This window comes from Lentzea sp. NPDC058450 (assembly GCF_042721395.1).
Taxonomy (GTDB): domain Bacteria; phylum Actinomycetota; class Actinomycetes; order Mycobacteriales; family Pseudonocardiaceae; genus Lentzea.
In genome coordinates, this window is the sequence record NZ_JBHXLO010000003.1 from 1 (window position 1) to 225,302 (window position 225,302).

Annotated in this window: 210 protein-coding genes, 2 tRNA genes, 1 pseudogene and 1 riboswitch (1 of these 214 running past the window's edge); of the genes and pseudogenes, 105 read left to right on the forward strand and 108 right to left on the reverse strand. The window is 70.1% G+C overall.

The features are described 5' to 3' along the window. Window positions 1-182 precede the first annotated feature (182 nt). From ACFWNN_RS06270 to ACFWNN_RS06280, 3 genes are read left to right on the forward strand one after another with little or no spacing between them, the layout of a single operon-like run. Window positions 183-1,694, forward strand: coding sequence for a PHP domain-containing protein (locus ACFWNN_RS06270; RefSeq protein ID WP_382438805.1), 1,512 nt, complete (start codon window positions 183-185; stop codon window positions 1,692-1,694). Then, a complete protein-coding gene (locus ACFWNN_RS06275) occupies window positions 1,691-2,173 on the forward strand; it encodes a hypothetical protein (protein WP_382438806.1) in 483 nt (160 codons plus the stop codon). Before ACFWNN_RS06270 ends, ACFWNN_RS06275 begins: the two co-directional genes overlap by 4 nt. Window positions 2,174-2,183: 10 nt before the next feature. Further along, window positions 2,184-3,128 (forward strand): ribose-phosphate diphosphokinase, encoded by a 945-nt coding sequence (locus tag ACFWNN_RS06280; RefSeq protein ID WP_382438807.1) that lies wholly within the window; start codon window positions 2,184-2,186, stop codon window positions 3,126-3,128. Here the strand turns inward: ACFWNN_RS06280 and ACFWNN_RS06285 are convergent, their stop codons facing one another. After that, window positions 3,129-3,755, reverse strand: coding sequence for a TetR/AcrR family transcriptional regulator (locus ACFWNN_RS06285; RefSeq protein ID WP_382438808.1), 627 nt, complete (start codon window positions 3,753-3,755; stop codon window positions 3,129-3,131). A 106-nt stretch (window positions 3,756-3,861) separates the two neighbouring features. Between ACFWNN_RS06285 and ACFWNN_RS06290 the strand changes: the two genes are divergently transcribed. From ACFWNN_RS06290 to ACFWNN_RS06300, 3 genes are read left to right on the forward strand one after another with little or no spacing between them, the layout of a single operon-like run. Beyond that, entirely contained in the window at window positions 3,862-4,911 is a 1,050-nt protein-coding gene (locus tag ACFWNN_RS06290; protein ID WP_382438809.1) for a medium chain dehydrogenase/reductase family protein, read from the forward strand. Then, on the forward strand, window positions 4,908-5,381 hold the full coding sequence (locus tag ACFWNN_RS06295) for a TetR/AcrR family transcriptional regulator (RefSeq protein ID WP_382438810.1): 474 nt from the start codon (window positions 4,908-4,910) through the stop codon (window positions 5,379-5,381). The genes ACFWNN_RS06290 and ACFWNN_RS06295 overlap by 4 nt, the downstream gene beginning before the upstream one ends. Beyond that, on the forward strand, window positions 5,378-5,959 hold the full coding sequence (locus ACFWNN_RS06300; protein ID WP_382438811.1) for an ABC transporter permease: 582 nt from the start codon (window positions 5,378-5,380) through the stop codon (window positions 5,957-5,959). Before ACFWNN_RS06295 ends, ACFWNN_RS06300 begins: the two co-directional genes overlap by 4 nt. A gap of 5 nt (window positions 5,960-5,964) precedes the next feature. Here the strand turns inward: ACFWNN_RS06300 and ACFWNN_RS06305 are convergent, their stop codons facing one another. Then, entirely contained in the window at window positions 5,965-6,300 is a 336-nt protein-coding gene (locus tag ACFWNN_RS06305) for a nitroreductase/quinone reductase family protein (RefSeq protein WP_382438812.1), read from the reverse strand. A 60-nt stretch (window positions 6,301-6,360) separates the two neighbouring features. Here ACFWNN_RS06305 and ACFWNN_RS06310 point away from each other — a divergent pair, with 60 nt between their 5' ends. After that, entirely contained in the window at window positions 6,361-6,975 is a 615-nt protein-coding gene (locus ACFWNN_RS06310) for a TetR/AcrR family transcriptional regulator (protein ID WP_382438813.1), read from the forward strand. 7 nt (window positions 6,976-6,982) lie between these two features. Here the strand turns inward: ACFWNN_RS06310 and ACFWNN_RS06315 are convergent, their stop codons facing one another. From ACFWNN_RS06315 to ACFWNN_RS06325, 3 genes and pseudogenes are all read right to left on the reverse strand, one after another. Then, window positions 6,983-7,243, reverse strand: coding sequence for a Prokaryotic metallothionein (locus ACFWNN_RS06315; protein ID WP_382438814.1), 261 nt, complete (start codon window positions 7,241-7,243; stop codon window positions 6,983-6,985). Window positions 7,244-7,286: 43 nt separating this feature from the next. Next, window positions 7,287-7,634, reverse strand: a pseudogene (locus ACFWNN_RS06320) (MmcQ/YjbR family DNA-binding protein); the annotation flags it as partial. 82 nt (window positions 7,635-7,716) lie between these two features. Continuing rightward, window positions 7,717-7,790 (reverse strand) — tRNA-Pro (locus ACFWNN_RS06325). A gap of 105 nt (window positions 7,791-7,895) precedes the next feature. Between ACFWNN_RS06325 and ACFWNN_RS06330 the strand changes: the two genes are divergently transcribed. From ACFWNN_RS06330 to ACFWNN_RS06380, 11 genes are all read left to right on the forward strand, one after another. Then, on the forward strand, window positions 7,896-9,011 hold the full coding sequence (locus ACFWNN_RS06330; protein WP_382438815.1) for a DnaJ domain-containing protein: 1,116 nt from the start codon (window positions 7,896-7,898) through the stop codon (window positions 9,009-9,011). Window positions 9,012-9,066: 55 nt separating this feature from the next. Further along, window positions 9,067-9,633, forward strand: coding sequence for an HhH-GPD-type base excision DNA repair protein (locus tag ACFWNN_RS06335; protein ID WP_382438816.1), 567 nt, complete (start codon window positions 9,067-9,069; stop codon window positions 9,631-9,633). A gap of 92 nt (window positions 9,634-9,725) precedes the next feature. Beyond that, window positions 9,726-10,652, forward strand: a complete 927-nt coding sequence (locus tag ACFWNN_RS06340; protein ID WP_382438817.1) for an esterase-like activity of phytase family protein — start codon at window positions 9,726-9,728, stop codon at window positions 10,650-10,652. 38 nt (window positions 10,653-10,690) lie between these two features. After that, on the forward strand, window positions 10,691-12,067 hold the full coding sequence (locus tag ACFWNN_RS06345; RefSeq protein WP_382438818.1) for a serine/threonine-protein kinase: 1,377 nt from the start codon (window positions 10,691-10,693) through the stop codon (window positions 12,065-12,067). Between the two features lie 112 nt (window positions 12,068-12,179). Beyond that, the gene (locus ACFWNN_RS06350) at window positions 12,180-12,890 is read left to right on the forward strand and encodes an ABC transporter permease (RefSeq protein WP_382438819.1); all 711 of its coding nucleotides are present in this window, start codon (window positions 12,180-12,182) and stop codon (window positions 12,888-12,890) included. Further along, window positions 12,883-13,680, forward strand: coding sequence for an ABC transporter permease (locus ACFWNN_RS06355; RefSeq protein WP_382438820.1), 798 nt, complete (start codon window positions 12,883-12,885; stop codon window positions 13,678-13,680). The genes ACFWNN_RS06350 and ACFWNN_RS06355 overlap by 8 nt, the downstream gene beginning before the upstream one ends. Further along, window positions 13,677-14,648, forward strand: a complete 972-nt coding sequence (locus tag ACFWNN_RS06360; RefSeq protein ID WP_382438821.1) for an ATP-binding cassette domain-containing protein — start codon at window positions 13,677-13,679, stop codon at window positions 14,646-14,648. Before ACFWNN_RS06355 ends, ACFWNN_RS06360 begins: the two co-directional genes overlap by 4 nt. 44 nt (window positions 14,649-14,692) lie before the next feature. Then, window positions 14,693-15,040 (forward strand): hypothetical protein, encoded by a 348-nt coding sequence (locus ACFWNN_RS06365; protein ID WP_382438822.1) that lies wholly within the window; start codon window positions 14,693-14,695, stop codon window positions 15,038-15,040. Window positions 15,041-15,123: 83 nt separating this feature from the next. Beyond that, window positions 15,124-15,315, forward strand: coding sequence for a DUF1918 domain-containing protein (locus ACFWNN_RS06370; RefSeq protein WP_285643237.1), 192 nt, complete (start codon window positions 15,124-15,126; stop codon window positions 15,313-15,315). 197 nt (window positions 15,316-15,512) lie between these two features. Next, on the forward strand, window positions 15,513-16,274 hold the full coding sequence (locus ACFWNN_RS06375) for an IclR family transcriptional regulator (protein ID WP_382438823.1): 762 nt from the start codon (window positions 15,513-15,515) through the stop codon (window positions 16,272-16,274). Between the two features lie 29 nt (window positions 16,275-16,303). After that, window positions 16,304-17,749 carry an aldehyde dehydrogenase family protein gene (locus ACFWNN_RS06380; RefSeq protein WP_382438824.1) on the forward strand — a complete coding sequence of 482 codons (1,446 nt, stop codon included), beginning with the start codon at window positions 16,304-16,306 and terminating at the stop codon, window positions 17,747-17,749. Here the strand turns inward: ACFWNN_RS06380 and ACFWNN_RS06385 are convergent. From ACFWNN_RS06385 to ACFWNN_RS06395, 3 genes are read right to left on the reverse strand one after another with little or no spacing between them, the layout of a single operon-like run. Continuing rightward, a complete protein-coding gene (locus ACFWNN_RS06385; RefSeq protein WP_382438825.1) occupies window positions 17,746-18,378 on the reverse strand; it encodes a response regulator in 633 nt (210 codons plus the stop codon). The two genes, ACFWNN_RS06380 and ACFWNN_RS06385, sit on opposite strands and share 4 nt — an antisense overlap. Continuing rightward, window positions 18,375-19,247 (reverse strand): sensor histidine kinase, encoded by an 873-nt coding sequence (locus tag ACFWNN_RS06390; protein ID WP_382438826.1) that lies wholly within the window; start codon window positions 19,245-19,247, stop codon window positions 18,375-18,377. The genes ACFWNN_RS06385 and ACFWNN_RS06390 overlap by 4 nt, the downstream gene beginning before the upstream one ends. Next, window positions 19,235-20,443 carry a serine hydrolase domain-containing protein gene (locus ACFWNN_RS06395; RefSeq protein WP_382438827.1) on the reverse strand — a complete coding sequence of 403 codons (1,209 nt, stop codon included), beginning with the start codon at window positions 20,441-20,443 and terminating at the stop codon, window positions 19,235-19,237. The genes ACFWNN_RS06390 and ACFWNN_RS06395 overlap by 13 nt, the downstream gene beginning before the upstream one ends. 87 nt (window positions 20,444-20,530) lie before the next feature. Between ACFWNN_RS06395 and ACFWNN_RS06400 the strand changes: the two genes are divergently transcribed. Next, window positions 20,531-21,007: a hypothetical protein gene (locus ACFWNN_RS06400; RefSeq protein ID WP_382438828.1), complete on the forward strand. Its 477-nt coding sequence runs from the start codon at window positions 20,531-20,533 to the stop codon at window positions 21,005-21,007. 6 nt (window positions 21,008-21,013) lie between these two features. Here the strand turns inward: ACFWNN_RS06400 and ACFWNN_RS06405 are convergent, their stop codons facing one another. From ACFWNN_RS06405 to ACFWNN_RS06420, 4 genes are all read right to left on the reverse strand, one after another. Further along, window positions 21,014-22,564: an MDR family MFS transporter gene (locus ACFWNN_RS06405; protein WP_382438829.1), complete on the reverse strand. Its 1,551-nt coding sequence runs from the start codon at window positions 22,562-22,564 to the stop codon at window positions 21,014-21,016. Then, window positions 22,561-23,184, reverse strand: a complete 624-nt coding sequence (locus ACFWNN_RS06410) for a TetR/AcrR family transcriptional regulator (RefSeq protein WP_382438830.1) — start codon at window positions 23,182-23,184, stop codon at window positions 22,561-22,563. Before ACFWNN_RS06410 ends, ACFWNN_RS06405 begins: the two co-directional genes overlap by 4 nt. A 73-nt stretch (window positions 23,185-23,257) precedes the next feature. After that, window positions 23,258-23,959, reverse strand: a complete 702-nt coding sequence (locus tag ACFWNN_RS06415; RefSeq protein WP_382438831.1) for a DUF427 domain-containing protein — start codon at window positions 23,957-23,959, stop codon at window positions 23,258-23,260. Window positions 23,960-23,998: 39 nt separating this feature from the next. Beyond that, the gene (locus ACFWNN_RS06420; protein ID WP_382438832.1) at window positions 23,999-24,982 is read right to left on the reverse strand and encodes a ribose-phosphate diphosphokinase; all 984 of its coding nucleotides are present in this window, start codon (window positions 24,980-24,982) and stop codon (window positions 23,999-24,001) included. Window positions 24,983-25,253: 271 nt separating this feature from the next. Here ACFWNN_RS06420 and ACFWNN_RS06425 point away from each other — a divergent pair, with 271 nt between their 5' ends. Beyond that, window positions 25,254-25,391 (forward strand): hypothetical protein, encoded by a 138-nt coding sequence (locus ACFWNN_RS06425; protein WP_382438833.1) that lies wholly within the window; start codon window positions 25,254-25,256, stop codon window positions 25,389-25,391. Between the two features lie 89 nt (window positions 25,392-25,480). After that, window positions 25,481-26,968: an alpha/beta hydrolase gene (locus ACFWNN_RS06430; RefSeq protein WP_382438834.1), complete on the forward strand. Its 1,488-nt coding sequence runs from the start codon at window positions 25,481-25,483 to the stop codon at window positions 26,966-26,968. A gap of 54 nt (window positions 26,969-27,022) precedes the next feature. On the opposite strand, the gene ACFWNN_RS06435 is transcribed toward ACFWNN_RS06430, so the two are convergent. After that, a complete protein-coding gene (locus tag ACFWNN_RS06435; RefSeq protein WP_382438835.1) occupies window positions 27,023-29,788 on the reverse strand; it encodes an AAA domain-containing protein in 2,766 nt (921 codons plus the stop codon). A gap of 40 nt (window positions 29,789-29,828) precedes the next feature. Between ACFWNN_RS06435 and ACFWNN_RS06440 the strand changes: the two genes are divergently transcribed. Beyond that, window positions 29,829-30,656, forward strand: coding sequence for a phosphotransferase family protein (locus ACFWNN_RS06440; RefSeq protein ID WP_382438836.1), 828 nt, complete (start codon window positions 29,829-29,831; stop codon window positions 30,654-30,656). Here ACFWNN_RS06440 and ACFWNN_RS06445 read toward each other — a convergent pair. The 3 genes from ACFWNN_RS06445 to ACFWNN_RS06455 all read right to left on the reverse strand — a co-directional run bounded on the left by ACFWNN_RS06445 (window position 30,653) and on the right by ACFWNN_RS06455 (window position 34,921). Beyond that, window positions 30,653-32,467, reverse strand: coding sequence for a S8 family serine peptidase (locus tag ACFWNN_RS06445; protein ID WP_382438837.1), 1,815 nt, complete (start codon window positions 32,465-32,467; stop codon window positions 30,653-30,655). The genes ACFWNN_RS06440 and ACFWNN_RS06445 overlap by 4 nt on opposite strands. Window positions 32,468-32,631: 164 nt before the next feature. After that, window positions 32,632-33,570: an RNA polymerase sigma factor RpoD/SigA gene (locus tag ACFWNN_RS06450; protein WP_382438838.1), complete on the reverse strand. Its 939-nt coding sequence runs from the start codon at window positions 33,568-33,570 to the stop codon at window positions 32,632-32,634. Window positions 33,571-33,637: 67 nt separating this feature from the next. Further along, window positions 33,638-34,921, reverse strand: a complete 1,284-nt coding sequence (locus tag ACFWNN_RS06455) for a hemolysin family protein (protein WP_382438839.1) — start codon at window positions 34,919-34,921, stop codon at window positions 33,638-33,640. A 92-nt stretch (window positions 34,922-35,013) separates the two neighbouring features. On the opposite strand from ACFWNN_RS06455, the gene ACFWNN_RS06460 reads away from it, so the two are divergent. The 4 genes from ACFWNN_RS06460 (at window position 35,014) to ACFWNN_RS06475 (ending at window position 37,903) form a co-directional block, all read left to right on the forward strand. Beyond that, a complete protein-coding gene (locus ACFWNN_RS06460) occupies window positions 35,014-35,418 on the forward strand; it encodes an ATP-binding protein (RefSeq protein ID WP_382438840.1) in 405 nt (134 codons plus the stop codon). A 70-nt stretch (window positions 35,419-35,488) separates the two neighbouring features. Continuing rightward, window positions 35,489-36,232 (forward strand): hypothetical protein, encoded by a 744-nt coding sequence (locus tag ACFWNN_RS06465; RefSeq protein WP_382438841.1) that lies wholly within the window; start codon window positions 35,489-35,491, stop codon window positions 36,230-36,232. A 10-nt stretch (window positions 36,233-36,242) separates the two neighbouring features. Continuing rightward, window positions 36,243-37,301, forward strand: coding sequence for a sensor histidine kinase (locus ACFWNN_RS06470; protein ID WP_382438842.1), 1,059 nt, complete (start codon window positions 36,243-36,245; stop codon window positions 37,299-37,301). Beyond that, a complete protein-coding gene (locus ACFWNN_RS06475) occupies window positions 37,298-37,903 on the forward strand; it encodes a DNA-binding response regulator (protein ID WP_382438843.1) in 606 nt (201 codons plus the stop codon). Before ACFWNN_RS06470 ends, ACFWNN_RS06475 begins: the two co-directional genes overlap by 4 nt. On the opposite strand, the gene ACFWNN_RS06480 is transcribed toward ACFWNN_RS06475, so the two are convergent. Then, complete coding sequence (locus ACFWNN_RS06480) at window positions 37,900-38,544, reverse strand: GntR family transcriptional regulator (protein WP_382438844.1); 645 nt, start codon at window positions 38,542-38,544, stop codon at window positions 37,900-37,902. The genes ACFWNN_RS06475 and ACFWNN_RS06480 overlap by 4 nt on opposite strands. A gap of 57 nt (window positions 38,545-38,601) precedes the next feature. On the opposite strand from ACFWNN_RS06480, the gene ACFWNN_RS06485 reads away from it, so the two are divergent. Both ACFWNN_RS06485 and ACFWNN_RS06490 read left to right on the forward strand, forming a co-directional pair. Continuing rightward, the gene (locus ACFWNN_RS06485; protein ID WP_382438845.1) at window positions 38,602-39,018 is read left to right on the forward strand and encodes a VOC family protein; all 417 of its coding nucleotides are present in this window, start codon (window positions 38,602-38,604) and stop codon (window positions 39,016-39,018) included. A 375-nt stretch (window positions 39,019-39,393) separates the two neighbouring features. After that, window positions 39,394-40,635, forward strand: a complete 1,242-nt coding sequence (locus ACFWNN_RS06490) for a cytochrome P450 (RefSeq protein WP_382438846.1) — start codon at window positions 39,394-39,396, stop codon at window positions 40,633-40,635. Here ACFWNN_RS06490 and ACFWNN_RS06495 read toward each other — a convergent pair. Beyond that, window positions 40,625-41,215 carry a TetR/AcrR family transcriptional regulator gene (locus ACFWNN_RS06495; protein ID WP_382438847.1) on the reverse strand — a complete coding sequence of 197 codons (591 nt, stop codon included), beginning with the start codon at window positions 41,213-41,215 and terminating at the stop codon, window positions 40,625-40,627. The two genes, ACFWNN_RS06490 and ACFWNN_RS06495, sit on opposite strands and share 11 nt — an antisense overlap. A gap of 106 nt (window positions 41,216-41,321) precedes the next feature. On the opposite strand from ACFWNN_RS06495, the gene ACFWNN_RS06500 reads away from it, so the two are divergent. The 7 genes from ACFWNN_RS06500 (at window position 41,322) to ACFWNN_RS06530 (ending at window position 56,006) form a co-directional block, all read left to right on the forward strand. Further along, window positions 41,322-44,420 (forward strand): S8 family peptidase, encoded by a 3,099-nt coding sequence (locus ACFWNN_RS06500; protein WP_382438848.1) that lies wholly within the window; start codon window positions 41,322-41,324, stop codon window positions 44,418-44,420. Window positions 44,421-44,624: 204 nt separating this feature from the next. Further along, window positions 44,625-45,881 (forward strand): alpha/beta hydrolase family protein, encoded by a 1,257-nt coding sequence (locus ACFWNN_RS06505; protein WP_382438849.1) that lies wholly within the window; start codon window positions 44,625-44,627, stop codon window positions 45,879-45,881. Window positions 45,882-46,246: 365 nt separating this feature from the next. Beyond that, window positions 46,247-50,005, forward strand: a complete 3,759-nt coding sequence (locus tag ACFWNN_RS06510) for a discoidin domain-containing protein (protein ID WP_382438850.1) — start codon at window positions 46,247-46,249, stop codon at window positions 50,003-50,005. A gap of 25 nt (window positions 50,006-50,030) precedes the next feature. Then, window positions 50,031-53,360, forward strand: a complete 3,330-nt coding sequence (locus tag ACFWNN_RS06515) for a CARDB domain-containing protein (RefSeq protein WP_382438851.1) — start codon at window positions 50,031-50,033, stop codon at window positions 53,358-53,360. Window positions 53,361-53,421: 61 nt separating this feature from the next. Next, window positions 53,422-54,273, forward strand: a complete 852-nt coding sequence (locus tag ACFWNN_RS06520; RefSeq protein WP_382438852.1) for a universal stress protein — start codon at window positions 53,422-53,424, stop codon at window positions 54,271-54,273. Between the two features lie 6 nt (window positions 54,274-54,279). Then, window positions 54,280-54,714 (forward strand): hypothetical protein, encoded by a 435-nt coding sequence (locus ACFWNN_RS06525; protein ID WP_382438853.1) that lies wholly within the window; start codon window positions 54,280-54,282, stop codon window positions 54,712-54,714. Window positions 54,715-54,761: 47 nt separating this feature from the next. After that, window positions 54,762-56,006 (forward strand): toll/interleukin-1 receptor domain-containing protein, encoded by a 1,245-nt coding sequence (locus ACFWNN_RS06530; RefSeq protein WP_382438854.1) that lies wholly within the window; start codon window positions 54,762-54,764, stop codon window positions 56,004-56,006. Here ACFWNN_RS06530 and ACFWNN_RS06535 read toward each other — a convergent pair. From ACFWNN_RS06535 to ACFWNN_RS06565, 7 genes are all read right to left on the reverse strand, one after another. After that, the gene (locus ACFWNN_RS06535; RefSeq protein WP_382438855.1) at window positions 56,001-58,787 is read right to left on the reverse strand and encodes a PKD domain-containing protein; all 2,787 of its coding nucleotides are present in this window, start codon (window positions 58,785-58,787) and stop codon (window positions 56,001-56,003) included. The two genes, ACFWNN_RS06530 and ACFWNN_RS06535, sit on opposite strands and share 6 nt — an antisense overlap. Then, on the reverse strand, window positions 58,787-60,982 hold the full coding sequence (locus ACFWNN_RS06540) for a transglutaminaseTgpA domain-containing protein (protein WP_382438856.1): 2,196 nt from the start codon (window positions 60,980-60,982) through the stop codon (window positions 58,787-58,789). The genes ACFWNN_RS06535 and ACFWNN_RS06540 overlap by 1 nt, the downstream gene beginning before the upstream one ends. Further along, window positions 60,958-62,103: a DUF58 domain-containing protein gene (locus ACFWNN_RS06545; RefSeq protein WP_382438857.1), complete on the reverse strand. Its 1,146-nt coding sequence runs from the start codon at window positions 62,101-62,103 to the stop codon at window positions 60,958-60,960. The genes ACFWNN_RS06540 and ACFWNN_RS06545 overlap by 25 nt, the downstream gene beginning before the upstream one ends. Before the next feature lie 4 nt (window positions 62,104-62,107). After that, window positions 62,108-63,076, reverse strand: coding sequence for an AAA family ATPase (locus ACFWNN_RS06550; protein WP_382438858.1), 969 nt, complete (start codon window positions 63,074-63,076; stop codon window positions 62,108-62,110). Between the two features lie 189 nt (window positions 63,077-63,265). After that, on the reverse strand, window positions 63,266-64,201 hold the full coding sequence (locus tag ACFWNN_RS06555) for an alpha/beta hydrolase (RefSeq protein WP_382438859.1): 936 nt from the start codon (window positions 64,199-64,201) through the stop codon (window positions 63,266-63,268). A 145-nt stretch (window positions 64,202-64,346) separates the two neighbouring features. Then, window positions 64,347-66,347 (reverse strand): neutral/alkaline ceramidase, encoded by a 2,001-nt coding sequence (locus ACFWNN_RS06560; protein ID WP_382438860.1) that lies wholly within the window; start codon window positions 66,345-66,347, stop codon window positions 64,347-64,349. A 25-nt stretch (window positions 66,348-66,372) separates the two neighbouring features. After that, window positions 66,373-67,233, reverse strand: a complete 861-nt coding sequence (locus ACFWNN_RS06565; RefSeq protein WP_382438861.1) for a DMT family transporter — start codon at window positions 67,231-67,233, stop codon at window positions 66,373-66,375. 91 nt (window positions 67,234-67,324) lie between these two features. On the opposite strand from ACFWNN_RS06565, the gene ACFWNN_RS06570 reads away from it, so the two are divergent. After that, window positions 67,325-68,173, forward strand: a complete 849-nt coding sequence (locus tag ACFWNN_RS06570) for a LysR family transcriptional regulator (RefSeq protein WP_382438862.1) — start codon at window positions 67,325-67,327, stop codon at window positions 68,171-68,173. Between the two features lie 80 nt (window positions 68,174-68,253). Then, complete coding sequence (locus ACFWNN_RS06575) at window positions 68,254-69,849, forward strand: long-chain fatty acid--CoA ligase (RefSeq protein WP_382438863.1); 1,596 nt, start codon at window positions 68,254-68,256, stop codon at window positions 69,847-69,849. Here ACFWNN_RS06575 and ACFWNN_RS06580 read toward each other — a convergent pair. Next, window positions 69,846-71,495: a helix-turn-helix domain-containing protein gene (locus ACFWNN_RS06580; RefSeq protein WP_382438864.1), complete on the reverse strand. Its 1,650-nt coding sequence runs from the start codon at window positions 71,493-71,495 to the stop codon at window positions 69,846-69,848. The genes ACFWNN_RS06575 and ACFWNN_RS06580 overlap by 4 nt on opposite strands. 144 nt (window positions 71,496-71,639) lie before the next feature. Between ACFWNN_RS06580 and ACFWNN_RS06585 the strand changes: the two genes are divergently transcribed. Together ACFWNN_RS06585 and ACFWNN_RS06590 are read left to right on the forward strand one after the other, a co-directional pair. After that, window positions 71,640-72,995 (forward strand): MFS transporter, encoded by a 1,356-nt coding sequence (locus ACFWNN_RS06585; RefSeq protein ID WP_382438865.1) that lies wholly within the window; start codon window positions 71,640-71,642, stop codon window positions 72,993-72,995. A 13-nt stretch (window positions 72,996-73,008) separates the two neighbouring features. Next, the gene (locus tag ACFWNN_RS06590; protein WP_382438866.1) at window positions 73,009-74,607 is read left to right on the forward strand and encodes a tannase/feruloyl esterase family alpha/beta hydrolase; all 1,599 of its coding nucleotides are present in this window, start codon (window positions 73,009-73,011) and stop codon (window positions 74,605-74,607) included. On the opposite strand, the gene ACFWNN_RS06595 is transcribed toward ACFWNN_RS06590, so the two are convergent. Further along, window positions 74,582-75,484: a LysR family transcriptional regulator gene (locus tag ACFWNN_RS06595; RefSeq protein WP_382438867.1), complete on the reverse strand. Its 903-nt coding sequence runs from the start codon at window positions 75,482-75,484 to the stop codon at window positions 74,582-74,584. The genes ACFWNN_RS06590 and ACFWNN_RS06595 overlap by 26 nt on opposite strands. Before the next feature lie 82 nt (window positions 75,485-75,566). Between ACFWNN_RS06595 and ACFWNN_RS06600 the strand changes: the two genes are divergently transcribed. After that, window positions 75,567-76,784: an MFS transporter gene (locus tag ACFWNN_RS06600; RefSeq protein WP_382438868.1), complete on the forward strand. Its 1,218-nt coding sequence runs from the start codon at window positions 75,567-75,569 to the stop codon at window positions 76,782-76,784. On the opposite strand, the gene ACFWNN_RS06605 is transcribed toward ACFWNN_RS06600, so the two are convergent. Beyond that, window positions 76,765-77,478, reverse strand: a complete 714-nt coding sequence (locus tag ACFWNN_RS06605; protein WP_382438869.1) for a DUF1963 domain-containing protein — start codon at window positions 77,476-77,478, stop codon at window positions 76,765-76,767. The genes ACFWNN_RS06600 and ACFWNN_RS06605 overlap by 20 nt on opposite strands. 54 nt (window positions 77,479-77,532) lie before the next feature. Here ACFWNN_RS06605 and ACFWNN_RS06610 point away from each other — a divergent pair, with 54 nt between their 5' ends. Then, complete coding sequence (locus ACFWNN_RS06610; protein ID WP_382438870.1) at window positions 77,533-77,997, forward strand: hypothetical protein; 465 nt, start codon at window positions 77,533-77,535, stop codon at window positions 77,995-77,997. A 46-nt stretch (window positions 77,998-78,043) separates the two neighbouring features. On the opposite strand, the gene argG is transcribed toward ACFWNN_RS06610, so the two are convergent. Beyond that, on the reverse strand, window positions 78,044-79,489 hold the full coding sequence (gene argG, locus ACFWNN_RS06615) for an argininosuccinate synthase (protein WP_382438871.1): 1,446 nt from the start codon (window positions 79,487-79,489) through the stop codon (window positions 78,044-78,046). A gap of 89 nt (window positions 79,490-79,578) precedes the next feature. After that, complete coding sequence (locus ACFWNN_RS06620) at window positions 79,579-80,058, reverse strand: hypothetical protein (protein WP_382438872.1); 480 nt, start codon at window positions 80,056-80,058, stop codon at window positions 79,579-79,581. A 77-nt stretch (window positions 80,059-80,135) separates the two neighbouring features. Between ACFWNN_RS06620 and ACFWNN_RS06625 the strand changes: the two genes are divergently transcribed. Beyond that, on the forward strand, window positions 80,136-80,957 hold the full coding sequence (locus tag ACFWNN_RS06625) for a siderophore-interacting protein (protein WP_382438873.1): 822 nt from the start codon (window positions 80,136-80,138) through the stop codon (window positions 80,955-80,957). Here the strand turns inward: ACFWNN_RS06625 and ACFWNN_RS06630 are convergent. From ACFWNN_RS06630 to ACFWNN_RS06650, 5 genes are read right to left on the reverse strand one after another with little or no spacing between them, the layout of a single operon-like run. Further along, window positions 80,943-81,548: a hypothetical protein gene (locus tag ACFWNN_RS06630; protein WP_382438874.1), complete on the reverse strand. Its 606-nt coding sequence runs from the start codon at window positions 81,546-81,548 to the stop codon at window positions 80,943-80,945. The two genes, ACFWNN_RS06625 and ACFWNN_RS06630, sit on opposite strands and share 15 nt — an antisense overlap. Continuing rightward, window positions 81,536-83,101 (reverse strand): amidohydrolase, encoded by a 1,566-nt coding sequence (locus ACFWNN_RS06635; RefSeq protein WP_382438875.1) that lies wholly within the window; start codon window positions 83,099-83,101, stop codon window positions 81,536-81,538. The genes ACFWNN_RS06630 and ACFWNN_RS06635 overlap by 13 nt, the downstream gene beginning before the upstream one ends. Then, window positions 83,098-83,487 (reverse strand): acyl-CoA thioesterase, encoded by a 390-nt coding sequence (locus ACFWNN_RS06640; RefSeq protein ID WP_382438876.1) that lies wholly within the window; start codon window positions 83,485-83,487, stop codon window positions 83,098-83,100. The genes ACFWNN_RS06635 and ACFWNN_RS06640 overlap by 4 nt, the downstream gene beginning before the upstream one ends. After that, complete coding sequence (locus ACFWNN_RS06645) at window positions 83,484-84,860, reverse strand: AMP-binding protein (protein WP_382438877.1); 1,377 nt, start codon at window positions 84,858-84,860, stop codon at window positions 83,484-83,486. The genes ACFWNN_RS06640 and ACFWNN_RS06645 overlap by 4 nt, the downstream gene beginning before the upstream one ends. Further along, window positions 84,853-85,590 (reverse strand): enoyl-CoA hydratase/isomerase family protein, encoded by a 738-nt coding sequence (locus tag ACFWNN_RS06650; protein WP_382438878.1) that lies wholly within the window; start codon window positions 85,588-85,590, stop codon window positions 84,853-84,855. The genes ACFWNN_RS06645 and ACFWNN_RS06650 overlap by 8 nt, the downstream gene beginning before the upstream one ends. A 77-nt stretch (window positions 85,591-85,667) precedes the next feature. Here ACFWNN_RS06650 and ACFWNN_RS06655 point away from each other — a divergent pair, with 77 nt between their 5' ends. From ACFWNN_RS06655 to ACFWNN_RS06665, 3 genes are all read left to right on the forward strand, one after another. Continuing rightward, window positions 85,668-86,234 (forward strand): TetR/AcrR family transcriptional regulator, encoded by a 567-nt coding sequence (locus ACFWNN_RS06655; protein ID WP_382438879.1) that lies wholly within the window; start codon window positions 85,668-85,670, stop codon window positions 86,232-86,234. Next, window positions 86,233-86,439, forward strand: a riboswitch (cobalamin riboswitch). Its footprint overlaps the gene before it by 2 nt. A 106-nt stretch (window positions 86,440-86,545) precedes the next feature. Beyond that, a complete protein-coding gene (gene metE, locus ACFWNN_RS06660; protein WP_382438880.1) occupies window positions 86,546-88,771 on the forward strand; it encodes a 5-methyltetrahydropteroyltriglutamate--homocysteine S-methyltransferase in 2,226 nt (741 codons plus the stop codon). Between the two features lie 159 nt (window positions 88,772-88,930). Further along, a complete protein-coding gene (locus tag ACFWNN_RS06665) occupies window positions 88,931-89,680 on the forward strand; it encodes an NPP1 family protein (RefSeq protein WP_382438881.1) in 750 nt (249 codons plus the stop codon). Between the two features lies 1 nt (window position 89,681). Here ACFWNN_RS06665 and ACFWNN_RS06670 read toward each other — a convergent pair whose 3' ends face one another. Beyond that, window positions 89,682-90,353 (reverse strand): TetR/AcrR family transcriptional regulator, encoded by a 672-nt coding sequence (locus ACFWNN_RS06670; protein WP_382438882.1) that lies wholly within the window; start codon window positions 90,351-90,353, stop codon window positions 89,682-89,684. Window positions 90,354-90,446: 93 nt separating this feature from the next. On the opposite strand from ACFWNN_RS06670, the gene ACFWNN_RS06675 reads away from it, so the two are divergent. Both ACFWNN_RS06675 and ACFWNN_RS06680 read left to right on the forward strand, forming a co-directional pair. Continuing rightward, window positions 90,447-91,172: an SDR family oxidoreductase gene (locus ACFWNN_RS06675; RefSeq protein ID WP_382438883.1), complete on the forward strand. Its 726-nt coding sequence runs from the start codon at window positions 90,447-90,449 to the stop codon at window positions 91,170-91,172. Continuing rightward, the gene (locus ACFWNN_RS06680) at window positions 91,172-92,044 is read left to right on the forward strand and encodes an SDR family oxidoreductase (RefSeq protein WP_382438884.1); all 873 of its coding nucleotides are present in this window, start codon (window positions 91,172-91,174) and stop codon (window positions 92,042-92,044) included. The genes ACFWNN_RS06675 and ACFWNN_RS06680 overlap by 1 nt, the downstream gene beginning before the upstream one ends. Here ACFWNN_RS06680 and ACFWNN_RS06685 read toward each other — a convergent pair. The 5 genes from ACFWNN_RS06685 to ACFWNN_RS06705 are packed head-to-tail and all read right to left on the reverse strand — an operon-like array spanning window position 92,041 to window position 95,344. After that, window positions 92,041-92,760, reverse strand: coding sequence for a polysaccharide deacetylase family protein (locus tag ACFWNN_RS06685; protein ID WP_382438885.1), 720 nt, complete (start codon window positions 92,758-92,760; stop codon window positions 92,041-92,043). The two genes, ACFWNN_RS06680 and ACFWNN_RS06685, sit on opposite strands and share 4 nt — an antisense overlap. Beyond that, window positions 92,757-93,182 carry an MOSC domain-containing protein gene (locus tag ACFWNN_RS06690; RefSeq protein WP_382438886.1) on the reverse strand — a complete coding sequence of 142 codons (426 nt, stop codon included), beginning with the start codon at window positions 93,180-93,182 and terminating at the stop codon, window positions 92,757-92,759. Before ACFWNN_RS06690 ends, ACFWNN_RS06685 begins: the two co-directional genes overlap by 4 nt. 50 nt (window positions 93,183-93,232) lie before the next feature. Continuing rightward, window positions 93,233-93,730, reverse strand: a complete 498-nt coding sequence (msrA, locus tag ACFWNN_RS06695) for a peptide-methionine (S)-S-oxide reductase MsrA (RefSeq protein WP_382438887.1) — start codon at window positions 93,728-93,730, stop codon at window positions 93,233-93,235. Between the two features lie 26 nt (window positions 93,731-93,756). Continuing rightward, window positions 93,757-94,896, reverse strand: coding sequence for an AI-2E family transporter (locus ACFWNN_RS06700; protein WP_382438888.1), 1,140 nt, complete (start codon window positions 94,894-94,896; stop codon window positions 93,757-93,759). A gap of 52 nt (window positions 94,897-94,948) precedes the next feature. After that, window positions 94,949-95,344 (reverse strand): nuclear transport factor 2 family protein, encoded by a 396-nt coding sequence (locus ACFWNN_RS06705; protein WP_382438889.1) that lies wholly within the window; start codon window positions 95,342-95,344, stop codon window positions 94,949-94,951. An 85-nt stretch (window positions 95,345-95,429) separates the two neighbouring features. Here ACFWNN_RS06705 and ACFWNN_RS06710 point away from each other — a divergent pair, with 85 nt between their 5' ends. Next, entirely contained in the window at window positions 95,430-95,798 is a 369-nt protein-coding gene (locus ACFWNN_RS06710; protein WP_382438890.1) for a winged helix-turn-helix transcriptional regulator, read from the forward strand. On the opposite strand, the gene ACFWNN_RS06715 is transcribed toward ACFWNN_RS06710, so the two are convergent. Continuing rightward, the gene (locus ACFWNN_RS06715; protein ID WP_382438891.1) at window positions 95,795-96,703 is read right to left on the reverse strand and encodes an NAD-dependent epimerase/dehydratase family protein; all 909 of its coding nucleotides are present in this window, start codon (window positions 96,701-96,703) and stop codon (window positions 95,795-95,797) included. The two genes, ACFWNN_RS06710 and ACFWNN_RS06715, sit on opposite strands and share 4 nt — an antisense overlap. A 59-nt stretch (window positions 96,704-96,762) precedes the next feature. On the opposite strand from ACFWNN_RS06715, the gene ACFWNN_RS06720 reads away from it, so the two are divergent. After that, window positions 96,763-97,308 carry a TetR/AcrR family transcriptional regulator gene (locus ACFWNN_RS06720; protein WP_382438892.1) on the forward strand — a complete coding sequence of 182 codons (546 nt, stop codon included), beginning with the start codon at window positions 96,763-96,765 and terminating at the stop codon, window positions 97,306-97,308. On the opposite strand, the gene ACFWNN_RS06725 is transcribed toward ACFWNN_RS06720, so the two are convergent. Then, complete coding sequence (locus tag ACFWNN_RS06725; protein ID WP_382438893.1) at window positions 97,274-98,452, reverse strand: FAD-dependent oxidoreductase; 1,179 nt, start codon at window positions 98,450-98,452, stop codon at window positions 97,274-97,276. The two genes, ACFWNN_RS06720 and ACFWNN_RS06725, sit on opposite strands and share 35 nt — an antisense overlap. A 180-nt stretch (window positions 98,453-98,632) precedes the next feature. Next, complete coding sequence (locus ACFWNN_RS06730; protein WP_382438894.1) at window positions 98,633-99,391, reverse strand: DUF4142 domain-containing protein; 759 nt, start codon at window positions 99,389-99,391, stop codon at window positions 98,633-98,635. 95 nt (window positions 99,392-99,486) lie between these two features. Between ACFWNN_RS06730 and ACFWNN_RS06735 the strand changes: the two genes are divergently transcribed. Beyond that, window positions 99,487-99,975, forward strand: coding sequence for a MarR family winged helix-turn-helix transcriptional regulator (locus ACFWNN_RS06735; protein ID WP_382438895.1), 489 nt, complete (start codon window positions 99,487-99,489; stop codon window positions 99,973-99,975). On the opposite strand, the gene ACFWNN_RS06740 is transcribed toward ACFWNN_RS06735, so the two are convergent. The 5 genes from ACFWNN_RS06740 to ACFWNN_RS06760 all read right to left on the reverse strand — a co-directional run bounded on the left by ACFWNN_RS06740 (window position 99,922) and on the right by ACFWNN_RS06760 (window position 103,317). After that, a complete protein-coding gene (locus ACFWNN_RS06740; RefSeq protein ID WP_382438896.1) occupies window positions 99,922-100,479 on the reverse strand; it encodes a TetR/AcrR family transcriptional regulator in 558 nt (185 codons plus the stop codon). The two genes, ACFWNN_RS06735 and ACFWNN_RS06740, sit on opposite strands and share 54 nt — an antisense overlap. Before the next feature lie 26 nt (window positions 100,480-100,505). Next, complete coding sequence (locus ACFWNN_RS06745; protein WP_382438897.1) at window positions 100,506-100,934, reverse strand: SRPBCC domain-containing protein; 429 nt, start codon at window positions 100,932-100,934, stop codon at window positions 100,506-100,508. A 113-nt stretch (window positions 100,935-101,047) separates the two neighbouring features. Beyond that, window positions 101,048-102,097, reverse strand: a complete 1,050-nt coding sequence (locus tag ACFWNN_RS06750; RefSeq protein ID WP_382438898.1) for a CU044_5270 family protein — start codon at window positions 102,095-102,097, stop codon at window positions 101,048-101,050. After that, window positions 102,090-102,680 carry an RNA polymerase sigma factor gene (locus ACFWNN_RS06755; RefSeq protein ID WP_382438899.1) on the reverse strand — a complete coding sequence of 197 codons (591 nt, stop codon included), beginning with the start codon at window positions 102,678-102,680 and terminating at the stop codon, window positions 102,090-102,092. The genes ACFWNN_RS06750 and ACFWNN_RS06755 overlap by 8 nt, the downstream gene beginning before the upstream one ends. Window positions 102,681-102,750: 70 nt before the next feature. Next, on the reverse strand, window positions 102,751-103,317 hold the full coding sequence (locus ACFWNN_RS06760) for a GNAT family N-acetyltransferase (protein ID WP_382438900.1): 567 nt from the start codon (window positions 103,315-103,317) through the stop codon (window positions 102,751-102,753). A gap of 58 nt (window positions 103,318-103,375) precedes the next feature. Between ACFWNN_RS06760 and lexA the strand changes: the two genes are divergently transcribed. Then, window positions 103,376-104,035, forward strand: coding sequence for a transcriptional repressor LexA (gene lexA, locus ACFWNN_RS06765; RefSeq protein ID WP_382438901.1), 660 nt, complete (start codon window positions 103,376-103,378; stop codon window positions 104,033-104,035). Here the strand turns inward: lexA and ACFWNN_RS06770 are convergent. After that, window positions 104,015-104,812 carry a serine hydrolase gene (locus ACFWNN_RS06770; RefSeq protein WP_382438902.1) on the reverse strand — a complete coding sequence of 266 codons (798 nt, stop codon included), beginning with the start codon at window positions 104,810-104,812 and terminating at the stop codon, window positions 104,015-104,017. The two genes, lexA and ACFWNN_RS06770, sit on opposite strands and share 21 nt — an antisense overlap. Window positions 104,813-104,946: 134 nt before the next feature. Between ACFWNN_RS06770 and ACFWNN_RS06775 the strand changes: the two genes are divergently transcribed. Continuing rightward, the gene (locus tag ACFWNN_RS06775) at window positions 104,947-105,624 is read left to right on the forward strand and encodes a response regulator transcription factor (RefSeq protein ID WP_382438903.1); all 678 of its coding nucleotides are present in this window, start codon (window positions 104,947-104,949) and stop codon (window positions 105,622-105,624) included. Then, entirely contained in the window at window positions 105,621-107,147 is a 1,527-nt protein-coding gene (locus tag ACFWNN_RS06780; protein WP_382438904.1) for a sensor histidine kinase, read from the forward strand. The genes ACFWNN_RS06775 and ACFWNN_RS06780 overlap by 4 nt, the downstream gene beginning before the upstream one ends. On the opposite strand, the gene ACFWNN_RS06785 is transcribed toward ACFWNN_RS06780, so the two are convergent. Next, on the reverse strand, window positions 107,124-108,011 hold the full coding sequence (locus ACFWNN_RS06785; RefSeq protein ID WP_382438905.1) for a LysR family transcriptional regulator: 888 nt from the start codon (window positions 108,009-108,011) through the stop codon (window positions 107,124-107,126). The two genes, ACFWNN_RS06780 and ACFWNN_RS06785, sit on opposite strands and share 24 nt — an antisense overlap. 56 nt (window positions 108,012-108,067) lie before the next feature. Between ACFWNN_RS06785 and ACFWNN_RS06790 the strand changes: the two genes are divergently transcribed. Further along, window positions 108,068-108,724 carry a type 1 glutamine amidotransferase domain-containing protein gene (locus ACFWNN_RS06790; RefSeq protein ID WP_382438906.1) on the forward strand — a complete coding sequence of 219 codons (657 nt, stop codon included), beginning with the start codon at window positions 108,068-108,070 and terminating at the stop codon, window positions 108,722-108,724. Between the two features lie 5 nt (window positions 108,725-108,729). Here ACFWNN_RS06790 and ACFWNN_RS06795 read toward each other — a convergent pair whose 3' ends face one another. From ACFWNN_RS06795 to ACFWNN_RS06805, 3 genes are read right to left on the reverse strand one after another with little or no spacing between them, the layout of a single operon-like run. After that, window positions 108,730-110,223 carry a nucleotidyl transferase AbiEii/AbiGii toxin family protein gene (locus ACFWNN_RS06795; RefSeq protein WP_382438907.1) on the reverse strand — a complete coding sequence of 498 codons (1,494 nt, stop codon included), beginning with the start codon at window positions 110,221-110,223 and terminating at the stop codon, window positions 108,730-108,732. Between the two features lie 12 nt (window positions 110,224-110,235). Next, on the reverse strand, window positions 110,236-111,666 hold the full coding sequence (locus tag ACFWNN_RS06800) for a DUF6297 family protein (RefSeq protein ID WP_382438908.1): 1,431 nt from the start codon (window positions 111,664-111,666) through the stop codon (window positions 110,236-110,238). After that, window positions 111,663-112,268, reverse strand: coding sequence for an ATP-binding cassette domain-containing protein (locus ACFWNN_RS06805; RefSeq protein WP_382438909.1), 606 nt, complete (start codon window positions 112,266-112,268; stop codon window positions 111,663-111,665). The genes ACFWNN_RS06800 and ACFWNN_RS06805 overlap by 4 nt, the downstream gene beginning before the upstream one ends. Before the next feature lie 101 nt (window positions 112,269-112,369). On the opposite strand from ACFWNN_RS06805, the gene ACFWNN_RS06810 reads away from it, so the two are divergent. Genes ACFWNN_RS06810 through ACFWNN_RS06820 form a run of 3 tightly spaced genes read left to right on the forward strand, consistent with a single transcriptional unit; the run spans window position 112,370 to window position 114,650 of the window. Continuing rightward, the gene (locus ACFWNN_RS06810; RefSeq protein WP_382438910.1) at window positions 112,370-113,527 is read left to right on the forward strand and encodes an LLM class flavin-dependent oxidoreductase; all 1,158 of its coding nucleotides are present in this window, start codon (window positions 112,370-112,372) and stop codon (window positions 113,525-113,527) included. Then, on the forward strand, window positions 113,524-113,946 hold the full coding sequence (locus ACFWNN_RS06815) for a MarR family winged helix-turn-helix transcriptional regulator (RefSeq protein ID WP_382438911.1): 423 nt from the start codon (window positions 113,524-113,526) through the stop codon (window positions 113,944-113,946). Before ACFWNN_RS06810 ends, ACFWNN_RS06815 begins: the two co-directional genes overlap by 4 nt. Beyond that, complete coding sequence (locus ACFWNN_RS06820; protein ID WP_382438912.1) at window positions 113,946-114,650, forward strand: CE1759 family FMN reductase; 705 nt, start codon at window positions 113,946-113,948, stop codon at window positions 114,648-114,650. The genes ACFWNN_RS06815 and ACFWNN_RS06820 overlap by 1 nt, the downstream gene beginning before the upstream one ends. Here ACFWNN_RS06820 and ACFWNN_RS06825 read toward each other — a convergent pair. Both ACFWNN_RS06825 and ACFWNN_RS06830 read right to left on the reverse strand, forming a co-directional pair. After that, the gene (locus tag ACFWNN_RS06825) at window positions 114,647-114,781 is read right to left on the reverse strand and encodes a hypothetical protein (RefSeq protein ID WP_382438913.1); all 135 of its coding nucleotides are present in this window, start codon (window positions 114,779-114,781) and stop codon (window positions 114,647-114,649) included. The two genes, ACFWNN_RS06820 and ACFWNN_RS06825, sit on opposite strands and share 4 nt — an antisense overlap. A gap of 556 nt (window positions 114,782-115,337) precedes the next feature. Continuing rightward, window positions 115,338-115,709 carry a YciI family protein gene (locus ACFWNN_RS06830; RefSeq protein WP_382438914.1) on the reverse strand — a complete coding sequence of 124 codons (372 nt, stop codon included), beginning with the start codon at window positions 115,707-115,709 and terminating at the stop codon, window positions 115,338-115,340. A gap of 95 nt (window positions 115,710-115,804) precedes the next feature. Here ACFWNN_RS06830 and ACFWNN_RS06835 point away from each other — a divergent pair, with 95 nt between their 5' ends. Next, complete coding sequence (locus ACFWNN_RS06835; protein WP_382438915.1) at window positions 115,805-116,239, forward strand: hypothetical protein; 435 nt, start codon at window positions 115,805-115,807, stop codon at window positions 116,237-116,239. 293 nt (window positions 116,240-116,532) lie between these two features. On the opposite strand, the gene ACFWNN_RS06840 is transcribed toward ACFWNN_RS06835, so the two are convergent. Further along, window positions 116,533-116,784 carry a hypothetical protein gene (locus tag ACFWNN_RS06840; RefSeq protein WP_382438916.1) on the reverse strand — a complete coding sequence of 84 codons (252 nt, stop codon included), beginning with the start codon at window positions 116,782-116,784 and terminating at the stop codon, window positions 116,533-116,535. Between the two features lie 102 nt (window positions 116,785-116,886). On the opposite strand from ACFWNN_RS06840, the gene ACFWNN_RS06845 reads away from it, so the two are divergent. From ACFWNN_RS06845 to ACFWNN_RS06855, 3 genes are read left to right on the forward strand one after another with little or no spacing between them, the layout of a single operon-like run. After that, window positions 116,887-117,306, forward strand: a complete 420-nt coding sequence (locus tag ACFWNN_RS06845) for an XRE family transcriptional regulator (RefSeq protein ID WP_382438917.1) — start codon at window positions 116,887-116,889, stop codon at window positions 117,304-117,306. Window positions 117,307-117,310: 4 nt separating this feature from the next. Next, window positions 117,311-117,784, forward strand: a complete 474-nt coding sequence (locus tag ACFWNN_RS06850) for a hypothetical protein (protein WP_382438918.1) — start codon at window positions 117,311-117,313, stop codon at window positions 117,782-117,784. Beyond that, complete coding sequence (locus ACFWNN_RS06855; protein WP_382438919.1) at window positions 117,781-118,860, forward strand: MAB_1171c family putative transporter; 1,080 nt, start codon at window positions 117,781-117,783, stop codon at window positions 118,858-118,860. The genes ACFWNN_RS06850 and ACFWNN_RS06855 overlap by 4 nt, the downstream gene beginning before the upstream one ends. On the opposite strand, the gene ACFWNN_RS06860 is transcribed toward ACFWNN_RS06855, so the two are convergent. From ACFWNN_RS06860 to ACFWNN_RS06870, 3 genes are read right to left on the reverse strand one after another with little or no spacing between them, the layout of a single operon-like run. Beyond that, window positions 118,805-120,484, reverse strand: a complete 1,680-nt coding sequence (locus ACFWNN_RS06860) for a GMC family oxidoreductase (protein ID WP_382438920.1) — start codon at window positions 120,482-120,484, stop codon at window positions 118,805-118,807. The genes ACFWNN_RS06855 and ACFWNN_RS06860 overlap by 56 nt on opposite strands. Further along, a complete protein-coding gene (locus tag ACFWNN_RS06865; protein WP_382438921.1) occupies window positions 120,481-120,759 on the reverse strand; it encodes a hypothetical protein in 279 nt (92 codons plus the stop codon). The genes ACFWNN_RS06860 and ACFWNN_RS06865 overlap by 4 nt, the downstream gene beginning before the upstream one ends. Window positions 120,760-120,811: 52 nt before the next feature. Next, on the reverse strand, window positions 120,812-121,144 hold the full coding sequence (locus ACFWNN_RS06870; RefSeq protein ID WP_382438922.1) for a putative quinol monooxygenase: 333 nt from the start codon (window positions 121,142-121,144) through the stop codon (window positions 120,812-120,814). 146 nt (window positions 121,145-121,290) lie between these two features. On the opposite strand from ACFWNN_RS06870, the gene ACFWNN_RS06875 reads away from it, so the two are divergent. Next, window positions 121,291-123,255 carry a DHA2 family efflux MFS transporter permease subunit gene (locus tag ACFWNN_RS06875; RefSeq protein ID WP_382439168.1) on the forward strand — a complete coding sequence of 655 codons (1,965 nt, stop codon included), beginning with the start codon at window positions 121,291-121,293 and terminating at the stop codon, window positions 123,253-123,255. On the opposite strand, the gene ACFWNN_RS06880 is transcribed toward ACFWNN_RS06875, so the two are convergent. Further along, complete coding sequence (locus ACFWNN_RS06880) at window positions 123,252-125,864, reverse strand: BTAD domain-containing putative transcriptional regulator (RefSeq protein ID WP_382438923.1); 2,613 nt, start codon at window positions 125,862-125,864, stop codon at window positions 123,252-123,254. The two genes, ACFWNN_RS06875 and ACFWNN_RS06880, sit on opposite strands and share 4 nt — an antisense overlap. Before the next feature lie 126 nt (window positions 125,865-125,990). On the opposite strand from ACFWNN_RS06880, the gene ACFWNN_RS06885 reads away from it, so the two are divergent. Continuing rightward, entirely contained in the window at window positions 125,991-126,359 is a 369-nt protein-coding gene (locus ACFWNN_RS06885; RefSeq protein ID WP_382438924.1) for a hypothetical protein, read from the forward strand. A gap of 146 nt (window positions 126,360-126,505) precedes the next feature. After that, complete coding sequence (locus tag ACFWNN_RS06890; RefSeq protein WP_382438925.1) at window positions 126,506-127,639, forward strand: endonuclease/exonuclease/phosphatase family protein; 1,134 nt, start codon at window positions 126,506-126,508, stop codon at window positions 127,637-127,639. Here ACFWNN_RS06890 and ACFWNN_RS06895 read toward each other — a convergent pair. Continuing rightward, window positions 127,636-127,926, reverse strand: coding sequence for a DUF1905 domain-containing protein (locus ACFWNN_RS06895; RefSeq protein WP_382438926.1), 291 nt, complete (start codon window positions 127,924-127,926; stop codon window positions 127,636-127,638). The two genes, ACFWNN_RS06890 and ACFWNN_RS06895, sit on opposite strands and share 4 nt — an antisense overlap. Before the next feature lie 11 nt (window positions 127,927-127,937). Then, window positions 127,938-128,339, reverse strand: coding sequence for a hypothetical protein (locus ACFWNN_RS06900; protein ID WP_382438927.1), 402 nt, complete (start codon window positions 128,337-128,339; stop codon window positions 127,938-127,940). Window positions 128,340-128,486: 147 nt separating this feature from the next. Between ACFWNN_RS06900 and ACFWNN_RS06905 the strand changes: the two genes are divergently transcribed. Together ACFWNN_RS06905 and ACFWNN_RS06910 are read left to right on the forward strand one after the other, a co-directional pair. Further along, window positions 128,487-129,038 carry a TetR/AcrR family transcriptional regulator gene (locus tag ACFWNN_RS06905; RefSeq protein ID WP_382438928.1) on the forward strand — a complete coding sequence of 184 codons (552 nt, stop codon included), beginning with the start codon at window positions 128,487-128,489 and terminating at the stop codon, window positions 129,036-129,038. A gap of 5 nt (window positions 129,039-129,043) precedes the next feature. After that, a complete protein-coding gene (locus tag ACFWNN_RS06910; protein ID WP_382438929.1) occupies window positions 129,044-131,209 on the forward strand; it encodes an MMPL family transporter in 2,166 nt (721 codons plus the stop codon). Here ACFWNN_RS06910 and ACFWNN_RS06915 read toward each other — a convergent pair. The 5 genes from ACFWNN_RS06915 to ACFWNN_RS06935 all read right to left on the reverse strand — a co-directional run bounded on the left by ACFWNN_RS06915 (window position 131,206) and on the right by ACFWNN_RS06935 (window position 135,725). After that, window positions 131,206-131,538: a DUF6292 family protein gene (locus ACFWNN_RS06915; protein WP_382438930.1), complete on the reverse strand. Its 333-nt coding sequence runs from the start codon at window positions 131,536-131,538 to the stop codon at window positions 131,206-131,208. The genes ACFWNN_RS06910 and ACFWNN_RS06915 overlap by 4 nt on opposite strands. Before the next feature lie 79 nt (window positions 131,539-131,617). Continuing rightward, window positions 131,618-132,379: a TerC family protein gene (locus tag ACFWNN_RS06920; protein WP_382438931.1), complete on the reverse strand. Its 762-nt coding sequence runs from the start codon at window positions 132,377-132,379 to the stop codon at window positions 131,618-131,620. 35 nt (window positions 132,380-132,414) lie between these two features. Beyond that, window positions 132,415-133,431 (reverse strand): sporulation protein, encoded by a 1,017-nt coding sequence (locus ACFWNN_RS06925; protein ID WP_382438932.1) that lies wholly within the window; start codon window positions 133,429-133,431, stop codon window positions 132,415-132,417. Between the two features lie 27 nt (window positions 133,432-133,458). After that, the gene (locus tag ACFWNN_RS06930) at window positions 133,459-134,487 is read right to left on the reverse strand and encodes a hemolysin family protein (RefSeq protein ID WP_382438933.1); all 1,029 of its coding nucleotides are present in this window, start codon (window positions 134,485-134,487) and stop codon (window positions 133,459-133,461) included. Continuing rightward, window positions 134,484-135,725: a hemolysin family protein gene (locus ACFWNN_RS06935; protein WP_382438934.1), complete on the reverse strand. Its 1,242-nt coding sequence runs from the start codon at window positions 135,723-135,725 to the stop codon at window positions 134,484-134,486. The genes ACFWNN_RS06930 and ACFWNN_RS06935 overlap by 4 nt, the downstream gene beginning before the upstream one ends. Window positions 135,726-135,834: 109 nt before the next feature. Here ACFWNN_RS06935 and ACFWNN_RS06940 point away from each other — a divergent pair, with 109 nt between their 5' ends. The 7 genes from ACFWNN_RS06940 (at window position 135,835) to ACFWNN_RS06970 (ending at window position 143,187) form a co-directional block, all read left to right on the forward strand. Next, the gene (locus ACFWNN_RS06940) at window positions 135,835-136,230 is read left to right on the forward strand and encodes a MerR family transcriptional regulator (RefSeq protein ID WP_382438935.1); all 396 of its coding nucleotides are present in this window, start codon (window positions 135,835-135,837) and stop codon (window positions 136,228-136,230) included. 30 nt (window positions 136,231-136,260) lie between these two features. After that, the gene (locus tag ACFWNN_RS06945) at window positions 136,261-137,964 is read left to right on the forward strand and encodes a dihydroxy-acid dehydratase (RefSeq protein WP_382438936.1); all 1,704 of its coding nucleotides are present in this window, start codon (window positions 136,261-136,263) and stop codon (window positions 137,962-137,964) included. A 293-nt stretch (window positions 137,965-138,257) separates the two neighbouring features. Beyond that, window positions 138,258-139,823: an ABC transporter substrate-binding protein gene (locus tag ACFWNN_RS06950; RefSeq protein WP_382438937.1), complete on the forward strand. Its 1,566-nt coding sequence runs from the start codon at window positions 138,258-138,260 to the stop codon at window positions 139,821-139,823. Further along, entirely contained in the window at window positions 139,820-140,800 is a 981-nt protein-coding gene (locus ACFWNN_RS06955; RefSeq protein WP_382438938.1) for an ABC transporter permease, read from the forward strand. Before ACFWNN_RS06950 ends, ACFWNN_RS06955 begins: the two co-directional genes overlap by 4 nt. Next, complete coding sequence (locus ACFWNN_RS06960) at window positions 140,793-141,677, forward strand: ABC transporter permease (protein WP_382438939.1); 885 nt, start codon at window positions 140,793-140,795, stop codon at window positions 141,675-141,677. Before ACFWNN_RS06955 ends, ACFWNN_RS06960 begins: the two co-directional genes overlap by 8 nt. Continuing rightward, entirely contained in the window at window positions 141,671-142,573 is a 903-nt protein-coding gene (locus ACFWNN_RS06965; RefSeq protein WP_382438940.1) for an ABC transporter ATP-binding protein, read from the forward strand. Before ACFWNN_RS06960 ends, ACFWNN_RS06965 begins: the two co-directional genes overlap by 7 nt. Further along, window positions 142,555-143,187: an ABC transporter ATP-binding protein gene (locus tag ACFWNN_RS06970; protein WP_382438941.1), complete on the forward strand. Its 633-nt coding sequence runs from the start codon at window positions 142,555-142,557 to the stop codon at window positions 143,185-143,187. The genes ACFWNN_RS06965 and ACFWNN_RS06970 overlap by 19 nt, the downstream gene beginning before the upstream one ends. On the opposite strand, the gene ACFWNN_RS06975 is transcribed toward ACFWNN_RS06970, so the two are convergent. The 4 genes from ACFWNN_RS06975 to ACFWNN_RS06990 form a co-directional block, all read right to left on the reverse strand. Further along, complete coding sequence (locus ACFWNN_RS06975; protein ID WP_382438942.1) at window positions 143,159-143,683, reverse strand: class F sortase; 525 nt, start codon at window positions 143,681-143,683, stop codon at window positions 143,159-143,161. The two genes, ACFWNN_RS06970 and ACFWNN_RS06975, sit on opposite strands and share 29 nt — an antisense overlap. 1 nt (window position 143,684) lies before the next feature. Beyond that, window positions 143,685-144,422: a DUF4397 domain-containing protein gene (locus ACFWNN_RS06980; protein ID WP_382438943.1), complete on the reverse strand. Its 738-nt coding sequence runs from the start codon at window positions 144,420-144,422 to the stop codon at window positions 143,685-143,687. Window positions 144,423-144,504: 82 nt separating this feature from the next. After that, the gene (locus ACFWNN_RS06985; protein WP_382438944.1) at window positions 144,505-145,254 is read right to left on the reverse strand and encodes a hypothetical protein; all 750 of its coding nucleotides are present in this window, start codon (window positions 145,252-145,254) and stop codon (window positions 144,505-144,507) included. A 24-nt stretch (window positions 145,255-145,278) separates the two neighbouring features. Then, complete coding sequence (locus ACFWNN_RS06990; RefSeq protein ID WP_382438945.1) at window positions 145,279-146,403, reverse strand: GAF domain-containing protein; 1,125 nt, start codon at window positions 146,401-146,403, stop codon at window positions 145,279-145,281. Window positions 146,404-146,531: 128 nt separating this feature from the next. Here ACFWNN_RS06990 and adh point away from each other — a divergent pair, with 128 nt between their 5' ends. The 6 genes from adh (at window position 146,532) to ACFWNN_RS07020 (ending at window position 151,942) form a co-directional block, all read left to right on the forward strand. After that, the gene (gene adh / locus ACFWNN_RS06995; protein ID WP_382438946.1) at window positions 146,532-148,055 is read left to right on the forward strand and encodes an aldehyde dehydrogenase; all 1,524 of its coding nucleotides are present in this window, start codon (window positions 146,532-146,534) and stop codon (window positions 148,053-148,055) included. Then, window positions 148,055-148,405, forward strand: coding sequence for a DUF779 domain-containing protein (locus tag ACFWNN_RS07000; protein WP_382438947.1), 351 nt, complete (start codon window positions 148,055-148,057; stop codon window positions 148,403-148,405). The genes adh and ACFWNN_RS07000 overlap by 1 nt, the downstream gene beginning before the upstream one ends. 19 nt (window positions 148,406-148,424) lie before the next feature. Continuing rightward, window positions 148,425-149,279: a hypothetical protein gene (locus tag ACFWNN_RS07005; RefSeq protein WP_382438948.1), complete on the forward strand. Its 855-nt coding sequence runs from the start codon at window positions 148,425-148,427 to the stop codon at window positions 149,277-149,279. Further along, a complete protein-coding gene (locus ACFWNN_RS07010) occupies window positions 149,276-150,118 on the forward strand; it encodes a hypothetical protein (protein ID WP_382438949.1) in 843 nt (280 codons plus the stop codon). The genes ACFWNN_RS07005 and ACFWNN_RS07010 overlap by 4 nt, the downstream gene beginning before the upstream one ends. A gap of 69 nt (window positions 150,119-150,187) precedes the next feature. Continuing rightward, window positions 150,188-151,459 carry a hypothetical protein gene (locus tag ACFWNN_RS07015; RefSeq protein ID WP_382438950.1) on the forward strand — a complete coding sequence of 424 codons (1,272 nt, stop codon included), beginning with the start codon at window positions 150,188-150,190 and terminating at the stop codon, window positions 151,457-151,459. Window positions 151,460-151,555: 96 nt separating this feature from the next. Further along, window positions 151,556-151,942, forward strand: a complete 387-nt coding sequence (locus ACFWNN_RS07020) for an SgcJ/EcaC family oxidoreductase (RefSeq protein WP_382438951.1) — start codon at window positions 151,556-151,558, stop codon at window positions 151,940-151,942. Here ACFWNN_RS07020 and ACFWNN_RS07025 read toward each other — a convergent pair. The 3 genes from ACFWNN_RS07025 to ACFWNN_RS07035 all read right to left on the reverse strand — a co-directional run bounded on the left by ACFWNN_RS07025 (window position 151,939) and on the right by ACFWNN_RS07035 (window position 155,477). Beyond that, window positions 151,939-152,982 carry a chitinase gene (locus tag ACFWNN_RS07025; RefSeq protein WP_382438952.1) on the reverse strand — a complete coding sequence of 348 codons (1,044 nt, stop codon included), beginning with the start codon at window positions 152,980-152,982 and terminating at the stop codon, window positions 151,939-151,941. The genes ACFWNN_RS07020 and ACFWNN_RS07025 overlap by 4 nt on opposite strands. A gap of 609 nt (window positions 152,983-153,591) precedes the next feature. Beyond that, window positions 153,592-154,536 carry an SDR family NAD(P)-dependent oxidoreductase gene (locus ACFWNN_RS07030; protein WP_382438953.1) on the reverse strand — a complete coding sequence of 315 codons (945 nt, stop codon included), beginning with the start codon at window positions 154,534-154,536 and terminating at the stop codon, window positions 153,592-153,594. Further along, window positions 154,533-155,477, reverse strand: a complete 945-nt coding sequence (locus tag ACFWNN_RS07035) for an SDR family NAD(P)-dependent oxidoreductase (RefSeq protein ID WP_382438954.1) — start codon at window positions 155,475-155,477, stop codon at window positions 154,533-154,535. Before ACFWNN_RS07035 ends, ACFWNN_RS07030 begins: the two co-directional genes overlap by 4 nt. Before the next feature lie 108 nt (window positions 155,478-155,585). Between ACFWNN_RS07035 and ACFWNN_RS07040 the strand changes: the two genes are divergently transcribed. Beyond that, window positions 155,586-156,152 (forward strand): TetR/AcrR family transcriptional regulator, encoded by a 567-nt coding sequence (locus ACFWNN_RS07040; RefSeq protein WP_382438955.1) that lies wholly within the window; start codon window positions 155,586-155,588, stop codon window positions 156,150-156,152. Here ACFWNN_RS07040 and ACFWNN_RS07045 read toward each other — a convergent pair. Continuing rightward, window positions 156,079-156,558, reverse strand: coding sequence for a GbsR/MarR family transcriptional regulator (locus tag ACFWNN_RS07045; RefSeq protein WP_382438956.1), 480 nt, complete (start codon window positions 156,556-156,558; stop codon window positions 156,079-156,081). The two genes, ACFWNN_RS07040 and ACFWNN_RS07045, sit on opposite strands and share 74 nt — an antisense overlap. Before the next feature lie 65 nt (window positions 156,559-156,623). Here ACFWNN_RS07045 and ACFWNN_RS07050 point away from each other — a divergent pair, with 65 nt between their 5' ends. Genes ACFWNN_RS07050 through ACFWNN_RS07060 form a run of 3 tightly spaced genes read left to right on the forward strand, consistent with a single transcriptional unit; the run spans window position 156,624 to window position 159,798 of the window. Further along, a complete protein-coding gene (locus ACFWNN_RS07050; RefSeq protein WP_382438957.1) occupies window positions 156,624-157,154 on the forward strand; it encodes an FAD-dependent oxidoreductase in 531 nt (176 codons plus the stop codon). Window positions 157,155-157,165: 11 nt separating this feature from the next. Then, window positions 157,166-158,680: an alkaline phosphatase D family protein gene (locus ACFWNN_RS07055; protein ID WP_382438958.1), complete on the forward strand. Its 1,515-nt coding sequence runs from the start codon at window positions 157,166-157,168 to the stop codon at window positions 158,678-158,680. Then, the gene (locus ACFWNN_RS07060; RefSeq protein ID WP_382438959.1) at window positions 158,677-159,798 is read left to right on the forward strand and encodes a hypothetical protein; all 1,122 of its coding nucleotides are present in this window, start codon (window positions 158,677-158,679) and stop codon (window positions 159,796-159,798) included. Before ACFWNN_RS07055 ends, ACFWNN_RS07060 begins: the two co-directional genes overlap by 4 nt. 1 nt (window position 159,799) lies before the next feature. On the opposite strand, the gene ACFWNN_RS07065 is transcribed toward ACFWNN_RS07060, so the two are convergent. After that, window positions 159,800-160,840: an aldo/keto reductase gene (locus tag ACFWNN_RS07065; protein WP_382438960.1), complete on the reverse strand. Its 1,041-nt coding sequence runs from the start codon at window positions 160,838-160,840 to the stop codon at window positions 159,800-159,802. Window positions 160,841-161,095: 255 nt separating this feature from the next. Between ACFWNN_RS07065 and ACFWNN_RS07070 the strand changes: the two genes are divergently transcribed. Both ACFWNN_RS07070 and ACFWNN_RS07075 read left to right on the forward strand, forming a co-directional pair. Further along, the gene (locus tag ACFWNN_RS07070) at window positions 161,096-161,485 is read left to right on the forward strand and encodes a MerR family transcriptional regulator (protein WP_382438961.1); all 390 of its coding nucleotides are present in this window, start codon (window positions 161,096-161,098) and stop codon (window positions 161,483-161,485) included. 10 nt (window positions 161,486-161,495) lie between these two features. Then, window positions 161,496-162,164 carry an MOSC domain-containing protein gene (locus tag ACFWNN_RS07075; protein ID WP_382438962.1) on the forward strand — a complete coding sequence of 223 codons (669 nt, stop codon included), beginning with the start codon at window positions 161,496-161,498 and terminating at the stop codon, window positions 162,162-162,164. On the opposite strand, the gene ACFWNN_RS07080 is transcribed toward ACFWNN_RS07075, so the two are convergent. After that, a complete protein-coding gene (locus ACFWNN_RS07080; RefSeq protein WP_382438963.1) occupies window positions 162,161-162,568 on the reverse strand; it encodes a protein-tyrosine phosphatase family protein in 408 nt (135 codons plus the stop codon). The genes ACFWNN_RS07075 and ACFWNN_RS07080 overlap by 4 nt on opposite strands. A 118-nt stretch (window positions 162,569-162,686) precedes the next feature. On the opposite strand from ACFWNN_RS07080, the gene ACFWNN_RS07085 reads away from it, so the two are divergent. From ACFWNN_RS07085 to ACFWNN_RS07100, 4 genes are all read left to right on the forward strand, one after another. Beyond that, window positions 162,687-162,896 (forward strand): hypothetical protein, encoded by a 210-nt coding sequence (locus tag ACFWNN_RS07085; protein WP_382438964.1) that lies wholly within the window; start codon window positions 162,687-162,689, stop codon window positions 162,894-162,896. 1 nt (window position 162,897) lies between these two features. After that, a complete protein-coding gene (locus ACFWNN_RS07090) occupies window positions 162,898-165,426 on the forward strand; it encodes a histidine kinase (RefSeq protein ID WP_382438965.1) in 2,529 nt (842 codons plus the stop codon). 106 nt (window positions 165,427-165,532) lie between these two features. Then, window positions 165,533-166,195, forward strand: a complete 663-nt coding sequence (locus ACFWNN_RS07095) for a response regulator (protein ID WP_382438966.1) — start codon at window positions 165,533-165,535, stop codon at window positions 166,193-166,195. A gap of 80 nt (window positions 166,196-166,275) precedes the next feature. Beyond that, window positions 166,276-167,574, forward strand: a complete 1,299-nt coding sequence (locus ACFWNN_RS07100; protein ID WP_382438967.1) for an NAD(P)/FAD-dependent oxidoreductase — start codon at window positions 166,276-166,278, stop codon at window positions 167,572-167,574. Between the two features lie 341 nt (window positions 167,575-167,915). Here ACFWNN_RS07100 and ACFWNN_RS07105 read toward each other — a convergent pair whose 3' ends face one another. Beyond that, on the reverse strand, window positions 167,916-168,317 hold the full coding sequence (locus ACFWNN_RS07105) for a VOC family protein (protein WP_382438968.1): 402 nt from the start codon (window positions 168,315-168,317) through the stop codon (window positions 167,916-167,918). A gap of 104 nt (window positions 168,318-168,421) precedes the next feature. On the opposite strand from ACFWNN_RS07105, the gene ACFWNN_RS07110 reads away from it, so the two are divergent. Beyond that, the gene (locus ACFWNN_RS07110) at window positions 168,422-169,387 is read left to right on the forward strand and encodes a helix-turn-helix transcriptional regulator (protein WP_382438969.1); all 966 of its coding nucleotides are present in this window, start codon (window positions 168,422-168,424) and stop codon (window positions 169,385-169,387) included. Here ACFWNN_RS07110 and ACFWNN_RS07115 read toward each other — a convergent pair. Then, window positions 169,341-169,952, reverse strand: coding sequence for a Clp protease N-terminal domain-containing protein (locus tag ACFWNN_RS07115; RefSeq protein ID WP_382438970.1), 612 nt, complete (start codon window positions 169,950-169,952; stop codon window positions 169,341-169,343). The two genes, ACFWNN_RS07110 and ACFWNN_RS07115, sit on opposite strands and share 47 nt — an antisense overlap. Before the next feature lie 147 nt (window positions 169,953-170,099). On the opposite strand from ACFWNN_RS07115, the gene ACFWNN_RS07120 reads away from it, so the two are divergent. The 3 genes from ACFWNN_RS07120 to ACFWNN_RS07130 all read left to right on the forward strand — a co-directional run bounded on the left by ACFWNN_RS07120 (window position 170,100) and on the right by ACFWNN_RS07130 (window position 174,308). Continuing rightward, entirely contained in the window at window positions 170,100-172,112 is a 2,013-nt protein-coding gene (locus tag ACFWNN_RS07120) for a protein kinase (protein WP_382438971.1), read from the forward strand. 7 nt (window positions 172,113-172,119) lie between these two features. Continuing rightward, on the forward strand, window positions 172,120-172,857 hold the full coding sequence (locus ACFWNN_RS07125) for an SDR family NAD(P)-dependent oxidoreductase (protein ID WP_382438972.1): 738 nt from the start codon (window positions 172,120-172,122) through the stop codon (window positions 172,855-172,857). A 185-nt stretch (window positions 172,858-173,042) separates the two neighbouring features. Further along, complete coding sequence (locus tag ACFWNN_RS07130) at window positions 173,043-174,308, forward strand: glycosyl hydrolase family 18 protein (protein WP_382438973.1); 1,266 nt, start codon at window positions 173,043-173,045, stop codon at window positions 174,306-174,308. On the opposite strand, the gene ACFWNN_RS07135 is transcribed toward ACFWNN_RS07130, so the two are convergent. Both ACFWNN_RS07135 and ACFWNN_RS07140 read right to left on the reverse strand, forming a co-directional pair. After that, window positions 174,201-174,599, reverse strand: coding sequence for a DMT family transporter (locus ACFWNN_RS07135; RefSeq protein WP_382438974.1), 399 nt, complete (start codon window positions 174,597-174,599; stop codon window positions 174,201-174,203). The genes ACFWNN_RS07130 and ACFWNN_RS07135 overlap by 108 nt on opposite strands. After that, window positions 174,600-174,914 (reverse strand): DMT family transporter, encoded by a 315-nt coding sequence (locus ACFWNN_RS07140; protein ID WP_382438975.1) that lies wholly within the window; start codon window positions 174,912-174,914, stop codon window positions 174,600-174,602. 51 nt (window positions 174,915-174,965) lie between these two features. Between ACFWNN_RS07140 and ACFWNN_RS07145 the strand changes: the two genes are divergently transcribed. Beyond that, window positions 174,966-175,859: a 5'-nucleotidase gene (locus tag ACFWNN_RS07145; protein ID WP_382438976.1), complete on the forward strand. Its 894-nt coding sequence runs from the start codon at window positions 174,966-174,968 to the stop codon at window positions 175,857-175,859. 21 nt (window positions 175,860-175,880) lie between these two features. Here ACFWNN_RS07145 and ACFWNN_RS07150 read toward each other — a convergent pair whose 3' ends face one another. The 7 genes from ACFWNN_RS07150 to lnt all read right to left on the reverse strand — a co-directional run bounded on the left by ACFWNN_RS07150 (window position 175,881) and on the right by lnt (window position 185,458). Next, a complete protein-coding gene (locus ACFWNN_RS07150; protein ID WP_382438977.1) occupies window positions 175,881-181,346 on the reverse strand; it encodes a carboxyl transferase domain-containing protein in 5,466 nt (1,821 codons plus the stop codon). Between the two features lie 218 nt (window positions 181,347-181,564). Continuing rightward, complete coding sequence (locus ACFWNN_RS07155; protein ID WP_382438978.1) at window positions 181,565-182,056, reverse strand: Gmad2 immunoglobulin-like domain-containing protein; 492 nt, start codon at window positions 182,054-182,056, stop codon at window positions 181,565-181,567. Window positions 182,057-182,135: 79 nt separating this feature from the next. After that, window positions 182,136-182,219, reverse strand: a tRNA-Tyr gene (locus tag ACFWNN_RS07160). Between the two features lie 103 nt (window positions 182,220-182,322). After that, window positions 182,323-182,796 carry a TspO/MBR family protein gene (locus ACFWNN_RS07165; RefSeq protein ID WP_382438979.1) on the reverse strand — a complete coding sequence of 158 codons (474 nt, stop codon included), beginning with the start codon at window positions 182,794-182,796 and terminating at the stop codon, window positions 182,323-182,325. A 17-nt stretch (window positions 182,797-182,813) separates the two neighbouring features. Beyond that, complete coding sequence (locus tag ACFWNN_RS07170) at window positions 182,814-183,101, reverse strand: hypothetical protein (protein WP_382438980.1); 288 nt, start codon at window positions 183,099-183,101, stop codon at window positions 182,814-182,816. A gap of 58 nt (window positions 183,102-183,159) precedes the next feature. Beyond that, the gene (locus ACFWNN_RS07175) at window positions 183,160-183,927 is read right to left on the reverse strand and encodes a polyprenol monophosphomannose synthase (protein WP_382438981.1); all 768 of its coding nucleotides are present in this window, start codon (window positions 183,925-183,927) and stop codon (window positions 183,160-183,162) included. Beyond that, window positions 183,911-185,458, reverse strand: a complete 1,548-nt coding sequence (gene lnt / locus ACFWNN_RS07180) for an apolipoprotein N-acyltransferase (protein WP_382438982.1) — start codon at window positions 185,456-185,458, stop codon at window positions 183,911-183,913. Before lnt ends, ACFWNN_RS07175 begins: the two co-directional genes overlap by 17 nt. 37 nt (window positions 185,459-185,495) lie before the next feature. Here lnt and ACFWNN_RS07185 point away from each other — a divergent pair, with 37 nt between their 5' ends. The 3 genes from ACFWNN_RS07185 (at window position 185,496) to ACFWNN_RS07195 (ending at window position 187,819) form a co-directional block, all read left to right on the forward strand. Further along, the gene (locus ACFWNN_RS07185) at window positions 185,496-186,872 is read left to right on the forward strand and encodes a class I adenylate-forming enzyme family protein (RefSeq protein WP_382438983.1); all 1,377 of its coding nucleotides are present in this window, start codon (window positions 185,496-185,498) and stop codon (window positions 186,870-186,872) included. 27 nt (window positions 186,873-186,899) lie between these two features. Beyond that, window positions 186,900-187,502: a TetR/AcrR family transcriptional regulator gene (locus ACFWNN_RS07190; RefSeq protein WP_382438984.1), complete on the forward strand. Its 603-nt coding sequence runs from the start codon at window positions 186,900-186,902 to the stop codon at window positions 187,500-187,502. A gap of 122 nt (window positions 187,503-187,624) precedes the next feature. Further along, a complete protein-coding gene (locus ACFWNN_RS07195) occupies window positions 187,625-187,819 on the forward strand; it encodes a PspC domain-containing protein (protein WP_093588499.1) in 195 nt (64 codons plus the stop codon). Here the strand turns inward: ACFWNN_RS07195 and ACFWNN_RS07200 are convergent. Together ACFWNN_RS07200 and ACFWNN_RS07205 are read right to left on the reverse strand one after the other, a co-directional pair. Further along, entirely contained in the window at window positions 187,797-188,333 is a 537-nt protein-coding gene (locus tag ACFWNN_RS07200) for a hypothetical protein (RefSeq protein ID WP_382438985.1), read from the reverse strand. The genes ACFWNN_RS07195 and ACFWNN_RS07200 overlap by 23 nt on opposite strands. A gap of 37 nt (window positions 188,334-188,370) precedes the next feature. Further along, the gene (locus ACFWNN_RS07205; protein ID WP_382438986.1) at window positions 188,371-189,060 is read right to left on the reverse strand and encodes a phosphotransferase; all 690 of its coding nucleotides are present in this window, start codon (window positions 189,058-189,060) and stop codon (window positions 188,371-188,373) included. A gap of 108 nt (window positions 189,061-189,168) precedes the next feature. Here ACFWNN_RS07205 and ACFWNN_RS07210 point away from each other — a divergent pair, with 108 nt between their 5' ends. After that, window positions 189,169-190,134: a LysR family transcriptional regulator gene (locus ACFWNN_RS07210; protein WP_382438987.1), complete on the forward strand. Its 966-nt coding sequence runs from the start codon at window positions 189,169-189,171 to the stop codon at window positions 190,132-190,134. Here the strand turns inward: ACFWNN_RS07210 and ACFWNN_RS07215 are convergent. Beyond that, entirely contained in the window at window positions 190,082-190,861 is a 780-nt protein-coding gene (locus tag ACFWNN_RS07215; protein ID WP_382438988.1) for a hypothetical protein, read from the reverse strand. The genes ACFWNN_RS07210 and ACFWNN_RS07215 overlap by 53 nt on opposite strands. Window positions 190,862-191,123: 262 nt before the next feature. On the opposite strand from ACFWNN_RS07215, the gene ACFWNN_RS07220 reads away from it, so the two are divergent. The 4 genes from ACFWNN_RS07220 (at window position 191,124) to ACFWNN_RS07235 (ending at window position 196,976) form a co-directional block, all read left to right on the forward strand. Further along, window positions 191,124-193,187, forward strand: a complete 2,064-nt coding sequence (locus ACFWNN_RS07220) for a hypothetical protein (protein ID WP_382438989.1) — start codon at window positions 191,124-191,126, stop codon at window positions 193,185-193,187. A 74-nt stretch (window positions 193,188-193,261) separates the two neighbouring features. Then, complete coding sequence (locus ACFWNN_RS07225; RefSeq protein ID WP_382438990.1) at window positions 193,262-193,816, forward strand: EF-hand domain-containing protein; 555 nt, start codon at window positions 193,262-193,264, stop codon at window positions 193,814-193,816. A 1-nt stretch (window position 193,817) separates the two neighbouring features. After that, complete coding sequence (locus tag ACFWNN_RS07230) at window positions 193,818-194,534, forward strand: GNAT family N-acetyltransferase (RefSeq protein ID WP_382438991.1); 717 nt, start codon at window positions 193,818-193,820, stop codon at window positions 194,532-194,534. 51 nt (window positions 194,535-194,585) lie between these two features. After that, on the forward strand, window positions 194,586-196,976 hold the full coding sequence (locus tag ACFWNN_RS07235; RefSeq protein WP_382438992.1) for an ATP-binding cassette domain-containing protein: 2,391 nt from the start codon (window positions 194,586-194,588) through the stop codon (window positions 196,974-196,976). A 3-nt stretch (window positions 196,977-196,979) separates the two neighbouring features. Here ACFWNN_RS07235 and ACFWNN_RS07240 read toward each other — a convergent pair whose 3' ends face one another. Next, window positions 196,980-197,396, reverse strand: coding sequence for an SRPBCC family protein (locus ACFWNN_RS07240; RefSeq protein WP_382438993.1), 417 nt, complete (start codon window positions 197,394-197,396; stop codon window positions 196,980-196,982). A gap of 11 nt (window positions 197,397-197,407) precedes the next feature. Next, window positions 197,408-198,541: a Glu/Leu/Phe/Val dehydrogenase dimerization domain-containing protein gene (locus tag ACFWNN_RS07245; RefSeq protein ID WP_382438994.1), complete on the reverse strand. Its 1,134-nt coding sequence runs from the start codon at window positions 198,539-198,541 to the stop codon at window positions 197,408-197,410. Window positions 198,542-198,634: 93 nt separating this feature from the next. Between ACFWNN_RS07245 and ACFWNN_RS07250 the strand changes: the two genes are divergently transcribed. Beyond that, window positions 198,635-200,119, forward strand: a complete 1,485-nt coding sequence (locus tag ACFWNN_RS07250) for an APC family permease (protein WP_382438995.1) — start codon at window positions 198,635-198,637, stop codon at window positions 200,117-200,119. On the opposite strand, the gene rho is transcribed toward ACFWNN_RS07250, so the two are convergent. The 7 genes from rho to ACFWNN_RS07285 form a co-directional block, all read right to left on the reverse strand. Further along, complete coding sequence (rho, locus tag ACFWNN_RS07255) at window positions 200,100-201,125, reverse strand: transcription termination factor Rho (RefSeq protein WP_382438996.1); 1,026 nt, start codon at window positions 201,123-201,125, stop codon at window positions 200,100-200,102. The two genes, ACFWNN_RS07250 and rho, sit on opposite strands and share 20 nt — an antisense overlap. 232 nt (window positions 201,126-201,357) lie before the next feature. Next, the gene (locus tag ACFWNN_RS07260) at window positions 201,358-206,349 is read right to left on the reverse strand and encodes an NACHT domain-containing protein (protein WP_382438997.1); all 4,992 of its coding nucleotides are present in this window, start codon (window positions 206,347-206,349) and stop codon (window positions 201,358-201,360) included. A 52-nt stretch (window positions 206,350-206,401) separates the two neighbouring features. Continuing rightward, window positions 206,402-208,006, reverse strand: a complete 1,605-nt coding sequence (locus ACFWNN_RS07265) for a 5-guanidino-2-oxopentanoate decarboxylase (protein WP_382438998.1) — start codon at window positions 208,004-208,006, stop codon at window positions 206,402-206,404. After that, window positions 208,003-209,988 (reverse strand): acetate--CoA ligase family protein, encoded by a 1,986-nt coding sequence (locus ACFWNN_RS07270; RefSeq protein ID WP_382438999.1) that lies wholly within the window; start codon window positions 209,986-209,988, stop codon window positions 208,003-208,005. Before ACFWNN_RS07270 ends, ACFWNN_RS07265 begins: the two co-directional genes overlap by 4 nt. Further along, a complete protein-coding gene (locus tag ACFWNN_RS07275; protein ID WP_382439000.1) occupies window positions 209,985-211,151 on the reverse strand; it encodes an acyl-CoA dehydrogenase family protein in 1,167 nt (388 codons plus the stop codon). The genes ACFWNN_RS07270 and ACFWNN_RS07275 overlap by 4 nt, the downstream gene beginning before the upstream one ends. Window positions 211,152-211,422: 271 nt before the next feature. Continuing rightward, entirely contained in the window at window positions 211,423-211,794 is a 372-nt protein-coding gene (locus ACFWNN_RS07280; RefSeq protein ID WP_382439001.1) for a GntR family transcriptional regulator, read from the reverse strand. A gap of 80 nt (window positions 211,795-211,874) precedes the next feature. Next, complete coding sequence (locus ACFWNN_RS07285; protein WP_382439002.1) at window positions 211,875-212,753, reverse strand: sigma-70 family RNA polymerase sigma factor; 879 nt, start codon at window positions 212,751-212,753, stop codon at window positions 211,875-211,877. Between the two features lie 81 nt (window positions 212,754-212,834). Here ACFWNN_RS07285 and ACFWNN_RS07290 point away from each other — a divergent pair, with 81 nt between their 5' ends. Then, window positions 212,835-213,191, forward strand: coding sequence for a DoxX family protein (locus tag ACFWNN_RS07290; protein ID WP_382439003.1), 357 nt, complete (start codon window positions 212,835-212,837; stop codon window positions 213,189-213,191). Here ACFWNN_RS07290 and ACFWNN_RS07295 read toward each other — a convergent pair. Beyond that, entirely contained in the window at window positions 213,128-215,944 is a 2,817-nt protein-coding gene (locus tag ACFWNN_RS07295; protein WP_382439004.1) for a BTAD domain-containing putative transcriptional regulator, read from the reverse strand. The genes ACFWNN_RS07290 and ACFWNN_RS07295 overlap by 64 nt on opposite strands. 220 nt (window positions 215,945-216,164) lie before the next feature. Here ACFWNN_RS07295 and ACFWNN_RS07300 point away from each other — a divergent pair, with 220 nt between their 5' ends. Then, window positions 216,165-216,866: a hypothetical protein gene (locus ACFWNN_RS07300; RefSeq protein WP_382439005.1), complete on the forward strand. Its 702-nt coding sequence runs from the start codon at window positions 216,165-216,167 to the stop codon at window positions 216,864-216,866. 53 nt (window positions 216,867-216,919) lie between these two features. On the opposite strand, the gene ACFWNN_RS07305 is transcribed toward ACFWNN_RS07300, so the two are convergent. The 6 genes from ACFWNN_RS07305 to ACFWNN_RS07330 form a co-directional block, all read right to left on the reverse strand. After that, window positions 216,920-220,975 carry a CHAT domain-containing protein gene (locus ACFWNN_RS07305; RefSeq protein ID WP_382439006.1) on the reverse strand — a complete coding sequence of 1,352 codons (4,056 nt, stop codon included), beginning with the start codon at window positions 220,973-220,975 and terminating at the stop codon, window positions 216,920-216,922. Next, the gene (locus ACFWNN_RS07310; protein WP_382439007.1) at window positions 220,972-221,595 is read right to left on the reverse strand and encodes a TIR domain-containing protein; all 624 of its coding nucleotides are present in this window, start codon (window positions 221,593-221,595) and stop codon (window positions 220,972-220,974) included. Before ACFWNN_RS07310 ends, ACFWNN_RS07305 begins: the two co-directional genes overlap by 4 nt. Window positions 221,596-221,702: 107 nt before the next feature. Next, window positions 221,703-222,008 carry a hypothetical protein gene (locus ACFWNN_RS07315; RefSeq protein ID WP_382439008.1) on the reverse strand — a complete coding sequence of 102 codons (306 nt, stop codon included), beginning with the start codon at window positions 222,006-222,008 and terminating at the stop codon, window positions 221,703-221,705. Window positions 222,009-222,024: 16 nt separating this feature from the next. Further along, on the reverse strand, window positions 222,025-223,341 hold the full coding sequence (locus tag ACFWNN_RS07320) for a nickel/cobalt transporter (protein WP_382439009.1): 1,317 nt from the start codon (window positions 223,339-223,341) through the stop codon (window positions 222,025-222,027). Continuing rightward, window positions 223,338-224,360, reverse strand: coding sequence for a tetratricopeptide repeat protein (locus ACFWNN_RS07325; RefSeq protein WP_382439010.1), 1,023 nt, complete (start codon window positions 224,358-224,360; stop codon window positions 223,338-223,340). The genes ACFWNN_RS07320 and ACFWNN_RS07325 overlap by 4 nt, the downstream gene beginning before the upstream one ends. Window positions 224,361-224,373: 13 nt before the next feature. Further along, window positions 224,374-225,302, reverse strand: the 3' portion of a protein-coding gene (locus ACFWNN_RS07330) for a DUF4331 domain-containing protein (RefSeq protein WP_382439011.1). The gene runs 484 nt beyond the window's last position; only the last 929 of its 1,413 coding nucleotides appear in the window; its start codon lies off the right edge, out of view; its stop codon occupies window positions 224,374-224,376.

Consider the following 225,302-nt stretch of genomic DNA (forward strand, 5'->3'; position numbering starts at 1 on the left):
CCGCCCCCACGTCCTCGTACTGGTTGTACGGGGGCGTGGGGGCGGTGCCACGAGGTGCCCTGCTGAGCGTGAATTCACCGCCAGCGTTTCGGGCCGCGCCACTAGTTCATCCGGCGTCCATCTCCAGCTCATCCGATCGCTCTAACCTCCACGGACCCCGATCCGGTGCGTGGAGGTCAGCCGTGTCCGAAGTAGCTCGCAGACGCTTCCTGCAGGGAGCCGGCGTGCTCGGTGTGGCCGGCGCACTGGGCACGGGGACCGCATCGGCTTCACATGGGCGCTACCAGTGGCTTTCCGGCGACCACCACACGCACACGCAGTACTCGTACGACGGCATGTACACCGTCGAGCAGCAGATCCGCGGTGCGTTGCGGCACGGCACGGACTGGCTCGTGGTGACCGACCACGGGCACGCGTCGCACGAGGCGCACTCCGTCGAGGCGACCGCCGCCGACCTTCGGCGGGCCCGCGAGAAGTTCCCGCAGCTGCTGCTGTGGCACGGGATGGAGTGGAACGTCCCCGGCGCCGAGCACGCCACGGTGTTCTTCGAGGACTGCCGGGACGAGGCCGGGGTGCTGCGCGACTTCGAGCGGCAGTTCGACTGGCGGCTGAACGGCCAGGAGGCGTCGAGCCCCGCCAACGAGCGCAAGGCCCTCGACGCCGTCCGGTTCCTCCAGACCAAGATCCGCAACGGCACGATGAAGTCCGCGCTGGTGTTCGTGAACCACCCGATGCGCAACGGCCGGGTCGCGCCGCACGAGCTGCGGACCATGCGCGACCTGGCACCCGACATCGTTGTCGGCATGGAGGGTGCGCCCGGCGCGCAGGGCGACGGCGACCCGTTGCGCGGTCCCGGAGGCCATCGCGGCGGGTACGCGAACAGCCCTGGTTCGAACTCCTACGCGCCCTACCCGCCCGAGGCCTACCGGACGTACGGCGGCTTCGACTGGATGACGGCGCAGGTCGGCGGGGTGTGGGACTCGCTGCTCGCCGAGGGCCTCGGCTGGTGGATCACGTCGAACTCGGACTCTCACTTCAACTCCCGCGACACGATCGCCCGCGTGCCGGAGCCCGGCGACCAGTTCGACCTCACGGGCAAGCACCTCGACCCGGTCGTCGGCGCCGTGCCGCAGGTGTTGCCGCCGTACGTCGACTTCTTCCCGTGCGAGTTCTCGCGGACCGTCGTCGGCGCGACCCGACGCACGCGCGGCGCCGTCATGGAGGGTCTGCGGGCCGGACGGGCGTGGGTGTCGCACGGCGGTTTGGTCGATGATCTCCAGTTCGACGTTTACGCATCCGGCGGAACGGAGACGATGGGCGGCCGTCTGCGCGTGCGGCGCGGTTCGGACGTGACCGTGCTGGTCAAGGCACGTCTCGCAACCCGGCCCAACAGCGCGGGATTCATCCCCAGGTTGCGCCGTTTGGACCTCATCAAGGGCGCGGTAACCGGACGATCATCATCTGAAACGTTGGCCACGCCACATGTGAAGGTCGAGCGATCCTACGAGCCGCGCTGGCACTATGCGGTCTTCACGCACACGTTCCGCAACGTCCGGGAGCCATTTTTCCTCCGGTTGCGCGGAACCGACGGCAACCGCGGCACGTTCGACCCGCAGGCGGACGCACCCGGTGCCGCGAACCCGTGGGAGGACCTGTGGTGCTACACCAACCCGATCTTCGTGGAGGTCAGGTGACCAGCACCTTCGTCGGCATCGACGCCGGCTACGAGAACCGCTGGGAAGCGGAGAAGATCGCGATCGAGCTGCACGACACCGTGCTGACGACGGCCCGAACGGTCGTCGTGCACGAGGTCGAGGGCCATTACGCGATGTCCTTCCTCCTGCCAGTTCCCCCGTCCGACGCAGTGGTGAACTCACTGGTCGCACAGGGTTTCGGCGTCGCGGTACGCGGTGCTTCATCAGCACGTCAGGTAGGTCCGGAGGCGCTTCGAGTAGGCGCCTCCGCTGCTGCTGAGGCACATCAGTACCGCCGTGAGGGCCGTGCTTTGAGGTATCAGGGCCAACGGTCGTTGCGCGGCCGTCACGGCGTGTCGGACATCCTCGCGTTCACGGCCATAGACGCCGTGCTGCCGCGCGGAACCCACACCGTCGACACGCGCGGCAACCTCACGCCGTTCTTCCAGGACGGCAAGTTGGTGCTGGTCGTCGACTAGGTTCGGCGGGGTGCGTGACATCGCTGTCTTCAGTGGTTCTGCCCATCCCTCACTCGCCGCCGAGATCTGTGGTCACCTCGGCGTCGAACTCTCACCCAGCCGTTTGACGCGGTTCGCCAACGACTGCCTGGAAGTGCAGTTGCAGGCGAACTGCCGCGAGCGGGACGTGTTCCTGATCCAGCCACTGGTGCCGCCGGTGCAGGAACACCTGGTCGAACTCCTGCTGATGCTGGACGCTGCCCGTGGTGCCTCCGCCGCGCGCACGACCGTTGTTCTGCCGCATTACGCCTACGCGCGTTCGGACAAGAAGGACGCGCCCCGGATCTCGATCGGCGGCCGCCTGGTCGCCGACCTGATGGTGGCCGCGGGCGCGTCGCGGGTGCTCGCGATGACGTTGCACTCGCCGCAGGTGCACGGCTTCTTCTCGGTGCCGGTCGACCACCTGCACGCGTTGCGCGAACTGGCCGAGCACTTCTCGCAGTACGACCTGACGAACACCGTCGTGGTGTCGCCGGACCTCGGCAACGCCAAGGAGGCCGCGCACTTCGCGCGGATCCTCGGGCTGCCGGTCGCGGCCGGCGCCAAACAGCGGTTCGCGGACGACAAGGTGCAGATCTCGACGGTCATCGGTGACGTGGCCGGACGGGACGTGATCGTGCTGGACGACGAGATCGCCAAGGGGTCGACGGTGATCGAGCTGCTGGACAAGCTGCGGGAGCGCGGGGCCGGGTCGATCCGGGTCGCCTGCACGCACGGGCTGTTCTCGTCCGGCGCGCTCGACCGGTTGCAGGCGTTCGACGACGTGCTGGAGATCGTCGCCACGAACACCGTGCCGATCCCCGCCGAGAAGGCCGTGCCGAAGCTGAAGGTGCTGTCGATCGCGCCGGCGATGGCCGAGGCGATGCGGCGGATCAACGTCGGCGAGTCGGTGTCGACCCTGTTCGAAGCCCCGTAACTACTTCAGGTGCGCGAGTGCCCTGATCAGCCGGTCACCGACGTCGGCAGGTCCGGGCATCTTGCGCACCACGGCCCGTTGGTGCGCGAGGCCGTGCAGGCCCAGCCACAACGCCACGGCGTCGCCGTAGAGGTCGTCACTGCCGTGCGCGATGCCTTCTTCTATGCACGCGCCGAGCACCTCCACCAGCAGCGTGAACGCCTCCACGCCCAGTGAGTCGAGGTCGGCGTCGGTGATCGAGGTGTCCTCGGTCGACGGGGTCCACAGGCCGCCGAACATGATCCGGTAGCGCTGCGGGTGCTCGCGCGCGAAGTCCAGGTACGCGTTGCAGACGGCGAACAGCCGTGCGCGCGCGCCGTGCGGTGCGGTTTCGTCTGCCTCACGCAACGTGGCCGTAAGCGCGCTCATCTCCTGCTGGACGACGGCCAGCATGATCGACGGCTGGTCGGCGAAGTGCGGGTAGATCGACGGGGCCGCGATGCCCGCCTTGCGCGCGACCGAGCGGAGGGTGACCGCGCGTTCGTCGCCGCCCTCGTCCAGCAGCGCGACGGCCGCCGCGATGATCTCTTCCCGCAGCTTGCCGCCCTCACCCCTGCGGTTGCGCCTGCGCGGTTCCGTGTTCGTCACGGCCGTAACCATACACCTGAAAGTTTATGGGTGTTAGGCCTTGCGTTCTTAGACTTACGGGCGTTAGCTTATGTCCGTAAGCACAACCGGAACCGAGGAGCCAGAGATGAACGCCACGACCGCCAAGACCCGCGCCACCGAGATCGTCCTGCCGGGCGTCGTCGAGCCCGCCGGCCTGCAGGTGCAGGTCAGGGAGCTGCCCGCGCCGGGTGCGGGACAGGTCGTCCTGCGGATGGACGCCACGGGGGTCTCGTTCGCCGAGCAGCAGATGCGCCTCGGCAAGTACTTCGACCAACCCGCGTTCCCGTTCGTGCCGGGCTACGACGTGGTCGGCACGGTCGTCGGGACCGGCGCCGGGGTCGACCGGGACCTGCGCGGACACCGGTTCGCCGTGGTCACGAAGGTCGGCGGGTGGGCGAGCCACCTGATCGTCGAGGCCGCCGACCTGGTGCCGGTGCCGGACGGCGTGGACGCGGCCGCCGCCGAGACCGTCGTCGTCAACGGCGTCACGGCCTGGCAGATGATGTACCGGACCGCGAAGGTCAAGCGCGGCGACACGATCGTCGTGCTCGGCGCGAACGGTGGCGTCGGGTCGACGCTGGTGCAGCTGGCGCGGCACGCGGGCATCAAGGTCATCGGCACGGCCTCCGCTCGTCACCACGACGCGGTGCGTGAGCTCGGGGCGATCCCCGTCGACTACCGCGACCCGAACATGTACGACCGCATCCGCGAGCTGGCGCCGGAGGGTGTCGACGCGGTGTTCGACCACGTCGGCGGGCCCGCGCTGCACGACTCGTGGCGGCTGCTGCGCCGCGGCGGCGCGCTGGTCAACTACGGTTCCGCGGCCACGAAGGACGAGCCGGGCAACGCGATGCTGCCGGTGCTCAAGCTGTTCGGCCAGCTCGCGCTGTGGAACCTGCTGCCCAACGGCAGGCGCGCGGGCTTCTACAACTTCTGGGCGGGCAAGCGCTTCCGTCCCGCCTCGTTCCGTGCTCGCCTGGCCGAGGACCTCACGCAGGTGTTGCAGCTGGTCAAGTCCGGTGTGCTGACCGCGCAGATCGCCGCGCGCATTCCGTTGTCCGAGGCGGGTTCCGCGCTCGCGCTGGCCGAGTCGCGCACGGTGCTGGGCAAGGTCGTCATCGTCCCGGAGCCGTGAGCGGGCCCGGCTGCCGCCAGGCGATCGTGGCGGCGGCGACCGCCCTGGTCGACTCCGAGCACGCCGTGACGCTGCGGGCCGTGTCCCGTGCGGCTCAGGTGCCGACTTCGTCGATCTACCAGCAGTTCCCCGACGCTCCGGCGATCTTGCTCGCCGTGTGTCACGAGGCCTTCCGCGAGCTCGAAGCCGCCGTTCACGGCGCGTCCGACGCCTACACCGCGGGCCTCGCCTATCTCGACTTCGCCGTCCTGCACCCCCGCCGCTACCGCGTGATGTTCGGTGCGGCCGATCTTTCTTTCGCGGCGTCACGGCTGTTCAGCAGGGTCGTTCCCGACCCGGACCGCGCACTCACGTTCTGGCTGGGCCTGCACGGCCTCGCCGACCAGCGCGCCTCGATCCGCCGCTCGCCGCAGTTCACCGTCATCGCACCCCGCCTGATCCACTCACTCGTCTGCCAGGAGTCGTCGTGAACGTCACCGCCCTGCCCGCCACCGTCGCCACTTCCGCGTCGGCCGAGGTCGACAACCGCGCCGCCTACCTGGGGTTCGCGTTCGCCTACGTCTTCGGCCACGGCGCCGCGCTGCTGTCGAAGTCCGGCCTGGTCCTCATGCCGTCGTGGCTGCCGATCGGGTTGCTGGCGTTCGGTCTCGTCGTCGGCACCGCCTTCGCCATGACCGCGTCGCTGCGGGCCCAGAAGGTCGCCTCCGAGGCACGACGACGAGCCGAGAAGCTCGTGGGAACGGCCTGGATGACCGGATTCACCGCGCTGGCGTTAGCGGTCACGGGCCTGAGCACCGTGTTCGACCAGCCCGAACTCCAGACCGTGCTGTGGCCCGCCGGCTCGACCATCGTCGTGGGCCTGATCTACATCGCCGAGGGCGCGATCCGCGGCAACGCCCTGCACTACAACCTGGGCACGTGGCTGATGCTGGTCGCCGCCGCGACGTTGTTCGTGCCCGGCGCCGGGTTCTTCGGGGTGCTGGCCGTGCTGGGCGGCGGCGCCTACCTCGTGGCGGCGTTCCTGGAGCGTCGACGCCTTGCCGTGTAAGGCTTTTACAACTGCACTCGCACCGTGACGCGGCCCTTGTCGTCACGGTGCGATGTCGCGTGTCCGGTCCGTTGAGTGCCATCGAGTTCGAGCGTGAGCGGTCCGCCCTCGCCGTTGAAGTTGCGCCACCACGACTTCGCGTCCGGCATCATCACCTGGATGTTCACGGTGTCACCTTTGCGTTGGTAGCCAACGGGTGTGGTGAAGGTGCGCCCCGACTTGCGGCCCGTGTACGACACGACGGTGATGCCCTTGCGCACGAGCTTCCCGACGAGCGGCGCGTCGCGCAGGCCGACGATCAGCTTGTTGACGCGGTTCACGATCGGGCTCTTGAAGTTCATGGTTCCGACCGTAGCCTCGTAAGTGGAGAACCCCCTCCACTTGGCCCGAAGTGAGAAGAAGTGACCGCCGAACCGTCTCAGATGCGCGCCGACGCCCGCGAGAACCGGGCGCGCGTGCTGACCGTCGCCCGCGACCTGTTCGCCGAACGCGGCCTGGAGGTACCGATGGCCGCGATCGCCCGCCGCGCCGGAGTCGGCGTCGCGACCTTGTACCGTCGCTTCCCCACCAAGGAAGCGCTGGTCATGGAGGCCTTCGCGGAGCAGTTCGCGGTGTGCCAGGCCGTGATCGACGACGCGTTGCGGGACCCTGACCCGTGGCGCGGCTTCAGCACCGTGATCGAGAAGGTGTGTTTGTTGCAGGCGTCTGACCGTGGGTTCACCGCAGCGTTCACGGCGTCGTTCCCCGAACTGCACTCCGAGGTGCGTGACCGCACGTGGGACGACTTCGGCGCGTTGGTGCAACGGGCGAAGGACAGCGGGCAGCTGCGTGCGGACTTCTCGCCACACGACCTGACGCTGGTGCTTCTGGCCAATGGCGGGCTTTCCGGCGTGCCAGTGGAGGTCGCGATGGCCGCTTCACGACGGCTCGTCGCGTACCTGCTGGAGTCGTTCCGGAGTGGCACGGACGTTCTGCCGCCGCCCGTGCCGCTCAGCCTGGACCTGGTGCTGACCTGACCTCGGCCTAGCCGGGATGCGCGCCGACGGTGTCGCGGATCATCGCGCCGAGGTCCGCCGAGCCCATGCGCGCGCAGTGGGCGCAGCAGAAGAACTTGCCCTCCACCTCCACGCCGTGCCCGATCACGCGGCAGTCGCAGTGTTCGCAGCGCGGCGCGAGCCGTTGGATCGCGCACTCGAAGCTGTCGAACGTGTGCACGCCGCCGCCGACGGTGCGCACCTCGAAGGCCATCCAGTACTCGTTGCCACAGACGCCACAGGTCGCCATGCGCGGAAGACTGCGGCAGGTCAGCCGGGTCGGCAACTCGAGCGTCGAGTCGCGCGACCAGCGTCTTCGGGGCGATCACCCGATAGGCGTCCTCGACGAGGTCCGCGATGACGTCCCAGTTCGGCGGCACGTCCAGGTACACGCCGAGCCAGCCGCGATGACCGACGTAGGGCGGGCGGAAGTACCGCTCCGGGTCCTGGTCGACGAGGGTCTCCTGGACGCCTTCGCCTGCCGCGCACCAGAACCCGACGCGGTCGTCGTGGTGGTGGTCGGACAGCGTCACGAAGGTCTTCTTGTCGCGGATGAACCACGTGGGTTCGCCGTGACTCAGGCGTTCGGTCACCTCGGGCAGTGCGAGACAGAGGCGCCGCAGGTTCTCGAGTGCTTCCACGTGGCCATCCTGCGCCTCGTCGCGCGTTCGCGCACCGTCCACAAAGGACGTTTCGAGGGAATGCGGGAGCGGAAGTTCTGAGCGGGACCGGCCGGATTCGAACCGGCGTTCTCCCTCCGTCCCGGAGGGCGCGTCAACCACTGCGCTACAGGCCCCTTCGCCACCGCACCTTCACACTAGTCGGGGAAGTCCGGGCCGTATGCCCTGCGAAAGTGTTGGACCCAATAAGGTTCACGGACCAACCTCGAACTGGACGGTGTCGTGCCAGGGATCGACTACTACGAGTTGCTCGGTGTCAACCGGGGCGCCAGTGCCTCGGAGATCAAGTCGGCCTACCGCTCTCTCGCCAAGGTCATGCACCCCGACGCGGGTGGGACGTCTGGCAGCTTCCGCCTGCTCCAGGAGGCCTACGAGACGCTGAAGGACCCGGTCCGCCGAGCGGACTACGACCGCCCGCCCGCCCCGGCGCCGACGGTCATCCGCCCACCCGCACGCCCGCGACCTCGTCGAACAGGGCACACGGGCAGGCTGCGCGACTTCGGCGACGACCCGAACTACATGGCACCCCGCCCCCGCGTCGACCTCGGCTCGATGGAGTGGTGGAACCGGATCGACCTGGGCGCGCGGGTCCGCTACGTCCCCGCCACCGGCCTCGGACACGCCCCGGCGGCGGCCGCGATCGGTGGGTGGTTCGTCCTCCTCATCCCGTTGACGCTCCCCCTGTCACCACTCCTGCTGGCCGTCTGGCTACCGCTCGTCGCGGGCGCCGGTTACGGGGCGTTCCGACTGGTGCGCCGCTACCTCGCCGTCTTCCGAGCCGAACGGGCGTTCGCAGGCGAGTACGACGGGAACACAATCTTCGGCCGTCCGGGTGAAAACAGACGCGAACGGCTGACCGCCGGATTGCTCACGGAGTACATGACGCAACTACCGGGCGTGCGCATCTTCCACGGCCTCGCCTGGCCCGGTTCGGTCTTCACCGACGTCGACCACGCCCTGCTGTGCGGCCGCCGCCTGGTCCTCATCGAGTCGAAGTCGTGGCTCCCCGGCCACTACTACTGCGACGAGGACGGCGAACTGTGGCGCAACGGCCACCCGTTCCGCGGCGGCTCGTCCTCCCTGCTCGACAGCGTCGAACGCTTCGCCGAACTCCTGCCGTGGCTGGAGATCCGCGGCGCCGTGATCGTCTACCCGAGCCGCGCCGGCGAGGTCACCTGCGACGACGACCTCGACTACGAGGTGCCGCCGATGACGCCCGAGCAGTTCGTGGACGAGATGGGCGACTGGCTGGCCGACGACCCGGCCACCGTGGACCGCGAGGCGTTGCGCGTGCTGGTGCGCCAGGTGGTGTCCGAGGTGCGCGTGGCGGGGGCCTGAGAGCCCGTCCAGCCAGAATTCGTGCCGGTCGGCGCCGCGTGTCAGGATTGCCGCCATGACCCGCACGGTGTGCCTCGCGCAGAACCCCGACGCGGACGCACTCCTCGCGTCGGACATGTTCGCCCTGCTGACCGGAATGCTGCTGGACCAGCAGATTCCCATGGAGAAGGCCTTCTCCGGCCCCAAGGTCCTCGCCGACCGCATGGGCGGGCTGGACGTGCACCGCATCGCCGAGGCCGACCCCGAGGCCTTCGCCACCGTCATGGCCACGCCGCCCGCCGTGCACCGGTTCCCCGGCAGCATGGCCAAGCGGGTGCAGGCGTTGTCGCAGTTCGTGGTCGAGACGTACGACGGGGACGTCACGCGGATCTGGGCCGACGGGGACGGGGCTGTGGTGTTCAAGCGGCTCAAGGCGTTGCCCGGGTTCGGGGAGCAGAAGGCCAAGATCTTCCTCGCCCTTTTGGGCAAGCAGTTCGACGTCACTCCGGAGGGGTGGCGGACGGCCGCCGGCAGCTACGGGGACGAAGGAAGCCGACGTAGCGTGGCTGACGTGCGCGATTCGAAGTCGTTGCTGGAGGTCCGCGACTTCAAGAAGGCCGCCAAGGCCGCGGCCAAGAAGTAGCCTGAGAGTTCATCGTCTGGTCCACTGGACGAACGCCGCCTGACCGGCCGGAGTGCGATCTTGAGCGCTTCGGGAGAGAAGGGGCGTTTCCGTTGCGCATCAAGGCGATCGGTGTCTTCACGGTTCTCGCAGTCGCGCTCATGGTCGGCAGTGCTGACGCTGCCACGGCGTGGCCTGGCGGGTCGGCCACGCAGACGGCTGACGGGTCGAACGTGTTCGGCAAGAACCTCAGCGGGTTGTCGTTCGAGAGCGACCAGGTCGTGTGGGCGGTGAAGAACGGGCCGTCGACGCTGTACCGGCTCGTGCCCAGCGGGAGTACCTGGAAGGTCGAGTCCAAGCGGTCGTTGAAGTTCAAGAACGGCAAGGGCGACCCGGACGCCGAGGGTGTGGTGAGCACGCCGGACGGGCTGTTCGTCGTCACCGAGCGGGACAACGACAACGGGGACGTCAGTTCACCGATGGTGCTCAAGTTCGGGACCGGCAGCAACGCCGCGGCAGAGTGGAAGCTGCCCGGGATGCCTTCGGTGGACCCCAACGAGGGGCCCGAGGGGATCTCGTGGATTCCCGACTCGTTCCTCACGGCGCAGGGGTTCAAGGACGACGCCGGCAAGCTCTACAATCCCGCCGACCACCCCAACCACGGGACGGGGCTCATCGCGGTCGGGTTGGAGGCCACGGGCGGGATCTTCCTCTACGCGCTCCAGGACACCGGCGCGAAGCTGGTCGCCAAGTTCGCCAGCGGGCAGAAGCAGGTCATGGACCTGGAGTGGGAGAAGGACCGGTTGTGGGCGAGTTGCGACGACAACTGCAGTGGGCGCGCCACGACACTCGCGATCGTTCAGGGGCGGTTCGCGCTCAAGGCCACCTATGACCGGCCGGCCAAGCTGCCGAACGTGAACCTCGAAGGCTTTGCCATCGCGCCTACCTGCGTCAACGGCAAGAAGACGGTGCTCTGGTCGGACGACGACAACACCAAGAGTCACGCCCTGCACACCGGCTCGCTGAACTGCACGGCCTAGGCGGAAAACTGTCGGGGTGCGGAACTAAGCTGCCGCGCGTGACCGCACCCCACATTCCCGGCCTGACCGCACTGAGACCGCTGGGGGCGGGCGGGTTCGCCACGGTGTACACCGCCCACCAGGCGCAGCTCGGGCGCGACGTGGCCGTGAAGATCGACAACCGCGTCCTCGTCGACGAACGGGACCGGCGCCGGTTCCTGCGGGAGGCGCAGGCCGCGGCCAAGTTGTCGGGACATCCGCACGTCGTCGGGGTGCACGACGCGAACATCACCCAGCAGGGCACGCCGTACATCGTCATGGAGCTGTGCACGGGCGGGTCGCTCGCCGACCAGCTCGACAACCAAGGGCCGTTGCACCCGGACCAGGTGCGGGACCTCGGCATCAAGCTCGCGGACGCGCTGGCCGCGGCGCACCAGGCGGGTGTGCTGCACCGGGACATCAAGCCCGGCAACATCCTCGTCGACCGGTACGGGACGCCGAAGCTCGCGGACTTCGGGCTCGCGGCGTTGCTCGACGCGCAGGGCGGCAGCACGGTCACGCGGGACGCCCTGAGCCCCAGCTACGCGCCGCCCGAGGCGTTCGCGATGGCCGAGCCGACGCCGCAGGCCGACGTGTACAGCCTCGCCGCCACGCTCTACACGTTGCTCGCGGGCAAGCCGCCGCGGCCGGTGCCGTGGCCGATCACGTCGTTCGACCAGCTCGGCGAGATCCTGCGCCGGCCCGTGCCCGCGGTGCCGGGGGTGCCGGCCGCGTTGCACGAGGCGCTGGCCAGGGCTCTGCACCCGGACGCCAACCTGCGCACGCCCAGCGCCGCGCAGCTGCGGGACGAGCTGATCGACCCGATGCGGATGCCGACCGTGCCGGTGCCGCAGCCTCCGAAGCGCAAGGCGTGGCCGCTGGTCGTGGGCGCGGCCGCTGTAGTGGTCGCGCTGGTCGTGGGCTTCGTCGTGTGGAACCCCTTCGGCGGGGACCAGAAGACGAACGCGCAGGGTGCCGGGCCGTCGACGACGCAGCAGGGTGGCGCGGAGGACATCCCGCCGTACCTCAAGAAGTGCGACTCCGGGTTCTGCATCGAGACGTCGACCTGCTTCCGCGGCATCACGAACATCGGTGGCATGCCCGCGGTCGCGCGGAAGGTCGCCAGCTGCTCCGACCTGCACTACTGGGAGGCGTTCGCGGGCGGCTGGCTCTCCGGCGAGATCCCGGCGGTCGACTCGGACGAGCTGATGGCGTCGCCCGAGCTGAAGGACGTCTGCACGGCCAAGGTGATGAAGGCCAACTCGCGGCCGACCGTCGACACGACCGGCTGGGAGATGAGCGCGGTCGGGTTCAAGGACGGCAGCCGCAACTACTTCCTCTGCCTCGCGTCGCAGCCGGAGGCCGGGGAGGTCGTCACCAGCGCGTTCGGGAGCTGAAAATATCCACTTGCGACGGTCGCTAACGTAGACCGACGTGCGTGTTCACGCCGATTTGATCATTGCCGGCTTCCGAAGGTATTCGACCTACCGACAAGCGATGCTGGCCGGAATGACCACGAACGTGGTCTTCGGCCTGCTGCGGGTCGCCGTTCTCGTCGCCGCTCTCAAGGCGGCCAACGGCGAGATCGCCGACTACGACGTCGCTGCCGCCAACACGTACGTCTGGATCGGGCAGGGGCTGCTCGGGTTCGTCCTGTTGTGGGGAACCAACGAGCTCGCCGAGCGAGTGCGATCCGGTGACGTAGTAGTAGATCTGTACAGGCCGTGGAATCTGCAAGGCGCCCTTCTCGCGGAGGACGTCGGGCGGGGCGGGTACGCGTTCCTCACGCGCCTCGCTCCGCCGATGGTGTTCGGCATGCTGTTGTTCCCGTTCCAGTTCCCGCAGAACGCGGCCCAGTGGCCGTTGTTCGGCCTCAGCGCGCTCGTCGCGCTGGTGATCAGCTTCGGCTTCCGGTTCCTCATCGACATCAGCTCGTTCTGGCTGCTCGACAACCGGGGGCTGTACGGGTTCTGGAACATCTCGTCCGGCCTGCTGTGCGGCCTGACGGTGCCCATCGCGTTCTTCCCCGACTGGGCGCGCGAGATCCTCTGGCTGACGCCGTTCCCGGCGGTGCTGCAGGCTCCGATCGACGTGTTCCTCGGGCACGGCGATCCGCTGAAGATCCTCGGCCTGCAGGCGTTCTGGGCCGTGGTGATCATCGCGATCGGCCACTTCACGCTGCAGCGCGCGGTGCGGAAGGTGGTGCTGCAGGGTGGCTGAGTTCGTCTACTCCAGGCTGATCGGCGCGCGCCTCAAGAGCCAGATGTCGTACCGCGCGTCGTTCGCGATGGACTTCTTCACGCAGGTGCTGGCGCAGGGCTACGAGCTGATCGTCATCCTGATCCTCTTCACCCGGATCGACGCGCTCGGCGGCTTCTCGCAGAACGAGGTGCTGCTGATGTACGCGTTCGCGGGGGCGGCTTTCGGCGTCGCGGACCTCTTCGCGGGGCAGCTCGACCACCTGCCGACCTACATCCGCACCGGCAGCTTCGACGTGCTGCTGATGCGGCCTCTCCGGCTGTTGCCGCAGATCATGTGCTCCGACATCAGGCTGCGCAGGATCGGGCGCATCACCGGTGCGCTCGCGGTGATGGTCTACGCGCTCATGCACGTCGACGTCGCGTGGTCGCCCGCCAAGGTGCTGCTGACGGTGGTCACCCCGATCGCGGGCGCGGTCATCTACAGCGCGGTGTGGGTGGTGGCCTGCTCGATCTGCTTCTGGATCGTCGAAGGCCGCGAGTTCGCCAACGCGGTCACCTACGGCAGCAACGCCTTCACGTCGTACCCGATCAACGTCTACTCCCGGCCGCTGCGCTGGCTGATGGCGTTCGTGGTGCCGGGGGCGTTCGTCGCGTACTACCCGAGCCTCGCGTTGCTCGACAGGCAGGACCCGATCGGCCTGCCGGGCTGGGTCGGCTGGACATCACCGCTCGTCGCGGCGCTGGCGGCAGGGGTCGCCGCGCTGGTGTGGCGGTTCGCGGTCAGGCACTACCGGGGGACGGGATCATGATCGAGGTCAGGGAGCTCCGCAGGGAGTTCAAGGTCGCCACGTCGAAAGGCCTGCGGCGCAACTACAAGACGGTCACCGCGGTCGACGGCGTCACGTTCGACGTGCAGGCGGGCGAGGCCGTCGGGTACGTCGGGCCGAACGGCGCCGGCAAGTCGACGACGATCAAGATGCTGACCGGGATTCTGGTGCCGAGCAGCGGACACATTGAGGTGCACGGCGTCGATCCGTCCCGCCAGCGACGAGACCTCGCCAAACGCATCGGTGTCGTGTTCGGCCAGCGCAGCCAGCTCTGGTGGGACCTGCCGCTGCAGGACAGCTTCGACCTGCTCAGGTCCATCTACCGGGTCTCCGCGCAGGACTACCGCAAGCGGCTCGACGAGTGCGTCGAACTCCTTGGCCTGCAGGAGCTTCTGATCACCCCGGTGCGTCAGCTCTCGCTGGGGCAACGGATGCGCGGCGAGATCACGGCAGCGTTGTTGCACGCGCCGGACCTCCTGGTGCTGGACGAGCCGACGATCGGCCTGGACCTGGAGTCGAAGGAACGCCTGCGGGAGTTCCTCGCGGACCTCAACACCCGCCGCGGCACGACGTTGCTGCTCACCACGCACGACCTGGACGACATCGAACGCCTCTGCCCGCGGCTGATGGTGATCGACCACGGCCGGGTGCTCGCCGACGGACCGCTCGACGAGCTGCGGGCCGAGGTCACCCCGGAAAGAGAGCTGGTCATCGACCTGAGGGAACCCGGACCCGCGCCAGACGTCCCAGGAGTAACGGCGGTGCGCAGCGAAGCCAACGGGCTGCGCCACCACCTCACGTTCAGGAGAGCGGAGACGACGGCGGCCCAGTTGATCACCCAGGTGGTGCGGCAGGTGGAGGTCCACGACCTCGCCGTCGTGGAGCCGGAAATCGACGACGTCATCCGCAAGCTCTACCAACGCCAAACCGATCAACCAGTTACTCGGTAGAGTTGTATACAACGAAACCGGACACATCGGGCATAGGAGAGCGAATGCGCCTTGTTGGAACGCTGGCAGCGGCTGCCCTCGCGTTGGGCAGCCTCACGGCCTGCGACACGATCCAGGGCGTCAGCGACACCGCGGACAAGGTGAAGCTGTGCGCCGACGCGATCCAGCTCGTGGGCTTCTCGCCGGACATGAGCGACCCCCAGAAGGCTCTGGAGGAGACTCAGGCCAAGGCGAAGGAGCTGGAGACCCTCGCGGGCTCCGCGCCGGACGAGCAGGTGAAGAAGGCGCTCGAAGAGGCCGCGAACGGCATGCAGAACGTCAGCTCCGCGGCGGACTGGGTGCAGCAGAAGGCCGACCTCGTCGCGAAGGTCTCCTCGGCCTGCGGCGGATGAGCACTTGAGCCCTGTTGCGCACCTCCGGCGTCGGCCTAGGCTTTAGGCCTACCTCAAGCCGCACACCGGAGGTGTCGCAGCCCATGCAAGCAACAGTGGGTGACAGGCTCCACGTCCACAGCCGTTCCATCGGACTCGAGGAGCGCCTCGGCGAGATCCTCGAAGTCCGCGGGAACGACGGGCACCCGCCCTATCTCGTCCGCTTCAACGACGGGCACGAAGGGTTGGTGTTCCCGGGGCCCGACTGCGTCGTCGAGCCGCGGGGGACGGTTTAGGCCGTGTCCGGCAAGTTTGTCAGGTGACAGGCGCGGGCGAGAGACCCGGAGGCAGTGCCGCCGCCATACCCTCATACCGGGCGTATTCGGGCATGGCGGCGGTGCTGTCTCCGGGGCCCTCGGCCGCTACTGCCGCCCGACGGACTTGCAGGACACGACCTGGGCCCGCCGGGACCCGACCGTGCAGAATCAGCGGGATGGCCGCCACTGTCTCCTCGAAGCTGCTGTCGCTGCTCGGCACGTTCGACAGCAGGCACCGCCGCCAGACCCTGAGCGGTATCGCGCGGCGCTGCGGCCTGCCCATCAGCACCACGCACCGGCTGCTGGCCGAGCTCACCGAGTGGGGTGCGGTGCGGCGGCTGGACTCCGGCGAGTACGTGATCGGGCGGCGGATCTGGCGGCTCGGGCTGCTCGCGGCGGGCGAGGTGGACCTCAGCCGGGTCGCGGAGCCGTTCCTGCACGACATCCACGCCGCCACGCGGGCGGTGGTGCACCTGGCCGTGCGGGAAGGGGCCCAGGTGCTGTACCTCGACCGGGTGTCGGGGCACGCGTCGGTGCCGATCGTGAGCACGACCGGCAGCCGGTTGCCGTTGCACTCCACCGGGGTCGGGAAGGTGTTGCTCGCGCACGCCCCGGCGGAGGTGCAGGAGGAGGTGCTCGCGCACGGCCTGACGCGCATCACGGCGTTCACGGTCACGGAACCGGGGCGGATGCGCGCGCAGCTGCACCGGATCCGGCGGGACGGGTACGCGCAGACGTTCGAGGAGATGACGCTCGGGGCGTGCAGCGTGGCGGTGCCCGTCGAAGTCGAGGGGCACGTCGTGGCGGCCCTCGGGATCGTGGTGCCGGACCTGCGCAACGTGCGGGCCCGGCTGGTCGCGGCCCTGCAGGTGGCGTCCCGCGGCATCGCCCGGATGCTGGAGCCCAGTTTCCATCCACCGGAAGCTGGGGTTGGCTGAGCACCCGCCGGGCCGCTTGAATCCGGGCTGTGGCAAGCGACACTCGTGAGCTCTTCATCGGCGGCGACAGCGTTCCCGCGCTGGACGGCCGCACCACCGACGACCTCAACCCCTTCACCGGCGAGGTCCACGCCGTCGTCGCCGCGGGTGGTCCCGCCGACGTCACGCGGGCCGTCGACGCGGCGCAGGCGGCCTTCGACGGCTGGGCCGCGACCTCGCCGTCGGTGAAACGCGGCATCCTGCTGCGCGCGGCCGACGGGCTGGAGGCGCGGACGGCCGAGGTCGTCGCGCTGATGGCCGCCGAGGTCGGTGGTGTCGGCGGCTGGGCCGGGTTCAACGTGATGCTGGCGGCCAACATCCTGCGCGAGGCGGCCGCCGCCGTGACCCAGCCCGTCGGCGAGGTCCTCACGACCGAGGTGCCCGGACAGCTGTCGCTGGCGCTCCGGGAACCGCTCGGGGTCGTGGCGGCGTTCGCGCCCTGGAACGCGCCGGTCATCCTCAGCACGCGCGCCGTCGCGGCGCCGCTGGCCGCCGGGAACACCGTGGTGCTCAAGCCCAGTGAGGACGCGCCGATCGCGGCCGGGCTGTTCATCGCGGACGTCCTGCACGAGGCCGGGCTGCCCGCGGGTGTGCTCAACGTCGTGACGAACGCGCCCGCCGACGCCGCCGAGGTGGCGAAGGCGTTGATCACGGACCCGAGGGTGCGGGCGGTGAACTTCACCGGGTCGACCGAGGTCGGGCGGATCGTCGGAACGCTGGCGGCACAACACCTCAAGCCCGCCGTGCTGGAGCTCGGCGGCAAGAACTCGTTGCTGGTGCTGGACGACGCCGACCTCGACCACGCGGTGGACGCGGCGACGTTCGGGGCGTTCCACAACGCCGGGCAGATCTGCATGTCGACCGACCGCATCCTGGTGCATCGGTCGGTGGCCGAGGAGTTCACGGCGAAGCTCGCGGCCAAGGTGTCGTCGTTGCCTCACGGCGATCCCGCCGACGCCGGCACCGTGATCGGGCCGGTGATCAACCCGCGCGCCGCGTCCCGGGTCGCCGCGCTGGTGGAGGAGGCGGTGGCCGCCGGGGCTCGGGTGCGGGCCGGCGGTGACGGTGGCGCGACGGTGCTGGACGAGGTCACGACCGCGATGCGGGTGTTCCACGACGAGATCTTCGGACCGGCCGTGGTCGTCGTGCCGGTGGCCGACGACGACGAGGCCGTGGCGATCGCCAACGACACCGAGCACGGGCTCACGGCGGGGATCATGACCGAGGACTCACGGCGTGGACTCGGCCTGGCGCAACGGATCCGGACCGGCATCGTGCACGTCGGCAACCAGACGGTGGACGACGAGCCGCAGGCGCCGTTCGGCGGGGTGAAGTCGAGCGGGTACGGCAGGTTCGGCGGCCGGTGGGGCCTGGAGGCGTTCTCGGCGACGCGGTGGGTGACCGTGGCGAGCGAGCACGGCCACTTCCCGTTCTAGGCGAGACCTGCCTCGTGGGCGACGATGGCCGCCTGGACCCGGTTCTCCGCGCCCAGGCGGCTCAGGATCGCGCTCACGTGCCCCTTCACCGTGCCCTCGACCAGGTCCAGGCGCCGCGCGATCTGCGCGTTCGACAGGCCCTGGCCGAGGAGCTTCAGCACGTCGCGTTCCCGTGCGGTCAACGACTCCACCCGGGTGCGGGCCTGGCTGGTCCGGCCGCCGCGGAAGCCGGCGATCATCCGCGCCGCCACCTTCGGGGCGAGGTAGGCGCCTCCGGACGCCAGCGCGTGCACGCCCGCGATCAGTTCGCGCGGGTCGCCCGACTTCAGCAGGAACCCCTTCGCGCCGCCGTCGAGCGCTCGTTCCAGGTAGCCGTCGTCGTTGAACGTCGTCAGGATCGCCACCGCGAAGCCCAGCGCCGCGAGCTCCTTCGCCGCGTCCAGGCCGTCGAGGCGGGGCATGCGGACGTCGAGCAACGTCACGTCGGGGCGGTGCTTGAGGGCCTTCTCCACGGCCTCGCGCCCGTCCTCCGCCTCGGCGACGACCTCGACGGCGGGGTCGGCACCGAGGATGGCGCGCACGCCGGCACGCACCATCGCCTCGTCGTCCGCGAGCAGAACCCGGATCACAGCTCCCCCGTGTGCGGCACGGTCGCGGTCAGCTCGAACCTGCCGTCGTGCCTGCTGGTCCGGAGCGTACCGCCCGCGATCCGCACCCGTTCGCGCAACGCCACGAGGCCGAGCCTGCTGCCCGCTCCCCTGCGCCCGCCGGTGTCGTTGCCGATCTCCACGACCGTGCTGCCCTCCGCCGACGTGACCCTGATCCGGACTTCCGCTCCTGGCGCGTGTTTCGCCGCGTTCGTCAGTCCTTCCTGGACGATCCGGTGCACGGTCCGCTCCACTGTGGAGGGTGTCTCGCCGGCCGCGGTGAACTCGACGCGCATGCCTGCTCCGGTCGCGCGGTCGACGAGGTCGCGCAGGGTCGTCAGCGCGGGTGGTTCGCCGTCGCGGAGCAGGAACACCAGTGCCGCCAGGCGTTCGGTGGCGTTCGCCGCGGTCTCGCGGAGCTGGGCCGCCGCCCGCTGGTGCTCGGCGGGCAGCGTCATCTCCAGCGCGCCCGCCTGCAACGCGAGCAGGCTGAGCTCGTGGCCGAGCGAGTCGTGCGCCTCGTGCGCGATGCGGGTGCGTTCCCGCAGGTGAGCGGCCTCGACCTCGGTCCTCGCCAGCACGGCCTGCTGCCGTGCGACCCGCCCGAGGAACCACGGCACGGCCACCGCCACCCCGACCAGCACGAGCCCGGTCACCCCGCCGACGACCCCGCCCGCGAACACCAGCGCCGGCCAGTGCGACGTCATGCGGCGCCCGAGCAGGAACGAGATCGCGAACGACGGCACCCACACCGCGGCCGTCCACGGTGGCACGCCGTCGTCCATCGCGAACGAGGTCGCGACCACGGCCGCCACGCACGCGGCGAGCGCCGCCGTCCTCACCGCCTCCACCGCACCACCGCCACGCTCAGGTTCATCACGCTCGACACTCCCAACCACACCACAAGCGGCAGCGAGTAGTGCATCAGTTGGAAGAACGTGATGTCGCGCCCGCCGTACAACACGCCGATGAGCGCCGGCAACGTCAGCAACACGACGACCGGCACGAACCGCAACACCTGCCACGCCTTGTGGAACCTGCGCGGCCTGCGCAACGCCCGGACGTTGAGGCCGATCGACAGGAGTACGAGCGCGGCCAGCACCAGGTCGACCAGCAGCCGGTACGACTCGGGCTCCGGCGGCGTCCGGCCGGCGACGACGTCCGCGATCGCGTTCTCCAGCAGGTAGGTGCCGTCGTTGCCGAGCGTCAGCCCGCTGTTCGACAACACCGCGATGCCGTGGCCGTCCTGCGTGAGCAGCTGCCCCGCCGTGCCGGTGAACCAGATCCCGTTGTGCCGCAACCGTCCCTGGTCGTCGGCCTCCCAGCCCATGCCGTCCCGCGGCTGGAGCCTCGGTTGCGCCGCGAGCCACTTCGCCATGTCGTCGCCCGTGGTGATCACGCCGTCGGAGCCCGTGACGAACCGGTCGGGTTCGGTCAGCGGGACGTCGACCCCGTAGGCGTAGCCGAAGCCTTTGGGGTAGTCCGGCGGCAGGTCGCGCGGCGTCACGTCGATCGCGGTCGTGTCGCGCATGCCGAGCGGGTCGAAGACGTGCTTCTTCAGGTAGGCGTTGAAGTTCTCGCCCGACGCCTCCTCGACAACGCGGGCGAGCAGGTGGTAGTTCGTGTTGGTGTAACGGAACTGGTCGTCGGGCACGGCGTTCTGAAGCACCTCCTTCGCCCGTTCCACGGCCTCGGCCGGGCTGTTCGGCTGCGGGAGACTCTTCTCCTTCAGCGTCCGGTCGCTGATGCCGGACTTGTGCGCGAGCAGCTGTCGTGGCGCGACGCGGGAGTCGAACACCGGGCGGTCGAGGTCGAGCCTGCCCTCGTCGGCGAGCTGCCGCACGGCCAGCGCAGTGAAGGACTTGCTGACCGACGCGATGGCCATCTTGGACCTGCCGGTGATCGGCGCGCCGGTCGAGTCGTGGCCGTAGCCCTGCACGGAGACGATCTGGTCGTCCTTCGTGACGGCGACGGCCATGCCCGGAATCGAGGCCTCGCCCATGTACGTGGTCACCAGCAGCGTGAGCGCTGCACCCCAGGAGATCATGCGACTGAAGGTAGGGACGCGCGCGCCGCGAAACCCGACCCGAAGGACAGGGCCGACCCCCGACGAAAGTCAGGGATCATGGACGGCGTGACCGACAGGTGGGCGGACAAGCACTGGCTGAACGTGCCGGGCCCCTTCTACACGGGGATGACCGACAACTGCTGGACCGGCAGGCTGCACGCGCCGCGGCACGTCCTGTACGGCGGCGAGTACTACAACGAGTTCATCTACCGGCAGCCCAGGACCCCGGACGAGATCCACGCAGTCCGGGAGGCGGCCGAGCAGGACCCGTTCGACGGTTACGCCTACGACGGCGACGAACGGTGGACACCGGAGGCCGTCCGCGCCTGGTGGCACGGCAGGGACGAGGTCGTCGAACACGTCACCGGGCTGATCGCGGAGTGGTCGGCCGAGGCGTCCGGCCAGACGCTCGACGCGGCGGCGGGCGGACGCGACTTCCTCGCCTACCTCGCGGGCGACCTCGAAGCCGACCTCCGCGCGTACGTCTTCCGCCTGGAAAACGGCAGGGACCCGGCCGCGAACGACCGGGTCCCCGAACTCTGAGCGAACCTAGTGGCCCGCGGCCATCTCCGCCGCCAGCCGGTCGTCACCGCTCGTCTCCTTGAGCGGCTTCTCCTTGATGAACACCACCGCGAGCAGCGCGAGCACCGCGATCGGCGCGCCCACCAGGAAGATCTCCGCGGTCGCCGTCGCGTAGATGTCGGCGATCACGGCCCTGATCTCGGGAGGCAGCACGGACAGGTCCGGCACCTGGTGCCCGGTGGCCCCTCCGCCCATGTCGCCGAACTTCTCGGCGGCGAGCGACGAGACCTTGTTGGCCAGCACGGCACCCAGCGCCGAGACGCCGATCGCGCCACCCAGTGAGCGGAAGAACGTCAGCGTCGAGGTCGTGGCGCCGAGGTCCTTGGCCGGCACGTCGTTCTGCGCGGCCAGCACGAGGTTCTGCATCATCAGGCCGACGCCGACGCCGAGCACGAACATGTGCACGGACACCACGAACACCGTGGTCTGGGCGGTGATCGTGGACAGCAGCAGCAGGCCGCCGACCATGAAGACGCCGCCGGAGACCAGGAACGCCTTCCACTTGCCGAACTTCGTGATCAGCTGACCGGCCACGGTGGACGAGATCAGCAGGCCGAAGATCAGCGGCAGGCCGAGCAGGCCGGCCTGGGTGGGCGTCTTGCCCAGCGAGAGCTGGAAGTACTGCGACAGGAACACCGTGCCGCCGAACATCGCCACACCGACCAGGGCGCTGGCGATGGTGGTCAGCGCCACCGTGCGGTTGCGGAAGATCGACAGCGGCACGATCGGGTCGTGCGCGGTGGCCTCGACGCGCACGGCGGCGACCAGCAGCAGCACGCCCAGCGACACGAGACCCGCGGTCCAGCCCGAGGCCCACTCGAACTTCTGGCCGGCCAACGACGACCAGATCAGCAGCGTCGACACACCGGACACGATGAGGAACGCGCCCAGGTAGTCGATCTTCGTCTCCTCCTTGCGCACGACCGGGAGGTGCAGGGTGCGCTGGAGCATGTAGATCGCGGCCAGGGTGAACGGGATGCCGATGAAGAAGCACCAGCGCCAGCCGAGCCACGAGGTGTCGACCAGGACGCCGCCGATCAGCGGGCCCGCGACCGTGCCGACGCCGAAGACGGCGCCGAACATGCCCGAGTACTTGCCCAGCTCACGCGGCGGGATCATGGCGGCCATCACGATCGTCGCGAGGGCCGTGACGCCACCGGCGCCGAGACCCTGCACGACGCGGCTGACGATAAGCATCTCGATGTTCTGCGAGAAGCCCGCGATCAGCGAGCCGACGACGAACAGGCTCAGCGACGCCTGGATCAGCAGCTTGCGGCTGTAGAGGTCGGCGAGCTTGCCCCACAACGGCACGGTCGCGGTCATCGCGAGCAGCTCGGTCGTGACGATCCACGCGAACACCGACTGCGAGCCCTGCAGCTCGGCGACGATGCGCGGCAGCGCGTTCGACACGACGGTGCCGGCGAGGATGGCCACGAACATGCCCATCATCAGGCCCCACAAGGCCTGGACGACCTCGCGTTTGCTGTGAACCGGTGTCACTTCTGCTTCGGTGCTCATGATCCCCCTTGGGTACGACTCGGTACGTGAGCCAGCCCGGAGCCGAACAGGTCGAGCGCCTCCGCGACGAGAGCCCCCAGCGAGAGGCTGTCGTCGTGGGCCCAGCGCGTCACCGCACAGCGGAACGCGGCACTGCCCGCGTGCACGATCAGCCGCGGGTACAGGTCGGACTCGGGAAGCCCGGCCCGTGCGGCGACGGCCGCGCTGAGCAGCTGTTCGGACTCGGCGCTGTTGGCGAACGCGCGGACCAGCAGGTCCGGCCGCTGCATCAGGACTTCCTTGCGCAGCAGCCACAGGTCGCGTGCGTTGTTCAGCTCCTCGGTGATCTCGGCGAGCACCGACGACCGGTACGCCTCGAACGGCGGGACCTCGTCCGCGGCCGACGTGATGCGCTCGGCCATCCGCGGGCCCGCCTCGGGGTCCGCGCCGATGAGCGCCTCGTCCTTGCTCGCGAAGTAGTTGAAGAACGTCCGCACCGACACGTCGGCCTCGGCGGCGATCTCCTCCACGGTGACGTGGTCGTAGCCCCTCTCGGCGGCGAGACGCACGGTCGCCCGCTCGAGCGCGGCACGCGTCCGTCGCTTCTTGCGGTCGCGCAGGCTCTCCCCCGGCTGGTTCACGAGGATCAGCGTACGGACCTTTTTGCAGTCACTGCAAGTTTGCAGATTGTGAACTAGGACTCGCTGTACGTAGCTATGACCAGGGAGTATTCGGCTTCGCCTGGAGCTCACCGTCGAGGAAGAGGTCGACCTTCTCGCTGTAGAAGCACGCCATGCCCGCGACCTTCTGGCTCTCGGGCAGCGGCGACCGGTAGATCCACACCAGGTCCTCGTGCACGACGCCGCCGGCCTCGACGGACCAGTAGTCGGCGGTCCCCTTGTACGGGCACCGCGTCTGGGTCGAAGACGGCTTCAGCAGATCGAACCGGACGTCGCTCAACGGCAGGTAGTAGCGCGGTGGAAGGCTCGTCTCGAACAGGATCCGCGGCTGCGAGGACGCCGCCAGGGTCACCCCGTCCAACGCCACCCGCACGTGCCGTGAGCTGGCCAGCACGTCGACGCGCTTGTACGGGTCGCGCGGGTGGACGTAGATCGGCTCATCTTCTTCGAGCCACTCGTCCATCGCGCCGAACTCGAACCGGACGAGGTCGGCCAGCTCCGGGTCGGGGAACGTCCGCGCCGCGCCCGCCGCCGCGCCACCGCGCGTGACGACGTCGAACACGCCGCTCTCGTCCGTCGGCTTCAGCTCCGCGCGCACGGAGGACAGCGGCACGTAGTACTGCGGGTAGTGCGGGATCTCCCACACCAGGCGCGGCGCGGTCGTGTCCGCGACCAGCTCGCCGCCGAAGTACGCGCGGACCCTTTTCGCCGAAAGCTCCACCCTCTTGTCGCCCATGCCACATACGAACACGGGTGAGGCGCCGGTGCTTCCCGATCAGGCGTTGCCGTCGAAGAGGCTCGTCACCGAGCCGTCCTCGAAGACCTCCTGGATCGCCCGAGCGATCAGCGGCGCGATGCTCAGCACCGTGAGGCCCGGGAAGCGCTTCTCGTGCGGGATCGGCAGGGTGTCGGTGAGGATCACCTCGCGCGCCTTGCTCGCGATCAGCCGGTCGTAGGCCTCGCCGGAGAGCACGCCGTGCGTGGCCACGAGGATCACGTCCTTCGCGCCCTGTTCCAGCAGCTGCCGCGCGGCCGACGTGCTCGTCATCGCCGTGTCGATCATGTCGTCGACCACGACGCACGTGCGGCCCTCGACGTCACCGACGACGCGGTTGGCCATGACCTCGTTGGGGCGCAACGGGTCGCGGGTCTTGTGGATGAACGCGATCGGGCAGCCGCCGAGCAGGTCGGCCCACTTCTCGGCGAGTCGTGTGCGACCGGCGTCCGGGGACACGATCGTGAGGTCCTCGCCCCGGTACCGGCTGCCGACGTGATCGCTCAGCAGCCACATCGCGTGCAGGTGGTCGACCGGGCCGTCGAAGAAGCCCTGGGCCTGGGCGGTGTGCAGGTCGACCGTCACGATCCGGTCCGCGCCCGCGGTCCTGAACATGTCCGCCATCAGCCGCGCCGACACCGGCTCACGCCCGGCGTACTTGCGGTCCTGGCGCGCGTACGGATACGACGGCATCACGGCCGTGATGCGCTTGGCCGAGGCGCGCTTCAACGCGTCGACCATCAGCAGCTGCTCCATCAACCAGTCGTTGATCGGCGCGCTGTGGCTCTGCATGACGAACGCGTCCGCGCCGCGCACCGACTCCTCGAACCGGACGAAGATCTCGCCGTTCGCGAAGTCGTAGGCCGCCTGCGGGGTGATCGCCACGCCCAGGTCCTTGGCCACGGCCTCGGCGAGCTCCGGGTGGGCTCTGCCGGTGAGGAGGATGAGCTGTCGCTTGGCCACTCCCGGCTTGCCGCTGACCATCTCCCACGCTCCACGCTCGTCCGAACCTGCCCCCGATCGTTCAGCATCCCGTCGCCGTCCCGCAATCCGCGCGTCCGACCGCTGAGATTCCACGTCGCTGCGCAATTCGAGTTAACCCGATCGAGGACACCCACACGCGGTCCGTTACCAGCTCCAGACCGGCACGCTCGGTATAGATCGGGGGAATCCGATTCACCTCTTGGGGTAGAGCCAGAGTGATTTCTTGATCAGCGTCGTTGAGGGGTCAATGACCATCCCTACGCTCCCCTCCATGCAGGAAAACCCGGACACGCCTGGAACAACGGCGACCCAGGCGCCGCCGACGAGCCCGATCGTGATGAGCACGCCCATCCACGACCAGATCGCGGACCGGCTCGGCGTGCGTCAGAAGCACCGGCAGCCGGACTGACGCGCGACCCGGACACGACTTTCGGCGGTCGACGTGCCCGGTGGTGAGCCGATAGGAAGAGCCCTTCGCGGACGAAGGGGAGCTTGTCGATGCGTCTCACCGTGCTGGCCGCCGCGGCCGCGCTCATGATCACCGGCACGCCTGCCGTGCAGGCGTCGGGCGACGTGGCCGTCCCGCGCATCAGCTGGGCGTCGTGCGGCCCGGAGAACCCCGGCTTCGAGTGCGCCGCCGTGAAGGTGCCGCTCGACTACGACGACCCGCGCGGCGCGACGACGACGGTCGCGTTGGCGCGCAAACCCGCGACGGACAAGGCACGCCGGATCGGGTCGTTGTTCCTCAACCCCGGAGGTCCCGGCGGATCCGGTGTGGACTTCGCGCTCGGCGCCGGCACCACCCTCTCGGCGAACCTGCAGGGCCGGTTCGACATCGTCGGGTTCGACCCGCGCGGCATCGGCAGGTCGGACCCGCTGCACTGCTTCGCGAGTGAGGCCGACCTGGAGAAGTTCTTCGAGGGCGTCCCCGGCTTCCCGTACCAGGCCGCGCAGGAACGGCCGTTCTACGACCGCTACCGCTCGCTCGGCCCCGAGTGCCGCGACGACCAGCGCATCGCCCGCCACATGAGCACCGCCGACGTGGCCCGCGACCTCGACCTGCTGCGCCGCGCCGTCGGCGACCGCAAGCTCAACTACCTGGGCTTCTCCTACGGGTCGTTCCTCGGCGCGACCTACGCGAACCTCTTCCCGAACAACATCCGCGCGCTCGTGATCGACGGCGTGCTGAACCCCGAGCTGTGGTCCAGCGGGCGGCAGATCGAGTCGGACCGCATCGCCACCAAGGAGGAGTTCCGCGAGTTCCTGCGCACCTGCGACGAGGCGGCCTGCGCGTTCGGGCCGAAGTCGGAGCAGCGCTGGAACGCGTTGCTGAAGTCGGTGCGCGCCAAGCCGATCCAGCTCGGCGACGAGGTCTACACCTACGACGCCGTGATCGGCGCGGCGGCCGGCGCGATGTACTCGCCGTCGGACTGGCCGGACACCGCCGCGCTGTTCGACCAGCTGTCCGACGCGGCGGGCTCGCTCTCCGTCGCGGCGGAAGCGGACTACCCCAACGGGTTCGACTCCTACAACGGCAACGTGTGCGCGGACATCGAGTTCCCCCGCGCGTTCGAGTCGTACCAGGCGACTTCCCGTTACGCGGCAAGGGGTTCCGAGTTCGGGCCGTACTGGTGGTGGGGCAACGCGGCGTGCGCGAACTGGCCCGTCAACGAGGACCGCTTCACCGGGCCGTGGCGCACCCGCACGAACGCGCCGGTCCTGGTGGTGGGCAACTACTTCGACGGCGTGACGGACTTCCGGGGCGCGCAGGCCGTGAACCGGCAGATCGCCGGCAGCCGTCTGCTCGCGTACGCGGGATGGGGACACACGGCGTACGGGATCAGCCAGTGCGCCACGGACCACACGAACGCCTACCTGCTGGACGGGAAGCTGCCCGCGGTGGGAACGGTGTGCCCGGCGAACCCGAACCCGTTCCTGCCGTCGGTGGCGAAGGCGGAGCCGCTGTTCAAGCCGGCCCGGAGGTAGCGGAGGCCGCCAGGCGGGGTGTCGTGGCCGCGCAGCCCGGCACCCCGCCGAGCCTCACCGGTCCCCCAGCGCCAACTCCTGCGCGAGTTCCACCGCACCCCGCGCCGGGTCGTCGCCGAACCTGCTCCCGAACGCGTCGTGCACCCGCCACCCCGCGTGGCCGAGCGCACGCCACCGTGCGAGGTGCGCCTGCTCCCCCAACGGGTGCGGGCGCGTCTCGACCGCGACGGCGTTCTCCTTCTCCCCCACCACCAGGTCGACCCGCCACTGCCCCACCGGATACCCGGTCCGCACGGTCAGCCCGGCCGTCCGCAGCTCCCGCGCCAGGCTCGAGGTCCAGGCGTCCTCGGGCTCCTCACCGGCGGTCTCGGTCGGCGCCACGTCGGCGTGCCGCAGGTACTCGCCGATCAGGCCGGGCGGTTCGGCCACCGAGGTGATCACGTGCACCTGGCGCCGGGCGCGGGTGGTGAGCACGGCCAGCAGGTTGCGGTCGTTCACGAACCGCCACGCGCCCGGCTTGGCGTCGGCGGCCAGGCTGATCACGACCTCGTCGAACTCGCTGCCCTGCACGCCGTGCACGGTGCCCGCGCGGACGCCGCCGGTGGTGATCTCGTCCAGCGAAAGCTCGCCGAGCAGGGCTTCCTCGACGGCGTCGGCCTGGGCGCGGAACGGCGTCACGACGCCGATCGACCGCACGCCCGCCGCGATCCGCTTGCGGACGTGGGCCAGCACGGCGTCCACCTCGGCCTGGTTGGCGCCCTTGGTGGTGCGCTCGCCGTCGACGCGTTCGGTGTCGATGCAGTCGACGTCGGCGATCGACGGATGGGTGGTGAGCAGCGCGATCCGGCCGTCGTAGAACCGGGTCGCGGCGAACCCGATCAGGTGCGGCGCGCAGCGGTGGTGCTCGTCGAGCCAGTGCACACCCGCCGTGGCCGCGCCCGCGTCGAAGAGGCTCACCTTCGGCACGTCCAGGCGGTCGCGCAGGGCCTGGGTGCCCTCGGCGTCGACGGCGGCCTGCACGGCCTGGTCGCTGACGAACGACACGTGCCGCAGCTGCCGGGGGTCGCCGCCGATGACCGCCGACCTGCCGCGCAGCAGCGCGGGCGCGGCGAGCGGCTGGTCGACGTGGCTCGCCTCGTCGATGATCACCAGGTCGAACGTGCCGGGCACCGGCGGGAGGATGTCCTCCACGTCGGCCAGCGTGCCGACCCACAACGGCAGTGCCGCCACCAGGTCCGCGCTGTCGATCTCGGCGAGTCCACGCCGGCGCGCGGCCCGTCCGGACCGCAACGCCTTCGCGAGCGCCGCCACCGCCCGGCGCGCGCCCGCTCCCCGGCGGCTGACCGAGAGCTCCCTGAGCCACGCGGCCGTCGCGGCGCGGCTGTGCACGTCGTTCTCGGCCAGCAACGGCCGCAGCTCACCGAACGTCGTGCCGTTCGTGGCGACCCGGACGGCCGCCGCGGTCTGTTCCGCCGCCTCCACGGCCGCCACGAGGTCCTCTGTGGACGCCTCACCGGCGCCGGTGAGCTTGCGAGCCTTGCCCAGCGCCCAGCTCGTGCGGAGTCCACTGAGGAATCCGGTGCGCGGGGCCAGAAGTCCTTGCAGCTGAACGAAATCGACGCCTGAGTCGAACGCCTTCGGGGCGACCTCCCGATGCGCCGGCATCAACGCCTGGTGCCTGCGCGCCTCGGCGGCCAGCCGTTCGTCGGCGAGTGTGGCGCCGACGGTGCGTTCGATCCGGGCGACCGCGGCAGCGGCCCTGACCCGTTCCTGGTCGAGGTGAGCGAGCTTGCCGGGATCGCTCGTGGCGGTCAGCCCGTCGCTCAGCTCGCGGGCCATCTCCTGCCGCAGTTCGGAGTCGCCGAACAGCACCGGCACCGGCCCGCCCGCTTTGCGCAACGCGGCCCCGAGCACGTCGGCGGCGTTGCGGGTGCGGCTCGCCAGCAGCACGGACTTCCCCGCCGCCACGGCGTCCAGCGCCAGCGCGGCGAGCGTGTGCGTCTTGCCCGCGCCGGGCGGCCCGCCCACGACGGTGATGCGCGCTCGCCGCGCGTGCTCGACGGCGCGCATCTGGCTGTGGCTGAGCGGCAACGCCGAGCTGATCGGCTCGTCGTGCTCGTCCGGCTCGCTCGCGGCCCCGTACAGCGCCGCGAACGCCGTGCCCTCCAGTCCCTTCTTGCCCGACCAGTCGAACAACGCCGTGCCGTGCTCGGTCTTCACGACCGGCTCCCCGGCGTGCAGCCCGGCCCCCAGCGCGACCTTGAGCTCGCTGCCGGAGATCAACGACTTGGGGTCGTCGGACACGATCGGCACGTCCCCGAACCCGGCCAGCCGCAGCGTCTCGGCGATCCACTCCGGTGTGGGGGCGAGCGAGGCCTCCCGTTCGGCGGCCTGCGCCCAGTCGTCGATCAGCGGGAACACCCCGGCGTCACCGGCGACGTGGAAGGCGTAGCCGAGCCCGATCCCGTGATGCAGCCGCACCGGCCGGGACACGAGCGGCAGGCACACGCGCCGCCGTTGCCCGCCGATCTGCGCCGGACCCGCCAGGAACGCCCAGCCCAGCCTGAGCAGCCGGTCCTCCTGGTGCAACGCGTCGAACGCGGCCAGGTGCGTGACCTCGGCACGGACCTGCTTCGGCGCGGTCCACGACACCGGCGTCCAGTGCGGGCCCTCCTGCTCCAGCGTGATCGCCCGCCACGACGGCTCGTGGTCGCCGAGCCACAGCAGCCCCGCCGCCTTGCTGAGGTCGAGCTGGAGCTTCTGCGGCTGCTCGGCCGCGCTCAGGCGGGCGAGGGTGCGCAGGACGGCGGAGGGGTTCACGCGCGCCATCGTGCCATCCGGGCCGGTAGCTTCGTCGGCTGTGGAAGATCTTCCCGTCGGCCTGTCCGACGACGAGCTCGCGGCCGGGCTCGCCCGGTTCGGCGTCACCGGCACGCCCGTCTACGCGCCGCTCGGCTTCGGCGACTACCACTGGAGCGCCGGCGACCACTTCACGTCGGTCGCGGACCTGACGGCCAAGCCGCTGGACGGTCTGCGGCAGGCGATGGAGACGACCGCGAGCCTGAGCGCGCTGCCGTTCGTCGTGGCACCGCTGCGGGCCGACGACGGCGAGACGGTGGTGCTGCTCAACGGCCGGTACGCGCTGAGCGTCTTCCCTTTCGTGGCAGGGGAAGCCGGCACGTTCGGCAATCCTCCCCCGGCCGGGGTGAACGAGCTGCTGGCCGAGCTGCACGCCTGCTCACCACCGCCGCACACACCGGCCGCAGCCCTCGACCTTCCCGGCAGAGCAACGCTGGCGGCGTTGCTCGACGACCCCGGCGAGTGGTTCTCCACCTCCGCACGGGAGATCTTCGTCGCCCACGCCGAAGTCGTGCGGGCGCGACTGACCGAACTGGACCGGCTCGCCGCCGCGCTGCCGCCGGAACGGGTCGTGACGCACGGCGAACCGCACGCGGGCAACGTGATCCGCACCGCCGACGGCCTGAAGCTGGTCGACTGGGACACCGTCGGCCTCGCCCCGCCGGAACGCGACCTGTGGCTGACCGGCGGCCAGAGCCCGTTCTACGCGCTGCGGTGGAGCCTCGACGACATCGCCCAGTTCATCGAGAAGCTCCGCGCCCCGCACGAACGGTCGCGGGACGCGGAGCTCTCGATGCACTACTTCAGAACGACACTAGAAGCCCTTTAGAGCGTCAGGGTCCAGGTGTCGATGGTGCCGACGTCGGCCGTGGCCGCGTCGCGGACGCGGAGCGTCCAGGTGCCGTTGCGGGTCTCCGACGACAGGTTGACCGTGTAGGTCTGGTCGATGTTGTCGGCGCTGCCGCCCGAGCGGTTGTGCAGGTTGTAGACGGAGCCGTCCGGCGCCACCAGGTCCACCACGAGGTCGCCCTTGTAGGTGTGCTTGATGTGCACCTCGACCTTGCTGCTGGCCGAGGCGGTGCCGGTGCAGCCGCTGAACACCACGGTCGACGTCACGGTCGTGTTGTCCGGGATCGCGACGTCGGTGCCGTTGGTCTGCGGGGCGCAGGTCGCCGAGCCGACCGTCCAGGTGAACGACGTGCTGCCCGAACCACCGGCGGTCGCGGTGGCCGTGGCGGTCACGTTGTAGGTGCCCGCGACGGTCGCCGTGCCGGAGATGACTCCGGTCGACGAGTTGATCGCCAGGCCGGTCGGGAGACCGGTCGCCGTCCACGTGTACGGCGAGGTGCCGCCGGACGCCGACAGCGTCAGGTTCGCCGTGCCGTTCAGCGCGGTGCTCTGGTTGCCCGGGTTGGTGACCGAGACACCCGGAACGCCGCCGACGTTGGTGCGCAGCAACAGGTTCGCCGTGTTGGCGCCCGGGTTGGTGACCTTGTTCGGGGTGGCCTGGGCGAGGATCGCCGCGTGCACCTCGGCCGGGGTCTTGCCGGGGTTGTCGGCGAGGTACAGCGCCGCCGCGCCCGCGACGTGCGGGGACGCCATGGACGTGCCGCTCATCGTGGCCGTGCCGGTGTTGTTGCTGTACGACGCGGAGACGATGTCCTGGCCGGGAGCGAACAGGTCGCTGCAGGTGCCGAAGGACGAGAACGACGCGCGGGCGTCGGTGCGGGCCGTCGCCATGACGTTGATCGTCTCGGTGACGCGCTGCGGCGAGTACTTGCAGCTGTCGTCGTTGAAGTTGCCCGCCGCCACGACGTACGTGACGCCGCGGCCGATCGACGCGCGGACGGCGTCGTCGAGCACGCGGCTGGGCTCGTTCGCGGTGCCGGTGTAGAGGCTCATGTTCGCGACGGCCGGCAGGACGGCGTTCGCGGTGACCCAGTCGACGCCCGCCGCCTCGGTGGCGACGGAACCGCCACCGGCGCAGTTGAGCACGCGGACGGCCTTGAGCTTGACGTTCTTCGCCACGCCGTAGGTCGCGCCGCCGACGGTGCCGGACACGTGCGTGCCGTGGCCCTGGCAGTCCTTGCCGTTGCGGCCGTCGGTGAACGCGTCGAAGCCGAACGACGCACGACCACCGAAGTCGGCGTGGTCGTAGTTGATGCCGGTGTCGATCACGTACGCCGTCACGTTCGACGCGCCCGTGCTGTAGCTGTACTTCGAGTCGAGCGGCAGGCTCGCCTGGTCGATGCGGTCGAGACCCCACGACGGCGGGTTGAGCTGGTCGGTCAGGACCTGCACGGTCCGGTCCTGCTCGACGTAGGCGACGGCCGGGTCGGCGGCGAGGCGCTTGGCCTGCTGCTTCGACAGCGTCGCGGAGAAGCCCTTGAACGCGGCCTTGTACGTGAAGCCGAGCTTCGCGCCGTACTTGGTCGCGAGGTCACCGGCGCGGCCGGCCACCTGGGACTGGGTCAGGTCGTTCTTCAGCACCACGATGTAGTTGTCCGGGACCGCGTTGGGCGCGCTCTCGGCAACGATCGGGCCCTCAGGCTGTGCGGCCACAGCTTGGGGGAGCGCGAGCACGGTGGTGGCGACGGCGATGGCCGCCACCCCGAGCGTGCGCAGGGTGCGTAGTCTCATCACTGCTCCTTGATCGCAGGGAACCGCGTGCGACCGCGGGCCGGCCCTCGACGGCCCTACTGCGTTGCGGTCACACGCGGTTGCGAAACAGCGTTAGTCCGTTATCGGACGTGATGAGTCTTTAGTTGCGACAAGGAGTAGAACAAGCGACTTTCGTACGGTTGTCAGCCGGCGAGCGCGAAAAGATCGTCCCGGTCGCCCGACTGCTTGAGGACGGCGAGGGACTGCTTCTCCAGCTGACGGATCCGCTCACGGGTCAGGCCGAGCTCCTCCGCGACCTCCTGCAGGGTGCGGGCACGCCCGTCCTCCAGGCCGTAGCGCAGGCGCATGATGCGGCCCTGCCGTTCGGGCAGGACGTCCAACAGGGAGCGAACTCCCTCGGTGAACTCCTGCTGCTCCACGAGATCGGGCGCCGACACGCCGTCGGTGTCCTGGATGAGGTCGCCCAGGACCGAGTCGCCCTCGTCGCCGACCGGCGTCTCCAGCGACACGCACGTGCGGGCCGCGTCGCGCAGGTCCTGCACGCGTCGCGGCGTGCACTTGGCCTCGGCGGCGATCTCCTCGACCGTCGCGTCGCGCCCGAGCGCCGCGGACAGCTTCTGCCCGATCTTCTTCAGCTTGTTGACCTCTTCGACCACGTGCACCGGCAGGCGCACGGTGCGGGTCTGCTCGGCCAGGCCGCGCTCGATCGCCTGGCGGATCCACCACATGGCGTAGGTGGAGAACTTGTAGCCCTTGGCGTAGTCGAACTTCTCGACCGCGCGGATCAGGCCGAGGTTCCCCTCCTGCACCACGTCACCGAACGGCAGGCCGCGGAACGAGTGCTTCTTCGCGACCGACACGACCAGGCGCAGGTTCGCGCGGATCATGTGGTCCTTGGCGCGCTCGCCCTCCACGACGAGCCTGCGCAGCATCCGGCGGTCGCGCTTCGTCTCGCCGGTCTCGAGCAGATGTGCCGCGTAGACACCGGCCTCGATGCGCCGCGACAGGTCGACCTCCTCGTCGGCCGTGAGCAGCGGCGTGCGGCCCACGTCGCGCAGGTACTGGCCGACCGAGTCCCCGTCCTGCTGCCCGGACGCGCGGTTCTTCAGATCTGCAGGCATGACAAATCCCCCCGTTTCCGTTGGCAGGTGGTGCAGCCAGAAGGTGGCTGCACAGGTGTGTAACGGTTCAGAGGTCCACTTCATTCCGCGGTTTCGGCTGTGACCTCAGCCTCACCTGCGTGATCGCGTGGTGTTCGACGTCGAGGACCTCGATGCTCCATCCTGACACTTCGACCACGTCGCCTGGTTCTTCTGGAATGCGGCCCAGGATCAGCAGCACCAGTCCGGCGACGGTCGCGTACTGGCCTTGCGGCGCGTCCCGCAGCTCCACGCCGACGTCGACGAGGTCGTGCACCGGGAACGTGCCGGGCAGTTCCAGCGACCCGTCGGCCTGGGCCTTGACCGCCACCACGTCGGAGTCGGTCTCGTCGTAGATCTCACCGACGATCTCCTCCAGCAGGTCTTCCAGGGTCACGATGCCGTCCACCGCACCGTGCTCGTCCACCACGAGCGCCAGCTGCTCGTGCTCGGCCTTCATGCGCCGCAACGCGTCCGTGACGCGCACGGAGTCCGGCAGCACCATCGGCGCGCGGGCGACGTCGGTGAGCACCGCGGTGTCGTCGAGCAGGTCACGCAGGTGCACCACGCCGAGCACGTCGTCCAGGTGACCGTCCCTGGTCACCGGCGCCCGTGAATGTCCGGACCTCGCAAGGACTTCCCGCGCGGTGGGGATGCCCAAACCTGATTCGATGATCGTCACCTGCCTGCGCGGCACGAGGACCTCACGCAGCCGGCGTTCGTGGATCTCCAGCGCGCCGGTCATGATCGTGCGTTGTTCCTGGTTCAGATGTTGTTGCACCTCAACGAGATCGCGCAGCTCCTCCGGTGACATCTGCTCCTCTTCGGCGTTCGGGTCACCGCCGAACACGCGCACCACGACGTCGGTCGACTTCGAGAGCAGCCACACAGCGGGACGCGAGATCGTCGAGAGGAAGTCGAGCGTGCGCGCGACGATCTTCGTCCACCGCACGGCGTACTGCATCGCGAGGCGTTTGGGCGCGAGCTCGCCGAAGACGAGTGTGACGAACGTCAGGACCACGGTGACGAGGGCGATCGCGACCCCGTTCGCGGCGCCGCCGAGGAAGCTCAGCAACGGCACGATCGGTGCCGCGAGCGACACCGCCGCGGTCGCCGAGGCGAGGAACCCGGACAGCGTGATGCCGATCTGGATCGTCGCGAAGTACCTGTTCGGATCGCGTGCGAGCCGGACGAGCCGGCGGTGCCCCTCGCGTTCCAGCGACCGCAGCTGACCTTCGCGCAACGACACGAAGGCCATCTCGCTGCCGGCGAACGCCGCGTTGAGCAACACCAGGACCGCGACCAGCGCGAGGTTGAAGCCATAACCATCCACGCGTTTGGGGTAGCACGCACGGTGGTATTTCGCACCCTGACGGCCGTCTTGAAAAGCCAGGAGGGCCAGGCCCCGAACGAGGTGGGATGGAGATGGACACCCCAGAAGTGCTGAGCACTTCCGCGAGGACCGTGCACACCCTGCCGGAGGACGAGCCCGACCTCGCCGCCATGCGCGTGTGGATCGGAACCCTGCTGAGGGACTTGTCGGAGGACGTCCGGCTCGACGTTCTCCTCGTGTGCACTGAACTCGCCAGCAACGCCTACGAGCACGCTTCGGGACCCAGAGCAGTGCGGGTCCAGCGACATACCGACTTCGTCCGGGTGGAGGTCGACGACCACACTCCGGCCGAGCTGCCGAACCTGGGCCACTCACGGCTCGGCGAGACGCGGGGACGTGGCCTGACGTTGATCGCCAAGCTCTCGCGGTGCTGGGGCACCAAGGAGTTCACCGGCGGGAAGACGATCTGGGCCGAGATCGACGCACAGGTCGCCTAGGCGTTTCGCCCAGACGACTCGTGACACGGCACGGATAGGACTTGCGCCGGGATTCTCCGAGTCTCGACGTATGACAACAACAGTGATGCCGGCGCTGCGGTCGCCGGTCGTGCGCCACGGCGCCGAGATGCTCGTGGCGATGCTCGTCGGGATGGCCCTGCTCGGGCCCCTGTGGACGCCGGAACGGGTCGAGCTCGCGGCCCTGTGGATGGCGGCGTCGATGTCCGTGCCGATGGCGTTGTGGATGCGCTATCGGGGGCACGGGCGGATCGTCGAGATGTGCGCGGCGATGGTCGTGCCGTACGCCGTGGTGCTGGTGCCCTACTGGGCCGGTCTCGTCTCCGCCGACGTCGTGGAGATGGGCGGGCACCTGCTGATGCTGCCCGCGATGGCGTTCGTGCTGGTCAGGTACCGGCACGAGCACGGGACGCCGAGTGCCAACCCGGTGATCCGGTTCCTGGGCGACCGGTGGCCGTCGGTGCTCTCGCTGGCGATCACGATCGACTTCTGGGCTTCGCCGGTGGTGCCTCCGGTCTGGACCCTGCTGCTGTGCCAGGCGGCCTACCTGTTCTTCGCGCGGCGGGCGCCGCGGGTCCAGCTCGTGGTGTTCGGCCTGTTCCTGCTGCTGGGCGCGGCGGTGCTGGCGGTGTCGCCGCACACCGGGGTGCTGCTGATCGCGCTGGGCTGGGCCGCGCACGCTCTGTGGGACTTGGTGCACCACGTGCGCGACGCCGTCGTGCCGCGCTGGTGGGCGGAGGGCTGCGGCGTGTTCGACCTGGTCATCGCGGTGACGATCCTGACGGTGTGGTTCTAGGCTGATGGCGATGAACGACCTTCCGCACACCGCGTTGCGCGGAGCCCTGCACCTACTGTGGATGAGCTCGCTGGTCGTGCCGCTGGTGTCGGTGCTGCGCGAGCCGTCCGGGTTGCGGTGGCTCGGGGTGCTGGGGCTGCTGGTGGTGGCCGTGGCGTTCGCGGTGACGTTGCGGGGCGGACCCCTGTGGGTGCTGGTGGCCGCGGTGGCGGTGTCGATCCCGCTGGTGGCGCCGGTCGGGCCGGACGAGCTGTCGACGTGGGCGTGGATCGGCGGCGCGGCGGCGGGGTTCGCCCCGTTGCTGCTCTCCGGTCCGTGGCGGTGGCTCGCGGCCATCGGCGGTGTGGTGGTGTCGGGGCTGGTCGGGTTCTTCGTGACGCGCGACCACACGACGTACCAGATGATCGCGGCGTCCGTCGGGCTGACGATCATCGCGATGGCCGGGCTGCCGATGTGGTTCGCCGGGCTGCTCGGGCAGGCGCGGGCGGGGCGTGAGGCGCAGGCGGAGCTGGCCGTCAGCGAGGAGCGGCTGCGGTTCGCCCGCGACGTCCACGACCTGCTGGGGCACCGGCTGACGGTGATCGCCCTGAAGGCCGAGCTGGCCGGGCGGCTGGCTTCCTCCGATCCCTCGCGGTCTGCTGCCGAGGCGTTCGAGGCGCAACGGCTGGCGTCGTCGGCGTTGGAGGAGGTGCGTGACGCCGTGCACGGCTATCGCGCCGTGGATCTCGCGGGCCAGATCGAGGCCGTGCGGAACGTTCTGCAGGAAGCCGGAATCCGGTGCACGGTCACGTCGGCCGACGTGTCGGGCGAACACGCCACGCAGCTCGCGCTGGCGTTGCGGGAGGCCTGCACCAACGTGTTGCGGCACAGCCACGCGACGTGGTGCATGATCGACGTCTCGGTCGGCTCGGAGGTGCGGATGACCGTGACGAACGACGGCGCCGAGAAGCCTCTGGCCGAGGGCAACGGGATTCGCGGCGTGCGCGACCGGGTCGCGGCGGCGGGTGGTCAGGTGTCGGCGGAGAAGTCGGGGGACGTGTTCACGTTGCAGGTAGTGGTGCCCACGTGATCAGAGTGCTGCTGGCCGACGACGAGGAGCTGATCCGCGACGCTCTGGCGGCCCTGCTCGATCTGGAGCCGGACCTCGAGGTGGTGGCACGCGCCGGCGACGGCCGTGCCGCCGTGGAGGCCGCACGGGCACATCGCCCCGACGTGGCCGTGGTGGACCTGCAGATGCCATCGCTGGACGGCCTGGAGGTCACCGAGGAACTGGCGCGCGTGCTGCCGTCGTGCGCCGTGGTGATCCTGACCGGCCGCGGCCGCCCACCACACCTGCAACAGGCGCTGCACGCGGGCGCGCGGGGCTTCCTGCCGAAGGGATCGCCGGGCGGCACGCTCGCCGACGTGATCCGCCGCGTGCACGCCGGCGGCCGCTGGGTGGACCCGGCACTGGCCGCCGACGCCCTGGCCGCGCCGCCGTGCCCGCTGACGCAGCGGGAGCTGGAGGTGTTGCGGCTCAGCGAGTTCGGCACGCCGGTGGCGGAGATCGCCGCGCGGACCTCGCTGTCTCCCGGGACCGTGCGCAACCACCTGTCGGCGGCGGTGGCGAAGCTCGGGGTCGCGCACCGGTCGGAGGCGTTCTCCGTGGCGCACGAACACGGCTGGCTCTAGTCGTTCTTGCGCGTGAGCACGTCGAAGGCGTGCCTGCGGTGCTCGGCGAACAGCTTGAGGGCTCCTTCGGCGTTGCCGAGCCGCAGCGCCGCCACCAGGTCGCGGTGCTCGTCGCGGATCTGCTGGAGGTACCCGTCGGAGCTGAGCGCCACGCGGGTGATCAGGAACAGGTGCACCTGCGACCGGATCGCGTCCCAGGCCTGGGCGAGCCTGCCGTGGTCGGCGGCGGCGTACACGGCGTCGTGGAACGCGATGTCGCACCGCACCATCTCGTGCGGCGTCTCGGCGCGTTCCATCTTCTCGGCGGCCAGCGCGATCTTGTCCAGCGACGCGTTCGTGGTGACGACCCGCTCGACCGCGAGCACCTCCAACGCGCCGCGCAGGCTGTCGAGCTCGGCCACGTCCTTGGCGGACAGCTGCGCGACCGTGGACCCCTTGTGCCACTCGGTGCGCACGAGCCCTTCGCGCTCCAACTCCTTCAGCGCGTCCCTCACCGGCCCGCGACTCACTTCCAGCGCCTCGGCCAGCTCGACCTCGCGCAGCGCGGCACCCGGCGGATAGGTGCCCTCGAAGATCGCCTCGCGAATGACGTCGGCGACCTCGGTCCCCAACCCTCGCCGCCGCGCCGGCCCCAATGCCATGTAGTGATGTTAACAAGACAACATGGCATCCACTTGTCTTCTTGTTAACATTCCTACATGCCTAACGTCCCACGCTTCCACCTCGCCATGCCGGTAGACGACCTGGCCGCCGCCCGCACCTTCTACGGCGACACCCTGGGCCTGCCCCAGGGCCGCAGCTCCGACACGTGGATCGACTGGAACCTGCACGGCCACCAGTTCGTCACGCACCTGGCCCCGAAGACCGAGCGCGTCAGCAACCCGGTCGACGGCCACGACGTGCCGGTCCCCCACTTCGGCCTCGTCCTGACGGTCGACGCGTTCCAGGAGCTCGCCGACAAGCTCCGCGCCGCCGGCACGAAGTTCGTCATCGAGCCGTACGTGCGCTTCAAGGGCGAGCCGGGCGAGCAGTGGACGATGTTCCTCCTCGACCCGGCCGGCAACGCGCTGGAGTTCAAGGCGTTCGCGGACGACGCCCAGGTGTTCGCGGTCTGACAGCCGAACACTTCGAGGCGCCGGGGCGGCACCTGAAACCAGGCGCCGCCCCAACGCCAGGCCACCCCCAAGGACAACGCCACCTCAGCCCACCTGACACCGCCACCGACTCCGGCCAGACCCGCCCGGCTCACCAGCCACTCCGGGGCCGCGCCTCACCCTCCCACCCCTTCGCGCCCTCAGCTCGCGCCCGCCTGCCCCCTGCCCCCTCATCCCGCGCCCCCGCTCGCGCCACCCGCCCCCGACCCCGCGCCGCCCCCAGAGCCTCAGCCCTTAAAGGACCGGCAAAATTCTTGCACGTTGCGCAAGTTTCGGTAGCTTGGAGGTGACGCCGAGCCACGACCCGGTCACCCCGGGTCAGACAAGGGGAACCCCATGACCACGGCCGAGCGGCAGCGCAAGGCGCAGGAGCTCTTCCGCCCCCAGCTGCCCGAGGAACTCGTCAACCGGGGCGGCTGCCCGTTCGACCCCAGCCGCGGGCTGACCGACCTGAGCGAGCGCGGGCGGGTCCACCGGATCGAGCACAACGGCGACAGCGTCTGGCTCGTCACCGGGCACGACGAGGCACGGGCGGTACTGGCGGCGCCGCAGATGAGCTCGGACCGCATCAACAGCCCGCGCGCCAGGGCGATGCTCTCGCCCGAGCTGCACGCCGAGATGTTCCCGCCGGAGCGGCGGGCCGGGTCGTTCATCTTCATGGACGCGCCCGAGCACACGCGCTTCCGGCGGCTGCTGACCGGACAGTTCACCGTGCGGCGGATGCGGGACCTCACGCCGCGCATCCACGAGATCGTCACGGCTCAGCTCGACGCGATGATCGAGAAGGGCGCGCCGGCGGATCTCGTGCACGACTTCGCGTTGCCGGTGCCGTCGCTGGTGATCTGCGAGCTGCTGGGCGTCGACTACGGCGACCGGGACGAGTTCCAGAAGCGCACGGCCAAGCTGCTCAGTCTCAACACGACGGTGGACGAGCAGATCAAGAACACCACCGAGATGCGCGTGTTCATGAAGGGGCTCGTGCTCGGCAAGCGGGCGAATCCTGGCGACGACCTGTTGTCCGGGCTCGTCAATGACACCGACCTCACCGACGACGAGCTGACCGGTATCGCGAACCTGTTGCTGATCGCGGGGCACGAGACGACGGCGAACATGTTGGCGCTCGGCACGTTCGCGTTGCTGGAGCACCCCGACCAGTGGGCGAAGCTGCGCGACAACCCCGAGTTGGTCGACAACGCGGTCGAGGAGCTGTTGCGCTACCTGTCGATCATCAGCTCCGGGGTGTCGCGGCACGCCAAGGAGGACGTCGTGATCGGCGGCGTCACCATCAGCGCCGGCGACACGGTGGTCGTGTCGGTGCCCGCGGTGAACCGCGACGACAGCCAGTACGACGACCCGCACGCGTTGCTGGTCGACCGGCCGCGCGGGCACCACGTGGCGTTCGGGCACGGCATCCACCAGTGCCTCGGCCAGCAGCTGGCGCGGGTCGAGATGGTCGTCGGCTTCACGGAGCTGCTCAAGCGGCTTCCCGCGCTCAAGCTCGCCGTGCCCGCCGACGAGGTGCCGCTGCGGACCGACATGTCGATCTACGGCGTGCACTCGCTCCCGGTCACCTGGTGAACCCGGCGCCGAGCTGGTCGATCATCCGGCCGACCAGCTCGTCCGCCGTGTAGCGCTCGGCGGCCTGGGGCGTGTCGAGCCACCACTGCACGACCGCCCGCATCGACGCGAGGATCGTCGACGCCGTCACCGCCGGATAGGGGTCCACCAGGGGATCCGCGCCGCACCGCAGCGCGATGGCCGCCGTCAGCGCCTGTTCGCGGGCCGAGTAGGCGGCGAACACGTGCGGCAGCAGCGCGGGGTGGCGCCGCAGTTCACGCAGCTGGCGCAGCCGTTCGAGGTCGACGTGCCGCGGGTAGATCGAGTTCAGGGCTCCCCGCAACGCCACGAGCACTGGTTCGCCGGCCGGGCGCGCGGCGAACTCCTCGACGAACGCCAGCGCGGTGGCCGTGTCTCCGGCGACGACCGCTTCTTCCTTGGAGGAGAAGTAGTTGAAGAACGTCCGCAGCGAGACGCCGGCCGCCCGCGCGATCTGATCCACCGTCACCCCGTCGAGACCGTGCTCCACGCACAGACTCCAGGCGGCGTCGCCCAGGGCTTCCCTGGTCGCCGCCTTCTTGCGTTCACGCAGGCCCGTCACGGCAAAAAGATTAAAGCGTGCCGGAAATTGGTGTAGACCTTGTCTGTCAGGTGAGCGTGTCACTACGGTCCGTGAGACCGCTCCCACCAGACATACGGAGGACCGGGTGCGCCTACTCGGAGTCGTCGTACTGGCCGGTGCCCTGCTCACGGCGGGCCACGCCCAAGCTTCACCCTCACCTGCGGAAACGTCGCCGAAGCCGACCCGCCCGGTCACGCTGATCACCGGTGATCAAGTCCTGATCGGACAAAGAGCGATCAAACCGGCACAGGGCCGCGAACGCGTGCTGTTCTCGACCTACACGACCGGTGGGCACGAGTACGTCGTCCCCCACGACGCCATCCCGATGATCGCGGACGGCCGCCTCGACGAACGCCTCTTCGACGTCACCGAACTGGCCACTTACGACGGTGCCCTTCCGGTCATCGTGACCTACCCGCGCGGAACCCTGACCGCGCAGGCACACCCCGGCCTCCAGCTGCGCAGCATCAACGGCGTGGCGTTCGACGCCGCCCAGACGCCGCTCGTCGGCGGGCAGTCGCTGACGACGTCCGGCGTGGAGAAGATCTGGCTCGACGCGAAGCGCCAGGCGAACCTCGACCGCAGCGTCGCGCAGATCAACGCCCCCGCCGCGTACGCCGCGGGTCTGACAGGCAAGGGCGTCAAGGTCGCCGTGCTCGACACGGGCGTCGACAACACCCACCCGGACCTCGCGGACCGCGAGATCGGCGAGCGCAACTTCTCGTCGTCCGCCGACAACGTCGACCGCTACGGCCACGGCACGCACGTCGCGTCGATCGTCGCGGGCACCGGCGCGAAGAGCGGCGGCAAGTACCACGGCGTCGCGCCCGAGGCGCAGATCCTCGACGTGAAGGTGCTGGGGGACAACGGTTCCGGCAACGACAGCGGGATCATCGCCGGCATGGAGTGGGCGGTCGAGCAGGGCGCCCAGATCATCAACATGAGCCTCGGGGGCTACGACACACCCGAGGTCGACCCCCTCGAAGAGGCCGTCAACCGCCTCACCGCCGACAAGGGCGCGCTGTTCGTCGTCGCGGCGGGCAACCTCGGCCCGTCCGCCCGCACGATCGGGTCGCCCGGCAGCGCCACCTCCGCGCTGACCGTGGGCGCCGTCGACCGCGACGACGAGATCGCGGAGTTCTCGGCGCGCGGCCCGTCCCAGTCCGGCACGCTCAAGCCCGACCTCACCGCACCGGGCGTCGGCATCGTCGCCGCCCTGCACGCGGCGGGCAAGATCGGCCCGCCCGTCGCCGAGGGGTACACCGCGCTCGACGGCACGTCGATGGCGACCCCGCACGTCGCGGGCGCCGCGGCACTGCTGAGCCAGCAGCACCCCGGCCTCACCGGTGCGGAACTGAAGGCGCGGCTCACCGGCACGGCGACGCCGAAGTCCGGGCTCACGCCGTTCGAGCAGGGCACCGGCCGGGTGGACGTGGCGAAGCTGATCAAGCAGAACGTCACGTCGACCCCGACCAGCGTCGACTTCGGCGCGCACCAGTGGCCGCACACCGGCGAGGCCGCGCTGACCCGGGAGATCACCTACTCCAACGCGGGCACCGAGGCCGTGACGCTCGACCTGTCGGCGGACACGACTGGCACGTTGTTCAGCGTCTCCCCCGCGCGCCTGACGGTTCCGGCCGGCGGCACCGCGACGGCCACCGTCACCGCGGACATCGCCAAGCAACCGGCGGGCGGCGTCTTCGGCGGCGCGGTCGTCGCGAGCGGCCTGCGCACCGCCGTCGTCGCGGACCTCGAGGTCGAGAGCTACGACGTCAAGGTGGTCGGCGTCGAGCGTTCCGGCGCCACGACGACGCAGACGTTCGCCAACCTGATCAACGTCGACACCGGCGCCCGCGTCTGGCCGAACACGTCCACGGGTGTGGCCCGCGTCGCCAAGGGCCGCTACATCCTGATGGGCAGCGTGATGTCGTCGTCCGGCGCCTACACGCACGACGTCATCAACTACCCGAACCTGACCGTCACCGGCGCCACCACCATCGAACTGGACGCCCGCAAGGCGAAGCCGGTCAAGGTGACCCTGCCGGTGACCGCGCAGCTCTCGTTGCTGCAGACCGGTTTCGAGCGCGTCGTCAACGGAACCGCCTACACCATCGGCAACTTCTCCGTCGGCGGCTCCATCGACCACCTCGGCGTGGCGAGCATCGGCCCCGACTCGAAGGAGGTCACCGGCAAGATCGCGACCTTCTGGACCGCCGGCTCCGACTTCTACGGACTCGCCTGGTACAGCAAGGGAACGGCGCCCGCCGGCCTGACCAAGACGATCGCCAAGAAGGACCTGGCGTCCGTCCGCGTCGACATGCCGGCGCTGAAGCCGGGCCAGACCGCCTCGATCGGCCACACCTCGTCCCCCGAGGGCCGCGCCGACTGGACCTACGGCTCGCTGGACAACTTCGTCCCCGGCCCGCGCACCGAGTACTACGGCGGTGACGGCGGCGACTGGTCACGCCGCTTCAACCTGTTCGACGAGACGGGCAACCTGGGCTCCCTGGTGACGCCGCTGCGCCACTACAAGCCCGGCCGCTCCTACGTGGAACCGTTCAACCGCGCGGTGTTCGGCCCGGCGCTGCCCACGTCGCGCGACATCCCGCACTCGTTCCGGACGGGCGACTTCGTCCGCATCACCGTCCCGCTCTACGGCGACAACGCGGGCAACGAGGGCTACTCCCCCGCCACCGCGGCCCGGACCGTCCTCTACCGCGACAACACCAAGGTGCTCGACTCGACCCAGCCGGGCTGGGGCCTCGCCGACGTCCAGCCGGGCGCCGCGAACTACCGCCTCGTCGCCTCCGCCACGAGGCCGGGCCCGTTGAGCACGAACGTGTCCGGCGTGTGGACGTTCCGCAGCGACACGACGGCGAGCCGGACCGCCCTGCCGCTGTCCGTCATCCGCTTCACCCCGCAACTGGACGACGAGGGCTACGGCCGGGCCGGCCAGATGCTCGCCGTGCCGATCTCCACCCAGTCGCAGGTGGACTCGGTCCGAGTCACGTCCGTCGACGTCTCCTACGACGGCGGCACGACGTGGAAGCGCACGCAGCTGACCAGCAACCGCGTGCTGCTGGCCCACCCGAGGGACGCCAAGTCGGTCTCCTTGCGCGCCAAGGCGTCCGGCAACGGCCAGACCGTGGAGCAGACGATCGTCAACGCGTACCTGCTCCGCTGAGAAAGGCACCCGCGCGCTCCCGAGCCCACGAGGCGAAGGAGCGCGCGGGCCTCTCCAGCACCTGCTCCGACCTGTGCTCCGGCGTTCCCGGTCGCCCCCGCCACGAGAATCGTCATGGCGCCGACCGTAGGACCTGCAGTTAGGTGGAGATCAAGGCCGCGCGGACCTCCCCGCGAGAATGGCCTGAGCGCGAGAGGGTCGCGGATGCGGGAACTGACGGACGAGATCGTGGCCTCCCACCGCCCTCCGGCGCCCAAGCCGGCACCGGCGGACGTGACCATCCCGGGCCGGCACGTCGCCGAGACCGCGCGCCACCCCGACGGCAGGCTCGCCGTGATCACCTGGTCGTCACCGCAGATCGATCCCGGCCTGCTCAACCAGGCACTGCACGTCATCGCCCCCGACGGCACGATCACCGACCTGGGCCCGACGCCGGCGGACGCCGGATCGCCGGTGTGGTGGGGCGACGAGGTGTGTTACCTGGCGTTGACGCCGCCACGCCTGCAGGCCGGGAACGCCGTCTTCGACCAACGCCATCGCAACCTCACCGAGGGCATGCCCGCGTGCCCGGTGGACCTCGTGCAGGACGACGGCGACGCGCCGGTGATGGTGGTGGCGACCGGACTCGACACCGAGTTCCGGCGACTCGACGGCACCTTCCTCGGGCGGGTCAGGGGTTCGCACCTGCCGTCGCCGTACGAAGATCTCGACGGCATCCCCTGGGGCACCCAGGAACGCCTCACCTACCAGGCGCGCGACGGGCTCGGCCTCGACGGGCTGCTCGTCCTCCCCCTAGGCAGGACGCGCGAGGACGGGCCGTTCCCTCTCGTCACGATCGTGCACGGCGGGCCCTACGACCGGTTCACCGACAACCTGCAGCTGCACTGGGTGCCGTCGGCGCAGTGGTTCGCGCATCAGGGCATCGCCACCTTCCTGCCCAACCCGCGCGGCGGGCTCGGGCACGGGCACGCGTTCGCCGCGCAGGTCGGCGGCCGGGTCGGGCTGGAGGAGTGGCACGACATCGAGGACGGGCTCGACCTGCTGGTCGCACAAGAAGTCGCGGACCCGGAACGGCTCGGCATCTCCGGGTGGAGTCACGGCGGGTTCATGGCCGCCTGGGCCACCACGAGGACCGACAGGTTCCAGGCCGCGCTCGTCGGCGCGGGCATCTCGGACTGGCCGCGGCAGGTCGCGAAGGGCGAGTGGGGTGCGTTCGAGGCCGCGCTCGCGGACACCCTCGACCTCAGCCCGATCACGTACGCCCACGAGATCACGACGCCGATGCTGATCGTGCACGGAGCCGAGGACACCAACGTGCCGGTGGAGCAAGCCGAACTCCTGCACGCCGCGGTGAGGCACTCCGAGCTCGTGGTCTACCCCGGCGAGGGGCACTCGCTGCGACGGCGTGAGCACAGGCTGGATCTGCTGAACCGTGCCAGAAGGTTGTTCGCGAAGCTCTGAAATTTGCGCAAGTCTTACGCAACCCCAGCAAGCGCGGAGCAAGCCCGCGCAAGCGCGCGTATCGAGATCAAATCAATTTTCCGGGCAGGTTCGGGCCCGAACCTCCCCTGAAGCCCTCTGTCCAGCCGCTGGTGATCGCCCTTGCGCACGCTGGGACACTGTTCGGACACGCGAACGAGCAGACGTCTTTCCTGTTCAGAGCGCTCTGTCGCAAATTTGCGCAATCACGTCGAGATATTGCGGTAATCTGCTAGTCACTTCTACGGTGAGGCGCGCCACACCCCCTCGCGTCCCCACCGAGAAGGGCCAAGCACGCCATGTCACTGACGACACGCGCTCGCTCCCTGCTAGCCCCGACAGCTGCTTTGATCACCGCGGCGGCCACCCTGACGTTCGTCCCCGCCGCTCAGGCCGCGCCGGTCAGCCTCGACCTCGACAAGCAGACCCGCATCAGCGAGGTCACCCTGACCAGCGCGAAGAACAGCACCGAGACGTTCGCCGTCCAGACGAGCCTCGACGGCAGAGGCTGGTCGACGCTGGTCGCGGAACGACCTCACACGTTCCAGAACGGCAAGGTCACCTTCAAAGTCGACCCCACGCTGGTCCAGCACGTCCGCGCCACCAAGACCACGGCCAAGCTGCAGGTCCAGGAAGCAGCGGCGAGCGCCCTGCTCCAGGCGTCCTACTCGGCCAGCAGCACCAACCAGAACTACGGGCCGGGCAACGCGGGCGACGGCAACCAGTCGACCTACTGGGAGAGCGCGAACAACGCCTTCCCGCAGTGGCTCCAGGCCGACCTCGGCGCGGCGGTCAAGGCCGACCGGGTCGTGCTGAAGCTGCCGACGAACGGATGGGGCGCGCGCACCCAGACCCTCGCGGTCCAGGGCAGCACGGACGGCAACTTCACGGATCTCGTCCCCAGCAGGGGTTACGAGTTCAACCCCGCCTCCAACAGCACCGTGACCATCGACTTCACCGCCGCCACCACCCGGTACGTCCGGCTGCGGATCACCGCGAACACCGGCTGGCCCGCCGGCCAGATCAGCGAGTTCGAGGTGCAGGGCCCGACCGGCGGTGACACGCAGGCCCCGTCCGCACCGGGGAACCTCGCCTTCACCCAGCCCCAGTCCGGGCAGATCCGGCTGACCTGGAACGCGAGCACGGACAACGTCGGCGTCACCGGCTACGACGTCTACGCCAACGGCGCGCTGCGCACCACGGTCACCGGCACGACGTACACCGACAGCCAGCCCGACGGACTGCGCGTCAGCTACCACGTGATCGCCAAGGACGCGGCCGGCAACCAGTCCCCCGCCAGCAACACGGTCACCCGCGAGGGCGCCACCGGCACGAACCTGGCGCAGGGCAAGCCCGTCACGGCGAACAACAACGTGCACAACTTCGTCGCCGCCAACGCCAACGACGGCAACGTGCAGACCTACTGGGAGTCCAACGGCTTCCCCAGCACGCTGACCGTCCAACTGGGATCGAACGCGGACGTCAGCTCCGTCGCGATCAAGCTCAACCCCGACAACGCGTGGGGCGCCCGCACGCAGAACATCGAGGTCCTCGGCCGCGAGCAGAACACCACGGGCTTCACCAGCCTCACCCCCGGCCGCGACTACCGCTTCGACCCCGCGACCGGCAACAGCGTCACCATCACCGCGTCCGGGCGCGTCGCCGACCTCCAGGTGCGCGGCACGTCCAACACCGGTGCCCCCGGCACGCAGGTGGCGGAGATCCAGGTGTTCGGCACCCCTGCCCCGAACCCCGACCTCACCGTCACCGCCACGTCGTTCACGCCGGCCGCGCCCGTCGAGACCGACCAGATCACGCTGAACGCCACCGTCCGCAACGCGGGCACGGCGGCCAGCACGGCCACCGACGTGACGTTCTTCCTCGGCTCCACGGCCGTCGGCACCGCGAACGTCGGCGCGCTCGCGGCGGGTGCGCAGGCGAACGTCAGTACGACGATCTCCGCACGCCCGGAAGGCTCCTACGAGTACACCGCGAAGGTCGACGAGACCAAGAAGGTCGCGGAGCAGGACGAGACCAACAACGCCCGCATCCACCCGTCACCGCTCGTCGTGACCCCGGTCCCGAGCTCCGACCTGGTCGCCGTGCCGGCCTGGTCGCCCAGCAACCCGAGCAACGGCCAGACCACGACGTTCTCCGTCGCGATCAAGAACCAGGGCAGCATCGCCTCGGCCGCGGGCGCCCACGGCATCACGGTCACGATCCTCAACAGCAGCGGCCAGACCGTCCGCACGCTGACCGGCAGCCACAACGGCGTGATCAACGCGGGTGCGACCACCGCCGCGGTCAACCTCGGCACGTGGCCCGCCGCCGACGGCCGCTACACGGTGAAGACCGTCATCGCCAACGACGGCAACGAGATCCCGGCCAAGCAGGGCAACAACACCAGCGAGCAGTCGCTGTTCATCGGCCGCGGCGCCAGCGTTCCGTGGCAGCACGTCGAGGCCGAGGACGCGACCGTCGGCGGTGGCGCGCAGGTCCTCAGTCCGAACAGGACGATCGGCGACCTCGCCGGTGAGGCGTCCGGCCGCCGTGCCGTCACGCTGAACAGCACCGGCCAGTCGGTCGAGTTCACGACCAGCGCACCGACCAACACCCTCGTCACCCGGTTCTCCATCCCGGACAGCTCCGGTGGCGGCGGCATCACGAGCAACCTCAACGTCTACGTCAACGGCACGTTCCACAAGGCCATCGACCTGACGTCGAAGTACATGTGGCTCTACGGCAACGAGGCGTCCCCGGGCAACTCGCCGGGAGCGGGCGGGCCGCGCCACATCTACGACGAGGCGAACGTGATGCTCAACTCGACGTTCCCGGCGGGCACGAAGATCAAGCTGCAGAAGGACGCGGCCAACACCTCGAACTACGCGATCGACTTCGTGAACTTCGAACAGGTGCAGGCCGCCGGAAACCCTGACGCGGCGCGCTATGCCGTGCCCGCCGGGTTCACCCACCAGGACGTGCAGAACGCGCTCGACCGCGTCCGCATGGACACCACGGGGAACCTGATCGGCGTCTACCTGCCCGCGGGCACCTACCCGACGCAGCAGAAGTTCAACGTCTACGGCAAGGCGGTCCGCGTGGTCGGCGCCGGTCCCTGGTTCACCCGGTTCCAGGCCCCGCTGACGCAGGAGAACACCGACCTCGGCTTCTCCGCCCAGTCGTCCGCGAGCGGCTCGACGTTCAGCGGGTTCGCCGTGTTCGGCAACTACACGCAGCGCAACGACGGCCCCGGCAAGGTGTTCGACTTCGCCGGCGTCCAGAACATGACTATCGAGAACATCTGGGTCGAGCACATGATGTGCCTGTTCTGGGGCAACAACGTCGACAACAACGTCATCAAGGACAGCCGCATCCGCAACATGTACGCGGACGGCCTGAACATGACGAACGGCTCGGCGGGCAACCGGATCGCCAACATCGAGGCCCGCTCGACCGGTGACGACGCGTTCGCGTTGTTCGCCGCCACCGACGGCGGTGGCAGCGGCCAGCAGAACAACGTCTTCGAGAACCTGAGCGTCACGACCCCGTGGCGCGCGGCCGGTCTCGCGGTGTACGGCGGCAAGAACAACATCTTCCGCAACATCTACATCGCGGACACCCTCACCTACTCCGCGGTGACGATCAGCTCGCTCGACTTCGGCTACCCGATGGAGGACTTCGGGCCCGAGCCGACGACGTTCAGCGGCCTCACCCTGGTGCGCTCCGGCGGACACTTCTGGGGTCAGCAAACGTTTGGCGCGATCTGGATGTTCTCCGCGTCCAAGAAGTACACGGGGATCCGGGTGAGCGACGTCGAGATCATCGATCCGACGTACAGCGGAATCATGTTCCAGACCAAGTACAACGGTGCCGCCGAGAACGTCTTCCAGGACACGGTGCTGTCCAACGTGAGCATCTCGGGTGCGCGCAAGTCCGGTGACGCGTTCGACGCCAAGTCCGGATTCGGGTTGTGGGCCAACGAGATGCCGGAGCCCGGTCAGGGTCCCGCCGTCGGCGAGGTCACGTTCAACGGCCTGAGGTTCGCCAACAACTTCCAGGACATCAGGAACACCACGACCACCTTCAAGATCAACATCAACAACTGATACCCCTGCCACGAAGGACAATTCAATGAGAAACACGCTACTGAAGCGTGCGGTGAGTGCTGCCGTCGTCAGCGCCCTCGCACTGTTCGGATTGACCCCCACGGCAGGAGCAGCGGTTGTCCGGCTGTCCGCGAACCTGACCGCGTCCAGCAGCAACGGCCCGTACGGCGCCGGCAACGCCGGTGACGGCAACCAGGGCAGCTACTGGGAGAGCACGAACGGCGTGTTCCCGCAGTGGCTCCAGGCCGACCTCGGCGCCTCCCGGAGCGTCAGCAAGGTCGTGCTGCGCCTGCCGTCCACTTGGGAACAGCGCACGCAAACGCTTGCCGTGCAAGGAAGTGCGAACGGCTCGCAGTTCACCGACATCGTCGGGTCGGGTGGCCGGGTCTTCTCCCCCGGTTCGAACAACACGGTGACGCTGGACTTCGCCGCCACCAACGCCCGGTACGTGCGCGTCTCGATCACCGCGAACACCGGCTGGTCCGCGGGCCAGCTCAGCGAGTTCGAAGTGCACGGCGAGTCCGGACCGGTCGACCCGCCGCCCGCCGGGGACAACCTGGCGGCAGGCAAGCCGGTCGAGGAGTCCGGGCACGTGCACAACTTCGTCGCCGCGAACGCCGTGGACGGCAACGTGAGCACGTACTGGGAGTCCAACGGGTTCCCCGGTCACCTGACCGCGAAGCTGGGCTCGAACGCCGACGTCACGTCCGTCGTCGTGAAGCTCAACCCCGACAACGCGTGGGGCGCGCGGACGCAGAACTTCGAGGTGCTGGGCAAGGAGGCGAGCGCTTCCGCGTTCGCCACCTTGAAGGCACGCGCCGACTACCGGTTCGACCCGGCGACCGGCAACACCGTCACCATCCCGGTGACCGGTCGCGCGTCCGACGTGCGGCTGCACTTCTACTCGAACACCGGCGCGCCCGGCGGCCAGGTCGCCGAGTTCCAGGTGTTCGGGGCGGCGGCTCCGGCTCCTGACCTGACCGTCACGAACCTGACGTGGACGCCGGCCGGCCCGTCCGAGGCCGACGCGATCAGGCTCACCGCCACCGTGCGCAACGGCGGCACCGTGGCGTCCGGCGCGACGACGCTGAACGCCACGCTCGGCGGCACCGTCGTCGGCTCCGCCGCAGTCGGTGCGCTCGCCCCTGGAGCCACGGCCACCGTCAACGTCGACGCGGGCCGTCGGGGTGCCGGGTCCTACGCGGCCGCGGCCACGGTGGACCCGGCCAACCAGGTCGCGGAGACCAACGAGGCCAACAACACCTTCACCTCCGGCTCTCCCCTGGTCGTCGGCCAGGCTCCGGGACCAGACCTGCAGATCCTCGGTGTCACGCCGAACCCGTCGTCCCCGGCGGCGGGCCAGGCAGTCACGTTCGCGGTGCAGGTCAACAACCGCGGCACGTCGGCGGCGGGCGCCTCGGTGACCCGCGTGACCGTCGGCGGCAGCACGTTGAACGCCAACACCTCCGCCATCAACGCCGGTCAGACCGTCACGGTCAACGTCGGCTCCTGGACCGCCACCAACGGCGGCGCCACGGCCACCGCGACCGCCGACGCGACGAACGTCGTGGCGGAGACCAACGAGACCAACAACACCGCCACTCAGTCCATTGTGGTCGGACGCGGCGCCTCGGTGCCGTTCACCTCGTACGAGGCCGAAGCGGGCCGCTACCAGGGCACGCTGCTGCAGGCCGACGCGGAGCGCACGTTCGGGCACACCAACTTCGGTTCCGAGTCCTCGGGCCGCAAGTCGGTGCGACTGGACTCGCAGGGCCAGTTCGTGGAGGTCACCTCGACGGTCAGCACCAACTCGATCGTCGTGCGCAACTCCATCCCGGACGCCGCCGCAGGTGGCGGCCAGGAGGCGACGATCAGCCTCTACGCGAACGACCAGTTCGTGCAGAAGCTGACGTTCTCGTCGCGGCACAGCTGGCTCTACGGCACGACCGACGACCCCGAGGGCCTCACGAACCGTCCCGGCGGCGACGCCCGCAGGCTGTTCGACGAGACCTCGCAGCTGCTCGCTTCGAGCTACCCGGCGGGCACGAAGTTCAAGCTCCAGCGCGACTCCGGTGACAACGCCCAGTTCTACGTCATCGACCTGATCGACCTGGAGCAGGTCGCCCCGGCGGCCTCGAAGCCGTCCGAGTGCGTGTCGATCACGCAGTACGGCGCCACCGCGAACGACCAGACGGACGACACCGACGCGTTGCAGCGCGCCGTGACGGCCGACCAGAACGGGGAGATCCCCTGCGTCTGGATCCCGGAGGGCAAGTTCCGCCAGGAGAAGAAGATCCTCACCGTGTTCAACAGCGGTGGCGACAACCAGGTCGGCATCCGCAACGTCACGATCCGCGGCGCCGGCATGTGGCACTCGCAGCTGTTCTCGCTGATCCAGCCGCAGGACGCGGACACGATCAACCACCCGCACGAGGGCAACTTCGGGTTCGACATCGACGACAACACCCAGATCTCCGACATCGCGATCTTCGGTTCCGGCCGGATCCGCGGCGGTGACGGCGGTGCCGAGGGCGGCGTCGGCCTCAACGGGCGGTTCGGCAAGAACACCAAGGTCACCAACGTGTGGATCGAGCACGCCAACGTCGGTGTCTGGGTCGGCCGCGACTACACCAACCTGCCGGACCGCTGGAATCCCGGCGACGGCCTGCAGTTCAGCGGCATGCGCATCCGCGACACGTACGCCGACGGCATCAACTTCACCAACGGCACCCGCAACTCCACGGTCTTCAACTCGTCGTTCCGCACCACGGGCGACGACGCGCTGGCCGTGTGGGCGTCGAAGTACGTGAAGGACCAGAACGTCGACATCGGCAGCGGCAACGCGTTCCTCAACAACACGATCGCACTCCCGTGGCGGGCCAACGGCATCGCGATCTACGGCGGCTCGAACAACCGCGCGGAGAACAACGTCATCTCCGACACCGCCAACTACCCGGGCATCATGCTGGCGACCGACCACGACCCGCTGCCGTTCGGCGGGACCACGCTGCTCGCCAACAACGCCCTGTACCGCACCGGCGGCGCGTTCTGGGGTGAGGCGCAGGAGTTCGGCGCCATCACGCTGTTCTCGCAGAACCTGCCGATCCCCGGCGTCGTCATCCGCGACACCGAGATCCTGGACTCCACCTACGACGGCATCCAGTTCAAGGGAGGCGGCAGCGGCATGCCGGACGTGGCCATCACCAACGTCCGCATCGACGGCTCCAACAACGGCTCGGGCATCCTCGCGATGGCCCAGGCCCGCGGTTCGGCACGCCTGACGAACGTCACGATCACCAACTCGCGTGACGGCAACATCACGATCGAGCCGGGTTCGCAGTTCGTCATCAACTAGATCCGTAGATCACATTTAGAACCACCTCCGATCGGGTAAGCCCCGGTCGGAGGTGGTTTTCATGTCTACGGTCGTTGTCGGGTTCGACGGTTCCGACCTGGCCCGCCGAGCCGTGCGGTTCGGTGCCGAGGAGGCTTCCCGCCGAGGCGCGGCCCTGCAGGTCGTGCACGCCGTGCGCGCCCCGTTGCCCGAGCCGGTCTTCACGCCGATGTCCGTCCCGGTGCCGGAGTTCGTCACCGAGGAGACCATGTCGCGCGCCGCGGAGGACCACCTCGCCGAACTCGCCGCGGAGATCAAGCAGGGCTGGCCGGACCTCGAGGTCGCCACCCACGTCCGCATCGGCCGCCCGGTCGACGTCCTCGCCGCCGAACCGGGCGACCTCCTGGTGCTCGGCTCGTCCGGCCGCACCGGCATCGCCGAGATGTTCCTCGGCTCCACCGCCGTCGAACTGGTGTCCGCAGCCGGCCGCCCGGTGATCGTGACCCGCTCCGGCCCTGTCGACGGCCGCGTGGTCGTCGGCGTGGACGGCTCCGACACCTCCACGGACGCGATCGCGTTCGCCTTCGAGCACGCCGCGCGCCACGGCCGTGAGCTGCTCGCCATCCACGCCTGGAACGACGTGGGCTTCGCCGAACTCCCCGAACAGGACTTCGACCACGTCCGCGCAGACCTGGCCAAACTCCTCGAAGAACAGCTGGCACCACACACCGCCCAGTGGCCTGACGTGCACGTAGCGTCGCAGGTGGCCTTCGACGCCCCGGCGCGCGCGTTGCTCCAAGCAGCCGACGGTGCCGCCCTGATCGCCGTGGGCAGCCACGGCCGTGGCGCGGTAACGCGTGCAATCCTGGGCTCAGTGAGCCACGCTGTGCTCCACCACGCGCCGTGCCCGGTCGCCGTGGTCCATCGGAGGTGACGCTTCATGCGCGGGTTAGCGGCCGTGCTGCTGTGCCTGGTCTTGGCCTCGTGCGGCGCAACGCAGACGGGTTCTCCCTCGTCGGGCTCGTCGAGTTCTGAGGCGTCGAGCACGTCCTCCGTCGCACCGACCACCACTACCGCGCCGAGCGTGCCACCGCCGCTGCCACCGTCGTCGGCCCCGCTGCCGCCGACCCTGCCCACGCCGACCCGGGCCCTCGACCCGGACGTGAAGACGGTGCGCGGCACGGTGTCGGCCGGGGTCGAGGCGGGCTGCACCCTGCTGACCGCGCCGGGTGAGCAGTACCTGCTACTCGGCGCCGATCCGGCGATCGCGGTGGCCGGGGCGATGATCGAGGTGAGCGGGAAGCCCGATCCCGGGGCGATGACGACGTGCCAGCAGGGCACTCCTTTCCACGTCACGAGTACTCGCCGCGGCTGACGGCGCGGGCACCGGCCGAGGCGCGGATTCCGTGCCACTATCGACGGATGGGTGCCGTTCCTCCACGGGTGTTCATCAGCCACTCGAACCTCGACCAGGACCGGTTCGTGGTGGGGTTCGCCCAGTCGCTCGAGGACAACGGCGTGCGGGTGTGGCTCGACTGCCACGAGATCCTGCCCGGTGACCGGATCGTGGAACGGGTGTTCGAGGAGATCGACAACTCGGACGCGGTGATCGTCGTCGTGTCCGCGAACACCCCTCAGTCCCGGTGGGTGCGCGAGGAGATCGACGCCGCGGTCCGGCGGGCCATCGACCACGACCTCGTCGTGATCTTCGTGCGGCTCGACCGCGCGGAGATTCCGGCGTCGTTCTCGCACCGCGCCTGGGTGGGCATCGACCCGGCGCAGGACTACAGCACCCAGCTGGAGAAGATCCTGCGCAGCATCTACGGCGTGCCGGAACGCCGGCCCCTCGGTCCGGCGCCGTCCTGGGTCAACACCGAGACCTCCACTCCGCTGCTGATGGACCTGCGGCGCGCCATCCGGTCGGGCTCCGGCGTCAACGACATCGTGCGCACGGCCGTGGGGAGCGCCCTCGACGCGCTGCCCGCCGCCGAACGGCTCGACAACGTGCCGGACCGGCGCATCCCCGTCGTCATCGAGGAACAGCTGCTGCGGGCCGACACCGCGCTGGACGAACTGCTCGCCCTCACCGCCGTGGCCGTGCACGACGACGACCAGGTGCGCACCGGCCTGTGGACGTCGGTGCTGGAGCAGGTGCTGGACAAGCAGCCCTACCCCGCCCTGCTGGTGTCGTACGCGATCGGGGTCGCCGCGGTGGCCGCGCGGCACGACGAACTCGTCTACGCGGTGCTGGGCAACGACCTGCGCACCCTGGTCCCCTACCGGGTGGTCGAGCCCAACCACGCCGAGCTCCTGCCGAAGTGGCGGGGAGCCCGGCCGCAAGCGGCGTTGAGCGCGCACGTGCGTTCGGTGCTGCGGCCGCACTTCCGCGAACTGATGTCGGACCGCGAGTTCGACCGGGCCTTCGACGGGTTCGAGTTGCTGCGCAACCTACTGGAGTTGCACCACACCTCGGTCGCGGCGTCGCTCGGCGAGTTTGCGTATCGGCTGGCGCGCGGGGATGTCTCCGTGCTCGACATGGTCGTCTCGCGGTTGAAGGCCGGGTCTCCTGCGTTGGCCGGTGGGGCGTTCGGCGGGAGCGAAGCAGGCGTGGAGGACGCGGTCAGGAAGCTGGAGAAGACCGTGCGGGCTCGGTATCAGCGGTCATGAGCAGATAGCGGGTTGGCAGGGCTGACCGCCACTCCTGTTGCCGCCACCGTCCTTGACGGCGCCGGGTGTCGCGAACAGAGCATGACCGCCGTTGTTGGTCATGGTGTTGCCGCTCAACGTGATGTTGCTGCCCGCCGGTGCGCAGACGAACAGACCGCCGATTCCTTCGGGATCTCCGCACATCTCCCCGGTCGCGCCTGGGTTGAGTCCATTGCCGATGAACCTGTTGTTCTCGATCAGGAGAGCGTTGGTGGGGAGATCAGCCATGATGTGCAGTCCGATGTGCTGCCTGTTCGCGAACGTGCTGTTCTTGATCGTGCCCGAGAGTCTCTGCCCTTCCAATTGCTGGAAGTGGTTGGAGTCGACTCCCTCGAACGTGCTTCCCTCGATGGACATCTGTGCGACCCGAAAGGCCACGAAGCGCAGCGTTGACCCGTGTACCTCCAGTTTGGACGCTCCGAAGTGGATCCCGGACATCATCTCGACGTTCACGATGATCAGCGTCTCGCAGCCCACCGCCTCAAGGCTGGCCCGCCCTCCCTCGATTCTGATGACGCTGCCGACGCCGCCGCATCCCAAACTGGACGACGTCGGCCCGCCGATGTTCACCGTCGAGTTGATGAACTCACACTGGGAGCCGTCAATGCAGGCGACCGAAGTTGTTGAGATGAGCTCGACGTTGGTGAAGACGACCTGCGATGAGCGAATTTCGGTCGGCAGCCAGCCCGCGTCCAGTCTGCCGCCGTTGATTCGGGTGTTGCGCGCGTTCGTCGTGTTCGGTACCTGGCCGTCGACCTTGTGCAGCGTGACGCCGTCGGTGTTGTTGAGGTTGAGCAAGCCGAGACGGCCATTGGTGATGGTCACGTTGGACACACCTTGAACGACCACGTCGTCCTGCGAGAAGCTGCTGTTGACGACCGTGTGGCCGCCCAGGTCGAGGAACACATTGCTGGACGTCACCGAGAGCGCCACGTCAGAACAGGTGAGATCGCTGGTCAGTCGCACGCTGGCGGTGATGGTGTCGCCACAGCTGACCGAACGGGCAGGCACCCCGACTTCGATCTGCTGCGACTGTTCGTCGACAACGCCGTTCGTGGTCGTCCTGGCCGTCACGGTGTAGGTGCCGGGCAGCGTGAAGGTGTGCTCGAACCCCGCCTGGGTGGAGCTGCCGACGACCGTTCCCCCGCTGGAGATGGTCCACTGCCACGACTGCGGGCTACCGGTCACCTCCGCGCTGAACGACACCTGCGCGCCGGTCAACGGAACCTGCGGGTTGATCTGCAATCGCACGATCACGGCCGGGACGTCCTGCACGACCACGGTCGCCGTAGCGGTCGCGGAGCGGCCCGAGGCCAGCACCGCGCGGACGTTCACGGAGAACGTGCCGGCACGGCTCCAGGCGTGGGCGGTGGTCGTGCCTGATCCCGTCGAGCCGTCGCCGAAGTCCCAGCTCGCCGTTGCCGCCGCAGAGCCGGCCAGGGACAGGGTGACCTGGGCGCCGACGCGGACGGGGTTCGGCGGGGTCTGCCGGATGCTCAGGACGTCCTGCTGGGGCGGTGGGCCGGGGCCGATCGACACGGAGGCCGTCGCCGGGGAACGGGTGGGGTCGGCCGGTTGGTTCGGGTTCGGGGGCTGGGGTGTGTCCGGTGGGGGCTTGGGCTGGTTCTCGGCGGGCACCTTCACGGTGCCCTTGGCGGGGTCCACGGGGTCGTACTTGGAGATCGGGTGCACCTCGCCGTCGAGGCCGATCACGCCCGCTCGTTCGCTCTCCGGGTCGTTGTAGAACACGATGCCGTCGCGTTCGAAGAGCTCGAACCTGGTCTGGCCGTCGAAGACCTGGCGGTCGAGGTGGTCGCTCGCGCCGTCGCGCAGGACCCAGACGTGGCCGCGCCCGTAGTCGGGGACGAAGGTGTGGCCGGCGGTCGTCACGGCCGGGCCCAGTTCCGAGGCGCCGAGCATCCGGGGCGGGGCGCAGCCGGTGGCGAAGCGGCACGTCAGGAGCTGGCCTCGGGTGCTCACCGACACCAGCAGGCCCGGTTCGCCGGGCAGGCCGCTGACCGCGACCGAGTCACCGGGTTGCACCGGCACCGGGATCTCCTGGGACACCTCGCCGTCCGCGTTCAGCACCGAGGCGGTCCGCCGGTCGAGGTCGAGCAACGCGATGGTGCCCGCCGTCGCCACGATCCTGGTCGCGCCGGGCTTGCCGGCGTTCGCGCGGGAGCCGCGTTCGCCGTCGCGGAACCAGACCAGGTCGCCCGTCGCGTCGTCGACCACCCAGAGGCCGCCTGCCCCGTCCACGGCCGTCAGGTCCGGTGCGGCGGCCGGGGTGAGCACCTGCCGTTCGCCGCGGGCCTGCAACGTCTTCGGGTCCGCTGTGGACAGCACGCCCTGGCCTCCGTCGAACAGCAGCAGGGAGTCTCCCGCCGAGTGCAGCGACACGGCCGCGCCCGGCAGGGGTGACTCGGTCGGCGACACCTCGCGGGTCGCGCCGTCGACCCTGCGCAGCGCGCCGGTGGCCCGGTTCACCGCGTACGCCGTCGTGTTCTGCTGTGCCACGGCCAGTTTGCTGCCGGGATCGGCGACCGGGACGCGCACGCCGACCTCTTTGGACGCCCCGTCGAGGAGCGTGAGGTGCCCGGCGCGGTTCGACGCCACCCAGGCGCTACCCGCGTGCAGGCGCACCTCGGGCACGGCGTGCTGCTCCTGGGCGCCGACCGCGGCCAGCACGCCGCACCCGACCAGCCCGACAGCACCCCAGGCCACCGCACGCAGACGTCGCATCACCGGCTCCCCGCCCGCCGGACGCGCCGGCCGTCGAGCAACGGCCGCGGGTCGATCGCCGCCCTGATCCGGCCGAACCTGCGCGGCTGCACCGCCTGGCGCAGGTCCGACTCCAGCCCCCAGGCGAGCACGACGTCGTCCTCCGACGGGGGAACACCGGCGAACGCGGCCGCGTCGGCCAACGGCGCCATCGTCACCAGAGGCAGCACCCGGTCACCGAACTTCGCGTGGGCGGCGGCGCTGATGTCGTGCCGGCTCATCGACAACGGGACCCGCAACCCCAGCTCCAGCACCCGGTCCACCGCCTCCTGCCACGCGCCGAGCAGCCGGGCGGCGGGATCGGCGGTCCGGCGGCGGCGCCACCGGAGTCGCTGCTTGCCGCCGACGACTCCGCCCAGGAACAGCAGGACGAGCCCGGCCAGCGCGATCAGCGTGACGACGGCCGTGCGGCGCACGAGCGCGCCGAAGCCCTCGCCGGGTGTCCCGTCGTCATCGTTGTCCGGACCGACGACGGGTGGCACGACCGGGGGCGGGTCCGGTAGCGGTGGGCTGATGGTCGTGGCGTCCCGGTCGCGTGGCTTGTCCTCGGTGACGGCGGGGTCCGTCGGTTCGAACACGACCCACCCGTACCCCTGGAAGTGCACCTCGGCCCACGCGTGGGCGTCGCGATGCGTCACGGCGAACGTCCGTCCGTCGGCTTCGCGCAGCAGATAGCCGACGGCGACCCGGCTCGGCATGCCCAGAGTCCTGGCCAGGAGCGCGAACGCGGCCGCGTGCTGCTCGGCGTGACCCCTGCGGTCCTCGCCGAGCAGCATGTCGCGCAGCACCGCCACCGAGTGGCCGGGCGGCGCATCGAGGCTGTAGGGCAACGCGCGCAGGTGCTGCTCGAGCAGCACGAGCTTGCCGTAGGCCGTCTGTGCCGGCGCGGTGACCGTCGACGCCACGGTGCGCAGTTCCGTTGGCACATCAGGCATCTCGCACTCCGTGCACGCACTCGGCGACGCGCCGGCCAGCTCGTCGCCCCGGCGCGCGATCGCGCTCGTCGTCCGGTACTCGACCCCGTCGAGGGCGTTCAGGTTGATGACCGTGCCGGTGCCCGCGCTGAACCCGGTCGCCGTGCTGTCGCCGCGGTCCATCACGACGCTCGTCGGCCAGCCGGCCACCGGTAGGTAGGGACCGGGCAGCCGGGAGACCACCACCCGGGACGTCGTCCTGGCCGCCGACGTCATGTCCGGGTCACCGGGAAGGCTGCGCCCGGCCAGGAGGAACGTCGCTCCCGAGGTCCACAGCGCTCCGTCGTAGCGGTCCAGCGCGGCGGTGCGCACCCGGTCCACCGGTTCGCCGTCGAGCTCGACGGTGAAGAGCCGCTGCGCCTCCGGTTCCCGCAGCTGCGGCTTCACCAGTGCGAGCGGGGTGATCGACTCCGTGACGTGCAACGGCGGCGAGCGCAGGTCGCGCGGGTCGAACCGGTGTTCTCCCGACGCCAGCGGCAGCACCTGGGCGCCCATCACGCCCGCCACCGCGACCAGGGCGATCACCGGTACGCCGAACACGAACCTGCCGCCGGCCACCCGCAGTCCCGCGCTCCCCTGCGGCCTCTCGTCCGTCCTCAGCAGCACGAGCAGCAACGAGAACGCGAGGAACGCGCCCGTCACGTCCAGGCGTGGCACGGAGTTCTCTCCCGAGAAGAGCAACGCGACCACGAACGCGGCCAGCGGCGGCACGAGCGGGCCGAGCACCGACTTCGTGCGCAGCGCGATCAGGGTCCCGCCCAGCGCGGCCGCCCAGGTGATCAGCAGCGGGGTGCTCAGCAGGTCGCCGCTGACGTCCGCCGGCAGCCCGACGGTGAGCATCCGCGCCCAGCCGCCGGCGAGGCCCGTGCCGAGCTCGACGGCGGTCTGCGCGCTCGGCAGGCCGTACCGCACGGACCCGGGAAACGCCAGGTAGCCGGCGCAGACGCAGAACACCGGCATCGTGCTCAGCAGGATCCAGCGCCGCCGGAAGGCAGCCGCGACGGCGCCGCTCACCGCTCCGAGAGCCGCCAACGCGCACATCGGCAGGACGTGCTCGGTGGAGGCGAAGAAACCCGTGTAGGCGGCCGAGGTGCTCGCGGCGAGCACACCGCTCAGCAGGATCTGGAGCAGCAACGGTGTCCGCGCGAGCCATTTCGTCACCGCGACATCAGCTCGTTCCACTGCACCGCGAAGTCCGCGCTGTTCCGCGCGTCGACGAGGACCGTCCCCGCCGAGCTCGGCTGCGGACTCCCGAACGTGACGAGGCCGACGGTGAGAAAACGCGGCCGCAGCGCGGTGATCACGTCGAGCCGCCCCGCCGGTGGCTGTCCGGTCACGACGACCAGCGAGACGCCTTCGGTGCTGGAGACGACGTCCGCGAGCTGATCCGCGATCCCACCGTCCTCTTCGGACAGAGCGACGTCCGCGAGCCGGTCGAGCGCGGGAAGTTCGTCGTCGACCCACTGGTCCGCGGCTCGCAGCTGGTCCGGGGATGCCTCGGTGGTGCGCAGTTCGAGGGGAAGTCCGGCGCGGCACGCCGCGCGAACGAGGGACGCGGCGGTGCGGACGGCGTCCTCGAACCGGCCGTCCGGGTAGGAGCCGGCGGCGACGTCGAGCACCACGAGCTGGCGTGGTTCGTCGGGGATCACGTGATGGCGCACCATCAGCTTGCCCGCGCGGGCGGTCGACCTCCAGTGGATCAGCCGGTAGTCGTCGCCGTGCTCGTACTCGCGCAGGCTGTGGAACGCGACGCCGCCCAACGCGGACACGCTCGACGTCAGCCCCTCGCTGTCACGCGGACCACCGCGCGGCACCACGCCCAGGTGGTGCGTGAGCGGGTGGACGACCAGCACGGACGCGGTTCCCTTGCGCGCGCTGGACCTCAGCAGTCGCAACGAGTCGGAGTGCCCGATCTCCACCGGCGGGATCTCGTAGCGGCCGCGGCGCTGGGTGGGCAACGAGTAGCGGTGGTCGTAGGACCTGCCGGCGGCGAGGCTCGGCACGTCGACGGTGAACGCCTCGCCGTTGATCGACTCGACGACCGACAGCGGCGGTGTGCGCATCCGGCCGAGGTTGCGGACCGTCAGCAACGCCTGCGCGCGTTCGCCTTCGGTCGCCCGGTCCGGCCGGATCACCCGGTCGGCGTCGAGACTCGGCTTCACCAGCATCGAGAGCACCGCGACGACGAGCGCGACCGTCGCGGCGACGCCGAACGCCACGAGCTCCGGGTAGTCGGCGCCGGTCCCCGCCACGAGCATCACGACCGCGAACACCGCCGTCAGCCGTCCGCTGCGGGTCAGCACGTCGTCACCACCGGGACGGCCGCGGCACGGGAGCGCCGACGAGGATCTCGTCCAGCACCTCCTCCGCGGTCTGCTTGCGCACGCGGGCCTCGGGGGTGAGCAGCAACCGGTGGTTCAGCACGGGTTTCGCCACGGCCCGCACGTCCTCGGGCGTGACGAACGACCGGCCGAGGACCGCGGCGTGCGCCTGAGCGGCGGTGGCCACGGCGATGCTCCCCCGTGGACTGATGCCGAGGCGGACGCTCGCGTGCTTGCGGGTCTCCCGGGTGATCATCGCGATGTAGCGCTGCACGTCCGGCTCGATGTGCAACGAGCGCACCATCTCGATCATGTCGCGCAGGTCGTCGAGGGTCATCACCGAGCCGAGCTCCTCCGGCACGCGGCGCGCGACGCCGTCCGCGATGATGTCGACCTCGTCGGCGATGTCGGGCGGGTAGCCGACCTTGATCCGCATCATGAACCGGTCGAGCTGCGCCTCCGGCAACGCGTAGGTGCCCTGGTGCTCGATGGGGTTCTGGGTGGCGATGCACAGGAACGGCGTCGGCACCGGCCGCGGCCGTCCGTCGACGGTCACCTGCCGTTCCGCCATCACCTCCAGCAACGCCGACTGGGTCTTCGGCGAGGCGCGGTTGATCTCGTCGCCGATGACGATGTTGGCGAACACAGGTCCCTCGAAGAACTCGAACATGTGCGAGCCCTGGTCGTACGTCTGCACACCGACCACATCGGACGGCAGCAGGTCCGGGGTGAACTGGATGCGCTTCACGGTCGCGCCGGAGACCGACTTCGCCAACGCCTTGGCGAGCGAGGTCTTCGCGACGCCCGGAACGTCCTCGACCAGCAGGTGTCCCTGGGCGAACAGGCAGACGAGCGCCAGCCGCACGACCTCCGGCTTGCCCTTGATGAAGTCGGAGATGTTGGCCGACAGGTTGGCGAAGTGGCGGTCGAACGTCTCGGCGTCGAGTGTGCTCATCTCATCCCCCGTGACGAAACGACGGCATGACATGGCGGTATTCGCGGACCGGGCGACGGCTGTTACCGCAGCCTCCGAACTGGACACGAACTTGCCAGGATTCCAAGATCTCGCGAATAACTCTCTTGCGGCGCAACGCGAAGAGGCCCTCCCGGCGAGTTTCGTCCGGAAGGGCCTCAGGTCTCAGGGTCAGTTCTCCAGCGCCTTGCGGAGGAACGCGGTCGCCTGCGTGATCGCGGCCTCGGCGGCGTGCGTGCCGCGCAGCGCGTTCAGCATCACGAAGTCGTGGATGGCGCCCGCGTACCGGACCGCCGTGACTGGAACGCCCGCCGCGCGCAGCTTGTCGGCGTAGGCCTCGCCCTCGTCGCGCAGCACGTCGGCCTCGGCCGTGATCACCAACGCCTGCGGCAGGCCCGCCAACTGCTCCGAAGAAGCGCGCAGCGGGGAGGCGGTGATCTCGGCGCGCTCCGCCTCGTTCGTCGTGTACTGGTCCCAGAACCACTGCATGCCGTCGCGGCGCAGGAAGTAGCCCTCGGCGAACTGGAGGTACGAGTCGGTGTCGAAGTTCGCGTCGGTGACCGGGTAGAAGAGGACCTGGGCCTTGAGGGCGATGTCGCCGCGTTCCTTGGCCTGCAACGTCAACGCCGCCGCCATGTTGCCGCCGACCGAGTCACCCGCGACCGCGACCCGTGAGATGTCGAGGCCGTGCGCGCCACCCGAGGACTGGATCCACTGTGCCGTGGCGTAGTTCTGGTTGATCGCGACCGGGTAGCGGGCCTCGGGCGAGAGGGAGTAGTCGGGGAAGACGACCGCGGCGCCGGCGCCTACCGCGAGTTCGCGGACCAGGCGGTCGTGGGTGTGGGCGTTGCCGAAGACCCAGCCCGCGCCGTGGATGTAGAGGATGACCGGGAGCGGGCCTGCCAGACCGGCCGGCTTGACGATGCGGACCTTGAAGCCGTCCAGTTCCACCCACTGTTCGTCGATCTCGGGCTTGTCGACGGCGCTGGACTGCACCTCGTCGACTGCCTTGCGGCCCTCTTCGGGGGCGATCTGGAACAGGAACGGCGGCTGGTCGGTGGCGGCGGCGAACTCGGCGGCGGCGGGTTCGAGGACGGGGCGCTTCATGGCTTTCCTCCTGGCGTTCCTGGGGTGATGCCATAAAGCTAGTGTGCGATTAAATCGTGCACAACGTAATCACGGCCTCAGCGGAGGCGGGAATAACGACGGCCCCCGCCCGAGTTGGGCGGGGGCCGTCGTCACGCGCGAAGGACTAGCCGACGGTGAAGCCGGTGGTCGCTCCGGTGAACGGGCTGATCTTGCCGGTCCAGCCGGACTTCTCGTCGCCGTGGTGCACGATCCGGTAGGTGCCGGCCGGGGTGTCCGCCGGGATCTGCCAGGTGATCGTGGCGTTGGAGAACGAGATGCCGACGCGCGCCCACTGGTAGCGCGTGGACCAGTCGCCGTCGTCGTGCACGCGCACCCAGGAACCGTTCACCTGGCGCTGCACTTCGAGGAACGTGCCGTTGCGGTGCAGGTTGTTCTTCGGGTGGCCGGTGACGAACACGGCCGTGACGGTCTCACCGCGCGCATACGACGCCTTGGGCGCAGTGAGGACATCGCCGTACTTCTTGTCCATCGGCTTGTCGTCGAGCACGACGCCGGTCTGCAGGTTGATCTCGGTGAACGGCGGCTTGCCGGGCGTCGGGCCGGCGGGCAACGAGGAACCGGTCTTCATCGACGCGGCCAGCTTGCCGAACTCCTGCTGGTAGGCCGGGGTGGTGTTGCGGCCGAACAGGGTGGAGCCGCCCTCGTACTGCTGCGAGTCGTACTCCTCCGGCGTGGTGACGTACTGGCTGTAGTCGTTGGCGTAGCCCTGGATCAGCACGTTCTGCAGCGGCACGCCCAGCTCGGAGGCCACCGACTTGCGGATGCGCAGACCCGCGGTGATCGTGACCTCACCGGGCACGGCGACCAAAACGAGCTGGCCGATGCGGACGAGCTGCAGCGGCACGATGTTCGGCGTCGCGCCGATCAGGCCCGTCGGCACCAGGGACGCCTTCGGGAACTGGCAGTCGCGCAGCCACTGCGGGACCTCCATCTGCAACGGCTCGAAGAGCTTCTTCCACGGCGACTGCATGCCCTCGGCGAAGCCGGGGATCGCCGGGCCGTCCTCGATGCTGCCCGCGATGGTCGACGCGCCGACGACACCGGAGCACGTCGTGCCCGCCTTGCCGTCGGAGGTGAAGCGGCCGTCGACCTGCACGGCCGACATGTCCACGAACCGCATGCGCGCGTCCACGCCGCCGGAGACCGGGGTCAGCGGCCCGTTGTAGATCTCCTGGGCCTTGCGGTTCTGGCGCTCGCCGATGATGCGGGCGTTCTCCCACTCGTTCTCGGTGGGGCCGGAGCCGGGCTTCAGGTTGAGGTTCGGCGACATGTCGCCCGCGTTGGTGTTCGGGAACGCCGCCACGAAGCCCGCGGTGTTGTCCAGGTAGCGCACGCCCTCGTCGTCGTGCTCCCACTGGTACGACGCGTAGCCCTTGTTGTCGGGGCTGATCAGGGTGTTGGCGTTGGTGACCGACGTGTTGTGGGTGGCGAACCAGTTGATGGCGCCGACGTTCGTGCCGCCCTGCTGGAACTTCAGGACGGTCATCTGCGGGTCGATGCCGGACGGGAACGCGCCCTTGTCGGGGTTGCGGTCGAACGCCACCCGCGACCGGTTGACCGACGCGTTCGTGAGCTCGCCGACGCCGAGGCTGATCGAGCCGGGCTTCACGTCCTCGTGGGCCTCGACGACCGACTCGGTGATGCCGTCGACCACGGCCGCGAGCGCCTGCGGCTGGAGGCCGAGGATCGACAGGTTGTAGGCGATGTTGTGCGACTGGCCGCCGGGGCCGCTGTGCGTGTGCGTGGCGGAGAGCAGCAGGTTCTCGCGCGTGTAGGTGTTGCCGTACTTGGCCTGGAGCTTCGCGAGCACGCCCTCCTGGACCGCGCGGAAGATCATCGCAAGGTCAGCGTTGACGTACGCGACGCGCTTGTTCGTGGCCCGGTCGACCACGACGTAGGCCCGCGACCGCAGCCGCTGGTGGATGCCCGACGTCTTCTGGTCGAACTTCGAGTAGCCCATCATGCCGTTCTCGGCGGCCGGGCCGGTGACGTCGGAGATGCCCCGGCCCACGAGGTACGGCTCGGGTTCCGCCCACGCGAACGGTCCGCTGACCAGCGCCGCACCGACGAGTGCGGCGACCACCGTCAAGACTTTCGTCCGCATGGACACCCCGCTAAGTGAATTGGATTCACATTTCGGGTTGCACGTTAGGTGATCTGGACCACTGACTGCAAGTCACGGCCAGTGCGTTCGCGGTGACCACGAGCAAGATTCCAGCCCAATGGTGGAGTGCGAGGGTCTCCCCCAGCAGGAGCAGGCCCGCCAGCGCGGCCAGCACGGGGTGCACGCTGCACACCAGCCCGAAGAGCCGCGCGGGCACCTTGCGCAACGCGATCACGTCCGCCGCGTAGGGCACGACGCTGCAGAACACGCCAGCCGCCACGGCGTACAGGATCGCCATGCCGTTGAACTGGCCGTTCACGACGAGGAACACCGCGACCGGCACGTAGAGCAACGCGGACACGCTCGTCGCCGCGGCCGGCGCCTGCAGGCCCGGCAGCCGTTGCCCGACCAGGCGGTTGAGCAGGATGTACGCGGCCCAGCTCGCGGCGGCCAGCAGCCCGGCGCCGATGCCCAGCCAGTCGCTCGACGGCCCCGGCAGCACCAGCACGTACACGCCGACGGCCGCGATCACCACGAACAGGAAGTCCAGCCGCGTCCGCGAACCGGCCAGCGCCACGCCCAACGGCCCGAGGACCTCCAGCGTCACGGCGAGCCCGAGCCCGATGCGGTCGACGGCGGTGTAGAGGCTCAGGTTCATCGTGGCGAACACCAGCCCCAGGGCGATCGTCGGCCACCACTGCGCCCAGGTGAATCTTCGCGGGTCCGGGCGGGCGACCGGCAGCAACACCGCCGCCGCCACGAACTGGCGCACGGCCACGACCCCGGCCGGTCCGATCGAGGCGAACGCGTGCGCGCCGACCGCGGCACCGAGCTGGCTGCTGGCCGCGCTGGCGGTGATCGTGGCGAATCCACCGAGGCTCTTCATGCGACCCAGCCTGACCACGCGCAGGCGATACCGGAAATGCACGCGCCGCCTCAACCATACGTCCGGCGTATAGATCGGTTACGCTCTGCGCATGGATCTGCGCCACCTGAAGGCATTCGTCGCCGTGGTGGACGCCGGCACGTTCACCGACGCCGCCACCGCCCTGGGCCTCACCCAGGCGTCCGTCTCGCGGTCGGTCGCCGCGCTGGAGGCCACGCTCGGAACCCGTCTCCTGCAACGCTCGCCCCGGCACGTCTCGCTCACCACCACCGGCGCCCAGGTGCTGGAGAGCGCCCGGCGCGTGCTGGACGAGGTCGCGCACCTGCAGCGGATCGCGAACCAGTCGCTCACCGAACTGCGCATCGGTTACGCGTGGTCAGCGCTGGGCAAGCACACCCGGCGCGTGCAGAAGGCGTGGGCGCACCAGCACGCGGGCCTGCCGCTGGTGTTCGTCCAGTCGAACTCGCCGTCCTCCGGGCTGGCCGAGGGCCTGGCCGACGTCGCGGTCGTCCGCACCGCGCTCGACGACCAGCGGTTCGAGACGGCCCTGCTCGGCACCGAACGCCGCTACGGCGTGGTCGCGACGGACAACCCGTTGGCGCGCAAGCGTTCGCTCAAGCTCGCCGACCTCGCCAAGTACGGCATCGCGGTGGACGACCGCACCGGCACGACCACGCTGGACCTCTGGCAGCCCGGCAAGGCGCCCGCCGTCGTGCGCAACACCCACAGCGTCGACGAGTGGCTCACGCTGATCGCCGCCGGACAGGCCGTCGGCATGACCTCGGAGGCCACCGCGAGCCTCAACCCGCGCCCCGGCGTCGCCTACCGGGCCGTGGTGGACGCGCCGCCGATCGCGGTGTGGCTCGCGTGGTGGAAGGACCAGCCGCCGCAGCACCTCACCGACCTGATCACCATCGCGTGCGACGCCTATCGGGTGTGAGAAAACCCCGCCACAGCACGGAGATGAGTGGACGTTTCCTCCCTCGGAACGGCCAGGAAGCTCACTTAGGGTCACATCCCATGGACGGGCTGATGCAACCCCGGCCGCTCACCATCGCGCACATCCTGGAGCGGGCCGAACGCCTCTACGCGCACAAGCAGGTCGTGTCCGACGAGGAGAGGAGCACCTACGCCGAGGTGGCCGGGCAGGTCCGGCGGCTCGCCACCGCGCTCGACTCCCTCGACGTCCCGCCAGGCGCTCGCGTGGCCACGTTCGCCACCAACACCCGGCGCCACCTGGAGCTCTACCTCGCGGTCCCGATCACCAAGCGGATCCTGCACTCGCTCAACATCCGGCTCTCCGCCGAGCACCTCACCTACATCGTCACCCACGCCCAGGACGACGTCGTCTTCGTCGACCGCGCGCTGCTCCCCCGGATCTGGCCCAGCGCCGCGGAGATGCCGTCCGTGCGGCACTGGGTCGTGCTGCCCGACGACAGCGGCGTGCCCATTCCCGACGACCCGCGCGTCCTGCTCTACGACGACCTGGTCGACACCTCGGCCCCGTTCACCGGGTCGTTCGAGGACACCTTCACCCTCGCGGACGAGAACCTGGCCTCCGGTCTCTGCTACACCTCCGGCACCACCGGACCGCCGAAGGGCGTGCTCTACAGCCACCGGTCGACCGTGCTGCACTGCCTGGGCACGCTCGCGGCCGGGTTCATCGGCCTGTGCGAGAGCGACGTCGTGATGCCGATCGTGCCGATGTTCCACGCCAACGCGTGGGGCCTGCCCTACGGCGCGATGATGACCGGCGCGTCCCTGGTGCTGCCCGGCCCGTCGAACGAGCCGGAGCACCTGCTGTCGTTGATGGAGACCGAACGGGTCACCGTGGCCGGCGCCGTGCCGACGGTCTGGACGAGCCTCGCCCCCGGCCTGCGCTCCCGCGACCTGAGCGCGACGCGGTTCCTGCTGGGCGGCGGCTCCGCGATCGCCCCGGCGCTGTCGGAGACCTACCGCGCCACGATCGGCGTGCCCATCACGCACTCCTGGGGCATGACCGAGATCAGTCCGGTCGGGACGATCGGCGGCACCCGGACCCAGCACGACCCCCTCACCGAGGACGAGCGGATCGCGGCGCGCGCGGCCCAGGGCCAGCCGCTCCCGCTGGTGAACCTCCGGATCGCCGACGTCGAGACCGGCGCGGAACTGCCGCGTGACGGCAAGGCGATCGGCGAGCTGCAGGTGGCGGGCCCGTGGGTCGCGGGCGGCTACTTCCTCGTGGACGCGGCCGACCGGTTCACCGCGGACGGCTGGCTGCGCACCGGCGACCTCGCCACCGTCGACGCCGACGGGTTCATCAGGCTGGTCGACCGGATGAAGGACCTGATCAAGTCCGGCGGCGAGTGGATCTCGTCGGTCGAGCTGGAGAGCGCACTCGCCTCGCACGCCGACGTGGTCGAGGTCGCCGTGGTCGCCCGGCCCGACCCGCGCTGGGTCGAACGGCCGGTCGCCTACGTCGTGCTGCGCGACGGCAGCGCCACCACGGGCGAGGACCTGTTGCGGCACATCACCCCGCTGGTCGCGAAGTGGTGGCTGCCCGACGAGGTGTTCTTCCGGACGGCCCTGCCGAAGACGGGCACCGGCAAGCTGTCCAAGAGCGCACTAAGGGGCTAGAGCACGGCCCGCAGCCGGTGCAGTTCGAGGCCGAGGCGCAGCTCCAGGTCGTTCTCGGTGCGCCAGTCGGGACCGAGCACGTCGCCGACCCGGTCCAGCCGTTTGAGCAACGTGTTGACGTGCACGTGCAACGCGCGCGCCGTCGCCGCGACGTTCGCACGGTGGTCGTAGTAGGTGGTGAGCGTGCCGACGAGGTCCGTGCCACGACGCTCGTCGTGCGAGGCGAGCGGCCCGACCGACGTGGCGAGGAAGCGGTCGAGGTCGTCGACCCGCTCCACGTCGAACACCAAGGCGTACAAGGCATAACGGCCGGTCGTGGTGCCGCGGTCGGTGTGCCCGAGCGCCCTCATCACCGTGCCGCAGCGACCGGCCAGCGAGAACGCGCGCGCCCAGTCGTGACCCACCGCCCGCTCCCCCACCACCACGACCGGACCTCCGCAGGCGCGGCGCAACCGGCGGTGGACCTCCTCGACGGTGCGGTCGTCGTCCTTGCTCGGCACGATCATCGTGGCCCTGCCGAGGTGTTCGCCGGCGAGCCCCGACCGCTCCCGCGCGATGTCGTGCAGGTGGCGCACCAGGTCGGTGGTGGACTCCGCGACGACCACCAGGTTCAGCCCGTCGGCGTCGATGTGCCGCGCCTGGGCCCGCGACCGCTGCGAGGGGCTGATGCCGGGGCTGCCGACCATCAGCTCGGTGAGCAACTCGCCGCTCAGCCGTTCGCTCGCGTCGGCGACCGCGCGTTCCTTGAGGATGAGCAACCCCAGGATGTGCGTGGCGCGTTCGAGGGTGCGCAGGTCCATGTCGTCGGAGACCCCGTGCTCCGGCAAGGCCTTCCGGCTCCACGACAACGCCCCGAGGTGGCTGTCGCCCGCCCGGATCGGGGCCACGCTGTGCGCGATGCCGTCGGTGACCGACGTCGTGACCCTGCCGGAACGGTGCCCGGCGGCGTCGGCCCGGTCGAGCACGGCCACGCTGCCGCCGAGCTGCCCGGCGAGGAGCTGCGCGACGTCGTCCGGGGTGCCGCCTTCGAGGACCACGCCCGTCAGCGTCTCGTGGATCGCCTGCGCGCGTTCCACCGAGGCGACGTGTTCTTTGAGTCCCCGCAACGCGATCCGGCTCTCCTCGTAGAGCCGGGCGTTGTCGAGCGCGACCGCCGCGTGGTCGGCGAACGCGCTGAGCAACGCGATCTCGCCCGCGTGGAACGACCGCTCGGAGCGGTACGCGGCGAACAGCGCGCCCACCACCTCGTCCCGGATCACCAGCGGCACGCCGAGCAGCGCGACGAGGTCCTCGGTGCCGACCAGGCGGTCGAAGCCCGCGTCGTGGTCGATGTGGGACGCGGCGGCGTAGTTGCGCACCCACTGCGGCCGCCGGGTGGCCATCACCTTGCCGCCCAGCCCGACCCCGGCCGGGATGGTCGCGCTCAGGAACGCCGCCGAGATCGTGCCCTCCGCCGCCTTCGCCGACAGCCTGCCGTCCGCGACCAGCGAGAGGTACGTGAAGTCCGTGCCCATCAGGTCGTGGGCGTGCCGGACGATCGACTGCAGCACGTCGTCCAGCTCGCCGAGCGCGGTCAGCGACTTCGCCGTCGCGTACAACGACGCCAGCTCCCGTTGCCGGCGCACCAGCTCGTCCGTTTCCGTCACCGCCCCATTCTGACCCAGGTGGCGGTGGAGGAAAGGTCCACCGAATCCATGAGGGCGGTGTGTGATCTGGACCTCGGCTCGCCACGCCCGCCGCCCTAGCGTTGGCCGTCATCACCTGCCGGTTCACCGACGAAGGCGGCATGTATGACGACCCCTGTGGCCCAGCCGGAGCAGATCCGGCAGCGCGGGTTCCGCAAGCTCCTGACCGCGGGCCTGATCGGCAGCTCGATCGAGTGGTACGACTTCTTCCTCTACGGGACCGCGGCCGCGCTGGTGTTCCCGAAGGTGTTCTTCCCCCAGTCGTCGGCGCTCACCGGCACGCTGCTCGCGTTCAGCACGTTCTGGGCGGGGTTCGTGGCGCGGCCGGTCGGCGGGGTGCTCGCCGGGCACTTCGGCGACAAGTACGGGCGCAAGCCGGTCGTCGTCACGTGCCTCGCGCTGATGGGCGCGGCGACGTTCCTGATCGGCTGCCTGCCCAGCGCGTCGTCGGTGGGCGCCCTGGCGCCGGTCCTGCTGGTGACGCTGCGGTTCCTGCAGGGGCTCGCGGCGGGCGGCCAGTGGGGCGGGATCATGTTGCTGCTGACCGAGTCCGCGAGCCCGAAGCGGCGCGGGTTCGCCGGGACGTTCGGCCAGACCAGCGTGCCGGTGGCGGTGATCGTCTCGAACCTGATCTTCGTGGCCGCGAGCGGGCTGATGCCGAACGACGCGTTCCTCAGCTGGGGCTGGCGGATCCCGTTCCTGCTCAGCATCGTGATGTTCGGCGTGGTCCTGTACGTCCAGTCCAAAGTGGAGGACACGCCGGAGTTCCGCGCGTTGCAGAGCGAGGTGGCCCGGCCGGAACGCGCGGTGGTCAGGGCGCCTCTCGCGCAGGTCATCCGGTCCCGGTGGGGCACGATCCTGCTCGCCTGCGGGATCCTCTCCGCGACCAACAGCCTGTTCTACGTCAGCATCGCCGGGCTGCTGAACTACGGCACCACGTCGTTGAAGCTCGACCGCAACGGGCTGCTCACCGTGGTGCTGCTCAGTTCCGTGGCGATGCTCGCGGTGCTCCCCTGGTCGGGCCACCTCTCCGACCGGATCGGGCGCCGTCCGCTGATCCTGATCGGCGGGCTGGGCGTGGCGGCGTGGGGCTTCCCCTACTTCGGGCTGGTCAACACCGCGTCACTGCCGCTGATCTTCGTCGCCGTGGTGGTCGGGTTCGTCTTCCAGAGCCTCACCTACGGGCCGATCGCGAGTTTCCTCGGCGAACTGTTCGCGCCCAACGTCCGGTACTCCGGCGCGTCGCTGTCGTACCAGCTGTCCGCGATCGTCATCAGCGGTGGCACGCCGTTCCTGATGACGGCGCTGATCGCGGAGACCGGCAGCACCCTGCCCGTCGCCGCCTACATCACGCTCATGGGGCTGATCACGTTCGGCTGCGCGTGGTTCCTGCCCGAGACGAACCCGGCCGAGGTCCGCGCGGACCCGCAGGCCGTACCCGGCACGCACCTCTACCGCTGAAAGGACACCGGTGGTGAAGACCCCTGTCGTGCTGGCCGCCGCTCTTCTTCTGCTCGGCGGAACCCCTGCTCTCGCAACGTCCTCCGCGTCCTGCGCCTCACTGGCCGGGGTGGCGATCCCGGCCTCGGTGTTCAGCCTGCCGACGAACGGTGGGCGCGTGACTGCCGCCGCCGACACGTCCAGCGTCGTGAGTGGACAGACGATCACCTACTGCCAGGTCGATGCCGACGTCCTCCCGGTCGACCGGTCGGCGCCTGCCATCAAGATGCGCGTGGCGTTGCCTTCCGGCTGGAACCACAAGGCGTTGATGTTCGGTGGTGGCGGGTACAACGGCACGATTCCGGCGTTGACCGGCACCGTGCCGTTCGGTGCCGGGGACGCGCCGCTGGCCCGCCGGTACGTGGTGTTCGCCAGCGACTCGGGCCATCAGCAGAAGCCGGGGACGGTGCCGTCGCTGGACGGGTCGTTCGGGGTGAACGACGAGGCGTTGCGGAACTTCGCCGCCGGGGACGCGTTGAAGAAGACCTACGACGCGAGCATGTTCCTGGTCAGGCGCGCCTACGGACGTGGTCCGGCGCAGACCTTCTTCGCCGGCGGGTCGACAGGCGGTCGCGAGGCGCTCGTCGTCGCCCAGCGGTGGCCGGACGCGTTCGACGGCGTGATCTCCGGCTTCCCGGCGTGGAACAACCTCGCCGAAGGTCTGTACCTGGGCTACCTGACGCAGGTGCTGGCGAAACCCGGCGCGTTTCCCGGTCCGGCTGAGCAGACGTTGTTGTACGACAGCGTGATCCGTGCGTGCGACGGCGCGGACGGCGTGCGCGACGGCGTCGTCTCGAACCCCGGCTGCCGGTTCGACCCGCGCACGCTGAGGTGCCCGCAGGCCGCCGGTTGTCTGTCGGACGCGCAGATCGAGGCCGTGACGGCGATGTCCACGCCGTTCCGCTGGCCGTACCGGGTCGCGAGCGGCGAGACGAACTACCCCGGCTTCCCGTTCCTGTCCGGCGCGGACATGCGGACGCCGTTCCTCGGGTTCGGCACCACGGCCCCGGCGAACCCGATGCCGGTCACCAGCGGCTACGGCCTGCAGTACTGGGACCAGTGGGTGAAGCACTTCCTGACCCGCGACCCCGGTTTCAGCGCCCTCGACCTCGACCCGCGACGGCCGGGGAAGTGGCTCGCCCGGATCAGCGAACTGTCCACGATCCAGGACCGCAACGACACCGACCTGCGCCCGTTCGCCCGCTCCGGCGGCAAGCTGATCCTGTTGCACGGCAACGCGGACGAGCTCGTCTCGCACCGTTCGACCAACGACTACTACGAGCGCGTCCGCGACCGGCTCGGACCCGCCACGACCGACGGGTTCCTGCGGTACTACGTCGTGCCCGGCGCCAACCACGCGAACTTCGGCACCCCGGCGTTCGCCGCGGGCTGGGACTCGCTCACCGCGCTCGAACGCTGGGTCTCCAGCGGACGATCACCGCGCAACCCCGTGGTCACCGACCTGACCCACGACCGGACCCGGCCGCTCTGCGACTACCCGGGCTGGCCGCGGTACCGCGCAGGCGACCCGGACGACGCGGCGAGCTTCAGCTGCGCGGCTCCCCGAGCCTGAACACCTCGTGGATGACGCCGATCAACGCCCTGGTGGCGGCGCTCGGCCTGCGTCCGGCCGGCCAAGCGAGCCCGAGCGGCCAGTTCAGGTCCGCGCCCGTCACCGTCAGCGTCTTGACGCCGGGCGCGGCGCCGATGATGTAGTTCGGCAGCAACACGACGCCCAGCCCGTGCCGCACGAAGTCGACGCCCGTGAAGATGTCGGACATCTCCACGGTCACCCGGCGCGGCACGGCGTTGGCGGCGAACGCCCGGTCGGCCACCATCCGGTTGCCGTAACCGAGCGGCGAGTCGATGAAGTCGAGGCCCGCGAGGTCGCCGATCGGCACCTCGTCCCGCGCGGCCAGCGGGTGGTCGATCGGCACGACGAGGTCCATCACCGACTGCGACAGCTCGTCGAGCACGATCCCGTCCGGCACCTCGCCGGGCAGCGACACGAACGACAGGTCGAGCCGCCGGTCCAGCAGCTGCTCGACGAGCCCGAGCGACCCCGACGTCGACGCGTTCGTGCGCACCAGCACGCCGGGGTGCCGCCGGTGGAACTCGCCGAGCAGCGCGGGCAGGTTGATCAGCGTCACCGAGGTCAGCGTGCCGAGCCGGACCGTGCCGGTCAGCCCGCCCTGGGCCAGTGCGACGGCGTCCCGGGCCTCGCTGACGGCGTCCAGGACGGCCTGCGCCCTGGGCAGCAGCGCCTCGCCCGCGTCGGTGAGCAGGACGCGCTTGGAGTTGCGGTCGAGCAGGGACGCGCCGAGCTCGCGTTCGAGGGTCTTGATCGCGGCCGAGACCGCGGACTGCACGACGTGCACGCGCGCGGCGGCACGGGTGAAGCTCGCCTCCTCGGCGACCGCGACGAAGTACTCGAGCTGGCGTAGGTCCACACCTGCGAGTATCTCATCTGCTGATGATCGCTAGCTCCAACTTTCGTTGGACGTGATGCTTGCAGGTCCGCACAGTGGTGGCATGTCTCTGGTCCTCGATTCGCCCGCGATCGAACAACCCGCCCCGAGCAAGCACCACGGCCGTGGCTTCTGGGCAGTGGCCCTGACGTTCCTCGTGGCCAGCGCCTACTCCACCGTCCCCGCTCCCCTGTTCCCGCTCTACGTCGCGCGCGAGGGCTTCACGACGTTCGACATCACGGTGGTGTTCGCGGCGTTCGCGGTCGGCGTGGTGATCAGCCTCGTGCTGGCGGGCCACGTCTCGGACTGGGTGGGCCGCAAGGCGATCCTGATCCCCGCGCTGACGCTGGAGATCGTCTCCGCCCTGCTGTTCCTGACCAGCACCTCGCTGCCGGTGCTGATCGTGGCGCGGGTGATCAACGGCCTCGGCATCGGCATGATCGTCGCCACCTCCACCGCGTACCTCTACGACCTGCACACCAGGCACCGCCCCGGCGCCACCCCGCGCCGGTTCGAGATCGTGTCCACCGCCGCCAACATCGGCGGGCTCGGCGTCGGCGCGCTGATCGCGGGCGTGCTCGCGCAGTACGTCCCGGCGCCGCTGAGCACCCCGTACGTCGTGCTGGCCGTGCTGCTGGTCGTGTCGGTCGCCGCCGTCGCGCTGACGCCGGAGACCGTCGAACGCCGGCGCTTGCCCTACCGGCCGCAGCGGATCTCCGCCGACCACGGCGACCGTCGCGGTTACCTCGCCGCCGGCGCCGGCGCGTTCGCCGCGTTCTCGGTGTTCGGCGTGTTCACGTCGGTGTCGCCGGGGTTCGTGGCGGGCGAACTGCACCACCCGTCGCGGCTGCTGGCCGGGCTCGTGGTGTTCCTCGTGTTCGGAGGCGCAGCCGTGGCGCAGACGGTGACGGGCTCGTTGTCCGCCGGAGTGCGCCGGGTGCTGGGGCTCGGCGGTCAGGCGCTGGGCCTGGTGCTGGTGGTCGCCGGGATGTACGCGACGAGCTTCCCGGTGTTCCTGGTCGGCGGCGCGATCGCGGGCATCGGCGCGGGCGTGCAGTTCAAGGCGTCGATCGGCGCCGTCGCGGCGATGGCGGCCCCGGCCAGGCGCGGTGAGGCGCTGGCGACGTTGTTCTTCATCGCCTACCTCGGGCTGAGCGTGCCGTCGCTGTCGATCGGCCTCGCGACCCGCTACCTCGCCCCGGCGACCGTGATGACCTGGTTCGCCGGGGTCCTGCTGGTGTTGCTGGCAGGGGTGGCCGCGCTCAGTCGACGTGCCGCGTGAACGGGTGCCGGACGTCCTTCTGGCACGCGAAGATGTTCAGGTTGCCTTCCCGCCCGAACGACCACTCGACGTCCTCACCGGACGGTTCGCTGGTGCCGAGGGACAGCAGCTGCCGCTGTTCCGAACCGCACTCGGAGCAGGTGAAGGTGGCCGGGCCGGTCTGCCACCAGGCGGTCCAGCCGCCGATCTTCGAGCCGGCGGACGTCTCCGGCCAGTCGGCTTCCTCGAGCTCCTCCGGCCGGTCGTACGGGTGGGCGTACTCGGTGAACCTGATCGGCTCCAGCACGTTCACCGTCGGCGTGTAGAGCTCCTCCTGCACCGAGGGTTCCGGCTCCTCCTCGATCAGCTCGATCACGGTCGTGGAGTCGCGCCACACCAGGCGCACGTCCGGGCCGAAGCAGTCGTCGAGGTTGTGGTGCAACGTGCACAGGAAGACCTGGAGCAGGTCCGTGCCGTCGGGGAACGGCAGCTCCGGGAAGTCCCGCTGGTAGAGCTGCACGGCGCCGACGAACGGCGTCCGCACCCCCACCGCCTCCGGGTTGAGGTCGTCGTGCCGGGTGCCGTCGCACCACGGCCACGGCTCGTCGATCGGCCACAGCATCGGCCCGCCGATGTGGCTGTCCGCGTCCGTCGGTTCCCCCGCGGCCGGGTTGAGCAGCACCGCGGGCCGCGCCCAGTTCTCCTTGTCCGACACAAGCCGGAAGGCTAGCGGGGTAACGATGTCCCGCCTCGCACCGACCCCGGTGGCATGAGGTTCTTGATCGCGCTGCTCGCCGTCCTCGCCGCCGGGTGCAGCACCGAGGTCACCGGGTCCGGCACGGGCTCCGGTTCGGTGGCGCCACCGACGACGACCCAGCAGACGACCGAAGAGGCGCCGACCACCACCGAGGCGGCGGAGAAAACCGCTTTGGACGGTGTGCCGCCCGACCAGTACGAGGGCATGCCGTCGCAGTACTGCGACAGGCCGTTCGTCGGCGCGCTGGGCAAACCGATGCTGGCGGTCGTCATGGAGACGCCGTCGGGCCGGTTGACCTGCGACCAGGCCGGGGCGGTGCTGTTCGACTACTACGCCGAGCGGTCCGACCCGAAGACCGGGCTGCCCGCGCTGAAGATCGGTCCGATGTCGTGCAACCAGGTCCCCGAGGGGATCATGCCGCAGGTCGTGTGCGCGGACGCGGACAACGTCATCTACTCGATGTGGCCCCAGACATGAGAAAACGGGGGTGGAGCGCTCAGCTCCACCCCCGTTCTCGCTGGGACTAGTCCGTGCCGAACTCCATCGCGGCCGCGTCGAGCAGCTCGTCGGCCGCCGACACCTCACCGCGCGAGGCGATGGCCTCGGCGCCGCCGTCCGGGACCTCGCCGATCAGCTGCGTCGGCTCGGGTTGGGCGGAGATGAGCGCCGACTGGCGGGTGCCGACCATGCCGAGGCCCGCGAAGAGCTCCAGCTTGGCGCGGGAGTCCGCGATGTCGAGGTTGCGCATGGTCAGCTGGCCGATGCGGTCCACCGGGCCGAAGGCCGAGTCCTCGGTGCGTTCCATCGACAGCTTGTCCGGGTGGTAGCTGAACGCCGGGCCGGACGTGTCGAGGATCGAGTAGTCGTCGCCCCGGCGCAGCCGCAGCGTGACCTCACCGGTGACCGCGGCGCCGACCCACCGCTGCAGCGACTCGCGCAGCATCAGCGACTGCGGGTCGAGCCAGCGGCCCTCGTACAGCAGCCGGCCGAGCTTGCGGCCCTCGTTGTGGTACGAGGCGACGGTGTCCTCGTTGTGGATCGCGTTCACGAGGCGGTCGTAGGCGATGTAGAGCAACGCCATGCCGGGCGCCTCGTAGATGCCGCGGCTCTTGGCCTCGATGATGCGGTTCTCGATCTGGTCCGACATGCCGAGACCGTGGCGGCCGCCGATGGCGTTCGCCTCCAGCACCAGGTCGACGGAGTCGTGGAACTCCTTGCCGTTGATGGTGACCGGGCGGCCCTGGTCGAAGCCGATGGTGACGTCCTCGGTCGCGATCTCGACCGACGGGTCCCAGAACTTGACGCCCATGATCGGCTCGACGATCTCGATGCCCTCGTTGAGCAGCTCGAGCGACTTGGCCTCGTGGGTGGCGCCCCAGATGTTCGCGTCGGTCGAGTACGCCTTCTCGACGGACGAGCGGTAGGGCAGGTCACGCTCCAGCAGCCACTCGGACATCTCCTTGCGGCCACCGAGCTCGCTCACGAACGCGGCGTCGAGCCACGGCTTGTAGATGCGCAGCGAGGGGTTGGCGAGCAGGCCGTAGCGGTAGAACCGCTCGATGTCGTTGCCCTTGTAGGTGGAGCCGTCGCCCCAGATCTGCACGTCGTCGTCGAGCATGGCGCGCACGAGCATGGTGCCCGTGACGGCCCGCCCGAGCGGAGTCGTGTTGAAGTACGCGCGGCCACCGGAACGGATGTGGAACGCACCGCAGGCCAGCGCCGCGAGACCCTCCTCGACCAGCGCGGACCGGCAGTCGACGAGCCGCGCGATCTCGGCACCGTACGTGCCGGCGCGGCCGGGCACGGTGTCGATCTCGGGCTCGTCGTACTGGCCGATGTCCGCGGTGTACGTGCAGGGCACAGCGCCCTTCTCACGCATCCACGCGACCGCGACGGAGGTGTCGAGACCACCGGAGAAGGCGATGCCGACGCGTTCGCCGGCCGGAAGTGAAGTGAGCACCTTGGACACGTTGAGAATTATGCACGAAGATGTATGGGCATGCACCTAGGGGTTCGTGTTACCTACGCCTCAACGCTATCGCCGCAGGTCCTGGCATTTCACGCTAGATCGAGCTCGTCCGCCTTGGCCCGCATGTACTCGATGTCGCCCTCGCCGCCGAACGCGCGCATGGCCGTGAGCGCCGCATACAGGTGCGCGCCCGCGTACGGGTCCTGCTCCTTGCGGTCGTAGACCTCGTTGAGCGTGGGGTCGTACATGGCGTGCATCATCGCCGCGAGCAGTGCGCGCGCACGGGACGCAACACCCGCGGGCGCGGAAGCGTCGATGATCGGCGTGACGCGTTCCCACACCTCGTCGGGTGCGCCGGGCAGGTAGAGCTGATTGAGCGCGAGCAGGCCGTTCTCCAGCGCCCCCATGACGAGCCTGACCTCGGCCTCGTCCTCGGGCAACGCACGCGCGACGGCGTCCGCGTCCCGGTCGTGATAGGCGATGGCGAGCCGGAGGCCGGCGGCCTGACTGCGGTTCTTGCTCTCGGGCGCTTCGAACCACCACTGCTGTTGCGCGGTCCTGGGGAACATGTCCGCAGTGTGCGGCATGGATGACGATCTCGCCCGATGGGTTTAGGTAAGCCTAACCAAAGGTGTACGTTGCTCCCATGTCGCGCTACTCCGCCTTCGAGAGGTTCACCCTCAAGGCCGCCACCAAGGCCGCCGAGATGGTGATGGCCCCCGCGAACCGCCGCGAGGTCTTCGACCAGTTCGTCATGACCGTCACGGCCGTGACCGAGCTCAGCGACCACATGCGCCGGATCACCTTCCACGCGCCGGGGTTCTCGTCGTTCGCGGTGACGGGCCCCGACGAGTACTTCGGCCTCCTGATGGCGACCGGCCGCGACCTCGTCATGCCACCCGACGACCGCATCAACGTCCGCACCTCCCTGCGCGCCATGCCGGAGGACACGCGCCCGGACCTGCGCTGGTACACGGTCCGCGCGCACCGGCCGGAGGTGGCCGAGATCGACGTCGACTTCGTGGTGCACGGCGACGCCGGCCCCGGCACCCGCTGGGCCCGCCGCGCCATCGCCGGCGACCAGGCGGGCTTCCGCGCGGGCGGTTCCGCCTACCGGCCACCGGCCGAGGGCGCCGTGCTGCTCGCGGCGGACGAGACGGCGTTGCCCGCGCTCGCCGCGATCCTGGAGGTGGAGACGCGGCCGCTGCACGTGTTCGTCGAGGTGCCGGACGAGTCCTACCGCGTCGAGCTCGACGCGGAGTGGGTGTACCGCGGCGACGGCGAGCCCGGATCGGCCGTGCTGAAGGCGATCCAGGACAAGGCGCTGTCCACTGTGGAGTACGCGTGGGCGTGCGGGGAGTCGGCCCTCGCGACCGGGGTGCGGCGGCGCCTGGTGAAGGACCGCGGGGTGGACCGCAAGGCGATCATGTTCAGCGGCTACTGGAAGGTCGGGTCAGCGCGCGAGTGACACGCCGCTGAGCCGGAGCGTCCTGGCCACGACCGGGTCCGTCGGAGCGACGCCGTAGCGATGTTCGTAGACGGCGACCACGATGCGCTCCAGGTCGTCGGCCGCCGCCGGGGTCTGGGCGACGTAGTCGGCGGCCATCAGGAGCATCGGGTAACCGGCGCTGCCCTGGGGCGGCAGGTAGCCGTTGACCGGCAGCAGGACGGCGCCCAGGCGGCGGTAGAACGCGATGCGGCGGTGGCGGATTCGTTCCTCCGCCTCGTCGATGCCGTGCTGGGCCGGGTCTTCGACGTCGTAGACGATGCGGGTGTGGCCCGCGCTCGTCATGGCGGTGCGGAGGTGGGTCCAGAGGTGTTCGCCGAGGCCTTTGCCCTTCTCCCCCACGGTGAAGTAGCGCAGGTAGACCCAGCCGGTGTCGCCCAGCACCCGCAGCACCGCCAGGCCCTGGGGCTTGTCGTCCATCAGCACCAGGGCGGTGTCGGCCAGGAGGTTGTCGAACGGGGCGCGGAGGTGGGGTTCGAAGCCGTCGAAGTAGATCTGTTCTACGGCGGTCAGTTCGGCCGGGGTCAGGGTCGACGCGGCTACGAGCTCCATCGGAACTGCCCTCCCACCATCGTGCGCAGCACTTGGATGTCCTTGATGCGGTCTGTTGTCGTCGGGTTGCCGGACAGCACGGTCAGGTCGGCGAGCTTGCCCGGGGTCAGGGTGCCTTTGAGGTGTTCCTGTTTGCAGGCGTAGGCGGAGCCGTGGGTGAAGGCGCGCAACGCTTCCAGGCCCGTGACGGCTTCGGCCGGGTTGAAGCTGGCGCCGGAGGACGTGCGCTGGTTGACCATGTCGTGCATGCCCAGGAGCGGGGCACCGGTGACGACCGGGCGGTCCGAGCTGCCCGGGACGGTCAGGCCGGCGTCGAGCAGTGAGCGTTGGCGGTAGGCCCAGGGCGTGCGGTCCGGGCCCAGTGCCCGGAGCATGCCGTCGCCTATCTCGTTGGCGAAACGGCCCTGGGGGACGGGGATCACGCCCAGCTCGAAGGCTCGCTTCACCTGGTCCGGGCGGGAGACGCCGAAGTGTTCGACGCGGTGGCGGACGTCCGGGCGCGGGGTCTGGCGCTGGGCCTCTTCGTAGGCGTCGAGGACCAGGTCGATGGCGGCGTCGCCGATGGCGTGGGTGGCCACGCGCCAGCCTGCCCGGTGGGCGGCGATGATCCTGGCGCGCAACGCTTCCGCGTCGTCCTGGAGGTAGCCGTGGTTGCCCGGGGTGTCGGCGAAGTCGTGGCACATCGCGGCGGTGTGGCCGATCAGGGAGCCGTCGGAGAAGATCTTGGTCGGGCCTATGCGCAGCCAGTCGTCGCCGAAGCCGGTTCGGATGCCCAGGTCGAGGCCCAGGCCCAGTTCGGTGATGTCGTGCAGGGCGTCGGCGGCGATCATGAGTTCGACGCGGACGTGCAGGCGGTTCTGTTCGCGGGCGCGGTGGTAGGCCTCCAGTTCCACCGGGGACTTGCCGATCCAGCCGCCGCCGATGCCTGCCTCGACGCAGCTCGTGATGCCCTCGCTCAGGTACACGCGGCCCGCTCGGTCGATCGCGTCCACCAGGGTGTCGACCGGGTACGGCAGGACGAGCGGGTTGACCAGTTGCTGGGCCTGTTCCTGCAGGAGGCCGGTGGGGCGGCCCGCCGCGTCCGTGACGACGAGGCCGCCGGAGACGTCGACCGGGTGGTCGGCGAGGCCCAGTGCTTCCAGGACCGGGGTGTTGACCACGCACATGTGGCCGGACGTGTGCTTGATCCACACCTTGCGGCCGCGGGCGACGCGGTCGAGGCCGTCGCGGGTGGGGTGACCGCCGCACTTGTTCTGGTCGTAGCCGTACCCCACGACCCACTCGCCGTCCGGTGCATCCGCCACGGCCGCGTACAGGTCGTCGAGCGACGAGACCCGGCAGTCCACTTCGGACAGTGTGAGGCCGAACCACGCCATGTGGTTGTGGGCGTCGTGGAAGCCCGGGGTCACCACGGCGCCGCCGAGGTCGACCACCTCGCGGGCCGGGACCTCCTCCAGGGCCACGATCCGGTCGCCCAGCACCGCGATGGCGGTCGCCGGGCCGTCCAGGGTGACGAACTCGGCGTTCGTGAGCAGCAGGTCCGCCTTGATCATGAGAGTCCTTCGAAGGCCATGCGGTACCAGTCGCTCCAGGCCGCGGGACGGCCGTCCTGGCCCACCTTGACGATCACGCGGTGGCCGGAGGCGTACCGGCCGCAGCGGAACCCGTAGCGGGCGCTGGTGGTGCCGATGCGGTCGGCGGTGATCTCGACCGGTAGGACGCCGGGGGCGGTGAAGGCCGCGTTGAACTCGATGTGCAGCTCCTTCACCACGTAGTTCAGGTCCGGGTCGCGGTCGGCGTAGGTGGACCAGCCGAAGCCCATCGACTCGAACAACGCCGACTGGGCGCGCTCGACGTGCAGGGCGAAGCGCGAGTTGTGCAGTGTGCCGTTGAGGTCCAGCTCGTCGAAGTAGACAGGGCTCTCGAAGTGAAAGCTCACCGCAGCAACTCCTTGGCGACGCGTTCGGAAGGGGTGCGCGGTAGATCTTCGCGGAACTCCCAGTAACGCGGAACCTTGAACGAGGCCAACCTTTCCGCGCAGTACTCGGCGAGCTCCTGATCAGTGACTTCCCCGACCACGAACGCTTTCACCTCCTCACCGCGAATGTCGTCCGGCACGCCGACCACGGCCGCGAGGCGCACGGAGGGATGCGACATCAGGACTTCCTCGACCTCGTGCGCCGCCACGTTCTCGCCGCTGCGCCGGATCATGTCCTTGCTGCGCCCCAGGTGGTAGACACGGCCTTCGTCCATCCGGGCGAGGTCGCCGGTGCGGAACCAGCCGTCGGCGAACGGCGAGGGCAGCCCGAGGTAACCGTCCATCATCCCGGGGCCGCGCAGCCACAGCTCGCCGTCGACGATCTTGGCCTCGCGGTGCGGGGCGGGCAGCCCGAGGCATCCCGTGCCGACGAACCGGTCGTGGTCGACAGCCGTGATCCGCAGATCGGCGCCGGTCTCGGTCATGCCGAACGCCTCGAACCAGCCGACGCCCCACCGTTCTTCCAACTCGGCGTGCAAGGCGGGCGGGATCGCCGAGGCCTGTACAACCCGCACGGAATGCTCGCGGTCCAGCGGGTCAGGAGGCATGCGCAGCAGCAAAGTCGGCATCGCGCCGAGGCAGTAGAAGTAGGTGACGCCGTGCTCGCGCACCTTCGCCCAGAACGACGACGGGTGGAAGCCGTCCAGCACGACGAGATGTGCGCCGGCGAGCAACGCGGCCACGACGTTCCACTGTGGATCGACGTAGTGGAACGGTTGCGCCGTCAGCATCACGTCATCGGACGACAGGTAGGGGAAGTACTCGACCAGGCTGCCACCGAGCGTCGTCCAGTAGGAGTGCGACAGGACGCAGGCCTTCGGCTTCCCGCTGGTGCCCGACGTGAACTGGAGGCTGACCGGCGCGGACACCGGCCCCTGCACGAAGCCCTCGACGGGTTCCAGTGCCTCCACGTAGTGCACGACGTGCGAAGCGAGCAACGGCCGGAACTCCTCGGTGCTCACCACCGCGGCGACCTCGGCGGTCCGCAGCACGTGACCGGCGTCTGCCGACCGGTACTTGACGTTGAGCGGCACGGCCGTCGCGCCGAGCTTGACCAAAGCGAACCACACCAGCGGGAACTCCGGCACGTTCCGGAGCATGATCGCGACCCGGTCCCCCGCGCGGATCCCCCTGTCCCGCAACGCCTGCGCGTACCCGTCGGACAGGCCGTCGATCTCCGCGAACGTGAACGAGCCGCCCGGATCGAACGTCCACGCGACCTTGTCCGGCCAGCGCGTGACCGCCGTGCGCAACGCCGAGAGGAGGTCAGCCACGGCCGAACTCCTCGCGCGGAGCCTCGTTCTCCCCGGACAGGCTGGTCAGGATCGCGTGATCGACCTCCGTCGCCAGCGCGGCCTCCAGCGACGCGTCCGCGCCGAGGTCCAGCACGCGCTTGGCGAGCGACACCGCGACCGGCGGCCGGGAAGCGATCTCCCCGGCGAGCTCCAGCGCGGTCTTCTCGTGGTCGGTCGTGACGCGGTTGATCAGCCCCAGCTCGTGGGCGCGCTGAGCCGAAACCCGTTCCCCCAGCAGCAAGAGCTCCTTGGCTCGCGGCAACCCGACCATCCGCGGCAGCAGCGCCGAGATCCCGCCCGTCACACTCAACCCCACGCTGACCTCGGGGAACCCGAACCGCGCGTCCTCGTGCGCCACCACCAGATCGCACCCCAGCGCGAACTCGCAGCCGGCGCCGAGCGCGTAGCCGTGCACCGCCGCGATCACGACGCCGGGGAAGTCCCGCACGGCCCGCGTCACGTCCTGGATCCGCTCCAGCCGTGCCCGCGTCTCCAGCACCGATTCGGCCGGCACCGGCTCCTTGAGATCGTGGCCGGCGCAGAACGACCGCCCGCGCCCGGCCAGCACGACAACACGAGCCTCGGCGGCAGCGCGGCGAAACGCCGCCAGCAGGTCGTCCACCAGGGCCGGGACCACGGCGTTCAGCCGTTCCGGACGGTTCAGGCGCAGCACGGCCACACCCTCGTGGCACGCGTAGTCGACGGTCATCGCTCCCCTTCGATCGATCGATCGATTGGGCCTCACGCTAGAGTGGCCGCGAACAGCCGGTCAAGAGGAGGCAACCGATGACGACGGAGGAACGGGTCCGCGAGGCCGCCGTGCGGTTGTTCGCCGAACGCGGCTTCCACGGCACCGGCATCCGCGACCTCGCGCAGGCCGCCGGACTCTCGTCCGCGACGCTCTACCACTACATGGGCACCAAGGAAGACCTGCTGGTCAGCATCATGCGGACCAGCCTCACCGACCTGATCACGAAGGCCGAGGCGATCGCCGCCGAGCCCGACGAGACCACCCGGATCGTCGCGCTGGTCGAGATGCACGTCCGCGCGCACGCCGAGAAGCCGCGCGAGACCGCGGTCGTGGACGGCGAGATGCGGGCGCTGACGGGCGAGCGGCGGGCGGAGATCGTGGCGTTGCGCGACCGCTACGAGCAGGTCTGGCAGGACGCGATCGTCGACGGCGTGAAGGCCAAGAAGCTCACCGTCGGCGAACCGAGCGTCGCGCGGCTCGCGTTGCTGGAGATGTGCAGCGGGGTGTCCCGGTGGTACTCACCGGACGGCCCGCTGGAGTTGAGGGATCTCACCATTCAGTACGGCACCATGGCGCTGGGCATGCTCGGCGCGGACCGCTAGTCTCGATCACGCCAGCGGTTCACCCGGGCTCGTCCCGGGTGGAGCAAAAGGGAACCCGGTGCGAGTCCGGGACTGCCCCGCAGCGGTGAGTGGGAACGAAAGCCGTCAACACAGCACTGGGTCTCACGACCTGGGAAGCGACGGCCGGTAGGAGCGTGCGTCACGCCCACGAGTCCGAAGACCTGCCGCAGGTGCGCGCACCACCCGGTGCGCGCTGCTCCGGAGCCTCTCGGGCGGGCTGACGGGCAGGCTTCGTGCTGCCTCGCTGCGAGTGACTCCGGTGCTTCCGCACGCTCGCGAGGAGAGAGCCTGTGACCATCGGCAGCACCGTGTTCGGCTACCCCCGGATCGGCCCGAAGCGCGAACTCAAGCGCGCCGTCGAGCAGTACTGGGCCGGCAAGATCGACGAAGCCGCGCTCCAGCAGACCGCCCGGGAACTGCGCGCGCAGACCTGGGCCGAACTGTCCGAACTGGACTCGATCCCGTCGAACACGTTCTCGTTCTACGACCAGGTGCTCGATACCACCCAGCTGTTCGGCGCCGTCCCGCACCGGTTCCGCGACCTCGGACTGTCCGAACTGGACACCTACTTCGCGGCGGCCCGCGGCCGGGACGGCGCGCAGGCGCTCGAACTGACCAAGTGGTTCGACACCAACTACCACTACCTCGTGCCGGAACTGGGCCCGGACACCGAGTTCCGGCTGGCGACCGACAAGCCGATCGCCGAGTACCGCGAGGCCCTCGCACTCGGCGTCACGACCAGGCCGGTGCTGCTCGGCCCGGTCACTTACCTGCTGCTGGCCAAGAGCACGGTCCCGGACTTCCAGCCCCTGGACCTGCTCGACGGCCTGGTGGAGGCCTACGTCGAACTGCTCGGCAGGCTGCGCGTCGAGGGCGTCGAGTGGGTGCAGCTCGACGAACCCGCGTTCGCCGCCGACCGCTCCCCCGCCGAGCTCGACGCCCTGCGCCGCGCGTACCGGACGCTGGGCGGCCTGCCCGGACGGCCGAAGTTGCTGGTCACCGGCTACTACGGCGACCTCGGCGAGGCGTTCGGGATCCTCGCCGAGTCGCAGGTCGAGGCGATCGGCGTCGACCTCGTCAGCGCGCCGGACGCGTCGGTCACGGTCCCCGCGATGCGCGACAAGATCCTCGTCGCCGGGCTGGTCGACGGCCGCAACGTCTGGCGCACCGACCTGCACGCCGCACTGGCGAAGGCCGCGTCCCTGCTGGGGTCCGCCCGCGAGGTCGTCGTCTCGTCGTCCTCCACGCTCCTGCACGTGCCGTACGACCTCGAAGCCGAGACCCTCGACCCGGACGTCCAGGCGCGGCTGGCGTTCGCCCGGCAGAAGGTCCGCGAGATCGTGCTGCTCGGTCAGGCCCTGCGCACCGGGGCCGACGGCGCCTGGGCCGACGAGGCGAAGCGCGACCTCCCGCAGCCGCGCCGCGACGACCACGTCAGGGCCCGCATCGAGGCGCTCAGGCCCGAGCACCGCACCCGCGCGCCGTACGCGGAACGCGCTGCCGCCCAACAGGAACGGCTCGGCCTGCCGCCACTCGCCACCACGACGATCGGCTCGTTCCCGCAGACCGGCGACATCCGCAAGGCGCGCGCCGCGGTCCGCAAGGGCGACATCACCGAGGACGAGTACGGGCAGCGGATGCGCGACGAGATCGGGCGCGTGATCGACCTCCAGGAGGACATCGGCCTGGACGTGCTGGTGCACGGCGAACCCGAGCGCAACGACATGGTCCAGTACTTCGCCGAACACCTGGAAGGCTTTGCCGGCACGGAGTTCGCCTGGGTCCAGTCCTACGGCTCGCGGTGCGTGCGGCCGCCGATCATCCACGGCGACGTCTCCCGCTCGAAGCCGATGACCGTCGCGTGGAGCACCTACGCGCAGTCGCTGACGTCCAAGCCGGTCAAGGGCATGCTGACCGGTCCGGTCACGATCCTCGCGTGGTCGTTCGTGCGCGACGACCAGCCGCTCGCCGACACCGCGGCCCAGGTCGCGCTGGCGCTGCGGGACGAGATCAGCGACCTGGAGGCCGCCGGCATCCGGATCATCCAGGTCGACGAACCGGCGTTGCGCGAGCTGCTTCCGTTGCGGGAGAAGAACCAGGCGGCGTACCTGGAGTGGTCGGTGGGCGCGTTCCGGCTCGCCACCTCGGGCGCCACGACGGGCACGCAGGTCCACACGCACCTGTGCTACTCGGAGTTCGGCGAGGTGATCGGCGCGATCTCGGACCTCGACGCCGACGTCACCACGATCGAGGCCGCCCGGTCCAAGATGGAGATCCTGGAGGGCCTCGACTTCCCGCGCGGCATCGGTCCCGGCGTCTACGACATCCACTCGCCGCTGGTGCCGACGGAGGACGACGTCGTCGCGCTGATCACCGAGGCGGTGCGGGCGGTGCCAGGTGAACGTTTGTGGATCAACCCCGACTGCGGCCTGAAGACGCGCGGTTACGCCGAGGTGGAGCCCGCGTTGCGGAACCTGGTCGCCGCGGCCAACCGGGTGCGCGCCGACCTGCGGTAACGCCCTGAGCAGCCCTGGGACGTGATCGATTCCGTTCCAGGGCTGTGAATTTCCCGGTACGGCAAAGATTTGGCCAAGCACCTAGACGTGAAGGTGGTTCATATACCACCGTCTGCCTCGCAAGCCTCTTTAGTTACCCCTGCACCCCGGAGGCCTCTGTTGAGGAAGAAACTCCTGTCCGCGCTCGCCGGCGCCCTGCTGATCACGGCACTGGTCCCCGGCGTCGCGTTCGCCGCCCCACCCCAGGCCATCCCCGCCAACTACGAGGAGGCCGACGGCAAGTGGCAGCCGGCCTTCGACTACGACGGCGACGGCTGCTACCCCACGCCGGCGATCTCGCCCAACGGTGACATCGCGCCCGGCCTGAAGAACTCGGGCCAGCTGTGGGGTGACTGCCACGACAAGGCAGACCTGGACAACACCAACTCCTACAGCCGTTCCAAGTGCAACAACGGCTGGTGCGCCTACCTGTACGACCTGTACTTCGAGAAGGACCAGGCCGTTCCGTTCCTGGACTGCTGCGGCCACCGCCACGACATCGAGCACGTGGTCGTGTGGGTGCAGAACGACGTGGCGCAGTTCGTCGCGACTTCGGAGCACGGCAAGTACAAGGTGCACCCGCGCGCGAACGTGCAGTGGGAAGGCACCCACCCGAAGATCATTTACCACAAGGACGGTGCCAGCACGCACTGCTTCCGGCTCGCGAACTCGGGCGAGCAGGCGGAGAACCACTACGGGGTCTACCAGTACCCCGACCTGGTCAGCTGGGACCGCTTCCCGGCCGGGGTGCGCGACAAGCTCGTGAACGCGAACTTCGGCAGCGCGTCCCTGGCGATCAAGGACAGCGCGTTCAATTACAACCTGAGCATCTCGAAGCCGGCGGGCATCCCGTTCGACCCGAACGCCTGACCTACTTCGCGACGCGGTCGAGCCACTCGGCCAGGAGGACCCGTTCCGCTGGAGACAGCATCAGGGGCGGGTCCTCTGCCAATGCGGTGCGCAGTGCGATCGCGCGGCTCGGGATGTCCGTCGACTCCTCCGGCGCGGCGTCCGTCGTGATCGCCGCGATCACCTTCTCCCGCGTGAACGCGATCAGGCTCAGGTCCCGTTCCGCCTCGGGCGTCGCGATCAGCGCCAGCACGACGCCCATGCCCGCCGCGTGCACGAACTGCGCCGCCTGCTCGACGGGGACCGCCAACCGGCCCGCCGACGCGATGCGGCTGATGATCTCGCGGAGCATCGCGTCCGCCTCCAGCCGCGCCTCGCGCTTGCGCGGCTCGCCGTACATCAGCAGGTAGAACGCCGGCATCGCGAGACCGAAGCCGATGTGCAGCTCCATGCCGCGCCTCAGGTCGCCGACCGGGTCGCCGGTGGCCCCCATCGCGTGCTTCGACGCCAGGTAGTCGGCGAACCCGTACCCCGCGACCGCGTCGAGCAGCCCGTCCTTGTCGCCGAACAGCCGGTACAACGTGGGCGCCTGCACCCCCGCCGCGGACGCCACCGCGCGCGTGGAGACCGCTTCCTTGCCACCCTCGATCAGCAGGTCGGCCGCGGCCTTCACAAGGCGCTCTCTCGTGTCCATGTAACGACGATAACACATCAGAGGTAGCGCTGATTCGATATCAGTGATACGTTCTATCTCGTAACAGCGGAAACACCAGCTAGGAGCACTGACATGACTCGCGTTGCGATCGTCACCGGCGGATCCAGGGGCATCGGGCGGGCAGCCGCCGAACGCCTCGCCGCCGACGGACAGGCCGTCGTCATCGTGTACGCCGGCAACAAGACCGCCGCCGACGAGGTCGTCGACGGCATCAGGGCCCAGGGCGGTCAGGCCGTCGCCCAGCAGGGTGACGTCGGCGACGAGGACGCCGTGGCCGCCGCGTTCCAGCTGGCCGAGGACACGTTCGGCGGCGTGGACGTCGTGGTGAACTCGGCGGGCATCATGCCGCTCGGCACCGTCGCGGACATGGACCTCGACACGTTCGACAAGATCATGCGCACCAACGCCCGCGGCACGTTCATCATCGGCCAGCAGGCCGCCCGCAGGCTCCGCAACGGTGGCGCGGTCATCAACATCTCGTCGTCGGTCGTGGGCCTGCGCTTCCCGCAGTACGGCGCCTACGCGATGTCGAAGGGCGGCGTCGAGGCGCTCACCCTGATCCTCGCCCGCGAACTGCGCGGCCGCGACATCACCGTGAACACCGTCGCCCCCGGCCCCACGGCCACCGACCTGTTCCTGAACGGCAAGGACCAGGCCACGATCGACACCCTCGCGAAGCAGCCGCCCCTGGAGCGCCTGGGCCAGGGCTCGGACATCGCCGAGGTCATCTCCTTCCTGGCCGGCCCCGCCCGGTGGGTCAACGGCCAGACCATTCGTGCGAACGGAGGCATCATCTGATGGGCGAGGTCATCGTCGTCACGGGAGCGTCCAGCGGTTTCGGCGCGCTGGCGGTCCGCAAGCTGGCCCTCGCGGGCCACACCGTCTACGCGGGCATGCGCGACACCGCGGGCCGCAACGCTCAGGCCGTCGCCGATCTCCAGGCGTTCGGCACCGACAACAAGGCCGACGTGCACGCGGTCGAGCTCGACGTGCAGTCCCAGGAGTCCGCCGACGCCGCGATCGGCTCGATCATCCTGGAGCAGGGCAGGCTCGACGTGGTCGTGCACAACGCGGGCCACATGGTCACCGGCCCGGCCGAGGCCTTCACCCCGGACCAGTACGCCGCCCTCTACGACGTCAACGTCCTGGGCACCCAGCGGGTGAACCGCGCGGCACTCCCTCACCTGCGCGGGCAGCACTCCGGCCACGTCGTGTGGGTGGGCTCCAGCTCGACGCGCGGCGGCACGCCCCCGTACCTCGCGCCGTACTTCGCCGCCAAGGCCGCGATGGACGCCCTCGCCGTCTCGTACCGCGCCGAACTGCTCCGCTTCGGCATCGAGACCACCATCGTCGTCCCGGGCGCCTTCACCCACGGCACCAACCACTTCGCGCACAGCGGCTCGCCGGCCGACACCTCGCGTGCCGCCGAGTACGAGGAGTTCTACCCCGGCCTGATGGACCAGGTCGGAGCCCGTCTCGCCGAACTGGAACCCTCGTGGGCGGACGTGACCGCCGTGGCCGACGCGATCGTGGACGTGGTGGGCGCCGAGAAGCCCCCGTTCCGGGTGCACGTCGACCCGTCCCAGGACGGCGCCGAGGTCGTCAACGCGGTGGCCGACCGCGTCCGCGGCGAGTTCCTGCGCCGGGTCGAGCTGGCGGACCTGATCTAACGGGAGGACAGGAGCGCGGACACCGTGAGGAACCGGTACCCGCGCTCCTTGAGGCCCGTGATGATGGGCTTCAAGGCCTGACGCGTCTGGTCCCGCGCCGCGTACATGGGGTGCAGCAGGATGATCGAGCCGGGCGTCACTTCCTTCAGCGTCTGCTGGGCGATCTCCTGCGCGCTGGGCGTTCCCTCGGAGTCCGGCTCCACGTCCCACATGACCGTGGTCCGGTTGTGCTGTTCGAGGTACCGGGGCAACGCGAAGAGCTTCTTGCCGTTGGGCGGCCGGAAGTGGATGTCCCCCTGGTACCCGGTCTTCCGGATCTCGGCGTCCGTGTCCTCGACCTCCTTCGCGACGGTCTCGGAGCTGACGCCGATCATCCGCTGGTGGTTGTAGGTGTGGTTGCCGATCTCGTGCCCGGCCTGCGCGATCCGCGCGCCGAGGTCGGGGTGCCGGCTGAGATCGCGGCCCATCAGGAAGAACGTCGCCGGGACGCCCTCGGCCCTCAGCAGGTCCAGGACCTGCGGGGCACCGGCGGGATCGGGCCCGTCGTCGAAGGTGAGGGCCACGATCCTGTCGTTGGTCTCGACGCGGTCGACGAGGTCGCCGAAGAACTGGTAGGTGCGGGAGCTGCCGATGTTCCACAGGGAGCCGGCGGCCACCAGCACTAAGGTGAGACTAACCGCCACGATGATCGTTGGCTTGCGGCGCAACCACTTCATGCGCTCACTATGACCACAGAGGATTTCCCGGTACGCACCACCCCGGAGTCCAGCGGCACGCACCGGATCCCGCCCTTGCCCCGCAACCCCCGGAACGCCCCCGGCGCGATCACCTGGTCCATCCAGGCGCAGGGGTTGGCCGGCCGTCCGACCTCGAAGCGGACCGGCCCGTCCCCGGAGTCGAGGCTGAACACGGTCCCTCGGGGCAACGAGTCCACGTCGAACCCGCGCACCACGACGTTCCGCCGCGCCACCAACGGATCCACGTCCCAGGGCTCCAGCGACTCGGCCGAGATGAACGTGACCGCGGCGTTGCGGTGGGCGGCCTGGTTGAAGTACCGGTCCCCCACGATCCCGAGCCGGGCCCGCACCTCGACGCACTCCCGTGAAACGGGCCCGGAATCGGCTCGAGGGCCGTCCACCGGACGACCCTCGAACGCGTGCACCGCGGAAACGTGCAGACCGACGACCTCTACTTCTCGCCGAGCTGCCATTCCGGCCTCACGTAGTGGCACGTGTACCCGTTGGGGTAGCGCTCCAGGTAGTCCTGGTGCTCCGGCTCGGCCAGCCAGAAGTCGGACTCCTGCACGACCTCGGTCACGACCTTGCCCGGCCACTTGCCCGAGGCGTCGACCGCGGCGATCGTCTCCTCCGCCACCTTCTTCTGGGCGTCGTCGGTGAAGAAGATCGCCGACCGGTAGCTGGCACCGATGTCGTTGCCCTGGCGGTTGCGGGTCGACGGGTCGTGGATCTGGAAGAAGAACTCCAGGATCTGCCGGTAGGAGAGCTTCTCCGGGTCGAACGTGATCTCGATGGCCTCGGCGTGGGTGCCGTGGTTGCGGTACGTCGCGTTCGGCGTGCTGGTGTCGCCGGTGTAGCCGACGCGGGTGGAGACGACGCCGGGGTGGCGGCGGAACAGGTCCTGCATGCCCCAGAAACAGCCGCCCGCGAGAACTGCCTTCTCCGTCACAGTGACAACTCCTCTTCGTCAGGTCTTCACTCAGGAGAACGTTCGGTCTCCCCCGGTTCATCCCCGTCAGGTTGTGACGTAACTATTACGGACCTGGCCTCGATGACTTCGCCCAGGTAGCGCATGACGACGGCCACGGCCGCGGCGACCGGGACGGAGAAGAACGCGCCCGCGATGCCGTACAACGAGGTACCCGCGGTGACGACGAGCAACACCACCGCCGCGTGCAGGCGCAGGCTGCGGGACTGCAGGATGGGCTGCAGGACGTTGCCCTCGACCTGCTGCACCACGATGACGATCACCAGCATGATGATGGCCGTGGTCAGGCCGTTGCTGACCAGCGCCACCAGCACGGCCAGGGCGCCGGCGATGAACGCGCCGATGATCGGGATGAAGCCGCCGAGGAACGTCAGCGCGGCCAGCGGGATCGCGAGCGGCACGCCCAGGATCACCAGGCCGAGGCCGATGAAGACGGCGTCGATCAGCGAGACGATGGCCTGGCTGCGGATGAAGCTGCCGAGCGTCACCCAGACCCGCTCCAGCACGGTGGTGACGTGGCCGCCCGCGCGCTCGCCGATCACCGAACGCACCCAGGGCGTGAAGCGCACGCCGTCCTTGACGAAGAAGAACGCCAGCAGCAGCGCCACCAGGCCGGTGACCACGCCGGACGTCACCGCGCCCGCGCCGGTCAGCAGGCCGCCCGCGATCGAGCCGATGCTCGACTTGATCTGGTCGACGCCCTGCGAGATCAGGCGGTCGAGGTCGGTGTCCTTCAGGTTGAACGGCGGCCCGGACGCCCAGTCCTGCAACTGCTGCACGGCCTTCTGCGCGCTCTGCGCGATCTCCGGCACACCGGAGGCGATCGACGACGAGATCGCCGCGATCACGCCGCCGAGCACGCCGAGGCCGACGATCAGCACGATCGTGGCCGACAGCGCCGAGTTGAGGCCCTTCGACATCATCCAGCGCGCCGGCGGCCACAGCACCGTGGTGATCAGCAGGCCGAGCAGCACGGGCATGACGACCACCCACAGCTGCCCGATCAGCCAGAAGACCATCCAGAAGCCGAGGGCGGCCAGTGCCGTCCGCAGACTCCACCGCGCGAGCCAGCTCACGCCGTGCCCGATCGCCTCACCCTTGTCCGCCCACCTGCGATCCCGTTCCACGACGCACAGTGTGTCGTGATCTAGCCCGTTCGGGTGGCGGGACGCGCCGAATTCATCCCTGACCCCAGAACGCGTCCTCCTCGGCCGGGTCGGCGGTGAACAGCCACACCTCGACGACCTTGCCGTCGGCGACGCGCATCAGGTCGACGCCGACGCCGTCCATCTCGGCGCCGGACCGCTTGGCCGTCCAGTGCACCGGCGCGGCCACGGTGTCGCCGTTGACCATCAGCGGGGCGTTGCGCTTCAACGAGAACGTGCCCTCGGACACCTCCATCATCCCGCCGATCATGGCGCCGACGGCCTCGCTGCCGCGGTGGACGCCGGAGAACCGGTTGTCGCCCGGCTGGTGCCACACGACGTCGTCGGCGAACTGGGCGGCGACGGTGGCGAGGTCACCGGACTCCAGGGCCTCGAAGTAGGTGGTGACGACGGCGAGCGGGGTGGTCATGGGCCTTCTCCATTTCGTTGGGGTTGGCCTATGCTCACCAAAAGTAACCAATTACCTCAACGTAACTAATGGACGGGTGTGCGCCATGTCACAGACCATGCCGGACTGGAGCGTGCTCGCCGCGACCTGCCCGTCCCGCACGAGCCTCGCCCGCATCGCGAACAAGTGGACGGCGATGGCGGTCTCGGTGCTGGGCAACGGCCGCACGCGGTTCGGCGACCTCAAGACGCAGCTCGACGGCATCAGCGGCAAGGTGCTGACCGAGACGTTGCGGGACCTCGAACGGGACGGGCTGATCACCCGGCACGTGTACGCCGAGGTGCCGCCACGCGTCGAGTACGAGCTCACGGAACTCGGCTTCACGCTGCACGAGCCGTTGCTCGCGTTGTGCCGCTGGGCCGAGGACCACATCGCGGAGGTGCTCACCAACCGCGAGGTCTACGACGCCCGTTAGCGCAGGCTCGCCGCGCACTCCAGCACAGTGTCGCGGGCCGGGCGCGGGGCCCAGCCGAGCATCGACGACGCCTTGTCGTGCGAGTACGTGTAGTTGCGACCGAGCATGGGCACCAACGGCCGCATGTCCTTGGCCACCACCGAGGCCGCGCGCACGACGAAGTTCGGCATCTCGCGTGAGGGCACGTCCAACGCGCGTGCCACGTCGGCCATCCACATGAACTCGCTGACGGCGATGAACCTCTCCCCCGCCGCGTCCGGCGCCGTCATCGCACGGAGGTGCAGGTCGGCGACGTCCCGCACGTCGACGATGTTGAGGCCGATCCGCGGCACGCCCGGCATGCCGCCCATGACGCGTTCGATCACGCGCACGGACCCCATGTTGTCGCGCGTCTGGATCGGCCCGAAGACCGCGCCGGGCAGCACCGTCACCAGCGAGGTCTCCTTGCCGCGCATGAACTCCCACGCGGCCTGCTCGGCCAGCAGCTTCGACCGGCGGTACTCGTCGATCCTCACCCTGGACGGGTCGGTCCACGTCGCCTCGTCGAACGACCCGGTGGCGTTCTGGGGTGGCGTCGCGGCGGCACACGACGACGTCATCACCACCCGCTCCACACCGGCTTCCACCGCGAACCGCAGCACCCGCAACGTCCCGTCGCGCGCCGGCCCGACCAGGTCGTCGCCGCCGGTCATGGGCGAGGCGACGTGCAGGACGTACCGGACGCCCTTCATGGCCTCGGCCCAGCCCTCGTCGGACATCAGGTCGGCCTTGACCACCTCGTACTTCCCGGGCACGGCCGGACGCCGCCCGCGCGTGGTCGTGCGCACCTCGTAGCCCTGCTCCAGCAACGCGGCGATGGTCCAGCCGGCCACGAACCCCGTGCCACCGGTCACCAGGACGGTCATGACTCCTCCAAGAGTTTCATTAGCCATTCGGCTAACGAAACTGACTGTACCATCGCCGCATGACCCGTGCCGCGCAAGCCGAACGCACCCGTGCGACGATCCTCGTCACAGCGCGGAAGCTGTTCGCCGCCCACGGGTACGACGCGACGTCGCTGCAGACGATCGCGGACGAGATGGACGTGACGAAGGCGAACGTCTACTACTACTTCCGCACCAAGTCCGCGATCCTGGAAGCGTTGCTGGACAACAACATCGCGTTCTTCGACGTGCTGATCGCGGACGCCGCGAAGATCAAGGGCAAGCGGGCGCGCACCGAACACCTCGTCGACGGTTTCGTGGACCAGGTGATCGGCAACAGGGCGTTGTCACCGCTCGGCCAGACCGATCCGAGCGTGCGCCGCAACGAGCGGATCAACGCCGAGCTGGCACGCCTCTCCAGCCTGGCCATCGAGCTGATCTACGGCCCGGAGCCGACCGACGACCAGCGGGCCGCGTGGTTCGCGGTGAGCGACGTCGGCCCGGTGATCGCCGCGTTCCCCCACCTGACCGACGACGAGCTGCGCGAGGTGCTCAGGAGGCTGTGCCTGCGGGTGCTGAAGGTGTGAGCACGCCGTCGACGTCCGGCGTCACCGAACCGCGGATCAGGTTCCGCACGACGGGCAGCCCGGAGAGCCGGAACGCCATGTCCCGCACCGAGATCCGCCACCGCGACGCGGGCGCCATCCAGCCGATGAACCGCCGCCCGAACTCCTGGGTGTGCTCGACCACGGGCTTCACCCGCGCCTGATACCGGTCGAACGCCCCGTCGAACCCGGCCGCGAGCTCCTCCGCCAGCACGTGCGCGCCGGTCATAGCGAGCGACGCGCCGTGCCCCGCGAACAACGACACCGCGCCACCCGCGTCCCCGACGAGCACGACCTTGCCGCGATGCCACACCGGCACGTCCACTTGGGACACCTCGTCGTAGTAGACGTCGTCCGGCACCACCGAAAGCAGCTCCGGCGCGACCCAGCCGAGGTCGCCGAACCGCGCCCGCAACGCCGCCGCGGGGTTGGCAGGCAGCTCCGGCGACTCCGACCGGTAGAGCATCAGCGCGGCCATCGACCCGTCCCGCACGGCGTAGCACCCGATCATCCGGTGCGGCACGGTCAGCATCTGGTAGCGGTACCCGATCCGCGCGCTCAGCTCCACGTCCCGGAACGAGAACGCCGCCGTGTGGTGCCCGAGGTAGCGCACGAACTCCGCGTCCGGCCCGAACACCAGCTCACGGACCTTCGAGTGCGCCCCGTCCGCCCCCACGACCAGGTCGAACTCCCCGACCGACCCGTCCGCGAACGTCACCCGCCCGTCGTCCACCGCCGACACCGTGGCGCCGTACCGGATCGGCGAGCGCAGGTCGTCGCGGATCACCTCGGCCAGGTCCCCGCGCAGCAGGCTGATCACCCCGTCCGCCACGGCCTCGTACGCCGCCGTGGAGATCTCACTCCGCTTGCGCCCGCGCGAGTCCACGCTGGTCACCGACGAGATCGGCGCCCGCCGCCGTTCCAGGGCAGGTAACAGACCCATCCGCCGCGCCACCTCGTGACCCGGCCCGAAGAAATCGATCATGTAGCCGCCCGCGCGGAACGACGGCGCCCTCTCCACCACGAGGACGTCCCACCCCGCGCGTTCCAGCCACCAGGCGGACGCGAGCCCGGCGATCCCCGCTCCGACGATCAACGCACGCTGTTGGGCACTCGACTTAGGCATATGCCCAATCTAGCACCGGGCCTGTGTCGAGGTCCGGGTTCGATGAGAGTCGCGCCTGAGGTGGTTCCTGGCGGTGCGGCCGGGCGGCCCGCATACCGGAGTCGTACGTGGGTCGTCCGGTCGCGCCGCAAGGGGCCGCCTCAGGCCCGGCTATCGCGGACCCGGACCTCGACGCAGGCCCTAGGGATGCATCTTTCTGCTGCTCCGACCACTGGTCCAGAACCACAACCCGGCCACGACCAGCGCCAACACCCCCAGCCCGATCGCGCCGTCCGGGATCCCCCGCTCCTGCGGCTGCGCCTGCTGGTACTGCTGCGGCAACGGCGGGATCGACGGCGTGGGCGCGATCGAGGACGGCTGCGCGACGAGCGCCAGCGGGATCGCCTCGGTGTCGGCGAAGTCGACCATCCCGGTCGCTTCGAGCACCGTCATGTGGTCCAGCACGGTGTCCATACAGACCTTGGCGTAGTCGCGGATCGCCGTGTTGCGGGTGCCGGTGCGCACGGTGGCGAGGAACTTGTAGACCACGCCGTGCGCCGCCCGCAGCCGGTTCGCGAAGACCCGGTCGAACTCCTGACTGCGCGCGGGCGCGGCCTGCATCTCGTTCAGCCAGCCCTGCTGCGACTCGTTCGGCTGCGTCGGCAGCTGCACGCCGAACGTGCGGGAGAGGTCCAGGGTGCGGCGGTCGAGGTCGGCGTGCCCCTCGATGAGGTGCCGCCCGGCCTCCTGCACCTTCGGGTTCGCCGACTTCTCCAGCCCCATCCGCCCGGCGGGCCCCTCCCACAACCCCGCCAGAGCCACCTTCTGGAGCAGGTCGCGGCCGGCCGGGCCCATCGGCCCGAACGCGGTCTGCACGTAGTCGGGTCCGAGGTCCGGCTGCGCGACCGCGGGCTGCGCGCCCAGCAACAACGTCAGCACGGCGACGAGGAGTATGCGCATGCCGGGGGTTACGGACAGACCCCGACGGCCCGACCGTTGCACAGTGCAATGTTTATCGTTTCGTTACCCGCGACGAGCCCTGTAGAACTAGGCGGGTGAGCGATGTCGACGACCTGACCGACGCGGTCCTCACCGCGTCCCGCCTGCTGGTGGCCGTCTCGGCGCGCTCACTGGCCGCCGTCGAGGAGACGCTCACGCTGCCGCAGTTCCGGATGGTCGTCCTGCTCGACAGCCGCGGCCCGATGAGCCTCACCGCACTCGCCGACCTCCTCCAGGTCAACCCGTCCACGGCCAAGCGCATGATCGACCGGCTGATCACGTCCGGCATGGTCGACCGCGCGCCGAACCCCGCCACGAAACGCGAGGTCGTGGTCGTGGTGAGCGCCGAGGGCGGCCGGGTCGTCCGCGAGGTGATGGCGCGGCGCCGGGTCGAGGTGAGCACGATCGTCGCCCGCATGCCGGAGCACCTGCGGCACGGCCTGGTCGAGGCGCTGACCGCGTTCGCCGAGGCCGGTGGCGAACCGCGCTGGTCAGCCGCCGACGAGGCGCCGCAACGGTCCCGCGACCACGCCGAAGTCGACTGACGGGTCCAGCGCCCGGTGCAGCACGAGCCCGTCGATGGCCGCGCCGAGCAACAACGCCACCGCGTCCGCGTCCGGCACACCCGAGGACCGCAGCCAGTCGGCGATCCGCGCCCGGAAGTCCGCGACCAGCGCCGACAGACCGTCCCGCAAGGCCGGCAGCCGGTGCGCCGCGAGGAACGCCTCGGCCAACAGCAACGACTCGGGATCGGTGCCGGTGAAGCGGGCGAGGTCCGCGAAGATCCGGTCGATCCCCTCGGCCGGCGGCACGGCCCGCACCGCGTCCGCCGACTCGGCCAGGATCCGGGTGGCGAACCGCAGCGCGGCCGTCGAGAGCAGGTCGGACACCGACGCGAAGTGGTAGTGCACGAGCGCGGCGTTGACGCCCGCCCGTTCGGCGACCAGCCGCGTGGTCACCGCACCCCAGCCGACCTCGCCGACGAGTGCGGCGGCGGCGTCGATCAGTTGTTCACGGGTGCGGCGGCCGCGGTCGGCTGAGTTGGGCACCCGATCAACCTAGCTCGCCGACCGACTCAGCTTTCAGCTCGCTTCACGAACGCGTCGAGCACCTCGGCCCAGCCCCCGGTGTTGTCGCTGTGGGCCTGCGCGCGCAGCTCCTCCGAGCCGGCCAGCGACGCGAACCCGCTCTCCACGACCTTCAGCCGCACCGCCGAGCCCTCGGGCGTCAGCGTGAACTCGACCAGCGTCGTGTTGTCCTCGCTCAGCTCCTGCCCGCCGAACGCGCTGGCCCACCGGTAGGACACGAACGTCTGCGGCGTCACGGTCACCACCCGCACCGGGAAGTCGCCGTACTGGTCGTGGTGACACACGGTCGTCTCCCCCGCGACCGCGCTGCCGGACGGCTGGGACGCCACCCAGAACCCCGGCTCGGTCACCAGCTGCCAGACGCGGTCCAGCGGCGCCTCGATCAGGGTCTCGCGTTCGATCCGGTCCACGCTCACGACGGTTCCTCCACTCAGGACAACAACATGTGCAACCCCAGAGTTGCACATCCCCGATGGATGCGCAACTCCAGGGTTGCATGTTCCGCCCGCGCCCCGAACGCGGGTGGAAGCTACTTCCCGCCCTGCGCGTCCACGATCCTCGTGGTCACCGCGGACGAGCTGCGGACGGTGCCCTTCTTCAGGCCGCCCTTGTCGGCGGGCTGGTCCTCGGCGACGGTCTCGCGGCGGCCGATGTAGTCACCGTTGGCCGGGTCGACGATGATCTCCTCGAAGTCGTCGAAGTACTTCATGCCGAGCGCGACGCCCTGCTTGCCGTCGAGGTTGGCCTTCCCGTCGGTCACCACGAGACCGGGCAGAAGGGCGAGCGCACGGAAGATCGTCGCCCGCACCTCGGCCGAGTACTGCCCCGAGTTGAGCGCCTCACCGGCCTGCATCAACGCGCCCGAGTCACCCGCGTGCCCCTCCTCCTTGAGCTTGGCGAGCAGCAGGGCCGGGTCCTTCGGCAGCGCGGCGACGAACTCCGGCGTCGGGTTGGCGAAGGTGCCGTTCGTGCAGCGGTCCGGCTGCCCCTCGGCGTAGTAGGAGTAGTTGCCGCACTTGCCGCGGAACTCCTGGCCGTCCTTGAACGCGGTCGCGGCGTCCGGCTTGCCCTGCCCCTCGTGGCCTTCGAGCCACTTCACCGAGTTGATCTTGTTGCGGAGCATCCACTCGTCGCGCCGGTCGGCGGGGATCCACTGCTCCTGCACGAAGTCGCTGTAGCTCGCCTCCCCGGAGCCGAGCGTCACCATGATGCCCTCGTAGCGGCTGCGCACGTACCGGTACTGACCAGGGGCGATCGGCTGGTCGGTCACCCGGTCCGCGAGGTCGGCGGCCTTGATGAGCTGCTCGGCGGCGGACGCGGTGGGGCCGCCGCCCGAGCCGGTGCCGGTGAGGTCGACGGTGGAGGCGGCCAAGCCCGTGCCGGTCAGCACGGTGACGGCGGCCGCGGCCGCGATCCAGCGGCCGACGCGCTTCGGCTTCGCGGCAACGGGGGTGCGGGTCTGGAGTGCGGCGGCGAGCGCGGCCTTGCCGGCGGCGACGTCGAACTGGACGGGCTCGTCACCGGCCTTCGCGAGGGTGGCGTCGAGCACGCGGTCAAGGGTCTCTGGCTGGTCAGACATGGCTGTCCTCGGTGAAGTCGTGGGCGGTCGCGGCGAGACGGGTGCGCAGCCGGGCGCGGCCGCGGTGCAGACGGGTCCGCACGGTGGCCACGGGAACGTCGAGTGCCACGGCGATCTCGGCGGGCGTGAAATCCGCCCACGCGTGCAGCAGCAGCACCTCGCGTTCCTCGATCCGCAGCTCGGCGAGCCACGCGGTGAGCGGTCCGGCGAGGACGTCGGCGTCCGCGGCGGCACTCACCCGGTCACCGATGTCGGCCTCGTCGGTGCGGGCCGCGTGCTCCTTGCTCCACGCCCGCAGCTTGCGCTCCTCGGCGCGGACGTGACCGCGCAGCAGGTTCGTCGCCACGCCGAAGAGCCAGGCCCGCACCGCGTCGGCGTCGTAGGCCTGCCCGGCGCGCTGGTCCCAGAGCACGAGGAACGCCTCGGAGACCACGTCCTGCGCGGTGTCGGGACCGACCCGCCTGGCCACGTAGCGGTGCAGCCGCTCGGCCGTCGACTCGTACAACTCCAGCAGCGCGGCCTCGTCGAGCACGGCCGGCGCCACTTCTGGTGTCAGCGCCACGGGCGCCACCTCGGTTCGCACAGACCTACCTGGACGCAGGCCCCAGGAGCGTTCCCGACGTGTGCTCACCGCCACATCGTGGGTCAGCCGGTCAGAGTTCGCTGGGGAACGGGTGGCGGGCCGCGAACTCCGCCGCGGTCATCCCGAACATCACCATGTCGTGGTGGCGCCCGGCGAAGAACTCGTGGTCGCGCAGCCTGCCCTCCTCGGTGAAGCCGAGCTTGCGGTGCAACGCGATCGACGCGTCGTTGAACGCCCAGACGCCCGACTCGCACTTGTGGAACCGCCGTTCGCCGAACATGTAGCCGAGCAGCAGCCGCACCGCCTCCGTGCCGTAGCCGCGGCCCTGGTGCTGCTTCCCGATCGTGATCCCGTACATGAACCGGCCGGCGTGGTAGTCGGCCATGCCGGTCGACATCAGCCCGACCGGCACGCGGTCGGCGAGCGACTCGAGGGTGAGCATCATCTTGTCGTTCTCGGACTCCTTCAGCGCCAGCTTCTGCGCCCATTCCCGTTGTCCCGCAGCGGATCGCGGCGGCAGGACCCGCCCCGCCCTGCGCGCGTCGTCCGTGTCGGCGTCCATGGCGTGGAGCGTCTCCCAGTCGTCCGGTTCGACGCCGCGCAGCCGGACGAGTTCTCCTACCCAGAGAGAGGTCATGGGCTTGATCGAACGACCACCCGATCGTGTCTGGCAAGCCGATTACTACGATCGCCGGATGACCGCCTACGACGATCTCGAACTCGACACCACGGTGCTGCCGGAACGCCAGCAGATGATCCTGGTCGCCATCCGCGACTGGGTCGTCGAGCACGGCTACTCCCCCAGCACCCGCGAGATCGGCGAGGCCGTCGGGCTGAAGTCGTCGTCCAGCGTGTCGAAGCACCTGATGGCGTTGGAGGACAAGGGTTTCCTCAAGCGCGGCGGATCGGTGACGCGGCCGATGGACGTGCGGGTGTTCCTCAGCGGCACGCCGGTCGTGCCCGGGATGCCGTCGGGGGACTCGATCTCGGTGCCGGTCGTCGGTGACATCGCGGCCGGTGCGCCGATCTCCGCCATCGAGCACGTGGACGAGGTGCTGAACCTGCCGCGCGGACTGGTCGGGCGCGGCAGCAACGTGTTCGCGTTGCGCGTGCGCGGTGACTCGATGATCGACGCCGCGATCTGCGACGGCGACACGGTCGTGGTGCGGCAGACGCACGAGGCGTACAACGGGCAGATCGTCGCCGCGATGATCGAGGAGGAGGCGACGGTCAAGGTCTACCAGCGGCGCAACGGCCACGTGTTCCTGGAGCCGCGCAACGAGGCGTACCCGGTGATCGACGGCGACAAGGCCGTGATCCTCGGCATCGTCGTGTCAGTTCTGCGGAGCGTCTGAGAACAGCTGCTGGGCGACGGCCGCGCAGACCTGGGCGCCCGCCAGGTGGTCGGCGCTGCGGACGCGCGTGAGCACCGCGAGCGACCAGCCGTCCCACAGCGCGAGGCACGTGACGGTCCAGGTGGCGTCGTGCTTGGTCCAGCCGTTCTTGATCGCGAGCGGCTTGCTCTGGAGCGCGGGTGCCTGCGGGATGCCGAACCGGCCCTCCGGGGCGATGTCGCGCATCATCGCGAGCAGCTTGTCCCTCCACTCCGGACTGATCCCGGGGCCGAGCTCCAGGCACTGCCCGAGCCGGGCCGCGTCGTTCGCGCTCACCTGCGTCTTGGACCACCAGTAGGGCGTGATGGACGTCTCGGTCAGGCCGCAGGTGCTGATCATGCGTTCGACCGACTCGCCGCCGCCGAGTCGCTGGTAGAACGCCTGGGCGACCTTGTCGTCGCTCTCCCGGATCATCTTCGCCATCGCTCTCTCGTCCGCCGGGGACACCACCGAGTTCTGCGACGCGACGATGTCCAGCGCGAGCCAGGTCTTGATCATCGACTCGGTGAACGTGCGGATCTGCTGACCGCCGGTGAGCACGAGACCGTTGCCGCGCAACGCCCACGAGTACTCGCCGGCGAAGTCGACGGCGACGTGCTCGGGGTTCGGCTGCCACTTCTTCTCGACCACTTTGGACGGTGGGGGCGGAGGTGCGGCCACCACCGGGTCGGGCAGGGCCTGGTGCCCAGGCGACTGGCAGGCGGTCAGCAGCAGCACGAGTGCGGTCCAGCGCTTCATGGCCGCCGATGCAAGGCGGACCACGATGAAGAAACGACGAAGAGCCGGTCAGGCGGCCGTTCGAACGGGCGAATTCACGACGCCCGGACGGCGCCTTCATCGATCCTTCACAGCGATCCCGCAGGATGGACCGGGTGAGCGCGCGCATCCTGGTGGCCGAGGACGACCCGAAGCAGTCGCACCTGATCAGGGCGTACCTGGAGCACGAGGGCCACAGCGTGCTGGTGGCGCGCGACGGCAGGGCGGCGCTCGACCTCGCGCGGTCGCGCACACCGGACCTCGTGGTGCTCGACGTGATGATGCCCGAGGTCGACGGCCTGGACGTGTGCCGCGTGCTGCGCGCCGAGTCACGGGTGCCGATCCTGATGCTGACCGCGCGGTCGACCGAGGCCGACCTGCTGCTGGGGCTCGACCTGGGCGCCGACGACTACGTGGTGAAGCCGTACAGCCCGCGGGAGCTGGTGGCGCGGGTGCGGGCGTTGCTGCGGCGGTCGGGCGCGGACGAGGCCGCCGGGCCGATCCGGGTGCTCGACGTGGAGATCGACGCCGACCGGTTCGAGGTGCGGATCGGCGGGGAGCTGGTGGCGTTGACGGCGAAGGAGTTCGAGCTGCTGCGGGTGCTCGCGTCCGCGCCGGGGCGGGCGTTCTCGCGCGGTCAGCTGTTGCAGGAGACGTTCGGGTTCGACCACAACGTGCAGGAGCGGACGGTGGACGCGCACGTGATGAACCTGCGCCGCAAGATCGAACCCGACCCGGCGGCGCCGAGGTACGTGCTGACCGTGCCCGGCCGCGGCTACAAGTTCGCCGGATGAGCCGGTTCGCGTTCAAGATCGCCGCCCTGGTCGTCGTCACGGTCGTGGCGGCGGTGGCGGCGACGGCGTGGCTGACGTTGCGCGAGACGACCCGGCAGGTGGAGAAGTCCGTCGACATCGCCTGGCAGGAGCTCGACGACGTGGCCCAGGAGATCCGGGTGCACGGGCTGCTGCGCGGGTCGTGGGACGACCTCGGCTCGGTGCTGCCGGGGCTGGCCCAGCGCCTCGGGCAACGGGTGCGGGTGGTGCTGACGGACGGCACGGTGCTCGCCGACACCCAGCCCGGGACGTCACCGCGGCAGTCCGTCGCGGTGCAGACGCTGCCCGAGAACACCTACGTCACCGAGCTCGAGGCGACGAAGGCGCTCATCTCGTACGAGGTGGAGCTCGCGCTCGGGAGGTGCCTGCAGGCCCAGGGGTTGCGCATGCGGATCCTGGCGCGCAACGACGGCATGCCCGGCTTCTACACGGACGACCCGGTGCCCAAGCCGTGCCTGCCGGTCCTGGGCTTCGCCGAGTCCTCCGTCGCGATGAAGTGCGCCGTGGACAAGGGATGCGTGCAGCGCGAGTTCGCCGCCAGGCTCGCCGCCCTCATGCCTCCCCCGGTGCTGGTGCAGGCCGGGGCACTGGACCAGCCGCAGCAGGCGAAGGTGTCGCTGCTGCCGATCCTGCTGAGTGCCGGGCTCGTGGCGTTGCTCGCGCTCGTGGTGTCGTTGCTGATCAGCCGCGGGGCGTTGCGGCCGATCAGCGCCCTGGCGGCGTCGGCGCGGCGGCTCGGGTCCGGTGACCTGTCCGGGCGCGTGCCGGAGAACGGCGACCTCGTGGAGCTGACCCGCGCGTTCAACGCGATGGCGGACTCGTTGCAGCGCAGCCGGGAACAGCAGCACAACATGATCGCGGACATCGCGCACGAGCTGCGCACGCCGCTCGCGAACATCCGCGGGTACATCGAGGCCGTGCGGGACGGGGTGCTGCCCGCCGACGACGAGCTGTACCGGTCGTTGCACGAGGAAGCCCTGTTGCAGCAACGGTTGATCGACGACCTGCAGGACCTCGCGCTGGCGGAGTCGGGCTCGCTCGTCTACCACATGTCCACTGTGGACCTCGCGGACCTGCTGTCGACCTACCGCGCGGCCGGGGTGGTCGTCGACGCGCCCGAGCCGGTCGTGGTGCACGCGGACCACGACCGGCTCCGGCAGGTCGTGGGCAACCTCGTCACCAACGCGCAGCGGGCGGGCGCGTTCTCGGTGACGTTGCGCTGCCGCGCGGACGGGCAGTCGGCGGTGGTCGAGGTGGCCGACAACGGGTGGGGCATCGCCGCCGGCCACCTGCCGCACGTGTTCGACCGGTTCTGGCGCGCGGACAACGCCCGTGGCCGGGAGACCGGCGGACGCGGGCTGGGCCTCGCGATCGCGCGGGAGATCATCACCGCGCACCGGGGCAGGATCTCGGTGGCGAGCACGCTCGGCGTGGGCACGACGTTCACCGTGCGGCTGCCACTACAGGGCACCCCAATCGCGTGAGGTCAGGTGCTCGACGACCGCGTCCGCGGCGGTGGTCGTGCCTCGGGTGACGACGTAGAGGGTGTTGAGCGGCGGGATCTCCGGGTGGTGCAGCTGTTCCACCGAGCCCGCGGCGATCGCCGGGTCGGCCAGGTAGCGCGGCAGGGCGGAGACGCCGGCGCCCGCGATGACGGCCGCCAGCACCGCGCGCAGGTCGGCGACGGTGACGGCGACGGTGTTCTGCGGGCGTCGGCCGAACTCGCTGCGCCAGTACCGGCGCAGGATCGGCAGGGTGGCGTCGTAGGCGACGAGCGGCAGGTGTTCGAGCGCTCGTTCGGGGTCGGCGCGCAGCAGGTCCCGGTCGATCGTCCTGGCCAGCAGGGGCGGGCCGACCAGCACGAACTCCTCGTCGGTGAACGGGATCGCGGTGAACCCGGCCTGGGGACGGACGGATGACAGCACGACGTCGAGCTGACCGGCTTTGAGTGCCCTGAGCAGGTCTTCGGCGAGCCCGAACGTGACGTCGAGGTGGAGTCCCCTGCGGGTGAGCGGGGCGAGGGCGGCCAGGCCGCGGACGGTCATGAACTCGGCCGCGCCGCCGATCCGGACGGTGCCGTCGAGGGCCGCCGCCGGGTCGAGCGCGGTGCGGAGCTGGTCGAGGTGCTGGCCGATCCTGCGCGCCAGGTCGTCGGCACGGGGTGTGGGTGTGACCCCACGGCTGCCCCTCACGAACAACTCGCCCAACTGGCTCTCCAGCTTGGCGAGCTGACCGCTGACCGCGGGCTGGGTGAGGCCTCTCCGCGCGGCCGCGCTGGTGAGCGAGCCGCCCCGGTAGATCTCCAGGAACGTCTCCAGCAGATCGAGGTCCGTCAACCGCTGAGCCATAAGGCAGCTTATAGCTCCGTCTGCCCGTTCTGCTGATCTGTGATGTCCTGGGTGACATGAAGAAGCTGCTCATGGTCGTGTCCGCCGCCGACTCGCTGACGTTGGCGGACGGCACGAGTCATCCCACCGGGTTCTGGGCCGAGGAGGTCGTGGAGTCCGTCCGCGTGCTGCGCGAGGCCGGCGTCTCCGTCACCCTGGCGACGCCGGGCGGTGTCGTGCCGACGGTCGACAAGGCGAGCCTCGACGGCACGTTCGACGACGCCGTCGCCTCGCTGGAGGACCTGCGCGCGCCCGCCGTCCTGGCCGGCGTCCGGTCCGCCGACTTCGACGCGATCTACCTGCCGGGCGGCCACGGCCCGATGGCGGACCTGGCGTCCGACGCGACGCTCGGCGCGTTGCTCGCGGAGTTCCACGACGGCGGCAAGCTGGTCGCGGCCCTGTGCCACGGACCGGCGGGCCTGCTGAGCGCGGTCCGCGCCGACGGCACGTTCGTCTTCGCCGGCAAGGAGATGGCGGTGTTCTCCGACGAGGAGGAACGCCAGGGAGGCCTGGCGGTCCCCTACTCGGTCGCCGGCCGGCTCACCTCGCTCGGCGCGCGGATCTCGTCCGGTGAGCCGTGGTCGAGCACGGTGGTCGTGGACGGCGGGCTCGTGACGGGCCAGAACCCGCAGTCCACGGTCGCGACCGCGGCCCGGGTCGCGTCCCTGCTCTAGATGCTCTAGGCCAACGAGGCCGCGATCCGTTCCAGGAGGCGGCTTTCGTCGGACTTCGTGACCGGGACCTCGGACGGCGCGTTGTCCCACTCGACGTGGTCGATCTCCAGCACCGACCTCCGGTCGAAGTCGAGCGCCCGGTCACCCAGCTCCGGCTCGAGGAGGCCGATGACGACGCCCGTGTTCACGGTCGTGACCCCGGCCAGCAACGCCGCGTCGTACAGGTCCTTGGCCTGCGGGTAGGCGTCGGTCACGAGCCACTGGAGCTTCCACGCGAGCGACAGCTCCTGGCCCGCGGCGAGCAACGTCGTGCCGGCGATCTCGAGTGGTCGCGGCGCGATCGGGAGGTCCTCGTTGAAGACGAGGTCGATCTGGATCGCGCCGTCCGGGAGCCCCTCGACCTCGAACGGGAACACGATCCGCAGACCGGGCACCCGCTCGTACGTCCAGATCGGCTCCACTTCGGACGGTCCGACCAGCTCCCGCAGTCCCTGGACGAGCTCCTCGGCCTGCCGGCTCTGGAACGCGATGTCCTTCGGTGTCACCACGAAGTCGAGGTCACCGGGCTCGCGGGCCGCGTCGCCGAACCACTCGCGCATGACCGTGCTTCCGCGCAGCACGAGGTGCTCGGCCCACTTCGTGCCGCCGATGGCGTTGAGCGTCTGAGCCATGGTCTCGCGCCTGCGCTGAAGCCACCGCGCTCCGTCCGCGGGGTTGCCGAACTTCGGGTCTCCGCCGCGGAACGCGTGCTGGTGGTGCTTCATCGCCGGGTCGAACACCGCGCGTTGCCGGATGTCGTGCTTCGGCGTCAGCTTGAGCGGCTGGTAGGTGGCCGGAAAGCCCTTGATCCCCGCCGGTGCCTGCCGCAGCCGCTCGCTCGTGCTCCAGTTCATCTGGCCGTGGATCCAGCCGTCGTCGATGTGCAGCGCGTCGTCCTCCACGACGTACTCCTCCTCGACCTCCAGCACCTCGTAGGCCTTGAGGTCGTGCAGAAGCGCCTCCAGCCGTTGCTTGGCCGTGGCCCTGCCGACGCCGAAACACCGCTGCGTGATGAACCGCTCCTCGGTCCCGTCCTCCGACGTGCGCCGAGCGTTGCGGGAGGCTTTGGCCTCGTGCGGCTTCAACGCCTCGTAGAGGGCGAAGTACCAGTCGCGCCACTCACCCACGAGCCGCAGCTTCACGTGGTGCTCGAAGTACAGCGCCGGGTCGGCCTCGTCGTCGGTCTGCGGCACGCCCTCGTTCCACGGCGCCGCCTCGATCTTCACCCGCACCACGAACAGGTCGGCCTCGACCAGCCGCTGCCGCCACTGCTCGGCGGCCGCGCGCACCTCGTCGATCGTGCCCTCGGCCCCGACCGTCAGCATCGGTTGCGAAGGCGTGTTCCCGCCGTGCAACTCGATGTGGGTGAACTTGACCTGATGCTCCCGCGCGAACTCCGCCAGTTCGTCGACCTGCCACTCGGAGCCGGTCAGGTGTAACTCGAACTCTCCCGCGTACACGCTCTCCCCCTTCTAGACGACCACTTGCACCACCGCCAGCGCCGTCAGCAACGCGGGCCCCCGGCTCAGCTGCACGATGAGGCCGAGGGGCGTTGGCCCGAACAGTCCGAAGTCGACGATCGCCGCACCGTAATCCACCGGCGGCCGGGTAGCGATCCGATATGCGACGGCCACCGCCCCCACCGCCGAGATCACCCCGTTCACCACCGACACGTGCGGCGTGAACGCCACCGTCACCGCACACCAGACCACAGCCCCCGCCGCCGGGATCACCAAGTGCGCCAAGCGAAGCGGCCGGTCAGGCACCCCCAACGCACGGCGAAGGGCAGGCGACCGGCACACCGCTTTCAGCCCCGCGGCCAGCCGGTCCGTGGCGAAGAAGGCGGCGACGAGGTGCACAGCGGGAACTCCTGCCTGCTCGCCGCCGAGGGCCACCAGCGCGGGGGCGGGCAGAAGCGCCGCCCAGACGAGGAACGCGTTGGGCGCACGGCGAAGGCGGAGCACGTCCGTCCAGGCAAGGGCAAGGACACGAGACCGGGCAGCCTCCCTCGTCCGACTGCCGAGCGACGACTTCACGCGTCCAAGAGCGCGAGCTCGGCGTTCGGCGAGGACGGCTCCGAGCAGTGCGAGGTCGAACCAGCTCACCGACACCCGCGCCACCCCGGCCAGCGCGCCACCGGCCACCAGATCGGACCGCCGCAGCCGCCCCACCGACACGACCGCGACCGCCGTCAGCCCGAGCGCCACCGCCCACAAGCCCGCAGGCCACCCGTCCAAGCCGAGCACGGACCGCCCAGCCAAGCCGAGCACGGACCGCCCAGCCGAGCCGAGCCCGTCACCCACCCCGAACGCCCCAGCCGAGCCGTTTCGCTCCGCCCCCGGCCATCCTGCGGGCACGCCGAGCCGGCCGGGAGGCACCAGCAGCGCGACCACCGCCAGTCCCACCAGCCCGCTCAACCACCCCTGCGGCGCCACCCCGGCCCGTTGCAGCACCACGGCCCCGGCCACCACCGCCAGCCCGGCCGCGGCCCCGAGCGCCGTCGCGACCACCGGCGGAACGACCGCACCCACCACGCCGAACACCACGGCAGGCCAGACCGCGCCGACCGCCGCCCCGAAACCGAGCAGCACCACCAGCCGGGGCCGCAGCAACCCGCCCCGCGACACCGGCGCGCTCAGCACCCAGAACAGCCGGTCCGCACCCACGAACACCGGCCCGAACGCCAACGCCACCTTCATCAGCACGGTAGCGCCCACCACCGACAACCAGAGCGCCGTCCACGCGCTCCCCGCCTGCGGCGTCTTCGTCAGACCGGCGGACACCAGCCCGTACCCGACCGCGGCGACGATCGAGAAGTTGACCAGCCACGAGTACAGCCGGGCCACCCGGAACCGCCACGGCACCGGCACGGCCAACCGGCGGGCGACGGCGAACGCGGTCACAGCGTGACGGTCCGGCACGCCACGGCCTCCACCAGCGCGTCGTCGTGCGACGCGAACACCACGGCCACCCCGGCGGCCTTCTCCGCCAGCAGCCGGTCGCGCAGCCACGCCCGGCCGGCGACGTCGAGCCGTTGCTCGGGTTCATCCAGCACGAGCACCGACCGCGGCCGCACGAAACAGGAGGCCAGCCCGAGCCGGTGCCGTTGCCCGGAGGACAGCGTCGGCGGCAACTGGTCCGCCACCGCTGCGAGCCCCAGTTCTTCCACCACCCCCTCGACGTCCACGGGCGACCTGTGCAGCCACGCCAGCAACCGCAGGTGCTCCACCACGGACACGTCCGGGAAGTAGTCGGCGTCGTCCAGCAACGAGGCGACCGCCGCCCGGAACCCGCCGGACGCCTCGTCCAGCTCGGCGCCCTCGAACAGCACCGAGCCGGTGTCCAGCACCTCGGCCCCCACCAGGCACCGGAGCAGCGTCGACTTGCCCGAGCCGTTGCGCCCCACCACGGCGACCGCCTCGCCGGAGCCGGCGACGAAGGACAGACCTGCGAAAACGGGGACTCCGCCGTAGCCGAAACCGGCGTCCCCCACGCCCAGCGACATGTGATCAGGGTAATGGGAATGAACGCGGCACCCCTGCGTTACAGTAGATGCAGACGCATTAGTCACCGTCAGGTGACCTAATACAGAAGGAGGCGGGTGCCGTGCAGTTCGGAATCTTCTCGGTGAGCGACATCACCAGGGACCCGGTGAGCGGCGAGACCCCCAGCGAGGCCGAGCGGATCGACGCGATCGTGCAGATCGCCGAGAAGGCCGAGGAGGTCGGGCTCGACGTGTTCGCGATCGGCGAGCACCACAACCCGCCGTTCTTCTCGTCCTCGCCGACCACGCTGCTCAGCCACATCGCGGCGAAGACCAAGAAGCTCACCGTCAGCACCGCGACGACGCTGATCACCACGAACGACCCGGTGCGCATCGCCGAGGAGTACGCGATGCTCCAGCACCTGGCGAAGGGCCGCATGGACCTCATGCTGGGCCGCGGCAACACCGCACCGGTCTACCCGTGGTTCGGGGCGGACATCCGGCAGAGCCTGCCGCTCGCGCTGGAGAACTACAACCTGCTGCACCGGTTGTGGCGCGAGGACGTCGTGGACTGGGAGGGCAAGTTCCGCACGCCGTTGCAGGGCTTCACCAGCACGCCGCGACCGTTGGACGACCTGCCGCCGTTCGTGTGGCATGGCTCGATCCGCACGCCGGAGATCGCCGAGCAGGCCGCCTACTACGGCGACGGGTTCTTCGCGAACAACATCTTCTGGCCGAAAGAGCACTACATGCGGCTGATCAAGTTCTACCGTCAGCGGTACGCGCACTACGGCCACGGCACGGAGAAGCAGGCCATCGTCGGCCTCGGCGGGCAGGCGTACATCGCGAAGCGGTCGCAGGACGCGCTGAACGAGTTCCGCCCGTACTTCAACGAGGCCCCCGTCTACGGTCACGGGCCGCGGATGGAGGACTTCATGGAGCAGACGCCGCTGTCCGTCGGCAGCCCGCAGGAGATCATCGACAAGACGCTGACCTTCCGCGAGCACTTCGGCGACTACCAGCGCCAGATGTTCCTGATGGACCACGCCGGCCTGCCGCTCAAGACCGTGCTGAACCAGCTCGACCTGCTCGGCGAGGAGGTGGTTCCGGTGCTGCGCAAGGAGATCGAGGCGCGCCAGGACCCCGAGACCGCCAAGCCGCCGACGCACGCCAAGCGCCTGAAGGACAAGTACGGCGACGGCCCGGCCCGCCAGCCGAAGCCGAACGCCAACCGCGGCGACAACGTCACGGGCGGCTCGCCGTACCAGGATTCGGAATGACTCGTGCGAACGAGGCGTGGGAGTCGCTCATGAAGGCGTACTCCGTGTTGATGAAGCAGTTCAACGCGGAGGACATCTGGGGCGACCTGACCATGCGGGAGTACGACGTGCTGTACCAGCTGTCCAAATGCGACGGTCCACTTCGGATGAGCGAGCTGAACCGCCACGTGCTGCTGAGCCAGCCCGCCCTGTCCCGCATGGTGGAACGCCTCGTAGAACGGGGTTACGTCGAACGGTGCCCCGACCTGGGCGACCGCAGGGGTGTGCGCCTGTCGCTCACCCCCGCGGGCCGGGAGACCCAGCGCCGCATCGGCCTCCCCCACGCCCGCAGCGTCACGCGCGCCCTGAGCGTGCTGACCGCAGCAGAACTAGACCAGCTCGCCGCGATCACCGGCAAGCTCAGCCAGAGCGAGGAGTAATGGGCCAGAACTTCCAGCTGGTGGTGGTGTCCGCCGGCACCAGCGACCCGTCGTCCACCCGCCTGCTCGCCGACCGCGTCGCCGGCCGGGTCACCACGCTCGCCGGCAAGCGGGCGCAGGCCGTCGGCACGTCCGTCGTAGAACTGCGCGAACTCGCCTCCGAGATCGCGAACGCGCTGGTGTCCAACCACATCGGCCCCAAGCTGCAGAAGGCGATCGCCACCCTGCAACACGCGGACGCGATCGTCGCGAGCACCCCGGTCTACAAGGCGGGCGCGAGCGGCCTGTTCACGTCGTTCTTCCAGATCCTCGACAACGACCTGCTGATCGCCAAGCCGGTCGTGCTGGCCGCGACCGCCGGCACCGCCAGGCACGCGCTGGTCGTCGACGACCAGATGCGCGGCCTGTTCGCCTACCTGCGGACCGTGGTCGTGCCGACGTCGCTGTTCGCCGCGACCGAGGACTGGCAGGACAAGGGCCTGAACAAGCGCATCGACCGCGCGGCCCTGGAACTGGTGGCGCTCATGACCTCGGGCTTCGAGAAGACCGTCCGCGACGAGTCATGGGGCGCCTACCAGCACGAGTACGGCAGCGCGGGCGGCACCGAGCTGTCGATCGACCTGGACTCGGACCTGATGAAGCTCGCCGCGGGCGGCTCAGCCGGCCCAGTCGGTCCGGCCAGTTCTGTCGGTTCTGTCGGCTAGAAGTCCGCACCACGCGACAACTTCTCGTTCTCGCGCAGCTCTCCCAGAGCACGCTCGTGCAGCGCAACGGCGGCGTCGAACGCGGCGTCGCCGAGCACGATCCGTTGCGGGACAAGGCGCGAGCGCTTCACCCGCAGCCGCCTCGGCCAGCCTCCTCGAGGTGCCCACCGACAACGCCGCCGAACAACTGCTGGCGGCGAACGTCGGCTTCACACTCACGCTGATCTCCCAGCCAACCCCGAACTTCCGCCTGTCCGAAAGGTCCGCGAGGCCGCGCCTGCAGGCGTCCTGCACACGGCACCGTCCGACACACCGGCGCGAGCGAGCGCCACGCCCACCCTGCGTGCGCTGGTCACCGACGACCCTGGCGACCTCACGCCGGGCGAACGCGCACTGCTCGGCGAACTGCTGAACCACCTGGCCCACTAGCCGCGCGGGCCAGCCGCCTGGTGATCGGACCGACCACGAGCCACCCAGGCTGACCGTTCAGCCAACCGCCGGCCATCCGGACGGGCCGCGAGCCAGCCGTTCAGCCAAACCACCAGCAGTCCAGACCGGCTACCAACCGGCCAAGCCAGAAGTCCAGCCAACCCACCGGCCGTCCGGACAGGCCGCGAACCGACCACGCCAGCCGTTCAGCCAACCCGCCAGCCGTCCAGACAGGCCACGAACCGGCCAAGCCGACCGTCAGTTCAGGTAGGGCTCGATGTCCTCGAACTCGGCCACCTGCCGCACCTCGACCGACATCTCCTCCACGCCCACGAAGCACGTGATGTACTCCTCGGCCACCGCCGTCGCGGCGGCTAGATCCGCGGCGGTGATCAGCAGAAACCCGCCGACGACCTCCTTGGCCTCCGCGAACGGTCCGTCGGTCGACCTGACCGCCGCCCCGCGCCTGCGCACCACGGCGCCGACCTTCTGCACGCCCTCGGCGCCGAGCATCACGCCGTCCGCGGTCAGCTTCTCGACGAACGCGTTCATCCGCTCGATCAGCTCGGGCGTCGGCTCCCACGAAGCCGGGTCGTCCTGCTGAACCCGGTGCATGAGCATGAACCGCATGGTCTCTCCTCGTTGTCGACTGGCGGCGTGGATCACCGCCACCCCTGCGTCGATCGACGTCACGGAGCTTTCGACATTTTCGCCATGATGGCCAGGTGAGATTTTCGCGGCTGGTCGTGCCCCTGCTCTGCATGTGGCTGTTCGGCAACCTCTACGAGCAGGTCGTGTGGAATCCGCAGCTGCTCGCCGACCCGCGCCCAGGCTCCCTCGTGGGCGTGTTCGCGGCGGGCAGCCCGGTCTACTACTACCTGCCGTGGGGACCGCTCGGCGTCGCGCTGGCGTTCGCCACGCGAGCACCCCGGCCCGCGCTGGCCTGCCTCGTGATCTCCGTGGCGCTGAAGGTCGTGCTGATCACGCAGGTCAACCCCGTGTTCCGCGACCCCGCCGTCACCCGCGAGGTCGTGCACCACAACGCCGTGCTGTGGGCGTTCGGCAACGCGGTCGTGGTCGTCGCGATGGCGGCCGCGATCCTGCTGATCCAGCGCGACCGGCTTCGCCCACCGCCCCAGGCCCTGGCTCACTCCGGCTGAACCTGAACGCCGCTCCACCTGGACGCCGCTTCGTCCGAACGCCGCACTTTCTGGGTGCCGCTCCCGTGCGGATTCGGCTGCTCGGGACGTGTGCCCACCGCTCCCCCGCGCGATTCCTCCTGACGCAACGCGCGGACCCCGGTTTTGGTTCCCGCTCTATCCACAGGCTACCGAGAACCGAGTATCACCAGGTCAGCGCGACGCAAACCTGTGGACAACTCGCGATCAAGAAAACCGGCGGCCGAACCTCGGGCACTGAGACAGCGATCTGGACTGGGCCAGCACCGAGGGGGTCAGCGGGCGCAGCGCAGGCCCGCGTCCCCCGCGTAGCAGCCCGGCCCCAGCCGGGTGGCGTTCACGAACAGAAGTACGCACTCGTCGCTCGCGAACCCCGCGATCAGCGCACGCCGACGGGCCATCTCCAGCGCCTCGCGCACCGCATCCTCCGGCGTGTGCTCGTACGACCAGCCGGTGAAGGCCTGTGCCTCGGTCACGTCCGGCGGGTTGGTCACCACCTTCGCCATCTGCCGCTCCCCCTCGGTCATTCATCTCAGCTAACGTCAACGACCGTAAGTTGCACGGGCGAGCCGTGTCAATCCAAGATGAATGCGCTGCCAAGATGCGTTCATCTGAGCACACGGAAGGCGATGATGGCCGAGACACAGACGCTCGCCGACCGCATCGACCGCCTGTTCCAGGTGGTGCGCCGGCCCAACGGGGAGCCGCACAGCCACGAGGAGGTGGCCAGGGCGTGCCGGGAGAGCACTGGGGAGACGTTTTCCGCGGCTTATCTCTGGCAGTTGCGGACCGGGCGGCGGGACAACCCGACCAAGCGTCATCTTGAGGCGTTGGCCGGGTTCTTCCAGGTGCCTGCGGCCTACTTCTTCGACGATGAACGAGGGAGGATCATCGCGGAGGAGCTGGAGTTGCTGGGGGCGTTGCGCAACAGCGCGGTGCGGGATCTGGCGTTGCGGGCGGTGACGTTGTCGGAGGAGGGGCTCGGGACGGTGGCCGACATCGTGGAGGCCATCGGACGGCGAGAGGCGCGGCGCGGCAAGGGGGAGTGAGCTGGTGCTGGGCAGGAGATCGGCGCTGTGGCGACGATGCGAGCGGATCGCGTCCACTGTGGACTTACCCGATCCGTTCGACGTGAAGATGGTGTTCGCGCGGATCGCCGAGCAACGGGGGCGGCCGATCGAGCTGATTCCGTTGCGCACCAGGCCCGGCGCGCCGTGCGGGGTGCTGGCGGCGACCGACAGGGCGGACTACGTGTTCTACACGCGGGACACGTCGCCGTTGCACCAGCAGCACATCCTGTTGCACGAGCTCGGGCACCTGTTGTGCGGGCACGCGGAGGGGCACGCGCTGTCGGACCAGGTGGCGGCGATGCTGACGCCCAACCTGCCGGTCGAGCTGGTGCGGCGGGTGCTCGGCCGCACGACGTACCTGTGGGAGCACGAACAGGAGGCCGAGCTGGTGGCTTCGCTGATCGTGCGACGGCTCGGCAAGGGCACCGACCCGCTGCGGTCGGCGTTCGGGTCGTGATCAGCCTCGTCACCGCCGCGCTGCTCGCCGGGATCGGGCTCGCGCAGCTCACGACGACGCGCGGGCCGCGTCATCTGGTGACGTTCTTCTTCAGCATGGCTTTGAGCCTCACGATCTCGGCCGAACCGACCGTGCGAGTGCTGGGCGTCGAGTACGCGCTGGCGTGCCGGCTCGTCACGAACATGCTGCAGATGCTCGCCGTGCACTCGTTGATGAAACTCGCGCGCAGCACCAGGGAGCCGGAGCCGCGCACGCCGTGGTGGCCGCTCGCGGTGTGCTGGGCGGTGATGGCGGTGTCCTGTGTGGACTTCGCCCAGATCTACGGCACCCAAAGCATCATGGAGATCCAGCGGCGGCCCAGCGTGCTGGCCTACCAGGTGGCGTTGACCGGATATCCGGTCGGCTGCCTCGTCGTGTTCGCGGTGTCGCTGTCGCGGGACGCGGCCCGGCGGAGGCGCGGCACGTTCCGGGCCGGGCTGCACGTGATCGTGGCGGCCGCGGTGGCGACGATCGGGTGGGGCCTGTTCTCCGGGCTGCCGTCGGTCACGTTCGCGCTGACCGGGTTCGGCGTGGCCGAGTTCCTGCCGGTGTCGCGGAACATCGGGCTCGTCGCGATGACGTTGTGGGTCGCCGGGGCGCTGCTGACCGCGTGGGACGGGGCGGTGCGACTCGTCAGGACGTGGCTCGGCATCCGCGCGGTGACGCCGTTGTGGAGGGCGCTGGTGGCCGCGCAGCCGCAGATCGCCCTGCCCGCGCGGCACGACCTGGAGTTCACGCTCTACCGGCGGGTGATCGAGATCCGCGACGGCCTGCTGGCGTTGCGCGCCCACGTGCCACCGCACCTGCCGGACTGGCTGCGCTCCCCCGTCGACGGCCCGACCCGCGCCGCCGCCGAGCTCGCCGCGGCGCTGGTCATGCGCGACGCCGGACGGAGCTGGGAGCAGCGACCGTCCCGGCAGGCGGGCGAGGCGCCCAGCGTGGAGGCCGAGGCCGCCTGGCTGGGCGCCGTGTCGTCGGCGTTCACCCGCTCCCCCGTCGTGCGGGCGGTGCGACGGCGGGCGCGGCTCGACTCGTGATGTGGTCCGCGGTGCGCAGGGCGAGCGCGGCCATCGTGATCGACGGGTTGGACGTGCCGAGCGACGGCATGCTGCCGCAGCCCACCGCGTAGAGGTTCGGGTGGTCCCAGCAGCGTTGCCACTGGTCGACGACGGAGTCGTGCGGAGAGGTGCCCATGACGTGCGTGCCGCCGCTGTGGCCCGCGCCCCAGTAGCGCAAAGGCTCGCCGTTGTGCTCGAAGTAGCGCTCGTCGTCTGGTTTGTAGGACGTGTAGTCGTCGGCTTTCAACAGCTCGAAGATGCCGTCCGAAGCGTGTTTCGCCGCACTCAGACCATCTTTGACGTAGTCCGACAGTCTGTAGTGGACGGACGGGCGCGGATTGCCCAGTGAGTCCACGGCATCGGACAGCGTGACGCGGTTGTGCGGGTCGGCCTCCTGCTCGATCTCGAACTGCAACGTGAACTGACGGCTGACGCGGTCGGCCACCGCCTGCCGGAGCGCCTTGCCCCGCAGGCCCGCCGCCACGAACTCGGCCGTGTCGGAGTCCGGGCTGCCCGCGGACCAGCCCCAGCCCCAGTTGCCGATCTCGATCCGGAACGGCGCTCGCCTGGCACGCTCGGGGCCGCCGCGGAACGCCTCGATGCCCGTGGTGGAACCCGGACCGCGGAACGGGCCGATCGCCTGGGGCATCAACGCCCAGGTGAGCAGGGCGGGGTGGTCCATGAGGTTGCGCCCGACCTGGTCACTGCTGTTCGCGAGGCCGGACATGAGCAGCAGCTTGGCGTTCTCGATGGCATGCGCCGCCAGGATCACCACGTCGGCTTCCGCCGTGTGCTCGGTGTGCCTGGGCGAGGTGTCGTCCTCGTAGCGCTGGTAGCTGACCTTGGTGACGCGGCCGAACTCGTCGGCGTGCACGCGGTTCACGACGCAGCGGGTGCGCAACTCGACCGCGGCGGACCACTGGCGCTGCGTCCGGTGCGGCGTGTACTTGGCGTTCTCGGGGCAGATCGGCACGCAGCTCGCGAAGCCGGTGCACCGGTGGCCCTGTGGCTCGTAGCCCGCTGTCGGGATGCCGTTGCGGGCCTGCGGGGTGCCGATGACCTGGAGCTCGCGCCCGTCGACCAGCGAACCGTCCACAACGGACGCGATCGCGTGGTCGAGGAACGTCCTCGGCAGGGCGTGCATGGGATAGCGGTAGCCGTCCGGGATCGGCAGGTGCTGGCGTTGCTCGTCCGCGTCGGCCGCGATGCCGATCTGCCACTCCGCGGCGCGGTAGTGCGGTTCGAGGTCGGCGTAGGTGATCGGCCAGCTGCGGCCGCGGCCCAGGTCGGCGGTGTGGAAGTCGTCCGGCCGCATGCGGGGCGTGATGCCGGTCCAGGCGGTGCCGGTGCCGCCGTTGATCCGCAGGTAGGGGCTGCAGTAGTCGAACGGGCCGGTGTTGATCAGGTAGTCGCTCGACGGCGCGGCCGCGGTGGTGCGGTAGGGCTTGAGCGGGGTCTTGGCGATGGCGGTGCGGAACCTGCTCACCGCGTCGTCGTTGACCTCGGCGCCCGCCTCCAGGACGAGCACCCGGAAGCCGTTGTCTCCCAGAACTTTCGCGATGAGGGAGCCGGCGAACCCCGCGCCGACGACGATCGCCCTCATCGCCGGCCGTTCCTGGGTCTCTGCTCCCAGCTGCCGAAGCCCGGCGGAGTCGTGCCCGGTGGAGCCACGCCCACGGCCTTCCACGCCAGACCCTCGGCGTAGGCGCGCTCGTCCGGGATCATCCCGCGCCAGACCCCGGTGTACCAGAGCTGGATGATCTCCTCGTCGGGCGCGCCGTCGGCCAGCGCGCGGTACGGCTCGACCAGTCCGGTCGACCTCAGCTCCTCCGCCGAGAACCCGGTCAGCTCGGCGGACAACTCCACGAAGGCGTCCATCGCGCCATCCTCTGGCGGAGGAACCGCCTGCACCAAACGATGTGGGCAAGGCTCACCCGCGTGGCGCAACCTCCAGCTCACCCAGCGCGGACCAGTCGTCCTGGTCGACGCTCTGGCTGATGATGCGCGGGGTCTCGGCCAGGTACTGCGGGAGCTCGGCCTGCGCGGCCTTGAAGTGGGCCGAGTTGACGTGGGCGCCCCCGGCGTCGCCGTCACGGAAGGCCTCCACCAGGACGTACTCGTTCGCGTCGTCCAGGCTGCGGGACCAGTCGAACCAGAGGCAGCCGGGTTCCGACCGGGTCGCCTCGGTGAACGCGCGGCTGATCTCGGGCCACGCCTCGGCGTGCTCGGGCAGGACGCGGAACTTGGCGGTGATGAAGATCAAGGCAGCCTCCTCGCTGGTTCTGCCCCGACCCTAGTCCGGTTGCGGGGTCAACGACCGGGCGAGGGCCGCCCCGACACCGGCACCCGCCCGGGTTGCTCCCCCTGCGAGGTCGGCCGACCTGCGCGATCATCGCCTCCGTGCCCGAGATGATCGACACCCGCAGGCGGAACCTGGTCGTTGCGGCCGTCCTGCTCGCCATGCTGCTGGCCGCCCTCGACCAGACCATCGTGTCCACCGCGCTGCCCACGATGGTGGCCGATCTCGGCGGTGGCGCGCACCTGTCGTGGGTGGTGACGTCGTACCTGCTCGCCGAGACGATCATGACCGTGCTGATCGGCAAGTTCGGCGACCTGTACGGGCGCAAGAAGATGTTCGTCATCAGCGTGGTGCTGTTCCTGGTGGGGTCGTTCTTCGCCGGCTGGTCCGAGTCGATGGGGACGCTCATCGCGTTCCGGGCCGTGCAGGGGCTCGGGGCGGGCGGCCTGATGGTGACGTCGACCGCGATCATCGCCGACGTCGTGCCGCTCAAGGAACGCGGGAAGTTCCAGGGGCTGGCCGGAGCGGTGTTCGGCGTCGCGACCGTGGCCGGGCCGCTGCTGGGCGGGTTGTTCGTCGACCACCTGAGCTGGCGGTGGGCGTTCTACGTGAACATCCCGCTCGGCATCGCGGTGGTGCTGGTGGCGCTGGCGGCGTTGCCGACGATCAGGACCGAGGGCAGCCCGAAGATCGACTACGCCGGCATCGCGCTGATCGCGCTGGCGGCCACCGGGTTGACGCTCGTCACGAGCTGGGGCGGCACCGAGTACGCGTGGACCTCGCCGACGATCCTGTGGATGGCGGCCGGGTCGGTGGTGCTGCTCGTGGCGTTCGTGCTGGTCGAGCAACGGGCCGCGGAGCCGATGCTCCCGATGAGGTTGTTCCGCAGCCGGGTGTTCACGGTGTCGGGGATCCTGAGCTTCGTGGTCGGGTTCGCGATGCTCGGCGGCATCACCTACCTGCCGATCTACCTGCAGTACGTACGCGGCGAGTCGGCCACGGCGTCCGGGTTGTGGATGCTGCCGTTGATCGCCGGGTTGATGACCACGGCGTTGCTCACGGGCAACACGATCAGCCGGACCGGGCAGTACCGGCTGTTCCCGATCATCGGGTCCGTCGTGCTCACGGCCGGGTTGTTCCTGCTGTCCCTTTTGGACGCCAGCACGAGCTACTGGGAGATGGGCGCGTTCATGGTCGTGCTCGGCGCGGGCATCGGCCTGGTGATGCAGGTGCCGGTGATCGTCGTGCAGAGCACCACGAACTACAGCGACCTCGGCGTGGCCACGTCCGGCATCAGCTTCCTGCGGACGATGGGCAGCTCGTTCGGCGTGGCGATCTTCGGCACGATCTACGCCAACCAGCTGCCGAAACACCTGGTGATACCGCAGGGAGTCGACCCGAGGGCCATCGCGAGCCCCGCCGCGGTGCACGCGCTGCCGGACGCGGTCAGGGCGCCGATCGTCGCCGGGTACGCGGAGACGGTGCAGATGATGTTCCTCATCGCCGCGCCGATCGGGCTGGTGGCGTTGCTGGTGGCGTTCTTCCTGCCGCAGGTGCAGCTGCGCGACACGTCCAGGGCGGCCGCCGCCGGCAACAGCGGCGTCGGCGAGAGCTTCGCGGCGCCGCCGTCGAACTCCTACGACGAGCTGCGCACGCTCGTGTCGAACGTCGTCGCGAAGTCCGGCGGGGATCCCGGGCCCGAGGTGCTGCGGCGGTCCGGGCTGGAGCTGCCGCTGGAACAGGCGTGGCTGCTGGGACGCGTGTACAAGGCGTCGACGGACGACGGCGTGGCCACGCTCGACGAGATCGCCGAGATGACGAAGGTGCCCGGCGGCATCTTCGAACCGACGGCGCAGGCGCTGGTGCGGTCCGGGCTGCTCGCGTTCACCGACGACGGCTACCGGTTCACCGACCAGGGCGCCGCGGTGTTCGAGCAGCTCGTGCGGGCGTGGCGGCGCTGGCTGATCGACCAGTTGGAGGACTGGCACGAGCCGGACCACCGCGACTTCGCCCGCGCGCTCGACACGTTCACCGACGAGCTGATCGAGAGCGGACGGCAGCTCAGCCGCGTCTAGATGCGCCCGAGCAGGGCCGTGGCCTCCGCGTCGCGGCCCTGCTCCCGGTACAGCTCCAGCGCCCTGTCCCACTGCTCGCGCGCCTGCCCGGTGTCCCCCGCCGCCGCGTGCGCGTCACCGAGGTGTTCCAGCACGGTGGCGAGCTCGGCCGAGTTGTCCAGCTCCCGGTACAGCGCGACGGCCTCGCGGTAGTGCGCGACGGCGTCGGCGTGGCGGCCGTCGTGGTGGGCGATGTGCGCGAGACTGTCCAAAGTGGCCGCCGATCCCTCGGCGTGCCCGAGTCTGCGGTTGAGTGCAATGGCCTCCTCGCAGAACGTGCGGGCCTCCGCGTACCGGCCGAGGCAGGCGAGGCGCCAGCCGACCTCGTTCAGGGACTCGGCCTCGCGGATCTCCTTGCCCGCCGCGCGGAACTTCGCCAGGCCCGCGAGCGAGTGCTCCAACGCCTTCTCCAGGTCGCCCTCGAACTCGGCCGCCCACGCGATGGCCCGGTGCGCGCCGCCGTGCGCCTCGTGGTCGTCGGTCTCCTCGAACAACTCCAGGCTGCGACCGAAGTGGCGGTGCCCGAGCGGGGACTGGCCCATCTCGACGTAGTTGGCGCCCAGGCACATGTGGGCGGTGCCCTGCTTGAGCGAGTCGCCGAGCGCCTCCGCGGCGGCCAGCGCCACGAGCCACGCCTCGGTGTCGTCGTGGGTGCGGCCGCGGCGGAGGTGGTAGTTGTTGAGTGCCCGGCCGATCAGCCAGGCCACGTCGAACTTCTTGCGCTCCAACGCGTGCCGTTGCTCGGTGAGGAGGCAGGCGTGTTCGGCGTCGAACCACGCCATCACCGCCGCGTTGCTGTCGAACGCGAGCGAGTGGCCGCTTTCGTGCTCCGGCAACACCTTGTGCGGTTCCAGTGTGAGCGCGGCGGCCCGGGTGGTGGCGGCGTAGAAGTCGGCGAGGCGGGTGCCGGGGTCGGCGGGGAGGTCGCCCGCGTACAGGCCGACCAGGTCGTGCATGCGATAACGGCCGGGCACGTGCTGCTGCACGAGGTGCGCGTTCTCCAGTTCCCGCAACAACATCCGGGCGCGTGAGGCCGGGCGGTCCAGCAGGGCCGAGGCGGCCGGGAGGCTCACGTCGGCGGTCCGCACGGTGCCGAGCAGGCCGAACGCCCGCGCCGCCTCGCCGGACAGCGCCGCCACGGACCACGAGAACACCGCGCGCAGGTTGGTGCCGATCTCGCCCGCGTCGAGCGCGTCCAGCGGCTGGTCGCGCAGCTCCTCGGCGAACGCGGCCAGCGGGAAGTCCGGTTCCATCGCGGCGCGGGCGGCGACGATCGACAACGCCAGCGGGAGGCCGCCGCACCAGGTCACCAGGTCGGTGACGACGCCGGGTTCGGCCGCCACGCGCTCGGCGCCGAGCCTCGCGACGAGGAACTCGTGGGCGTCGGCCGGGTGCAGGACGTCCAGCGACACCGAGCGGGCCCCGTGCGCGGCGACCAGGCCAGCCAGCTTGAGCCGGCTCGTGACCAGCACCGTCGCGTCCGGGCCCGGCAGCAGCGGCACGACCTGCTCGGTCGACCTCGCGTTGTCCAGCACGACGAGCAGGCGCCTGCCCGCGACGACGCTGCGGTACCGCGCGGCCCGCGCGTCGAGCCCGGCCGGGATCGTCTCCTCCCCCAGCGCCTCCAGGAACTCGCGCAGCACCGTCTCCGGTGGCGTGGGCGCGGCGGACGGGTCGAAGCCGCGCAGGTTCACGTACAGCTGGCCGTCGGGGAACTCGCCGAGGTGCCGGTGGGCCCAGTGCAGCGCCAGCGCGGTCTTGCCGATGCCGCCGGACCCGCCGATCGCCGTGATCAGGACGGTCCCGGACGTGCCGAGCGCGGCCAGTTCGCCGGTGCGGCCGGTGAACCACGGGTGCGGCGCGGGCAGCTGACGCGGACCTGTCGCTTCCGCGCTGCCCACCAGGATCCGCTGGTGCACGTCCTGCAACGGCCTGCTCGGGTCGACGCCGAGCTCGTCGGCGAGACGGCGGCGCACGATCTCGTAGTGCCGCAACGCCTCCGCGTCGTTGCCCGCGCGGTGCAGGGCCAGCATCAGTTGCGCGGCAAGGCGTTCGTCGTGCGGGAGTTCGTCTGTACGGTGCCGCAACGACGGCAGCAGCTCGGCGTGCCGGTGCTGCGCCAGCGCCACGTCGTTGCGGTCGAGCTCGGCGGCGACGCGTTCGGCGTGCAGGCTCTCGCGTTGCGCGTCGAACCACTCGGAGTCCAGCCCGTCGAGCGCCTCGCCTCGCCACAACCCGAGCGCGGAATCGAATTCGCGGTCGCGCACCAATGCGCGGAAGCGGAACAAATCCACCCGTGATGGATCTACTTCGAGGCGATATCCGGCGGGTGAGCGTTCGATGTCCAGTTCGAGCACCTTGCGGAGTTTGGACACGTAGCCGTAGAGCGTCTCGCGCGCCCGCAGCGGGGCCCGTTCGCCCCAGACCCGGTCGAGCAGGCGGTCCACCGGAACCGGCCGTCCCTCCTCCAACAGCAGCGCTACCAGCACAGACCGTTGCCGGACGTGGCCGAACTCGACCACCTCGCCCCGGTTGCGCACCTCGACGGCGCCGAGCAGCCCGAACTCCAAGATCACCCCTCAGCCAGTGGATTCAAGGTTCATCCTAGGTTCGTCCTTGATCAAAAGGGCAACGTCGCCGGTGCGGGCCGGACGGCTCGCTGGGACATCTCCCGGAAAAGATCGAGGGGTATTTTCGTGAAGTCTCGCAATCTCGTCCTGGCCGCCGCGGGTCTGGGGCTCGCGCTCATCGGCATCGCGCCGGTGACGGCCGGTGCGGAGACCTCCGGCGACGTGTCCGCGCAGGTGACCCGCAAGTCGGCCGCCTGCACCTCGCCCAGTGGCCAGAAGATCAACATCTCCTGGGGCGACGGCAGCGTCTCCACGACGGTCTACTACAACAACCACTGCAACCAGGCTCGCGCGATCGAGCTGGAGTTCGTGCGCGAGAGCGGTGAGCGCTTCAACAAGTGCTTCGTCGCGCCCGCCAAGACCAAGAGCAGCAAGAAGATCGACAACGGCAGCCCGAACAAGGTGTCGATCCTGAGCCGCTCCACCTGCCCGTGATCGGGTGCTAGCCGGATGACCTGGAGGGCCCCGCGAACAATCCGTTCCGGCAGCCCAGCCAACCGGGGCCCTCCACCATCGGCGCAGCGAAAGATCACCCGAGCGGACCAGGGCGAACCCGTTCCTCCACATGCGACCCTGAAGTCGTGAGCACCACGCGAATCGGGTCGTTCAACGTGGAGAACATGTTCGAGCGCCCCAAAGTGATGGGCCGCAACGCCACCAAGCACGCGGCTCCGATCCTGGCCGCCCACGCCCGCTTCAACGAACTCATCGCCACCGAGACCTACACGCCGGAAGTCAAGGAAGAGCTCAAGGAACACCTGACGACACTGGAGTTGCTCAGGAGTGACCGGAGCAAGTACGCGATCCTGCGGCGCATCCGGGGCCGGTTCCTCGCGCGCCACCGCACCGGCGAAACCTCAGTCGTGGCACGCGGTCGCGAGTCCTGGGTCGGCTGGGTGGAGCTCACCACCGAACCCATCAGCGAGCTCGCCACCCGCCACACCGCGCAGGTGATGCGCGACGTCGGCGCGGACGTCCTCGGCGTCGTCGAGGCCGAGTCGCGCGAACTGCTGCACATGTTCTCCAGCAGCATGCTCAAGCACGTCGGCTGGACCCCGTACGACGAAGTCCACCTGATCGACGGCAACGACGAGCGCGGCATCAACGTCGGATTGCTGACGAGAGAAGAACATCAGGTCATCACGATCCGGACGCACGTGTACGCGCGGGACAGCTCGGGCGTCATCTTCTCCCGCGACTGCGCCGAGTACCACGTCCGCACGCCCGCCGGCCCCGAGGTCGTCGTGCTCGTGAACCACCTGAAGTCCAAGGGCTACGGCTCCCCCGGCGACCCGATCGGCGCCCGCCGCCGCTTCCGCCAGGCCGTCCGGATCGCCCGCATCGTCAACCGGCTGCGCGACGAGGGCCACGAGTACGTCGCCGTCGTCGGCGACCTCAACGACACCGCGGACAGCGAGTGCCTGCGGCCGTTGTTCCAGCGCACCGGCCTGCGCGACATCAGCGAACACCCGAACTTCGACTGGAACCACCGCCTCGGCACGTACCGGGGCGTGGGCGAGAAGGGCAAGATCGACTACGTCCTGCTCACGCCCGAGTTGTTCGCCAAGGCCACCGGCGGCGGCGTGTTCCGCAAGGGCGTGTGGCGCGGCCCGCGGACCAAGAACCGTTGGGACGTCTACGAGACCATGACCGACGAGGTGCACGCGGCGAGCGACCACGCCGCCATCTACGCCGACATCGACTGGACCGCCTAGATCAGCTCGACCGTCACCTCGACGGTGTCGCCCGGACCCACGTCGTTCTTCTTGCGCACGGCGGCTTTGACGGGCAGCACGTAACAGCCCGACTGCTTGTCCGGGAACACCGAGGTCGACCACGTGCTCGCCCCGAGCCCGGCGCGGACCTTCACCGCGCCGAAGCCGGGGCCGGGCGCGGCGACGTCGCGGATCTGGTCGGAGACGTCCTCGGGCAGCGTCACGAACGTCCAGGTCTCGGTGCGGCGCGCGTCCCAGATCCACAGTTCCGCGTCGAAGACGAACATCGCCCCATTGTTCACAGCGGCGCGCTGATCCGGAACTCGGCGAGGTCCCGCCCCACCTCTTCCAGGTGGCCGGCGACATCGGCGAGCGGGATCTCACAGGCGGGCGCGTCCGCACGTTCGGCGTCCTGCGACAACCACGCCACGCCCTCGCGGAACTCCAGGCCGGGTTCGGGGCTGTGCCCGAGCCAGGGGCGTTCGCCGTCGCCCACCCACCGCCACTGACGCCAGTCCTCGAGCCCCGCGCAGCAGCCGGGCTCCACCTGAACTCCCGTCGCGGTGTCCCTCACGCGCAACCCGCCCGCCATGATCAGGCACTCCTGCTCCACCAGCCCGGCGTACGGCTGCGGGGCGTCCTCGTCGCGGTTGTACTCGTCGATGGCCGCGAGCGCCGCGTCGAACGCCTCGCGCGACATCCGGCCGGACAGCTCTCTGTGTGACTCCCGGTCACCTCGACCACGGGACGGAACTCGATCACTCCCCCATTATGGTGACGAAGGCCACCGACCATTTCGGTCGGTAAACCTACCGATCTGGTCGGTAAACGCCGTAAAGTCGGCCGCATGCCACGACACCCCAGGACCGGGGTCGACGAGAAGATCCTCGACGCCGCCGCCGCGCTCTTCGCGCGGCACGGCTTCGAGCAGACCTCGTTGAAGTCCCTCGCGGATGCCGTCGGCCTGTCCAAGGCCGGCCTGCTGCACCACTTCCCGAGCAAGGAAGCTCTCTTCGAAGCGGCGTGGGAACAGAGCCACATCTACACCCGGCACGTCCTGGAGCTGGTCAAAGACATGCCCGCAGGCCCGCAGAGGGACCGCAGGGCGTTGGAGTTGCTGGCTGACTACGCGCTCGACCGGCCGGGCATGGTCGCCCTGCTGTTCCGGACGATGACGGCGCCGGGCGAGGACCCGCAGCAGGCGCAGGACGAGCTGCTCCTCAACGAGATGTTCGTCATCGACCCCACCCAGGAACTCCCCCGCGCGATCCGGATCGTCGGCGCGCTCAGTGCCATGGCCGTGCTCACCCTCCTGGCCAACCAGGAGGGTGACAAGACGACGTGGCGCCCCTTGATCCTCGCTACCTGTTACGACGCACTCGGGCACCAGGAGGCCTGACCATCATGGCGAAACTGCTCTACAAACTGGGAATGGGCACCCACCGGCGCCGCCTTCCGGTCGTCCTGATCTGGCTGCTCGTGCTGATCGGCTCCGGCGTCGGCGCGTTCACGCTCGGCGGTGAGACGTCCAACTCGATGTCGATCCCCGGCCAGGAGTCCACGACCGCCCTGGAGCGCATCCAGGAGACGTTCGGCTCGGGTGAGACCGCGACGGCCAAGGTCGTCGTGCAGGCGCCGGACGGCCAGAAGCTGCCGCAGCACGTCAAGGCGATCACCGACCTGGTGGCCGACGAGGCGGCGCTCAAGGGCGTCACGTCCGCGACGAACCCGCTGGACCCGGCCGCGCCGAGCGTCAACAGGGACGTCAACGTCGGCTACAGCACCGTCACGTTCGACGTGAAGCCCGGTGAGGTCACCGACGAGCAGCGCGCCGAGCTGACCAAGGCCGTCGACAAGGCGCGCGCGGCGGGGCTGACCGTCGAGGTCACCGGCACCGCGATGCAGGAGACGCCGCACGTCGGCGGCCCGACCGAGGCCATCGGTGTGGTGCTCGCGCTGGTCGTGCTGGCGCTGACCTACGGCTCGCTCGTGACCGCCGGCATGAACCTGCTCAGCGCCGGTATCGGCGTCGGCATCGGCACGCTCGGCATCACCATCGCGACCGGGTTCATGGACCTGCAGTCGACCACGCCGATCCTCGCGTCGATGCTGGGTCTCGCGGTCGGCATCGACTACGCGTTGTTCATCATCAACCGCTACCGCCAGGAACTGCGCCGAGGCTCGGACGTCGGCCACGCCGTCGCGACCGCCGTGGGCACCGCCGGGTCCGCCGTCGTCACCGCCGGTCTGACCGTCGTCATCGCGCTGGTGGGCCTCGCGATCGCGGGCATCCCGTTCCTCACGCAGATGGGCGTCTCGGCCGCCGCCACGATCGTCGTCGCGGTCCTGATCGCGATCACGCTAGTGCCCGCGGTGCTGAGCCTGCTCGGCCGCCGCGTGCTGACCCGCAAGGAGCGCTCCGCCACCGTCGAGAACCCGGTGGAGCCGAAGGACCGCGGTGTCATCCGCGGCTGGGCCGGTGCGATCACCCGCAACCGCGTCGTCGCGCTGCTGCTCTCGGTCGTCGCGCTCGGCATCGTCGCGATCCCGGTGGCGTCCATGGACACCACGCTGATCCAGAAGCCGCCGGCCGGCTCCACCCAGGAACGTGCCGACCAGATCCTCGCGAAGGGCTTCGGCGACGGCTTCAACGGCCCGATCATCGTCCTGTTCGAGGGCGACGGCGCCGCCGCGACGGCCACCAAGGCGTCCGAGCCGATCACGAAGCTGTCCGACGTCGCCCTGGTGACGCCGGCCCAGCCGAGCCAGGACGGCAAGTCCGCGCTCGTCACCGTGATCCCGAAGTCCGGCCCGGACACAGTGGAGACCGAGAAGCTCGTCGCCGACCTGCGCGCCGAACTGTCCGGTGTGGAGGGTGGCAAGGCGTACGTCACCGGCGCCACCGCGGTCAGCGTCGACGTGGCCACGTCGCTCGACAAGGCCCTGCCGATCTACCTCGCGGTCGTCGTCGGCCTCGCGCTCGTGCTGCTGATCCTGGTGTTCCGCTCGCTGCTGGTGCCGCTGGTCGGCGTCCTCGGCTTCCTGCTGACGATCGGCGCGTCGCTCGGCGCCACCGTCGCGGTGTTCCAGTGGGGCTGGCTCGCGTCCGCGGTCAACCTCGACGGCACCGGCCCGTTGATCAGCCTCACGCCGATCCTGGTGATCGGCATCCTGTTCGGCCTCGCCATGGACTACCAGATCTTCCTGGTGTCCCGGATGCACGAGGCGCACCACCGCGGCGCCAAGCCGATCGAGGCCATCACCACGGGCTTCCGCCAGGCGGCCCCGGTCGTCGTGGCCGCGGCACTGATCATGTTCTCGGTGTTCGCGGGCTTCGTCCCGGCGGGCGAGCCGACCGTGAAGTCGATCGCGTTCGCCTTGGCCGTCGGCATCTTCGTGGACGCATTCGTGGTCCGCATGGTGCTGGTGCCCGCGGCGCTCGCCCTGCTCGGTGAGCGGGCCTGGTGGCTGCCGAAGTTCCTGCGCTGGCTGCCGGAGCTCGACGTCGAGGGCACCGCGCTCGACGAGCTGGAGACGAAGAAGGACAAGGAGCCGGTCACCGTCGGCTAACCCGTACGACGACGAAGGGGCCGGTCCACCTCGTGGGCCGGCCCCTTCGCTGTCTGCTGATCACGCACCCAGCGCGCGACCGTGCGCGGTGAGGGTTCCGCCGGTCCGCCGAGACGCGCCACGACCACGAGCTCCGCGCCGTCCTCGACGGCGATCGCCCACCCCAGGCCCTCGGTCCACAGCAGAGCGACGTCACCGGAGTGGTCGGGCAAGGAGCCGTCGACCGCGACGTAAACCCGCAACGGCTTGACGTCCTCGACGCACGAGGACTCCCCGCTCAACCCGAGCTCTCTCGTGACTCTCAGTGCGTAGTCCAGTGCCGCCGACATGTCGCCCTCCATCCAAAAGGGGTAGCCACGCCGACTGCTTGACGCAGAGCGTGGCTACCCCGGTGGGCGGAACGCAAACTCAGTCCGAAACCTTGGCCTCGTTCTTCACGTACGTGCCGTGCAGCTCGACCGGCTTGGCGTTGCGCCGGGCGCGCATGCGCAGGTTCAGGAACTCCACGAACACCGAGAACGCGATCGGCCCGTACACGTACCCCTTCGGGATGTGCTGGTCGAAGCCCTCGGCGATCAGGCTGCCACCGATCAGCAGCAGGAACGACAGCGCGAGCATCTTGACCGTCGGGTGACGGTTCACGAACTCCGAGATCGCCTTGGCGGAGAACAGCATCACGACCATGGCGACCACGACGGCCGCGACCATGATGCTCAGCTCGTCGACCATGCCGACGGCGGTGATCACCGAGTCGAGCGAGAACACGATGTCCAGCACCAGGATCTGCGCGATCACCCCGGCGAACGAGACGACCTTGCGCTCCTTCGAGTGGTCGGCGCCTTCAAGCTGCTCGTGGATCTCGAAAGTGGCCTTGCCGAGCAGGAAGAGCCCGCCCAGCAACAGGATCAGGTCGCGCCCGGATATCTCCTGGCCCCACACCGTGAACAACGGTGCGGTCAGCCCGATCACCCACGCCAGCGACGCGAGCAGGATCAGGCGGGTGACCAGCGCCAGCGAGAGGCCCACGACCTGGGCCCGGCGCCGCTGTTCCTCCGGCAGGCGCCCGGCCAGGATCGAGATGAAGATGACGTTGTCGATGCCCAGAACGATTTCGAGCAGCAGCAGCGTCGCGAAGGCGACCCACAGTTCCGGGCTCGTCATCCACTCCATCAACGGGTCCTTTCAGGTCGTGGGCTCGGAAAGGCCTACTCGCCCTCGAAGTCGCCGGAGTCCTCGAACATGTCGTCCATCATCTCGCCGACGACCATGCCGCCGACGACACCGGCGGCGCCGGCCGCGATGACCGTGCCCATGCCGGGACCGCTGCGGTGGTGGCCGCCGTGGTGGCCGTGCTGGTCGTAGCCGTGCTGCTGGCCGTAACCGTGCTGCTGGCCGTAGCCGGGCTGGCCGCCGAACGCGGGGTTGTGCCCGCCGAACGCCGGGTTCGCGTGGCCGCGCTGCGCCACCTGCGCGAGCCAGCCGTTGATCGCCGACGCCCAGTCGGTGCCCTGCGCTTCCTGGTGCGAGGCGCGGAAGTGACCGAACGAGTCACCGCCGGACGAGAACATGCCGCCGCGCTTGTCGGCCTCGAGGATCACGAACAGCTCGTGCGGCGAAGCCACGAACGTGAGCTCGACCTGGCTGACCGCGCCAGCGAACTGGCCGGGCGGGAAGAACTCGATCTCCTGGTAGAAACCCAGCTCCTGCGGCACGCCGTGCAGCCGGCCCGCCTCGACGTCCGCGCTGCGGAACTGGAAGCCGAGCTGCCCGAACGCGTTGAGCACCGCGTCCTGCGACGGCAGCGGGTGCACCAGGATCGGGTCGAGGTCGCCCTTGTCCGGCGCGCCCGCGATCACGAGCTCGGTACGCACGCCCACGGTCATGCCGGGCAGCTGGCCGCCGCCGACCGCCGTGATCGGGGTCTCCCACGGGATCGGCAGCTGGAACGGGATCGACACGGGCTGGCCCGCCGCGACCCGCACGCCCTGCGCCACGACGACCCGCAGGAACTCGGACACGCCGCCGTACTCGTGGTCGCCGTGCTCGACCTCGACGCGGGTGACGAGCGACAGCACGACCTGGCCGATCTCGGCGTCCGCGCTGCCGCCCTGGATGCGCACCTGCCCGGTGACGACCTGACCGGGCGTGGCGTGCGGCGAGTCCAGGACGGTGTCGACAGACGGGCCGCCGACGCCGAACGCGCTGAGCATCCGCTTGAACATGTGCGTTTCCTCTCTAGGAAACTCCGGTCAGCGGGCGCTGACCGGACTGGTGTCGGTTTCGTCCTCGAAGTCGCCGATCAGCTCTTCGAGGAGGTCTTCAAGTGCCGCGATACCAATGGTTTCGTCGTCCTCGACCAGCGCGAGCTGCGCGCGGGCGTCGCGCATCGCGGTCACGGCCTGGGCCACCGGCATCGCCGCCGGGAGCGTCAGCACCGGGCCCATCAGCTCGCGGGCCGGCGGGTCCTCGCCGCGGGCCGTGGCCCGCATGGCCTCGCGGATGTGCACGAGACCCACGTAGCCGTCCCGGCCCACGACCGGGAACCGCGACCGTCCACACTGGAGGCTGCGCTGCTCGACCTCCCGGGCGGTGACGGTCTCGGTGACCGTCGACGTCTCCGCGATCGGCACCATGACCTCCCGCACGGTGGTGCGCTGGACCTGGAGCATCCGCGTCAGCAGCCGTTGCTCGGCCTCGGGGATGAGGCCGTGCTCGGCGGACTGGCGCAGCAGCATCCGCAGGTCGTCCGGCCGGTGCGCCTGCGCCAGCTCGTCCTGCGGCTCGACCTTCAGCAGCCGCAGCAGGGCGTTCGACACCGCGTTCAGTCCACTGAGGAGCCAGCGGACCGAGCGGGCGAACGCGCGGAACGGCAGCGCGAGGATCAACGCGGACTTCTCCGGGTGCGCGATGGCCCACGACTTGGGCGCCATCTCGCCGACGACCATGTGCAGGAACACCACCAGCACGAGGCTGATCGCGAACGCGATGCCGTAGGCGAACGCCTCCGGCAGGCCGGTCCACGCGAGGGCCGGTTCCAGCAGGTCCGCGACGGCCGGTTTGGCCAGCGCGCCCAGACCCAGCGTGCACAGCGTGATGCCGAGCTGTGCGCCCGCGAGCATCAGCGACAGCTCGCGGACACCGGCCACGGCGGCCCGCGCCGCCCGGGACGTCTCGGCGGCCTGCTCCAGCCGGTGCCGCTTCGCCGCGATCAACGCGAACTCGGCGGCCACGAAGAAGCCGTTCAACGCCAGCAACAACACAGAGATCGCGATGCTCATCGGGACAACACCACCGTGTCGGGGACGTTGCGCGCGACGGTGGTGACCACCAGGCGCACGCCGTTCATCTCGATCTCGTCACCGGCCTCGGCCACCCGTCCGAGCTGGTGCAGCACCAGGCCGGACACCGTGTCGTAGGCGTCGTCGGCGGGCAGCTCCACACCGGTGGCGTCCTCGACCTCGTCGAGCCGCATCCGGCCGGGCACGCGCCAGTCGTCGCCGACCTTCTCGATCATGGCGGGCAGGTGGTCGTCCTCGTCGTGGATCTCGCCGACGAGCTCCTCGGCCAGGTCCTCCAGCGAGATCACGCCGGCGAACCCGCCGAACTCGTCGACCACGCAGGCGAGCTGGCGGCGTTCGGTGCGCAGCCGTTCGAGCACGGCGGGCAGCGGCAGCGTCGCCGGGACGACGAGCGCCTGCGACGCGATCTTCTCGATCGCGGTCGTGGACCGCTGCTCGGGCTCCAGGGTCAGCACCTCCGCGAGCCCCACGACGCCGCGCAGGTCGTCGAGGTCGTCGCCGACCACGGGGAACCGCGAGTTCCCGGTGTCCAGCAACGAGACCACGCGCGAGGCGGGATCGTCGAACCGCACGGTGTGGACGTTCACGCGGGGCGTCATCGCCTGTTCCGCGACGAGCCCGCGGAACCCGATGCCGTGCTCCAGCAGCCGGGTCAGCTCGGGGTCCAGGTGGCCCTGCTCCCCCGCGTCCTCCACGATCTGGCGGAAGTCCTCCGGCGTCGCGCCCTGCGGCAGCTCCTCGACGGGCTCGATGCCGATCGCGCGCAGCAGCCGGTTCGCCGCAGCGTCGAACAACCGGATCACCGGACCGGCGATCTTGAGGTACACCAGGGTCGACCCGCTCAGCGCGAGCGCGAGCTGTTCCGGCCGCGCGATCGCGAGGTTCTTCGGCAGCAGCTCACCGAGCACCATCTGCACGAACGTCGCGAACGCCAGCGCGATCACCATGGAGCCGGGGATGCCGAGGCCCGCGCCGAGCAGCGGCTCGGCCACGTAACCCACGAGCAGCGCCGTCACCGTGATGCCGAACTGGGCACCGGACAGCATGAACGAGAGCTTCTGCGTCACGCGATAGGCGCGTTCGGCGGCCTTCGAGCCGCCCTCGGCCATCTGCTGCAAACGGCCGCGATCGACCGCCATGTACGCGAACTCCTGGGCAACGAAGTACCCGGTGGCCACCGTCAGCACCACGATGGCGAGCAAGCCGGATGCGATCAACAAGGCGCACCCGGCCCAGTACTGCAGCCGTCTACATCGGCTTCTTCAGGCATGTTTCCAACAGTAGCACGTAGCACTGTATGGTTTGCAGGGACGGGAGGTGATCGGAGTGTCCGAAGCGCTGCTGAAGATCGGCGAGCTCGCCGCACGGGCGGGCGTGAGCATCCGCACCGTCGACTACTACACGACCCTCGGCCTGATCAGCCCCGCCCAGCGCACCGCCTCGAACTACCGCCTCTACCGCGCGGACGACGTGGAGCGCATCCACCTCGTACAACGCCTGGAGGTCCACGGTCTTCCCCTGGAGGACATCGCGCGCGCGTTCGCCGCGGGTCCCGCCGACACGGCGGCCGTGCTGGGGCAGATCGACATGGACCTGCGCACGTTGCAGGAGTGCGCCGACGCGGCCTCGCCGGAGATGCACGGGTTGCTGTCGGTGATCGCCAACCGGGTGCACTCGCTGATCACCATCGCGCTGCAACTGCCGCCCGACCTGCCGATGTAGTTAGGGTCAGGGTGTCGAAGGAGGCACCCCGTGGGACTTCGCAGCGCGCAGTGGTACGCCGGTGACGACCGCAACGCCTACATCCACCGCGCCTGGATGCGCCGCGGCGTCCCTTCGGACGGGTTCACCAGACCGCAGATCGCCATCGCCAACACCGCCTCCGACCTCACGCCGTGCAACGCGCACCTGAACGAGGTGGCGCAGTCGGTGTCGAACGGCGTGTACGAGGCCGGTGGCATCCCGCTCAACCTGCCCGTGGTGTCGCTGGGCGAGACCAACGTCCGCCCCACCGCGATGCTGTGGCGCAACATGGCCGCGATGGCCGCCGAGGAGATGGTGCGCGCCAACCCCGTGGACGGCGTCGTGCTGCTCGGCGGCTGCGACAAGACGATTCCGGCGTTGCTGATGGCGGCCGCGTCCGTCGACATCCCCGCCGTGGTGGTGCCGGGCGGGCCGATGCTCACCGGCACGTTCCGCGGCACTCCCCTGGGCTGCGGCACGGACGTGTGGCGGCTCTCGGAGGAGGTGCGCGCGGGCACGTTGTCGCAGGAGGCCTTCACGCGCTCCGAGTCGGCGATGATCCGCAGCCGCGGGCACTGCAACACCATGGGCACGGCGTCGACGATGGCGTTGGTGGCGGAGGCGCTCGGCACGGTCGTGCCCGGCGTGGCAGGGACGCCGGCGGCGGACAGCAGGTTGCTGGAGGCCTCGCACGGCACCGGCAGGCTTATCGTCGAACTGATCGAGAAGGACCGCCGGCCCAGCACGTTCCTCACGAAGGCGAGCTTCCACAACGCGATCGTGGCGCTGGCGGCGATCGGCGGGTCGACCAACGCCGTGGTGCACCTGCTCGCCATCGCCGGACGCCTCGGCGTCGACCTGACCCTGGACGACTTCGACCGCATCGGGTCGGGCGTGCCGCTGCTGGTGGACCTCCAGCCGGCCGGGCGGTTCCTGATGGAGGACTTCCACCGCGCGGGCGGGCTCCTGGCGGTGCTCAGAGAAGTGCGCGACCTGCTCGACCCGGACGGCGTCACGGTCACCGGACGGCCGCTCGTCGAGCACCTGGACGACGCGCCGATCTGGGACCCCGAGGTGATCCGCGCACGCACCGAGCCGATCATCGCCGAAGGCGGGATCGCGGTGCTGCGCGGCAACTTGGCGCCATCGGGAGCGTTGATCAAACCGGCGGCGGCGTCCGCGCACCTGCTGCAGCACCGGGGCAGGGCCGTGGTGTTCGACAGCATCGAGGACTTCCACGCCCGCGTCGACGACCCCGATCTCGACGTGGACGCCGACTCCGTGCTGGTGCTGCGCGGATGCGGGCCGCGCGGCTACCCGGGCATGCCGGAGGTGTCGAACATGCCGTTGCCGAAGAAGCTGCTGGAGCAGGGGGTGCGCGACATGGTCCGCGTCTGCGACGGCCGGATGAGCGGCACCGCGTACGGCACGGTGGTGCTGCACGTGGCACCGGAGGCGGCGGCGGGCGGGCCGCTCGGGCTCGTCCGGACCGGTGACGTGATCGTGCTCGACGTGGCGAACCGGCGGATCGACGTCGAGGCGCCGGACTTCCTCGACCGCTCCCCCAGTCCGGCGATGGCCGCCGCGTTCGCGGCACCGAAGCGCGGCTGGGAACGGCTCTACGTCGACCACGTGCTGGGCGCCGACACCGGAGCCGACCTGGACTTCCTGATCGGCTCCAGCGGCAGCGAGGTCACGCGCGAATCGCACTAGTGCGAATGGCCGTGCTCCTCAAGATGTCCCGCGTCGTGCGTGTGCGAGTGCGAGTGCGTTGATCCGCCGTGCGTGTGGGTGTGTTCGTGCTCCACGTGGTCATGCGCGTGTTCGCCGTGGGGATGGGTGTGAGTCACATCGCCGTGGGTGTGTTCGTGGGTGTGTACGCCGCTGGTCATACCCGTGATGCTGGCACGCCGCCGAGTTGCGTGCAGTGATGCCAGGTATTGCCTATTGCAAGTTCTTTGCTGTTAGCTGCTCCCCGGCAAGACGGACTTCGGGGGAGGAACTGGATGCGGCGAGCGGCTTTGGCGGCCCTGGTGCTGGTGGCGGGGTGCACCTCGCCCGACGGCGCGACGACCGCACCGGCCACGTCGATCGTGATCGGCGCGGGCAGCGAACCGGAGAACCTCAACCCCGTGCTGGGCTACGCCCCGGACGGCGCGGCCAAGATCTTCGACGGGCTCGTGGCCCGGGACGCGTCGCTCGCGTTGAAGCCGTCGCTGGCCGAGGAACTGCCGACGGCGTCGGCGGACGGCCTGACGTGGACGGCCAAGCTGCGCAAGGACGTCACGTTCTCCGACGGCTCGCCGCTGACCGCCGACGACGTCGTGTTCACCTTCAAGTCGGTGGTGGACAAGAAGGTGAACTCCACCATCGCGTCCCGGTTCGACGCGCTCGCGGACGTGGTGGCCGTCGACCCGGCGACCGTGAAGTTCACGCTCTCCTACCCGTACGCCCCGTTCCAGCAGGCGCTCGCGCTCGGCATCGTGCCCGCCGCGAAGCTCACCGGCACCGACATCAACAGCGCGCCGTTCAACACCGCGCCCGTCGGCACCGGCCCGTACACCGTCGCCGAGTGGCGCAAGGGCGACCGGATGGTGTTGAAGGCCAACGAGAAGTACTGGGGCGGCGCGCCGGCGGTCAAGTCCGTGACCGTCGTCTTCGTGCCCGACGACAACGCCCGCGCGACCCGCATGGCCGCCGGCGAGTTCGACGGCACGGTGCTGCCGCCCAAGCTCGCCCAGACCTACCGCGACCGGTCCGGCTACAAGGTCGTGCAGAACCCGTCCGCCGACTACCGCGGTCTCGGCATCCCGTCCGAACTGCCGCTCACGTCGTCGCCCCAGGTACGGCGCGCGATCAACCTCGGCATCAACCGCCAGGCCATGATCGACGCCGTGCTGGCCGGATCCGGCAAACCCGCCTCCACGCCGATCTCCCCGTACCTGAAGGACTGGTACGACGAGGGTTCGTCGTTCTCCTACGACGTGCCCGCGGCGGAGAAGCTGCTCGACGAGGCCGGCTGGGTCAAGGGCGCGGACGGCAAGCGCGCCAAGGACGGCCAGCCGGCGCGGCTGCCGGTGCTCTACCCCGCTCCGGACGTGCTGCGCAAGGAGCTCGCGCTCGCCACGGCGTCCGACATCGCGAAGCTCGGCATCGACGCGCCGGTCGAGGCGACGACGTTCGAGATCATGTTGCAGCGCCGGAAGGAAGCGGCGGCGGTGTGGGGCGGCGGCGACCCGTACGACCCCGACACGGCCGCGTACACGTTGCTGCACTCGCGCTACGCGGGCCAGCAGGGCTACGTGAACATGACGCTGTACAAGAACTCCACTGTGGACACCGCGCTCGACACCGCCCGGCGCAGCCTCGACCCGCCCGCCCGCAAGAAGGCCTACGACGACTTCCAGAAGGCGTACACGGCTGATCCCGGCTGGGCGTTCCTGGTGTTCCTCGACCACACGTACGTGCTGCGCGACAAGTGGAACGGCCAGGAGACCCAGGTCGAGCCGCACGACCACGGCCTCGTGCACGCCGTGTGGTGGAACCTCGAGCGCTGGACGCCCAAGTCGTGACGCGGGGCAGGGCGATCGGCCGGCTCGCGCTGCGGCGGCTGGCCTTCGCGGTCCCGGTGCTGCTCGTGGTGAGCTTCGCGTTGTTCGTGCTCGCGAAGCTCACCCCGTTCGACCCGATCGAACGCTACTTCGGTGTGCGGATCATCGGCGCCTCTCCGGAACGCGTGGCGCAGCTGCGGGAGAACTGGGGCGTCGACGAACCCGTCGTCTCGCAGTACTGGGCGTGGCTGACGCACGCCGTCACGGGCGACCTCGGCGACTCGTTGTCGTTGCAGCAGCCGGTGTCCGCGGTGATCGGCGACCGTCTCGGGTGGACGGTGCTGCTGGTGTCGGTCGGGTTCACGCTGGCGTTGCTGCTGGGGCTGCTGCTCGGCACGCTCGCGGCGTGGCGGCAGGGCTCGTGGCTCGACCGGTCGATCACCGGCAGCTGCTACGCGCTGGAGGCAGCGCCGGTCTTCTGGCTCGGCCTCGCGGTGCTCTACGTCTTCGCGTTGCAGCTGCGGTGGTTGCCCGGCGGTGGCGTGACGACGGGCGCGGAACCGCCGTCCGTCGGCGGGGTCGCGGTGCACATGGTGCTGCCGGTGACGGTGCTGGCGATCTCGCAGGCGCCGTGGTTCGTGCTGTTCGTGCGGCAGAACCTGCTCGAGTCGTTCACGCAGGACCACGTGATCGGCGCACGGGCGCGGGGCCTGCCGGACCACCTGGTGGTGTCCGGGCACGCGCTGCGCACGTCGCTGCTGCCGTTCCTGACGCTGCTCGGCGCCCGGCTGCCGGAACTGATCACCGGGGCGTTGCTGGTGGAGACCGTCTTCTCGTGGCCCGGCATCGCGCGGGCGACCGTCGAGGCCGCGCTGAACGTCGACTTCGCACTGCTCGGCGCGCTGACCGTGATGGCGACGGGCGTGGTGCTGCTCGGCAACCTGCTGGCCGACGTCCTGTACGCGCTCGCCGACCCGAGGGTGGCGCTCGATGGCTGACCTGACCTGGCGTCCCGCCCCGCGCAGCCGGCTCACGGCCGCGTCGCCCCCGCGCTCGCCGAAGTGGCGGCTCCTGCCGTCCGCGATCGTCCTCGGCGTCGTCGCGGTGATCGTGCTGCTCGTGCCGTTGTTCGTGCAGCTCAACGAGCAGTACGTCGACCTCGCGATCGCCAATCAGCCGCCGTCCGCCGCGCACCTGTTCGGCACCGACGAACTCGGCCGGGACGTGCTGCTGCGGTGCATCTACGCGCTGCGCGTCTCGTTGACCGTCGGCGTGGTGGCGGCCGTGATCTCGGCAGTCGTCGGCACGGCCGTGGGCGCGCTCGCGGGCTCGGTCGGCGGCTGGTTCGACCGGATCCTGATGCGGGTGGTCGACGCGATCGCCTCGGTGCCGCACCTGTTGCTGGGCATCGTGATCGTCGCGATCCTGCGGCCGAGCCTGCACGCCGTGATCATCTCGATCGCGCTGACGCACTGGCTCACGGCCGCCCGGATCGTGCGGTCCGAGGTGTTGTCGTTGCGCACCAGGCCGTTCATCGACGCGGCGATCGTCGGCGGCGCGTCCCGGCTCCAGGTGCTGACGCGGCACCTGCTGCCGAACGTCGCCCCGCAGGTGCTGCTGGCGACCACGCTGATGGTGCCGCACGCCGTGTGGCACGAGACGGCGTTGTCGTTCCTCGGCCTCGGGCTTCCGCCGCACGCGGCCAGCATCGGCAACATGATCAACGACGCCCAGCGGTCGTTGCTGCTCGGCGGCTGGTGGATGTCGCTGGCACCGGGCCTGCTGCTGATCATCACGACGCTCGCGGTGTCCGGCGTGAGCGGCGTGTGGCGGGACCGGCTGAACCCCAAGCGGCGCACGGAGCTGACGTGGTGAACCTCGAGATCGACCGGGTGTCCGTGCGGTTCGCGCTGCCCGGCGCGACGGTCGCGGCCGTGAACGACGTGTCGCTGACGCTGCGGCCCGGCGAGTGCGTGGCGCTGGTCGGCGAGAGCGGCTGCGGCAAGACCGTGCTGGCGTCGGCGCTGCTCGGGTTCCTGCCCGGCAACGCGGAGACCTCCGGCAGCGCCCGGCTGGGCGACGTGGACCTGCTCGCGGCCACCGACCACGAGCTCGCGACGACCGTGCGCGGCCGGAAGATCGGTCTCATCCCGCAGAGCCCGGCGAGCCACCTCACGCCCGTGCGCACCGCCCGTTCCCAGCTCGAGGAGGCCGCGCGGGTGCTCGGCGGGGACGCCCTGCAGGCCGCCGAACGGGCCGGGCTGCTGCCCGAACACCTCGACCGCTACCCGCACGAGCTGTCCGGCGGCATGGCGCAGCGCGTCGCGAACGCCCTCGCGCTCGTCGGCAACCCTCCGTTGCTGATCGCCGACGAACCCACCACGGGCCTCGACCGCGACCTCGTCGAAGGACTGCTGGACGAGTTCCGCAGGCTCGTCGACGACGGGCACGCCGTCCTGCTGATCACGCACGACCTGGCGGCCGCGCACCAGGTCGCCGACCGGATCGCGGTGATGTACGCGGGCCGGATCGTCGAGGTCGGCCCGGCACACGAGGTGCTGGACTCCGCGCGGCACCCGTACGCCCGAGGGCTCGCCAACGCGTTGCCGGAACGGGACTTCGTGCCCATCCCCGGCCAGCCTCCCCTGCTCACCGACCTGCCGGCGGGGTGCGCGTTCGCCCCGCGCTGCGACCAGGCCACCGCGATCTGCGAGGACCGCCCCGTGCTGACCGACGACCCGCACGCCGTCGCGTGCCACCTGCCGTGCTGACCGGGGCCGGCATCACCGCCGGCTACCGCGACCCGGTGATCACCGGCGTGGACCTCACCGTCCAGCCGGGACGGACGGTCGGGCTGGCCGGGCCGAGCGGGTCCGGGAAGTCCACTTTGGCCCGCGTGCTCGCGTTGCTGCACAAGCCGTTCGCCGGGACCGTGGAGATCGACGGCGAGACGGTCACGGGGTTCCGGTTCCGGGCCCGGCAGCGGACGAAGATCGGTGTGCTGTTCCAGCAGCCCCGGCTGTCGGTCGATCCCCGGTTCACGTTGCGCCAGGCCATCGCGGAACCGGGCGGCGACCGCGTGGACGAGCTCGCCGACCTGGTCATGCTCACCGACGACCTGCTGGGCCGCCGTCCGCACGAGGTCAGCGACGGCCAGCTGCAACGCGCGTGTCTCGCGCGCGCGTTGGCGTTGAAGCCGCGCTACCTGATCTGCGACGAGATGACGACGATGCTGGACGCGTCCACGACGGCCGCGCTGGTCGGCGTGATCCGCGAGTACCAACGTGAATCAGGGGCCGGAGTTCTCGCGATCTCGCACGACGCCACGCTGCTGGGCCGCTGGGCGGACGAGACCGTCAGACTTTCAGCACCGCGTCCACGATGACGTTGTTCCGGTAGCTGCCCGCGACCCGGTCGAAGTCGCCGCCGCACGTCACGAGCCGCAGTTCGGAGAGCGGCGTCGGCCCGTACACGGCCTCGGTCGGGAACGCGGTCTTGTCCGTGGTGTGCGTGCCGCTGACGACGAACGTGAGCTTGCTGCCGTCCTTTCGCTCCACGACCACCTCGGCGCCGGGCTGCAGCTCGGGCAGCCGGAAGAACACCCCGGGCCCGGTCTTCGAGTCGACGTGCCCGGCGATCACCGCGGGCCCGGCGTCCCCCGGCGCGACGCCCTTGGCGTACCACCCGGCCTTGTCCGCGCGGGTCGGCGGCTCCAGCACCCCGGCCGCGTCGACCTTCAGCGACTCCAGCGTCGTCTCGACCCCGATCGACGGGATCGACACCGTCACCGGCTCGGGCACCTCGTCGTCGCCGGATCCCTTGACCACGTAGATCAGCGTGACCAGCACCGCAACGCCCATCAGCAGCTTGCCCTTGGCCATGTCAGCCGAACCGGAACAACCGGCCGCGCACCGAGAACATCGCCACGCCCACGATCAGCGCGATCACCAGCGCGGTGAGCCAGTCCCAGCCACCGGACATGCCGCCGAACCCGGTCTCCTGCCCGCCGCTCGGCACGACCTCGGCGCCCTTGGCGTCGGTCCGCAGCTCGATCCGCCGCGCGTTGACCAGCAACGAGTAGACGCCGCCCGCTTCGAGCGGCGCGTCGAGCCTGGTCGAGTCCTTGCCGCGCTGGGCCACGTCCAGGGCGTCCTTGCTGGGCGCCACCAGGACGTAGCCGGTCGTCGAGTTCGGCTGCACACCGCGGTGCACCGCCGTGCCGGCCCGCAGCAGGTCCGTCTCCGCGTCACCCGCGTTGATCACCCGGACCCGCGCCTGGCCGTTCGGCGGCTGGCTGATGTCGTCTTCCAGCGTCCTCATCGTGGACGCGATGTCGACGACCGTGTACGCCTGCCCCGAGGCCGCCCGCACCGTCACCGACCGCAGCAGCGGACTGCCCGGCTCCGCCATGCGGAACTCGACGACGTGCTCCCCCGGTTCGACCCGGCGGTAGTCCCAGAGCTGGGCGTAGTCGAGGGTGCCGAGCTTGACGCCGTCGAGGACGGCGTCGACCCGTGCCTGGTCCATCGAGAAGTGCCCGAGGCGGACGTAGGTGCCCGTCGCGGCCTGCGCGGGCGTGGCGCTGAGCAGCAGCAACAGCACAACGGCGAGCACTCGCACGCGGACCCCTCCCCTCACCGGACGCGCTCTAACGATAGCTCCTGATCAGCGTCTGATGGAGTTCGGTGGTCCGCGACGTGCGCTAACTCCGGACGAACCGGTCGGTCACGTCCTCTCCGTCCGGGAGCACCGCGAACAGGTCCACCGGCGTCCGCTGCGAGACCATCTCGCTGCGGTGCAGCCTCTTGAGCTTGTCCCTGGCCACCACGACCTGCTGGCTCGGCGCCGACAACACGAGCACCGGCACCGCGCCCTGGGCGACGTGCGCGCCCACCCGGTCGGTGTGCCCGCGGCCGAACTTGAGCACCCTGCCGTACCGGACGAGGTAGAGCAGGGACGTGTCGCCGCGCAGGCGCTTGAGTCTGCTCACCTCACCTGTCTCGTCGTCGCGGCCCCACGTGCCGTGCGACTTCGTCAGCCACCGGTACCCGGTCCACGGCAGGCCGTGCACGTCCGTCGCGAGCACGGTCCAGCCCGGCCGGAAGTACTTGGCCAGGCGGATCTTCACGGTCGTCGCGGCGAGGAACTCCGAGTTCTCCCGCCAGGTGCCGTCGAGCTCCAGCCGGTGCGCGATCTTCTGCACGGCCGGGTCCGGAACGGACCTGTCGTCCAGGCACACCAGGCACCTCGTGCGCCGGCCGGCGCCGCACGAGCGCGCGACACCGCACCAGCCGCACTGCTGGATCTGCACCTCGGCGCCGCCCGGCCGGTCGTGGAGGACCTTCATCTGGTCCGCCACGATCAGCAGGCACGGCCCGCACAAAGCACACCACGCGACCTCGGTGACCTCTTTGCGCGGCAACCGGGTCATGCAGTTGATGCACTGCTTCACTTTGCCCTCCCCTTGCGGGAAAGCCTATTCCAGCGCCCTTCGCAGGCGCGAGGAGACGAGCGCGTGACGAGGATCGGTGACCGGGAGCAGCAGGTGCAGGCGTTCGAGCACCTCGACGTCGTCCCCGCTGTCCGCGAACGACAGCAGCGCGGCGAGATCTCCCCGCTCCAGCACTCCCCTGCGCACCGCGGCGGCGAGATCCACCCGTTCCTCGCGGACCACGGGCGCGTCCGAGCGGGGCAGCAGATCACCGCCGTAGCGCCGGGTGGCCTCTCCCGCGTCGCCCGACCGGAGCGCGCTGCGCACGTCCAGGAAGTCGCCGCGCACCACCGCGTCGAGCCGGTACGGCCTCGTCAACAGGACACCACCGAGCTGCGCACGCAGCCTGTGCAGCTCCGCGCGGACCGTGGTCGGGTTCCCACGTTCACCATAGAGCAACAACGCGAGTTGTTCCGCCGTCAGTCCCTTGGGGTGCAACGCGAGCGCCGTCAGCACCTCGGCGTTGCGCAGGGTCAGGGTGAGCGGCCGCCCGTCGAGGTCGGCGTGCAGGCCGTTGAGGAAGTTCAGCGTCAGCACGTGCTGACGGGGCGCGAACTGCTTGAGGTGGTGCGTGGCGAGCTGGGCGGCGGCGGACACGAGCTGCGCGACGGCCGGGTGCATCGTCTTGAGCGGTCCACTGACGTCGACGACGCCGAGCAGCAACCCCGTGTGGGGGTCGAGGATCGGGCTCGCCGCGCACGTCCAGCCGTGGTAGGTGCGCACGAGGTGTTCGCGCGAGTGCACGGTGACGGGACGGCCGGTCGCGAGCGCCGTGCCCATCGCGTTCGTGCCGATGACGTCCTCGCTCCAGCGCGAGCCCTCGGTGAGGTGGACGCGTTCGGCGCTGTGCCGCACACCGTTGTCGCCCTCGCACCAGAGGATGGTGCCGCGGGTGTCGGTGACGATCATGATCGTGTCGTCCATCGACAGCGTGTGCGTCAGCAGCGGCACGGTGTGGGCGAGCGGGTGCGCGCCGCGCAGGTCCGCGATCTCGTCGGGCGCGTAGACCACCGGGGCCTCGTGGCGGTCCGGGTCGACGTGCGCGGCGAGGGAGCGCCGCCACGACTCGAAGATCACCGGACGTGCGGCACCCAGCTCCACTGGGTCCATTGGTCCAGGATGCAGGCCACTACACCGCGTGGGCAAGCCTGTGGTTAGTCCTTTCGGATGCAACGTGGGTGAAACGTTGCCGGTTCTACGTTCGCCGCCTGTTCGCAACGACGCGGAAGGCAGGGCGCATGGCGAAGTACGCGGCTCCAGGACAACCGGACAGCGTGGTCACGTATCGCGACCGCTACGACCACTTCATCGGTGGCGAGTACGTGCCGCCCGCCAAGGGCCAGTACTTCGCGAACCCCACCCCGGTCACCGGTGAGGACTTCACCGAGATCGCCCGCGGCACCGCCGAGGACGTCGAACGCGCGCTGGACGCGGCCCACGGCGCCGCCCGCTCGTGGGGCAAGACGTCGGTCGCGGACCGCGCGAACGTGCTGAACAAGATCGCCGACCGGATCGAGGCCAACCTCGAGATGCTCGCGGTCGCCGAGACGTGGGAGAACGGCAAGGCGGTGCGCGAGACGCTGGCGGCCGACCTGCCGCTCGCGGTCGACCACTTCCGCTACTTCGCGGGCGCGCTGCGCTCGCAGGAGGGCGGCATCTCGCAGATCGACGAGGACACGGTCGCCTACCACCTGCACGAGCCGCTCGGCGTCGTCGGGCAGATCATCCCGTGGAACTTCCCGATCCTGATGGCGGTCTGGAAGCTCGCCCCCGCGCTCGCGGCCGGCAACGCCGTGGTGCTCAAGCCCGCCGAGCAGACGCCGGCGTCGATCCACGTCCTCATGGAACTGATCGCCGACCTCATCCCGCCGGGCGTGCTGAACATCGTCAACGGGTTCGGCGTCGAGGCGGGCAAGCCGCTCGCGTCGTCGCGCCGCGTCGCGAAGGTGGCGTTCACCGGCGAGACGACCACCGGCCGGCTGATCATGCAGTACGCCAGCGAGAACATCATCCCGGTGACGCTGGAGCTCGGCGGCAAGTCCCCCAACGTGTTCTTCGCCGACGTCGCCGCGCAGAAGGACGCCTTCTACGACAAGGCCCTCGAAGGCTTCACGATGTTCGCGCTGAACCAGGGCGAGGTCTGCACGTGTCCGTCGCGGGCGTTGGTGCAGAGCGACATCTACGACTCGTTCATGGCCGACGCGGTGGAACGCACCAAGGCGATCAAGCAGGGCCACCCGCTCGACACCGAGACGATGATGGGCGCGCAGGCGTCCAACGACCAGCTCGAGAAGATCCTCTCCTACATCGACATCGGCAAGCAGGAAGGCGCGCGCGTGCTGACCGGCGGCGAACGCGCGGACCTCGGCGGCGAGCTGTCGGGCGGCTACTACGTGACGCCGACGATCTTCGAGGGCGACAACAAGATGCGGATCTTCCAGGAGGAGATCTTCGGCCCGGTCGTCTCCGTCGCGCGGTTCTCCGACTACGACGACGCGATGAAGACCGCCAACGACACGCTGTACGGCCTCGGCGCGGGCGTCTGGTCGCGTGACGGTTCCGTCGCCTACCGCGCGGGCCGGGACATCCAGGCGGGCCGCGTGTGGGTGAACAACTACCACGCCTACCCGGCGCACGCGGCGTTCGGCGGCTACAAGCAGTCCGGCATCGGCCGCGAGAACCACAAGATGATGCTCGACCACTACCAGCAGACCAAGAACCTGCTCGTCAGCTACTCCCCGAACGCCCTGGGCTTCTTCTGATGCCCCGCGTCGCACTGACCCCTGAGGCCGCGGACGTGCTCCGCGGCCTCAGGGCCGACCACGGCGACCTGATGTTCCACCAGTCCGGCGGCTGCTGCGACGGGTCCGCCCCGATGTGCTACCCGCTCGGGGAGTTCCGCACGGGCGGCTCCGACGTGCACCTCGGTGATCTGAGCGTGGACGAGTTCGTCGTTCCTGTGTGGATGTCCGCGGCGCAGTTCGAGTACTGGAGCCACACGCACCTCACGATCGACGTGGTACCGGGCCGTGGGAGCGGTTTCTCGCTGGAAGCACCGCTTGGAATACGTTTTCTGGTGCGCTCCCGACTGCTGACCGACGAGGAGCTCTAGGCACCACTAGTCTCTGCGCATGACCGTCCAATGCGGATGCTGCGGAGCCGAGATCACCTCTACGGACCGCATCGACTACAGGTTGAACCGTCCGGAGCAACTGCTCGGCGTGCCGGCCGACCAACTCGGCGCGCCCACCGGCGGCCTGCTCGTCGGCCCGGACGGTGCCTCCTACCTCCGTTGCCTGCTGCCGATTCGGCTGACCGGCGGAACCGAGATCGTGTTCGGGGCGTGGACGCGGATCAGCAAGGTCGACGCCATGTACGCGCACGCCGTGTGGGACAACGACGAGCAGTACGCGAACCTCCGCGTCGCCGGCACGTTCGCGAACGTCATCAAGCCGTGGGACGTCTTCGGGACCGCCGTCGAGGCCACCGTGCTCAACACCGACGAGCTGCCCTACTTCACCTCGCACCCGTTGCTGGAACGGGAATGGGACCGCGACGAGGTGCTGTGCCGCATCCGGCACCCGTTGCCCGTGCCCGTCCGCGAGACGCTCGGCGAGGTCTGGTCCATCGAGCGCACCGAAGGCATGCGGTGCGTCGTGGACGGCCGCACCGTCAGGTTCACGAGCCCGGACCGCCGCGTCTCCCTCGACGTCTACGCGGACCTCACCGGCGGCAGCGTGAGCGACTTCCTGGGCGCGGTCCTCGACGGTTACCCGGCGAGCGCCGAACATTCCGTCACGCACGACGGCCCGGAGCTGCGGCACGCGTTCTGGCTGAGCGAGGTGATCGACGGCCACGAGGAACAGGTCTTCCACGCCCACGTCGTCCGCCCCGGCACGATGATCTCCGTGCGCTGCGTCCACCGCTACCCGGTCGACCGCGCCTGGGCGCAGCACGTGCTCAACAGCGTCCGGTACGTCGGGTGACGGCCTGCGCCTGCTGCGGCGTTCTCGTGGACGAGTCCGGCGCCCTGGACCTGGACCTGGGCCTGCCGCCCGGCGTCGTCTCGCCGACGCCGGCGGCCCAGGGCAACGTCCTGTTCGCCGGTTCCGACGCCTACGTCCGCTGCGTCCTGCCCGTGGAGCTCACCGGCGACCTCGAACTGTGGTTCGGCGCCTGGATGCGGGTGCCGTTCGCGGACGCGGAGCACGCCGCCGCCGTGTGGGACGGCCCCGGCTACGCGTCGCTGAAGTTCACCGGCACGTTCGCCCACGACCTCAAGCCGTGGAACGGCCTGCGCGGCGTCCGCGTCGTCGCCGAGGTCCGCGAGCCCGACGACCTGCCGGAGTACGTCGACCACCCGGTGCTCGGCACCGTCGCGGACCGCGACGAGGTGCTCAGCGGCTACCTCGTGGCCCTGCCGATCTCGATCCGCCAGAAGCTGCCCGGCACGTGGAGCATCGAACGCACCGCGGGCCTCACCCCGCACGTGCTGGAGGAGGGCCTGCGCTTCGCCGGTCCGGGCCGCGCGGTCTTCGTGGACGTCCGCCGTGCCCAGGGCACGCCCGCCGCCCAGTTCCTGGAGATGGCCCTCGACGGCGCGCCGTCCGTGCCCCCGTCGCAGCGGTTTCAGGAGCAGGACGGCGTGGAGCTGCGGCACGCGTTGTGGCTGGAGTCCGCCTCGGGCCAGCACGAGTTCCACGGGCACGTGGCGCGGTTCGGTGAGATGCTCGTCGTGACGTGCGTGCACGACGACCCCGCCGACCACGCGTGGGCCCGGCACGTGCTGAACAGCGTCCGCTTCAAGCGCGTGACTCGCTCGTAACGTCAGGGAAATCCCAAGTTTGTGTGAGTGAACTGGACCACTTATCCGGGCGGACTGACTATTCCCGCCATGAACGTCCTGCTGGCATTCGCACTCACCGCGAGTCTCACGTCGCCGGTGCCGCTGCCTCCGACCGCACCGTGCCCGGAGAACGTCCCCGCCGGCACCACCTGTTACGAGGGCCGGGACCCCAACGGCGCGTACTACACGATCGCCGTGCCGAAGAAGTGGAACAAGACGCTCGTCGTGCACTCCCACGGCGGCCCCGACCTCGGCGACCCCACGCCGGAGCGCACGCGGGACGACCTGAACCGCTGGGCCGTCATGGTGAAGGAGGGCTACGCGTGGGCGGGCACCTCGTACCGGCGCGGCGGGTACGGCACGCGGATGGCGGCCGAGGACACCGACAACCTGCGCAAGATGGTCGTCGGCATGCTCAAGCCCTCGAAGGTCTACCTCCACGGCCAGTCGTGGGGCGGCAACGTCGCGGCCAAGACCATCGAGCTGTACAAGGGCTATGACGCCGCGCTGCTGACGAGCGGTGTGATGGCGGGCGGTTCGCGTGGTTACGACTACCGCGTCGACCTGCGCGTGGTCTACCAGTACTACTGCGGCAACCACCCGCGGCCGTCCGAGGCGCAGTACCCGCTGTGGCAGGGCCTGCGTCCGGGCTCCACGATGACGACGGCCGGTCTGCGCAGCCGCATCGAGGAATGCCTTGGCGTGGCGGGAAGTCGCACGGCCGAGCAGCAGCAGAAGCTGAACGACATCCTCGCGGTCACCAAGATCCCCGAGGAGACCCTGAACTCGCACCTGAACTTCGCGACGTTCACGTTCCGCGACATCGTCCACAACCGACTGGGCGACCGGAACCCGTGGAGCAACACGGGTGTCGTCTACAAGGGCTCGCACGACGACAAGGCCCTCAACGCGGGCGTCGAACGCTTCGCCGCGGACCCTGCCGCACGTGCCGAGCTGGCCTACGACAGCGACCTGACCGGCAAAATCAACATCCCGGTCCTGTCAGTGCACGCCATCGGCGACCCGACCGCGTTCGTCGAGCACGAGTCGGCCTACCGCGACACCGTGCTGAAGGCGGGCCGCTGGTACAACCTGGTGCAGACCTTCACGACCGAGGCCACGCACAGCGCGTTCAGCGACTCCGAGTACGCCGCGGCGATGCAGTCCCTGTCGGCGTGGGAGAAGTTCGGCCTGCGCTCCAACCCGTTCCTGATCTCGGCGGCCTGCCCGAGCCAGGACCGCAAGTACGGCACGGGCTGCTTCTTCAACCCCTGGTACAAGCCCGCGTCCTACGAGTCTCGGGTCGCGCCCCGCAAGTGACCCGGTGAAACGGTCCGGCTCGCACACCGCCTCCAGGAAACGCTGTGCGAGCCGGATCTTGACCTCCACCAAGCTGGAGGTATCACGCTCTTCACCATGAGCGATCTTTCCCAAATCGAGAACCTCGTCGCCACCGTCCAGCACGCGATGCAGAACGAGCGCGCCGAGGAGTTCATCGACCTCTTCCGCGCCGACGCCGTCTGGACGACCGCCCACGGCAAGCGACTCACCGGCCGGGACGAGATCGCCTCCTTCACCCGCCAGGTCCTGCCCGGCGCGACGAAGGAGGCGACCGCCACCTACGAGGTGGCCCACGTCCTGTTCATCCGGCCCGACGTGGCGGCTGTCAAGATCCGCCAGCGCCCGGTCCGTCCCGACGGCACGCTGATCACCGACGAGAACGAGGGCTCACCGCTCTACATCCTGTCCAAAGAGGACGGCGCCTGGCGCATCGCCGCCGGCCAGAACACCATCGTCCTCTAGCGTCCCTGCAACGACTTCACCTTGTCGCCGAACGTCCAGTTCTTCGACCCGTCCCAGTTGATCGACCAGGTCATGAGCCCCTTGAGCTGACCGCCGAAGCTGTTCCAGGCCTGCCCGACCAGCGTCGGGTTCATGTACCCGCCACCGGCCCCGGGCTGCGCCGGCAGCCCGGGGACCTGCTTGTCGTACGGCACCTTGATCGTGGTCCCCTGCACGACCAACCCCTTGTTGAGACACTGGGTCTGCGCCACGAAGCCTTGCACGGTCCCGGCCGAGTAGCTGTCACCGCTGCACCCGTACATAGACCCGTTGTAGTACTGCATGTTCAGCCACCACAACCGGCCGTTGTCCGCGTACTTCTTGATGATCGGCAGGTACGCGCCCCAGATCGACCCGTACACAACGCTGCCACCGGTCACGTACGCGGTCTCCGGCGCCATCGTGAGCCCGAACCCTGCCGGCATCGCCGCCAGCACGCCGTCGATGATGCGAATCAGGTTGGCCTGCGACGCCGACAGCTGGTTGATGTTGCCGCTGCCCACCAGACCGGTCTCGATGTCGATGTCGATGCCGTCGAAGTTGTACTTCTTGAGGATCGGCACCACCGTGGCGACGAACCGGTTGGCCACGGCGGTGGAGCTCAGGTCGATCCCCGCCGCCGCACCCCCGATCGACAGCAGGATGGTCGCGCCGTTCGCCTTGGCAGCACACATCTCGGCCGGCGTCGCCACCTTCACACCGGCGTCCATGCCGTCCTCCCACAGCACGGTGCCGTCGGACCGGATCACCGGGAACGCCGCGTTGATGACGTTGTAGCCGTGCTGCTTGATGCGGCTGTCCGTGATCGGCGTCCAGCCGAACGGCGGGTGCACGCCGTTGGACGCGCCGTCCCAGTTCTCCCAGTAGCCGTGCAGGACCTTGCCGGCTGGGCGGGGTTTGAGGGCGCAGGTGTCGGCCGCCTGGGCGGTGGACGGGACCAGCAGGGTGCTCATGAGCAGAAGCAGGGCGGTCATTGCCCTCAGCAGGTTGCGGGCAGACATTCGCTCACCTTTCGCTTACAGGCGGCGACCCGCTGTCATTGAAGCACGAAATGGTCCAGACCTCTAGCGGAGGCGGGTGGGTTGCCGGGACGAGGCGGGAGTCGCGTCGGGCGGGTGGGGCGGGATGCAGGCACGAGTTGGGCGGGCACGGGGTTGGGCAGGATGCGGGGTGGATCGAGACGCGGGCACGGGGTGAGGCGGACGCAGGGTGAGGCGGATGCGAGGCGGGTAGGTGAAGGCGGGGCGAGCGGGGGCGGGGCGAGCGGACGAACAGAGGCAGTGCGCGGTTCGGGGGTATGCGCTGACGTCGCGGTTAGTGCCCCCGGTGGTGGCGCAGGCAACGCGGGGCGGCAGGCAAGGACTAGGGGCCGAGAGGTCAGGCGGGATTGTTGACCGCGCGGTCCAACGCCTCCGCGGCGAGCGGGCGTGTGGCGTTGTGCGGCGGGGGCGCTTGGGCAGGGCGCGCGGAGGCGCGGAGGCGTTGGCTGAGCAACGGCTCCGCGCCTCGGTTGCGCGTCGGCTGGGCGTTGGGTCCCGCCGCCTGGTTTGCGGGTTCGCGTGCAGGCTGCGTGGCCTCGATGGGCGCGTGGCCGTGGCGCTGCGGTTGGGTTACGGGTGGGCTGGGGTCCAGAGGGTTTCTTCGGTTTGCTTCCAGAGGCGGACCGCTGACTCCTGGTCCTGGGTGTAGGGGGCCTGGCCTCGGGTTCGGTTGGCCGGGGTGGTGGGGAGTGCTTCGGCGCAGTCTTCGAAGTACTTGCCGGAGGTGTTCGCCAGCAGGGGGGTGGTGGCCACTACCAGCGTGGTGGCGGCGCCCTGTTCTGGGGTTTTGGTTCGGCGGGTGGTGGTGCCGCCGGTTTCGCGGATCTTGGCTTGGAGTTCTTCGGCCGTCAGGTGGCGTTGGAGGTTGGTGGCGATGCTGCCTGGCATCAGGGCGTTCATCGTGATGCCTTCCGGTAGCCAGCGGGTGGCTGCTTCCACGCCGAAGAGGATGTTGGCCGTCTTGGACTGGCCGTAGGCCTGCCAGCGGTCGTACTCGCGGTGGGTGTAGTGGATGTCGTCGAAGACGATGTCGCTCATCAGGTGGGCCGAGGAGCTCACGTTGACCACTCGGGCGCCTTCGGCTCGCAGGGAGTTGAAGAGGCCTGTGGTGAGGGCGAAGTGGCCGTAGTGGTTGGTGGCGAACTGAAGTTCCCAGCCCTCCGGGGTGCGCGTCAGCGGGGTGGCCATGACGCCCGCGTTGTTGATCAGCAGGTGGAGGGGGCCGTCCCAGTTGCGGGCGAAGGCCTTGACCGAGGCCTGCGAGGCCAGGTCCAGGTGGGCCGTGGAGATGGACTTGTTGCCGGTGGCCTTCATCAGGGCGGTGGCCACTCGCTGGGCCGCGTCCTGGTCGCGGGCGGCGATCGTGACCTCGGCGCCCGCGGTGGCCAGGGCGCGGACGGTCTCCACGCCGATGCCGGAGGCGCCGCCGGTGACGACGGCTCGGCGGCCCGTCAGGTCCACGTCGGCCACCACTTCGAGCGCCGTCGTGTCGAAGCCGTACTGGGTGGTGATCATGCTTGCACCTTCAGGGTCTCCTCGGAGAGCTTCCACAGGTGGGAGGCGGACTCCGGGTCGGTGGCGTAGGAGGCGAGGCCGTTGGTCATGCCCGGCTCGTTGGGCACGGCTTCGTCGCAGTCTTCGAAGTAGAGGCCCGAACGGCCCTCCACCAGCGGCGAGACGGCCAGGACCAGGGTGGTGGCCGCGCCCTGTTCCGGGGTCTTGAGCTGGAGCGGACGGTCGCCGCCGCGCAGGCGGATGCGCTCCTGCATCTCCTCCTGCGAGATGTGGCGCTGCAGCGCCGTGAGGATGCCGCCGGGCATCAGGGCGTTCATCGTGATGCCGTCGGACGACCAGCGCCTGCCAGCCTCGACGCCGAAGAGGATGTTCGCGGTCTTCGACTGGCCGTACGCCTGCCAGCGGTCGTACTCGCGGTGGGCGTAGTGGACGTCGTCGAAGACGACCGGGCTGTTCAGGTGGCCGGACGAGCTCACGTTCACGACGCGGGCGCCCTCGGCGCGCAGCGCGGCGTGCAGGCCCGTGGTCAGCGTGAAGTGGCCGAAGTGGTTCGTGGCGAACTGGAGCTCCCAGCCCTCCGGCGTGTGGGTCAGCGGGGTGGCCATGACGCCCGCGTTGTTGATCAGCAGGTGCAGCGGGCCGTCCCACGCGGACGCGAAGGCCTTCACCGACTCCTGCGACGTCAGCTCCAGCGGAGCGACGAGAACCGAACGATTGCCCGTGGACGCCGTGACGGCCGCGGCGACCCGCTGACCGGCCTCGACGTCGCGGGCCGCGATGGTGACCTCGGCCCCGGCGGCGGCGAGAGCCCGCACGGTCTCCACGCCGATGCCCGACGCCCCACCGGTGACCACGGCGCGACGGCCCGAGAGGTCGACGCCCTCGACGACTTCGAGAGCCGTGCTCCCGAACCCGAACGGGGTGGTGATGCGCTCACTCATCAGATTTCCCCAACCTGTGTCGTACACTGAAACGGAGGTGCCTCCGGTTCGAGTTCCACCGTAAACGGAGGAGCCTCCGTTTCGCAAGTGACGTACCCCATAGGAGTGATGAACGTGCGTGCCGACGCGGTCCGGAACCGAGGGCTGCTGATCGAAGTTGCCAAGGACGCGTTCACGCACCGGAAGGACGTGACGCTCGGCGCCATCGCCAAGGAGGCGGGCGTCGGGATCGGCACGCTCTACCGCCACTTCCCCACCCGCGAGGCGCTGATCGAGGCCGTCTACCGCACGGAGCTGGAGAAGCTCTGCGACGCGGCGCCCGAGCTCCTGAACACCCACGAACCGGAGGCCGCGCTCCGGGAGTGGATGGACCGCTTCATCGCCTACGCCGCGACGAAACACGACCTCAAGGACGCGCTGCAGGCCGTGATCGCACTGGGCCTCAACCCGTTCGAGCACAGCCGCGCGAAGATGACCGAGGCCGTCGAGATCCTGCTCGCGCCGCTGGGAGCGCGCACCGAGCCGATGGACCTGATGGCACTGCTGATCGGCGTCGCCCAGAACGGCGACCCGGCTCAGGCGAACCGGATGCTGGACCTGATCATGAACGGGGTTCTCCACGACGCTCAGCCCGCTGAGCTTCGAAGCGCTCCACCAGCACCGGCGCCTCGTTGAGCAGGAACTCGTAGAAGTCCCGCATGTACGCGAGCCGGTCGCGCGCGCGACCGGCCCCCACCGCGTCGACCCCCTCGTCCACGGCGCGGAGCACCTCGTCGACCACCGAGTGCTGACGCGTGTACAGCGTCGTCCAGGCGTTGTCGCGCATGCGGAAGTGCTCCCGCCGGCTGCCCGCGACGTGCACGCGCTCGATCAGCCCCATCTGCGCGACCATCCGCACCGCACCGGACACCGACCCCGCGCTCACCCCGAGCTCGGCCGCCAGGTCGGCCGCGGTCAGCGTCTCCTGCTCGGAGAACAGGAACGCCGCCAACGCGCGCGCCCCCATCCGCTGCATCCCGACGCCGACCAGCGTGAGCGCCAGACGCTCGGCGGCCTCCCTGCGCTCTGTCTCGCCCGTCACAGCCACCCTGTCTTCAGAAATTTCTGAACGTTCGCTAGCCTCAATCCTAGGGGAAGGGGCTGGTCATGGCCACAGGACTCAGCGGCAGAGCGTTGATCGTCGGAGCCGGGATCGCCGGCCTCGCCACCGCACTCCGGTTCGCGCGCAGCAAGTGGGACGTCACGGTCCTCGACCACGGCACCCACCAGCCGGTCCCGATCACCGGCCCCGACCGCCACGCCGCGCGCCGGCTCGCCGCACTCCCCCACGGCCTGCGCTACGAGACCCGCACCAGCAGGGTCACCGGCCTGCACCCCGACCGGTTCGGCGTCACCGTCACCTTCCACGACCACGAGGACGAGTGGTTCGACGTCGTCGTGTGCGCCCACCCCTGCTGCGAGGCGGAACGATTACCCGGCCTCTGCCTGGAGAACTGGTCCCGCGACCACATCGCCCTGCTGTACCGCGCCGTCCGCGACACCGGCCTCCCGCTGAGCGCCGCCGAGCTCCTCGCCGACGCGTTCGACATCCACACCGACGACCGCACGGCTTTTGCTTGGTGGGAGACCACTCTGAAGCCACACGCGATTAGGCGGGCCTTTACCCACGCCCGGTAAGCCTGCTTCTCATGACCACGTTACGGAGACGCACGTTCATCGTGGGCGGCCTCGCGGGCGCGAGCGCCGGGGTCCTCGTTCCCAGTCTCGCCAACGCGATCGGCTACCCGTTCACCCTGGGTGTCGCGTCCGGCGAACCGGCCGCGGACGGGTTCGTGATCTGGACCCGGCTCGCCCCCAACCCCCTCAACGCCGACGGCCTCGGCGGCATGGCGAACACCAACACCGCCGTCGAGTGGCAGGTCGCCACCGACGAACGCTTCACCGCGATCGCCCGCACCGGCACGTTCACCGCCACCCAGGCGAGCGCCCACTCCGTGCACGTCACCCTCACCGGCCTCGAGCCGGGACGGGAGTACTGGTACCGCTTCCGCACCGGCGGCCACATCTCCCCCGCCGGCCGCGCCCTCACCGCACCGGCCGTCGGCACCCAGCCCGAACTGACCATGCTCTTCGCCTCGTGCTCGCACTACGAGGAGGGCTACTTCACGGCCTACCGCCGGATGGCGGAGGAGCAGCCCGACCTGATCCTGCACCTCGGCGACTACATCTACGAGGGCGCCGCCACCACCACGAAGGTCCGCAAGTTCGCCCCCGCCACCGAGATCAGCACGCTCGCGAACTACCGCGTCCGGCACGCCCAGTACAAGACCGACCCCGACCTGCAGGCCGCGCACGCCACCGCGCCGTGGCTGGTCGTCTGGGACGACCACGAGGTCGAGAACAACTACGCGAACCTCGTCCGCAACGACAGCTCCCCCGCCGGTGACTTCAAGGCCCGCCGCGCCGCCGCCTACAAGGCCTACTACGAGCACATGCCGCTGCGCAGCGCCCAGGCCCCGACCAACGAGAACATGCTGCTGCACCGCAGGGTCCGCTGGGGCAGCCTCGCCACGTTCCACATGCTCGACACCCGCCAGTACCGCGACGACCAGGCGTGCGGCGACGGCACCAAGGTCTGCCCGGAGGCCGACGCCTCGGCCCGCACGCTCACCGGCAACTCCCAGGAGACGTGGCTGACCGACGGCCTGCGCCAAAAGCTCGGCACCTGGGACTTCCTGGGCCAGCAGGTGTTCTTCGCGCAACGCCTCGCCGCCGCCGACGGCTCCAAGAGCATGGACTCGTGGGACGGCTACACCGCCAACCGCGCGCGCATCCAGAACGCCTGGGACACCAACGGCAACAAGGGCACGGTCGTGCTCACCGGCGACGTGCACCGCAGCTGGGCCGCCAACCTCATGCAGAACTACGGCACCCAGAACCGGATCATCGGCACCGAGCTCGTCACGACGTCGATCACGTCCGGCGGTGACGGCAACGCCGCCGACAACAGCCTCAACCCGACGCTGAACCCGCACGTCAAGTACTTCAAGAACCTGCGCGGCTACGTCAGGACCCGCACCACCTCGACGCAGATGAACGTCGACTTCCGCGCCGTCGACAAGGTCACCGTGCGCGACTACCCGGTCAAGACCGTCGGCAGCTACGTCGTCGAGGCCGCCAACCCCGGATTGCAGGCACCGTGAAGACACTCCTGATCGCGAGCCTCCTGCTGGCACCCGCTCCCATGACGTGGTCCACGGTCAACAGCGACTCGACCGGCGACCAGGACAACGCGTCCGTCTCGACCTCCCGCAACGGCTACACCGCCGTCGTGTGGGAGGACGACCGCGACACCACGGCGCCCGAGGACCCGGTCCACTCCGACGTCTGGATCCGCCTCTACAAGGAGGGCGCCTCGGTCTACGAGAAGAAGCTCTCCACCGGCGGCACCGGCACCTGGCGGCACTGGCAGCCGGACGTGTCGGTGCGCGAGGACGGCAGCGCCGTCGTCGTGTGGTCGGAGGACCCGGACGGCAACGGCTACTACAACATCGCCGTGCGTTCCGTCAGCGCCTCGGGCACCGTGTCCGGCTCCGGCACGGCCAACGCGAGCGCGGACGGCCAGCAGTACTTTCCCAGCGTGGCAGCGGATCCGGACGGCCCCGGCTTCGCCGTCACGTGGGAGGACAAGCAGGGCACCGCCGCGCCCACCGTGCGGGTGAGCATGTTCGCGTCGATCAGCTCCAAGTCCTACGAGGCGCTGGTCAACAACGCGGGCGGCACGCACGCCAAGCCCCGCGTGGCGATGGGCGCGGCCGGCAACGCCGTGATCGTCTGGGAGGCGGACGCGAACGTCGCCCGCAAGATCGTCACTCCCGCCGGTGGCGTGAAGCAGGCGCAGACCACGACGGGGCAGGGAAAGCGCCCCGCCGTGGCGGCCAACTTCAACGGCGACTTCGCCGTCGCCTGGGAGCAGTCGGGCGTCCGCGTCCAGTCGTTCACGGCCGCAGGCGTCTCCCGGGGTGCCGTGGCTCAGACGACCGGCGCGGACCCGCAGGTGGGCATCGACGACCAGCTCGGCGTCGCCGTGACGACCGCCGAGGCTCTGGACGTCCACACCAGCGTCTACAACCCCGACGGTTCCACGACCGGCCGTCCCGAACGGCAGCTGACGGTCTCGAACGCCACCGGCAGGCAGGACGAACCCGCCGTGGGCGTCGACCCGTGGGGCCGCGTCACCGTCGTCTACACCGACGACAACGACGGCAACGGGTTCGACCAGATCTACCTGGGCACCGGCCTGAGCACCCAGCAGTGGTGACTCAGCGCTGATCGAGCGGCCTGCGCCGCTGATGGACATCCGTCAGCGGCGCGGGCTTCCAGAACCCGTTGGGGTCGTAGGTGTCCACGCCCGGCGGCACGATCTCGTCGATCCGGTCCAGCACGTCGTCGGTCAGCACCAGCCCGGCGCCTTCCAGCAACGACTCGAGCTGCTCCATCGTGCGCGGCCCGGTGATCGCCGACGTGACACCGGGGTGCGTCGTCGCGAACGCGATCGCGAGCGCCGGCAACGACACGCCCATCTCGTCGGCGAGCTTCGCGAACTGCTCCACCGCCTCGAACTTCGCCGCGTTGCGCTGCATCGACTCGTCGAACCGCTCGGGGTTCAGCGACGCCCGGAACGCCTCCGGCGACGCTCCCTTGCGGTGCTTGCCCGTCAGGAACCCGCCGCCCAGCGGACTCCACACCAGCACCCCCATGCCGAGCCGTCGCGCCACCGGCAGCACGGCGCGTTCGATCCCCCGCGCCAGCATCGAGTACGGCGGCTGCTCGGTGCGGAACCGCATCAGCCCGCGGTTCACCGCCACGTGGTGCGCCTCGACGAGCTCGTCGGCACCGAACGTCGAGCAGCCGAACGCCCGGATCTTGCCTTCCCGCACCAGATCCGTGAGCGCGGACAACGTCTCCTCGACGTCGGTCGTGTAGTCCGGCCGGTGCACCTGGTAGACGTCGATCCAGTCGGTGCCGAGGCGCTTGAGGCTGGCCTCGACCGCGCGGACGATGTAGCGACGCGAGTTGCCGCTGCGGTTGCGGCCCTCCCCCAGCGGGAAGTGGAACTTCGTGGCCAGCACGACGTCGTCGCGCCGGTCCTTCAGGGCCTTGCCGACGATCACCTCGGAGTCGCCCGCCGAGTACATGTCGGCGGTGTCGACGAAGTTGATGCCGGCGTCGAGGGCGCGGTGGATGATCCGCACGCCGTCCTCGTGGTCGGCGTTGGCGACGGAGCCGAACATCATGGCGCCGAGGCAGTGGTGGCTGACCTCGATGCCGGTTCCCCCAAGAACGCGATAGCGCATGTTCATGCGGCGAACCTATGAAGTAGAGCCGACTCTAGGTCAAGCGTGATGCCGGAAGGCGCGGGTCGTGGTCACGGCAACCGCCCCGGTCGTCGCCTGCCTGTCGAGGCCGTGCCGGCTCATCCCCGTGGTCGGCAGCTTCACCGGCGTGGCGTTCGGCGTCGGCGAGACAAGGTGGTGGGCGTGCGCGTTGGCAGCCGTCTGTCTCGCAGAAGTCGCCGACCGGGTGTGTCCGGGTGAGCTGGACCTATGCTCGGACGCATGGGGCTGAGCATCGGACAGGTGGCCGAACGCACCGGACTGAGCGTGCACGCGCTGCGCTTCTACGAGAAGGAAGGCATCCTCGCGCACCAGGTCCACAGAGGACCGGGAGGGCGGCGGGTCTACACGCAGCAGGACGTCGACTGGCTGCGCATGTGCATCATGCTGCGGATGTCCGGGATGCCCGTGCCGGAGATCCGCCGCTACACCGAGCTGGTGCGCCAGGGCGACGGCAACGAGCTGCAGCGCCTCGACATCCTCAAGGAGCACCAGGAGCGCGTTCAGCAGCAGATGGTGCAGCTGCAGGAGTGCCTCGACCTCATCACCTACAAGGTGGGCAAGTACGAGGACTACGTCAATTCGATCGCCACCAGGGCCGTCGGCCAATAATCTCGGGGCCATGCCCGTAGTGCTCTCGCTGAACGTCGCCCCGAAGACGGTCCCGGTCGACTACGCCCGCGCGGGTGTCACCGGCATCGGCAAACGTCCCGTGGACGGTCCGCTGCTGGTCAGCCCCGTCGGACCCAAGGGTGAGGCGGGCAGCGGGGTCGCGGGCGACGCGATCGGCGACTGGACCGTGCACGGCGGGGAGTACCAGGCGGTCTACGGCTACGCGCGCGAGGACCTCGACTGGTGGCAGTCCGAGCTCGGCACGGGCTTCGAGGCCGGGCAGTTCGGCGAGAACCTCACCACGCAGGGCATCGACCAGACGACCGCGCTGGTCGGCGAGCGCTGGCGGATCGGCACGGCGTTGCTGGAGGTCACCGGGCCGCGCATCCCGTGCCGGACGTTCGCCGAGTTCCTGGGGCAACGCGGCTGGGTCAAGCGGTTCACCCAGCAGGTGCGGCCGGGCGCGTACTTCCGGGTGCTCGAGGAGGGCCTGATCGGGCCGGGCGACGAGATCACCGTCGTGCACCGGCCCGACCACGACGTCACGGTCGCGCTGTTCTTCCGCGCCGTGACCACGGAGGCCGCGCTGCTGCCCCGGTTGCTCGACGCCGGCGACTCGGTGCCGCCGGAGGTCGTCGAGCTGGTGCACAAGCGTTCCGTGGTCGAACTCGACACCTAGACCAGCGGGAAGTTCCGCACCCAGCGCTTCTGCCACGGCGTCTCCACCGCGCGCTTGTGGTAGTTCGCGCGCGTCCACGCCACCGCGTCGGCCGCCGGCACGCCCGCCAGCACGGCCAGGCACGAGATCACCGTGCCGGTCCTGCCGATGCCGCCGCTGCACGCCACCTCGACCCGTTCGCCGGACAACGCGCGGGCGTGCAGCGCGCGGATCTGCGCGATCGCGGCCTCGTGGTCACGCGGAAGGCGGAAATCCGGCCAGTCGATCCAGTCGTGCGGCCACGGCACGTCCACGGGCTTCGGCTGGAGGTACACCCCGTACTGGGGATGCGGCTCCACGATCCTGCCGTCGCGCAGGCCACGCCCCGTGATCACGGCGCCGTCCGGTAGCTCGATCGTCTTCATGAAACGGTCCCCCACACAGTCGTTCCGAATGCTGTCCGGTGAACTCGGGGGCCTCGGAACGGATTGCTCCGTTCGTACTAGTCTCGCCGAGTTCGCCGAAGAGTCGAAGGTGGTGGCGGTGCGACGAGGCGCCAGGAACGATCAACGGTTCACCGGGCTCACGATCCTCGCGGCCACGACCGGACTCGTCCTGTTTCTACCGCCTCTGCTGACCGCCGCCAACAGCGGGGGCACCATCGCGGGCGTACCGCTGGTCGCCGCGTACCTCTTCGGCGCGTGGCTCGTGGTGATCGCGCTCGTCGCCGTGCTCGTCCGGCGGTCGGGCTGACGTGCTGCAGACCTGGTTCCTCGTCACGGTCTCCGTCGCCTACCTGGCCGTGCTGTTCGCGATCGCGTTCTACGGCGACCGCAGGGCCGACGCCGGGCGCAGCATCGTCGGCCGCGGCACGATCTACGCGCTCTCCCTGGCGGTGTACGCGACGTCGTGGACCTACTACGGCAGCGTCGGCCGGGCGGCGTCCACGGGCGTGAGCTACCTGTCGATCTACCTCGGGCCGACGATCATGCTCGCGCTCGGCTGGCTGGTGCTGCGCCGGATCATCCACATCAGCCACCGGCACCGCATCACGAGCCTCGCCGACTTCGTGTCCGCCCGCTACGGCAGGAGCGCGCGCCTCGGCGGACTGGTCGCGGCCATCGCCGTGGTGGGCGTCGTGCCGTACATCGCCTTGCAGCTCAAGGCTGTCTCCACGACGTTCGAGATCATCCGCCGCGCGCCCGCCATCACGCCGTCGTCCTCGCTCGGCCAGGTGCCGGTGCTGGAGGACACGGCGCTGTACGTGGCGTTGCTGCTGGCGGGCTTCACGATCCTGTTCGGCACCAGGCATCTCGACGCCACCGAGCGCCACGAGGGCATGGTCACCGCGATCGCGTTCGAGTCCGTGGTGAAGCTCGTGGCGTTCGTCGCGGCGGGCATCGCCGTGACGTGGGGCCTGTACGACGGGTTCGGCGACCTGTTCGGCCAGGCGTGGACGGCGGGCCACACGGAGTTGTTCACGCTCGGCGACTCGACCGGCACGTGGGTGTGGCTGAACGTGTTGTCGCTCTTCGCGATCGTGCTGCTGCCGCGGCAGTGGCAGGTCGGCGTCGTGGAGAACGTCGACGAGCGGCACGTCAAGCAGGCGATGTGGATGACACCGCTGTACATGCTGCTGATCAGCGTGTTCGTGCTGCCGATCGCGGCGGCGGGCCTGCTGCGCTTCGGGGACGGCGCCGAGGCGGACACGTTCGTCCTCACCGTCCCGATGGCCGCGGGCATGGACGCGCTGGCGTTGCTGGTGTTCGTCGGCGGGCTGAGCGCGGCGACGGGCATGATCATCGTGGAGACCGTGGCGCTGTCGACGATGGTGTCGAACTCGATCGTCGTGCCGATGCTGCTGCGCCGCGGCTACCCGGGCCGCCTGGCACGCCTGATCCTGGTGACGCGGCGGCTGTCGATCGTCTTCGTGATGCTGCTCGGCTACGCGTACTTCCGGCTGGCGGGCGAGAGCGCGGCGCTGGTGTCGATGGGCCTGGTGTCGTTCGCGGCCGTCGCGCAGTTCGCGCCCGCGATCCTCGGCGGCCTGTTCTGGAAGGGCGGCACGCGCGACGGTGTCGTGGTGGGCCTGGTCGCCGGGTTCGGCGTGTGGACGTACACGTTGCTGCTGCCCAACTTCGCGGCCACGGGGTGGGTGCCGACGGCGTTCCTCGAGCACGGGCCGTTCGGGATCTCCGCGCTGCGCCCGGAACACCTGCTCGGCGTGAACGGCATGGACAACATCAGCCACGGCATGTTCTGGAGCATGCTCGTGAACGCGGGCTGCTACGTGGTGGTGTCGTTGCTCGGCCGTCCGCAGGCGCGCGAACAGGCGCAGGCCGTGCTGTTCGTCGACGCTCTCGACGACCCGTCGCGCCCCCGGTTGTGGCGCAGCCGGGTACCGGTGTGCGCGCTGCACGACGTGCTGGCCCGGTCGCTCGGACGGCGCGCCGCCGCGAAGGCCCTTGGCCCCGTCGACCCCACGTCCACAAAGGACGCTGACCCGGAGCTGGTGCACCACGTGGAGACCGTGCTGACCGGCGCCGTCGGTGCGGCGTCCGCGCGGATCATGCTCACCTCGGTCGCCGGCGAGGAACAGCTCGGCGTCGAGGAGGTCATGGAGATGCTCGACGAGGCCTCGCAGGTCGCGGCTCTGGAGGAACGCCACCGCCTGGCGCGCGAGCTGCACGACTCGGTGTCGCAGGCGCTGTTCTCGATGACCCTGCACACCCGAGCCGTCGAGCTCGCGCTGCAGAAGCAGGGCGGCGACCCCGACGGCCCCGTCGCACGCGGCATCACGTCGTTGCGCGGCCTCACCCAGGACGCGCTGGCCGAGATGCGCGCCTCGCTCTTCCAGCTCCGCCCCGACGGCCTGCGCGAGGACGGCCTGGCCGAGGCGATCCGCAAGCAGTCCGCCGCGATCGCCTCCCGCGAGGGCGTCGTCATCGCCGTCGAAGCCCCCGGCTACCGGCTCGGCCTGGACGACCGCGCGGAGTCGGAGCTGTTCCGCGTCGTGCAGGAGGCCGTGCACAACGCCGTGAAGCACGCCAGCCCGCGCCGCATCGCGATCACGCTGCGGGAGGAGGGCGACGGCGTGGTCATCGAGGTGGCCGACGACGGTGTCGGCTTCGACCCGGCCGCCGCGCGGGCGCACGGCATGGGCCTCGTGAGCATGCGGGAGCGGATGAAGCGGATCGGCGGCGGCCTCGTCATCGACAGCGGCCCGGCCGGATCGACGGTCCGCGCGGTGCTGCCCCCGGCGACGGCGGGAGCACGCCGTTGAGCCGTCACGACGGCCCGGCGTGTCGAACCCGCGACGACAGCAGCACGGCGTTGATCTCGGCGACTGAAGGAGTGAGGCGTTGATCCCCTTTGCCCCCTTGGCCCCGGTGGACTCCTCGGTCCCCATCAGGGTGTTCCTCGTCGACGACCACGCGGTGGTGCGGCGCGGCATGCGGGCGTTCTTCGAGATGCTGGACGACATCGAGGTCGTCGGCGAGGCGGGCGACGGCGAGGCGGCCCTGGCCGTGCTCGCCGGCCTGGACGACCTGCCGGACGTGGTGCTGATGGACCTCCTGATGCCCCGCCTGGACGGCATCGGCGCCACGAGGGCCATCAAACAGCTCTACCCGCGGGTGGAGGTGGTCGCGCTGACGTCGTTCTCGGAGGCGGACCGCGTGCACGTGGCGCTGGAGGCGGGCGCGGCCGGCTATCTGCTCAAGGACGCCGAGGCGGACCAGGTGGGTGCGGCGGTGCGGGCGGCGACGCGCGGGCAGGTGCACCTCGACCCGGCGGTGGCCAGGACCCTCACCCGGTCGCTGGCGGGACCGGCGCGCACGGCCGCCGCGCTCACGCCGCGGGAACGGGAGATTCTCGTGCACGTCGCACGGGGCCGGTCGAACCGGGACATCGCCGAGGTGCTGGTGATCTCGGAGCGGACGGCGCGCACGCACGTGTCGAACGTGCTCGGCAAGCTGGGCCTGGAGTCGCGGACGCAGGCGGCGCTGTGGGCGGTGCGGGAGGGCTTGGTCGGCGACGCCGGGCAGGCGTAGTTCGCTCGGGCGGTGGGTCCCGGGAACACGGGACTCTTGGCGGGTTCGCCGGGGTCGCGGGGTCTGTCAGCATGGCCGCCATGTACTCCGACCGGGCGCTGGTCATCGGGGCCGGCTTCGCGGGACTGCTGGCCGCGCGGGTGCTGGCCGAGTCGTACGGCGACGTCGTGGTGGTCGAGCGCGAGGTGATCGGGCCCGGGTTCCGGGAGGGCGTGCCTCAGGCGTGCCTGTTGTCCGAACCGGTGCTGGGAGCGGTGGAGTCGCTCTTTCCCCGGCTCGGGGGCGAACTGGAGGAGGGCGGCGCGGTCCGGGCCGACCTCGGCAGCGACCTGCTCGTGCGGCTGCCCGGCGGGTGGGCGCCTCGGGAGTGGCTCGGGGTCGAGGTGCTGGCGGCCAGTCGAGGAGCCGTGGAGCGGGCCGTCCGGCGACGGCTGGGACGGTTGGCCAACGTGTCGATCGTGGACGGCGTGGCGGTCGACGGGCTCCTGCACGACCGGGGCGCGGTCACCGGGGTGCGGGGGTGGCGCGGAGATCGGCCGTTCACCGACTACGCGGATCTGGTGGTCGACGCGTCCGGGCGGGACGGGAAGCTCGTCTCGTGGCTCGCGGAGCTGGGGGTCCGGTGTCCGGCACCGGTGATCGTCAACGGGCGGGTCGCGACCGCGTCCCGGCTCTACGAGATCAACCGGGACCTGGGGCTGGACTGGAAGATCGCCTGCGAGGTCACCCGTGCGCCCGCGGCGAGACGCGGCGCCGTGGTGTCCTCCGTGGATGGTCGGCGGTGGCTCGTCACGCTGGTGGGAGCGGACGGCGAGATGCCGCCGGTGGACGAGGACGGGTTCCTCGAGTTCGCGGCGAGCCTGCGCTGCCAGGAGGTCGCGGAGATCGTCAAGACGGCCACGCCCGTGTCGGAGATCCGGGGCGCGGTGAACCTGCGGAGCCGCTCGAACCGCTTCCAGCAGGTGACGGACTGGCCGCGCGGACTGCTCGCGCTGGGCAACTCGGCGGTGTCGCTCAACCCCGTGCGCGGGCACGGGTTGACGCTCGCCGCGCTGAACTGCGCGGACCTGCGGGCGTTGGCACGCGAGCACGACCTCGCGCAGGAACCGCTGGTGTTCCAGCGCGCGGTCGCCAGGGCCGCCCGGATTCCCTGGCAGGCCACCACGTCGGCCGATCTCGGGTGGAGCGCGAAGAAGCTGCCGGTCAGGACTCGGGTGGCGCGGTGGTACGCCGAACGCGTCGTGCGGGCCGTGCCGGGGAGCAGGCGGGTGCACCGGGCGTCGGTGCGGGTCGCGCAGCTCGTCGACCACCCGGCGCGGTTGCTGCGGCCGGGCGTGCTGGTCAGGGCGTTGGCGCGGGGACGGCCGGACCAGGCGTAGCCGGGCGGGCGCGCTTCGGTCGGCGGAAGCGTGCCGGGCGGACGGAAGCGGCTTGGCCGGGAGGAAGCGCGTCACGGCCAAACGGAAGCGCGTCGGCCGGGCAGGCGCGGCTCGGCCAGGCGGAAGCATCCCGGACAGGCGCGGCTCGGCCAGGCGGAAGCGCGTCGGCCAAACGGAAGCGCGTCGGCCGGGGAGGCGCGCCGGGGCCGCGTGGACGCCGTGGTCGGTGCGGTCCTCGCCGGGATGAGGTCACGCGCAACGATGGCGCGTGCCGCACCCCGGCGGATCGGCTGGCCGGCGGACGGAGCGAACAGGTCCACCGGTGGCGAACCTCGGCCGGGTTACGAGCGGAGGCCCTCGACGACCGAGAGGTAGTGGACGTTCGTCATGACGCCCAGGATGTTGCCGAACGGGTCGACGACCGACGCCGTCACGAAGCCGTCGCCGCGCTCGCGTGGTTCGTCGTGGACCTCGGCGCCCAGGTCCAGGAGCCTCGCCAGCGTCGCGTCCAGGTCGTCCACGGCCCAGTAGAGGATCTGGCCCGACGGGCCGTCGGTCGGCGTCACCTGGAAACGGCGCTGCACGATGCCCAGTTCCGCCTGGAAGTCGCCCAGCCGGAACTCGACGTAGCCGAGCACGCCGTCCGGGGCGTTCCGCGAGAAGTAGGCGTCGACGCCGAGGAACGACGCGTACCAGTCGCGTGCCTCGTTCACGTCGTCGGCGAAGTAGGACACGGTCGACATGCCTCGCAACATCGGTTGCCTCCAGGAAAAGGTCGGGCGGTGTGTTTTGAGCTTCGGCCGTAAAGTGCTCATCTTGTGAGCACTTTTGGCGGGAACCTGGGGACATGCGCGCAGACCGTCTAGTCGCCGCCCTGTTGCTGATGCAGGCCCGAGGTCGGGTGACCGCCGCGGAACTCGCCGCGGAGCTGGAGGTGTCCAACGCGACCGCCCGGCGTGACCTCGAAGCGCTGTCCGCGGCGGGGGTACCCGTGTACCCCCAACCGGGGAGACGGGGTGGCTGGCAGCTCGTGGGTGGCGCGCGCACGGACCTGAGCGGGCTGACCTCGGCCGAGGCCCAGGCGTTGTTCCTGATCGCGGGACCCGCGGCGACGGTCGCGCCGGAGATCAAGTCGGCGCTGCGCAAGCTGGTCAGGGCGCTGCCGCAGACGTTCCGGGCGGAGGCGGAGGCCGCCGCCGACTCGACGCTCGTCGACACGGCCGCGTGGGGTGCGGACACCCAGGACCGGCCGGCCCTGGTCAAGGGGCTGCAGCTGGCCGTCGTCAAGCAGGTGCGGGTGCGGCTGACCTACCAGAAGCGGGGCGAGGCGCCGAAGGGGCGCGAGGTCGACCCGTGGGGGCTCGTCGACAAGGACGGCACCTGGTACTTCATCGCCGGCACCGCGGACGGGCAGCGGACGTTCCGGCTCGATCGGATCCTGGGTATGACCCTCACTGGCACCCCATCCACCAGACCAGCGGACTTCACGCTGGCCGGCGCGTGGGACGAGGTCGTCACGGCCGTCGAGGGGAAGCGGTCGGAGACGGCGACGACCGTGCTCGTGCCGACGCGGTACGTCCGGATCTTCCAGCACATGCACGGCCGCCACTGCACGGTCGTCGAGGACCTCGGCGAGCGGACGAAGATCGAGCTCACCGCGCCGACGGCGCTCGACCTCGCCCGCAACGTCGCCGGGTGGGGCGGGCTGATCGAGGTCGAGTCACCGGACGTCCGGGAGCACCTGGCGCGCATCGGCGCCGAGCTCGTCAGGCAATACCCGCCTGCTGCTCCAGCCGCGCCAGCCGAGTCATGATCATCTCCAGCACCTTGGCCGCGTCCTGGCCCGCCTGCTGCTGCTTCTGCACGTGGATGATGCCCGCGAGCGCGGTCTGGACGGCCCGGCGCGTGCCCTTGAGGTCGGCGCCCTGGTCGCGCAGTTCCTGGCCGCCCGCGCCGTCCGGTTCGGCGAGGAGGCCGAGCAGCAGGTGCTCGCAGCCCAGGTAGTTGTGGCCGAGCGCGATCGACTCCGTGACCGCGAGCTCCAGTGCGGCGGCCGCGTCGTCGCCGATGCCGGTTTTCCGGCCCAGGTCCACGGGAATGAAAGTGGCGAGACCGTTCGGGTCGATGTCGATCGCGCGGAGGACGTCGAGGGCCAGGTTCCCGCCCTCCCGCACGATGCCGGCGAGGAGGTGCGTGGTGCCGATCTTGACTCCTTGGGCGACCTCACCGGCTATCTGGAGTGCTTTCCAGGCCCGGTCGGTGACCTGCGGGAAGTTCTCGCGTCTGAGGTCGGTGACGGTGAGCCCCCTGATCGCGGCGATCCGCTTCACGGAACCTTCGAGCGCGCGCTGGCAGATCGCCGAGACGGGGATGTTCATGTCCTTCACGGATTCCGCCAACTCGTCAGGGAGGTACACGTTGATTTTTGGCATAACCCCATATGTACCCCCACATAGGGTTACAGTCAACGGCGAACGCGGCAACCGTCACACTTGTGAGTGATCAGAGGGGACGGGTAAACCACCGTGGAGGAGAGCAGCAGGCTCATCGGGAGCCGCTACCAGTTGAAGCAGAAGGTCGGCCAAGGGGCGATGGGAGTCGTCTGGCAGGCCTACGACGAGCAGCTCCACCGCGTCGTCGCCGCCAAGGAACTGCTCGCGCTGGACGGTCTCGACGACGCCAGAGTGGATCGCGCGAAGGCCAGAGCCATGCGCGAGGCCCGCCTCGCCGCCCGCCTGGAGCACCCGAACGCCATCCGCGTCTACGACGTCGTGGAGGAGGACGGCAGGCCCTGGCTGATCATGGAGTACCTCCCCTCCCGCAGCCTCGCCGCCGTGATCACCGAGCAGGGCACGCTGCCGCCGCGCGAGGTCGCCCGCATCGGGTGCTACACCGCCGCCGCGCTGGCCGCCGCGCACCGCCACGGCATCCAGCACCGCGACGTGAAGCCCGGCAACGTGCTGATCGGCGACCAGGAAGTCAAGATCACCGACTTCGGCATCTCCCGCGCCACCGGGGACGACGCCACGGCCACCGCGACCGGCACCGTCGGCACCCCGGCCTTCTTCTCCCCCGAGGTCGCCCGCGGCGAGGACGCCGGTCTCCCGTCCGACGTGTTCTCGCTCGGCGCCACGCTCTACAACGCCGTCGAGGGCGGCCCGCCCTTCGGCACCGCCGACAACCACCTCGCGATGCTGCACCGCGTCGCCGGCGGTTCGATCATGCCGCCCGCGAACGCCGGTCCCCTGCTGTCGCCGGTGCTGTTCCGGCTGCTCGCGACGGATCCCGCGCGGCGGCCGAGCATGCAGGAGGCGGTGCACCTGCTGGCGGCCGTCGTGAACGAGACGCCGCAGGTGTCGGAGGCCACGGCGGTCATTCCGGCGACGGTGAAGCTGCCCGTCGAGGCTCAGCCGGAGGCGAAGGCCGCGCAGGAGTCGGCGGCCGCGGCGGCCGGGCTGGTCGCGGGGGCCGCGGCGGCGGAGGCGGCCGGGTTGGTGAGCAGGCCTGGGTCAGGTGCGGCCGCCGCCGGTGAAGCCGGCGCGGCAGCAGCGGCGGCGGGTGGAGCCGCCGCAGGTGAGACCGCGGCGACGGCCAGCGAGGACGCGGCGGCCGGGGCGGCGGGAAAGGTCGCGGCGGACGAGGTAGCAGCGGAGCAACTCGCCGCCGAGCGCGTTGCCGCAGACGAGGCCGCGGCCGCGGCCGCGGCCGCAAGCGTTGCCGCGGAGAAGGCAGCGGCGGAAAAGGCAGCGGTTGAGAGGGCAGCGGCTCAGAAGGCGGCAGCCGAGCGGGCAGCGGCCCAGAAGGCCGAGACCGACCGGGCCGCGGCAGAGAAGGCCGCCGCCGAACGAGCGGCCGCCGAGTCCGCGCGGATCGCCGCGGCGGCGACGGCGGTGGCCGCTCCCGCAGCAGTAACCCCGGCCAGCACCCCACCCGTACCCCCATCGCAGCAGGACGAGGAGCGGCGCAAGTTCCCGCTCGTCCCCATCCTGATCGTGCTGCTGGTGATCGCGGTCGGCGTCGGCTCGTTCCTGTTGTGGCCCAAGGGCGGCACCAACAACAACGCCCAGCCGCCCGCGAGCGACAACCAGACCGGCGGCACCACGACGGGCCAGACCACGGGCCAGACGACCGAGCAGTCGCAGCCCCAGCAGCCCGGCAGCAGCCAGGAGCAGCCGCCGGCGAACTCCGCGACGCAGCCGCCCGCCAACACCCCGAGCCAGCCGCAGGCCCCCGCCGGTCCGAAGAACGCGCAGGAGGCGATCACCGCCTACTACGCGCTCATCCCCGGCAACCTGCAGGAGGGCTACTCGCTGCTCACGGAGCAGTTCAAGGCGACCAAGGCGGGGTCGTACGAGAACTACCAGTCGTGGTGGGGCAAGTACTCCGGCGTCCAGGTCTCGAACCCCGTGCCGCAGGGCGAGAACGGCATCACCGTGACGCTCACCTACATGAAGGGCGGAGCCGTCGACACGACCGAGACGTCGACGTTCACGTTCGTGCAGCAGAACGGCAAGTGGCTGATCAACAGTCAGGCATGATCGTGGCATGACCCGACGCGCACTCGTCACCGGAGCATCCCGCGGCATCGGCGCCGCGATCGCCCACGCACTCGCGGACAGCGGCCACCGGGTCGCCGTCCACTACCGGTCCGGGGCCGCGGAGGCGAAAGCCGTCAGCGAGAGCCTGAACGGCGACGGCCACGTCACCGTTCAGGGCGACCTCGGCGCGAACCAGGCCGAGCAGGTCGTGAACGAGACCGTCGAGAAACTCGGCGGTCTCGACGTCCTCGTCAACAACGCGGGCCTGTACTTCCTCCACCCCATCTCCACGACGAGCTTCGAGGAGTGGCAGGACGCCTGGCGCCGCACGATCGAGCTCAACCTGTACGGCCCCGCCGACCTCGCCTGGCACGCCGTCCGGCACATGGCCCCCGGAGCCAGGATCATCAACGTCGGCTCGCGGGGTGCGTACCGGGGTGAGCCGGATGCCCCCGCGTACGGGGCGGCGAAGGCCGGGCTGCACGCGATGACGCAGTCGCTCGCGCAGTCGTTGGCGCCCCAAGGCATTGCGGTCGCGGGGGTGGCGCCGGGGTTCGTCAACACCGAGATGGTCACCGAACTCATGGCGGGACCGGCGGGGGACGCCATCCGCGCGCAGAGCCCGTTCGGGCGCGTGGCCGAGCCGGAGGAGGTCGCGTCGGCGGTGGCGTGGCTGGCATCGGAGAAGGCGACCTGGGCCAGTGGCACGATCATGGATGTGAACGGGGCCTCTCACCTGCGATAAGAGGACGATCGCCGACCGGAACGAGTTCCGGTCCCCAGTTGATCTTCCAGCAACCGGTCTAGACCACTAACGTCGCGGTGGGCGCTCGACGAAGTGGAAGGCCTCCCCCTGCAATGCGTTCATTCCGCTCACGCCTCGGTGCCGCCGGCCTAGCGCTGGCCGCCGCCGCGGCGACAGTGACAGTCATGGCGCCTGCCGCGCAGGCCGCCTACCCGGCCGGATTCAAGAGCGTCGGCTACATGCCGTCGTGGTCCGGCGATGTGAACACGCTTCCGTACAACAAGCTGACGCACATCAACTACTCGTTCGTGCTGCCGAACGGCAACGGCACGCTCCAGGGCGTGCCGGACCCCGGGAAGCTGCAGACGCTCGTGAGCCGCGGTCACGCCGCCGGTGTGAAGGTCTCGATCGCGATCGGCGGCTGGAACAACGGCAACGACTCGGCGTTCGAGCAACTGGCCGGCAACGCCGGTTCGCGGACGACGTTCGTCAACAGCCTGGTCAACCTCGTCAACCAGTACAACCTGGACGGCGTCGACATGGACTGGGAGTACCCGGATCCGGGCCAGTCGGCGAACAACTACACGGCGATGATGCGCCAGCTCGGCACCGAGCTGCACAACCGCGGCAAGCTCCTCACCGCCGCGGTCGTCAGCGAGGGCGGCACGGCCAACGGCGTCCAGCCCGAGGTCTTCGGCATCGTCGACTGGCTGAACATCATGGCCTACGACGGTGGCAGCCCGCACGCGAACTACGACTGGTCGATCAACTCGGTGAACTTCTGGAAGGGCCGCGGGCTTCCCGCGAGCAAGGCCGTTCTGGGCGTTCCGTTCTACAGCCGGCCGACCTACATCTCCTACCGCGACATCGTCGCGGCGGACCCGGCCAACGCCAACCGCGACACGTACAACGGCAACTCCTACAACGGCTTGCCGACGATCCGTCGCAAGACGCAGTGGGCGCTGTCGAACGCGGGCGGCATCATGAACTGGGAGCTCTCCCAGGACACGACCGGCAGCACCAGCCTGCTCAACGCCATCTGGGAGACCGCCGGCAACGGCAACCCCCAGCCTCCGACCGGCGGCACCATCACCGGCTTCGGTGGCAAGTGCGTCGACGTGGCCGCGGCGAACTCCGCCAACGGCACCGCGGTTCAGCTCTACACGTGCAACGGCACCAACGCGCAGCAGTGGACCCGCAACGGCAACACGTTGCGCTCCCTGGGCAAGTGCCTCGACGCGTCCGGCACCGCCAACGGCGCCGTGACCCAGTTGTGGGACTGCACGGGTTCCGGCAACCAGAACTGGACGCTGGAGTCCAACGGCCAGCTGCGCAACGCGGCGTCAGGAAGATGTCTCGACGCCACCGGCAACAGCTCCGCCGACGGCACCCGGCTCCAGGTCTGGGACTGCTTCGGCAGTGCCAACCAGCGCTGGGCGATCAACGCCTGATCGCAGGAACTTCAGCCCGATGACGCAGGCGATGATCCCGGTGAGGAACACGATCTTCCACGCGGAGACCGTCTCCTCGCCGGTGATCATCGCCCACGTCACGGTCAGCGCGGCGCCGATGCCGACCCACACGGCGTACGCGGTCCCGATCGGAATGCGCTTCATGCCGTAGGACAGCCCGACCATGCTCAGCGTCACGGCGACGACGAACAGCACGTAGGCCTCTTTGGACAGTGCCGTCGCCCAGACCGCTTCGAGCACGGCGCTTCCCAGCAACACGGCCCAGTACATCTAGCTCACCACCTTCAGGCCGACGACGCAGCCGACCAGCGCCGTCAACACCAGCGCGCGCTTGACGTCGAGCTCCTCCTCGCGGCGCAGCACCGCGACGAGCACCGTGAGCACGGCTCCCACGCCGACCCACACCGCGTACGCCGTGCCGACGGGAATCCCCCGCATCGCCCACGCGAGGCCGACGACGCTGGCCGTCATCGACACGGCGAACACCACCACCGGCCACGGCCGGCGGAAACCCTTCGACGCGGCCAAAGCCGTCGCCCACACGGCCTCCAGCACCCCGGAAGCCACCAACACCACCCAGTACATTGGTACGACCGTACCAGAAAAACGCATTCCCGACCGCTACGATCCCGTGATGTGGCTCCCAGCCTGGAAAACCTGCTGGTCGTAGGCGTCGCGTCGAGCGCCTTGTTCGACCTGACCGAGTCGGACGCCGTGTTCGCGTCCGAGGGCAAAGAGGCCTACCGGGCCCACCAGGAAGCGCACCTCGCCGACCCGTTCGCACCGGGCGTCGCGTTCCCGTTCCTGCGCCGCCTGCTCCAGCTCAACGCACTCGCGCCGCTGGTCGAGGTGATCGTGCTGTCGCGCAACTCCCCCGACACCGGCCTGCGCATCCTGCGCTCGGCCGCCCACCACGACCTGAAGATCAGCCGCGCGATCTTCACCGAGGGCCGCGCGCCGCACGAGTTCATGCCGGCGCTGAACATGTCGTTGTTCTTGTCCGCCAACGAGAACGACGTCCGCAAGGCGACGCTCGCCGGCATGCCCGCCGGTCAGGTGCTCACGTCGTCGTTCCAGGACGACGACGATCCGGCGCTGCGGATCGCGTTCGACTTCGACGGGGTGCTGGCCGATGACGCGTCCGAGCGGATCTACCAGGCGGGCGGGCTCGACGAGTTCCAGCAGCACGAGGCGTCCCACGTGGTCACGCCGCTGGATCCGGGGCCGCTGCGGAACTTCCTCGCGGGCGTGAACCGGATCCAGCGGCACGCCGAGGACCGCGTCCGCGTCTCGGTGGTGACCGCGCGGTCGGCCCCGGCGCACGAGCGGGCGATCAACAGCCTCAAGGCGTGGGGACTGACGGTGAACGACGCGTTCTTCCTGGGAGGGTTGAAGAAGGCGCCGATCCTGGACGTGCTGAAGCCGCACATCTTCTTCGACGACCAGCGCGGTCACCTGACGCGGACGGTGCCGTGCGTGCACGTGCCGTTCGGGGTGTCGAACGAGAAGAGCCCGGCTACCGAAGGGTGACCGGGCTCTGTCCCAGGAGAACTACCTCGCGAGGCCGTCCTCGATCGCCTTGATGATCGCGGGACGGAGCTCCGCCGCCGAGATGATCGCGTCGACCGCGCCCACCTCGACCGCGCGCTGCACGCTGTGCACCCGGTCGAACTCGGCGGCCATCTCGTTCAGCTTCTCGGTCCGCACCGACTGACGCGTCGACGCCAGCTCACCGGTCAGCGCGGCACGCTCCGCACCGGAGGCCTCGGAGACCGCGGACTCCAGCTTCTTCACGCGCGGGTCGTTGGCCGTGCGGCCGTCCACCTCGCGGGCGAACACCACGGCCGCGGCGGGGGCGCCGCCGATGACCGAGGCGAAGGAGCCCTCGACCGCGAGCACGGTCATGGACGGGTTCAGGGCCTTCGAGAAGACCACGAACGCGCCGCCGTGGTAGCGCGAGATCACCGTGAAGACGATCGGGCCGCGGAAGTTGACGATCGCGCGGCCGATCTCGGCGCCGTACTCGAGCTGCAGTTCGCGCATCGACTCCGGGGAGCCGTCGAAGCCGGACAGGTTCGCCAGCACCACGAGAGGCCTGTTGCCCGAGGCCGCGTTGATCGCGCGGGCCGCCTTCTTCGACGACTTCGGGAACAACGTGCCGGCGGTGTAGGTGTCCGGGCCGTCGGTGGGCGGGAAGCCGGTGCGGGAGACACCGCGCGACTCGACGCCCAGCAGCGTGACCGGGATGCCGCCGAGGTGCACGTCCTGGACGACGGCGGTGTCGGCGTCGGCCATGCCCGCCCAGCGCTCCAGCACCTCGTGGTCCTGGTCGGACAGCGCGCGCATCACGGTGCGGATGTCGAACGGCTTCTTGCGGTCCGGGTTCGACTCCAGCGAGAAGATCTCGCCGACCGTGGTGAACGGGCTGTCGCCGACCACGTGCGGGAACGACGAGACGTCGCGGAACGAGGGGTCCGAAGTGGACACTCGACGCGGGCCGGCCTCACCGGGAGCGATGTAGCTGTGCTCGTAGTGGGCCAGCAGGACGTCGAACGCCGACCGCAGGTTCGGGGCCCAGTACTGCGCCTGGCCGTTCGGGCCCATGACGCGGTCGTAGCCGCCGATGCCGTAGTTGTCCTCCGCCGAGACGCCGCCGGAGAAGTCCAGGGCCTGCTTGCCGGTCAGCACCATCGCCGAGTCCGGGGTCATGACCAGGATGCCCTTGGTGTGCATGAGCATCGTGGCCTCGGCGTTCCAGTACGGCTGGGCGCCGACGTTGATGCCGTTGACGACGACGTTGATCTCGCCACCGTCCTGCGTGAACTCGACGATCCGCTTGAGAGCCGCGGCCACCCAGTCCATGTTCTCGACACCGGAGCTCATCGAGATCTTCGCGCCGGACGAGAGCGAGAACCACTCCAGCGGAACGGTCAGCGACTCGGCCAGGTCGATCGCGTGGATCACCCGCGAGCACTCGGGCTCGGCCAGCGCGCCCAGCGACTTGGTCGGGTCGCCCAGCAGCACCACGCGCTTCATGCCCTCGGGGTACGCCGGGGTCGGCGTGGTCACCACACCGACGACGATGCCCGCCTTGTTGCCACCGCGCGGGCGGTCGACCGGAACCAGCGCGCCGTCGACGAGGTCGTGCTCCACGAAGGAACCGCCGTCGCCGACGAGCATGTCGACCAGCTCGTACGGGTAGATCGTGCCGCGGGACTGCGCGCGCAGCACGTTCTGGCGGTAGTCGTCGAGCGGCTGGATCGGGTCCGTCGGCGGTTGCACGAACGAGAACCGCACGCCGGCACCGGCGTCGTTCGCGATCCGCACACCGATGTCGGAGAGCTCCCCGGTCACCGGGTCGCGGCGACGCGCCAGGAACAGGACCTCTTCCAGGTCCAGGCCGGCGGTCGTCGGCAGCACGCGCTGGGCGATCGCGTCCAGGTCCTTCGACCCGAGCTCGGTCGGCGGCCACGCGTAGAGCACCACGCGGTTGGTCGCGAGGCGCGTGCGGCCACCCGACTGCGCGCGGGCCCGGCGGATGCCGTCCAGGCACGTCGCGAGGACGTCCTCGGCGGCGGGCAGGGCGACGATGCGGCCCTCGTCGTCGCGCAACGGCGTCAGGTCGCGGACCTGGCCGAGCGCCACGAGGCGTTCGTCGGACTTGTTCGCCTTGGCCACGGCGCGGAACAGGTACACGTCCTCGTCCACGGAGGTGAGACGCGTGAGGTCGAACTCGCGCAGCCGTTCGAGCTGCATGCGTTCGGCGATGCGCGGGTGGAGCCCGCGCACCAGCCTCTCCTCGGCGAACCCGTTGGAAGACGGGCGGAACGTGAAGTGGTGGTGCATCGACTCGCCGAGACGGCCCGCCACCGTGGTGGTGACGCGGGTGATCGTCGGCGGCAGCTGGTGCGCGGCCAGCGCCGAACCCAGAGCGGCGGCCATCTCGTCCTGATCGGACGGTCCCTCGGTCCACTTGACGTAGAGGTCCGCGACGACGGCGCTGCCGGTGCCGTGCTTGACGACCTCTCCGACGGCCTCGGTCAGCGACGCGAACTCCACCGCCGTCGAGATCAGGCGGGTCTGCTCCGGCGCGTTCTCCGCGATGAAGAACGCACCTTCGACGCGCGGGGTCTCCAGCGCCTTCTTGGTGTAGTAGCGGCGGGCCAGCACCTCCAGCAACGGGGTGTTGTCCGCGCCGGGCTTGCCGATGCGCTGGCCGAGCAGGCGCACCAGCGGTTCGGCCGACGCCACCATCGCCACGATCCGCTCCTCGCGGTCGGCGGCGGCGGGCTGCCCGTCGAGGTAGATCAGGTGCTTGCGGACCTCGGTGTGCACGCGGGCACGGGTGCGGCGCACCAGCGGCTGCGCGAACCAGGTGAACACGACGCTGCGGGCGAGGTCGGCCACCGCCGGGTAGCGGACCTGCGTCGCGGCGATGATGTGCTCCAGCACCAGGCCGATCTGGACCCGCTCGGCCTCGACCGGCGGTGCCTCCTGCACCCACTGGCGCAGCACGGTCGTCGCGACGGCCGCGTCGAACACACCGCGGCGCAGCGCCACGAAGATCCGGAAGACGGCCTGCTCCAGCTCGGGCGTGCGGTCGAGCTCGGTGATGCCGTAGTGGCCGATCACGTTCTGCAGCCGGGAGCGGAAGCCCTCCGGCAGCGCGGCGCGGTCGGCGTCCAGCGTCTTCAGGTAGGTGTGGAAGTGCTCGCGCGGAGAGTGGATGTGGTTCTCCGGCTTGGTCTCCTCGCCGGCCGGACGGTTGCGCGAGAGGTCGCACAGGTCGGCGAAGATGCCGAGCAGGTTCGCCTCCTGGACGAGCGGCCGCTCGGCCAGGTCGTGCCGTGCGCCCATGTAGTTCCTGAGCACGCGCTCGGTCTCGCCCGCGGTGGTGTCGAAGCCCAGCAACAGGTTGCGCAGGTCGTCGAGACCGTCCGCGACGAGCTCCTCCGGCCGCACGCCGGTGCGCGGCGCGGGCAGTTCCAGCTCGACTGCCGAGTCGGACTTCGCGACCTCCTCCGCGCCTGCCTCGTCCTCGATCTCCTCCAGCTTGAGCAGCGCTCCACCGGCGGGGACCTGGGTGCCGACGACGACGTTCAGCTCCTTGAGGCGAGCGCGGAACGGCGCGCGCAGCACCGTCTCCATCTTCATCGCCTCGAGCACGAGAACGGGCGCGCCGGCCTCGACCTCGGCACCGACCGCGAGCGGCGTGGCGACGACGAGCGCGGGCATCGGCGAGCGCAGGACACCGCCCTCGTCGCGGGTGACGCGGTGCGTGACGCCGTCGACCTCGACCTGGTGGACGGGGCCGTGCGTGCCGGTAACCACGCGGAACCGGCTGCCGTTGACGGTGATCTGACCGACGTGGTGGTCGAACCGCTCGACGTCGACGTCACCGGTCAGCACGGTCTCGGAGTCCGCGGCGGACACGCCGACGCGGTAGCTGGTGGCACCGACGCGGGCGACGTTCACGACGTACGGCGTGCCGCGCAGCACGAACTCGAGCTTGACCGCGCCCTCGTGGTTGGTGCGCGGCTGACCGCCCCGCGCGGAGGCGAGCAGCTCGGAGCGGTTGATCTGCTCCTCGTCCTCGTAGACCTCGATGCCGGCCGCGGCCAGCGCGATCGCGGAGTGGCGGTGCGAGATCAGGCCGCCGTCGGCACGCACGCGGTCGATCCACGACGTGTCGGCGCTGCCGTCGATCACGGCGGGCTCGTCCAGCAGGTCGAGCACGAAGCTCTTGTTGGTCGTGCCGCCCTCGATGATGACCGTGGTCTCGGCCATGGCGCGGCGCAGCTTGCCGAGCGCCTCGTCGCGGTCGCGGCCGTACGCGATGATCTTCGCGATCATCGAGTCGAAGTCGGCGGGGATCTGCGAGCCCTCCGCGACACCGGTGTCGACGCGGATGCCGGGGCCGGCCGGGAGCTCCAGACGAACGATCGTGCCGGGGCACGGCGCGAAGTCGCGGTCCGGGTCCTCGGCGTTCAGGCGCGCCTCGACGGCGTGGCCGAGCTCGACGGGCTTCTCGCCCTCCAGCTTGCCGCCACCCGCCACGTGCAGCTGCGCCTTGACCAGGTCGAAGCTCGTGGTGATCTCGGTGATCGGGTGCTCGACCTGGAGGCGGGTGTTGACCTCGAGGAACGCGAAGAGCTTCTCACCGGGGTGGTAGAGGAACTCGACGGTGCACGCGCCGCGGTAGCCCACGGCGTTCGCGAGCCGCTCGGCCGACGACTTGAGCTCGTCGACCTGGTGCTGCTCCAGCACGCAGGAGGCCGACTCCTCGATGATCTTCTGGTTGCGCCGCTGCACCGAGCAGTCGCGGACGCCGAGCGCCCACGCCGTGCCCTGGCCGTCGGCGATGACCTGCACCTCGACGTGCCGGGCGCCCGTGACGAGGCGCTCCAGGAACATCACGCCGGAGCCGAACGCGCGCGCGGCCTCCAGGCTGGTGCGCTCGAAGTTCTCCTCCATCTCGGCAGGAGACGTGATCTTGCGGATGCCGCGCCCACCGCCACCGGCGGTCGCCTTCAGCATCAACGGGTAGGTGACCTCCTCGGCCACCTTCAGGGCGTGCTCGAGGTTGTCGACGGCACCGCGCGACCACGGCGCGACCGGGACCCCGACCTCCTCGGCGATCAGCTTGGAGCCGATCTTGTCACCGAGCTTGCGCATGGCCTCGGCGGACGGGCCGACGAACGTGACGCCGACCTTCTCGCAGAGCTCGGCGAACTCGGGGATCTCGGCGACGAAGCCCCAGCCGACCCACGCGGCGTCGGCCTTCGTCTCGACGAGGGCGGTCTCCAGCACCTCCAGGTTGAGGTAGGGACGATCCGCCGCCAGACCGAGGTTGTAGGCGAGGTCCGCTTCCCTGACGAAGGGGGCGGACTTGTCGACATCGGTGTACAGGGCAACGGTCTCGATCCGTTCCCCTGACTCGGCGGCGAGCTCACGGACGGCGTGGATCAGCCGCATTGCGGCTTCCCCGCGGTTGACGATCGCTACACGACTGAACAACGACTTGGCTCCTCGCGGACATACGACCTCAGCGGCAAACGCCGCCCAATCGGTGTACACACTCTCGTCTACTACCCGGTAGGAAAACCGCTAGATCGAAGCGAGTTGAGCAGCGTGGTTTGTATGAAACCAACAAGCCACCAGGTCCTTGACACAGTCTCGCTTGAGCGCGTGGCACAGCTCACCACGCGGGGTGGCGGGGTGCGCACGGAAACGGTTCAGGACTGCGGGACCCGGATCACGGATCCCGGGGTGATGACGTTCGGGTTGGTGATCACGTGCGGGTTCGCCCGCACGAGCCGGGTGTAGAGGTTGCCGGTGCCGTAGAAGTGCGTGGCGATCGACCACAACGTGTCGCCAGGCTTGATCTCGTACTCCTGGTAGACGCGGTAGCCGGGCACGATCCGCGGCCCGTAGACGACCGGGACGATCACCTTGTCGACCTCGGCGCCGTCCTTCGGCGAGACCCAGAAGACCTCGACGAAGAGCCGGTCGAGCGCGAACGACGCCCCGGACACGTCCGCCCGCACCTGGAACTGGCCGTGGCCGCCGGTGCCGTCGCCCGCCGTGAACGTGCCGGTGACCTCGTCGTGGCCCTCGTGGATCCGGTAGCCGAACTGGGCCTCGAACGCGCCGCCCGCGGTGCCCGCGATGTGCACGCGGCTCCCGACGAGGCCCTGCGGCCGGGGCTGCTGGATGTCGATGGACATGGTTTTCCCCTTCCTCCACCCGATGAGTCGGAGCGGGAAGGGGTGGCGTTGCCCGGGGTCACCCCGGTGGCGCAACGGCTGGTGGTGGAGGTCGGAGTCGAACCGACTGTGCGCGAGGCTCCCGTTTTACAGACGGGCGGGGCTCCACAGCCCCATCTCCACCATGGTTGCCCCGAGCACGAAGACGTGCCCTGAGCTGGGGAGATACCTCGGATATCGGCGCATGCGGACCACTGTGCCGGATCTTGCCGACGGGCGCGACCGAATTAGTTGAGCAGCGCGATGGAGAGGTTCAGGGCCGCCGCGAAGCTCACCCACGCCAGATAGGGCACGAGGAGCAGACCGGCGGCCTTGTTCCGCCGCCAGAAGACCACGACCAGCGCGGCGATGGAGAGCCACAGCACGAGGATCTCGGCGAACGCCGGCCAGAACCAGCCGAGCCCGAAGAACAACGGCGTCCAGGCCGCGTTCAGCACGAGCTGCGCGCCGAACAACGTCAGCTCGCCGCGCGAGGCCCCGGCCCGCCACGCCAGCCATCCGGCGGCCGCGATCATCACGTAGAGCGTCGTCCACACCGGACCGAACAGCCACCCCGGCGGTGCCCACGCGGGCTGCTCCAGCATCGCGTAAGTCGACCCGGCCGACACGGAGAACAACGAGCCCACCACGGCCGTGACCAGCACGGCTCCCGCGAACAGCCCCAGGGCGCGGACGGGGTGCCGTTCGGATACGAGAGTCATGCCACGGAGGTACCCGCTCAGGCGCCCGGCAAAGCACGCACGATCCCGAGCACGGCCGCGCGGCTCGGCCGCTGCCGTTCGGCGGGACCCAGCAGGGTGAGCTCGTCGACCAGCACGGCCTCGCGGATCGCCGCGTCGTGGCCCGGCAGCTCGGCGCGCAACGCCTCCACCAGCCGTCCCCGCAACGCGCGGCCCAGCGGGTCGTCGGTCGGCAGGTGCCGCCAGTGGGTGCTCAGCACGCGGGACGCCACGGCCTCACCGCCGACCGCCCAGAGCAGGCGGATCATCCGGTCGGCGAGGCCCATGAGTCACACAGTGCGGTCCGGCGGTCGCGCTCGCAACCGCCGGACACGCGAAACGCCGCTACTTCTTCTTGCCGGAGAACAGCGCCTTCACCTGGTTGCCCCGGCGGCGCAGGCCCCACTTCGTCACCCGGATGAGCGCCTCGCGGACGATATTGCCGCTCATCTTCGACTCGCCGAACTCGCGCTCGAGGAACGTGATCGGCACCTCGCGGACCCGGAAGCCCAGCTCGATCGTGCGCCACAGCAGGTCGATCTGGAAGCAGTACCCGGCCGACGCCACCGACGCGAGGTTGAGCTTGCGCAGGGTGTCCGCGCGGAACGCCCGGAAGCCGCCCGTCATGTCGCGCACGTTCGCGCCCAGCGCCAGCCGCGAGTAGAGCGAACCGCCCAGCGACAGGAACTTGCGCTGCGCGGGCCAGTTCACGACCTCGCCGCCCGGTACCCAGCGCGAGCCGAGCACGAGGTCGGCCTGCGGCAGCGCGTCGAGCAGCCGGTGCAGCTGCTCCGGCGCGTGCGAGCCGTCGGCGTCCATCTCGCAGATGACGCCGTAGTTGCGGTCGAGCGCCCACTGGAAGCCCGCGACGTACGCGGCGCCCAGACCGGCCTTCTCGGTGCGGTGCATCACGTGGACCCGGTCGTCCGCGGCCGCCATCTCGTCGGCGAGCTGGCCGGTGCCATCGGGGCTGCCGTCGTCGACCACGAGGACGTGCACCTCGGGCAACGCCGTGTGCAGCCTCTTGACGATCTTTCCGATGTTGTCCCGCTCGTTGTAGGTCGGGATCACCACCAGCACCTGCCCGAGTTCCTGGTCAGGCTGCCGCGCCATTCGAGTCCTTCCGTCGTCGGGTGAAGCCCGGCGCCAACGCCACGAGGCCCGCAGCGGCAATCACCCACTCGGGCCAGGCTCCTAGCCAAGTCGCCAGCGTAGTCTGTGACCGCAGCGGCAGTGTCGCGACCAGGGCACCAGGCTCGAAAAGCCCAGTCTTCTGAGTGACGGAACCGTCAGGCGAGACCAGGGCGCTGACCCCCGAGGTGGCCGCCACGACCACCGCCCGCCCGTGCTCCACGGCCCTCACCCTGGACATGGAAAGCTGCTGGTAGGTCATCTCCGTGTAGCCGAACGTGGCGTTGTTCGTCGGGATCGCGATGATCGTCGCGCCCGCCGTCACCGTGTCGCGGACCACTGAGTCGAACGCCACTTCGTAACAAGTGTCAATCGCGACCTTCGCGGGTCCCATGACGAAACCCTCGGGGTCGGTGCCCGGCTGGAACACCCCGGCCCGGTCGACCGTGGACGAGAAGAGCCGGAAGAACGAGCGCATCGGCATCGTCTCGCCGAACGGCTGGAGCTTGCGCTTGGTGTAGGTGTCCGTCGGGCCCTTCTCCGGGTCCCAGAGCACCACCTGGTTGCGCGGCAGCCCGTCGTTCTTGTCGACCACGACGGCGCCCACCGCGATCGGCGCCTTGATCGCCTTCGCGGCCTGGTCGATCCGCGCGGCGGCGTCGGGGTTGCGGAACGGGTCGATGTCGGACGAGTTCTCCGGCCAGATGACGACGTCGGGCTGCTTCTGCTTCCCCGCCGCGACGTCGTTCGCGAGCTCGATCGTCCGGTTGACGTGGTTGTCGAGCACCGCGCGGCGCTGGGAGTTGAAGTCGAGCCCGGCGCGCGGCACGTTGCCCTGGATCGCGGCGACCGTGACGGTCCCGGCGGACGCGTCCACCCCCACCGGCAGCACCAGCCCGGTCACCAGCGGCACGGCGAGCAGCGGCAGGCCGAGCTTCCAGTTCCTGAGCAGCCAGAACAGCCCGAACCCGGTCAGCACCACGCCGAACGTCAGCAGCGGCGCCCCGCCCAGCGACGCGAGCGGCAGGAACCACCCCTCCGGCTGCCCGAACGCGATCTTGCCCCAGGTGAACCCGCCGAACGGCACCAGCCCGCGCACCCACTCGTCCGCCACCCACAGGCACGCGGCCCACAGCGGCCACCCCGGCACGCGGGAGATGAACGCCATCGCGGCCGTGCCGAGCGAGATCATCAACGCGCACACGAGCGCCAGCGGCAGCCACGCGATCAGGCCGACGAACTCCCCGGTCCACCGCAGCAGCGGCACCATGAACCCGAGCCCGAACACCAGCCCGTACCCGAATCCGGCGCGCGCACGCTTGTCATAAATCACATGCGCGAGGACCGCGAAGCCGACCGGCGCCAGGAACCACAGCGGACGCGGCGGAAAGCTCAGGTAGATCAGCACACCGCCGGCGAGGGCGAGTGCCGTCCGGGTGAGGACCGGCACGCTCAGTTTTCGCCTGCGCGCGGGCAATTCCGGCGATTCCGGCGTGATGGGGGGTGCGACCACCCGATCAGCGTACGAGGCCCAGGAGTACACAGAACGTATGACCTACGTCGATCTCGTGTTGAAGCAACTGTCCACAGACGACGAACGCGAAGCACTGATCGGCGGCGACACCAGACTCACCCGCGCGCAAGCCCGTGACCTGCTGTTCCGGCTCGCCGACGGACTCGTTCGGCGCGGCGTCGGCCCCGGCGACGGCGTGGCGGCGTTCGTCGGCAACACCCCCGAGGCAGTCCTGCTCACCGTCGCCGTGCACCTGCTGGGCGCCCGGCTCGTCTACGTGCCGCCGGAGCCGGGGACCGGCGAACTGAAGGCGTTGATCGACCACGCCGAGGTCAAGGGTGTCGTGGTCGACCCGGCGTTCAGCGACCGGCTCGACGGCTGGGACCTGAACGACCTCCCCGGCGAGCCGGCCGAACGCCCGGCCGCGCCGGACTTCACCACCGTCATGTACACCGGCGGCACGACCGGCCTGCCCAAGCTCGCCGTGCACCGCAGTGACAACCGTTGGACGGACCGCGCGAACACGCCGCCTCTGAACCTCCTGTGCAACACGCTCATCACCCACGGCAGCGGCTCGGGCGGGTGCCGGCTCGCGCTCATGACCGGGTCGAAGCTCGTGCTCGGCCCGTCGGCGTTCGACGCGGACACGTGCGTGCGACTGATCCGCGAGGAGCAGATCAACGCGACGTTCTTCGTGCCGCCGATGCTGTACGAGGTCCTCGACCACCCGGACTGCCCCGGCCCGCAGTTCGGCGTCGTCATCGTCGGCGGCTCCGCGCTCGCCCCGAAGCGGCTGCGGCAGGCGATCGAGAAGTGGGGCCCGGTGATCAACCAGGGCTACGGCATGACCGAGGCGATGGCCATCGCGATGATGCCTCCCGCCGACATCGACTTCGCCAAGCCCGACACGTTGCGGACGGTCGGCAAGGCGAATCCGGTGATGGAGGTGGAGACGCGCGACGGTGACGTGTGGGTGCGCGGCCCGTCGGTCATGGAGGGCTATTGGGGTGAACGGCCGCTCGCCGAAACGGCCGATGGCTGGTTCAACACCGGCGACATGGGCCACTTCGACGACGACGGCTACCTGTACCTCAACGACCGCAGCAAGGACGTCATCGTCACCGGCCGGACGTCCGACAACGTCTACTCCCGCCTGCTCGACGACTTCCTGGTGACGCTGCCCGGCATCAGGCAGGCCGCGGCGGTCGCCCAGCCGGACGAGGCGTTGGGCGAGGTCGTGCACGTTTTCCTGGTCTCCGAAGGACCGGATGTCGATGTCGACAGGATTCGTGCTTCGGTCGTGGCCGAACTGGGTGAGCTGTACCAGCCCAGAGGGGTCACGGTCGTGGACCGGTTGCCCCTGACGAAGGTGGGAAAGGTCGACAAGCGCAAGCTTCGTTCCCTGTTTCGGTAAGGTTCGGTCAAACCCAGGAGGTGACGGATGCCCCGTCCAAGCGTGGAAGCCGAACGCAAGGCGCAGATCCTCGCGTCCACCTGCAAGGTGATCGCGGCCGAGGGCTTCCGCCATCTCCGGGTCTCCGACGTGGCCAAGGACGCTGGCGTGTCCGGCGGGACCGTGCACTACTACTTCGAGACCAAGCGCGAGCTCACCGACGCCGCGTTCGAGCACTGCTTCGAGATCTCGGTGCGCCGCCGTCGCTGGATCCTCGAGTCCGACGAGCCGCCGCTGTCGCGCCTGCGCATGGTGGTCGAGTCGTACCTGCCCGAGGGCGCGGAGACCGTGGAGGCGTGGAAGGTCTGGGCCGAGCTGTGGGTCGAGGCGATCCGCAGCCCGGAGCTGCAGGAGCTCAACGAGCGCTTCTACGGCGAGTGGCGCGACATCGTGGCGAGCATCTTCCGCGACGGTCAGGCGTCCGGTGACCTCGTCACGTCCGGCGACCCGCTGGAACTGGCGAACATGATGGTCAGCATGCTCGACGGGCTCGCGCTGCAGGTGCTGGCGGGGTCGAAGGCGATGACGGTCGACACGATGCGCACGACCTGCCTGCGGTTCGTCGACCAGCTGTCGACCGCGTCCGTCTAGACGTTTCCGGTGCCCGTTCTGTTGAACGGGAGATCCCCGGTTTCGGGTGACGTCGATCATCGGGGTCGAACCAGGGTTGGTCCCCGATGCTGGAAACACCCTGAACTGGGCATCCTTGATGCATGACCACGACAGTCGCATTGAGCAGGCCCAGGACCAACCGGATGATCGCGGGTGTCTGCGCGGGGCTCGCCCAGCGCTGGGGCATGAAGGCGGGCACCGTGCGCCTTCTGTTCCTGCTGTCCTGCCTTCTGCCCGGACCGCAGTTCGTCGTCTACATCGTGCTCTGGGTGATCATGCCCGACCGCGGCTACTGATCGGCTCGCCGCCGGTCTTCTCGAACAGGACGGCCTCGGGCAGCCCCACGCGGGTGCCGTCGCCGAGGCTCCTGTTCGACGTCCACAGCTGAGTCCGCAGGGCCTCGTTCTCGACGGACAGGACGTCGGCGTTGTGCCGCATCGGCTCTCCGGTGCCGCGCCGCCACCGCGCGACGTCCGTCCAGAACCGCTCGACCTCGTCCCACACGTCGAGGGTGCGCGGCCCGAGGGCCATGCGGATCTCCTGCGCGGTGCGGATCTGCTCCAGCCCGTGCGAGGCGAGGTTCTGGAAGTCCTCGACCAACTCCGCCACCAGAGGGCGGTGGGCGTCGTCGGCGAGCAGCTTCTCCGCGACCCGCGCGACCGTGGGCAGCACGTCGTCGGGCGCCGACCGCTGGGCGGCCACGTAGGCCGTGACCATGGCGGCGCTCGACTCGCTGCGGTCTTCGAGGTGCTTCCAGCCGAACCCCGACGCGTCGACGAGCTTGTGCGCCGCGCTCCTAAGTCCCCACACGTGCTTCTCCCCCGAGCTCCGTCCTGTTGAGATCATCTCATCCGGCTCGGTCGAGGGTGTGAGCGCGCTCCCTCAACCAGACGATCTCCCTGGCCAGCCACGAGCCGGGGCCGAGAACGCGCCCGGCCCGGGCGTGGAAGTCGCGTTCGGCCTCGACTCTCGCGACGACGCGTTGCCCGAAGTCCCGGCGGTCCTCCAGGCCGTACTCGTCGAGCAGGACGCGCACGAGTCCGAGCTGGTGGTCGAGGTCGTGGACGATCTCGGCGCCGAGCAGCCACAGCCAGGCGGCGTAGGCGAGATCTCGTGCGCGAGGTCCGGGCGCGGCCTGGTCGAAGTCGAACGCCGCCGACGGCAGCCCGTCGACGAACGTCACGTTGAGCGGCGAGAAGTCGTTGTGGCACACGGTCTCCTCGCCCTGGGCGAGCGGCGTGCCGGCGGTCGCGTCGTGCAGCCGGCGCACCAGCCGGGCGGCGGCGGCGATCTGGTCGCGGGACCAGTCCCTGGGCCGGAAGTCGGAGCGGGTCTCGCCGGGCTGGAAGCTGAGGATCTCGCGTCCCCGGTCGTCGATGCCGAGCAGCTTCGGCGCCGCGTCGACGTCGTCGAGGTGCCGCAGCAGCCGGTGCACGAACGGCGAGTGCGGGCCGAGCGGCCGGCGAACGGTGTCCCCGACGCGGACCACTCCCTCGGTGATCCGGCCGCCCGTCAACGGGATCTCCACGCTCGTCACTCGAACTCCTCCTGGTTGTCCTAAGGTCGTCTGCGCGCTCATGAGATCGAGATCCACGAGCCGCTGTCCAACAACCGACACGCGTGGACGAACAACCAGGAGTTGTGCGTGGAGCTGGACCTCGGTGCTGTCCGGGCCTTTCTGGCGGTGGTCGACGACGGCCACTTCACCGAGGCGGCCGACCGCCTGGGCATGACCCAGCAGGCCGTGTCGAAGCGGATCGCCAGGCTGGAGTCCGATCTGGACGTCACACTGCTGACCCGGTCGCGCACCGGAGCCGCGCTGACCGAGGACGGCTCGGCGTTCCTCCCGCACGCACGGGCGTTGATCGGTCTCGCCGACCAGGCCACCTCGATGCTCCGCGCGCGCCGCCGGCCGCTGCGCATCGACGTGCTCGCCCGCGTCGCGGCGCCGATGGACCTGGTCAGGGCGTTCTACGAGGCCGGCGACGTGGACGTGGACATCGTCGTCTCGCGCGGCGACACCGACCGCCACACCGCGCTCGCCGACGGATCGGTGGACGTGGCGTTCGGCCGCGTCACGGGCGCGCTCCCCGCCGGGATCGAGTGCGTCCCGGCCTGCCTGGAGCCGATCCCGATCCTGGTCGGCCGCCGGCACCGGCTGGCCCGGCGCCGGTCGGTGCCGATGGCGGAGCTGGCCGCGACGACCGCGTGGATGCCGGGCTGCGGCGGCGAGAGCGAGTGGGCGGACTACTACCGCCGCCTCGGCGCCGAGTTCGGCGTCGTGATCGACACGTCCGGCCCGGTGTTCGGCGGCGAGCACGTCATGGACGAGATCGCAGCCTCCGCCGACCTGGTCACGTTCGGGACCACGCGGCAGTTCCCCGTGCACCCCGGCGTGGTCCAGGTGTCCGTCACCGGTCCCACACCCGTCTACCCGTGGTCGCTGCTGTGGCACGCGGCCAACCGGCACCCGGCGATCCCGCTGCTCGTCGCCCACGTCCAGGCGCGCCACCGCCCGGTCGACCCGCGATCCCAGTGGCTGCCGGACCGGGCGCCGGTCAGCGGTTCTCGTCGATCGGGATCCCGGCCAGCTCCTCCGACAGGCCCGTGAACGACTCCGGCTCCACCCGGAACCACCCGTCGAACGGCTGCGTCATGCCCACGCACAGCACGCAGACGAACGCGAGCACCGCCGAGGTCAGGCACATCTGCAGGATGTGCCGCTTGCGGGCGGTGAACCCGATCAGCAGCGGGAACAGGATCATCGCGACGGCGCCCGCGATCGTGCCGATCAGCATGATCCGGCCGGTGTTGTCGAGGCCGCTCGCGGAGTCCAGGCGGTCGCGCCGCAGGTCGGTGACCTCGCGCAGGCGTTCCAGGGACCGTTCGCGTGCGCTCTTCACCTGGTCCGGTGTGGACGGCAGGGCCAGGACCTCGGTGTGCAGCGAGTTCAGGGCCGTGGTGGTGGCGTCGTCGGACTCGCCCACGGCGAGCTTCGGCCATTCCCTGTCCGCCACCAGTTTCGGGTACTCGGTGAGCAGCGAGCGGATCTGGTCCCGCTGGGGCTGCGGCATGACGGCGGTCTGCCAGTAGACGTCGGCGACGGCGGCGGCCTCCTTCGCGGCGTTGTCCTCGGCGGCGCCACCCTCCTCCCAGACGATCACCATGTAGAACGCCAGCGCCACGATGAACAGGCCGCTGATCACCGCGCCGAGGAAGCCGCGCGAGTCGGCGTCCCTGTCGTCGGCCTGCTCGTGGGCGCGCGCACGCCCGAACAGCAGGAAGGCGACCGCCGTGACGACCACCGACGCGAGCACGATGACAACGCCGTTCCACATGGACTCCATCTCCCCACAGCGGGCACCGTTTGACCACAGACACCACGCTTCCCGGCACTCTTCCCCGCCCATCAAGAGCAACGGGGCGTTGATCATGCTCACGGCAAGTCCACATCGGAGGGCGTGTCCTGAAGTCGTTGACACGAAAGAGAGAACCGAACACGACGGACTTGAACGGAGAGTGAGGACGGCGTGATCTCCATGCGGTGACAAGCACCCGCGAGCGTGCCAACCTGTGCCGACCCCGACCGGAAGGCGTGGCATGCGTGTCCCGATCCTCATCGCCGTCGTGCTGCTGGTTCCACTGCTCACCCCGGGGCCGCCGGTCGCCGCGGCCGAGGTGTGGCACACCCAGTTCGACGAGGCGGTGTACGGGGACGTCGCGGTCGTGGGCAACTCCGTCCTGACCTGCCCGACGGCCGAGCAGGCGGGGCCGCATCCGAAGTACCCGCCGCAGTCCTGTGTGGACGCGTTGGACCGCAAGGGTTCCGGGCCGTCCGCGCTCAACAACGGCCACCGCATGTCGTGGCTCGACGCCGACACCGATCCGGCGACGTACAACTCGTCGACCGCCCGGCTCACCATCCCGGACGGCGCGACCATCGCCTACGCCAAGCTCGGCTGGGCCGGCAGCGCCACCTGCCGCGACGGCGTGACCCCACCCGGCACCCCACGTGACCCCGTCACGTTCAACGGCACCAAGGTCTCCCCCGGCACGTTCGCGATCGACGCGCCGGGCGACCTGACGCACACCGACAACGCCTTCTACAGCGCCGAAGCCGACGTCACCCGCGCACTGACGAGCGGCACCGTGACGGTCGGCAACGTCTGGGCGCCGCAGGGTCTCGACTGCTTCGGCGGCTGGTCGCTCACGGTCGTGTGGAAGTTCCCGAACGCCACCGCCGCCGCGCCCGCCCGGCGGCACGTGGCGGTGCACGGCGGCCACGTCCGCCTCCCCACCCAGAAGCCGCTGCTCGCCACGCCCATCGCGCCGACACACCCCACAGGTGGAGTCATCCGCATGGGGATAACGGCGTACGAGGGCGACTGGGCGACCGACGGCGACCAGATGCTGGTCAACGGCCAGCAGGTCGGCGGGCGCAACGCGTTCACGTCGTTCGCGCAGGGAGCCGCGCACCCCAACAACATGAGCGTCGACGCGTACACCGCGACCATCGGCGAGAACGTCCTCAAGCCCGGCACGAGAAGCGCCGAGCTGGGGTTCAAACGCGCCGACGACGCGTTCCTGGTGCAGAGCATCGCCTGGTCGTTCCCGCTGCCGGAACTCACCCTGGCCGTCACCCCCGACAAACCGGCCGCGCACGCCAAGGAGACCGTCACGCAGACCGCGACCGTCACGAACGCCGGTGACGCGCCCGCCGCCGACGTGACGGTGTGCGGCAAGCCGGTCGGCACGCTCGCCCCGCGCGCCACCGTCACGCAGACCTGCACGTCCACGGCCGCTGACGACGACTACCCGGCGAACGTCGAGGTCAGGGGCGCGAGCCTCGCGGGCGACCAGCTGACGATGCAGAAGGCGTACACCGTGGACGTGCTGCACCCGGCGTTGCGCGCGACCACCGCCACCGAACCGATGACCGCGCTACCGGGCCAGCAGGTCACGTTCACGACGACCGTCACGAACACCGGCGACACCCCGCTCTTCGGCCTCACCGCGAAAGCGGGTCAGCCCTGTAACCCCATGCAGGGTCAGCTCGACCCCGGCGCCTCGTCCACGGTGGACTGCACCGCGGCGGCCGGGGACGAGAGCGGCCCGCTGACCGCGACCGTCACCGCCGCCGACCGGATCGGCGGCAAGGTCGAGGCGACGGCGTCGGTGCAGGTCAAGGTCATCTACCCACGGCTGACGATCAGCGCGGCCTGGTCGAAGGACCGCGCCCGCGACGGCGAGGAGGTCACGGTCACCGTCACGGTCGGCAACCCGTCGGACGCGCGGATCGCCGACGTCCGCGTCGAGGGCGAGCCGGCCGCGTGCCGCCGCACGTTCGACGCGCTGGAACCACGGCAGCGCGTCACCTACACGTGCCTCGCCACGGCCCCGCTGAACTCACGGCTGACGGTGTCCGGCGCCGGCACCGACGTGGCCATCAGCGAGAGCGCCCTGGTGCGCGTCGAGTCGCTGTCCGCCCCGCCGCCGCCCGTCGTGCAACCGTCCTCGCCGCCACCGGCGGAACCACTGCCTCCGCAGCCCGTCGCTCACGTGGAACAGGTTTCGAAACCTGCCGCCGGCGGCATCGCCGCGGTGGTCGGGATGATCGGCATGGTGGTCGTGGCCAGCGCTTTGTCCGGTCTGGGCCGTCGCTGAACACCGCGAGAACGCCCGTTCACAACGTGAACCCAGGCGTGTCGTTTCGGAGCCGGATGCGGTAGAAGGGTCGTGTGGAGATCACCGCCTTCCTCGACCGCAAGCTCGCCCGCCGGTTCCGGACCTACGACACCGACGGCGACGGGTTCATCGAGCGGGAGGACTTCACCCAGGCCGGTGAGCGCACCACCAAGGCGTTCGGGCTGACAGCCGACGACCCGAAAGCCGCGCGGTTCCACGGGATGCTGCTCGGGCTGTGGGAGCACCTGGCCTCGGTCGCCGACACCGACGGCGACGGGCGGATCAGCGTCGACGAGTACAAGAAGGCGTTCGCGAACGGCCTGCTGGAGACGCCGGAGTCGTTCGACGAGGGGTACGTGCCGTTCCTCGACGCCTTGATGGCCGTCGCGGACGAGGACGGTGACGGCAGGCTGACGGTGGAGGAGCACGTGGCGTGGACCGGCGCGCTGATGGGCCTGTCCGAGGCGGATGCGCGCGGCATCCACGACCTGCTGTCCGACGAGGACGGTCTGCTGTCCACACAGGCCTTGCTGGCGGCGATCCGGGAGTACTACTTCTCCGAGGATCCCGCCGAGGCGGGCAACTGGCTGCTGGGGTCGTTGGACTGACGTGCTGCTCAGGACGCTGCAGGAGCACGCGGCCCGCGCCCAGCCCGCCGCGCACGTGCAGGAGGCGGGCGGCTGGTGGCTGCGGCACTCCCCCGGTGACGCCTGGTGGGTGAGCGCGGTGCTGCCGCACGACCGCGAGGACCGGGTCGAGCAGGCCGAGGAGTTCTGCGCCGAACGCGGCTCCGGCGCGCGGTTCCAGATCACGCCGGGCGTGTGCGCGGAGGATCTCGACCAGACGCTCCACACCAGGGGTTACACCCGGGGTCATGACATGTCGTTGCAGATCGCGTCGACCGCGGACGTGCTGCGGCAGTCCCACTCGGACGCGGGCGAGGTGACGGTCCGGCCGACCGACGAGTGGCTCGCGGCGTGGCAGGCGGTGACCACGCGCGACGTCAGCGCCGAACGGGACCTGCTCAGCCGCGTCGAGCACCCGTCCGCCTACGCGTACGCCGAGGTCGACGGCCAGGTCGTGGCCGTCGGACGCGCGGTGGCCGAGGAGGGCTGGGCCGGTGTGTTCGGCATGGCGACGCTCCCGCACGCACGAGGCCAAGGCGCCGCACGGTCCGTGCTCGCCGCTTTGGCGAGCTGGGCGGCCGCGCGCGAGGCGAACCACATGTACCTGCAGATGGAGAAGGCGAACACCACGGCGTTCCGGCTGTACGAACGGACGGGGTTCCGCGAGGTGTGCACCTACCACTATCGAATTCGTGGATGACCAATCACGAATCAAGAAGCACGGGACGGGCGCGCGAGTTAGTTTTGCGCCATGACCAGGACGGCGCCGCACGACGCGGACACCCATGATCTGATCCGCGTGCAGGGCGCGCGCGTGAACAACCTCCGCGACGTCGACGTGGAGATCCCGAAGCGGCGGCTGACCGTCTTCACCGGTGTCTCCGGTTCGGGCAAGAGCTCGCTGGTGTTCGGCACGATCGCGGCGGAGTCGCAGCGGCTGATCAACGAGACCTACAGCGCGTTCATCCAGGGCTTCATGCCCACCCTGCCGCGTCCCGAGGTGTACCTGCTGGAGGGCATCACCACGGCGATCCTGGTCGACCAGCAGCGGATGGGCGCCGACCCGCGGTCCACCGTCGGCACCGCGACCGACGTGAACGCGATGCTGCGCATCCTGTTCAGCCGCCTCGGCGCGCCGCACATCGGCGGCCCGCAGGCGTTCTCGTTCAACGTCGCCTCAATCTCCGGCGCGGGCGCCGTGACGATCGAGAAGGGCGGCCAGAAGGTCAAGGAGCGCCGCGAGTTCTCCATCACCGGCGGCATGTGCCCCCGCTGCGAGGGCCGCGGGCAGGTGTCCGACATCGACCTGACCGAGGTCTACGACGAGTCGAAGTCGATCCTCGAAGGCGCGATCAAGGTCCCCGGCTACAACGTCGACAACCAGTGGACCGTGCAGACGTTCGCGCAGTCCGGGTTCATCGACCCGGCCAAGCCGATCCGCAAGTACACCAAGAAGGAACTGCACGACTTCCTCTACCGGGACCCGATCAAGATCAAGGTCAACGGCATCAACCTGACCTACGAGGGCCTGATCCCGAAGCTGCAGAAGTCGATGCTGTCGAAGGACCGCGAGGCGCTGCAGCCGCACATCCGGGCGTTCGTGGACCGCGCGGCGACGTTCGGCACCTGCCCCGACTGCGCCGGCACGCGGCTGACCGAGGCGGCGCGATCGTCCAAGATCAAGGGCGTGTCGATCGCCGACGTGTGCGACATGCAGATCACCGACCTCGCGGACTGGATCCGCGGGGTGAAGGACAAGTCCGTGGCGCCGTTGGTCGACAAGCTCGCGCACACGCTGGACTCGTTCGTGGAGATCGGTCTCGGGTACCTCTCGCTGAACCGGCCGGCGGGCACGTTGTCCGGTGGCGAGGCGCAGCGCGTGAAGATGATCCGGCACCTCGGGTCGGCGCTCACCGACGTGACGTACGTGTTCGACGAGCCCACGATCGGGCTGCACCCGCACGACATCGAGCGGATGAACAACCTGCTGCTCCGCCTGCGGGACAAGGGGAACACGGTCCTCGTCGTCGAGCACAAGCCGGAGACGATCGCGATCGCGGACCACATCGTCGACCTCGGTCCCGGTGCCGGACGGGGTGGCGGGACGATCTGCTTCGAGGGGTCCCTGGAGGGGCTGCGCAAGTCCGACACCGTGACCGGGCGGCACCTGGACGACCGGGCGTCGCTGAAGTCGTCGGTGCGCGAGAAGACCGGCGTGCTGGAGATCCGCGGCGCTTCGGCGAACAACCTGCGCGACGTCGACGTGGACGTGCCCCTGGGCGTGCTGACCGTCGTCACGGGCGTGGCGGGGTCGGGCAAGTCGTCGTTGATCCACCAGTCGCTGCCGCGCGACTCGGGCGCGATCGTGGTCGACCAGACGCCGATCAAGGGGTCGCGCCGGTCGAACCCGGCGACCTACACCGGTCTGCTGGAGCCGATCCGCAAGGCGTTCGCCAAGGCCAACGGCGTGAAGCCCGCGCTGTTCAGCGCGAACTCCGAGGGCGCCTGCCCGAACTGCAACGGCGCCGGGGTGGTGTTCACCGACCTCGGGATCATGGCGACGATCGAGTCGCCGTGCGACGTCTGCGAGGGCAAGCGGTTCGACCAGGCCGTGCTGGAGTTCAAGTTCGGCGGCCGCGACATCTCCGAGGTGCTCGCGATGCCGGTCGCGGAGGCCGTGGAGTTCTTCGGTGAGGGCGAGGCTCGCACTCCCGCCGCGCACGCGATTCTGGCGCGGCTGAAGGACGTCGGCCTCGGCTACCTGTCGCTGGGCCAGCCGCTGACGACGCTGTCCGGCGGCGAGCGGCAACGCCTGAAGCTCGCCACGCACATGGCCGACAAGGGCGGCGTCTACGTGCTGGACGAGCCGACGACCGGCCTGCACCTCGCGGACGTCGAACAGCTCCTCGGGCTGCTCGACCGGCTCGTCGAGGCGGGCAAGTCGGTGATCGTGATCGAGCACCACCAGGCCGTCATGGCGCACGCCGACTGGATCATCGACCTCGGGCCGGGCGCCGGTCACGACGGCGGCAAGGTCGTGTTCGAGGGCACGCCCGCGGACCTCGTGGCCAAGCGCTCGACGCTGACCGGCGAGCACCTGGCCGACTACGTGGGCGCGCCGGCCCGTCGCAAGAAGCGCTGACGCCTACTCGGCCGCCTTCTTGATGGAGGCGGCCTCGGCGGCCACGTAACGCCTGGTCATCGACCTGGTGAGCAGCCAGCCGAAGCCGGCCAGCGGTCCGGTCAGCAGCAGGCTGAGGGTGAGCCGGGTGCCGTTCTCGTGCGGTTCGACGAGGTGCTCGGCCGTGATCTTCACGCCGGGCGACTTCGACTCCCACGTGAACGATCTGTTCTCGACGAGCTCGGTGACCGTCCACACCGCCTCGGACAGCTTCGGCTGTTTGAGGCGGGTGCGGGCGCCGACGCGCAGAGGGCCGTCGTCGAGGCGTTCCGCGGTGGTGACGGTGGGGATGCGTTCCGGCCACCGTTCGACGTCGGCGAGCACCGCCCAGACCTGGTCGGGCGGTGCCGCGATCGTGGAGATGTTCTTGAGGCCCGGCATGCTTCCGGAGTCTAGAACCGCTTTTCGATCTCCTGCACCGCTTTCCCGGCGATGTCCTTGGCGGCCTGACGCGGTGAGGTGCCCTCGGTGAGGACCTTGGTCGTGAGCGCGCGCATGCTCGTGCGGATCTTCTCGAACGCCGACTCGGCCGTGGGCTCGATGTCGCCGAACAGGGTCCACCACCACCAGGAGTTGGTGGCGGAGTTCGCGACGACGTCCGGGATGATCACCGCGTCGATCCGGGCCTCGGCTTCGGCGGTCACCGGCATGTTGGCGGCTTCGACGATCAGCCTGGCGTTGACCTGGTGCGCGTTGGACCCGGTGATCGCGTAGCTGGTGGCGGCGGGGACGAGGACGTCGGCTTCGGTGGTGAGCCAGCTGTCGCGGTCCCGTTGCTCGTCCTGCGGCCTGAGCTTCGTGCGGTCGATGGCGCCGTGCGCGTCCCTGCTGAGGAGCAGGGTTTCGACGTCGAGGCCGTCCGGGTTCGCGACGACGCCGTGGACGTCCGCGAGTCCGACGATCCTGACCCCGGCCCGGGCGAGGTAGCGGGCCGTCGCGCCGCCCATCGAGCCGAAGCCCTGCACGAACGCCGTGGGGTCGGTGAGCTGGAGGTGTTCGGCGGCGGTGAGCGCGGCCTGTGCGACGCCGTAGCCGCCGACGAGCTCGTCCAGGCTGACGCCGTCTTCCGTCACCTGGAACGCCTCTGCCAGCCGTTGGCGGGCCTTCTGCTCGTCGTCGAGCAACGGGTAGACGGCCTGGATGGACGACTCGAGCCCGATCTTCGCGATGGCCTCGTCGATCGTGGACTGCCGCAGCCCGAGGTCCTCCCCCATCGTCCAGAAGCGTTCGATGTAGGGGGACATGGCTTTCAGGTACGCCGTGAGGACGTCCTTCGCCCGCGGGTCGTAGGGGTCGAAGTCGATGCCGCCCTTGGCACCGCCGAGCGGGACGTACTTCGCGTCCGGGTCGTAGTTGAGGGCTTCCTTGGCGGTCATCCCCTCGGCGAGACCGCGCACCTCGTCCATCGTGCAGCCGGCGCGCATGCGCAGACCGCCGCTGCTGACGCCGCGCACCAGCCGGTCGATCACGAGGTAGCCGCGCGCCTGCGTGGCCGGGTCGGTCCAGGCGACCTGGAGATAACTCATCGAACGCACCCCCTTGACTTCAGCGTATGACCGCGGTCACATGGTCCGTCCCGAATAACTGACTGGCGACTCAGTTAACCATCTGGAGGGCCCGTGAGCGAGGTACAGCCTCTCAGCGGAAACTGGCTCAGCGAACGCACGCACCTGCGCAAGTCTCTCCGCCGCACGGACGTGACGTTCTACCTGCTCTGCACCCTCGTCGGGCTCGACACGATCGGCAGCGTCGCCGCCAGCGGCCCCCAGGGGCTCGTGTGGATGGTGATCCTGGCGGTGGTGTTCTTCCTGCCGTACGGCTTCCTGACCACCGAGCTCGGCACGGCGTTCCCGGTCGAGGGCGGGCCGTACGTGTGGACGAAGCTCGCGTACGGGCGGCTCGCGGCCGGCGTGAACCAGGTCCTCTACTGGCTGTCCAACCCGTTGTGGATGGGCGGGACGCTGGCGATCATCGCCGTGACGACGTTCGAGACGTTCTTCCTGCCGCTGGGGATGGCCGGCAAGCTCGTCGCCGGTCTGGCGTTCATCTGGATCGGCGTGCTCGCGGTGGCGGCGTCGTTGCACGTCGGCAAGTGGGTGCCCATCGCGGGGGCGTTCGCGCGCATCGTCCTGCTGGGGTTCTTCATGATCTCGGTGGTCGTCTACGCCGTTCGGTATGGCGTGCAACCGTTGGCCGGGGCCGACTTCATCCCGACCTGGTCGGGTTTCGTCGTGCTGGTGCCGGTGCTGATCTTCAACTACGTGGGGTTCGAACTGCCGTCCACCGCGACCGAGGAGATGACGGATCCGCAGCGCACCGTGCCGTTCGCGATCCTGCGGGCGGGGCTGTCGGCGTTCTTCCTCTACGGCGGCCCGATTCTCGGCATCCTGCTGGTGGTGCCCGCGTCGCAGATCCAGGGACTGGGCGGGTTCATCGACGCCGCCAAGCAGGTGCTGACCGTCTACGGCGGGTCCGTGGCCGCGGACGGGACCGTGACGCTGACCGGCGCGGGCGCCGTCCTGGGCAGCGTGTGCGCGGCCGGGTTGATCGTCGGCGTGCTGACGTCGGGTGTGTCGTGGGCGATCGGCGCCCACCGCGCGCAGGCCGTGGCGTGTGCGGATGGTTCCGGTCCTGCGTATCTGGGCCGGCTCTCGGAGAAGCACGGCACGCCGATCCACGTGAACGTCCTTTCGGGAGTGTTGGCGTCCGTGGTTCTGGTGACAGCGTTGAACCTCAGCGGTGGCGACTCCGAGAAGTACTTCACCGCCGGTCTCGCGCTGGTCATCTGCACGACGTTCATCAGCTACCTGCTGACGTTCCCGTCGATGCTGGTGCTGCGGTACCGCTCGCCGGACGTCTCCCGCCCGTTCCGCGCGCCTTTCGCCTGGCTCATCACGATTCTGACGACCGGGCTGGTCGGGTTCACCGTCGTGGTGCTGATCTGGCCGCTGGAGCTGCCGTCGGCGTTCGAGGGCCAGCGGACCGAGTACACGCTCTCGCAGGTGGTGCCGCTGCTGATCGTGATCGGCATCGGTTTCCTGTTCTACGCCCTGGGTTCCCCGACCCGGGCTCGCGACCGGGAGCTCACTTCGACATCTGCATGAGGAACTCCGCGTTGCTCCGGGTCTTGCGCAGGCCTTCGACGATCACGTCGATGTCCCGGTCCGCCATGGCCCGGCGCACCGCGTCCATGATGGTCATCTCCTGCTTGGAGGTGATGAGCTCCGCCTTGCGCGTGCTCGACTGGGTGAGGTCGATCGCCGGGTAGATCCGGCGCTGGGCGGCCTTGCGATCCAGCTTCAGCTCGGCGTTGCCGGTGCTCTTGAGCTCCTCGAAGATCGCCGTGTCGGCCAGCGACCCGGTCTCCACCAGCGCGGTGGCGAAGATCGTCAGGCTGCCGCCGTCCTCGATGTTGCGCGCCGCTCCGAGGAACTGCTTGGGCGGCGTGAGCGCCCGCGCGTCGATGCCGCCGCTGAGAATCCGGCCGCCGTTGGGCTGCGCGAGGTTGTAGGCCCGCCCCAGCCGGGTGAGCGAATCCAGCAGGATCACCACGTCCTGGCCGTCCTCGACGAGCCGCTTGGCCCGTTCGACGGCCAGCTCGGCGACCCGGATGTGCTCGTTGGGGTGCTCGTCGAAGGTGGAGGTGAACATCTCCCCCGGGATCGTCGTGCGCATGTCGGTGACCTCTTCGGGCCGTTCGCCGACGAGCGCCACGATCAGATGCACCTCGGGGTTGTTCTTCGCGATCGCCTGCGCGATCTGTTGCAACACAACGGTCTTGCCCGCCTTGGGCGGCGCCACGATCAGCGCCCGCTGCCCCTTGCCGACCGGCATGACCAGGTCGATCGCCCGGCTGGTCAACTCTTCCGGATCGTGCTCCAGCCACAACCTCTCGTTGGGGTAGAGCGGCGTGAGGTCCTCGAACCGAGGCCTCTTGTGCGGCGCGCGCCCGTTGACCGTGTCAACGCTCACGAGCCTGTCGTTCTCGGCCTCCCCGCTGATCCGGTCGCCGCGCCGCAGGTCGAACTGCTTCACGAGCGCCTGCGGAACCTGAGCCCCGCCAACGAGAAACGCCTTGTTGTTACGTACGTCGAGTACACCGATGTCCATCGGTACTGTCCTTTCAGGAGGGTTGCGTGAAGTACGCCTCATCGACTCCTCGGCCCACTTCAGTGGCCGTTGTGGAGGAGAGCGCTTCAAATACAGGTCCGCCAGCGTGAGAAACTGGAGGGTCTTGGCTGCGGATCTCTGACGGTCCAGCAGCTGATCCGGTCCTACGTGCGCTATGCCGCACACCGCCGGTATGAACGAACCATAGCAGAGAACGTCAACCGCGCACCTGTTATTCCGAGCACGCGTCCCTCAACCGGACCAACAGCCCCCTCGCGTCCTCCCGCATCAACGAACTCCACAACGCCAAGTCCCGAGCCGCGTTCCGCCGGACGTGCCGAGCAACCCCTTCATCCCACGCCACCGCCCGAGCCACCCCAGAAGCCCACTCCCGCTGGTCGTGCCTGAGCCCGACCGCAACCCGAGCAGCCCGCATCCGCACCACCGCCCCACCCTCAACGCCCCACAACAACTCCACGGCCCGAGCGGCATCCAACGCCCCCAGCCGCCGCAACACCTCCACCCGCCGCAACGGCTCAGCCAACGCCGCCAACTCGGCCAGGGTGGCCATCACCTCCCGCCGAGCCGTCCGAGCCGCCTGGTGCAGAGCGACGGCCGCCTTGGCCCGAACCAGCACGGGCAGCCCCTCATCGGCCATCATCGCCCGCGCGATCGCCGCCGCCCGCTTCCTCCCGGCCGCCCCGAACTTCAGCAGATGCCCGACCGACCTCACCCTCAACGCAGGCCTGACAACACCGTCCTCCGCCACCCGCGCAAGCAACTCCATGCCGACAACCCGATCATCACGAGTGCAGGTCCGCAGCACCTCCGCCGCCCGCACCCGCGCAGCCACCAGCTCGTCCGTGTCCCGAATGCGACGCAGGGCATCAATGTCCTCGCGGGCCGCAAGACCGTCGATCCGATTCAGCCACACCTCACCCGGCACGTCGACGTTGAGATCGCCGAGCACACAGGCGGCCTCCCCGCGAACCCGACGCGGCAGACTCACGTCCGTCACCGCCGCGAACGCTTCGTCGCGCACCCGCCACCACTGGGCCTCACCCATCCCCGCGAGCGCGTTCCGTGCCGCCCTACCCGGCAGCCGTTCGAGCACCTCGACAGCCTCGGCGTGGAAGGTGAACGACACGCCGAACAGAGCGACCGCAGCCCGAATCCGTTCCCGTCGCGTGGTTTCGGGCCCGGCGATGACATCTCGAATCTCCGCGACCGCCTCGTCGCGCAACGGCAGGTCGTCCCACAGGTCGGCGGTCGGCACCCGGACCTCGATGGAGATCGACCGGATGTGCAGACGACTGCGTTCGAGATCGGTGCGCACCGATCGCCGCAACGTGCCGATGAGCGGGCGCCACGACTCCCCCAGAACGTCAGGTCCTCGCAGAACCTCGATCACCGCCCGTCTGAACCGTTCCGAGCGCGGGCGCAGAAGCACGTCCAGATACCGCAACGTCTTCGCCCGCCCCTCCGAGGTGATGTCGGGGTCCGTCGTCAGCCTCCACAGGGCATCGATCGACGACAGCCAGGTCCTCCTGTCCAGCCGCGCCAGCGCACGAGCCGCCTCACCCCGCTCCTCGACGGGAACATCGGGGTCGTCCAGCACCGCGTGGTGAAAAACGATCGCCTCCGTCAGCGCGAGACCGTCGTACGACCACTCTCTTGGCTTGTAACGCACCGTTTCGTCCTGGGCGATCCGGCGCAGCTCGTCCACCTCCCCGAGCACGGTGGCCACGGCGATGCGCTGGCTCATGGCCGTCGTGCCGGTGGCCAACTGGGCCCGGAACCTCCCGCTCAGTTCCACATCGGACGAACGCAGGTCGCCGACAAGGGAATTCAGGCGCTCATCGGTGAAGTACTTCGCGGCAGACGCGACCAGACCCGCCGCGAGTGCGAGGTGTTCGGGCGCCCAGGATGCGAGATGAGCCGCCGCCAGCGCGCGGTGCTCGGGATGAGCGCCGGGAAACTCCGCCAGGCGCCGCGCCGCTGCCAGCGTCTCCGGCTCTCCGCCGTGGCCCAGAACCTGCAACGCTTGCACCGCGCTCCACCTGCGTTCGGAGGAGGTGCGCTCGTCGGCAAGCACGATGAGGAGTGCGCGGGCGAGTTCCCCACGAGGTCCGGGGCCGCTGCTGGAGTGGTAGGTCACGGCGTAGACGAAGTCGGTGATCATCGGCTCGCCGGTGATCATCCGGCTCAGTTCGGCGGCGGACTTGCGGTCGAACCGGCCGGACAGTGCGCTGAGCCCGCTGGCAGCGGTGATGCGAGTGCGCATCGAGCGGCTGCTGTCGCGGACAGCCGTCCGCATGACCTCGACTGCTTCGTCTGCCCGCTCGCCGTGCGTCACCGTCGTAGCCAGGACGTGCATCGCGTCGGAATCCTCCGACTGGGCGTCCTTCAGCAACACGGTGAGCGCCTCTTCACCCGCGCCGGTGCGCGCGAGTCCGTAGAACGCCTGAGGTTCCTCGGACGTGATCTGCCACAGCAGCGCGACGGCCTCGGGGTGGAAGTCCGGCCCGGACCTGATGAGGGTGTTCGCGGCGCGGCATCGCACCTCGGCAGCCACCGCGGAGTCGTGGATCAGATCGCGAAGCTCCCGGAGCGCGCGTGCCCGGTGCGGTTCCCCGAGCCGGACCACTTCGTCCAGGACGGTGACCTGGTCGTGCGAACCCCGTGGCGGTCTCGATCCCAGCAGGGCCTCCGCCGCCTCGTTCCGGTACGCGGGCCCGACGCCGCCCAACGCCGCTGCCGCTCGGGTGATGTTGTTCCAGTTCTGGTGTCGTTCGGACAGCATCGCCCGCAGCCCGGCCAGTGCCGTGTCGCGTTCCGGCTGATGGGTCACCAGGTGCCCGAGCAGGATCGACCGGTCGATCGCGCGTGCCGCGTCCGCCGCCATCGTGGCGATCAACCGACCAGCGGCGCGGCGGTGCTGTGGTCCCAGTTCGCTCAACGCCCTCGCCGCCCTGACCTGTCCTCGCGCGGACAGCCGGCGATCGGTGATGCGGGCGGTGAGCGCGGCAGCCGCCTGGTCGAGGTGCGCGTGGCTGATCGAGGCCAACGCGAGCGCCGCACTGTCCCAGCAGTGCGCGGTTCCTTCCTCTCCGCGCAGGACGACCAGGAGGTGGTGAGCGCAGAAGTCGGCGAACTCGGGACTGATCTCCACCAGACCCGTTGCCGCTTCGGTGATGTGACCCGGCCGTGAGTCCTCATCGGACAGAACGCGGATGAGCGTGTCCGTCGCGAACTTGCGTGCGTCCCCCTCGAACGCCGCCAGCACCACTGCGGCAACTCGCAGCGACGAGTCGTCGGCGTTCGGATCGATGAGCACCTCGCGCAGGCCGCGCTCCGCGGCGTCGCGTTCGGGAGTTCCGCACTGCGCAAGCGCTTCCGCGGCCTTGAGCCGGTCACTCACCAACGCCTTTGGCGCGTCGACCACATACCGCAGGAAGGTGGTCGCGTGCGCGCTGTGCGGCCCTCGAATCCGGATCGTCAGCGCGGTGGCGCACTCGGCCCGCGATTGCATCGGGGCGGCGCGTTCGTTCATCAAGTCGGTGAGCCACCGAACCAAACCGGGGTATCGGGTGGCCCGAGTGGTCTCGGCGAGGATCTCGGGCGCGTCGAGGTGCGTGGTCATCGCCCAACCGCGGACCGTGGCGAGGAACGCCTCGGGTGAGGCCGGTAGGTGGTGGGCCAGCAGGCGGGCTGCCAGGAGGTGTTGGGAGGCATCGCCCTGGTGCAGCCAGGACAGGAGGCGGTCAGCTTCGGCCGGATGCAGGCGGGTGTGGTGGAGGAGGACTGCTCGGGCGAAGCGGCCCGACTCGCGGGCCTCGGCCGCGTGCAGGAGGTCGGCGAAGGCCTCCGGGCAGAACTCGTCGGGGAGTTCGCGGGCACGGGAGGTGGCGGCCAGGTGTTCGGCGAAGCTCTGGTGCAGGAACTGGAGGTCGTCGCCGCGCAGGATGAACGGGCCCGCGGAGAGCAGGTAGTCGGTCAGTTCCTCCGGCCACACGGTGCCGCCCACCCACGCGCGGGCAGCGGGCAAAAGTGGGAGTTCGGTTTCCAGGCGGACGCGCGCCAGGTGTTCGAGGAGGGCCTCGCGCTTGAAGCGGTCTGGTTGGTCGCGGCGGATGTGGGCCAGGTAGGTGTCGTAGAGGGAGTACTGGTTGCCGGGCAACGGTTCTGCGGTGTACTCGGCGTAGATGATGGCCGCGATCGTGGCGAGGAGCGGGACCTGGAGGAGTTCGTCCAGGTGGGCCTCGCGGATCTCGCGGAGAAAGCGCTGAGCGTCGTCTTCCGGGAACCAGTTGGCGGCGAAGCGGCGCAGGGCCAGGGCGTCGAAGGGCTGGATCTCGTAGCGGACGGCGCTGATGCGGTGCAGGGAGGCCAGCGCGCCGCCTTCGGTGGGGCGGGTGGTGAGGAGGAGGCGGTAGGCGTCGTCGGAGGCCCAGGCCGCGAGGGCGTTGACCAGGCGGAGGCGTTGGTCCGCGTCGGAGACCTCGTCCAGGCCGTCGACCAGCAGGAGCCAGCGGCAGCCGACCGGGCGGGTGGTGAAGAGGTCGGGGTCGACGGACGAGCGCAGGAGTGGGCCGTACTCGGCGGCGGCGCTGTCGGCCAGGGCCTCGGCGAACGGGAGGTCGAGGCGGGCGGCGAGGGCTCGGGCGGTGATCCGCAGCGGGACGACCGGTTCGGCCAGCGGGGCGGTGTCCGCGCGGGTCTTCCAGTGGCGGGCTATGTCGGCGGCGAGGCGCAGGGTCAGGGTGGACTTGCCGAGGCCGGGGCCGCCGGTGACGACCAGGTGGTCGTCGGCGTCCAGGGCGGTGCTCATCGCGCGGGACGGCGGGCGGACGGTGATGCGCACGGCCGGGCGGGCCGGCGTCTCGATCAGCCTGCCGTCGTCGTCCAGGACGGGGCCGTGGCGCGGGGTCTCGGGTTCGTCCACGGCGTTGCCGAGGTCCTGGCGCACGTAGACCGTGTCCAGCGACGGTTTGCGGGCGCCCGGCAGGCGGTACGGGGTCTCGTGCGCGGCGTGGAGCTGCGCCCACAGCAACGACTGGATCTCCGGTGGCGGTTCGGGCGCCTCGTCCCACGTCGGCGGTGGGTCGAAAACAGGCCTTGGCGACCTGCCCTGGTGCACGTGCACGTCGCCGTGCATGTGCTGGGCCTGGAACACCGAGCCCGTGACGTCGCCGGTGCTGAACCCCTGGTCGTCACGCGCCATCCGGGGATGGTCCCACGCCGCGCAGGGTCGTTTCTGGACAAATCAAGGACGGTCAGGCGCCTGCCAGGTCCCCGGTCACGTGGATCACCGTCGGGCGGTCCGCGGTGAACGCCTTGCGCAACGCGACGGTGAGCCGGTCCTCGTCGTCGACGGTGACGCCGTGGCAGTTGAGGCCGCGCGCGACCTTCACGAAGTCCACGCCGGGGAGGTTCACGCCGTGCACCGGTTCGCTGCGGTCGACCATCTCGCGGCGGATCTCGCCGTAGCCGCCGTTGTCCGCGACGAGCACCGGCAGCGGCAGGCGTTCCTGGGCTGCCGTGGCGAGTTCGGCGAGGGTGAACATGACGCCGCCGTCACCGTGCAGGGCCACGACCTGACGGTGCGGGGCAGCCATCTTGGCTCCGATGGCCGCGGGCAGGCCGTAGCCGAGGGTGCCGAAGCCGGTGGGGTACAGGAAGCTCGCCGGGGCGTCGAGCCGCAGGTTCGACAGGGCGCCGTAGTAGCAGGCCATCGCGCTGTCGCCGGCGATGATGGCGCCGGGGGCCAGAGCGTTCGTCAATGACCCCACCAGGGGTAGCCATGGGGTGCCTTGGGTTCGGGCGTGCTTGGTGAAGAGCTTGCGCCAGCGGTCGGCGCGGGTGGTGTCGTAGAGCGCGGCCGGGTTGCCCAGGCGCTGGTTCAGGGCCGCGACGGTGGCCTCGGCGTCGCCCACCAGCGGGAAGTCGGGCAGGGCGTTGGTGATCACCTGGGCCGGGTCCACGTCGACGCGGATGAGGTCGCCGGGGAACTTCAGCGGGCCGTTCCACAGGTCGGTGGACGCCAGTTCGGTGCCGATGGCGAGCACGGCGTCGCACTCGGCCACGAAGTCCGCGACCGCCTTGTGGTGCAGGCCCGCGCCGATGGAGAGCGGGTGGTGCTCGGAGACGATCCCCTTGCCGTTGGCCGTGGTCACGACCGGGGCGCCCAGGCGTTCGGCCAGAAGCGTGATCTGCTCGGCCGCGGCCTTGGCCCCGCCGCCGACGATCATGCCCGGCGCGGTGGCCGCGTTGAGGCGACCGGCCGCCGCGGCGATCGTCACGGCGTCGGCGGGCGGGTGTGCCACCACCAGTGGGGGTACTTCTATAACCCCGTCGACGGCGTCGATCAGGTCCAGCGGGATCTCCAGGTGGGCGGGCCGCGGCCGGCCCGAGGTCATGTGCGCGAACGCCTGCGCCACGGCCAGCGGGATCTCGGCGACGCTCTGCACGCGGTTCGAGTACCCGATCACCGCCTCCAGCGCGACGCTCTGGTGGCGCACCTCGTGCAGGGTGCCGTTGCCCCGGCCGGGATGCCGCAACGGCATGCCGGGCGAGATGAGCAGCACGGGCACCGAGTCCGAATAGGACTGCGTCACCGCGGTCATCGCGTTGAGCACGGCCGGGCCGCTCGTGGTGAGGCACACGCCGGGCTTCCCGGTCACGCGGGCGTAGCCGTCCGCCGCGAAGCCCGCGCCCTGTTCGTGGCGAGGCGTCACGTGCTTGACGTCGTGGTCGGCCAGCGCCCGGTAGATGCCGAGGTTGTGGGTGCCCGGGATGCCAAAGACCAGCTCGGTGCCGTGCGCCACCAGGGCGCGCACCAGTGCGTCGGCGCCACTGAGGCGGGGTGGGGTCGTGCTCATGCCACGCGTTGTCCGCTCGACTCGTTCGCTTCGCTGGAGGGGATGATCAGCGCGTCCACCGCCAGGACTCCGTCCGGCCCCACGCGCACGGGGTTGAGCTCGATCTCGGCCAGATCCGGTCTGGCCGCCAGCGTCTCGGAGATCTGCGCGATCACCTCGGCCAACGCTGCCACGTCGACGGGCGGCGCGCCACGCGTGCCTGACAGAAGCGGGGCAGAGATGAGGCGTGCCAGCATGTCCGTCGCGGTGGCGGGGGTCACGGGAGCGAGCTCGACCGCGGTGTCCCTCAGCAGTTCCGCGTGGACGCCGCCCGCGCCGACGAGCACGACCGGGCCGAACGAGTGGTCGCGCTTGGCGCCGATGATCAGCTCGACGGTGTGGTCGCGCGTGTCCATCTCCTCCAGCACGTACGTGCCCGGCCCGAGCCTCGCGCGCATCTCGTCGAACGCCGCCGCGGGGTCGGTGAGGCCGATCTTCACGCCGCCGTGCTCGCTCTTGTGCGCGAGCCAGTCGGCCTTGAGCGCGAACGGTCCGGTCAGCGGCGTGCCCGTCACGTCGGCGGCGGACGTCACGGCGTGAGCCTCGGGGAACCGCACGAAGTGCAGCAGCTCGCGGGCCGCGAGGTAACCGGGCGAGTACGGGGTGGACGTCGTGACGCGCGGAGCCACCTCCGCGGTGTGTCTTCGCAGCCGGTGCGCGTTGCCCAGCGCGGCCATCGCGCGTTCGATCGTGTGCTGGACGGGGACGCCGCCGGCCCGCAACGCCCGGACGGCGGCCGAGTCCGCGCGCATGCTGTGCACGACCACGGGCACGCCTGTTTCCCTTGCCAGCGAACAGATCCGGGACGCGACGCCCACCTCCGCCGACTCCAGCGACGGGGTGTCCTCGCCGTAGCTGCCGAAGTAGCCGGAGAGCACCACGGTGTCGATCTCACCGCCGCGCACCAGCACCTCGACGGCCCGCGCGTAGTTGGCGAGGTCCTGTTCCCCCGTGCCGGCGAGGTCGATCGGGTTGCGCACCGACGCTCCGGCGGGCATACCGTCCACAACGGACAGTTGCGGGACCGCGAGACCGGCCGCCACCGCGAGATCGGCGGCGATCGCGCCCTGGCCGCCCGAGTCGGAGATGACCCCCACCCTGCCCCCACCCGACACCCCGGAGGTCAGCAGTGACGCCAGGTCGACCAGCGCCGCCGGTGTCGTCACCCGGACCGCGCCCGCACGACGGCAGGCCGCGTCCACAACATCCAAAGAGGACGTCAGCGCGCCCGTGTGCGTGCGCGCGGCCTCCTGGGCGGCGAGCGAGGAGCCCACGGTCAGCAGCACCACGGGTTTCCCGGCCGCGCGCAGCTCCGACATGGCCGCCACGATGCCGGGACCGAAGCTCTCCAGGTAGACCCCGGCGACCGTGGTCAGGTCGTGGCACACCAGTTCCCGCAACGCTTCCGCGGCCGTCACGTCCGCCTGGTTGCCGACCGAGACGAACCGGCTGACGCCGATCCCCGTCGACGCCGCGAGCCCGGCGATCTCCAGCCCGACCTGCCCGCTCTGCGACACCACCCCCAGCGAACCGGCCTGGAACCGGCCCCACGCGAGGTGCAACGACGTCGCCGCGTCGAACACCCCCAGGCAGTTCGGCCCCAGCAACCGGGCGCCCGCCTCGCGGATCCGGCCGATGACCGCCTCGTCGATCCCGGCGGGGATGCCCACGAAACCGCGCACCCCCACGGCCAGCGCCTCGTCCACCACCGCCGGCACGTGCGCGGCGGGCACGGCCAGCACGACCAGTTCGGGAGCCTCGTCGAGCTCGGAGAGCGACCGCACCGTCGGCCGTCCCAGCACCGCGCCACCACCGCGGTTGACCAGGTGCACCGCGCGGCGTTCGTGGCCGTCGAGGGCACCGCGCGCGAGCCAGTGGCCCCACTTGGCGGGGTCGTCGCTGGCGCCGACGACAGCGACGGAAGCGGGATCCGAGAAGATCATCTCGCACCGAGGCCGCGGGAGATGATCAGGCGCTGGATGTCCGAGGTGCCTTCCTCGATCTCCTCCAGCTTGGCGTCGCGCATCCAGCGTTCGACGGGGTACTCACGGGAGTATCCGTAGCCCCCCAACGTCTGCACGGCGGCGTGCGTGCACCACATGGCGTTCTCCGAGCCGACGAGCTTGGCCATCGCCGACTCCTGCGCCACCGCCTGCCCGTCGTCGTACAGCGTCGCCGCCCGCACCGTGAGCAGGTGCGAGGTGTCGACGCGGGTCGCCATGTCCGCCAGCCGGAACGCCACCGCCTGGTGCTGGATGATCGGCACCCCGAACTGCTCCCGCTCGCGCGCGTACGCGGTGGCGAAGTCCAGCGCCGCACGGGCGAGTCCCGTCGTGGACGCGCCGATCAGGATGCGCGAGGCGTCGAACGTCCTCATCAGCCCGGCGAACCCCTGCCCCTCCTCGCCCAGTCGATCCTCGACGGGCACCCGCACGTCGTCCAGGAACACCTCGGCGTTGACGATCGCGCGCTGCCCCATCTTCGGGAACGGCGGCCCGACCGTGAGCCCCGGCGCGGACCGCGGCACGACGAAAGCCGTGACACCACGGGACCTCAGCGCCGGATCGACGGTCGCGAAGATCACGAACGTCTCGGCGTACGGCGCGTTCGAGATCCACGTCTTCTGTCCGTTGAGGACGTACTCGTCGCCCTCGCGCCGCGCCGACGTCTGGATGCTCGCCGCGTCCGACCCGCTGCCGGGCTCGGTCACGGCGACAGCGGTGAGCGGCGGATGAGGCCCCGACAACGGCGTGAGGAACCGCTCCTGCTGCTCGGGCGTGCCGAGGTGCTCGATCGGCGCGCTGAAGAACCCGTTGGACGTGACCAGGTTCCCGATGCCGATGTCGCCGTGGCACAACTCCTGCTGGATCAGCACCTGGGTGAGCAGGTCGGTGACGCCACCGCCGCCGAACTTCTCCGGCAGCATGAACGAGGTCAGCCCGAGCCCCGCCGCCTTCTCCCACACGTCGAGCGGCGACTCGGTGTCCGCCTCGTCCACGGCCCGCCCGCGCGGCCGGATCTCGCGCGCGGCGAACTCCCCGGCCAGCTCGACGAACTGCTGTTGCTCGGCCGTGAGCCGCAGGCCGTCGCGGACGGTCCGCCCCATCTCGCACCCCTAAATTGACTGACGAATCAGTTATTCACGATCCAGGGGGCAGCCTAGCTCTGTCAAGACGCCTCGTGAGGTTCGCGAACGGGTGACTACCAGGGCAGATGTGATCACTCGCCTGGAGCAGCAGACCAACTGACAGCACACACGCCGGACCCCGCGGCGTCGCCGAAAAGGGCGCGCCGGACTCGGTCAGCAGGCCGAGCCGTGGTGACCATTGTGGAACGTCACAGTTCCAGAAACCCTGCTACACCCAGAAGTGTGACTTCTACGCGCGGAACGCGGCGCGGACGATCTCCAGGGCTTCCTGCGGCGCAAGGCCCAGCTCCGCGGACATCGCCGCGTACTGAGCCGCCGCCGCGCGCACGCGTTCGCGGTTGCTGTCGCCGTTCGCGCTGACCACCGTGCCGGCGCGGCCTCTCGTCTCGACGAGGCCGGCCTCCTCCAGCTCGCGGTAGGCGCGCGCCACCGTGTTGACCGCCAGACCCAGGTCTTTCGCCAGGGCACGCACCGTCGGCAGCTTCGCTCCCACCGGCAGCTCCCGGTTCGAGATGGCGTGTGCGTAGTGCACGCGCACCTGCTCGTACGGAGGTGTGTCCCCCTGGTGGTCGATCTTCACCACGCCGCGTCCTCCCCGCATGTAGCGCCTTCTGTATTGACCAACGGGAGAAGGCGGCGGAGGTTGCGGTCAATTCGGCGCAGATCCGGAGCGGACCGCGGTCAGTTCCCCCTTCCGGGGTCCAGCGCGAGCGAGATCCGGGCGAGACGAACCGGATCACCGACGACGTCGTACGCGACGATTCGTCCCTCGCGCACCGTCATGCTCAGGACGAGCAGCAGGCGGCCTCGTGGCGCGACCACGACTCCCGGTTCCCCGTCGACGAGCACCACCTCGGCGACCGAGATCCGGTACGCGTTCAACGCGGTCGCCTCCGCGACCGCCCGGGCACCGCGGATCTCGGCGGCGGCTCCGGGCGGCGCCGCGAACCGGTCGGCACGGCGCACCACGTCCGGTGCGAGCACCTCGATCAGCGCGTCCAGGTCGCCGTCGCGGGCAGCCGAGAGGAACGCCTCGACCACGGCGTGGTTGCGGGCCAGCGCGGTCCGATCACCGGTGGCCGGCGCACCTCGGACCCGGCCGCGGGCGCGGCTGGCCAGCTTCTTGCTCGCCGCCGTCGAGCGGCCGACGACCACCGCGATCTCGTCGAACGGGAGCGCGAACACGTCGTGCAGCACGAAGGCCACTCGCTCCGCCGGGGTCAACCTGTCCAGCACGACCAGCACGGCCAGCCCCACCGACTCGGCCAGCACGGCTTCCGCCTCGGGTTCGACGCCGCCGCGCGGTTCGACGGCCGACGCCGGTTCCTCGCCACGGGATCGCCTGGCGCGCAACAGGTCCAGGCTGATCCTGGCGACCACGGTGGTGAGCCAGCCGGCCAAGTTGGTCACGTCGCCGAGATCGGCGCGGTCGGCGCGCAACCAGGCCAGCTGCACGGCGTCGTCGGCCTCGTCCAGCGAGCCCAGCAAGCGAAAGGCCACGCCGCGCAGGTGCTCGCGGTGCGCCTCGAAACGCACGGCCAACGCCTCAGATCCACTCATCGGTCACCAATCCCGTCCGCCATCCGTCAAGCAGGTGCCGACCCGAGTCCGGATGAACGCATCGAGCAGTGGAGACCGTTCGTGAGTGTACAGACGTATTACCTCGCCATCACCGCAGTGGCCGTTGTCGCGAACACCCTTGCGTCCATTGTGGACTTTGCGCGCGCCGAGTGGGTCCTGGCCAACATGACCAGGTACGGCGTGCCTCACCGCTGGCTGTTCCTGCTCGGGGTCGCCAAGGCGGCCGGTGCCGTGGGGCTGCTCGCGGGAGTCGCGGTGCCCCTCCTCGGGATCGCGGCGGCGGCCGGCCTGTCGCTCTACTTCGTCGGCGCGGTCGTCACGGTCGTCCGCAGCCGGTCGTACTCGCACATCGCCTATCCGGGGGCGTACCTGGCGCTCTCCGTCTCCGCGCTGGTGCTGCGGCTGGTCACGTCCTGACGCGGCACGGCGTCGAGCCCGGCGAGTCGTCCTCGCGCGCGTTCGGCGTCGGTGTGGCGGCCCTGCTGCTCGTAGAGGTCCAGCGCTTCCTGCCAGACGGAGCGGGCCCCGGCGCGGTCACCGAGGGCGAGGTGGGGGTGGCCGAGGTTGTCCAGGGTGTCGGCGGCCTCGGTGGCGTTGCCGACGGTGCGGTACAGGGCCAGCGCCTGCTCGTAATGGTCGATGGCGCGGCGGTGGTGGCCGGTGTGGTGCTCGATCCAGCCGAAGCTGTCCAGGGTGTCCGCCTCGCCGTCGGGGTCCTCGTGCCGGCGGTAGAGGTCGAGGGCCGCCTGGCAGTGCTTGCGGGCGTTGTCGTACTCGCCCACGCGGGCGGCGTACCAGCCCACCAGGTTGAGCGCGGTGGCCTCCCACACCGGGTGGTCGAGGGCGCGGAAGAGTTCCAGCGCGTGCCGGGCGTGCTCCAGCGCCTTGTGATCGTCGCCGTGCTGCTCCCACGCCCAGGTGAGGGCGTGCTGCGTGTGAGCCTGCTGGGTGAGGTCGTGGTGGTGCAGGGCGAGGTCGAGGGCCTTGTGCAGGTGGGCGATGGCGTCGTCGTGCCGGTCCAGTTCGGCGAGGGCGTGTCCGAGCAGCCGGTGGGCGAGGACGCGGGCGCCGGGGTCGGGCAGGTGGACGGCGGCGTCGGCGGCGGCCTGCCACACGGTGAGGTCGTCGTGGATGTGTCCGCGCAGACGGTGGAAGGTCGCCAGCACCCACGCCAGCTGCCACACGGTCCGGTGGCGGTGCCGAGCGGCGGCGGTGTGCTGGACGGCCAGGAGGTGGAGGTGGTGGGCGTCCATCCAGGCCAGTGCGGCCACTCGGTCGGGGAGCGGGTGGGGCGTGGCGGACGGCGGGTCGAGCCTGATCGGTGGGCGGTGGGGACTCAGCAGCCGCTCGGCCGCGTGGGCGATGTGCAGGTAGTGGTCCGTCACCCGTTCCAGCGCGGCCTCCCGCTCCGGTTCGGGCAGGTGCTCGTCGGCGGTGGTGGCGTAGGCGCGGACCAGGTCGTGCATCGCGTAACGGCCGTGCGGGTGCCGGTCGAGCAACGAGTGGTCTTCCAGGACGCGCAGGGCCTTGCGCGCCTCCGCCGTGGTGAGGCCGGTGAGGGAGACGGCGGCGGGCAGGTCGATGTCGGGCCCCGGCGTGATCCCCAGCAGCACGAACACCTTGCGCTGGCGCGGAGTGAGGCGGCGCAGCGACCACGACAGGACGGCGGGCAGGCTGGCCGCGAGGTCGGTCTCGTGGTCGAACATCTCCAACCCGGCTTCGCGCAGTTCCGCGGCGAGCTCGGCCAGGGGCAGCCGAGGCCGGGTGGCGGCCTGCCGGGTGGTGATCGCCAGGGCCAGCGGGTGCCGGCCGCAGAGTTCGACCAGCTCGTCGACGGCACCGGGTTCGGCGTCGGTGCGGCCGCGGCCCAGCCGTGCGGCCAGCAGGGTGCGGGACTCGTCGAGGGTGAGCAGGCCCAGGTGCAGGTGGTGCGCTCCGTGCCGGTCGATCAGCGACGGCAGGCTGGTGCGGCTGGTGACGAGCACGGTGGCGCTCGGGCCGCCGGGAAGCAGCGGGATGACCTGATCCGCGGTGGCGGCGTTGTCCAGCAGCACCAGCACCCTCCGCCCGGCCACCAGGCTGCGGTACACGGCTCCCAGATCTCCCTCGGCCCGGTCGGCGGTGACGCCGAGGGCGGTGAGGAATCCGCGCAGCGCGTCGGCGGGGTCGACCGGATCCGCGGTGGGGCTGAACCCGTGCAGGTCCACGAACAGCTGCCCGTCGGGAAACCGGTGCAGGTTGCGGTGCGCCCACGCCAGCGCGAGCCAGGTCTTGCCGATCCCGCCCACGCCCGCGATCGCCAAGATCGGCACGGACCCCGACGCGCCGGCCGGTGCCACGATCAGGGCGCTGTCGAGTTCGGTGAGCTCGGGGACGCGGCCGGTGAACAACGCGGGCACCGCGGGCAGTTGACGGGGCACCACCGCGGACCGGGCCGTGTCGGGAACGGCCAGGCCGGGGTCCGCGGTCAGCATCCGCTGGTGCAGCCGCCGCAGCTCCGGACCAGGATCGGTGCCCGTCTCGGCTGCCAGGCCGGCGCGTAGTCGCCGGTACCTCTCCAGGGCCTCCGCGGGGCGACCGGCGCGGTAGAGGGCGAGCATCAGCTGGGCGGTCACGTGCTCGTTCAGCGGGTGCGCGGCGGCGCGGTCGGTCAGCTCGGGCAGCACCGCGGAGTGCCGCCCGAGCCGCAGTGCCAGGTCCAGGCGGTCCGCGTCGGCGGCGAACCGCTCCCGCTCCAGCCCGTGGCGCACGGTCACGCTCCACGGCGTGTCCAGCCCGTGCAGCGCCTCGCCGTGCCACAACGCCGAGGCCTGCTCGGCCAGTTCCAGTGCACGGACGTGGTCGGACTCGGCACGCGCGGCGGCGACCAACCGGCGGAAGCGGTGCACGTCCACCGCGTCGTCCTCGACGACCAGTTCGTACCCGCTCGACCGGTGCACGATCGCGGCCTGGCGGGTGGCCCGCAGTGCCCGGCGCAGGCGCGACAGGTAGCCGTAGAGGGTGTTCCGGCCGCCGGGCGGAACCCGCTCGCCCCAGGCCCGGTCGAGCAGCTGGTCGGCCGACACCCACTGGTTGGCCTCGATCAACAGCACCGCCAGCACACACCGCTGACGGGCGTGCCCCAGGTCGACGAGCCGTTCACCGAACCTGGCCTGCACCGGCCCCAACACGCGGAACTCCACCACCACCGCGCCCCCTAGCCGACCGGTCCCCCGTCAGTGCCGGTCTAGCAGCGATGTTTCGACGATTGCAGGTTTACCACAGGTTTTCGTTCGCCCGGCCGGGCAGCGTGGTGGCCGCAGCAGGACTGGAGAAGGGGGTTCTTGGTCGGCCTGCTCGTCCCCGCCCGAAGCGGTCACCTCGCGTCCTACCAAGGGGTTAGGAAGATCAGTGCGCATCTCCCGACTAGCACGACACGCGGTTCAGGTCTCGCTCATCGTCACGGCCCTCCTGACGCTCGGCCTGGTCAGCCCGAGCCTGGCGGCCGGTGCCGCCGGAAAGGGCGGTGCACCGGAGCTCGACACCTCCTCCCTCGCGATCACCACGGTTTTCGCACCGACCGTGCAGGCCGCCGGCACGCCCTACCAGACCAACTGCAAGATCGGCGGCAACTGTCCCCCCACGGGACCGAAGCCGCCGAAACCACCGTCGAACCCGCCGGTCGCCGTCACCTGCGAGTCGTTCGACCCGACGTACATCATCTTCAACGACAGCAACAGGAACGGGCACCGCGAGATCACCGAGGCGATCCACGTCGAGTGGGGTTTCCACATCGAGTGGTGCTACGTCGCGGACAGCAACTACCCGTCGGCGCCCGTGTTCACGTACTCGGCCTACGACCGCGACCCGATCATCCAACCGGGATCCCGCTGGCAGCAGAGCGGAGCTCCGACCCGCAGGGACGATCGTTCCTGGAGCGCCGACAACTTCCTCGAAACCGTGACGGTCACCTGGGGCACCAAGACGTTCTCGACGGTGATCACCTCGCCGGTCGGTGACCTGCCGGTCAGCTTCCACCCGGTCGTCCAGCTCACGGTCGACGGCTTCGGCAACCAGCGGGCCTGCGACCTGTCCGAGGGGGACTGCTTGTAGGCCTCTGCAGGAGGCGCTGGATCTCCGCCGGGCCGCCGGAGATCCAGCGCTCCTCAGGTGTCCGAGTCGTGCACCTCGCCGCCGCCCATGTGCACGAACGGCGCCCAAGCCGCCGGCCGTTTCGGGAACTGCGCGCGCAACGCCGTCATCGCCTCGTGCAACGCACGCGCCGGGTCTCCCGTTCGTTTCAGTGCCTCGTAGAAGAAACGCGCGACCGTCGCGGCGTCGCGATCGCCGACCGCCCAGAGCGTGCCGACCACGTTGCGGCTGCCCGCGGCGAGGAAGGCGGCCGCGATGGAGATCGCCTCGTCCGGCAGCGTCAGTCCCGCGGCCGCGGTGTGGCAGGCCGACAGGTACACGAGGTCCGGCGGTGTGGTGAGGTCCGCGGCGAGGTCCCTGACCGTGAGGCGGCCGTCCCACAGTTCCAGACCTGCCTCTCGCGGGTTCGCGGGAGACGGCTGCGCGTGGCAGGCCAGGTGCAGCACCGCGGCACCGGTGGCGGCGGCGCGGACGGCCTCCCTGGTCGCCTGCGGGCCCTGGAGTTCGTCGAGGGGCAGTCCGACGGACCTCTCGACGACGGCCGCCTCCTGGGCGACCGCCGTCAGGACGGCGAGTTCCGAACCGGGTGGGTGGTCGACCCCCACGAACGTCGCCCTTCCGCCGGTCCGCTCCGGCAGCCCGATCGCACGGACGAGCGCGGTGACGGTCGAGGTGTAGGACGACACCACCCGACGGTGGACGCCGTCGTCGCCCGCCTCGGCGGCGTGGACGGGCAGCAAGGTGAAGGAACCCGTCGGGCACCACCACAACGGCGATCCGGGAGGCAGCGCGAGGACGTCCAGGACCGGTCGGGCGACCTTCTCCCACAACCACGGCAGCACCACGGGCAGGGCCCGGTGCATCGGTGCCTGCATCGTCACCGTCGCCGCCACCACGTCGTCGGGCGACACGGGCAGCGGTATCACCTGGACGCCGGCGCCGGTCACGACGAGGGCGTCGCACCGCGAGCGGGAGGCGTTGAGCACCACCACCGTTCGCTCCCCCAACGCCTTGGCGAGTCGGTCCGCACGCGGGCGCTGGAGGAATCCCTCGAATCCGGGGTAGGTCCGGGCCTCCGCGACGAGCCCTTCCCACTCCCTTGCGAGCCGGATCACCGTGCCGCTGTCGCGGTCACCGGGGTGCGCCAGCACACCCGCGAGTTCGGTGAGCCGGGCCGCGGTGTCCGGTGCGACGGCGGCCAGCGCGCTGTGGTCACCGCGCAGGTCGATCGCCTGGTTCCACAGGACGGTCCGGCCCGCCTCGAGGAACTCCAGCGCGGTCGCCGGGTGGCCGCACTCGATCGCGCAGGCGGCCGCGTCTCTCGGCACGGTCAGCCACTCGGCCAGCAGGTGCTCGCGCGTCTCCACGTCGACCCCGATCGACGCCAGCTGCAGCAAGGCGTCCACGGCCGTGGCCCACGCCCGCACCGCGTCGGAACGCCCGTGCTCGGCCTGGGCCGCCAGCGCCCACCGGGTCGCGGCGATCACCCGTGTCCCGGTGGCGGCGTCCACTGCCTCGGCCGCGCTCCGGTAGGCGTCCGTCGCGGGCAAACCCTGTGCCCGCAACACATCACCGAGCAGGATCAGGGCCCGCGCGTGGGTCGGTGCGTCCTCCGGTGTGGCGGCTACCAGCAGATCCGCCCAGGTGCGCGCCTCTGCCAGGTGCACCTCCGCACCCGACTCGCGCAGGAGCTGGATCAGCGGGAAGACCCGTTCCGGAGTGCCCGGGTCCTCCCACCTCGACCTCTCGGCGACACGCCGATAGGTCGTGACCGCTTCGGCGGTGTCACCGATCAGTTCGTACGTGGCGGCGACGGTCGCGAGCCTGCCCGCGTACACCGGACTGGCCTCGGGAGTCAGCGCGACGACGGCACCGGCGATGTCGGCGGCCTCGCGGAGCGCCGAACGGTCACCGTTGCGGTGGTGGAGGTCGAGCAAGGCGTCGGCGAGGTTGGCGCGGGTCTCCAGCCTCAGGTTCGGGGGCACGTCCGCGACGGCGTCCCGGTAGAGGGCGATGGCCGCCGTCAGGTCGCGCAGCTGCCTCGTCGCGCGGTACCGGGTGTGCAGTGCGCCCGCGAGGGTGGATTGCCTGGCACGACGGTTCGGCGGTGAGCCGTCGACCGCGAGCCGGGCCAGCACGACGGCGTCGTCGAGATCGTCGAGGCGCCCGGTCAGCTCGAACGCTTCGAGATGTGCAGTGCTCAGGCTCGCCGCAAGCGTGCCGTCGGCATCCGGGAGTGCGCGGGCGGAACGGCCGACCGCCAAGGCCTCCTCCACGTCCGGCACGGACCCGGTCGCGGAGGCTCGCCGGCTGAGAGCGCTGACGAGGATCGCGGGGACTTCGGACCACGCCTGATCGTTGGTGGTCTCGGCGCGCAACAGGGTGATCGCCTCGTCCAGCACGTCGGAGTTCCCGGTCAGGGCATGCCAGCGAACCAGGCCGAACGCGGTGGTGCCGGCGAGCGCGCTGCCCGCTGTGTCGAGTGGGCGGTTCAGGTTTCCGAGAGCGGTGCGCCCGAGGAAAACGGCTTCCGCGAGGTGCGTGTGATCACCCGTGCCGGCGTCGAGCCCGAGGAGGGTGTTGACGCGGTTCTGGAGCAGCTCGGGGTCCAGTCCTGGGCCGGCCACCAACGCGGCAGCCCACAGGACGAGACCTGGTGCCTCACGGTCTCCTGCCGCGCGCCACAGATTCCCCGCGACGTGGAGCACGGCTTCCCGGTCCGACTCCAGCAGGCCGTTCACGTCGTGCAGGAGCGGCTCGGGAACACCCGTGTCGTCCTCGCGCAGCAGAGCGAACAGGGACAGACCCCGTTGCTGTGCCTCGGTTCTGGCGTCCCCGGTCAGCAACTCGGCGCGCTGGAGCTCGGACAGGGCGACCGTTCCCGCCGGCCCGGACGCGTCGACGGCGGGGAGCGCGGCGAGCAGGGTCAACGCCTCGCGTTCCAGCTCACCGGGAGACCTGGTGCCGGGGTCACCGGTCACGGTCCAGTCCCGCACTCTCCCGGCGACCGCCAGCCACAGCTGGAGCGGATCGACCCGGCGGACGATCGGCACCGGTTCGAGGACGACGTCGTGGTCCGGACAGCGGGAGACGAGCTCTTCGTCGTGGCGGTACCAGACGTAGTTGCCGTCGGCCGGGCAGACGTGCCGCGTCGGCGCGGACACCGACCTGGTCGGCTGGGCGTCGACCGGCCGGTACTCGGGGTCGTCCATCAGCGACGACACCCAGAGCGCCAGCTCGTCGTCCGACATCAGGACTTCCCGCAGCCGGGCCACCGGCGCCGGCTCGGCGCTCAGCAGGTCCCGCAGCACCTGGTCGAGGTCGTCGGCAGGCAGCAGGTACGGGAGTTCCGGACGGACGGCGCGGGCGGCTTCCAGCACGCCGTCGCGGTGTTCGGCCGCGGCCACGTACCCACCGGGATCGGCCACCAGCAGCTCGGTTCCCGCGAACCCGTTGCCGAGCAGGGCCGCCAGCGCCCGAACGTCGTCCTGCGCGAGCTCCGAGACGCGCTCGGGACGCACAGTGGCGTGCACCCACGTGAGCGTCCAGCGGTCGAAGTCCCCTGCCGGCCCGTGCATCGGCAGGACGAGCAGCTCCGCGCGACCGTACGGCAACAGGTGCCGGGCCTCGGAAGCCGAGACGAGCGAGGCCGCGCCGATCCCCCTGCAGTCGACCACCACGGCGTCCGGCAGGTGCGCCACCGCGATCCCGCGACTCGGGTGGCCCGCCGCCGCGTCCCGGATCACCACGATCTCGTACTCCGCCCGCCACCGCTCGGCACAGGCCTCCAGCAGATCCCCCAGCCCATCGGCGTACACGGCTGCCCAGTCGCCCCGAACGTGGTCGAACCCCACGCTCGCGACGGCGTCCAGAACGTAGGGCCCGAGCAGCGGAACGCGGACGACGGCTGCCAGCGGCTCCTCCGGAGCGGCGAGCAGCGACTGCGGGAACCCCAGCGCTTCGTCGGGATTCCAGTCGACGTACAGAACCTTCAGGCCCCACCGGGCGAGGAGTTCGGCCACGGTGCGCGCGGTGTCGTCGGGCCGCTGGGCGGTGAAGGTGACGATCACGGCTGGAACACCGGGAAGACAGGCTTCGGCGTGGCCACCGCGTCGGGCACCTGACACTCGGGCCAGTCCGCCCGCCACGGCGGCACGGCGGCGAGGGCCTGGGCCACCTCCCCCGCGATCACCTTGACCGTCTCGAACAGATCAGCCTGCCGGTGCGAGCCGTGGAACGCGGGAAAAGGATTGGACACCTCACGAACATCGAAGTGCTGCCGTTGCTTCGCGCCCTCGGGAAAGTTGTCCCCGTCCGAGTACCGCACCGGGTACACCAGCCGCACCGTCCCGCCGAGCACCCGTTCCCGCTCTTCCATCGTGCGCCACTCGGCGAGGCACCACGGCGAGTGGAAGTACGGCGGAGACCAGACGGCGACGAGCATCTTGCTGCGCGCCAACACTTCCCGCAGCAACGGCGGCCACATGCTCCCGGTCTCGACCTCCTTGTCGATGAAGACGGCGGTGAGACCGAGCTCGTCGGCGAGGCAATCCTCCAGCATGCGGTGGAAGTGGTCCCGCACCCAGGCGGCGGCGTTTCCCGGCCCGGACCTGCGGTAGCTGAGGAAGACGTCGTACTGGTAGCCGTCCAGCAGAGGGAGGAGCCCTGGTCGCCCGGTCGGATCCGCCATGCACCGATCATCGTGACGTTCGAAGGGGCCGTTACTCAACGCGACCCGCGCCGAAGAGGCCCCCTGCTCGGACCCGAAGCCGGGCCCGAGCACACCCGCGCTCACCGTCAGCGCAGGTTGTTCTTTTCGGCACCCATCTGCACGTAGAGCTTGCGCCACCCCTGGTCCGCTTCGGTGGCGGTTTGGCCGTCGCAGTAAGGCTTTGCCCCGTTGGAGGTGTAGTACCGCAGGATCGACAACGACACCACGGTGTCCCAGTTCCCCTCGTCGAAGTACTCCTCCCCCGGTGTCTGCTCCTGGTGCTTCATGCAGGAGATGTCGGTCTGCTGTTCGTCGTCGAACTGCGCGGTGGCCGCGGGCTGGGCGCTGCACGCGGCGAGCGCCAGGACGGCCAGCACGATGAGCTTCTTCATGGTCTCTTCTCCTTGGTCAACCGGCCAGCGCACGGGTGGCGAGGCCTAGTCCGACTACCGTCACCAGTGCCGCTGTGCCCAGCGGGGTGAAGTTCGTGAACCTGCGCAGGCGCGTCAGGCGGGGTCCCAGGCGGTCTCGCAGGGAGACCAGCAGGAGGCCGGCGGCGGTCAGGGTCGCCGCCATGCCCAGTCCGTAGGCGAGGACCAGGACCACGCCGAACCAGGTGCGGCCCAGGGCGATCGCGCCCAGCAGGACGACGAGGGCGGACGGGGACGGCACCAGGCCGCCCGCGACGCCCATTCCGACGAGCCCCGCTCGGCGGTGCTTCCGGCCGTGGCCGTGCCCATGGCCGTGTCCGTGGCCGTGCCCGTGACCACGGTCTTCCCCTGCACGTCCACGCGACCGCACCGCCGAGCGGAGCAGCACTCCTCCGATCACCGCGACCAGCAGACCGCTCGCGACGCCGAGCCAGCGCAACACCGACTCGCCCGCGATCGCGCTGGACGCACTGATCAGCAGCCCCAGCACCAGAACACCCGCCGTGTGGGTGATGGTGACGGTGGCGCCGACGAGGAATGCGTCGCGGCGGGTTCCACGCGAACCCGCCAGGTAGGCGGCCATCACGGTCTTGCCGTGGCCGGGCAGCGCCGCGTGCGACGCTCCCAGCACCAGAGACAGCAGGACCGCACCGATTCCGACCACCGGGGTGAGATCACCCACCAGTCCGACGGCCGCCTTCGTGGCTTGCCCCAGCATCCCGGGTGGGGTCACGGGTGACCCCTCACCCGGCTGGGAGAGGAACCGCACGGCCCGGACGTCCAGCGGCGACGACAGCAGGTCTTCCGGGTAGGTGCGGAGCTCGTTGCTGACGGACTCGGCCGGCGCGCCGGACACCGCCCGGTCGACCCCGACGACGGTGATCTCGCGCCAGCCCGGCTTGTCCTTCAGGTAGGAGTCGCTGAACGTCACCTCGACCTCGCCGCGCGACGGCAGCAACGCGGTGTACTCACAGGTCAGGCGCATCGTCGGCAGGCCGGCCTCACCGGGCGGCCGCACCACGTCCGCGTCGCGCACCTCGAACGTCAGGCGCTCCTCATCGGCCATCGCGCTCAACGACTTCGACCGCTCCGCACACCGCTTGCGGGCGTCGACGAACTCGCGGTCCTGCAGGGTCGGGATCTCCGCACTGTCCACAACGGACCGCAGCTCGATCCGGTCGGCGAACACCCGCAGGCCGTCGTAGTGGTTCACGCTCAGGTTGCTCACCGGGTGTGCGGAAGCCACCCCGGCGGTGACCAGCATCCCGAACAGCACCAGCAGGAAGACCCTCATCGCAGACTCCCCTGGATCGCCGCACGATGGCGCAGCACGGACGGGTCGCGCCACCCGCCCGCGACCGCACGGTCCGAGTACGGCAACGCCTCCGCCGACCGCTTGTTGACGTGCAGCGCCCACGCCATCGCATCGGCCGTGAACACGCTCTGCCGCTTCGCCCACTCCTTCTCCGCGAACCGCAACGCCTCCAAGGGGTCGCCGTGGTCGGCGGAGACCAGCGCCGCCGTCAGGTCGTCACCGCCCAACGCGCGCAGCTGCTGCAACGCGAGGTCGTACTGGACCCGTGCCTCAGCGGTCTGCCCCGCGCGTTCCAGCGCCTCGCCGTACCGCACGAGGTTCTCCGGCGACGGCACCTTGCCCACCCGGTCCCGCAACTCCTCGACCGGCTCGGACTTCCCGGCCAGCCGATCCAGGTGCAGCCGGCAGAACGCGACCTCCTCCGGTGAGGAAGCGGCCTCCACGGCCCGTTCCAACGCCTGCCGCGCGTCATCCAGCTGACCGCGCAACTCGAAGTGGTAGGAGGCGCGGGTGAACGAGGCGACGCCGGGCCGCAGATCCAGCATCCGTTGCAGTGCAACGGAAGCACCGGCGTCGTCCCCGAGCTGCGTCAGCGCGTCGACCAGCACCCCGTACCCGGGAGCGGAGTCCGGCGCGACGCCGACCGCGCGCTGACCCCAGTCACGAGCGGCGGTGAACTCGTGCCGGGCGTTCGCCAGAGCACCGCGGCCGACGTAGGCCTCGAAGTTGCCCTCCGGCTTGAGCCGCAACGACTCGGTCAGCGCCTTCTCGGCCCGGCCGTAGTGCTGCGGGTCGTAGGTCACCCGCGCGAGCTCGACGTGCGTGGAACCGAGCTCTGCCCAGGCGGCCGCGTCCAGCGGCGTCCGGCGGAGCTTGGCCTGCAACGACTCGGCGTTGCGCGACAAGGAGGACGGCTGCTCCCGGGGGACCGCCGCCTGCGGCGCAGCGCAGGCGGCGAGCCCGAAGAGGGCAGCCAGCAGCGGAAGAAGTCTCCACATCTGGATGCACCCCTCAGCGGGAGTTGACGGCCCTGTTGCTCGGCAGGCCGACGTACGGGAAGCGGTCTCCGAAGCGAACGTCGTTGCCGTTCACCCGGTCACCCTTGGCGAGCGCCGGCACGAGCTTGCCGGTCAACGCCGCTCCGACCACGGCCTGGATCGAGATGTCCACGACGTCGTCGGTGAGCCTGCGCCCGTTCGGGAACCCCTGCAGGTCGCCGGCGAGCACACCGAGCCGGTTGGGTTCGCGGGTCACGGGCGTGGACATGTTGAGCCGCAACATCTCCGCCGGCTGGAACTTCTTCGGGTTCACGTCGGCGTTGTTCAGCTGCGAGTTGAGGTCGGCCTTGATCGGGCCGCCCGCCTTCGTGGTGATGCCGGTCAGGAAGATCTCCACGAGGTCGTTGCGCGGCGCCTTCGGCGCGGGGATGCCGTAGATCGCCTGGATCAGCCGCGCCAGTTCGGGGTCGGTCACCCGGTCCAGCAACGCCTGCACCCGCGCGTCGCCGACGGGTTCGAGCCCGTTGAACGCGTCCTTCAGCGGCGCGGACGACACCACCTCGTTGACCAGCGGGTTGCCCAGCCGGGAGACCTGCACGAAGTTGCCCTGCGGGGTCGCCTTGCCGGGGTCGAGCTTCAGCGTGCGGCGCTCGGTGTCGCTCCACACGCCGATCACCGGGTTGCGCTTCGGGTCGCCCTTCAACGCCAGCATCGTCTTCGGCACCTGGATGGCGACGGTGTTGACGTTGTAGCCCATCAGCGTGTCCTGGTTGACCTCCTTCAGGTTCCCGCCGTACAGCAGGTCGAACACCCTCAGGTCCAGGAAGAACGAGTCCTCGGACGGTCCGATGTAGACCTGGCCGCCACCGGGGATCTTCGCCGTGGCCTGGTCCCTGATCGTCCTGAAGTCCGGGAACGACGCCGGACCGGTGTTCGACGGCG

Bases quoted from the DNA above. Each gene is read 5' to 3' on its own strand.
- ACFWNN_RS06290 (WP_382438809.1), top strand. From the start codon at position 3,862: ATGAACGCCACGACCGCCAAGACCCGCGCCACCGAGATCGTCCTGCCG.
- ACFWNN_RS06305 (WP_382438812.1), bottom strand. From the start codon at position 6,300: ATGAACTTCAAGAGCCCGATCGTGAACCGCGTCAACAAGCTGATCGTC.
- ACFWNN_RS06315 (WP_382438814.1), bottom strand. From the start codon at position 7,243: ATGGCGACCTGTGGCGTCTGTGGCAACGAGTACTGGATGGCCTTCGAG.
- ACFWNN_RS06335 (WP_382438816.1), top strand. From the start codon at position 9,067: ATGACCCGCACGGTGTGCCTCGCGCAGAACCCCGACGCGGACGCACTC.
- ACFWNN_RS06350 (WP_382438819.1), top strand. From the start codon at position 12,180: ATGACCACGAACGTGGTCTTCGGCCTGCTGCGGGTCGCCGTTCTCGTC.
- ACFWNN_RS06360 (WP_382438821.1), top strand. From the start codon at position 13,677: ATGATCGAGGTCAGGGAGCTCCGCAGGGAGTTCAAGGTCGCCACGTCG.
- ACFWNN_RS06365 (WP_382438822.1), top strand. From the start codon at position 14,693: ATGCGCCTTGTTGGAACGCTGGCAGCGGCTGCCCTCGCGTTGGGCAGC.
- ACFWNN_RS06370 (WP_285643237.1), top strand. From the start codon at position 15,124: ATGCAAGCAACAGTGGGTGACAGGCTCCACGTCCACAGCCGTTCCATC.
- ACFWNN_RS06375 (WP_382438823.1), top strand. From the start codon at position 15,513: ATGGCCGCCACTGTCTCCTCGAAGCTGCTGTCGCTGCTCGGCACGTTC.
- ACFWNN_RS06395 (WP_382438827.1), bottom strand. From the start codon at position 20,443: ATGATCTCCTGGGGTGCAGCGCTCACGCTGCTGGTGACCACGTACATG.
- ACFWNN_RS06405 (WP_382438829.1), bottom strand. From the start codon at position 22,564: ATGAGCACCGAAGCAGAAGTGACACCGGTTCACAGCAAACGCGAGGTC.
- ACFWNN_RS06415 (WP_382438831.1), bottom strand. From the start codon at position 23,959: ATGGGCGACAAGAGGGTGGAGCTTTCGGCGAAAAGGGTCCGCGCGTAC.
- ACFWNN_RS06420 (WP_382438832.1), bottom strand. From the start codon at position 24,982: ATGGTCAGCGGCAAGCCGGGAGTGGCCAAGCGACAGCTCATCCTCCTC.
- ACFWNN_RS06425 (WP_382438833.1), top strand. From the start codon at position 25,254: ATGCAGGAAAACCCGGACACGCCTGGAACAACGGCGACCCAGGCGCCG.
- ACFWNN_RS06430 (WP_382438834.1), top strand. From the start codon at position 25,481: ATGCGTCTCACCGTGCTGGCCGCCGCGGCCGCGCTCATGATCACCGGC.
- ACFWNN_RS06445 (WP_382438837.1), bottom strand. From the start codon at position 32,467: ATGAGACTACGCACCCTGCGCACGCTCGGGGTGGCGGCCATCGCCGTC.
- ACFWNN_RS06450 (WP_382438838.1), bottom strand. From the start codon at position 33,570: ATGCCTGCAGATCTGAAGAACCGCGCGTCCGGGCAGCAGGACGGGGAC.
- ACFWNN_RS06460 (WP_382438840.1), top strand. From the start codon at position 35,014: ATGGACACCCCAGAAGTGCTGAGCACTTCCGCGAGGACCGTGCACACC.
- ACFWNN_RS06465 (WP_382438841.1), top strand. From the start codon at position 35,489: ATGACAACAACAGTGATGCCGGCGCTGCGGTCGCCGGTCGTGCGCCAC.
- ACFWNN_RS06470 (WP_382438842.1), top strand. From the start codon at position 36,243: ATGAACGACCTTCCGCACACCGCGTTGCGCGGAGCCCTGCACCTACTG.
- ACFWNN_RS06480 (WP_382438844.1), bottom strand. From the start codon at position 38,544: ATGGCATTGGGGCCGGCGCGGCGGCGAGGGTTGGGGACCGAGGTCGCC.
- ACFWNN_RS06485 (WP_382438845.1), top strand. From the start codon at position 38,602: ATGCCTAACGTCCCACGCTTCCACCTCGCCATGCCGGTAGACGACCTG.
- ACFWNN_RS06490 (WP_382438846.1), top strand. From the start codon at position 39,394: ATGACCACGGCCGAGCGGCAGCGCAAGGCGCAGGAGCTCTTCCGCCCC.
- ACFWNN_RS06505 (WP_382438849.1), top strand. From the start codon at position 44,625: ATGCGGGAACTGACGGACGAGATCGTGGCCTCCCACCGCCCTCCGGCG.
- ACFWNN_RS06515 (WP_382438851.1), top strand. From the start codon at position 50,031: ATGAGAAACACGCTACTGAAGCGTGCGGTGAGTGCTGCCGTCGTCAGC.
- ACFWNN_RS06520 (WP_382438852.1), top strand. From the start codon at position 53,422: ATGTCTACGGTCGTTGTCGGGTTCGACGGTTCCGACCTGGCCCGCCGA.
- ACFWNN_RS06525 (WP_382438853.1), top strand. From the start codon at position 54,280: ATGCGCGGGTTAGCGGCCGTGCTGCTGTGCCTGGTCTTGGCCTCGTGC.
- ACFWNN_RS06530 (WP_382438854.1), top strand. From the start codon at position 54,762: ATGGGTGCCGTTCCTCCACGGGTGTTCATCAGCCACTCGAACCTCGAC.
- ACFWNN_RS06535 (WP_382438855.1), bottom strand. From the start codon at position 58,787: ATGCGACGTCTGCGTGCGGTGGCCTGGGGTGCTGTCGGGCTGGTCGGG.
- ACFWNN_RS06550 (WP_382438858.1), bottom strand. From the start codon at position 63,076: ATGAGCACACTCGACGCCGAGACGTTCGACCGCCACTTCGCCAACCTG.
- ACFWNN_RS06555 (WP_382438859.1), bottom strand. From the start codon at position 64,201: ATGAAGCGCCCCGTCCTCGAACCCGCCGCCGCCGAGTTCGCCGCCGCC.
- ACFWNN_RS06560 (WP_382438860.1), bottom strand. From the start codon at position 66,347: ATGCGGACGAAAGTCTTGACGGTGGTCGCCGCACTCGTCGGTGCGGCG.
- ACFWNN_RS06565 (WP_382438861.1), bottom strand. From the start codon at position 67,233: ATGAAGAGCCTCGGTGGATTCGCCACGATCACCGCCAGCGCGGCCAGC.
- ACFWNN_RS06570 (WP_382438862.1), top strand. From the start codon at position 67,325: ATGGATCTGCGCCACCTGAAGGCATTCGTCGCCGTGGTGGACGCCGGC.
- ACFWNN_RS06575 (WP_382438863.1), top strand. From the start codon at position 68,254: ATGGACGGGCTGATGCAACCCCGGCCGCTCACCATCGCGCACATCCTG.
- ACFWNN_RS06585 (WP_382438865.1), top strand. From the start codon at position 71,640: ATGACGACCCCTGTGGCCCAGCCGGAGCAGATCCGGCAGCGCGGGTTC.
- ACFWNN_RS06600 (WP_382438868.1), top strand. From the start codon at position 75,567: ATGTCTCTGGTCCTCGATTCGCCCGCGATCGAACAACCCGCCCCGAGC.
- ACFWNN_RS06610 (WP_382438870.1), top strand. From the start codon at position 77,533: ATGAGGTTCTTGATCGCGCTGCTCGCCGTCCTCGCCGCCGGGTGCAGC.
- ACFWNN_RS06620 (WP_382438872.1), bottom strand. From the start codon at position 80,058: ATGTTCCCCAGGACCGCGCAACAGCAGTGGTGGTTCGAAGCGCCCGAG.
- ACFWNN_RS06625 (WP_382438873.1), top strand. From the start codon at position 80,136: ATGTCGCGCTACTCCGCCTTCGAGAGGTTCACCCTCAAGGCCGCCACC.
- ACFWNN_RS06630 (WP_382438874.1), bottom strand. From the start codon at position 81,548: ATGGAGCTCGTAGCCGCGTCGACCCTGACCCCGGCCGAACTGACCGCC.
- ACFWNN_RS06635 (WP_382438875.1), bottom strand. From the start codon at position 83,101: ATGATCAAGGCGGACCTGCTGCTCACGAACGCCGAGTTCGTCACCCTG.
- ACFWNN_RS06650 (WP_382438878.1), bottom strand. From the start codon at position 85,590: ATGACCGTCGACTACGCGTGCCACGAGGGTGTGGCCGTGCTGCGCCTG.
- ACFWNN_RS06655 (WP_382438879.1), top strand. From the start codon at position 85,668: ATGACGACGGAGGAACGGGTCCGCGAGGCCGCCGTGCGGTTGTTCGCC.
- ACFWNN_RS06670 (WP_382438882.1), bottom strand. From the start codon at position 90,353: ATGGACACGAGAGAGCGCCTTGTGAAGGCCGCGGCCGACCTGCTGATC.
- ACFWNN_RS06675 (WP_382438883.1), top strand. From the start codon at position 90,447: ATGACTCGCGTTGCGATCGTCACCGGCGGATCCAGGGGCATCGGGCGG.
- ACFWNN_RS06680 (WP_382438884.1), top strand. From the start codon at position 91,172: ATGGGCGAGGTCATCGTCGTCACGGGAGCGTCCAGCGGTTTCGGCGCG.
- ACFWNN_RS06685 (WP_382438885.1), bottom strand. From the start codon at position 92,760: ATGAAGTGGTTGCGCCGCAAGCCAACGATCATCGTGGCGGTTAGTCTC.
- ACFWNN_RS06705 (WP_382438889.1), bottom strand. From the start codon at position 95,344: ATGACCACCCCGCTCGCCGTCGTCACCACCTACTTCGAGGCCCTGGAG.
- ACFWNN_RS06710 (WP_382438890.1), top strand. From the start codon at position 95,430: ATGTCACAGACCATGCCGGACTGGAGCGTGCTCGCCGCGACCTGCCCG.
- ACFWNN_RS06715 (WP_382438891.1), bottom strand. From the start codon at position 96,703: ATGACCGTCCTGGTGACCGGTGGCACGGGGTTCGTGGCCGGCTGGACC.
- ACFWNN_RS06720 (WP_382438892.1), top strand. From the start codon at position 96,763: ATGACCCGTGCCGCGCAAGCCGAACGCACCCGTGCGACGATCCTCGTC.
- ACFWNN_RS06725 (WP_382438893.1), bottom strand. From the start codon at position 98,452: ATGCCTAAGTCGAGTGCCCAACAGCGTGCGTTGATCGTCGGAGCGGGG.
- ACFWNN_RS06730 (WP_382438894.1), bottom strand. From the start codon at position 99,391: ATGCGCATACTCCTCGTCGCCGTGCTGACGTTGTTGCTGGGCGCGCAG.
- ACFWNN_RS06750 (WP_382438898.1), bottom strand. From the start codon at position 102,097: ATGTCTGACCAGCCAGAGACCCTTGACCGCGTGCTCGACGCCACCCTC.
- ACFWNN_RS06760 (WP_382438900.1), bottom strand. From the start codon at position 103,317: ATGACCTCTCTCTGGGTAGGAGAACTCGTCCGGCTGCGCGGCGTCGAA.
- lexA (WP_382438901.1), top strand. From the start codon at position 103,376: ATGACCGCCTACGACGATCTCGAACTCGACACCACGGTGCTGCCGGAA.
- ACFWNN_RS06770 (WP_382438902.1), bottom strand. From the start codon at position 104,812: ATGAAGCGCTGGACCGCACTCGTGCTGCTGCTGACCGCCTGCCAGTCG.
- ACFWNN_RS06780 (WP_382438904.1), top strand. From the start codon at position 105,621: ATGAGCCGGTTCGCGTTCAAGATCGCCGCCCTGGTCGTCGTCACGGTC.
- ACFWNN_RS06785 (WP_382438905.1), bottom strand. From the start codon at position 108,011: ATGGCTCAGCGGTTGACGGACCTCGATCTGCTGGAGACGTTCCTGGAG.
- ACFWNN_RS06790 (WP_382438906.1), top strand. From the start codon at position 108,068: ATGAAGAAGCTGCTCATGGTCGTGTCCGCCGCCGACTCGCTGACGTTG.
- ACFWNN_RS06805 (WP_382438909.1), bottom strand. From the start codon at position 112,268: ATGTCGCTGGGCGTGGGGGACGCCGGTTTCGGCTACGGCGGAGTCCCC.
- ACFWNN_RS06815 (WP_382438911.1), top strand. From the start codon at position 113,524: ATGACTCGTGCGAACGAGGCGTGGGAGTCGCTCATGAAGGCGTACTCC.
- ACFWNN_RS06820 (WP_382438912.1), top strand. From the start codon at position 113,946: ATGGGCCAGAACTTCCAGCTGGTGGTGGTGTCCGCCGGCACCAGCGAC.
- ACFWNN_RS06830 (WP_382438914.1), bottom strand. From the start codon at position 115,709: ATGCGGTTCATGCTCATGCACCGGGTTCAGCAGGACGACCCGGCTTCG.
- ACFWNN_RS06840 (WP_382438916.1), bottom strand. From the start codon at position 116,784: ATGACCGAGGGGGAGCGGCAGATGGCGAAGGTGGTGACCAACCCGCCG.
- ACFWNN_RS06845 (WP_382438917.1), top strand. From the start codon at position 116,887: ATGATGGCCGAGACACAGACGCTCGCCGACCGCATCGACCGCCTGTTC.
- ACFWNN_RS06860 (WP_382438920.1), bottom strand. From the start codon at position 120,484: ATGAGGGCGATCGTCGTCGGCGCGGGGTTCGCCGGCTCCCTCATCGCG.
- ACFWNN_RS06865 (WP_382438921.1), bottom strand. From the start codon at position 120,759: ATGGACGCCTTCGTGGAGTTGTCCGCCGAGCTGACCGGGTTCTCGGCG.
- ACFWNN_RS06875 (WP_382439168.1), top strand. From the start codon at position 121,291: ATGATCGACACCCGCAGGCGGAACCTGGTCGTTGCGGCCGTCCTGCTC.
- ACFWNN_RS06895 (WP_382438926.1), bottom strand. From the start codon at position 127,926: ATGTTCGTCTTCGACGCGGAACTGTGGATCTGGGACGCGCGCCGCACC.
- ACFWNN_RS06900 (WP_382438927.1), bottom strand. From the start codon at position 128,339: ATGTCGCGCGAGGCGTTCGACGCGGCGCTCGCGGCCATCGACGAGTAC.
- ACFWNN_RS06905 (WP_382438928.1), top strand. From the start codon at position 128,487: ATGCCACGACACCCCAGGACCGGGGTCGACGAGAAGATCCTCGACGCC.
- ACFWNN_RS06910 (WP_382438929.1), top strand. From the start codon at position 129,044: ATGGCGAAACTGCTCTACAAACTGGGAATGGGCACCCACCGGCGCCGC.
- ACFWNN_RS06915 (WP_382438930.1), bottom strand. From the start codon at position 131,538: ATGTCGGCGGCACTGGACTACGCACTGAGAGTCACGAGAGAGCTCGGG.
- ACFWNN_RS06920 (WP_382438931.1), bottom strand. From the start codon at position 132,379: ATGGAGTGGATGACGAGCCCGGAACTGTGGGTCGCCTTCGCGACGCTG.
- ACFWNN_RS06925 (WP_382438932.1), bottom strand. From the start codon at position 133,431: ATGTTCAAGCGGATGCTCAGCGCGTTCGGCGTCGGCGGCCCGTCTGTC.
- ACFWNN_RS06930 (WP_382438933.1), bottom strand. From the start codon at position 134,487: ATGAGCATCGCGATCTCTGTGTTGTTGCTGGCGTTGAACGGCTTCTTC.
- ACFWNN_RS06950 (WP_382438937.1), top strand. From the start codon at position 138,258: ATGCGGCGAGCGGCTTTGGCGGCCCTGGTGCTGGTGGCGGGGTGCACC.
- ACFWNN_RS06960 (WP_382438939.1), top strand. From the start codon at position 140,793: ATGGCTGACCTGACCTGGCGTCCCGCCCCGCGCAGCCGGCTCACGGCC.
- ACFWNN_RS06975 (WP_382438942.1), bottom strand. From the start codon at position 143,683: ATGGCCAAGGGCAAGCTGCTGATGGGCGTTGCGGTGCTGGTCACGCTG.
- ACFWNN_RS06990 (WP_382438945.1), bottom strand. From the start codon at position 146,403: ATGGACCCAGTGGAGCTGGGTGCCGCACGTCCGGTGATCTTCGAGTCG.
- adh (WP_382438946.1), top strand. From the start codon at position 146,532: ATGGCGAAGTACGCGGCTCCAGGACAACCGGACAGCGTGGTCACGTAT.
- ACFWNN_RS07000 (WP_382438947.1), top strand. From the start codon at position 148,055: ATGCCCCGCGTCGCACTGACCCCTGAGGCCGCGGACGTGCTCCGCGGC.
- ACFWNN_RS07005 (WP_382438948.1), top strand. From the start codon at position 148,425: ATGACCGTCCAATGCGGATGCTGCGGAGCCGAGATCACCTCTACGGAC.
- ACFWNN_RS07015 (WP_382438950.1), top strand. From the start codon at position 150,188: ATGAACGTCCTGCTGGCATTCGCACTCACCGCGAGTCTCACGTCGCCG.
- ACFWNN_RS07020 (WP_382438951.1), top strand. From the start codon at position 151,556: ATGAGCGATCTTTCCCAAATCGAGAACCTCGTCGCCACCGTCCAGCAC.
- ACFWNN_RS07025 (WP_382438952.1), bottom strand. From the start codon at position 152,982: ATGTCTGCCCGCAACCTGCTGAGGGCAATGACCGCCCTGCTTCTGCTC.
- ACFWNN_RS07030 (WP_382438953.1), bottom strand. From the start codon at position 154,536: ATGATCACCACCCAGTACGGCTTCGACACGACGGCGCTCGAAGTGGTG.
- ACFWNN_RS07035 (WP_382438954.1), bottom strand. From the start codon at position 155,477: ATGAGTGAGCGCATCACCACCCCGTTCGGGTTCGGGAGCACGGCTCTC.
- ACFWNN_RS07040 (WP_382438955.1), top strand. From the start codon at position 155,586: ATGAACGTGCGTGCCGACGCGGTCCGGAACCGAGGGCTGCTGATCGAA.
- ACFWNN_RS07050 (WP_382438957.1), top strand. From the start codon at position 156,624: ATGGCCACAGGACTCAGCGGCAGAGCGTTGATCGTCGGAGCCGGGATC.
- ACFWNN_RS07055 (WP_382438958.1), top strand. From the start codon at position 157,166: ATGACCACGTTACGGAGACGCACGTTCATCGTGGGCGGCCTCGCGGGC.
- ACFWNN_RS07065 (WP_382438960.1), bottom strand. From the start codon at position 160,840: ATGAACATGCGCTATCGCGTTCTTGGGGGAACCGGCATCGAGGTCAGC.
- ACFWNN_RS07070 (WP_382438961.1), top strand. From the start codon at position 161,096: ATGGGGCTGAGCATCGGACAGGTGGCCGAACGCACCGGACTGAGCGTG.
- ACFWNN_RS07075 (WP_382438962.1), top strand. From the start codon at position 161,496: ATGCCCGTAGTGCTCTCGCTGAACGTCGCCCCGAAGACGGTCCCGGTC.
- ACFWNN_RS07080 (WP_382438963.1), bottom strand. From the start codon at position 162,568: ATGAAGACGATCGAGCTACCGGACGGCGCCGTGATCACGGGGCGTGGC.
- ACFWNN_RS07100 (WP_382438967.1), top strand. From the start codon at position 166,276: ATGTACTCCGACCGGGCGCTGGTCATCGGGGCCGGCTTCGCGGGACTG.
- ACFWNN_RS07105 (WP_382438968.1), bottom strand. From the start codon at position 168,317: ATGTCGACCGTGTCCTACTTCGCCGACGACGTGAACGAGGCACGCGAC.
- ACFWNN_RS07110 (WP_382438969.1), top strand. From the start codon at position 168,422: ATGCGCGCAGACCGTCTAGTCGCCGCCCTGTTGCTGATGCAGGCCCGA.
- ACFWNN_RS07115 (WP_382438970.1), bottom strand. From the start codon at position 169,952: ATGAACATCCCCGTCTCGGCGATCTGCCAGCGCGCGCTCGAAGGTTCC.
- ACFWNN_RS07125 (WP_382438972.1), top strand. From the start codon at position 172,120: ATGACCCGACGCGCACTCGTCACCGGAGCATCCCGCGGCATCGGCGCC.
- ACFWNN_RS07130 (WP_382438973.1), top strand. From the start codon at position 173,043: ATGGCGCCTGCCGCGCAGGCCGCCTACCCGGCCGGATTCAAGAGCGTC.
- ACFWNN_RS07135 (WP_382438974.1), bottom strand. From the start codon at position 174,599: ATGTACTGGGCCGTGTTGCTGGGAAGCGCCGTGCTCGAAGCGGTCTGG.
- ACFWNN_RS07140 (WP_382438975.1), bottom strand. From the start codon at position 174,914: ATGTACTGGGTGGTGTTGGTGGCTTCCGGGGTGCTGGAGGCCGTGTGG.
- ACFWNN_RS07155 (WP_382438978.1), bottom strand. From the start codon at position 182,056: ATGTCCATCGACATCCAGCAGCCCCGGCCGCAGGGCCTCGTCGGGAGC.
- ACFWNN_RS07165 (WP_382438979.1), bottom strand. From the start codon at position 182,796: ATGACTCTCGTATCCGAACGGCACCCCGTCCGCGCCCTGGGGCTGTTC.
- ACFWNN_RS07170 (WP_382438980.1), bottom strand. From the start codon at position 183,101: ATGGGCCTCGCCGACCGGATGATCCGCCTGCTCTGGGCGGTCGGCGGT.
- ACFWNN_RS07175 (WP_382438981.1), bottom strand. From the start codon at position 183,927: ATGGCGCGGCAGCCTGACCAGGAACTCGGGCAGGTGCTGGTGGTGATC.
- ACFWNN_RS07185 (WP_382438983.1), top strand. From the start codon at position 185,496: ATGACCTACGTCGATCTCGTGTTGAAGCAACTGTCCACAGACGACGAA.
- ACFWNN_RS07190 (WP_382438984.1), top strand. From the start codon at position 186,900: ATGCCCCGTCCAAGCGTGGAAGCCGAACGCAAGGCGCAGATCCTCGCG.
- ACFWNN_RS07195 (WP_093588499.1), top strand. From the start codon at position 187,625: ATGACCACGACAGTCGCATTGAGCAGGCCCAGGACCAACCGGATGATC.
- ACFWNN_RS07215 (WP_382438988.1), bottom strand. From the start codon at position 190,861: ATGTGGAACGGCGTTGTCATCGTGCTCGCGTCGGTGGTCGTCACGGCG.
- ACFWNN_RS07220 (WP_382438989.1), top strand. From the start codon at position 191,124: ATGCGTGTCCCGATCCTCATCGCCGTCGTGCTGCTGGTTCCACTGCTC.
- ACFWNN_RS07235 (WP_382438992.1), top strand. From the start codon at position 194,586: ATGACCAGGACGGCGCCGCACGACGCGGACACCCATGATCTGATCCGC.
- ACFWNN_RS07240 (WP_382438993.1), bottom strand. From the start codon at position 197,396: ATGCCGGGCCTCAAGAACATCTCCACGATCGCGGCACCGCCCGACCAG.
- ACFWNN_RS07245 (WP_382438994.1), bottom strand. From the start codon at position 198,541: ATGAGTTATCTCCAGGTCGCCTGGACCGACCCGGCCACGCAGGCGCGC.
- rho (WP_382438996.1), bottom strand. From the start codon at position 201,125: ATGGACATCGGTGTACTCGACGTACGTAACAACAAGGCGTTTCTCGTT.
- ACFWNN_RS07260 (WP_382438997.1), bottom strand. From the start codon at position 206,349: ATGGCGCGTGACGACCAGGGGTTCAGCACCGGCGACGTCACGGGCTCG.
- ACFWNN_RS07265 (WP_382438998.1), bottom strand. From the start codon at position 208,006: ATGAGCACGACCCCACCCCGCCTCAGTGGCGCCGACGCACTGGTGCGC.
- ACFWNN_RS07270 (WP_382438999.1), bottom strand. From the start codon at position 209,988: ATGATCTTCTCGGATCCCGCTTCCGTCGCTGTCGTCGGCGCCAGCGAC.
- ACFWNN_RS07275 (WP_382439000.1), bottom strand. From the start codon at position 211,151: ATGGGGCGGACCGTCCGCGACGGCCTGCGGCTCACGGCCGAGCAACAG.
- ACFWNN_RS07280 (WP_382439001.1), bottom strand. From the start codon at position 211,794: ATGCGGGGAGGACGCGGCGTGGTGAAGATCGACCACCAGGGGGACACA.
- ACFWNN_RS07285 (WP_382439002.1), bottom strand. From the start codon at position 212,753: ATGAGTGGATCTGAGGCGTTGGCCGTGCGTTTCGAGGCGCACCGCGAG.
- ACFWNN_RS07310 (WP_382439007.1), bottom strand. From the start codon at position 221,595: ATGGCGGATCCGACCGGGCGACCAGGGCTCCTCCCTCTGCTGGACGGC.
- ACFWNN_RS07315 (WP_382439008.1), bottom strand. From the start codon at position 222,008: ATGAAGAAGCTCATCGTGCTGGCCGTCCTGGCGCTCGCCGCGTGCAGC.
- ACFWNN_RS07320 (WP_382439009.1), bottom strand. From the start codon at position 223,341: ATGAGGGTCTTCCTGCTGGTGCTGTTCGGGATGCTGGTCACCGCCGGG.
- ACFWNN_RS07325 (WP_382439010.1), bottom strand. From the start codon at position 224,360: ATGTGGAGACTTCTTCCGCTGCTGGCTGCCCTCTTCGGGCTCGCCGCC.